This is a genomic window from Endozoicomonas sp. 8E (assembly GCF_032883915.1).
In the GTDB taxonomy this organism is placed as follows: domain Bacteria; phylum Pseudomonadota; class Gammaproteobacteria; order Pseudomonadales; family Endozoicomonadaceae; genus Endozoicomonas_A.
On sequence record NZ_CP120717.1, the window covers coordinates 5,218,859 to 5,449,544 of the forward strand.

182 protein-coding genes, 3 tRNA genes and 2 pseudogenes (2 of these 187 cut by a window edge) are annotated in these 230,686 nt (G+C 47.7%); 81 read left to right on the forward strand and 106 right to left on the reverse strand.

The features are described 5' to 3' along the window. Nucleotides 1-609, reverse strand: the 5' portion of a protein-coding gene (locus P6910_RS17920) for an EAL domain-containing protein (RefSeq protein ID WP_317142617.1). 1,503 nt of this gene lie to the left of the window's left edge; the window shows 609 of its 2,112 coding nt (coding positions 1-609); its start codon is at nt 607-609; its stop codon lies off the left edge, out of view. 190 nt (nt 610-799) lie between these two features. Here P6910_RS17920 and P6910_RS17925 point away from each other — a divergent pair, with 190 nt between their 5' ends. The 6 genes from P6910_RS17925 to P6910_RS17950 are packed head-to-tail and all read left to right on the forward strand — an operon-like array spanning nt 800 to nt 8,726. Continuing rightward, the gene (locus P6910_RS17925) at nt 800-1,366 is read left to right on the forward strand and encodes a GspH/FimT family pseudopilin (protein ID WP_317142618.1); all 567 of its coding nucleotides are present in this window, start codon (nt 800-802) and stop codon (nt 1,364-1,366) included. Then, the gene (gene pilV / locus P6910_RS17930; protein WP_317142619.1) at nt 1,363-1,833 is read left to right on the forward strand and encodes a type IV pilus modification protein PilV; all 471 of its coding nucleotides are present in this window, start codon (nt 1,363-1,365) and stop codon (nt 1,831-1,833) included. Before P6910_RS17925 ends, pilV (P6910_RS17930) begins: the two co-directional genes overlap by 4 nt. Before the next feature lie 3 nt (nt 1,834-1,836). Next, a complete protein-coding gene (locus tag P6910_RS17935) occupies nt 1,837-2,886 on the forward strand; it encodes a PilW family protein (RefSeq protein WP_317142620.1) in 1,050 nt (349 codons plus the stop codon). 2 nt (nt 2,887-2,888) lie between these two features. Next, nucleotides 2,889-3,449 carry a PilX N-terminal domain-containing pilus assembly protein gene (locus tag P6910_RS17940; RefSeq protein WP_317142621.1) on the forward strand — a complete coding sequence of 187 codons (561 nt, stop codon included), beginning with the start codon at nt 2,889-2,891 and terminating at the stop codon, nt 3,447-3,449. A 27-nt stretch (nt 3,450-3,476) separates the two neighbouring features. After that, the gene (locus P6910_RS17945) at nt 3,477-8,246 is read left to right on the forward strand and encodes a pilus assembly protein (RefSeq protein ID WP_317142622.1); all 4,770 of its coding nucleotides are present in this window, start codon (nt 3,477-3,479) and stop codon (nt 8,244-8,246) included. A gap of 57 nt (nt 8,247-8,303) precedes the next feature. Beyond that, the gene (locus tag P6910_RS17950) at nt 8,304-8,726 is read left to right on the forward strand and encodes a type IV pilin protein (RefSeq protein WP_317142623.1); all 423 of its coding nucleotides are present in this window, start codon (nt 8,304-8,306) and stop codon (nt 8,724-8,726) included. An 11-nt stretch (nt 8,727-8,737) separates the two neighbouring features. On the opposite strand, the gene P6910_RS17955 is transcribed toward P6910_RS17950, so the two are convergent. The 7 genes from P6910_RS17955 to P6910_RS17985 form a co-directional block, all read right to left on the reverse strand. Further along, entirely contained in the window at nt 8,738-9,142 is a 405-nt protein-coding gene (locus tag P6910_RS17955; protein WP_317142624.1) for a type IV pilin protein, read from the reverse strand. Further along, nucleotides 9,139-11,595, reverse strand: a complete 2,457-nt coding sequence (locus P6910_RS17960) for a pilus assembly protein (protein WP_317142625.1) — start codon at nt 11,593-11,595, stop codon at nt 9,139-9,141. The genes P6910_RS17955 and P6910_RS17960 overlap by 4 nt, the downstream gene beginning before the upstream one ends. 55 nt (nt 11,596-11,650) lie before the next feature. Then, on the reverse strand, nt 11,651-12,079 hold the full coding sequence (locus P6910_RS17965; RefSeq protein WP_317142626.1) for a hypothetical protein: 429 nt from the start codon (nt 12,077-12,079) through the stop codon (nt 11,651-11,653). A 34-nt stretch (nt 12,080-12,113) separates the two neighbouring features. Continuing rightward, the gene (locus P6910_RS17970) at nt 12,114-12,884 is read right to left on the reverse strand and encodes a PilW family protein (protein WP_317142627.1); all 771 of its coding nucleotides are present in this window, start codon (nt 12,882-12,884) and stop codon (nt 12,114-12,116) included. Next, nucleotides 12,881-13,417 (reverse strand): type IV pilus modification protein PilV, encoded by a 537-nt coding sequence (pilV, locus tag P6910_RS17975; protein ID WP_317142628.1) that lies wholly within the window; start codon nt 13,415-13,417, stop codon nt 12,881-12,883. The genes P6910_RS17970 and pilV (P6910_RS17975) overlap by 4 nt, the downstream gene beginning before the upstream one ends. Nucleotides 13,418-13,428: 11 nt before the next feature. After that, nucleotides 13,429-13,971 (reverse strand): GspH/FimT family protein, encoded by a 543-nt coding sequence (locus P6910_RS17980; protein WP_317142629.1) that lies wholly within the window; start codon nt 13,969-13,971, stop codon nt 13,429-13,431. 234 nt (nt 13,972-14,205) lie between these two features. Next, entirely contained in the window at nt 14,206-16,071 is a 1,866-nt protein-coding gene (locus P6910_RS17985; RefSeq protein ID WP_317142630.1) for an autotransporter domain-containing protein, read from the reverse strand. A gap of 483 nt (nt 16,072-16,554) precedes the next feature. Here P6910_RS17985 and P6910_RS17990 point away from each other — a divergent pair, with 483 nt between their 5' ends. Continuing rightward, nucleotides 16,555-18,363, forward strand: coding sequence for a hypothetical protein (locus tag P6910_RS17990; RefSeq protein WP_317142631.1), 1,809 nt, complete (start codon nt 16,555-16,557; stop codon nt 18,361-18,363). A gap of 47 nt (nt 18,364-18,410) precedes the next feature. On the opposite strand, the gene P6910_RS17995 is transcribed toward P6910_RS17990, so the two are convergent. The 5 genes from P6910_RS17995 to P6910_RS18015 are packed head-to-tail and all read right to left on the reverse strand — an operon-like array spanning nt 18,411 to nt 25,903. Then, nucleotides 18,411-23,174: a pilus assembly protein gene (locus P6910_RS17995; protein WP_317142632.1), complete on the reverse strand. Its 4,764-nt coding sequence runs from the start codon at nt 23,172-23,174 to the stop codon at nt 18,411-18,413. 28 nt (nt 23,175-23,202) lie between these two features. After that, on the reverse strand, nt 23,203-23,763 hold the full coding sequence (locus P6910_RS18000) for a PilX N-terminal domain-containing pilus assembly protein (RefSeq protein WP_317142633.1): 561 nt from the start codon (nt 23,761-23,763) through the stop codon (nt 23,203-23,205). A 10-nt stretch (nt 23,764-23,773) separates the two neighbouring features. Continuing rightward, the gene (locus P6910_RS18005; protein WP_317142634.1) at nt 23,774-24,829 is read right to left on the reverse strand and encodes a PilW family protein; all 1,056 of its coding nucleotides are present in this window, start codon (nt 24,827-24,829) and stop codon (nt 23,774-23,776) included. Then, nucleotides 24,826-25,335 carry a type IV pilus modification protein PilV gene (pilV, locus tag P6910_RS18010; protein WP_317142635.1) on the reverse strand — a complete coding sequence of 170 codons (510 nt, stop codon included), beginning with the start codon at nt 25,333-25,335 and terminating at the stop codon, nt 24,826-24,828. Before pilV (P6910_RS18010) ends, P6910_RS18005 begins: the two co-directional genes overlap by 4 nt. A 28-nt stretch (nt 25,336-25,363) precedes the next feature. Continuing rightward, the gene (locus P6910_RS18015; protein ID WP_317142636.1) at nt 25,364-25,903 is read right to left on the reverse strand and encodes a GspH/FimT family pseudopilin; all 540 of its coding nucleotides are present in this window, start codon (nt 25,901-25,903) and stop codon (nt 25,364-25,366) included. A gap of 341 nt (nt 25,904-26,244) precedes the next feature. Here P6910_RS18015 and P6910_RS18020 point away from each other — a divergent pair, with 341 nt between their 5' ends. Genes P6910_RS18020 through P6910_RS18045 form a run of 6 tightly spaced genes read left to right on the forward strand, consistent with a single transcriptional unit; the run spans nt 26,245 to nt 34,142 of the window. After that, entirely contained in the window at nt 26,245-26,709 is a 465-nt protein-coding gene (locus tag P6910_RS18020) for a GspH/FimT family pseudopilin (RefSeq protein WP_317142637.1), read from the forward strand. Then, on the forward strand, nt 26,706-27,221 hold the full coding sequence (gene pilV, locus P6910_RS18025; RefSeq protein WP_317142638.1) for a type IV pilus modification protein PilV: 516 nt from the start codon (nt 26,706-26,708) through the stop codon (nt 27,219-27,221). The genes P6910_RS18020 and pilV (P6910_RS18025) overlap by 4 nt, the downstream gene beginning before the upstream one ends. Further along, nucleotides 27,218-28,186 (forward strand): PilW family protein, encoded by a 969-nt coding sequence (locus P6910_RS18030; RefSeq protein ID WP_317142639.1) that lies wholly within the window; start codon nt 27,218-27,220, stop codon nt 28,184-28,186. Before pilV (P6910_RS18025) ends, P6910_RS18030 begins: the two co-directional genes overlap by 4 nt. Before the next feature lie 6 nt (nt 28,187-28,192). After that, a complete protein-coding gene (locus P6910_RS18035) occupies nt 28,193-28,642 on the forward strand; it encodes a PilX N-terminal domain-containing pilus assembly protein (RefSeq protein ID WP_317142640.1) in 450 nt (149 codons plus the stop codon). A gap of 14 nt (nt 28,643-28,656) precedes the next feature. Then, a complete protein-coding gene (locus P6910_RS18040) occupies nt 28,657-33,690 on the forward strand; it encodes a PilC/PilY family type IV pilus protein (RefSeq protein WP_317142641.1) in 5,034 nt (1,677 codons plus the stop codon). Between the two features lie 2 nt (nt 33,691-33,692). Next, a complete protein-coding gene (locus tag P6910_RS18045; RefSeq protein ID WP_317142642.1) occupies nt 33,693-34,142 on the forward strand; it encodes a type IV pilin protein in 450 nt (149 codons plus the stop codon). 44 nt (nt 34,143-34,186) lie between these two features. On the opposite strand, the gene P6910_RS18050 is transcribed toward P6910_RS18045, so the two are convergent. The 13 genes from P6910_RS18050 to murJ all read right to left on the reverse strand — a co-directional run bounded on the left by P6910_RS18050 (nt 34,187) and on the right by murJ (nt 49,211). Beyond that, nucleotides 34,187-35,047, reverse strand: coding sequence for a D-hexose-6-phosphate mutarotase (locus tag P6910_RS18050; RefSeq protein ID WP_317142643.1), 861 nt, complete (start codon nt 35,045-35,047; stop codon nt 34,187-34,189). Nucleotides 35,048-35,355: 308 nt separating this feature from the next. Then, complete coding sequence (locus tag P6910_RS18055) at nt 35,356-36,564, reverse strand: alginate export family protein (protein WP_317142644.1); 1,209 nt, start codon at nt 36,562-36,564, stop codon at nt 35,356-35,358. Between the two features lie 128 nt (nt 36,565-36,692). Continuing rightward, nucleotides 36,693-37,562 carry an ABC transporter ATP-binding protein gene (locus tag P6910_RS18060; protein WP_317142645.1) on the reverse strand — a complete coding sequence of 290 codons (870 nt, stop codon included), beginning with the start codon at nt 37,560-37,562 and terminating at the stop codon, nt 36,693-36,695. Nucleotides 37,563-37,580: 18 nt separating this feature from the next. Continuing rightward, nucleotides 37,581-38,579, reverse strand: a complete 999-nt coding sequence (locus P6910_RS18065) for an ABC transporter permease (protein WP_317142646.1) — start codon at nt 38,577-38,579, stop codon at nt 37,581-37,583. A gap of 150 nt (nt 38,580-38,729) precedes the next feature. Further along, nucleotides 38,730-40,073 (reverse strand): CmpA/NrtA family ABC transporter substrate-binding protein, encoded by a 1,344-nt coding sequence (locus P6910_RS18070; protein ID WP_410493942.1) that lies wholly within the window; start codon nt 40,071-40,073, stop codon nt 38,730-38,732. Nucleotides 40,074-40,161: 88 nt separating this feature from the next. Next, nucleotides 40,162-40,377 (reverse strand): hypothetical protein, encoded by a 216-nt coding sequence (locus P6910_RS18075; protein ID WP_317142648.1) that lies wholly within the window; start codon nt 40,375-40,377, stop codon nt 40,162-40,164. A gap of 146 nt (nt 40,378-40,523) precedes the next feature. Beyond that, a complete protein-coding gene (locus P6910_RS18080; RefSeq protein WP_317142649.1) occupies nt 40,524-41,111 on the reverse strand; it encodes an ANTAR domain-containing response regulator in 588 nt (195 codons plus the stop codon). 161 nt (nt 41,112-41,272) lie between these two features. Then, a complete protein-coding gene (gene ispH / locus P6910_RS18085) occupies nt 41,273-42,217 on the reverse strand; it encodes a 4-hydroxy-3-methylbut-2-enyl diphosphate reductase (protein ID WP_317142650.1) in 945 nt (314 codons plus the stop codon). After that, complete coding sequence (locus tag P6910_RS18090; RefSeq protein ID WP_317142651.1) at nt 42,214-42,699, reverse strand: peptidylprolyl isomerase; 486 nt, start codon at nt 42,697-42,699, stop codon at nt 42,214-42,216. The genes ispH and P6910_RS18090 overlap by 4 nt, the downstream gene beginning before the upstream one ends. A gap of 91 nt (nt 42,700-42,790) precedes the next feature. Further along, nucleotides 42,791-43,285 carry a signal peptidase II gene (gene lspA, locus P6910_RS18095; protein WP_317142652.1) on the reverse strand — a complete coding sequence of 165 codons (495 nt, stop codon included), beginning with the start codon at nt 43,283-43,285 and terminating at the stop codon, nt 42,791-42,793. A gap of 232 nt (nt 43,286-43,517) precedes the next feature. After that, the gene (gene ileS / locus P6910_RS18100) at nt 43,518-46,355 is read right to left on the reverse strand and encodes an isoleucine--tRNA ligase (RefSeq protein ID WP_317142653.1); all 2,838 of its coding nucleotides are present in this window, start codon (nt 46,353-46,355) and stop codon (nt 43,518-43,520) included. Between the two features lie 168 nt (nt 46,356-46,523). After that, entirely contained in the window at nt 46,524-47,447 is a 924-nt protein-coding gene (gene ribF, locus P6910_RS18105) for a bifunctional riboflavin kinase/FAD synthetase (RefSeq protein WP_317142654.1), read from the reverse strand. 180 nt (nt 47,448-47,627) lie between these two features. Continuing rightward, nucleotides 47,628-49,211, reverse strand: coding sequence for a murein biosynthesis integral membrane protein MurJ (gene murJ, locus P6910_RS18110; RefSeq protein WP_317142655.1), 1,584 nt, complete (start codon nt 49,209-49,211; stop codon nt 47,628-47,630). Between the two features lie 288 nt (nt 49,212-49,499). Here murJ and rpsT point away from each other — a divergent pair, with 288 nt between their 5' ends. Both rpsT and P6910_RS18120 read left to right on the forward strand, forming a co-directional pair. Continuing rightward, entirely contained in the window at nt 49,500-49,766 is a 267-nt protein-coding gene (gene rpsT / locus P6910_RS18115) for a 30S ribosomal protein S20 (RefSeq protein WP_317142656.1), read from the forward strand. A gap of 239 nt (nt 49,767-50,005) precedes the next feature. Next, the gene (locus P6910_RS18120; protein ID WP_317142657.1) at nt 50,006-51,121 is read left to right on the forward strand and encodes a hypothetical protein; all 1,116 of its coding nucleotides are present in this window, start codon (nt 50,006-50,008) and stop codon (nt 51,119-51,121) included. 86 nt (nt 51,122-51,207) lie between these two features. Here P6910_RS18120 and proB read toward each other — a convergent pair whose 3' ends face one another. From proB to rplU, 4 genes are all read right to left on the reverse strand, one after another. Beyond that, complete coding sequence (gene proB, locus P6910_RS18125) at nt 51,208-52,338, reverse strand: glutamate 5-kinase (protein ID WP_317142658.1); 1,131 nt, start codon at nt 52,336-52,338, stop codon at nt 51,208-51,210. A 114-nt stretch (nt 52,339-52,452) separates the two neighbouring features. After that, nucleotides 52,453-53,661, reverse strand: a complete 1,209-nt coding sequence (gene cgtA, locus P6910_RS18130; RefSeq protein WP_317142659.1) for an Obg family GTPase CgtA — start codon at nt 53,659-53,661, stop codon at nt 52,453-52,455. Nucleotides 53,662-53,881: 220 nt separating this feature from the next. After that, complete coding sequence (gene rpmA / locus P6910_RS18135) at nt 53,882-54,139, reverse strand: 50S ribosomal protein L27 (protein WP_062268593.1); 258 nt, start codon at nt 54,137-54,139, stop codon at nt 53,882-53,884. 180 nt (nt 54,140-54,319) lie between these two features. After that, nucleotides 54,320-54,631: a 50S ribosomal protein L21 gene (rplU, locus tag P6910_RS18140; RefSeq protein WP_317142660.1), complete on the reverse strand. Its 312-nt coding sequence runs from the start codon at nt 54,629-54,631 to the stop codon at nt 54,320-54,322. 402 nt (nt 54,632-55,033) lie between these two features. Here rplU and ispB point away from each other — a divergent pair, with 402 nt between their 5' ends. Both ispB and P6910_RS18150 read left to right on the forward strand, forming a co-directional pair. Next, nucleotides 55,034-56,011 carry an octaprenyl diphosphate synthase gene (gene ispB / locus P6910_RS18145; protein ID WP_317142661.1) on the forward strand — a complete coding sequence of 326 codons (978 nt, stop codon included), beginning with the start codon at nt 55,034-55,036 and terminating at the stop codon, nt 56,009-56,011. A gap of 495 nt (nt 56,012-56,506) precedes the next feature. Beyond that, on the forward strand, nt 56,507-58,999 hold the full coding sequence (locus P6910_RS18150) for a hypothetical protein (protein ID WP_317142662.1): 2,493 nt from the start codon (nt 56,507-56,509) through the stop codon (nt 58,997-58,999). A gap of 223 nt (nt 59,000-59,222) precedes the next feature. Here P6910_RS18150 and P6910_RS18155 read toward each other — a convergent pair whose 3' ends face one another. Then, a complete protein-coding gene (locus P6910_RS18155) occupies nt 59,223-61,784 on the reverse strand; it encodes an inositol phosphate phosphatase SopB (RefSeq protein ID WP_317142663.1) in 2,562 nt (853 codons plus the stop codon). Between the two features lie 177 nt (nt 61,785-61,961). On the opposite strand from P6910_RS18155, the gene P6910_RS18160 reads away from it, so the two are divergent. Beyond that, nucleotides 61,962-63,542: a peptide chain release factor 3 gene (locus tag P6910_RS18160; RefSeq protein ID WP_317142664.1), complete on the forward strand. Its 1,581-nt coding sequence runs from the start codon at nt 61,962-61,964 to the stop codon at nt 63,540-63,542. Between the two features lie 73 nt (nt 63,543-63,615). Here the strand turns inward: P6910_RS18160 and P6910_RS18165 are convergent, their stop codons facing one another. Both P6910_RS18165 and P6910_RS18170 read right to left on the reverse strand, forming a co-directional pair. After that, complete coding sequence (locus tag P6910_RS18165) at nt 63,616-64,134, reverse strand: copper chaperone PCu(A)C (RefSeq protein WP_317142665.1); 519 nt, start codon at nt 64,132-64,134, stop codon at nt 63,616-63,618. 3 nt (nt 64,135-64,137) lie between these two features. Beyond that, nucleotides 64,138-64,605: a hypothetical protein gene (locus P6910_RS18170; protein ID WP_317142666.1), complete on the reverse strand. Its 468-nt coding sequence runs from the start codon at nt 64,603-64,605 to the stop codon at nt 64,138-64,140. Nucleotides 64,606-64,632: 27 nt separating this feature from the next. Between P6910_RS18170 and P6910_RS18175 the strand changes: the two genes are divergently transcribed. After that, nucleotides 64,633-65,445: a TatD family hydrolase gene (locus P6910_RS18175; protein ID WP_317142667.1), complete on the forward strand. Its 813-nt coding sequence runs from the start codon at nt 64,633-64,635 to the stop codon at nt 65,443-65,445. Here the strand turns inward: P6910_RS18175 and P6910_RS18180 are convergent. From P6910_RS18180 to P6910_RS18205, 6 genes are all read right to left on the reverse strand, one after another. Next, complete coding sequence (locus P6910_RS18180; protein ID WP_317142668.1) at nt 65,411-67,186, reverse strand: hypothetical protein; 1,776 nt, start codon at nt 67,184-67,186, stop codon at nt 65,411-65,413. The genes P6910_RS18175 and P6910_RS18180 overlap by 35 nt on opposite strands. A gap of 229 nt (nt 67,187-67,415) precedes the next feature. Beyond that, a complete protein-coding gene (gene def, locus P6910_RS18185) occupies nt 67,416-67,931 on the reverse strand; it encodes a peptide deformylase (protein WP_317142669.1) in 516 nt (171 codons plus the stop codon). 70 nt (nt 67,932-68,001) lie between these two features. Then, nucleotides 68,002-68,078, reverse strand: a tRNA-Pro gene (locus tag P6910_RS18190). A 40-nt stretch (nt 68,079-68,118) separates the two neighbouring features. Continuing rightward, nucleotides 68,119-68,195: transfer RNA gene (locus P6910_RS18195), tRNA-Pro, on the reverse strand. Between the two features lie 37 nt (nt 68,196-68,232). Then, a tRNA-Pro gene (locus tag P6910_RS18200) sits at nt 68,233-68,309 on the reverse strand. Nucleotides 68,310-68,515: 206 nt separating this feature from the next. Beyond that, complete coding sequence (locus P6910_RS18205; RefSeq protein ID WP_317142670.1) at nt 68,516-69,877, reverse strand: class II 3-deoxy-7-phosphoheptulonate synthase; 1,362 nt, start codon at nt 69,875-69,877, stop codon at nt 68,516-68,518. A gap of 380 nt (nt 69,878-70,257) precedes the next feature. Here P6910_RS18205 and P6910_RS18210 point away from each other — a divergent pair, with 380 nt between their 5' ends. Further along, nucleotides 70,258-70,494 carry a hypothetical protein gene (locus tag P6910_RS18210; protein ID WP_317142671.1) on the forward strand — a complete coding sequence of 79 codons (237 nt, stop codon included), beginning with the start codon at nt 70,258-70,260 and terminating at the stop codon, nt 70,492-70,494. A gap of 94 nt (nt 70,495-70,588) precedes the next feature. Here the strand turns inward: P6910_RS18210 and P6910_RS18215 are convergent, their stop codons facing one another. The 3 genes from P6910_RS18215 to P6910_RS18225 form a co-directional block, all read right to left on the reverse strand. Next, nucleotides 70,589-71,509 (reverse strand): M14 family metallocarboxypeptidase, encoded by a 921-nt coding sequence (locus tag P6910_RS18215; protein WP_317142672.1) that lies wholly within the window; start codon nt 71,507-71,509, stop codon nt 70,589-70,591. 99 nt (nt 71,510-71,608) lie between these two features. Further along, on the reverse strand, nt 71,609-72,451 hold the full coding sequence (locus tag P6910_RS18220; protein ID WP_317142673.1) for a sulfurtransferase: 843 nt from the start codon (nt 72,449-72,451) through the stop codon (nt 71,609-71,611). Nucleotides 72,452-72,749: 298 nt separating this feature from the next. Beyond that, nucleotides 72,750-73,064 carry a hypothetical protein gene (locus tag P6910_RS18225; protein ID WP_317142674.1) on the reverse strand — a complete coding sequence of 105 codons (315 nt, stop codon included), beginning with the start codon at nt 73,062-73,064 and terminating at the stop codon, nt 72,750-72,752. A 502-nt stretch (nt 73,065-73,566) separates the two neighbouring features. Here P6910_RS18225 and P6910_RS18230 point away from each other — a divergent pair. Genes P6910_RS18230 through P6910_RS18245 form a run of 4 tightly spaced genes read left to right on the forward strand, consistent with a single transcriptional unit; the run spans nt 73,567 to nt 77,264 of the window. After that, on the forward strand, nt 73,567-74,532 hold the full coding sequence (locus P6910_RS18230; RefSeq protein ID WP_317142675.1) for a glycosyltransferase family 2 protein: 966 nt from the start codon (nt 73,567-73,569) through the stop codon (nt 74,530-74,532). Further along, nucleotides 74,519-74,887: a GtrA family protein gene (locus P6910_RS18235; RefSeq protein WP_317142676.1), complete on the forward strand. Its 369-nt coding sequence runs from the start codon at nt 74,519-74,521 to the stop codon at nt 74,885-74,887. The genes P6910_RS18230 and P6910_RS18235 overlap by 14 nt, the downstream gene beginning before the upstream one ends. Continuing rightward, entirely contained in the window at nt 74,884-75,690 is an 807-nt protein-coding gene (locus P6910_RS18240; RefSeq protein ID WP_317142677.1) for a ChbG/HpnK family deacetylase, read from the forward strand. The genes P6910_RS18235 and P6910_RS18240 overlap by 4 nt, the downstream gene beginning before the upstream one ends. Further along, entirely contained in the window at nt 75,672-77,264 is a 1,593-nt protein-coding gene (locus P6910_RS18245) for a glycosyltransferase family 39 protein (RefSeq protein ID WP_317142678.1), read from the forward strand. The genes P6910_RS18240 and P6910_RS18245 overlap by 19 nt, the downstream gene beginning before the upstream one ends. 17 nt (nt 77,265-77,281) lie before the next feature. Here P6910_RS18245 and P6910_RS18250 read toward each other — a convergent pair whose 3' ends face one another. The 3 genes from P6910_RS18250 to P6910_RS18260 form a co-directional block, all read right to left on the reverse strand. Then, complete coding sequence (locus P6910_RS18250; RefSeq protein ID WP_317142679.1) at nt 77,282-77,752, reverse strand: glycine zipper 2TM domain-containing protein; 471 nt, start codon at nt 77,750-77,752, stop codon at nt 77,282-77,284. Between the two features lie 74 nt (nt 77,753-77,826). Next, nucleotides 77,827-80,154 carry an inositol phosphate phosphatase SopB gene (locus P6910_RS18255; protein ID WP_317142680.1) on the reverse strand — a complete coding sequence of 776 codons (2,328 nt, stop codon included), beginning with the start codon at nt 80,152-80,154 and terminating at the stop codon, nt 77,827-77,829. A gap of 12 nt (nt 80,155-80,166) precedes the next feature. Beyond that, nucleotides 80,167-80,775 (reverse strand): Yip1 family protein, encoded by a 609-nt coding sequence (locus tag P6910_RS18260; RefSeq protein ID WP_317142681.1) that lies wholly within the window; start codon nt 80,773-80,775, stop codon nt 80,167-80,169. A gap of 233 nt (nt 80,776-81,008) precedes the next feature. Here P6910_RS18260 and aspA point away from each other — a divergent pair, with 233 nt between their 5' ends. The 3 genes from aspA (at nt 81,009) to P6910_RS18275 (ending at nt 84,669) form a co-directional block, all read left to right on the forward strand. Further along, the gene (gene aspA, locus P6910_RS18265; protein WP_317142682.1) at nt 81,009-82,445 is read left to right on the forward strand and encodes an aspartate ammonia-lyase; all 1,437 of its coding nucleotides are present in this window, start codon (nt 81,009-81,011) and stop codon (nt 82,443-82,445) included. A 626-nt stretch (nt 82,446-83,071) separates the two neighbouring features. Then, entirely contained in the window at nt 83,072-83,725 is a 654-nt protein-coding gene (locus P6910_RS18270) for a response regulator transcription factor (RefSeq protein WP_317142683.1), read from the forward strand. A 437-nt stretch (nt 83,726-84,162) separates the two neighbouring features. Beyond that, nucleotides 84,163-84,669 carry a response regulator gene (locus tag P6910_RS18275; protein ID WP_317142684.1) on the forward strand — a complete coding sequence of 169 codons (507 nt, stop codon included), beginning with the start codon at nt 84,163-84,165 and terminating at the stop codon, nt 84,667-84,669. 6 nt (nt 84,670-84,675) lie between these two features. Here the strand turns inward: P6910_RS18275 and sbcB are convergent, their stop codons facing one another. The 6 genes from sbcB to P6910_RS18305 form a co-directional block, all read right to left on the reverse strand. Continuing rightward, complete coding sequence (sbcB, locus tag P6910_RS18280; protein ID WP_317142685.1) at nt 84,676-86,100, reverse strand: exodeoxyribonuclease I; 1,425 nt, start codon at nt 86,098-86,100, stop codon at nt 84,676-84,678. Between the two features lie 2 nt (nt 86,101-86,102). After that, entirely contained in the window at nt 86,103-86,741 is a 639-nt protein-coding gene (locus tag P6910_RS18285) for a YigZ family protein (protein WP_317142686.1), read from the reverse strand. Between the two features lie 94 nt (nt 86,742-86,835). Further along, nucleotides 86,836-87,204 (reverse strand): PilZ domain-containing protein, encoded by a 369-nt coding sequence (locus P6910_RS18290; protein WP_317142687.1) that lies wholly within the window; start codon nt 87,202-87,204, stop codon nt 86,836-86,838. 35 nt (nt 87,205-87,239) lie between these two features. Further along, nucleotides 87,240-99,092: a hypothetical protein gene (locus tag P6910_RS18295; RefSeq protein ID WP_317142688.1), complete on the reverse strand. Its 11,853-nt coding sequence runs from the start codon at nt 99,090-99,092 to the stop codon at nt 87,240-87,242. 180 nt (nt 99,093-99,272) lie between these two features. After that, nucleotides 99,273-100,199 carry a hypothetical protein gene (locus P6910_RS18300; RefSeq protein ID WP_317142689.1) on the reverse strand — a complete coding sequence of 309 codons (927 nt, stop codon included), beginning with the start codon at nt 100,197-100,199 and terminating at the stop codon, nt 99,273-99,275. A gap of 184 nt (nt 100,200-100,383) precedes the next feature. Next, nucleotides 100,384-101,196, reverse strand: a complete 813-nt coding sequence (locus tag P6910_RS18305; RefSeq protein ID WP_317142690.1) for a hypothetical protein — start codon at nt 101,194-101,196, stop codon at nt 100,384-100,386. A gap of 333 nt (nt 101,197-101,529) precedes the next feature. Here P6910_RS18305 and sodB point away from each other — a divergent pair, with 333 nt between their 5' ends. The 3 genes from sodB to P6910_RS18320 all read left to right on the forward strand — a co-directional run bounded on the left by sodB (nt 101,530) and on the right by P6910_RS18320 (nt 103,416). Beyond that, entirely contained in the window at nt 101,530-102,111 is a 582-nt protein-coding gene (sodB, locus tag P6910_RS18310; protein WP_317142691.1) for a superoxide dismutase [Fe], read from the forward strand. Between the two features lie 471 nt (nt 102,112-102,582). Next, nucleotides 102,583-103,209, forward strand: coding sequence for a hypothetical protein (locus P6910_RS18315; protein ID WP_317142692.1), 627 nt, complete (start codon nt 102,583-102,585; stop codon nt 103,207-103,209). Nucleotides 103,210-103,269: 60 nt separating this feature from the next. Continuing rightward, nucleotides 103,270-103,416: a hypothetical protein gene (locus P6910_RS18320; RefSeq protein ID WP_317142693.1), complete on the forward strand. Its 147-nt coding sequence runs from the start codon at nt 103,270-103,272 to the stop codon at nt 103,414-103,416. A gap of 110 nt (nt 103,417-103,526) precedes the next feature. Here P6910_RS18320 and P6910_RS18325 read toward each other — a convergent pair whose 3' ends face one another. Next, a complete protein-coding gene (locus tag P6910_RS18325) occupies nt 103,527-103,961 on the reverse strand; it encodes a hypothetical protein (RefSeq protein WP_317142694.1) in 435 nt (144 codons plus the stop codon). Nucleotides 103,962-104,084: 123 nt separating this feature from the next. On the opposite strand from P6910_RS18325, the gene P6910_RS18330 reads away from it, so the two are divergent. Both P6910_RS18330 and P6910_RS18335 read left to right on the forward strand, forming a co-directional pair. Next, nucleotides 104,085-104,309: a FitA-like ribbon-helix-helix domain-containing protein gene (locus tag P6910_RS18330; protein WP_317142695.1), complete on the forward strand. Its 225-nt coding sequence runs from the start codon at nt 104,085-104,087 to the stop codon at nt 104,307-104,309. Beyond that, the gene (locus P6910_RS18335) at nt 104,285-104,743 is read left to right on the forward strand and encodes a type II toxin-antitoxin system VapC family toxin (RefSeq protein ID WP_317142696.1); all 459 of its coding nucleotides are present in this window, start codon (nt 104,285-104,287) and stop codon (nt 104,741-104,743) included. Before P6910_RS18330 ends, P6910_RS18335 begins: the two co-directional genes overlap by 25 nt. A 173-nt stretch (nt 104,744-104,916) precedes the next feature. Here the strand turns inward: P6910_RS18335 and P6910_RS18340 are convergent, their stop codons facing one another. Both P6910_RS18340 and P6910_RS18345 read right to left on the reverse strand, forming a co-directional pair. Continuing rightward, a complete protein-coding gene (locus P6910_RS18340) occupies nt 104,917-105,261 on the reverse strand; it encodes a hypothetical protein (protein ID WP_317142697.1) in 345 nt (114 codons plus the stop codon). 5 nt (nt 105,262-105,266) lie between these two features. Further along, entirely contained in the window at nt 105,267-105,476 is a 210-nt protein-coding gene (locus P6910_RS18345) for a hypothetical protein (protein ID WP_317142698.1), read from the reverse strand. Nucleotides 105,477-105,488: 12 nt separating this feature from the next. Between P6910_RS18345 and P6910_RS18350 the strand changes: the two genes are divergently transcribed. Continuing rightward, nucleotides 105,489-105,884, forward strand: a complete 396-nt coding sequence (locus P6910_RS18350; RefSeq protein ID WP_317142699.1) for a hypothetical protein — start codon at nt 105,489-105,491, stop codon at nt 105,882-105,884. 552 nt (nt 105,885-106,436) lie between these two features. On the opposite strand, the gene P6910_RS18355 is transcribed toward P6910_RS18350, so the two are convergent. Both P6910_RS18355 and P6910_RS18360 read right to left on the reverse strand, forming a co-directional pair. Next, complete coding sequence (locus P6910_RS18355; RefSeq protein WP_317142700.1) at nt 106,437-106,985, reverse strand: WYL domain-containing protein; 549 nt, start codon at nt 106,983-106,985, stop codon at nt 106,437-106,439. 148 nt (nt 106,986-107,133) lie between these two features. Further along, nucleotides 107,134-108,391 (reverse strand): annotated as a pseudogene (locus P6910_RS18360) (ISNCY family transposase). A 397-nt stretch (nt 108,392-108,788) separates the two neighbouring features. Here P6910_RS18360 and P6910_RS18365 point away from each other — a divergent pair. The 3 genes from P6910_RS18365 (at nt 108,789) to P6910_RS18375 (ending at nt 112,502) form a co-directional block, all read left to right on the forward strand. Beyond that, on the forward strand, nt 108,789-110,414 hold the full coding sequence (locus tag P6910_RS18365) for a serine/threonine-protein kinase (RefSeq protein ID WP_317142701.1): 1,626 nt from the start codon (nt 108,789-108,791) through the stop codon (nt 110,412-110,414). Nucleotides 110,415-110,542: 128 nt separating this feature from the next. After that, nucleotides 110,543-112,144 carry a serine/threonine-protein kinase gene (locus P6910_RS18370; protein ID WP_317142702.1) on the forward strand — a complete coding sequence of 534 codons (1,602 nt, stop codon included), beginning with the start codon at nt 110,543-110,545 and terminating at the stop codon, nt 112,142-112,144. After that, nucleotides 112,122-112,502 carry a DUF393 domain-containing protein gene (locus tag P6910_RS18375; protein WP_317142703.1) on the forward strand — a complete coding sequence of 127 codons (381 nt, stop codon included), beginning with the start codon at nt 112,122-112,124 and terminating at the stop codon, nt 112,500-112,502. The genes P6910_RS18370 and P6910_RS18375 overlap by 23 nt, the downstream gene beginning before the upstream one ends. Before the next feature lie 15 nt (nt 112,503-112,517). On the opposite strand, the gene P6910_RS18380 is transcribed toward P6910_RS18375, so the two are convergent. From P6910_RS18380 to P6910_RS18435, 12 genes are all read right to left on the reverse strand, one after another. Continuing rightward, entirely contained in the window at nt 112,518-115,745 is a 3,228-nt protein-coding gene (locus P6910_RS18380; RefSeq protein ID WP_317142704.1) for a hypothetical protein, read from the reverse strand. A gap of 366 nt (nt 115,746-116,111) precedes the next feature. After that, entirely contained in the window at nt 116,112-119,390 is a 3,279-nt protein-coding gene (locus P6910_RS18385; protein WP_317142705.1) for a hypothetical protein, read from the reverse strand. 214 nt (nt 119,391-119,604) lie between these two features. Next, entirely contained in the window at nt 119,605-120,066 is a 462-nt protein-coding gene (locus tag P6910_RS18390; RefSeq protein WP_317142706.1) for a DUF29 domain-containing protein, read from the reverse strand. A 220-nt stretch (nt 120,067-120,286) separates the two neighbouring features. Beyond that, nucleotides 120,287-123,532: a hypothetical protein gene (locus P6910_RS18395; protein WP_317142707.1), complete on the reverse strand. Its 3,246-nt coding sequence runs from the start codon at nt 123,530-123,532 to the stop codon at nt 120,287-120,289. A 404-nt stretch (nt 123,533-123,936) separates the two neighbouring features. Continuing rightward, a complete protein-coding gene (locus P6910_RS18400; protein WP_317142708.1) occupies nt 123,937-127,170 on the reverse strand; it encodes a hypothetical protein in 3,234 nt (1,077 codons plus the stop codon). Between the two features lie 195 nt (nt 127,171-127,365). Further along, the gene (locus P6910_RS18405) at nt 127,366-130,722 is read right to left on the reverse strand and encodes a hypothetical protein (protein ID WP_317142709.1); all 3,357 of its coding nucleotides are present in this window, start codon (nt 130,720-130,722) and stop codon (nt 127,366-127,368) included. A 201-nt stretch (nt 130,723-130,923) separates the two neighbouring features. After that, nucleotides 130,924-132,174 (reverse strand): hypothetical protein, encoded by a 1,251-nt coding sequence (locus P6910_RS18410; protein WP_317142710.1) that lies wholly within the window; start codon nt 132,172-132,174, stop codon nt 130,924-130,926. Between the two features lie 90 nt (nt 132,175-132,264). After that, nucleotides 132,265-132,537, reverse strand: a complete 273-nt coding sequence (locus P6910_RS18415; protein ID WP_317142711.1) for a hypothetical protein — start codon at nt 132,535-132,537, stop codon at nt 132,265-132,267. Nucleotide 132,538: 1 nt separating this feature from the next. Then, a complete protein-coding gene (locus P6910_RS18420) occupies nt 132,539-133,390 on the reverse strand; it encodes a hypothetical protein (RefSeq protein ID WP_317142712.1) in 852 nt (283 codons plus the stop codon). A 374-nt stretch (nt 133,391-133,764) separates the two neighbouring features. Beyond that, nucleotides 133,765-134,319: a hypothetical protein gene (locus tag P6910_RS18425; RefSeq protein ID WP_317142713.1), complete on the reverse strand. Its 555-nt coding sequence runs from the start codon at nt 134,317-134,319 to the stop codon at nt 133,765-133,767. 141 nt (nt 134,320-134,460) lie between these two features. Further along, entirely contained in the window at nt 134,461-138,873 is a 4,413-nt protein-coding gene (locus tag P6910_RS18430; RefSeq protein ID WP_317142714.1) for a hypothetical protein, read from the reverse strand. Nucleotides 138,874-138,975: 102 nt separating this feature from the next. Next, on the reverse strand, nt 138,976-139,245 hold the full coding sequence (locus P6910_RS18435) for a hypothetical protein (protein WP_317142715.1): 270 nt from the start codon (nt 139,243-139,245) through the stop codon (nt 138,976-138,978). Between the two features lie 293 nt (nt 139,246-139,538). On the opposite strand from P6910_RS18435, the gene P6910_RS18440 reads away from it, so the two are divergent. Then, nucleotides 139,539-139,775 (forward strand): hypothetical protein, encoded by a 237-nt coding sequence (locus P6910_RS18440; RefSeq protein ID WP_317142716.1) that lies wholly within the window; start codon nt 139,539-139,541, stop codon nt 139,773-139,775. Between the two features lie 13 nt (nt 139,776-139,788). After that, on the forward strand, nt 139,789-140,064 hold the full coding sequence (locus P6910_RS18445; RefSeq protein ID WP_317142717.1) for a helix-turn-helix transcriptional regulator: 276 nt from the start codon (nt 139,789-139,791) through the stop codon (nt 140,062-140,064). Between the two features lie 234 nt (nt 140,065-140,298). Here the strand turns inward: P6910_RS18445 and P6910_RS18450 are convergent, their stop codons facing one another. From P6910_RS18450 to P6910_RS18460, 3 genes are all read right to left on the reverse strand, one after another. After that, nucleotides 140,299-140,490, reverse strand: a complete 192-nt coding sequence (locus tag P6910_RS18450; RefSeq protein ID WP_317142718.1) for a hypothetical protein — start codon at nt 140,488-140,490, stop codon at nt 140,299-140,301. Between the two features lie 88 nt (nt 140,491-140,578). Then, nucleotides 140,579-140,707 carry a DEAD/DEAH box helicase family protein gene (locus tag P6910_RS18455; protein ID WP_317142719.1) on the reverse strand — a complete coding sequence of 43 codons (129 nt, stop codon included), beginning with the start codon at nt 140,705-140,707 and terminating at the stop codon, nt 140,579-140,581. 39 nt (nt 140,708-140,746) lie between these two features. Then, on the reverse strand, nt 140,747-144,031 hold the full coding sequence (locus tag P6910_RS18460) for a hypothetical protein (RefSeq protein ID WP_317142720.1): 3,285 nt from the start codon (nt 144,029-144,031) through the stop codon (nt 140,747-140,749). A 668-nt stretch (nt 144,032-144,699) separates the two neighbouring features. On the opposite strand from P6910_RS18460, the gene P6910_RS18465 reads away from it, so the two are divergent. Beyond that, nucleotides 144,700-147,588, forward strand: coding sequence for a hypothetical protein (locus P6910_RS18465; RefSeq protein ID WP_317142721.1), 2,889 nt, complete (start codon nt 144,700-144,702; stop codon nt 147,586-147,588). Between the two features lie 569 nt (nt 147,589-148,157). Here the strand turns inward: P6910_RS18465 and P6910_RS18470 are convergent. The 3 genes from P6910_RS18470 to P6910_RS18480 form a co-directional block, all read right to left on the reverse strand. After that, nucleotides 148,158-149,150, reverse strand: a complete 993-nt coding sequence (locus P6910_RS18470; protein ID WP_317142722.1) for a TIGR01620 family protein — start codon at nt 149,148-149,150, stop codon at nt 148,158-148,160. Beyond that, nucleotides 149,147-150,577 (reverse strand): YcjX family protein, encoded by a 1,431-nt coding sequence (locus tag P6910_RS18475; protein ID WP_317142723.1) that lies wholly within the window; start codon nt 150,575-150,577, stop codon nt 149,147-149,149. Before P6910_RS18475 ends, P6910_RS18470 begins: the two co-directional genes overlap by 4 nt. Nucleotides 150,578-150,760: 183 nt before the next feature. Next, nucleotides 150,761-151,369, reverse strand: a complete 609-nt coding sequence (locus tag P6910_RS18480) for an HNH endonuclease (RefSeq protein ID WP_317142724.1) — start codon at nt 151,367-151,369, stop codon at nt 150,761-150,763. Between the two features lie 293 nt (nt 151,370-151,662). On the opposite strand from P6910_RS18480, the gene P6910_RS18485 reads away from it, so the two are divergent. The 3 genes from P6910_RS18485 (at nt 151,663) to P6910_RS18495 (ending at nt 153,948) form a co-directional block, all read left to right on the forward strand. Beyond that, the gene (locus tag P6910_RS18485; RefSeq protein ID WP_317142725.1) at nt 151,663-151,974 is read left to right on the forward strand and encodes an antibiotic biosynthesis monooxygenase; all 312 of its coding nucleotides are present in this window, start codon (nt 151,663-151,665) and stop codon (nt 151,972-151,974) included. A 20-nt stretch (nt 151,975-151,994) separates the two neighbouring features. Next, the gene (locus tag P6910_RS18490; protein ID WP_317142726.1) at nt 151,995-153,047 is read left to right on the forward strand and encodes an acyltransferase; all 1,053 of its coding nucleotides are present in this window, start codon (nt 151,995-151,997) and stop codon (nt 153,045-153,047) included. 151 nt (nt 153,048-153,198) lie between these two features. Continuing rightward, complete coding sequence (locus tag P6910_RS18495) at nt 153,199-153,948, forward strand: HAD-IIA family hydrolase (protein WP_317142727.1); 750 nt, start codon at nt 153,199-153,201, stop codon at nt 153,946-153,948. Between the two features lie 45 nt (nt 153,949-153,993). Here P6910_RS18495 and P6910_RS18500 read toward each other — a convergent pair whose 3' ends face one another. The 3 genes from P6910_RS18500 to P6910_RS18510 all read right to left on the reverse strand — a co-directional run bounded on the left by P6910_RS18500 (nt 153,994) and on the right by P6910_RS18510 (nt 156,296). Continuing rightward, complete coding sequence (locus tag P6910_RS18500) at nt 153,994-155,232, reverse strand: type II toxin-antitoxin system HipA family toxin (protein WP_317142728.1); 1,239 nt, start codon at nt 155,230-155,232, stop codon at nt 153,994-153,996. 34 nt (nt 155,233-155,266) lie between these two features. Continuing rightward, complete coding sequence (locus tag P6910_RS18505) at nt 155,267-155,512, reverse strand: helix-turn-helix domain-containing protein (RefSeq protein WP_317142729.1); 246 nt, start codon at nt 155,510-155,512, stop codon at nt 155,267-155,269. 121 nt (nt 155,513-155,633) lie between these two features. Next, nucleotides 155,634-156,296: a TetR/AcrR family transcriptional regulator gene (locus P6910_RS18510; RefSeq protein ID WP_317142730.1), complete on the reverse strand. Its 663-nt coding sequence runs from the start codon at nt 156,294-156,296 to the stop codon at nt 155,634-155,636. A gap of 1,031 nt (nt 156,297-157,327) precedes the next feature. Between P6910_RS18510 and P6910_RS18515 the strand changes: the two genes are divergently transcribed. From P6910_RS18515 to P6910_RS18545, 7 genes are all read left to right on the forward strand, one after another. Beyond that, entirely contained in the window at nt 157,328-157,633 is a 306-nt protein-coding gene (locus tag P6910_RS18515; RefSeq protein ID WP_317142731.1) for a hypothetical protein, read from the forward strand. Nucleotides 157,634-158,040: 407 nt separating this feature from the next. Beyond that, nucleotides 158,041-159,204 carry an isovaleryl-CoA dehydrogenase gene (locus P6910_RS18520; protein WP_317142732.1) on the forward strand — a complete coding sequence of 388 codons (1,164 nt, stop codon included), beginning with the start codon at nt 158,041-158,043 and terminating at the stop codon, nt 159,202-159,204. A gap of 160 nt (nt 159,205-159,364) precedes the next feature. Continuing rightward, nucleotides 159,365-160,972 (forward strand): carboxyl transferase domain-containing protein, encoded by a 1,608-nt coding sequence (locus tag P6910_RS18525; protein WP_317142733.1) that lies wholly within the window; start codon nt 159,365-159,367, stop codon nt 160,970-160,972. A gap of 17 nt (nt 160,973-160,989) precedes the next feature. Then, the gene (locus tag P6910_RS18530) at nt 160,990-161,775 is read left to right on the forward strand and encodes an enoyl-CoA hydratase-related protein (RefSeq protein WP_317142734.1); all 786 of its coding nucleotides are present in this window, start codon (nt 160,990-160,992) and stop codon (nt 161,773-161,775) included. Then, nucleotides 161,772-163,823 carry an acetyl/propionyl/methylcrotonyl-CoA carboxylase subunit alpha gene (locus tag P6910_RS18535; RefSeq protein ID WP_317142735.1) on the forward strand — a complete coding sequence of 684 codons (2,052 nt, stop codon included), beginning with the start codon at nt 161,772-161,774 and terminating at the stop codon, nt 163,821-163,823. The genes P6910_RS18530 and P6910_RS18535 overlap by 4 nt, the downstream gene beginning before the upstream one ends. Next, nucleotides 163,813-164,706, forward strand: a complete 894-nt coding sequence (locus P6910_RS18540; RefSeq protein ID WP_317142736.1) for a hydroxymethylglutaryl-CoA lyase — start codon at nt 163,813-163,815, stop codon at nt 164,704-164,706. Before P6910_RS18535 ends, P6910_RS18540 begins: the two co-directional genes overlap by 11 nt. Before the next feature lie 13 nt (nt 164,707-164,719). Further along, entirely contained in the window at nt 164,720-166,678 is a 1,959-nt protein-coding gene (locus tag P6910_RS18545) for an acetoacetate--CoA ligase (RefSeq protein WP_317142737.1), read from the forward strand. A gap of 29 nt (nt 166,679-166,707) precedes the next feature. On the opposite strand, the gene P6910_RS18550 is transcribed toward P6910_RS18545, so the two are convergent. Continuing rightward, a complete protein-coding gene (locus tag P6910_RS18550; protein WP_317142738.1) occupies nt 166,708-167,292 on the reverse strand; it encodes a hemerythrin domain-containing protein in 585 nt (194 codons plus the stop codon). Nucleotides 167,293-167,800: 508 nt separating this feature from the next. On the opposite strand from P6910_RS18550, the gene P6910_RS18555 reads away from it, so the two are divergent. After that, the gene (locus tag P6910_RS18555) at nt 167,801-169,294 is read left to right on the forward strand and encodes a CoA-acylating methylmalonate-semialdehyde dehydrogenase (protein ID WP_317142739.1); all 1,494 of its coding nucleotides are present in this window, start codon (nt 167,801-167,803) and stop codon (nt 169,292-169,294) included. 81 nt (nt 169,295-169,375) lie between these two features. Here the strand turns inward: P6910_RS18555 and P6910_RS18560 are convergent, their stop codons facing one another. Then, on the reverse strand, nt 169,376-169,831 hold the full coding sequence (locus P6910_RS18560) for a GNAT family N-acetyltransferase (protein WP_317142740.1): 456 nt from the start codon (nt 169,829-169,831) through the stop codon (nt 169,376-169,378). Between the two features lie 172 nt (nt 169,832-170,003). Then, on the reverse strand, nt 170,004-171,125 hold the full coding sequence (ald, locus tag P6910_RS18565) for an alanine dehydrogenase (protein WP_317142741.1): 1,122 nt from the start codon (nt 171,123-171,125) through the stop codon (nt 170,004-170,006). Nucleotides 171,126-171,518: 393 nt separating this feature from the next. On the opposite strand from ald, the gene P6910_RS18570 reads away from it, so the two are divergent. The 5 genes from P6910_RS18570 to P6910_RS18590 all read left to right on the forward strand — a co-directional run bounded on the left by P6910_RS18570 (nt 171,519) and on the right by P6910_RS18590 (nt 174,724). Next, a complete protein-coding gene (locus tag P6910_RS18570; protein ID WP_317142742.1) occupies nt 171,519-171,707 on the forward strand; it encodes a hypothetical protein in 189 nt (62 codons plus the stop codon). A gap of 92 nt (nt 171,708-171,799) precedes the next feature. Beyond that, the gene (locus P6910_RS18575) at nt 171,800-172,225 is read left to right on the forward strand and encodes a DUF3301 domain-containing protein (protein WP_317142743.1); all 426 of its coding nucleotides are present in this window, start codon (nt 171,800-171,802) and stop codon (nt 172,223-172,225) included. A gap of 109 nt (nt 172,226-172,334) precedes the next feature. After that, on the forward strand, nt 172,335-172,901 hold the full coding sequence (gene yeiP / locus P6910_RS18580; protein ID WP_317142744.1) for an elongation factor P-like protein YeiP: 567 nt from the start codon (nt 172,335-172,337) through the stop codon (nt 172,899-172,901). 611 nt (nt 172,902-173,512) lie between these two features. After that, nucleotides 173,513-173,998 carry a hypothetical protein gene (locus P6910_RS18585; RefSeq protein ID WP_317142745.1) on the forward strand — a complete coding sequence of 162 codons (486 nt, stop codon included), beginning with the start codon at nt 173,513-173,515 and terminating at the stop codon, nt 173,996-173,998. 120 nt (nt 173,999-174,118) lie between these two features. Then, nucleotides 174,119-174,724 (forward strand): DUF416 family protein, encoded by a 606-nt coding sequence (locus tag P6910_RS18590; protein WP_317142746.1) that lies wholly within the window; start codon nt 174,119-174,121, stop codon nt 174,722-174,724. 4 nt (nt 174,725-174,728) lie between these two features. Here the strand turns inward: P6910_RS18590 and P6910_RS18595 are convergent, their stop codons facing one another. After that, nucleotides 174,729-175,835: a hypothetical protein gene (locus P6910_RS18595; protein WP_317142747.1), complete on the reverse strand. Its 1,107-nt coding sequence runs from the start codon at nt 175,833-175,835 to the stop codon at nt 174,729-174,731. Nucleotides 175,836-175,916: 81 nt separating this feature from the next. After that, nucleotides 175,917-176,279, reverse strand: a complete 363-nt coding sequence (locus P6910_RS18600; protein WP_317142748.1) for a hypothetical protein — start codon at nt 176,277-176,279, stop codon at nt 175,917-175,919. A gap of 189 nt (nt 176,280-176,468) precedes the next feature. Here P6910_RS18600 and P6910_RS18605 point away from each other — a divergent pair, with 189 nt between their 5' ends. Then, a complete protein-coding gene (locus P6910_RS18605; protein WP_317142749.1) occupies nt 176,469-176,669 on the forward strand; it encodes a DUF2788 domain-containing protein in 201 nt (66 codons plus the stop codon). A 194-nt stretch (nt 176,670-176,863) separates the two neighbouring features. Here the strand turns inward: P6910_RS18605 and P6910_RS18610 are convergent, their stop codons facing one another. The 3 genes from P6910_RS18610 to ltrA form a co-directional block, all read right to left on the reverse strand. After that, nucleotides 176,864-177,205: a group II intron maturase-specific domain-containing protein gene (locus P6910_RS18610; RefSeq protein WP_317141879.1), complete on the reverse strand. Its 342-nt coding sequence runs from the start codon at nt 177,203-177,205 to the stop codon at nt 176,864-176,866. 11 nt (nt 177,206-177,216) lie between these two features. Next, on the reverse strand, nt 177,217-178,170 hold the full coding sequence (locus P6910_RS18615; RefSeq protein ID WP_317142050.1) for a reverse transcriptase domain-containing protein: 954 nt from the start codon (nt 178,168-178,170) through the stop codon (nt 177,217-177,219). 578 nt (nt 178,171-178,748) lie between these two features. Then, complete coding sequence (ltrA, locus tag P6910_RS18620; protein ID WP_252176896.1) at nt 178,749-180,074, reverse strand: group II intron reverse transcriptase/maturase; 1,326 nt, start codon at nt 180,072-180,074, stop codon at nt 178,749-178,751. An 806-nt stretch (nt 180,075-180,880) separates the two neighbouring features. Between ltrA and P6910_RS18625 the strand changes: the two genes are divergently transcribed. After that, nucleotides 180,881-181,582, forward strand: a complete 702-nt coding sequence (locus P6910_RS18625; protein WP_317142750.1) for a pseudouridine synthase — start codon at nt 180,881-180,883, stop codon at nt 181,580-181,582. Nucleotides 181,583-181,620: 38 nt separating this feature from the next. After that, nucleotides 181,621-182,007 (forward strand): VanZ family protein, encoded by a 387-nt coding sequence (locus P6910_RS18630; RefSeq protein WP_317142751.1) that lies wholly within the window; start codon nt 181,621-181,623, stop codon nt 182,005-182,007. A 78-nt stretch (nt 182,008-182,085) separates the two neighbouring features. Here P6910_RS18630 and P6910_RS18635 read toward each other — a convergent pair whose 3' ends face one another. After that, on the reverse strand, nt 182,086-183,459 hold the full coding sequence (locus tag P6910_RS18635; protein WP_317142752.1) for an ATP-binding protein: 1,374 nt from the start codon (nt 183,457-183,459) through the stop codon (nt 182,086-182,088). A 17-nt stretch (nt 183,460-183,476) separates the two neighbouring features. Then, nucleotides 183,477-184,175, reverse strand: coding sequence for a response regulator (locus P6910_RS18640; RefSeq protein WP_317142753.1), 699 nt, complete (start codon nt 184,173-184,175; stop codon nt 183,477-183,479). Nucleotides 184,176-184,891: 716 nt separating this feature from the next. Between P6910_RS18640 and P6910_RS18645 the strand changes: the two genes are divergently transcribed. The 4 genes from P6910_RS18645 to P6910_RS18660 all read left to right on the forward strand — a co-directional run bounded on the left by P6910_RS18645 (nt 184,892) and on the right by P6910_RS18660 (nt 192,442). Then, nucleotides 184,892-186,106, forward strand: a complete 1,215-nt coding sequence (locus P6910_RS18645) for an efflux RND transporter periplasmic adaptor subunit (RefSeq protein ID WP_317142754.1) — start codon at nt 184,892-184,894, stop codon at nt 186,104-186,106. 5 nt (nt 186,107-186,111) lie between these two features. Beyond that, nucleotides 186,112-189,240, forward strand: coding sequence for a multidrug efflux RND transporter permease subunit (locus tag P6910_RS18650; RefSeq protein WP_317142755.1), 3,129 nt, complete (start codon nt 186,112-186,114; stop codon nt 189,238-189,240). 195 nt (nt 189,241-189,435) lie between these two features. Continuing rightward, on the forward strand, nt 189,436-191,703 hold the full coding sequence (locus P6910_RS18655) for a hypothetical protein (protein ID WP_317142756.1): 2,268 nt from the start codon (nt 189,436-189,438) through the stop codon (nt 191,701-191,703). Nucleotides 191,704-192,073: 370 nt separating this feature from the next. Beyond that, nucleotides 192,074-192,442 (forward strand): hypothetical protein, encoded by a 369-nt coding sequence (locus tag P6910_RS18660; protein ID WP_317142757.1) that lies wholly within the window; start codon nt 192,074-192,076, stop codon nt 192,440-192,442. A gap of 28 nt (nt 192,443-192,470) precedes the next feature. On the opposite strand, the gene nhaD is transcribed toward P6910_RS18660, so the two are convergent. Next, on the reverse strand, nt 192,471-193,778 hold the full coding sequence (gene nhaD / locus P6910_RS18665; RefSeq protein WP_317142758.1) for a sodium:proton antiporter NhaD: 1,308 nt from the start codon (nt 193,776-193,778) through the stop codon (nt 192,471-192,473). Nucleotides 193,779-194,268: 490 nt separating this feature from the next. Here nhaD and P6910_RS18670 point away from each other — a divergent pair, with 490 nt between their 5' ends. Further along, complete coding sequence (locus tag P6910_RS18670; protein ID WP_317142759.1) at nt 194,269-194,739, forward strand: YbaK/EbsC family protein; 471 nt, start codon at nt 194,269-194,271, stop codon at nt 194,737-194,739. 56 nt (nt 194,740-194,795) lie between these two features. Here P6910_RS18670 and P6910_RS18675 read toward each other — a convergent pair whose 3' ends face one another. After that, nucleotides 194,796-195,884, reverse strand: coding sequence for a DUF6435 family protein (locus tag P6910_RS18675; protein WP_317142760.1), 1,089 nt, complete (start codon nt 195,882-195,884; stop codon nt 194,796-194,798). 89 nt (nt 195,885-195,973) lie between these two features. Between P6910_RS18675 and P6910_RS18680 the strand changes: the two genes are divergently transcribed. Together P6910_RS18680 and dapD are read left to right on the forward strand one after the other, a co-directional pair. Beyond that, nucleotides 195,974-196,357, forward strand: coding sequence for an ArsC family reductase (locus P6910_RS18680; RefSeq protein WP_317142761.1), 384 nt, complete (start codon nt 195,974-195,976; stop codon nt 196,355-196,357). A 99-nt stretch (nt 196,358-196,456) separates the two neighbouring features. Further along, nucleotides 196,457-197,494, forward strand: a complete 1,038-nt coding sequence (gene dapD, locus P6910_RS18685; RefSeq protein ID WP_317142762.1) for a 2,3,4,5-tetrahydropyridine-2,6-dicarboxylate N-succinyltransferase — start codon at nt 196,457-196,459, stop codon at nt 197,492-197,494. A 203-nt stretch (nt 197,495-197,697) separates the two neighbouring features. Here the strand turns inward: dapD and tnpA are convergent, their stop codons facing one another. After that, the gene (gene tnpA / locus P6910_RS18690) at nt 197,698-198,102 is read right to left on the reverse strand and encodes an IS200/IS605 family transposase (protein ID WP_257254788.1); all 405 of its coding nucleotides are present in this window, start codon (nt 198,100-198,102) and stop codon (nt 197,698-197,700) included. A 70-nt stretch (nt 198,103-198,172) separates the two neighbouring features. Between tnpA and P6910_RS18695 the strand changes: the two genes are divergently transcribed. Further along, nucleotides 198,173-199,429, forward strand: coding sequence for a transposase (locus tag P6910_RS18695; RefSeq protein WP_317142763.1), 1,257 nt, complete (start codon nt 198,173-198,175; stop codon nt 199,427-199,429). Between the two features lie 369 nt (nt 199,430-199,798). After that, a complete protein-coding gene (locus P6910_RS18700; RefSeq protein WP_317142764.1) occupies nt 199,799-200,395 on the forward strand; it encodes an OmpA family protein in 597 nt (198 codons plus the stop codon). 277 nt (nt 200,396-200,672) lie between these two features. Here P6910_RS18700 and dcd read toward each other — a convergent pair whose 3' ends face one another. Then, nucleotides 200,673-201,257: a dCTP deaminase gene (gene dcd, locus P6910_RS18705; RefSeq protein ID WP_317142765.1), complete on the reverse strand. Its 585-nt coding sequence runs from the start codon at nt 201,255-201,257 to the stop codon at nt 200,673-200,675. 559 nt (nt 201,258-201,816) lie between these two features. Here dcd and P6910_RS18710 point away from each other — a divergent pair. After that, nucleotides 201,817-202,392 carry an NAD(P)H-dependent oxidoreductase gene (locus P6910_RS18710; RefSeq protein ID WP_317142766.1) on the forward strand — a complete coding sequence of 192 codons (576 nt, stop codon included), beginning with the start codon at nt 201,817-201,819 and terminating at the stop codon, nt 202,390-202,392. Nucleotides 202,393-202,423: 31 nt separating this feature from the next. Here P6910_RS18710 and apbC read toward each other — a convergent pair whose 3' ends face one another. The 3 genes from apbC to P6910_RS18725 all read right to left on the reverse strand — a co-directional run bounded on the left by apbC (nt 202,424) and on the right by P6910_RS18725 (nt 204,716). Next, nucleotides 202,424-203,518 carry an iron-sulfur cluster carrier protein ApbC gene (gene apbC, locus P6910_RS18715; RefSeq protein WP_317142767.1) on the reverse strand — a complete coding sequence of 365 codons (1,095 nt, stop codon included), beginning with the start codon at nt 203,516-203,518 and terminating at the stop codon, nt 202,424-202,426. 75 nt (nt 203,519-203,593) lie between these two features. Next, nucleotides 203,594-204,346 carry a replication protein P gene (locus P6910_RS18720; protein WP_317142768.1) on the reverse strand — a complete coding sequence of 251 codons (753 nt, stop codon included), beginning with the start codon at nt 204,344-204,346 and terminating at the stop codon, nt 203,594-203,596. Next, on the reverse strand, nt 204,240-204,716 hold the full coding sequence (locus tag P6910_RS18725) for a DnaT-like ssDNA-binding domain-containing protein (protein ID WP_317142769.1): 477 nt from the start codon (nt 204,714-204,716) through the stop codon (nt 204,240-204,242). Before P6910_RS18725 ends, P6910_RS18720 begins: the two co-directional genes overlap by 107 nt. 435 nt (nt 204,717-205,151) lie before the next feature. On the opposite strand from P6910_RS18725, the gene metG reads away from it, so the two are divergent. The 3 genes from metG to P6910_RS18740 all read left to right on the forward strand — a co-directional run bounded on the left by metG (nt 205,152) and on the right by P6910_RS18740 (nt 209,299). Then, nucleotides 205,152-207,200, forward strand: coding sequence for a methionine--tRNA ligase (metG, locus tag P6910_RS18730; RefSeq protein ID WP_410493842.1), 2,049 nt, complete (start codon nt 205,152-205,154; stop codon nt 207,198-207,200). 89 nt (nt 207,201-207,289) lie between these two features. Continuing rightward, nucleotides 207,290-208,636 (forward strand): DEAD/DEAH box helicase, encoded by a 1,347-nt coding sequence (locus tag P6910_RS18735; RefSeq protein ID WP_317142770.1) that lies wholly within the window; start codon nt 207,290-207,292, stop codon nt 208,634-208,636. Nucleotides 208,637-208,777: 141 nt separating this feature from the next. Further along, the gene (locus tag P6910_RS18740; protein WP_317142771.1) at nt 208,778-209,299 is read left to right on the forward strand and encodes a hypothetical protein; all 522 of its coding nucleotides are present in this window, start codon (nt 208,778-208,780) and stop codon (nt 209,297-209,299) included. A 15-nt stretch (nt 209,300-209,314) separates the two neighbouring features. On the opposite strand, the gene P6910_RS18745 is transcribed toward P6910_RS18740, so the two are convergent. Further along, on the reverse strand, nt 209,315-209,683 hold the full coding sequence (locus P6910_RS18745; RefSeq protein WP_317142772.1) for a hypothetical protein: 369 nt from the start codon (nt 209,681-209,683) through the stop codon (nt 209,315-209,317). A 92-nt stretch (nt 209,684-209,775) separates the two neighbouring features. Between P6910_RS18745 and P6910_RS18750 the strand changes: the two genes are divergently transcribed. The 4 genes from P6910_RS18750 to P6910_RS18765 all read left to right on the forward strand — a co-directional run bounded on the left by P6910_RS18750 (nt 209,776) and on the right by P6910_RS18765 (nt 215,147). Continuing rightward, complete coding sequence (locus P6910_RS18750) at nt 209,776-211,089, forward strand: DEAD/DEAH box helicase (protein ID WP_317142773.1); 1,314 nt, start codon at nt 209,776-209,778, stop codon at nt 211,087-211,089. Nucleotides 211,090-211,178: 89 nt separating this feature from the next. Continuing rightward, entirely contained in the window at nt 211,179-211,580 is a 402-nt protein-coding gene (locus tag P6910_RS18755; RefSeq protein ID WP_317142774.1) for an SMI1/KNR4 family protein, read from the forward strand. 202 nt (nt 211,581-211,782) lie between these two features. Beyond that, a complete protein-coding gene (locus P6910_RS18760; protein WP_317142775.1) occupies nt 211,783-212,772 on the forward strand; it encodes a rhodanese-related sulfurtransferase in 990 nt (329 codons plus the stop codon). A 674-nt stretch (nt 212,773-213,446) separates the two neighbouring features. After that, a complete protein-coding gene (locus P6910_RS18765) occupies nt 213,447-215,147 on the forward strand; it encodes a C2H2-type zinc finger protein (RefSeq protein ID WP_317142776.1) in 1,701 nt (566 codons plus the stop codon). 45 nt (nt 215,148-215,192) lie between these two features. Here P6910_RS18765 and P6910_RS18770 read toward each other — a convergent pair whose 3' ends face one another. The 3 genes and pseudogenes from P6910_RS18770 to P6910_RS18780 all read right to left on the reverse strand — a co-directional run bounded on the left by P6910_RS18770 (nt 215,193) and on the right by P6910_RS18780 (nt 217,561). Next, nucleotides 215,193-215,807, reverse strand: a complete 615-nt coding sequence (locus P6910_RS18770; protein WP_317142777.1) for a hypothetical protein — start codon at nt 215,805-215,807, stop codon at nt 215,193-215,195. A 46-nt stretch (nt 215,808-215,853) separates the two neighbouring features. Continuing rightward, a pseudogene (locus P6910_RS18775) lies at nt 215,854-216,987 on the reverse strand (IS630 family transposase). A 115-nt stretch (nt 216,988-217,102) separates the two neighbouring features. After that, a complete protein-coding gene (locus tag P6910_RS18780) occupies nt 217,103-217,561 on the reverse strand; it encodes an Lrp/AsnC family transcriptional regulator (protein WP_317142778.1) in 459 nt (152 codons plus the stop codon). 145 nt (nt 217,562-217,706) lie between these two features. Here P6910_RS18780 and P6910_RS18785 point away from each other — a divergent pair, with 145 nt between their 5' ends. After that, nucleotides 217,707-218,618 carry a DMT family transporter gene (locus tag P6910_RS18785; RefSeq protein WP_317142779.1) on the forward strand — a complete coding sequence of 304 codons (912 nt, stop codon included), beginning with the start codon at nt 217,707-217,709 and terminating at the stop codon, nt 218,616-218,618. 56 nt (nt 218,619-218,674) lie between these two features. Here the strand turns inward: P6910_RS18785 and P6910_RS18790 are convergent, their stop codons facing one another. The 3 genes from P6910_RS18790 to P6910_RS18800 all read right to left on the reverse strand — a co-directional run bounded on the left by P6910_RS18790 (nt 218,675) and on the right by P6910_RS18800 (nt 224,086). Next, complete coding sequence (locus P6910_RS18790) at nt 218,675-219,154, reverse strand: peptidylprolyl isomerase (RefSeq protein ID WP_317142780.1); 480 nt, start codon at nt 219,152-219,154, stop codon at nt 218,675-218,677. A gap of 334 nt (nt 219,155-219,488) precedes the next feature. After that, nucleotides 219,489-220,058 carry a hypothetical protein gene (locus tag P6910_RS18795; protein ID WP_317142781.1) on the reverse strand — a complete coding sequence of 190 codons (570 nt, stop codon included), beginning with the start codon at nt 220,056-220,058 and terminating at the stop codon, nt 219,489-219,491. Between the two features lie 422 nt (nt 220,059-220,480). After that, complete coding sequence (locus tag P6910_RS18800) at nt 220,481-224,086, reverse strand: hypothetical protein (protein WP_317142782.1); 3,606 nt, start codon at nt 224,084-224,086, stop codon at nt 220,481-220,483. A 124-nt stretch (nt 224,087-224,210) separates the two neighbouring features. Between P6910_RS18800 and P6910_RS18805 the strand changes: the two genes are divergently transcribed. After that, nucleotides 224,211-224,786, forward strand: coding sequence for a DNA-3-methyladenine glycosylase I (locus P6910_RS18805; RefSeq protein ID WP_317142783.1), 576 nt, complete (start codon nt 224,211-224,213; stop codon nt 224,784-224,786). A gap of 334 nt (nt 224,787-225,120) precedes the next feature. Here the strand turns inward: P6910_RS18805 and P6910_RS18810 are convergent, their stop codons facing one another. Together P6910_RS18810 and P6910_RS18815 are read right to left on the reverse strand one after the other, a co-directional pair. Next, the gene (locus tag P6910_RS18810) at nt 225,121-225,609 is read right to left on the reverse strand and encodes a type II toxin-antitoxin system YhaV family toxin (protein WP_317142784.1); all 489 of its coding nucleotides are present in this window, start codon (nt 225,607-225,609) and stop codon (nt 225,121-225,123) included. 6 nt (nt 225,610-225,615) lie between these two features. Next, on the reverse strand, nt 225,616-225,936 hold the full coding sequence (locus P6910_RS18815) for a type II toxin-antitoxin system PrlF family antitoxin (protein ID WP_317142785.1): 321 nt from the start codon (nt 225,934-225,936) through the stop codon (nt 225,616-225,618). A gap of 393 nt (nt 225,937-226,329) precedes the next feature. On the opposite strand from P6910_RS18815, the gene P6910_RS18820 reads away from it, so the two are divergent. Both P6910_RS18820 and P6910_RS18825 read left to right on the forward strand, forming a co-directional pair. Then, a complete protein-coding gene (locus P6910_RS18820; protein ID WP_317142786.1) occupies nt 226,330-227,100 on the forward strand; it encodes a type IV pili methyl-accepting chemotaxis transducer N-terminal domain-containing protein in 771 nt (256 codons plus the stop codon). Between the two features lie 452 nt (nt 227,101-227,552). Next, the gene (locus tag P6910_RS18825) at nt 227,553-228,221 is read left to right on the forward strand and encodes a hypothetical protein (protein WP_317142787.1); all 669 of its coding nucleotides are present in this window, start codon (nt 227,553-227,555) and stop codon (nt 228,219-228,221) included. Nucleotides 228,222-228,280: 59 nt separating this feature from the next. Here the strand turns inward: P6910_RS18825 and P6910_RS18830 are convergent, their stop codons facing one another. After that, entirely contained in the window at nt 228,281-229,195 is a 915-nt protein-coding gene (locus P6910_RS18830; protein ID WP_317142788.1) for a Tim44 domain-containing protein, read from the reverse strand. Nucleotides 229,196-229,516: 321 nt separating this feature from the next. On the opposite strand from P6910_RS18830, the gene P6910_RS18835 reads away from it, so the two are divergent. Continuing rightward, complete coding sequence (locus P6910_RS18835; protein ID WP_317142789.1) at nt 229,517-229,849, forward strand: hypothetical protein; 333 nt, start codon at nt 229,517-229,519, stop codon at nt 229,847-229,849. Nucleotides 229,850-229,851: 2 nt separating this feature from the next. Next, nucleotides 229,852-230,007 carry a hypothetical protein gene (locus P6910_RS18840; protein WP_317142790.1) on the forward strand — a complete coding sequence of 52 codons (156 nt, stop codon included), beginning with the start codon at nt 229,852-229,854 and terminating at the stop codon, nt 230,005-230,007. A gap of 209 nt (nt 230,008-230,216) precedes the next feature. Here P6910_RS18840 and arfB read toward each other — a convergent pair whose 3' ends face one another. Together arfB and P6910_RS18850 are read right to left on the reverse strand one after the other, a co-directional pair. Further along, on the reverse strand, nt 230,217-230,633 hold the full coding sequence (gene arfB, locus P6910_RS18845) for an alternative ribosome rescue aminoacyl-tRNA hydrolase ArfB (protein WP_317142791.1): 417 nt from the start codon (nt 230,631-230,633) through the stop codon (nt 230,217-230,219). Nucleotides 230,634-230,638: 5 nt separating this feature from the next. Next, nucleotides 230,639-230,686, reverse strand: partial view of a DUF2288 domain-containing protein gene (locus tag P6910_RS18850; protein ID WP_317142792.1) — the end only. It continues 315 nt past the right edge of the window; the window shows 48 of its 363 coding nt (coding positions 316-363); the start codon falls outside the window, past its right edge; the stop codon is at nt 230,639-230,641.

Here is a 230,686-nt window from a genome sequence, read left to right on the forward strand (position 1 = left end):
CAGATCAGTGAAGGGTTTACCGACAAGACTGGCGTTGCCATCAACCCTTACCAGCTCATTAAAAGCCGGGTTTGAGTATTTAATCTGACCTTCACTGATGTAGATGATGGCATCTACCCGATCGTCCAACAGGTTACGCCTCTGCTTCTCTGATTCATTCAGGGCAACACTCATGCGTCGATAGTGACGGCGGGTATTAAGGTCGGCAATTTCCCGATCAGAAGTGAGCAGAAGCAGTTCATCATTGTCCTGGGTAATGACACTTCTTACTCCCAGCTTGAGCCATTCCAGCTGTTCTTCTTCCTGTTCTTCTGACAACACAATGGCAGGAATATCCCTGCCCTGCTGGTCAACTCGATCAAGCACTGAACTGACTGTTAATCCTTCTGGCAACTCGGCTGATGAGATAATCATCAAATCCCATTTCTGATGACCGGACAGGGCTTCTTCCAGACTTTCCATAGAGTTGAGATGATGAGCACGGGTCGGGTAGCCGGCATCCCGATAGACATTAAGCAGTGCCTCGGCTTCTTCAGAAGAGGCATCCACTATCAACAGCCGGACAGTATCCCTGTTTTCCTGCTCCATGGCATTGACCTGATTCAACAAGAGTTTAAAGCTTATCTCATTCTTATAACTGCCATACGCCTGAAATCATTAGCCTCTGTCAAAAAACTACCCTGTTTTTATCCGTCTGGCTTCTTTGTTAATAATTCTACGGGTTCTCTGACCCTGCACTCAGATCATAAAAATGCACTTCTAAACTGATCAGATAAGCGTTAAAAACCGGTCAGATGTGATGGGTCAGTCAAACAGCCTTAAAGCCAGAGCAATAAACAGCCCTGAGCCTGGAGAACAAGGATTTTCATTAATCGAACTGATGATCACTCTGTTGATCGCTGCGATTATTGTTGCCATGGGACTGCCACAACTGAGAGAAATGTCCAACTCCATTCGTTTCTCAAATATTCAGCAAAACCTGCTGTCAAACCTGCTTTACACCCGCAGTGAAGCTGTTAAAACCGGCAACGATACCATCGCCTGTGCATCCACTGACGGGTCCACCTGCGCAGCAGACCCAACCCTCTGGAGTCAAGGCTGGATCATTTTCACCGATGAAAACAGTAACGGCCTATTTGATTCAGGAGTCGATACCTTGAGACGTTCCCAGACAACAGATTCCATCGCCTCAATCACTTGGAGTAACAGGGCTCCGATCGTGTTTGAGGGAGATGGCACTGTCAATAACACCAGTTCAGGCAGCTTTCTTATTTGCGACAGCCTGACTTCATCGAAGGTCGCCAGGGGGATCACCATTAACCTGTCTGGTCGGGTGCGCTCAACTGACTCGGTGGTCTGTCCATGAGTTCAAATCGCTCTCAGGCAGGGATGACGCTGGTAGAAGTTCTGATCACAGTGGTCATTCTGGCTTCCGGCCTCCTGGGAATGGCCGCTTTACAAACCCGAAGCGTCAGTTACAACAATATTGCCTACTTCAACTCCCTGTCCAACATCCTTGCCTACGATATGCTCGACAGGATCAAAGCCAACCCGGTCTATGCCCTGAATGGGCCCGGTTATTCCGCCAGTGTCGGTAATGTGCCCGCGGCCTATCCCCATGATTGTGACACAGCAGATTGCACACCCGCAGAGCTGGCCCGCTATGATATAGCACAATGGAAGTTTATCCTGGACACCCAGCTTCCCGATTCAGACGGCTCGATTGTCAAAACCGATACCCCAGAGGGTCGGAACTACACCATCACGGTTTTCTTTGATGACAGCAAAGGTCAGCAACCCCGGCGTCAAGTGATTCTCAGGAGCGCACTATAAACCATGAACAGTTCCAAGCAGAAAGGACTCAGCCTGATTGAACTGATGATTTCCATGTTATTGGGCATTTTCATCATTGCCTCAGTCACCCAAGTCTTTCTGAGCAGCAACAATTCCAATCGCTTGAACTTTCAGTTGGGGCTAATGCAGGAAGCTGCCCGAATTGCTGTAAGCGCCATGTCTAATGACGTCCGTGTCGCTGGCTATACAGGCTGTAATACCAAGGTTTCGATCGGTAATGCCCTGCTTCAGAACAGTGCTACCCATGAATGGCTTACTGCTGAACAACCGATACAGGGGATGAATCTCTCTGACACCCAGTCAAAGATGGACGCTCAGGCCACTTCAGAAAGCCTGTTGGTCTTCAAGGTCAATCCCGACACTGTTTTTTCTATAACCAACCATGACACATCCACATCCACCCTGACACTGGATCGCAACATAGGTTCGACCCTGCCGACCGGCGGTGCTGCGGCGATAACCCGTCAGGACTGCTCTCAGGTAGCCCTGATAGCCCTGAGTTCCATCAGCGGCAGTAACTTAACCCATACCACCAGCGGTGCTGGCGATTTCAGAAATTGTGTCGCTCAACTCAAGGGCAGCTTTCGTTGTTATGACGGCTCGACACCTTCCGGTGCTCTGTCATTCAACCCGGGTTATCTGAAGCCTCTGGGCTCTGTAGGTTATTTTGTAAAACCGGATAACGGCCTGCCTACTCTCTTTCGAAAAGAAGCAGGCAACCCCACGGCAATAGCCATAGTGGACGGCATCGAGGATATTCGCATTCACTACGGCCTGGATACGGATAACGACGGGGTTACTAATCGTTATATCAGAGCCGGTGATCGTAGTTTTCGCCACGCAGACTGGCTGCAGACCACCGCCATCCGTATTCACCTGCTGACGCGCAGTGAAACCGAAATTCTCCCTGTTCCAGCTCCTCTGCCAGCTCCCCCAAGAACCTATCTTTTCGATGGTCAACAGGTCGCTCAGTCGGATCGCTTCTTGCGCAAGGAATATGTTATGACCATGGCCCTGAGAAACAGAGGATAATCATGAGCTGTATCAGACAACGTCACGATGAAGACGGAACCGCTCTGCTCTACACCATGGTTTTTCTAACCCTCATGGTGATGGCGACTCTGACGGCGGTTCAATTCTCAAGCCTTGAGCAGAGAATGTCGGCCAGCTACCGGACTCATCAGACTGCTTTCGTTGCTGCAGAAACAGCAATGCTGGAGGCCGAACGCTGTATCAAAAATCAGAACAGTTGCAATGACATCAACACATTCGCCAGTGATTGCAGTGGCGGCCTCTGCTTCAGTGGCTCTGACCGTAACAGTATAATCAGCTGTCGGGCCGGTAATGCCCGTCCCTGGGAGATTGCCGCCCTCTGGACAGACGCCGGCAAAACCATTGCCGCCATCACTCTGCCTTCTGGAACTTCTGCCCGCTATGTCGTGGAATTCCTCTGCTACGTTCCAAGAACCCTGTTTGGAGTCAGCCCCAATCCTGCCAACCCTTCAGACTGGTCACAGCTTTATCGTGTAACCGTGCTCGCTTCAGTCGATAACCTCAATAGTCAGGTCATGCTGCAGTCTACTTACAAACGTTGAGCTAACTTCGCATAAAAGGATTTCACAGTGTTCGTGTCAAAAGGGATCAGTCTCTCTGCAATTTTTTCAGCCAGAAAACAGTCTTCGTCTCTGTTTTGGCTAAAAATCGGCTTATTAGCATTCTTGCTCCAGACCCTTATCCTGCAGCAGGCCACCGCAGATTCCTCGGACTATGCTGCAATTCCCAATCAGGGAACCACCAGCTCACCCCCTCTGTTACTCTTTGCGCTCTCCTTTGATCACGAACTTTTCAAAAAAGCCTACAGCGACTACACAGATATAGATGGTGATGGCTTAATAGACATCACCTACAAAGACACCATTGATTACTATGGATATTTTGAATCAGACTGGTGCTACACCTACAGCAGCAGTCGTTTTCAACCTTCTGTAAGAGCAACAGGAGCCAATGGTCATAGCTGCACCACTTCAGGCGCACCCTGGAGCGGTAACTTTTTAAACTGGGGAACAATGTCCCGGATCGACCTGATCCGCAAGGCACTCTACGGCGGAATGAGGGTGACCGATACCACCAGTTTGACCACTCTGGAAAGGGCTGAAATCCCCTACGACTTCCATGCATTCAGTAAGATCTATTCGGGCGCCGATATTAATGACTTCACACCTTACAACAGTTCCGACATCACTCTTTGTAATCTGAATCAAAGTCAGAGTGGCGCCCCTCTGGTAAGAGTCAAAAACAGCAATGACCCAAACTGGGCCGGTTTAAACCGGGTTCGCTGTCAGGGCTCATCGACTGCCGACTTCAACGTCAGGGTGGATGTCTGTCATAGTAGCTCAACCGATAGCCGATGCCAGACCTATGGCAGCTCCAGAAAGCCGGTGGGACTGATCCAAACCTATCAGGAGCTGGTAGAGTTTGGCCTTATTACCGGCAGCTATGAAGGTAACACTCAGGGCGGGGTCATACGTAAAAACATTTCTTTCGCCAGCGATGAAGTCAATCAAAGCACAGGGCAGTTTATAAACAACTCTGGCATGGTAGCGACCATCAATAGCTTCAGAATTTCAGATTACAGCTATAGCGCTCAGCAGTACAATTGCGGCTCTGGCAGCCCTGTCAATTGTAAAGACTGGGGCAATCCCATGTCAGAAATTTACCTGGAAGCGCTTCGCTACTTTGCCGGGGAATCCGGACCTTCTTCCGACTACAGCGTCAGTACCGACCTGGGATTACCCAAACCCGCCTGGCAGGATCCGTTTACGGTTGATAACCGTTGCGCCAACTGCGCCATTATTATGCTATCGACAGGACAAAACTCTTACGACAGTGATGACTACAGCAACCTTGGCGATATACTTTCGTCCGGAATCTCGCAACTTAACCAGCTAACCGATAACATCGGTAACCTTGAACCTGACCTTGTCTTTCCCGGTTCCTTTATCATCGGCAGTAACGGTAGCAGCGGCATCCGACAGTGCGAACCCAAAAACCTCAATGGCCTGTCTGATGCCCGGGGTATTTGTCCTGAAGTTCCCCACTACGAGGGCAGCTATTATATGGCTGGCCTTGCTCACTATGCGCGAACCAACGATCTGAGACCAAACCTGGCGGGCAACCAGAATGTTACCACCTATGCGGTTGAACTGGATCAGACGGTTCCGACCCTGTCATTTGGTGTTCCTGATGGTCTGGGCAACCGTAATATTGTGTCTCTGACTCCGATTTGCCAGACCATTGACTTTGCAGACGGTTTTGACGAAGCACTCTACCGCCCCTGCCGTTATCTGGACCAGACAATAGAGAGCTTTACTACGGATAGTTCAGGCCTGCTTGACAGCATTACCTTCCGCATAGGCTGGGCCGATGAAACCTTTGGCGGAGACGGTGATACCGACTCCGAAGCTTCTTATACCATAACCACTTCAACCAATAATCTCAGAGTGCGTCTTTACGATCCGGATTTTAATGGCTCCAACAGTTTCAGATATGGCTACTCCATATCCGGGGTTCAGAATTATAGTGGTATGGTTTTGGACGCGGAATACAACTCCAGCTACATCAACGACACTCCTGCAATAAACCAGGGCTACGATGATGGCGACAGTGAGTCTGCATTGTTGATGCGAACCTGCAAAGACGAGCCAACAAGTGGGCCCTACTGCCTCACTGTCAGTGGCACGGAGTTAACCGCTAACGATGTCACTAAAAATTTCAGGCCAAACGCTAATGTTTCTGACCGCCTGCCAAAGCCTTTATTTCTGGCAGCAAAGTATGGCGGCTTTAACGACCTTGATAACGATAACACGCCCAATCATGACGCCAATGGTGACAACATTCCGGACGCTGATAACAAGGAGTGGGACAATCGTAACAACCTGACAGGCTCCCTGGGTGCGGATGGTATTCCTGATAATTACTTTTTAATCAGCAACCCGGCTCGGCTTGAAAGACAGCTGGGACAGATTCTTGAGGAGATAGCCAGTCGTATATCTTCCGGCGCCAGCGCTGCCCTGATTGCCAACAGTGCCAGCGGTGTAGGCTCGGCCATTCAAGGGCTATTCCGTCCCAGAGTCACGGTCAATAACATTGATATCAGTTGGGTCGGGTTGCTCCACAGCTTATTTGTTGATAGCAAAGGTCACTTCCGGGAAGACTCTAATGGTAACCGGACACTGGATGACTATTCGACCGACCGGGTTGTGACCTTGTCTTTTGACCCCACCAGTAATTCTACTGTTATTCAGCGTTATACCTCTGCCGATAATGGTGTGACACTGACGCCCGACGGCGGTAACGCGGATTTGATCGAGCTGAAGCCCGTCTGGGATGCCCGTGAACGCCTGATGGAAGTTAGCAACATTACCAGTCAACGAAACTATAATGCACTGACCAATACCGGCCGTCATATCCTGACCTGGCTGGATGCCAATAATAATGGCCGTGTCGATGCCGGTGAGGAACAGCCCTTTGTCTCTGCCAACTTCACAGGCAGCAATAGTGGTTATCTGGGCGTCACCCCGTCGGAGTCAGATAAGCTGGTTAAATACATTCGTGGCGAAGATCAGACAGGTTACCGCTCTCGCTCTGTAGATATCGACAATGATGGCGACTTGGAGGTCTGGCGCCTGGGCGACATCATTCACTCCAACCCTATCGCCGTATCCAAACCGGAAGGTTACTATTCTGACAGCAAACCCTTCAACAGCAATGACTCAACCTTTATTGAGTTTCAAAAACAGTACGAGAACCGTCGTCAAGTAGTGTATGTGGGTGCCAATGACGGGATGATTCATGCCTTCAATGCCGGCTTCTGGAACAACAGTAATCAGCAGTTTGATCTGAGTTATGGCTCTGATACATCTCAGCACCCTCTGGGTGGAGAACTCTGGGCGTACGCCCCCATGAACCTTTTACCCCATCTTCGCTGGCTGTCAGAACAGGATTATCCCCACGTCTTTTACATGGATGGAGAGCCCCTGATTTTTGACGCTAATATTTTCACCCCGGATGCCGACCACCCCAAAGGTTGGGGAACGGTACTGCTCATGGGCATGCGGCTGGGCGGCGGCCCCATTGACGTCACAGTTAACAGTGCCACCCGAACCATGCGTTCTGCCTACGTCATGCTGGATATCACCAACCCGAAAAAGCCTCCGAAACTGCTGGCAGAAATTACTCACCCAGAGTTAGGCTTTACCACGGGCCGCCCCGTGGTGATACAACGGCGCAAACCCAACGCTTCCGGTGACTATAACTTTCCCACCGAAAACAACTGGTATCTGGCCTTCGGCTCGGGCCCGACAGGTACAGGACTCAGCGGTATACGACAAGCTCTGGACAATGCCACCAGCGACCAGAATATGAAAGTGTTTGTCTATGATCTGAAAAGCAAAAGCTTTCTCAGCACTTTTAACCCCATGGACAGTGGCATAACACAGGCTTATGCCGGCAACATGGCCACCGTGGACTGGGATCAGGATTACTATGACGATGCCGTCTACTTTGGCAGCGTTGAAACCGCAGGCAACCTAAGCGGCGAACTGCTAAGAATCAATCTCGAAGACCCACTGACTTCAAACTGGACACTGGGCACGTTAACCCGCCCGCAGCGACCTGTTACCGCCCGTCCCACTGCGGTGACTAACAGCGATAATGAACGCTGGGTCTTTGTCGGTACGGGTCGTGAATTGACCCGGGCAGACAGTATTAACAGTCAGCAGGAATTCTTTTTTGGCGTGAAAGAGCCGAAACTCAATGACGCCTTCTCTTATGGCACAGTGCCCTTCAGCAACCTGATTGATACCACTGACGTTCAGGTGAAAGCCGATGGCAATCTGGTCTCCGGCTTCAGGGTATCAGGGAGCACGACAGTAAGTAACTTTGAGTCCCTGCGCAACACCCTGACCACCGAAGCCGGTTGGAAAAACCGACTGATCCATAATGGCACAGATCCCAGCGGTAAAAGTCTCAGCTCACCGGCCAATGCTTTTGCCCTGCTGCTGTTCACCGAATACCAGCCACCTGCCGATCAGTGTCTGATAGATGGTACGAGCTATCTGAATGCTCTGCATTACCAGACAGGCACGGCAATACCTGCCAGTATTCAAAAAGTGCTGACTCCGGACGGTTTTACTGACAGTACGGTATCGGAGAAGAAAATCAGTCTTGGTGCAGGCTTGGCACCTGCTCCGGTGGTCCACCAGGGCAATGATGGTAAAACCAGCATTATTATTCAGGGAGGGGCCGGTAATATTTCCAGCACCGATCTGGAATACACGCTGACGGATGACGGGCGACAATCCTGGCGACAGATATTTAATATCCCCAGATAAGCAGACTATAGTGAAGTCAGCCATGCATAAGGTGAAATAATTTGAAGGAGCTGAGTTATGGATAACCAGCCAGTGTCTGCCAAAGACAGTGGATTCAGTCTGATTGAGCTGATGATCGTCGTTGCTATCATCGGCATCATTGTGGCAGTCGCCATTCCATCCTATCAGCAATATGTCTTTGAAAGTCGCAGGACGGACGCCCATGTCGCCCTGACAACAGCGGCCGCAGAACAGGAAAAGTTCTACACCTACGACAATGCTTACACGACTGATATCAACAATCTTGGTGGTGCTACTTCTCCGGATGGGCATTACACCATCGCTGTAACGGCCACCAATACCACTTATACGTTGACGGCCACCGCAATCAGCAGCGGTAGCCAATATGAGGATACCGACTGTCGAACCATCACCTTAAATCAACTTGGGGTCAGAGCGGGCTTTGACAGCTCTGCGGCAGCTTCTGCAGAATGCTGGTGAACAGGACAGAACTATTGCCAGGCATTCAGGGGCGTCCGTGCACCACGGCTGTTGATCGTCAGGCTGCCGTCCGGGGCCTGAACGCCCTGGGGAGTTGCAGTCAGTAATACACACTGGGAAATAGTCATGGAAGGACAGGCTACCGCACTGATCAAATAATAACCATTCTCGGAAACCACTTCACCGGCACCATTCACTGAATAGCCCAACTTTGAGAGATCATTGGTATAACCCAGTTGCTCGGTAAAATATCGCTCCTGCTGCTGCATAATCGTTAACAGGGATGAAATGCCCTCACTGCGTCGGGACTGCAACACATGTTCGTTATAGGACGGGACAACGATTGCGGCGAGAATACCGATGATGGCCACCACGATGATAATTTCTAATAGTGTAAATCCCTTTACCTTTCTCACTGGTTTTCCCTCCAGAAGTTTTTGTGGAAAGGTATTGAACCCGCTTGCCTGAGAACATCCTGAAAACACTCTCCACCCACACAGATATCTGCGCCCTGGCTGCTACGGTTAAGAATAACGGGCGCTGGGGTCAAGATGTCATATCGTAGCTGTCTCTTGCGGTCGCCTTTAACCACCTGACTATTGCCATCAAGATCAACCACTGCGCTGGCATTATCAATGTTCAACACATAGAGATAGCTGCTACCCCCGCCACCAGGCGCATAGGTAGTCAGGGTCAGGACATTATTGAAAACAGTGGGCCTGCCCAGTAGCTTTTCTCCAGACACCTCAAAGCGGATATACCAGCCTTTCTGAACACCCAGAGCACTGATGGCGTTCGCTCGCTGAACCCCATTCCCCTGCTGTATGAGGTTGTCAGTGGCATCGTAGAGCGCTGATTCATCAATGACCGAGCCGCTGTTGTAGTTATAACTGACGGGAGCGTTGTAGATATTGGGATCCCTGATGACATAGAGCCGATCGTTCACCTTGGTATCCAGAGGCTTCGCCCTGAAACCACTACCCACGACAATGTTCAGATGATCAACCGATCTGGAGAGTGAAACATCCGGCCTTTCATAAAACCGTCTTGCATCGGCACTGGAGCTGCCAGAGAAGTTGGCTATACGCCCTCCCGTGGCGAAGTTCCAGGCTCCGCTGTTATTCTGGTTAACATCGAATCGCCAGACCTGACCGCCAATGTCCACCGCAAAAAAGTAATCCGTCAGTCCATTGTTGTCGATGTCGATCACCGCCAGGTCAGCAGGAATACTGTAATCCATATCCGACAGGTTCAGGTCAGCGCCACTGTTACCGGCAGACCAGAGCTTCTTGCCCGTATCGGCATCCACCATATAAACGGCCCGACCGATGTCATTATTGCCGATCGTCGTCTGTTCATCAGCATCCTGATCGTAGCCGGCACCAAACAGCAGCACCTGCCTGTCGGAGCCATTAAAACGAACCTTTGCCAGAGTCGGGGCTGACCAGGTCTGGCCCAACTCAGGAAAATCAGGATTCAGTGTCGTACTGTCTGCCTGACGGTCCCTGTCCCGATCACCTCGAATCACCCATTTCAGTACCGGTTCGCTTCTGGCAGTAACGTCCAAAGCGTAGATATTACTGCCACCGCGTCTCATGGTGAGATAAAGGTAAACATGCTCTCCAGGATCTTTAAGAAGACTATTATTGCCCTGAAGAACATCACCATCACCATTGACATCGTTCATCCATACTGTCATCGGGCCATCCATACCATAGGGCTTGGCCGGCTTACTCACAGGGGGAGGCGGTATCTGGGGGGTGCTCCTGAGCCTGCAGCTCTGATCGAGGAGGATATCACCAAACTTATAGCGATACTCACAAAACTCAGGCTCTAAACAGGTTTGCGGGGGCACAGAAAGAGAATAATTGTAGTAACAGTCACCGTCCGACTTTGGTACGCTATTTTTAAGACGACAACTCTGTGTATGATGAAGATCTAAAAATCGATACTGATAACTGCACCAATACTCGGGAATGCATTTACCGGGTATTTGGTAGTCCCAGACACAACCCGCATCGGAAGATGGGCCGCTATAGTGGTTCCCCCCCCCTACCAGATTATCTTTGTAGAGTTTAAGGTTAACGAGCAGCTCTCTAGGAATAAATGAGAACTCGGTGCTGCCATTATCGGTATTCACAGCGTGTAAAAAGCCGTCGTTGGTGGTGAAATAAACGGTTCGATCCACCACTGAACCGGCACTGTTCTTGTAGTAGGTGATCACTTTTGGCTGTGTATGAAGTGGATCACCGATACTGGTTCGGTTGTCCGAAATGGAACCGTCACTGTCTTCGTCGTCAACATCAACCCCTCTGGCCCACTTGAGAACATTGTTGCGGTTCGATCCCGCCGCACTCCCGGACAAAGCCAGAAGCCCGCTGGTAATCCCTGAATTATTCTCGCTGACACGATTACCCGAAGCACTCAGGACAAGGTTGTTACCATTGATAATATTGGAGACCACCAGCCGACTTTGACTCAGATGGGCAGCCACCCCCCCTTTAGTAGTGCTGTTGCCATCATTAGTATTTCCCCAAAAGCTTCTGGAACTGCCGGTAAAAAATCCGTTGGATGGGTCAATAGCCAGATGACCGTTGGCATCATAAACCTTATTATCCGAACCCAGTCGGTAGCGCTTGAGGTTGCCTCGCCAGCTGGGGCCATTAATAGATCGCAGGAGGATATAATAAAGTTCATCAGAACTTTGAAGAGGGTTTGCGGCATCACTGACCGATGCGGCTGCAGCAAACCCCAGAGTATCAGCCTGGCCATTATTGTATGCATTGATCAGAAGATCCGTATCGTCGGACTGCACCTCTGGCAGCCACAACAGACTGAGAACCAATGCAGGCAGTAGATGATGCTTCAAAAGTGAAACCCTCCGTCACGTACTCTCTTTCTGCATCGGCAGCACAGTCTTCAGATTAATTCGAAAGAGTGGTCACGTAGGTAAAGCCCATGGTCTGACTGGAACGTGCACCGGTCTGAGTCAGTGACGCGACGCTGTCAATTTCGAACATCAGGCCAATGTATTTCCCCAGACTGTAGCCCGGAGGGGGGGGTATCTCACCGATATACCGGAGTGTGGCTGTCTGACAGAGCTGAGCCGGGTTAGAACACCCTGTCGGGTTCTGTATGATGGTCAGGTTGACATCAGCGGCCGTGGCATTCTGTAACACAGCGGGGTTATTAATAAGGTATTGATATTGACCATCCAACTCACTGTAAGCGACCTGATAGACCTGCAATCCTCTCTGTTCGTTGTTAACCGCCATTTCCCCAAAAATGGCCATCTCCATAACAAACAGCCCCGAGAACAACATCACCAGCATAATGATCATGGTCATCAGCATGATCGCGCCCTGCTGTCTGGCCTTATAAATAGATCTATAAACCGGCGTTATTAAGTTTGTAAGCTGTGGTAAAGACATATCGAGGTCGTCCGTCGTTGAGGGTCAAAGTACCACTTTCCAGAATGTTGTAGGATCGGGTTCGTCGATCGAATGAGCGAGCCTGCTGACCGGAATTCACCAGTACGCCGAGTCTGACGCTTCTGACATCCTGCCAGTCACTGACCGCACTGGCTGCCAGATACTGATGCACATTGTCAGTATCGTTATGGGTAACACCATAAACGGCCTGAAGACGCTCCACACCAATGATGACCGCCCTGGCTGCTCCTCTGGCTAAGGAGTTTGCCGGGTTGTAGCCCCGGCAGAAAAGAGTATCAATATTGCCATTAGCCGGATCAGGAGCCACATAGTAAACATCGGCCGTCAACTCTCCTGCCGGAACGCTATTACCCGCACAATCTTCACCGTTCTGAGGCAAAAACTGGACAGCCACCTGATCACTGTTGGTACCGCCACCATCCAATGTACATTGGGCAGCACTGCCACATCTGCCGGCAAAAAAGGGCAACACCAGACTGTTCACTTCATTGCTGTAGCCTGCCTGTCTCATGGCACGACCCAATAAATACAGAGTATGCCGACCATTTTCCTGAGCCAGAGAAAGATCTTCCTGGAAATAGGTGGAACGACTGCTGTTCAACATCAGTTGTAAAAAGGTGCTGCTAATTAACAAACCGATCACCAGCGCCAGTAACAGCTCAATCAATGACAGACCTTGCTGTCGGGATAAGGATTTTCTAATCATTGCCTTAGATATTTCAGAGTCAGTGACTTCTGCGCCAGAAACAGAGTGCCAATGCCGCCTCTGGTTTCCCATTTAAGGGTTATCGACACCGTTTCGCCAGAATTACAGGGGCTAGCCGAACAGCTGACGGCCAATTGCTGGTTGGAAACCCTGGCATTTCGGCACATGAGATCATGAACATCAAAGTCAGCCATTTCATCGGCCGAACAACTGTTGGCAATGCATTGTCTGGGGACCGGTCCGGCACAATAGGAGGAGAGATTACTGCTGGCGGTTTGGGCTGTACTCTGATATCTGCCTGATTCCACCCCCTGAACATTCACCTTCATACGTTCCGACATTTCATTCGCCAGCCAGATAGCCTGGGAACGTTGCAGACTGTCCTGAGTGGCCCTGACCGCCTGAGCCTGCATCCCTGCCATACCGAGAATGCCCACCATAAAAATCACTACACTGATCAGCACTTCAATGAGACCAAAGCCGGTCTCTTTGCTCTGTGCAACGGTTCTGTGCGCCTTTGAGCTTGCTTGCAAGTGCCCTTCCATCAACAATTCCCTGTCGAAGAAGTTTTTCGAATTTGCCCGGTCGTCGTGACCGATACTGTTTTGATTGGAGCAGCCAATCCGCCGGTGGGGCAGACTCTTATAGTACGTACCACTGAAGGGCTGCCTCTGGGCGTAAATGTCACGGTATTACCGGTATTCAGATTGATCGTAACCTCTCTGTCAATTTCTTCGTAAACCCTGATAACAATCTCCCCCGGGTCAACGGAGCTGTTATTGTTGGGGTTTACAAAAACCATCCAGCCTGCTTTCCAATTGCTGTCAGAGGTATCGCAACTAAAGCCGTTCTGGCTGCGGCAGAGACTGACATTCACTCCTCTTTTTATCGCTTCACTGCGGGCCACCACCATACTGCTGAAGACACGCTGATTGTAAAAATCCATTCGAAATGATTGCACGAGCGAGTCGAGGGATACCGTCATGGAGCCAATGATGCCGACCAGAAGAATGGTGATCATCATCTCGATCAGGGTGAGCCCTTTCATGGTTCTGGGCCGGGTGATTGCGAAGCTACGCCTGAACACAACCTGCTTCCTTTACTGAATGACACTTCAACTTTAGGAAGAAAGCCAAGACCAGAGATTGAGGGAATGACAGGCGGCTTATCCGAGAGTGAACCGGACTCCGCCTATCAAAAAAGCTTCAAAGGATTGACACGAATCACCAGACTAAGGGTTTCCCCGGGGAATGCCAAAGATCTGTCACCATGACATTCTGCCCGGGGTCTGCGAACAACTATGGAAAGGTCACACCCCGGATCAGAAAGCGGCTGAATACGTCAAACTGAACAGCTCGGAGCCATCAGCCTGATCGCTATAGTTATAATTCAGACCCAGCTTGCCATCCCCCAAATCCATGACGGCACCGAGATTAGCGGTCACGAAGCCGCCTTCATCGACATAGGCTCCGGGTAGGTTGTACATCCCAAAATTCAAATTGGTATTGGTGACGTTAATGTTCTCAAAGCCTCCTTCCTGCTCATCGGTATGGTACATCTCGGCGTTGATGGCAATGGTCTCCGTGAGCTGCATCCCCCCCATAAAACCAGCGCGCAACTGCATGCTTTCTGTGGATTGATTCCCCCATTTGTAATTGGAAATTTCTCCGCCACTCTCGGTATAACCGTTAACGGAAGCATGAATGGCTTGTAATCCGAGAACAGGGCCAAAAACAAACTGCGACGATTCGTCCAGCAGGTTATAGCCAGCCAGCAGATCAAGACCCACAGCATGGCCTTCGGTATCGCCTTTGGCGATATAAGTCTGCGAACCGATGTTGAAATCCCGCGCAAGATCTGAATAGTCCATATTGGTATAACCCAGTGCACCTTCTAAAAACCAGGCACCTTCACGATAACCATAAAGGATATTCAGACCATAATTGTTTGCCTCAAATGATGAACCATCGACGTCCAGCTCATTCTGTCCCAGAGTAACAGCAATACCCAAAAAATGGTTGTCATCCAGACCTTTGATCAATCCCACAGTGGATGAATAACGATCATCGTCGGGACTTAAGCCGCCATCCAGCTCATTGGCCCCAGCAGCGCCACTGATAAACCAACCACTTTTTACATCCTTCCAGCGGGACTGACGCATTTCATTGGTAACTGCACTGAATTGACTGCGAGCTGCACTCAACCCCATCTGCGGTAACAAACCCACTTTCCTGGGGGCTATGATGATATCCGCCATGTAATCTGCAGCCAAAGCATGGGTTTTACCGGTGGGGTGCAAAAAATCATTAAAAATCAGGCTGTCAGGGTCCGGAGCAGTGCCATCAACTCCATAGACCGGATGCTCGAAACATGAGGTTGAAGGACCAGTACTGCCCGCCAAACCATTGTCATAACAGGTATACACCTGATCGATTGCAGCGCCGGTAACAGCTGCATCCACGCCTGAGGCAAAGCCAAATTGATCAGCATCCCTGATAATAAGATCAATAAAACCCTGAAAATCTACCGGTATGACATTGGCACCGGTTTGATTGACAAAAATTTCAAGCGCCTGGTTGTAACCGGCAGCAGCAGTACTTGCCCCAGAGGCCTGATTCGGATCAGCCAGAGCAGCCAGTTGAGTAAGGGGAATCCGCCCCATATCAGGCAAATTTGCCAACATAATATATCTGGCGCCAGCAGCACTCAGAGCGCCCACCGCCGTAGCCATATTCTGGGCTGACGCCTGAATCGCTGCCTCTTGATCGGGCGCACTCGACCATGTTCCTGCTAAATCATTCCCCCCACCATCGAGAAAGTAGAGTGCATTTTCAGAGGCTGAAGGGTTATCAATCAAGTAAGAATTGAAATTGCCCCCCGAGGTCGTAACGGTATTTGCAGCATCCTGAGAGGCGACACCACCAACAATGGAATCCAGAACATCGGCGGTTTGATAGCCCCCGACTGCATAGTTATTACCGCCATTGGCAAGAGTATCAATGTCCAATCCCAGGGCCTGAGCCAGCAATTCAGTCGCTATGACACCGCCATCATTTGTCGCATAAGACAGGTTGCCTGTATCCAGCAGGCTGTCACCAAACACATAAAACTCACTGAAAGGCTGCTCGGCCTGAGCACTAAAAGACACGGCTACTGTCACAGCCGCAGATAGAATTTTCCGCTTCATCTTCTTTCCTTATTATTATTATGATGATGATTTTTACATGCAGTACTGTGGGGCTATTTTTATCACTGCGACCAGAATTTAGCAATCAGTCATTAATAATCGGCATATGCCGCCGGTTTACTCTTCCCGATTTCCTCAGGCAGCTAGCTCATCAATTTTTTTTGTCATTGTTTGAACTTTTTTTGGACTTAATGGTCAACATGCTCAAGAAACATAACATTATATGGATTTAAGCATATGAATATATCGCAGTCTGGAGCCATCAATGGCCCCACAATCGGAAATGAACTCTACTCACCAAAGGACAGCATTGCAAAACTGACTGTCTGCGACAACGCGGCAGCGGTTTTTTTGCCAGCTAATCGCAAACATGGCTACCCGGGTTCAGAGCAACCTGTTTTACAGCGCAAGGTTTCTTGCCTTGCCCCCTTCAGCGGACCTGCCGCGGTATCCGCTTCGGGTCATGATATTTATCTGACTCCATTGTCCGCAGCTGAACATCTTCGGGAAACGCTGCAGAACCTTATCAAAACATTGAGTTATCAGAAAATAACCATCGAAAAGGCTGACGTCAGAGAACCGAAAAACCAGGTTAAAGAAAGGGAGGAGGAAGATAAAACCAATGAGGCACTCAGTACTTTTATAGGCTTTATATTATACAAGGAAGGCCTCCAGAAAGACCGTGGTTTTTTTACAAGAGAACAAAATCGATATCTGCCAGACCAAACCATCGAAGCCAGACGGGTTACTGAGATTTGTGATGTCCTGAAGAAAATATTTCAAGAGCATTCAGACGGTGTAAAATCTAACGAAAAATATTTCAATCATTACGGTCTTAATTATGATCTCTCTGAAATGCTGAGTGATTATCTTTCGGAGACCGGTTTTATCCCAGTCTGGAAGAATCGCGATAATGCATCCTGGCTATTACGAAGGGAACTATTTCGATTTTTTGAGATAACTTTGTCGCGTTATGGCCAGTTTTCAGAGCTAATCGCTATGTTTGGTTTTATTGACAAACATAAAACCGATCTTATTGAGATTGCCAAAAATGATGTTGGCCCACTCAATAATAGTTTGTTGACCTGCGTTTTACGCACCGATGATGACATGCGCGAAACATTTAACAATTCGATCATGGCAGAAATATTTGAACGACGCTATATGCATGTTATTGACAGCCTGTTTTCCCAAAAGTCTGAATTTGTGGAGAGCAACATGTATCCGTTGATGAGTCCATGCCTTAAATTTGGAGAAGAGTTCGAATACTATATTAACTCTGTATGGTTATCGCAAAGTGAAGCAAGGGCTAAAGCCCTGAACCCCCTTGAAAAACTCCTTGAACAGCAAGGTTTTGAGTACCTTGGTTTGAATGAATTTGGCAGGAGACGGTATACCCTGAACAGTGATTTTGAGATTATCTCTTTTCTGGATACAACCAAGTGCCTTGAGATAAACTGTAAGCCATACCATTTAGATGATAAACATGCCCATGACTGCTTTAAAAGGGTGATTAATTCGATTGACTTCCTGCGCAATAATGGAGTTATCAGTTATAGCTCCGGGCACAAACATGTTGATGTGTTGAGTGCAACGGGCGGCGATCCCGCAATTATCATGGCAATCGAATGTGAATTACAAAACAATCCCTATTTACTGAGATTTTTTGGTGATGAAAAACGGATTGTCACAGATAACGAGGGGCAATGGAATAAAGCATTCGGTGATTTTGAGAAGCTGAAGGATTCTGCGATAGTCAGGATGAATCAAATGATTGCCCATTACAATACGAAACTGATGGATGGGGATTATTGCAACAGCAATCTGCAAGGATTAACCGATGAAGAAAAAATGGAAAACCTGAAACAGTTTACTGGTTTTTACAGTCGATTTGTTCATATGACCAACTTTCAGCATATGACCGGAAAATGGAGGATTATGCCATATTCTGATTATGATGCGCTTTCAGGCGTTGTAGAAAAGTATATGGCGATCTCGTTATTACATATCAACGGAACAGTTGCTATCGATGCGTTTCCAACGATGGAATTCCGTTTTTTCCGCTGCCCGAAAACAGCTGAAGAGGTACAACTGGTCAATGAATTCTTGCAGGCCTGGTTTCAATATATCCACCAGTGTCGGCGTGACAATATACCTCTGGAACCCGTTCCTGCTGACATCAAAGCATCCAAAGATTATTCCCCTGAAGAAGTACGGAGCTATAGTCTTGCCTATCTCGAAAAAATAGGTCTGGATTCGCGACGTTATCTGGTCTTTTTGGATGCAGAATAATGGCTTTATCCAATCTAAAAGAAAGGCAAGACCAGAGATCCATGGAATCATTCACTTCCCCAGGGAATGCTCAAGATCTGTCGCCATGACATTCTGCCAGAAGTCTGGAAACGGTAATTCAGTTCGTGACTACTGATACTGCCCCCAGCGCCCTGGGTTACCGCTGTTCGACTGCCACCAGCCCCCTGATGGATAACGGGAGATGACGCATAGCCCAGCCCCAGATTGACTCTTTTTATGGAAAGATCAGCGCTGGCCTGATCGCCCTGGTCCTGCTCACCGAGAACGGGATCGGGTGATGCTGTCCCCGTCTGGTAATGCAGGCCGATCAGGGCACTGGAACCATCAACACGACATCTGTCTTCTGATGGCTTGTATTCAGTGAACAGAATCAGAGAAAACAATCGGGAAGCCGAGGTGATTGACCGCCCGGCAGGAATAACACCATCACCCTCTAAATCAAGCATCCAGCCACTCTTGGCCGCAATCACTGACTGAAGCCCAGTAAAGCTGCTGACGGTTGAGGAGTCCACTGTAAAGGCGACATTGCCACTGTTGGTTTTTTTATTGACAGTACCATTGGTGTAGACCTGAACATCCGTCGTATTGACCAGACCTGATAAAGACACCGCATTGTAGTTTAAAGCACCGCTGCTATTCTGTGGTTCCCTGAAACCGTAGAAAGACTGTGCTTGTGTTGTACGATTGTCATCATACGTCAGTAGCCTTCCACTCCCCACATAAAGCCAATGATGACGCTTGTCAGAGGCCACAACAGGAGCGGCTGAAATCGGTTTCCCGGTATCAAGAAGTGTTGCCAGTGTTGAGTCGGCCATAGTGTTTTGCAGACGCAATCTCATAAGTTTGCCATCCAAAGTCGATGCACCTGTTTCAACTGCTCCGAGATAAACGGCATCGTCTTTATAATCCCGATCCCAATCCACGGCTGTAATATTACCTCCGTATGCTTGAGAAACCCCTGAATCCATAGGCGCCATGCCCGACACAAAAGCTTTACTTTTCAGGTCATAGACAAAGAGTTTCAGATTCTGATTACTCGATCCGTCATCCAGTGCCGCTCGTATTCCAGACTCCCCTGTACCGATGGGTCCTGATGCAAAAACCAGATACCATTCATTCGTCGTAGGTGTTTGACTCCAATCATCTTCACCCTGGCTGTCTTTGGCAGCCACACGACGTTTTACCAGTGCAGGGCGAGAAGTGGTAAAGCCCAGTTCTGGGTGGGTTATTTCCGCCAGCAGTTTGGGGGGCTCCTCTGGATTAGTGATATCCAGCACCACATAGGCAGAGCGCAGTGTTTTGTTATTCCCACCCAAAGTCACCTCGTAATCACCGCCACCAAGACGCATACCCATCACCAGCACGGTTCCCCAGCCTCCGGGATAATCACTGTCATTACTGTCAAAAATGTTGGCATCGAAAGTTACCGGCTCTGCGTCCATGTAATAAACGTGGGGATAGTCTGGCTCTCTCAACCATTGCAGATGAGGCAACAGATTCATGGGCGTATAAGCCCAAAGTTCTGAACCCAGTGGATGGCTGACTTCGCTGTTATCACCTGTGATGTTATAGCCGTATTGACTGTCATCCCAAAAGCCACCGTTAAAAGCGTGGATCATGCCGTCATTAGCCCCTACATAAAGCATGTGCCGACGGTTTTTGTATTGCTTGTAGAAGGAGGTATAGGTGGTATCGGAATAGAGGGCATCAAACCGACTTTCCGGAGAAGACACCAGCTGTGGTGTTGAATGAATAATATCACCCAGTCGCCAGACATCATCGTCTCCGTCTTCATCGTAGTCAATGGTTCTAGGGCGGGTTCCGGAGATTTCTTCACCGCGAACATAATTGATGACATTGGCAACCTCAGAAGCTGAAACCCCCAGATAACCCTCACTTGTGCTGAATGTATCAGGCGTCAGTGGCAGAGTTTCACCGATATCGACAACACCATCATTATCTTCATCCAGCCAGGTCAGAATATGGCGGCCACCTGAAGCGAGGGAACTGAAGGTACGCTGACTGATGACGTTGGAGAGACTGGACAATTGATCTCTGGCATCCCAGATTGCATCCAGCTGACTCAGGGACTGAAGAGCGCCGTCGGGCGTCAGTGTTACCCCTGAATCTGAAGTGGAATATCTCTGAAGCAGAGTCTGGTTGGAGTTGGGGTCAAAAATCAGCTTCACGACTTTATCGACCGTATAATCATCAAGCTTGTCATTACCATTGCTGTCTTCGCGAAGTAAACCCTTACTGTCGACAAAGAGCGCGTGAAGCATACCACCCCAGGAAATGGTCTTACCGTTGTACTCCATAACGGGTTGAAACAGCGCCTGATAGAGAACACCTGCGCCGGTCTGACTGTTCGAAAAAAGTGCCGCGTTGGTGGCAGAGGACACCCTGCTGACAATATCCTGCAACACTTGCCCCAGCTGAGCTTCTAACTGGCTGGGGTTACGAGCGAAATAATAATTGTCAGGTAAACCATCTGCGCCTATTGAGCCGGTGGTATTATTCCGACTATCCCACTCCCGGTCATCATCTGAAATCCCATCGCCATTTTCGTCATACCTGGGCGTACCATCGCCATCAAGGTCAACAAAGCCACCGTACTTGGCCGCAAACCAGAGCGGCTTTTCAAGCAGACCTGCTGAATTGCCACTGGCCGTATAGTTATTCACTTCATAATTCGTCTGCCCTTTGTAGACAAAATCATTTTGTAATCCATCGTCGTAGGTACCGGTCATTGTGTAACTGAACCTCAGGTTCAATCCGGCATAAACACCATCTACTTGCACAGCCATTCGCACCTGGTCACTGCCAAAACTACCCACACGTAGATTTGAATCTGAAGTGGCTGTGCACTGGGCTCCAACGCAAAACTTAATGCGTGAGGAAGCGTCATAATCAAAATCATTACCCCAGAGAGAGTCCTCCCAGGTAAACAGTAAGCTGCCTTCCACAACCTCACCATCAGAGTTCAGTACTGTACTTTCTACCACCACGTCAGTGAGTGTGCAGTCACTACCATTGCCAGAGAAATTCGTTCCGGAACCAAAGTTGGAGCTGGTATGACAAACCGGTTGGAAAGTGACAGGCTTACCACCCGCATTCAGGGTAAAGCTGGGCATACTCTCTGCCAATTGAACAGCATAGGTTTTGACCTTCTGCACACCATCAAGAGTACTGTTCAAATCGGTTTGGTTGCCGTAGAACGCCAATCCGGACGCCTGATAACTCCCCTCCAGCTGAGGCAACTCAGGACACAGGCCTTTGGCTTCTGACAACCCATTAAGATACTTTGCTGTACACTGTCGTGTGCTACCTGTGCCACCTACCAGATAGTTACCAGCGAAGTTATTGTTATATTCAAGCTCACCCACTTCATCGGTTTTGCTATTCACACTGGCAGTACCCGACAAGCCGGGCAAATCGGCACTACTGGAGAGTTCGTCGGAATCAAAAGAGTTCAGTCCGCTGGACAACAGGATAATTGAACAGTTGGCACAGGCGTTGGCCGAAGTGACAGGAGCAACCCAGGACTCGGTCGACAGTCCTGACACAAATTGATCATCAACACTGGTATCAAAAGCACTGCTGGGTGATGACTGACCGGCAAAGTATCTTAGAGCCTCCAGATACATTTCAGCCAGTGGATTTCCCCAGTTGCTGCAATGACGATTTGAATATGTTGAACGCCCGGATTTAAAGGTATCAATGGAAATGCCATAAGTGCTGCAGTCGGTATATTTATTCTGACTGTAGCTGTACCTGGCAATTCTGAAGCTGTTGATGTACTGTATGATGCCATTGACAGAGCCGTTAAAAATACCGGTAGAGACATTGACCTCATCATCAGAAGACGACGAGTTACCGCCAATTTTGGAGATATTTCTTCGCAGCACGCCACCGGAAATATTCTTGTCGTAACTGCCGCTGATCAGGCCAAACCGGATACTGCCATCTTCACCATAGCGTTGCAGCAAACCCACCGGTTTGGCGTTAACATTAGAATACTCTCTGCAACGAACCGACGTTGATGCATCTTTACCTGCTACACAGGATTCAACACGAACCGTGTTTTCTGCTAACTCATAACTGCTGGAAGGACTGTTAGACGCACCCCACTGGCACTGAATCACTTCAGTAGACGCCCAGCGTGGCCATTGACCACTGGCAATACGAACCTTTGGTTCACCAAGTTCACTGGTCGCCAGATTACAAAAACTCACGGAACCACTGTAAGGAGTCAGACTGCCAAGATCACTGCCATTATATACTTTGACAAAAGCGTGAATATCTCTGGGCAAATAGGCTCTTTCCAGAACGGTGAGTGATGCACTATCAGAAGAACGTTTACCACCAAAGAGCACCCTTCTCAGAACATCCATTCGACTCATGGTCGCCCAATTCAAAAAGTTACCACTCCATGGTGCAACTGCTGTATCACAGAAGTGGCTATGGGTACCGGTTGCCAGTGCAACCGGTGAAAATCGTCCATTCGACGAACTGTACGAATAGCACCACTGACTGTCGAAGTACCCCAGGTACTCAAAGTTGTCTTTATAGGTCACATCCAACTGACCATCGCCATCCAGATCAGAGTAATCCGGGTAGGCTTTTTTAAACAGCTCGTGATCAACCGACATCACCAACATAACCAGAGGTTCCGAGCTTCGACTTAACAGAGGTGGCACTGAAGAATAGAGATTCGATGAGGGATCTGCTGATACCAAAGTGGACCAGACTGTCAGAACGGACAGGCTGTTTATCAGTATTTGCTTCATCTTCATGACTGCACTCCTTGAGCTATAGCTAGTCATTTTTTTTATAAGTAGTCTGCAGCATGACCCGGGCATCTGTGGAGCCACCCGTTGCCAATACGGTAATCCGATAAAACTGCGCCCAGTCAGTAAAACTGCCCGGGTCGGGCACAGGACCATCACTTTCCTTGGGTAGATAGCAGCGGAACTCAACGATGTATTTAGCCTGAGCAGATATTCCTTCCAGATTAATGACCGTTGTTCGATGTTTTGAAGAGGAAGACCAGACAGACTCATCTTCCCAGGGCCTGTCAGTGCCATTTTCACAGGTTCCTGCATCAGTAATTTCAGTGCCACTGAAACAAAGCCCATTGCTACAGCCTGAATTAAAATTGGAAAGGGAAAAAACGGTATTGGCAATGTAATTTTCAGCTTCGAGCACTGCCACTTCTGCAGAGTGAAAGGCTAACTGTTCATTTCGAAAGTTACCGGTCATTTTCTCTTCCAGGCTGGTCATCCTGATCGAAGTAATACCGGCTACTGTGAGAATCAATAGCAGCACCAGACTGACCATTAAAACGCTTCCCTGCTGAGACTTTATTGTTCTTTTCATCGAGCGATCCTCACTGCGGAATTCGATTCCGCAACTCCATAGTGATCACAAAAGATCGACGTAAAAAATTATCCGTGGGTGTTATGCGGTTTCCGGCAAAAAAATAGGACTGAGGAGTGTCCGTCACTTCCTGAAAACTTCTAAACAGCATCTCCATTCGGACACTGGTAACATTTTGCCAATCAAGACTGAACAACCCTATCTCTGAAGCGGTTCGATATTGATTGGCAATACCATCGTCATCACTGTCATAGCCATAACGCAGACTTAAACCTTCTACACCTTCAAGAAGCGCTTCAGCTGAATTAATCGCTCCAGAGGAAGTTTCTCCGGCAAACCTGCGATAGAGATTCGGGACACCGTTACTGTTCCGCAGGTAGTAAACGACAGAAGACAGAGGAAAAACCTGTGAACCGGTATGACTCTCAGCTCTGGCGTCCGCAGCGGATGTCAAACAGTTATAGCTACCACCCAATTGGCTGGTGCAGTTATACAAGTTGCCACTGGCAGCTGATTCGTGAGAGACCGTTGAGCCACTGGTATTGGCTCCGGCACGAAAAACGGAGACCCCCTGACAGTCAGAGCGTACCGCAACCAGAAGATCTCCCGGATTAAAACTATGAGGAGCCGACAGCGTCATTCTGGACGTTCCTGTATTGTGGCTGATGACACTCAACCCGCTTTCCTGATCAACCCTGTGAATGACAACACTCTCTGAAATAGCATTGCTGTCGACTGTGGAATTATTGGCCTGGGGGACACCCAGAATGCCCTTATCAAAGTGTGCCATCCAGATGCGGTCATCTGTGCTGGTAAATACCGCGTTGGCAAGATCCGAAGAGGGAGGGCATCCTGTAGAACCTGCCATACGAATATCCCGCGCGATCAAATCAATGGCAAAGCGCGCATTTTCCTGAATACGGGAGAGTTCATCCTGAAGCATGTAAGTACGATTGGCACTCAAAAAAAGGTGTCCAATACCCGCGATAAGAATCAACCCCAACAGCAAGGCGACCATCATCTCTACCAATGATAACCCTGCCTGCTTCACCCTCTCTCTATTCATAATGCACTCCTCAACACCACTTCGCGTGCTGCCTGGGCACCATGGGAATCATTGAATTTCAGAGTGATGACATAAACACGGCCTGAGGAAGTATCTTCTATGGCAATAGAGCCTGTGGCATCGGGCAGCTGACAGGCCATCTGGAATTTCCATTGCTGCACATCATAGGTTGCTAACTGTGACTCACTGCAGGTTGCAGATTCACAGCTATTAATAAATTCCTGAGTACTACAGGCAGCGGCAACATGCTCTGTTTCCGTAGTAATGTAATCACTGCCCGTCGCTGCAACCGTTTTATTCGCACGAATACGATCCATCATATCGTTGACAACAATGACAGCCTGGGAGCGGAAATAAGCCAACTGGTTATGCTGAAGGCTTTTGGTTTGCAGGCCAGCCATGCCCAGCACACCGACGGAGATCACCATTAGAGCCACCATGACTTCGATCAGACCAATACCCTTCTGATACACCCGATTGATCAGGTTGCGTGTACTTCCTTTCATACGCACCTCAGTAGATTTCACAGTCTAATCAGTTGCAGGTTCCCGACTCTGACACCCTTGCTCTCCCGGTGAGACTCAGGACTATCTGCCTGACTTCAAAGCCATTCGAATTGGCTTCGCACAGAGTAAATGCGCCTGCCAGCCGGGCTTGTCCATGCGGGTTAAAACCCAGCGTGTTGCCATTATTCCACTGCATGGAAACCAGATTATCCGTTTCTCCAAAAACCCTGATTAACTGATCTTCCGAGTCGAGAGCACCGTCAGCATCTTCATCTGCAAACACCAGCCACCCTGTGTTCCAGTTCGTCAGTGAGCTATCACACCCCGACCCGTTAATGGACTTGCAAATTGAAACAGGACTTCGTCGTTTAATCGCCTCACTTCGGGCCAGCAACAAACTGCCGAACAGTGTCTGGGTATTAGCAGCAACACGACGATCTGCCAGCACATCTTTCAAAGAGGGAGCCGCAATAGTGATAAGAATCGCAAAAACAGAAAGTGTGACCAGCATTTCAGGAAGCGTCATCCCTGCCCTGCTTGTCCATTTTTGACCCGATCCGAACACCATAATCAGTTCTCTGCTTCGATACTTTGGGAAGAAGGTTTCCCATCGTCTTACTGCACTTTAGTTGTCTCTGATATCAAACCGTAGAAGCTCTGCTTCAAAGCCGGATGGTAAGATCAGTTCAACCGACCAATGGCAAAAGTCGTTCTGTTTTCAGGGATAAAAAACTTCGGCAGGGCGCAAAGTGGTAGGTACTTATAACAGCTCATCCAGATGAAATACCGCTTATCGGTATCTACTGCCAACTGCAAAAACATTGTGTTCAACTCGGCCATGCAAGGATCGGTACACTGCCTGCGGCTTGCGAAAAGAAGAAAAATAAATACAAGAAGAAATGCTTTTTCATGGATGTTCAGAATCCCATCAAGTATTCCGGCTTTACATTGATAGAGCTGATGATCACCGTGGCAATACTGGCCATCCTTGCCAGTATTGCCTACCCCAGTTTTGATGCATCCATTCAGGACAGCAGGATCACATCTCAGACCAACCGTATTTTGGGTGCACTTCACTTGGCACGAAGTGAAGCATCTGCAAGAAATGCAGCCATAACTGTCTGCGGCTCCAATGATCAGGCTACCTGCAATGACAATGACTGGTCGGATGGTTTTATTGTTCTTGAGGGAGCGAACCTTCTGCAAATCTTCGCCCCTCTTGAAGGCGGAAATCAGGTCAACGTCGTCCGAGTTGACTTCGACCAGAACGGGCAGCTTATCGCACCCATTCAACTGACTGTATGTGATGCCAGAGGTGCTGCCTTCTGTGGAACGATTCAGCTAAATGGTTCCGGACAAGCGAGAATACAATGACCAGCAATAAACTCACCTCAGAAATGGCACAGGGTTTCACGCTCATTGAAATTCTTGTAGCCGTTTTAGTCTTGTCTATAGGTCTTCTGGGAATGGCCAGCCTTCAATTATTGGGGAGCCAATCATCTCAGGGGGCCGCTTCCAGAACACAAGCTGCTCTTCTGGCCTATGACCTGGCAGAGAGAATGAGAAATAACAGAGACGCTGCTCTCAATGGCAGCTACGGTAATGGGCAGCTCGCCGCACCTAATGACCCTGCTTGTATCTTTCAAGGAGGAGGATGCAATCCAGACCAGCTTGCCGCACACGACATCAGAGAATGGCTGGATCACATTGTTGATGTGAACAATGTAGGGCTTGATGGCAATAACTGGCAACCATCAATTGCCGGTGCCACAGCATCTCTAGCCCAGAACAATAATCAATTTACTCTGACAATCAGCTGGCAGGAAACAGATAGCGGATCACAACAACTTTTACAACGAAGCTACGAAATGGGTTTCGAAATATGAAGTCGTACAACTCAAAACAATTCGGTCTTAGCCTTGTTGAACTCATGGTAGCTATTGCTCTCAGTGCCTTATTAATGCTGGGCGTAACCCGTATGTTTGCTGACTCAGTTACCTCCAATGCAACAGAAACTGCGCTTTCTGAAATCAGGGAGAGTGCTCGAATAGCTATGGATATGATTAAGCGCGACATTAGAATGGCTGGATACCAGGGAGACTGTGCTCCATCCACTATGACCTCGATGAATAACTCTGTGCTTAATTTTGCAGCTCAGGCATTAGGTGGCACTGAAGGAAATGGCACAAACAATGATACTTTAATGATGTTTACAGCATCAGAAGAGTTTTCCGATACCGATGTAAGCAGTTTTTTTTCTGCAGGCAGTATTACTCTGGAGAACTCTGTGACATACGACGCCAGTGATATATTCCTTGTTTCAGACTGCCAGAACGTTGCCATATTTACTCCTAATGCTGGTGCTGTAAACACTACTCAAATTACTCCACAACAAAATATCGATACTAGTGACATGGTTCTCCTGTCCACGTGCACTCCTGATAGCACGTGCAATCAGAGTCATCCATTATTCAGAGTAGGAAGTATGGTTGCAGGTGTACCCCAAGGTCTTATATACGACATTAACGGAACGACACTTCGTCGTGATGGCGTGGATATGGTTGACGGTATAGAGAACATGCAAATCCTATATGGCGTCATAGATAATGGTGGCCTGAGATACTGTGATATAAGCGACTTTGGTAGTACAGCGGGTGACTGCCAATGGCAAAACCTCAGAAAGGTTAGAATCAGTCTAATTGCCGTCTCCAGAGCAGCTGTACTTCCTCAGGCAACTCAACAAACTTTCCCTATTCTGAATACGGCTGCCGCAAACAATCAATTTATTGCTAATGATCGTCTCCTCAGGAGAGTTTTTACAACAACAATCAACTTAAGAAATCGGGGATAATAAAAAATGAAAACAAGAGCCCCCCATAAAGCTGAAAGAGGTGCAATTCTATTCATCTCTTTGATAATTTTGCTACTGGTTACCGTAATTGCAATCGGATCAGTACGCTACTCTACAGTGGATCAGCGCATCTCTCTGACAGTTCAACAAAAAAACTCAACGTTTCAAGCTGCTGAAAGTAGCTTAAGCCAGAATGAAAACGATATGGATCTCAAATTTGCCGTTGATCAGGCTGGTGAAGGCGGATACACACAAAGCTTCATATTTACTGATGCCTCTGGCTCCCAGGTTACAGCTCAGGCAACCACCACCCGGATAGGTATCGTCCAAGGGCAAGGCTTACGTTCCGATGGCCTTAAGCTCTACCGCTTTCGAACTGTCAGCAATGCAAACATGAATAATGCGAATACAGTCACAGAACTTGAGGCTGGTTTTATTAAAGCGGTACTGGAGTAACAGGAATAGCCTCCATGAAATTGAAGTCCATTAATATAACTTTACTCACTTCCCTTTTACTCACCACCAGTACTGCAACATGGAGTGACGATACAGACATATTCCTGAGCAATCCAAACTATGATAGTTCAATCAAGCCTAATGTACTTTTTATCCTTGATAACTCCGGTTCGATGGATTGGTCACTCATAGATAACTATGATGCAGGCTATGGAGAAGACTCTCGCCTTGATGTGCTTAAGCAGTCATTTGGTGACATTATGGCAAATGCATCTGACATCAATGCTGGTTTAATGAAACTCCACGCCCGATCAGGAGAATCAAGCCGACTCACTTTTCCTGTTACGGATATTGATGCCCTTTATGGCTCAGATATTATTCTGGCTGGAACACCTGAGCTTTTAGAATCAACCGATGATGCTACTGAAGATCTCACAACGGGCACGGTAACTACATCTTCCAACACTCTCATATTAGGTGTTGAGAGCAATTCAGCTATAAGTAATCAAGAGCAGACGTATCAGCTTCAAAACCATTATGACAGCCCTGAAGGACTTATTTCAGATGGTTCAATTTGGTATAACACATCATACTATTCATTTTATGATACTCAGCTGAATGGGCTTTATTTCAGAAATCTAAATATACCCTTTAATGCCATTATCGAAGAGGCTCATATTAGATTTCGCAGCACGTATGATACCGATGAGTTCGTGGAAATTAAAATTGACGCAGAGCTGGCGAAAAACCCGCAGCCAATGGGACCGGGTCAAAGTAATTTTGGAAATAGGCCCCGGACTTCCGCCAGCCACGTTTGGGAACCTGGTGACTGGTCAAGTAACACTAACGGAGTAACTGACGATATCTCAAGTGTCATACAGTCGATTCTGAACGACGCATCGCTCAATTGGATGGCTGGTGAAAAGCTGAACAATCTGTCACTTTTTATGGAAGTTATTGGTGGAACACCCAATGATCGTCATATATTCAAAGAGCAATCCAATGGAAGCTATAAAAACTACGCCCCCAGACTGTACATAAAATACTCTGTACCGGAGAGTACTGTTGAAAAAGTAACAGGAGTTCGCTTCCAGTCAGTAGGGATCCCCGCTGGCTCAACAATAAACAGTGCAAAAATAGAGTTTACATCCACTGAAAACAGTTCTGAGCCTATATCTCTTAATGTCTTCGCAGGGAAACCAACAGGCAACAACAATAATTCATTTTCTCAAAATAATCAAAATCTCAGCAGCAGAGAAAAATACGGACCTATAACGTGGACTCCCGGAGCCTGGTCTGCAGGAACTTCCGAAGACCCAAGTGTTCATGGAGTTGATGTAACAAGCCTACTTCAAGAGGTTGTTAATGATAGTAACTGGTGTGGAAATGACAACAGCACCTTCTATGTTAGCAAGAGTTCTGGAAGTGGTAAACGCACTGCTTACAGCATTGACGGGAACAATGCTAAAAAGCCTCGCCTCGTTGTTCAGTTCACTCCACCCGCAAACGGAACCGGTTGCATAACCTCTATCATTAACACGCGCATTAATGGTTCAGATCAGGATGCTTATGAGTGGAACTCTGATGGAGGTATCTATTTATATAACAATGAGATTCGCATGGGTGGTAATTCAAGCACCTATTCTACAGGCGGTCTTCATTACCCAAGATTACCCCTGAAGAAAAATGCCACCATTTTAGAAGCCTATCTTGAATTGACCTCGCATAATAATAATTCAGGGAACATGTCAATCCGTATTCAGGCAGAGGACCAGGATACTTCGTCAGCATTTGTCAGTGGCTACAGAAATATTACCTATCGTAACAACTTAACCTCTGCATCTGTTGACTGGTCAATTCAGGAAAACTGGATTACTGGCATCACTTATCGCTCGCCGGATATAAAAGATGTTATCACTGAAGTCATCAGCAGAAATGGCTGGCAGGCTGGCAATAATCTGACCCTGATCCTCAAGGCCACCGGGGGTGAGCGTTATGCAAAGAGTTACGATAATAGTCCATCATCTTCCCCTCGACTAATAGTTAAAGTTGCAGACGGTGGTATCGACACAAGTGCGGGCTATAGAGTTAAAGACCATCTTGTATCTCTAGTTGAGAATATGTCGGCTGGTGGAGGCACCCCCATTGTTCCGAGTATGTACAATGCAGCCAATTACTACACAAGCGCTTTTCGGGGGAACCAAACTCCCATAGTTAACTCTTGCCAATCCAACCATCTTGTATTGTTGACTGATGGACAAGCGAACAGCAATACCTCTACAGCAGTAGATGGCATTGCCAGCTTGATCGGCCAGACCTGTTCAGGAGATGCCTACAATGATGGTGAAAAGTGTGGCAGATCCCTTGCAAAGTGGATGGCTACAAACGATCTGGTTGATACCGTTGAGTCTGTCAATACAGTAACCACTCACACAATCGCTTTTGCAACACAAGCTGATCAGAATGCCAAACAGTTCATGCAGAATTTGGCCTATCAGGGAAGAGACAGAACGAAACCCGATAGCGAAGTAGGCTACTATGAGGCAAAAAACGCTCAGGATCTGGCAAATGCTTTCAACGATATTGTTAACGGCATTCTTGACAAGGAAAGTACTTTTGCAGCGCCTGGTGTTGCTGCAAACTCATTCAACCAATCCCGGCACCTGAACAAGATTTTCTACAGCGTCTTCAAGCCCTCTCTCACCGATCGCTGGATAGGAAACCTTAAAAAGTACCAGTTGCTCACTGACAATAATGACTCCACAGAAATTTATGACGGTAGTACCCCCCCTCTCCCGGCGATAGATCAGGAAACAGGTTTCTTTAATGATGCTTCCAAAAGTTTTTGGAGTGCGACGCAGGATGGCAAAAACGTTGATGAAGGTGGTGCAGCCAGTCGCTTCAATAGTGCAGATAACCGTAAAATATTTACCTATATTGGTCAAAATCCAGCGGGCACTTCTGTCTCTATTGCGGCTGATAATCAACAATTGAAAATTACAAACTCAAATCTGACACCTGACCTGTTTGGCCTGAATAATGCTGATGTTGCCAGGAAGAATGAATTAATAAATTGGCTAAGAAACCCTAACACCTGGATGGGAGACCCCCTCCACTCCAGACCCGCATTGGCAAATTACCGGTGTCGCAACCAAACCGTAGACAACCTCTACAGTTGTAGTGAAGATAACCTGGAGCTTGCCCTGTTCATTGGCAGCAATGATGGAATGTTCCATGCGTTCAACACCACCCCCATATCCGGTCAAGAGCAAAATATGGAATACTTCTCGTTTATTCCACAAGAGTTATTGCCAATACTGGATACTCTCGAGGAAAACAACACAACAAGCCGTATACCAGGACAGCAGGGCCGCCCCTATGGTTTGGATGGTGACATTACCTTATGGACCAACGATGTGAATGGTAATGGTGTGATTTATGGTGGTGCAGACACTATGGACTACGACAATGACAGCGATACCCTGTTAATACCCAGTGACACTCTAAACCCGAATGAGTTCGTATATGCCTATGTCGGCATGCGTCGCGGAGGACGAAACTATTATGCATTGGATGTCACAGATTTAAGCACTCCTGAAATGCTTTGGTTCATTCGTGGAGGTGAAGGTAATTTCAGTCGACTTGGACAAACCTGGTCTAAGCCAATTAAAGCAAAAATAAGAATAGGTAAGTCGGTCGACAGCTCAATAGATAACAAAGTAAGCAGCAACCTTACTGAAACCATTGATGTACTTGTCTTTTCAGGAGGCTACGACAACAGTCAGGATGCCTCTGCAATATACAAGGCAGACACCATGGGTAATGCAATATACATTGTTGATGCAAGTACGGGTGAACTCCTTTGGCACGTAAGCCCAGATAATACTGCCTCACTTAAGCTGAATAAAATGCAATACAGCATCCCTGGCGGAGTCAGCCTGGCCGATCTCCAAGGAGATGGATTCCCGGATCAGATTCTGTTCGGAGATACCGGAGGCCAGCTTTGGCGCTTATACCTGAATCAGTGCATACCCATTTCAAACGATAACGGAGAGTACAGCAACGATCATTGTGCTGTTACTTCAAGAAGTGAATTGGGTAATCTGGTCTGGCCAAGTGACTCGGATGGTAATGGAATCTGGGATAACGACGACGGGGTTATGGCTTACATCGGTTATCCAACAGCTCAAGACACTTCTCAGAGCATACAAACAGATAACGCGCGCAAGTTCTATACCCGCCCCGACATTACAACTTTCGGAAGAAACGGACGCCTTAATATAGGCATCGCCATGGGTAGTGGAAAACGCTCTGACCCTCTGGGAAGAATTAACCAGCACACAGAAGATCGCTTTTTCTTCATTACCAGTGAGGAGTCATACAACCCAAGTTTTAGCTCTGACAGCAGCGACGACAACTATAAGTCCAAGCGATCCGTACCAAAGCATACAATGTATAACGTGAACAATAACGACCTGATAGAAATCAGTTATTCACAAAACAGTGACGGAGATTACGTAACATCAGTACCAACAGGCTCTGATACCCTTCAGAAAGGCTGGTATCTCAGTATGTCGACCATTCCTGGCTTGCATGAAAAAGTTCTGAGTGATCCGACTATTTATAACAGTGAAATTTATTTCAGCAGTTTTACACCAGAGGCGGATGCAACAAACACTTGTTCAGCAGTTACTGGTCGAAGCTGGGCATGGAAAACAAGCCTGGACGGACAGGTTATTGATCGCGATCGGATTAATACCAATGGTATTGTCGATGCCAGCGTATTCATTCGGCTTGCAAAAGACGAGAGTTCTGATTCAGAACCCTCACCTCAGCCGGATGGAGGAACACCCCCGCCCGGAGGTGGTACAAATCCAACTCCAGATGGCGAAAACCCATCTCCTGATGGCGAAAACCCAGATCCAGATAGTGAAGAAAACCCATCTTCAGAAAACGACTCAACATGCCTGATGTTTAATGGTACAGATGGAGAAGAAGTAGCTTGTCCAAACTTTGAAGGCAGCAGCTACTGGAGACAGGTTAGATAGCCATGAAAGATACAAGAACAACAGAAAGAGGCTTCACTCTGATAGAAATGATGATTGTTATAGCAATCATTGGAATACTGGCTGCCGTAGCAATTCCTGCCTATAACCAACAGGTACAGGATACGGCTACGGCAGATGCACGTGCCTCACTCACGGGATTGGCGAATGCGATGGAAAGGCAAAGAGCTCAAACAGGTTCTTATTTAGGAGCTTCTGCAGCTGATGGTGATGGCGATAATGACAACGGTGCCCCTAGCATTTTTGCCACCCAAAGCCCGGAAACCGGCAACCCGAACTTCAACCTTACCATTGCTGTTCCAGCGGGTGGAGTGACTTACACTTTGACTGCAACGGCTACTGGTGCTTCAGGTATAACTGCGGGAGATACTATAACCCTAACCTCGCTGGGACAGCGAGGAGGGACAGGCACACTCGTCAACGTCTGGAACTAGTCTCAAACAAGCCCTCTGAACCTGAGGGCTCAACACCAAAAATATCACCCCACAAAAATCTCAGCCACCATAACATGACTCCCCCCCGGCTCCAGCCCAACAGAAACCTGGGGCAACGTTATCGTTTCCACACAAACCATAGACTTATAATCAAAAGTAGGCACATCATGCATTTTTTCTGCCCGAACAGGTCCCGGGCTCCAGACGACTGTGCCGTTGCTGCCGGATTTTTTGATGGTGATTTTTCTTCCCAAACCAGGATCGTGAAGGATGCAGCATTCGCTATCATCAATATAGGTTCTGTCGACTTCACCCTGAATGATCACATCCCCTTCCTGAATGCAGGCTCTGCTGTCGTCGGCCTCATCCAGGTAACGCTTGCCATCGAGTCCTTCAATCCAGATCAGATCCGTGTTTGAAACGGTGAAATAAGTATGCAACGCCTGACTGATTTCAACTTTTCTTGCTCCAGTGTTTCTCGAGGTCAGACTGATTCTTAGTGTTTTGCCAACAATAATCTCTATAGTCAGGCCTGCTTTACCATCCCATTCCGGAATACTGTCAATCGGTAATGACAAAACAACTCGAGTCTCGCCAGTCTCTAGCGTGTCAGTCAACTCAAATTTCCAAAGCTCTGTTCGGGCAAAACCGTGATTGGGGCCTCCTTCCTGTCGGGGACCAAACCATGGCCAGCAAATGGGCACGCCACCACGAATCGCTTTTCCCTCAACCATATCCGCTAGCGGGCTCAGCCAGAGGACCTTCTCCTGACCTTTTGGCTGATAACTTAAAACCTGCCCTCCCTGCAGGGAAATCATGGCTTTGGCAAAAGGATTGTCGATTTCAAGAACTGGCACAGCGCCTATCATTCTGGGTTTGAAAGCAGAATTCGTTTGAAAAGTCATAGCAAAACTTCCTGAGTTGTAACATCAGAATAACAGACCCACATTTCTGTGACATGACCAGATACCTCATCGACACATGCACTTACATCTACACCTGCAGATACACTGATAGCAGGGTATGCGGTCAGTCTGGACTTATTGTGGCAACCAAAAATTTACAAGACTATGAAAGAGTATAAAAACTTCAGATAGAGAATTGGGTAAGTAGGCGATAACTATCGTATTTTGGACATCCGATAAGCTGGATTGAATAAGGGATCAATAACTATTTTATGAAAGGGAAGCCCAGGCTTCCCTTTTCGTTATTATCAGAAACTTAAACCCACCCACAACCAGAATTTATCGGTGTCTACCATCTCAGTATCATCACCTGCTGTATAGGTGGCATATTTCACACCCGCGTTATAGTGTTTCCCAAACTTCTTGCTGTAGACCAGATCGATCTCTTTGCCCAAATCTTCAATACCGGAGCTATCGTCGTCAGCACTAAAATCGTGATAGGTAACCGACCACTTGCCACCAAAGAGCTTGCCGCCTACCGAGGCATAAAGATCCTTAAGACCCTCCTCAGGAGTGCCCAGGAACTGATCCGCCCAACCATTGAACTTATGAGCGGTAGCCAGCGGCGTCGAGAAGCCATAATTACCATCATCGGAGCCCAGCACTTCATAACCCACTTTGGTAGTAATGCCGAATATCGCTACTCCACCCTCGACAAAGTAGAAATTGGCATCGTATTTATCTGAACCCAATTCGTACTCCTGAGTGGCAAACTCTCCGGTGTAGAGGAGTTTCAGGTCACTGACATCTGCGGAACCTGAGAGTCGCATGCCGTACGTATCCAGACCGTTCTCGGTATCATCATCCAACTCAAGCAAGTATGCGTAACCAGTCAGCTTTCCTAACGGTGTGACATAAGAAGCATTGAGCAAATGATCCTTGGATCTAAGGTCCTTTTCTTCCGCAAAAATTCGGTTGCGTTTGTTAATGTAGGCGTATTTCAGTGACAGTCCTTCAACAGGCATATAATCAGCGCTGAATGCATTAAAGGTTTGCCGGTCCTGTCGCCAGCCGACATGTCCCACAAAACGTTGATTATCATACGCGATAACCTGTCTTCCGAGTTTTGCAGTTAGCCCTTCCATTTTATATTGAATAAATGCCTGGTCGACTTCGGTCACTTCCGGATCAGCAATCACAGAATAGTCAGCACCATTGCCAACCGTATCATTGTAATCATCGATACCCGCTATAGACCTTGAATCTTCAAATTCCAAAAGGCCAGAGAAACCGTAGTAATCCCCTGTCTTGTATCCCAGTCGAGAGCGAAGGGTCAGTGCTTTGCCATCTTTAAGGGTATTGTCCTGATCAACAGTCTCGTATCTGAGCCTGAAGTCACCATACGCCTCTCCGCCGGTAAGCGCTTCTATAAATTCGTCAGCCTGAACCTGAGTCGTTGAGACAGCCGCTGCCCCCGCAATAGCCGCTGCCAGTAGTGTTACCTTTGTGTGTTTCAAAGACTTAAACTCCATTTTTTGTTGTGAAAAACCTTTTATCGTATGGGCGACAAAAAAATTATTTCTCTCGCCCATTGCTTATTTATTGTTGTTATTATTGATTGAACTGCGTTGTATCCCATTGGATACTACGCAGCCTGAAAGCTTTCCTTACTGCTGGAAGCTTCTTTTTTCTTTTTATGCTTGCTAATGTTTTCCACCTTGCGCTGTTTCTCATAGAGGAACTTCAATACTTCAGAGCGCAGGCGGGTGTACTCAGTGTCTTCTGCCAGAGCCAGACGATCTCTGGGGCGTTCCAGATTGATGTCAAGAATTTCACCAATAGTGGCTTCTGGCCCATTGGTCATCATGACGATACGATCTGAGAGCAGTACGGCTTCATCAACATCATGGGTAATCATGATGACGGTGTTATTCAGCTCCTGCTGGATCTCCATCAAAGAGTCCTGCATATGAGCCCGGGTCAGGGCATCAAGAGCACCGAAGGGTTCATCCATCAACAAAATTTCAGGCTGCATGGAGAGTGCCCTGGCAATGCCGACACGCTGCTTCATGCCCCCGGAAATTTCATCAGGTCGCTTATGCATGGCATGCTCCATGTGCACCAGCTCGAGGTTATGCTCTATCCATTCTTTTGTTTCAGACTTGCTTTTTGAGCGTCCAAATACCTGCTTAACCGCCAGCTCAACGTTCTGATAGGCTGTCAGCCAGGGCAGCAGAGAATGATTCTGGAACACCACGGCTCTTTCCGGTCCCGGCTCCCTGACCTCCTTACCGTTAAGGACTACACCTCCGGTCGTGGCCTGGTAGAGCCCGGCAACAATGTTCAGTACTGTTGACTTACCACACCCCGAATGACCAATCAGTGAAACAAATTCTCCTTTACTGATCTTCAGGTCCACTCCTTTGAGTGCCGTGAAAGGCCCTTTTGGCGTATCAAACACCATGTCGATGTGGCTGATATCTAACAAAGTGCCCGCTGCTTTTAGAGAGTTCATGTCTGTCACCTCCGTGAATTAACTGACTGTGCCGGCCTTGTCCCAAGAGACAAAGCGCTGCAGCTGAAGCATGGTGCGATCCAGCAGAAAACCAATAAACCCGATGACGATAACGGCCACCATAATCCGGGCCAGAGAGTTGGAGCTGCCATTCTGGAATTCATCCCAGACGAACTTTCCAAGGCCGGGGTTCTGGGCCAGCATTTCCGCAGCGATCAGAACCATCCAGGCAACCCCTAACGACAATCTCATACCGGTGAAAATCATCGGTATGGAAGCGGGCAGAACAATTTTCTGCACATGCTTCAGGGCTGGCAGTCTCAGCACACGGCTGACATTCACCAGATCCTTCTCAATAGAAGAAACGCCCACTGAAGTGTTGATTACCATGGGCCACAGACAACAGAGCGTGACGGTAATCATGGAATTTAAAAAGGACTTGGCTACCAGAGGGTCAGGACTGACATACACAGCACTGACGACCATGGTCACCAAAGGTAGCCAAGCCAGGGGAGAAACCGGTTTAAAAATCTGAATAACAGGATTCACTGCCGCATTCAGGGTTTTATTCAGTCCTATGGCAATCCCCAAGGGTATGGCGATGACTGCTGCCAGGACAAATCCACTCAGCACAGTGATAAGGCTGGTGAAGATCTGGTCCAGAAACGTTTCTTTACCGGTGTAGGCACGAATTTTGGGTACGTAATCCGGGTCCTTCGCCAGTCTGGCTTCAATACGCTTCTCTTGTCGCTCGTAGAAGGCCTGCTCTTTGAGTCGTTCGGCTCTGTGCTCTTCATAGAGCGACCCCATTTGCTCCCAGACTGCCGAAGGCCCGGGAAATTGGCCTAGTGATGTATCGATTTTGCTGGCGGCTCCTGCCCAGATCATCAGAAAGACCAGGATGCCGGCAAAAGGAATCAACAGGGTTTTAAAGGTTATTGTTATTGATGTTTTAAGACTTTCAGAAATAATTGGCTTGTTAGTATTGTTATTGGCCAACGCAGTTTCAGTTGTCATGTTGGTTCTCTCCCCAAACAGCCTTGAGCGGAAAATTCAGCCCATCCCAAAACATAAAACAGTGTACAAATCGTGATGGGGCTGTATTTTCTAAATCATCAGCCCGAGCTTGAATGGATCAACCACAAGGCTGATCCATTCACGACAAAATCAGATCTTGTCGCCCTGCTTCAGACCAATACTGAACTTGTTGATGTACTCATTAGGCTTCTTGCCGTTGTAGACGATGCCGTCAATGAAGTGGGTCTGTGGATTTCTGAACCCGTCTTCTTCTGCAAAGTTCGGGAAGTCACTAACCTTGGCCAGTTTGTCTTCGATCAGGGACTTGGCAGCTGCTTCGTAGATGTCCGGACGATAAACTTTCCTGGCAATATCGACGTACCATGAATCGGGTTTATCTTCAGAAATCTGTCCCCAGCGACGCATCTGGGTCAGATACCAGATCGCATCAGAGTAGTAGGGATAAGTTGCGTTATAACGGAAGAAGACATTGAAATCAGGTACTTCACGCTTGTCACCTTTCTCATATTCGAAAGTACCGGTCATGCTGTTGGCAATCACGTCGTAGTCAGCACCTACATAATTGGACTGGGAAAGTATTTTCACAGCCTCAGGACGGTTGGCGTTGTTATTTTCATCCAGCCATTTGGCAGCACGGATCAGTGCGCGGGTCAGACGAATAGTGGTGTTGGGATATTTCTCGGCAAAGGCTTTGGTAATACCGAACACTTTCTCCGGATTGTCTTTCCAGATCTCGTAATCCGTAACAACAGGAACACCGATATTTTTGAAGACAGCCTGCTGGTTCCAGGGCTCACCTACGCAGTAACCATAGATAGTGCCCGCTTCCATAGTGGCTGGCATCTGGGGTGGCGGAGTCACGGATAACAGTGCGTCAGCATTAATCTGACCCGAGGTATCCCCCTTGTGCGGAGCATAATATCCGGGGTGAATGCCACCCGCTGCCAACCAGTACCTTAATTCATAGTTGTGTGTAGATACCGGGAAGACCATGCCCATGTTGAATGGCTTGCCGTCGTCTTTGTACTTTTCCACAACCGGCTTCAGAGCATCTGCCTTGATGGGATGCTGGGGCTTGCCGTCTGCCCGTTTGGGAATATTCGGTTTCATCTGTTTCCAGATTTCATTGGAAACAGTAATACCATTACCGTTCAGATCCATGGAAAACGGAGTGATGATTTCCGCTTTTGTACCATAACCCATAGTCGCGGCAATAGGTTGACCGGCCAGCATATGCGCGCCATCGAGCCGTCCATCGATGACACCATCAAGTAATACTTTCCAGTTTGCCTGAGCTTCTATGGTGACGTACAAGCCTTCATCTTCGAAGTAGCCTTTTTCGTACGCAATGGCTATGGGTGCCATATCCGTCAGTTTGATAAAACCAAACCTCAGTTCTTCCTTTTCCGGATAACCCAGCTCAGCATTTGCCTGTATTGATACAAGACCACTGACGCTAATCAGGGCACTCATTGCCACCGACTTAAAGGGTCTAAACCACTTCATTTGTCACTCCAACTATCTCTACTGATAGCTTACTGCCCTGCTACCTAAAGATTTATTATTCTGCACCGCCCCCTGAAATGCCGTTTCGGCTCTGGCTCATGCTTCGCTCCATCACCTCGTCGTCACGCATTTCAGGGGTTCGGTACATCCATGTAAAAAAAAAGCGCCCACCGCTAGCCGGAAATTCTTCCAGACAGCGGTGAGCGCCTTTGCTCTCTTTCACAACGTCTTTGTTGTGAATACCTGCTCCTGCCGCCCTTGGCAGGAACATTTTTTATTGTTGTAGCAGACTTATAGCATTCTTCGTGCCAACTAATTTCAGCCCCTAACCATGCTTATTTTTCAATTTTCTTTCATTTTTATTTCGGTTTGGTGCAAAACACAAAAATTTCGCACCAACAACGAGCAATCTTTCGATCATGACGCTTTTTCTTCCAGCATATTGAAAACATCAATGACATTTCTGGCCACAGCTGCCAGAGTTTTACCGTTATCCATAGCCATCTTTCTTAACTTTTTATAAGCCTGGTCTTCATTGATCCCTTGTCTGGACATCAGCAACCCCTTGGCTTTGTCCAGTAACTTTCGATCTTCCAGACGACTCCGGGTCCGCTCCAGCTCATCTTTCAATGACTGGTATTCCTGAAAACGGGCAACGGCCACATCAATAATGGTTTTGAGGCGCTGAGGCTGCAGATCAGCCACGATATAAGCATTAACGCCGGATCGTGTGGCTTGCTGGACGATGTTGTCAGTGGTTTGCTCTACAAACATTACGACAGGGAGTGGAGTAGTCTTATTGATCAAAGCGAGCTTTTCCAGAAGTGAGGGGGCAGGCTTATCCAGACCAATCACCAGAATATCGGGCGAGACACTGGAAACAACGGTCAGCAGGTCCTCATTCTGTCCCTGTCGCTTAATGACTTGATAGCCAAACTCATTAAGTGCCTGGTTTAAAACAGACAGTCGAGCCGAACGGTCTCCAATCAATAACACCGAACCCATAACCTGTAACACTCTCTATCCCTGAAAAGATAACTATTCACAGGTTCTTTTAAGCAAGGGCTGTACCAGAGCAACCTGGAACAGGTTTAGCATTCAGAATCAGCCTCCTGTTTCGGAAACGAAATCGATGCAAACGCCTGATGCCTGGCCAGTTGGATGTCTCAGACTTCCACGATCCGAAGCTCTTTGGGCATGCTAAAAACAATATTCTCTTGCTCCCCTTCCAGTTCTTCGGGCTCTTCGGCGCCTAATTCAATCAACCGATTGATGACACCTTTCACCAGCACTTCGGGGGCTGAAGCGCCTGCGGTAATACCCAGACTCTCTTTGCCTTCCAGCCACTCAGGCTGAATGTCATGGGCTCCGTCAACAAGATAAGCTGACGCCCCTGTTCTTTCGGCTAATTCTCTGAGGCGGTTGGAGTTGGAACTGTTCACAGAACCTACCACAAAAACTGCATCGCATTCAGATGCCAGAGCCTTCACGGCATCTTGACGATTTTGAGTGGCGTAGCAGATATCGTCTTTGCGCGGTCCATTAATTTCAGGGAACTTGACTCTTAGTGCATCTATCACTCTGGCAGTATCATCCATAGACAGTGTCGTCTGTGTGACATAAGCAAGATGTTTCGGATCTTTCACTGTCAGTTTCCAAACATCGTCTTCTGTTTCGACGAGGTACATCTTCCCGCCTTTAGAGTCGTCGTATTGGCCCATGGTACCTTCCACCTCGGGATGACCATCATGACCAATCAGAATACACTCCATACTATCCCGGGAGTAGCGCACAACTTCCATATGGACTTTTTTGACCAGAGGACAGGAGGCATCAAAGACTTTCAAGCCACGACGGGCAGCCTCTGCTTCGACCGCTTTGGAAACACCGTGAGCACTGAAAATAACAATAGAATCATCCGGTATCTGATGGAGCTCCTCAACAAATATGGCACCACGCTGTTTGAGGTTTTCTACCACAAACTTGTTGTGAACGACTTCGTGACGCACATAAATAGGAGGCTCAAAAACATCCAGAGCCCGGTTTACAATGTCGATAGCCCGGTCGACGCCTGCACAGAATCCCCGGGGATTTGCCAGCCTGATTTTCATGCCTCTGCGCTCTTGTCTGGTGTATGAGTTTCTGGTGTATGAGTCGCTTGCGTGATATTCAGAACGTTCACTTCAAACAACAGTTCTTTACCTGCCAGCGGATGATTAAAGTCCACTTCAACATGGCTCTCTGTCAAACCAGTAATGACGCCAGCCAGCTCAGAGTTGGCCGCATCCGCAAAAGAAACGACTAAACCTTCCTGCAACTCCATATCATCAGAGAACGTGTCTCGGGAAAACTCCCTGACGTTCTCAGGATTAGGCATACCAAAAGCACCGACGGGTGGAATTCTGAAACTGCCCTGGTCACCCTCGGACAAGCCATAAATCACCTGCTCAAAGCCCTGAGGCAGGTTTCCATCCCCCACAACGAATGTAGCAGGCTGGCCATCAAAATTACTGTCTACCACCTGCCCGTCTTCCAGTTTCAGGGCAAAGTGCAGTGTTACCTGCCTTCCCGGTCCTACCACAACATCAGACATTGTTTTTCTAAACCCGCTTTCGAAAAATCCATTCATACATAAACAACGATTGCCGCCATCTTAAAGATTCCAGGTGCCTCACGACATAATTTCAGCTACGACTGTTATGTTGAGGCCGGAAGATATCCAGAACTAACATGGCTGCACCGGAGCTTATGGCCATATCCGCCAGGTTAAAGGACGGGAAATACCAACCGTCATAATACACCAACAGAAAATCCACGACGTAACCATTCATGACCCGATCATAAAGATTGCCCAGTGCACCTCCCAGTATCAAGGCCATTGAGCAGGCCTGCCACCTTTCTTCTTTCTTCATTCGGGCAAGCCAGCTGACCAGCATCAGGCTGACGACGGATGCCACCCCCACAAAAAGCCACCGTTGCCAGCCACTCTGATCACTCAGAAAACTGAAAGCGGCGCCGGTATTATAAGCCAGAGTCAGTGAGAAAAAGGATGGAATAACAGGCACCTGCTCATAAAGGTATAAGCTATCCACTATGCGATGCTTGACCACCTGATCCAGAATCAGAACCACTCCACTGATCCACAACCAGTGGAGCATTCCCCAGGATTTTTTTCTCATACTGTTGAGGCCCTTTAAATCTGTTTTAGTGAGTCCCAGTCAAATCTTATGCCGAGTTGTATAAGTGTCGATATGGTTACAAACCGAAATAGAAGATAAAGCTCTATATCTATAACCGGAGAAGGTGACTTTTCCTTGTCTGTCTGACTGTTCTCGCAGTCAAAAAACAGAGTACCAGTGGGTGAAAAAAATGCCCGTACACTACCAGGCATTTCTGATTCATGACGATCAATCAGGCAAATCTTCTGACCTCACCTTCACCGTCAACATTTTCAACACAACGCCCGCAGAGTGTTGTGTGTGCTTCAATAGTGCCAACGTCTTCACGACGGTGCCAGCAACGCTCACACTTCTCATGCTCTGACTTGCGCACAGCAACCTTCAAACCCTCAACTTCGGTATCCACAGCCTTTACAGCTTCAGGCAGAGGCTTCAGTTCAGCCTTGGAAGTAATCAGGACAAAGCGCAGTTCATCGCCCAGTTTGCCCAGCGTTTCCAACAGTGAGTCATTGGCAAACAAGGTCACTTCTGCTTCCAGTCCGCCACCGATCACACTCTCTTTACGAGCGTCTTCAAGCGCCTTATTGACTGCGTGTTTTACGGTCATGACAGAGTTCCAGTAATCTGCTCCCAATTCATCACCTTCCAGGCTTTTCAGGTCTTCATACCAGGTTTCCAGCAGAACAGACTTGCTGCGCGAGCCGGGAATGGACTGCCAGATCTCATCGGCCGTAAAGCTGGTGATGGGAGCAATCCACCGGGCAAAGGCTTCAACAATATGGAACATAGCCGTCTGACAGCTTCGACGCGCCAGACTATCTGACCGGGTTGTATACTGACGATCCTTGATGATATCCAGATAGAAACCGCCCAGATCCAGAGAGCAGAAATTATGTACTTTCTGGTAAACATTAAGGAAGTTATAGCTGTCATAGGCGTCAATGACTTCTTTCTGCAAACCCACGGCGCGATCCACGGCCCAGCGATCAAGAGACAGCATATCATCCCAGGCCACACTGTCGGTTTCAGGGTTGAAGCCGTTAAGGTTAGACAACAGGAAACGAGCCGTGTTACGAATACGACGATAGCTGTCTGCCGTGCGCTTGAGGATTTCATCGGACACGGTCATTTCTGCGGTGTAGTCCGTTGCAGACACCCAGAGACGCAAAATATCCGCACCCAGTGACTTGAATACCTTCTGGGGAGCAATAACATTACCCAAAGACTTGGACATCTTGCGACCATTGGCATCCACTGTGAAACCATGGGTCAGGAGCTGCTTGTAAGGTGGTACACCTTTAGCAGCAATGCCGGTCTTCAGGGAAGACTGAAACCAGCCACGGTGCTGGTCAGAACCTTCTACATAGATATCCGCAGGGGACTGCAAACCTTCGCGACGATCCAACACAGAGTAGTGGGTGACACCGGAGTCAAACCATACATCCAGAGTGTCTGTCACCTTCACATAGTGCTCAGCATCTTCTGCTGATAACAGATCAGCAGGCTCCAGATCAAACCAGGCATCCATACCTTCCTGCTCGACTTTCAAGGCCACTTTTTCAATGAGCGCAGAGGTATCAGGATGCAGCTCTTCGGTTTCCTTGTGAATAAACAGGGCAATGGGCACACCCCAGGTACGCTGACGAGAGATACACCAGTCAGGGCTCTGACCCAGCATGGACTCCATACGGTTACGACCCCAGTCTGGAGTGAACCTGACATCATCCAGTGACTTCATGGCTTTGCTCAGCAGGCCTTCTTTTTCCATGCTGATAAACCATTGAGGTGTCGCACGGAAAATCAGGGGCGTTTTGGTTCTCCAGCAGTGTGGATAGCTGTGCACCATTTTGGCCTGAGCCAAAAGACGACTATTTGCTTCTAACGTTGCAACAATCGTTGGATCAATCTTGTAAACATGTTCACCGGCAAAACGTTCAACATGACTGCGATAAATACCAGCATCATCCAGATAGTTCAGTGTGCCAATGCCGTACTTTTTACCGACATTAAAGTCATCGACACCATGGTCAGGTGCAGTATGCACACAGCCGGTACCGGCGTCGGTGGTGACATGATCACCCAGAATCAGGGGAATTTCACGATGATAGAATGGATGAGCTACTTTTTTGCCTTCAAGCCGGGCACCCAAGGTACGGGCGATGATAGTGTAGTCTTCAATACCATAGCGTTGCATGGCAGATTCAACCAACTGTTCGCCAAGAATCAGTCGTGCAGGCTGACCATTAACCTGACACTGAATCAGGGCATAACTCAGTTCTGCACCCAGTGTTACTGCCTGGGAGGATGGCAGAGTCCACGGCGTTGTGGTCCAAATGACAACGGCGACTTCGCCTTCACCCTGCTCATTACCCTTGCCATCACTGTCAAAATCGAAAGCGGACAGTAAATCAGCTTCGTCCAGAGCAGCGTAACGCACATCAACCTGGGTGGAGGTTTTTTCCTGGTATTCCACTTCAGCCTCAGCCAATGCAGACCCCCCAACCACACTCCAATAAACAGGCTTATAACCTTTCACCAGATGACCGTTGTCGGCTATTTTACCCAGGGCCCGGATAATGTCGGCTTCGGTCTGGAAGTCCATGGTCAGGTAAGGTTTATCCCAACTACCCAGGATGCCCATGCGTTTGAAATCTTCACGCTGACCATTGACCTGCTTGCCGGCGTAATCCCGGCACTTGGCACGAAAGGTTTTAAAATCAACCTTATCACCCGCCTTGCCCAACATGCCTTCCACTTTATGTTCAATCGGCAGGCCGTGGCAGTCCCAGCCTGGCACGTAGGGAGCGTCAAAACCGCTCAGGGTTTTGGACTTGATGATCATGTCCTTAATGATTTTATTGACCGCGTGACCGATATGAATATCGCCATTGGCATAAGGAGGGCCATCATGCAGAATAAACTTGTCACGACCTTCGGACACCTTGCGAATCTCTTCGTAAAGCGCTTCGTCGTACCAGCGCTTGAGCATTTCGGGCTCACGCTTGGCCAGATTTCCACGCATTGGAAAATCAGTCTCCGGCAAGTTCAATGTATGCTTATAGTCGGTCATAGTTGGATCTCATCATCACACGTCTTGTGGGCCAGACACACAGGCCCAAAGCTCGTCATCCCAAACTGTTTAAGAAACCCGCCCGGAAGTTCCAAACGACGTTTCTTAGCAATCTTCTCGCAAGCTGTTTTATCCAAGTATTCGTGAAACAGCTTTTTTGAATCTGGCTCATTGATGAAAGAAGCTTCTGGCCGCTTTCACATCATCAGTAATCGCTGCCTTGAGAGCATCCAGCGATTCAAACTTTTTCTCACTGCGGATCTTCTTGATAAATTCAACCCGCAGGGTGTGGCCATACAGGTCACCCTGATAGTCCAGAAGGTGCACTTCCAGCATGGCACGGGCAGCATTTACGGTTGGCCTGACACCCAGATTCGCCACCGCATCATAGCTTCGGCCATCGAACCATGCCCTGACTGCAAACACCCCCTGTATGGGCAGTGTCCGCCTGCAGACACGTATGTTCGCAGTAGGAAAGCCCAACTGTCTGCCCAACTGCTGGCCTTCAGTAATACGCCCCATCATGGTGAAGGGACGTCCTAACAATTTTTCTGCCTCATCCAGACTCGCACCAGCCAACAGCTCACGAATCCGGGTACTGCTGATACGGTCCATATCCATAGATACAGTTCGGGTGTCGCACACCTCGAACCCGAATTGATCGCCCATCCTTCTCAAGTGCGCAAAATTTCCCTGCCGCTTCAATCCGTAACGGAAATCATCTCCCACTATCAGATAGCGTATATCCAGCCCATCCACCAGCACCTTCATAACAAAATCATCCGGTGTCAGGTTTTGCAGTTTCTGATTGAAGGGCAGGCACAGTACCTGATCAACGCCGGCTTCTTCCAGAAGTGTCAGTTTCTCTCTCAGGTTGGTCAGTCTTGCCGGTGCCTGATCTCCCTGAAAATATTCCCGGGGCTGAGGTTCAAAAGTGATCACACAAACTCTGACATCCAACTCGAAAGCTTGCTGCCGCAATGCCTCCAGGATAGTCCGGTGTCCAAGATGAACACCATCAAAATTACCAATAGTCGCAACACAGGCGCGATGCTCCGGTCTGATATTGTGCATTCCGCGAATCAACTGCATTAGGCGGTCTATTCTCTGTTAAGCTGGCAAAGGCAGGGATTATATCTCAGGAGCGTTTTGTACTTAAGAGCCATGTTCATCAAATCACCGCTCTTTTTTCCCGGGCTGAATCTTTCGCCCGGAAAAGGACTGAAAGGAAGCCTGACAGACAGTAAAAAACTTCCCGCCAGACATTGCTCATTAATGCCTGAAGTGAACAGGGCGCAAACCCGCAACCAGGAGTACCGCTGAGTAAACAGCAAGCCCGGCAGCAACCACTTTCGCCATTTCAAACACTCTCTGCCAAAGCGTTGCATCCAGCCACCAGGCAGTATCACCCGCCATCCAGAGCAGTAGCAGCGCCATTGCGAGATTGGCAAAGATAAGACGCCCCCAGAACAACCACCACCCCAATTCAGGAGTGAATACACCGGAACGCTTTAACCCCCAAAACAATAATCCGGCATTCAGAAAAGCAGACAGTGTAGTAGCCAGAGCCAGACCCGCATGTTTAAGCCAGAAAACCAACATCAAATTAAAAGCCATATTGGCCACCATCGCAATGATGGCAATCTTGACCGGAGTCTTGGTGTCCTGACGGGCAAAGTAGCCAGGTGCAAGCACCTTGATCAGCATAAAAGCAATCAAACCCAGAGAATAAGCCCGAAGACTCATACCCGCCATAATCACGTCCCGGTTCTGCATCTCACCGTAGTCGAACAATGTTGCCAACAGAGGCTCTGACAGTATTAGCAGAGCAATGCCCGCCGGAACGCCAATCAACAGGACAAGACGAATTGCCCAGTCAAGGGTTTTGGAAAACTGTTCTCCGTCGTCATCAGCATGCTTGCGAGAAAGGCTTGGAAGAATCACTGTGGCAATGGCAATACCGAAAACACCCAGCGGCAGTTCAGACAGACGGTCTGAGTAATAAAGCCATGAGACACTCCCGGTTTCCAGAAAAGACGCCAGCACCGTATCCAGCAGCAAGTTGACCTGACTGACGGAAACCCCGAACAACGCCGGAATCATCAGTTTCATGATTCGCCTCACCCCCTCATGCTTATGCCCCCACCTGGGGGCTGGCAGCAGGCGAATCTGCAATAAAAAAGGAATTTGCAGTAACAACTGTGACACGCCGGCAATCACCACACCCCAGGCCAGGGCCATGACAGGCTCATCAAACCATTGCGACAACAATACAGTAGAGCCAATCATACTGAGATTCAGCAGAACCGGGGTAAACGCAGGTACCGCAAACCGGTTGTAACTATTCAGTATGGAGCCCGCCAGAGCCGTCAGCGAGATCAACAAAAGATAGGGAAAGGTAATCCTCAACATCTCCTCAGCCAACAACAGTTTTTCAGGGTAATCCATAAAACCAGGAGCAAACAGGCGGATTAACAGGGGAGAAGCCAACATGCATACCAGAGTCACCAGCAGCAGCAAAACTGCCAGAGTGCCACTGACCCTACTGATCAGATAGCGCACTTCATCAAAGCTGCGTTTAGTACGATACTCTGACAGCACCGGCACAAATGCCTGGGAAAAAGCGCCCTCGGCAAACAGTCGACGGAGAAAATTTGGAATCTTGAAGGCAACAAAGAACGCATCTGCTGACGATGTAGAACCAAAGTACCCAGCAATAACCACATCTCTGGCCAACCCCAAAATCCTGGAAAGCATGGTCATTATGCCCACGACCAGGCTCGACCTCAGCAAACTGGGTGATTTATCCTCGGCTCCACTCTTCTGAGGACTCTCTGATAAGTTTTCTGTGGACATTCGGGGCGCTCAAACGATCAAAAACCGATAATAGTACTGAGTTGTCAAAGTTATTAACAGCCTCACAATTCGGGTTTGCGCGCTATAGCGCCAGTAAGCCTTATTGACAACCCTTGCCCAAATAGGCATGATTCCGCGACTTGACTGTATGGGTATGGCACTGGTGAGACCCTTGCCCGGGGGATTCATTTGTGACGCGGCAAACACCATACTCCCAACAGGGTGCCCGAAGCAGCCCTGTTTAAAAACAGTGCAAATGGTTAATCAAGATTCTTAGGAGCACCACAAATGGCTAACTCTCCATCCGCCAAGAAGCGCGCCCGTCAGGCTGAGAAGCGTCGTACTCACAATGCTTCCCTGCGCTCCATGGTTCGCACTTCCATCAAAAAAGTAGTTCGCGCCATCGAAGCCAAAGACGTTGAGCTGGCTAAAACTGAATACACTGCGGCTGTTCCAGTGATCGACCGCATGGCCGACAAAGGCATCATCCACAAAAACAAGGCTGCACGTCACAAGAGCCGCCTGAATGCACAGATCAAAGCTCTGTCTGCATAATTGCCAGCCCTTGCATAGCAAGGGCATAACAAAAAGGCCGGTTTTCACCGGCTTTTTTTATGCCTTTACAAATTGAAACTTAAAATTCACAACTATACTTCCGCATTATTTCTTCCTACCCCCTCTCAACGAGGACCTTAACCATGCGGCATTTTTATTCGTTAATCTTACTCGCTTTCACCTGTCTGACAGTAACGATCTCTTACGCGACGCTAACCCCGCCTCCGGAAATTACTCTAGTGTTCTGTGCCCCCAAAGGCACAACGACCGAAACAATTACCGAAATGGGGATAGCCAAATTTGACTACAAAATAAATCCCGTCGAGGCTGCCGCACTGGTGCAAGAGACAATATCTGACCACCCTTTGTATCCCAAGGTCGTTTGCACCGGGGAAATCTCAAAGATCATGGAGAAACTCAAAATTGGCAGCCAGCCTGCTGCAAACAACAACGATCTTGAAGCCATACGGAAGATCGCAGACGCCGTTGCGAAGACTGAAAAGTCGTCCAAAACATTCCACAAAGGGGAAAATGAGTTTTATTACCGCGCCATCTCCCTGGAGAATTCAAAAGAGATCTTTATGGAACCCGGAAAGACTCAGGCCCTCTACCAAAAAGATTCCGCCATGCCCAACGCTGGAATCAGTGATTATATGAACAGAAATAGCGGCACACTTCTCCTGCTTCCACCTCTGGTATTCGCCGCAACTGGTGCTTCTGAATACACCATTTACTACATCCTGGCACTCGGCCTGGGAATTTCGTTCCAGCAAACAGGCATCTGGAATTCACTCACCATTCTGGCGCTGAATACCGCCGGCATAGCCGCCCAGGCAGGTCTGCTCTTTCAACAAAACAAAGGTGTCGAGTTTCAAGATGAGTGGGACACCAATGGTTATTCCGCAGAGGCAGTAAAAGAAGAGTATGAGAAGTTACGTGCTTCGGAGGCAGATTATAACACGGTGGCAACAACCTCTTGGACCATTCTGACCCAGCAGGTTGCAGCCACTGCATTTACATTCAGCTCTATCAAATTGGCAGCGGCCAAATATCTGGGCATGGGCACTGTACAGGCACTGGGCGTTTCATTTGGTCAGGCAGCGTTTAACATTATCTTCGAAAGCATAACAGGCTACCCCCTGGAAGATTGTATCCCTATTTTCAAATACGATAAAAATTACAGCGCTATCAGCGCCAGAAACTGGCCTTACTACGGCAAGAAATTTGTCGCCACCAACTTTTTCATGATTCACTGGGCTGCCAGACAATCAGGATTGATTGCTCAAAAAACTGCCTGGCTTGGTGGGCACCTGGGAAAAGCAGCATCCTTTTTGTGGAAAAAGAAACAGGATTAGCAGTACGTAAACGGGTGTCCATGAAACCGGGATCAGATCATAAAAACGACTGTTTCAATGAGTTCCGATCTGATCCCATACCCGACTCAATGCCCGGCAAGCACCATATTATCTCGATGCAAAAGCTCGGGCTCACCTGAGTAGCCTAGCAACTCACCAATCTGGTGACTGGGTTTGCCGACAATCTTCCGGGCATCATCGGCCCCATAATTGATCAAGCCTCGGGCCACTTCCTGACCCGACTCATCAACGCAGGCCACCATCTCTCCCCGAAGGAAATGACCTTCTACCGCCTTTACCCCCACGGCAAGAAGACTTTTCCCCTGATTTTTAAGCACATTAACGGCACCCGCATCCAGAACCAGCTTTCCTGAAGTCTGCATGTGCCCCTGCAACCACTGCTTGCGAGCAGCCAATCGCTCATGATCCGGAGTGAGCAAGGTCCCTAAAGCGTCCTGTTCAAAAAGGCGACGGATGACACTCTCAATCTTGCCGCCCACAATAACCGTTGCCGCTCCAGAGGCCGCAGCCTGACGAGCCGCCCGAAGCTTGGTTTGCATACCACCGCGACCCAGACGACCACTGCCGCCACCTGCCATAACATCCAGGGACGAATCAAAAGCCCTGGCCTCACTCACCAGTCTCGCACCGACGTCTTTACGAGGATCAGCAGTATACAAACCCTCCTGATCCGTCAGAATCACCAGAACATCGGCCTCCACCAGGTTGGCCACCAGAGCACCGAGAGTATCGTTATCACCAAAACGAATCTCATCAGTCACAACGGTATCGTTCTCATTAACGACGGGAACCACACCCATATCAAGCAGTGTTCTCAAGGCGCTACGAGCATTCAAATAGCGTTGACGATTGCTGTGGTCTGCATGGGTCAGTAACACCTGAGCCGGCTGAATATCATGCCTCTGAAAGCTGCTCTCCCAGGTTTGAACGAGTCGTGTTTGGCCCACGGCAGCCGCAGCCTGAAGCTCATTCAGAGCGGTCGGTCGCTCCTTTTGCCCAAGCTTTTCCATGCCGGCCGCCACCGCTCCGGAAGACACCAGAACCAGCTCAACACCTTGCTTACGCAGTTCGCACAACTGATCGACCCAGCCATCTATCTGGTCAATAGCCAGACCACGCCCTTCATCCGTTAACAGGGCGCTGCCTATTTTGACCACCCAGCGTCGGGCTGTTTTCAGCCTGCTACGCTCACTCATGTTGCCCTCCTGCATTCTCTCCTGAACCTGAGAAGGCTGTCACAACAGTGCAGTGCTTCGCTGATACTGAGTTATAAAGTGACTCAGCTTTGCTCGCTACTTTTGCCACAGCCTCTATGGTGCGTAGAAGACTTCAACATCATCATCGTCGTCATGATCATCATCGTCCCGAGCCGCTTTTTCAGCTTTTCTTGCCAGACGCTGCTGCCTTCTCTCTTCTGCCAGCTCACGCATACGCCCCCGGGCTTCTTGCTCCAGCTTCTGACGGGCCTCTGCTTCCTGAGCAGCCAGTTCAGCATCTTCGCTCTCCTGAAGATTTCGCTCTTCAATGAAAGACATCAGATCCTGGGCCAACTTTTCTGTACCCCGGGAAGAGATTGCGGAAATCTTGTAAACAGGACCTTCCCAGCCCAGCTCTGCAATTACCCGATCACAGATCGCCTGCTGCTGATCTTCGGGCAACAGATCCAGCTTGTTCAGCACCAGCCAGCGCTCACGTTCAGCCAGAGCCGGACTGAAACTTTTCAACTCATCCACAATGGCATTTGCTACGTGCACCGGATCGCTCTCGTCGAACGGAGCCACATCGACCAGATGCAGGAGTACACGACAACGTGAAAGATGCTTAAGGAATCGAATTCCCAAACCCGCGCCATCAGCTGCGCCCTCAATCAGACCGGGAATATCAGCGATAACAAAACTGCGATGCTTCTCCACACTCACCACGCCGAGATTAGGAACCAGCGTGGTAAAGGGATAGTCTGCCACTTTCGGCCTGGCATGAGAGACTGAGCGAATAAAGGTAGACTTACCCGCATTGGGCATACCCAGAAGACCCACGTCAGCGATAACCTTAAGCTCCAGTCTGAGCGAACGCTCTTCACCCGGAGAACCCTTGGTTGTCTGCCTCGGAGCACGGTTGATGCTGGATTTAAAGCGGGTGTTACCCAGACCATGCCAGCCACCCTGGGCAACCAGTAATTTCTGCCCCTCGTGCGTCAGATCACCAATCACTTCCTCTGTATCATCATCCACTACTGTTGTACCCACAGGCACAGGCAATTCCAGATCCTGACCCTTGGCACCGGAGCAATTACGACCACGACCCGACTCACCACTTTCTGCCTGATAGCTGCGCTGATAGCGATAATCCACCAGCGTGTTCAGGTCGTTCCCGGCAACCACATAGATGCTGCCACCGTCACCACCATCGCCACCGTCTGGCCCCCCTTTGGCAACATACTTTTCACGCCTGAAACTCAGGCAGCCATTGCCACCTTTGCCAGCCTGAACTTTGATGGTGGCTTCATCGACAAACTTCATTCAAAAATCTCCCGCAGCAATGACTTCAGACGGCCAATGCCTGCAGATAAATACTCACCCAGATGCCTGCAGCAAAAGAAAAGCATTGACCTCCAGACACTCAACTTCAGGAGTCTACACCACTCAAATCACTTTACGCACATACAAGAAAGCCCCGCCAAAAAGCAGGGCTTTCCAGTGGCGTCACCCCCAAAAGTGGGTAAACACCAGAAAAGTACTGTTACGCAGCTTCGATGCGCACGTACTTACGCTTCTGAGGACCTTTAACCTCAAAAACAACCTTACCGTCAGCCTTGGCGAACAGGGTATGATCCTTGCCAATACCGACGTTTTCACCCGCGTGGAACTTGGTACCACGCTGACGAACCAGGATGTTACCTGCGTTGACTACCTGACCGCCGAAACGCTTAACGCCAAGGCGTTTACTTTCTGAATCGCGACCGTTACGAGTAGAACCACCAGCTTTTTTGTGAGCCATGCTGCTCTCCTTTTAGCTCGGTCAAACAGCCGGCTACCACACCAGATGTAGACCTTAGAAGTATTTAACGAACTGTTTCCAGTCCATCAGCCATACCTTTTAAACAGCCTTGAGCGGCTTCAGCAATTTCTCATCACCTTGGGGGGATGAAAAATTGCCACAATTAAAAGGGCCTGTTCACTAGCCAGCAATGCCGGTAATTTTCAGCTCAGTGAACCACTGACGGTGGCCCATCTGCTTGCGGTGATGCTTACGACGCTTGAACTTTATGATCTTGATCTTTGGACCGCGACCATGAGCTACAACTTCAGCAGTCACCTTGGCACCTTCAACAACAGGAGCGCCGATCTTGACTTCTTCACCATTGGCTACCAGCAGAACGTCGCTAATATCCAGGCTTTCACCTGCAGCTACGTCCAGTTTTTCAACCTTCAGGGTTGTGCCTTCAGCAACACGGTACTGTTTGCCGCCAGTTTTGATAACTGCGTACATATTTATCTCCGAAAATCCTAAATAGCCTCTTTGTCAAAGGCATCCGGCGAGATCGAGGCATTGGTTCAGGAAAACCAGACCAGGGTACTCAGACCGGAATTTTCAATGCTATCTACGTCTATCTGATCATCACTTCAAGGTAGGCTGCGCCGCATAAGCTTCTGATCAACTCCGAAAACAGAGCTCAAAAGCATGACAAAATGGACCGCCGCCCGGATTCTCAGTCAGATTGTTAGACAGGGGCGCAGATTCTAAGGAATTGCAACCCGGCTGGCAACCCCGATTTATGCTTTATGCCCCCAGAGATTATACCCATGAAACAAGCACCAAAGTCATACAGCTATTGACAGCCGGGCGGTCTCTACCTACGATGCTCGATTTCCCGATCTCTGCAGCAGCCTTATGCCTGAACGCAACAAGCACTCCTTTCAAACCGTTGTCAGCGAAGATTTTGCCCTGGTTAACCAGTACATCGCCGAACAACTGCACTCGGATGTTGTCATGGTCAGCAAAATTGGCCAGTACATAATCCAGTCCGGAGGCAAACGGCTCAGGCCTCTTCTGGTTCTGCTGACCGCAGGCGCCACAGGCTTCCGGGGACAGGACCATATCCCACTGGCGGCTATCATCGAGTTTCTCCATACCGCAACGCTGCTGCACGATGATGTCGTGGACCAGTCAGACCTCCGCCGGGGTCGTGATACGGTCAATGCGCTCTGGGGTAATGCTCCCAGTGTTCTGGTGGGCGACTTTCTCTATTCCCGAGCCTTTCAGATGATGGTTAGTCTGGACAACATGAAGCTGCTCAAGATTCTCTCTGATGCCACTAATATCATTGCTGAGGGTGAAGTCATGCAGTTGATGAATATCAATGATGCCAGCGTGACAGAAGAACAGTATATGGATGTTATCCGATGTAAGACTGCCATGCTCTTTGAAGCCTCTACCCATACTGCAGCGATCCTGTCCAATGTGGACAGCAGGGTTGAACAATCCCTGAGAGATTATGGCAATTATCTGGGCATGGCATTCCAGCTGGTAGATGACCTGCTGGATTATGAGGGCGACAGTGAAGACATGGGAAAAAACCTCGGCGATGACCTGGCAGAAGGCAAACCCACCTTGCCTCTGATATACACTCTCTCCCAGGGCACTCCGGAGCAGAAAGCACTGGTCAGGGAAGCTATTGAACAGGGTGGTCTGGATAAGATTGATCAAATTGTCGAGGCGGTTCGCATCTGTGGAGCGCTGAATTACACATCCCTCAGAGCCAGAGAACAGTCTGAGAAGGCCATTGCCTGCCTGCAGGCCTTGCCTGACAGCGAGTATCGTGACGCTATGGAAGACCTGGCACGTTTTGCTGTGGCCAGAACATTCTAAACACTAGCCTGCCGAACAGTTTCTCTCTTAAGGTGGATGCTATCCACCTGTAGGGCATTGAACCTTTCTTTCACTTTAAACCATCGGGTGTGAGCAGCTGGCAAGCAGATTCGCCTTCCATCCGAATCGAAGGGGGCAAAAATGCTCTCACTTGAATGGACCGATTTTTGTCTGAAAGACATTAAAGATAATTACCTGACCTGAATCCACCGTCACTGGATGCCGGGAGCGGTTTATGCCTTTTTTGAGTGAAGCAACGATGGCAAGGATCAGAGATTGGAAGGACAGACTTCATCAGCAATGCAGCAAAGATTTCACGTAATGAAAAAATAACAGAAAAATGCATGGAACATTTTCATGAAATCACAGTCTAACTCGTCATTATGGTCAGAAATACTCGAAAACAATTGAGGAACCACTTAGCAAGAATTGATTAATCGGCTTTTCTCAGCGTCTGTGCCTGACTGACCACTCACTTTCAAATTGGAGATTACAATGATAGATAATTTTTCCTTAGCACAGACTAATACGAGATGGCATTCACCCCAACATCATGGAGAACAAACCGCTTCTTCAGTATTGCCCCTTGTGAACATCGATTCATCGGCCTTAACAAGTGAACCACAAAGTACCGGACTGCAAAGACGCTCCAGAATTGCAGCCATTGAACAGTCATGCTTTCGACGCCTGCTACCCAAATCTTTTCGGTTGCATTTAGGCCTTAGTGAAATTGAACGCCAGATTGATAGCTATCGGAATAGCTTTCAAGCTTATGCCGATAAGGATAAGCCTCTGGAAGCTTATGAGCGCAACAAATTGGCATTGAGAACACTGGAGTCTAATATAGATGATAATCTCAGGTGGCCCATACGCAGACACGATAACAGAAGATACATCAGGCTACAGAATAGACTCGATGAACAAATACAGAATATATATACGCTCCTGGAAGATAATCTGAAGCGTGCCAGCCAATCATTTTCCAGTATCAGCCCCCTACTGAACCTCGTCTACTCAGAGCTATCTGAGTTCATTGCATTCCACGATGCGCTCTGTCCGTTAAAGGACTCATTAAAAAGGTTATTTAATGAGGACCAGGCTCAACACCCTCACTCCGGTAATGCCGAAACTCTCCAGTTGATATACAGGGCTTCTTGTTTGGTCGATCAAAAGATAGAGGAAGAGCAAAAAAGCCTGGACCATCTTCGCACTAATCGGCAGACGTGGGGGCAAGAAAGAAGACTAAGCAACCTAGAGCTTCTTAAAAATTTGAATGCAACACTGCATGACATGGCCGTTGCTAATATGTGCCGTCACCTTGATTCACTCAACACTATGGAGTCGTTAATAGAATTCGTTGAAAATCATGAAGGAAATATAAGAACCCTATCAGATTTAAAGCATAATCTTCTTATTCAGCATATGATAAAAACAATAGAGCATTTACCTGAAGAGGTATCCACTGAATCACTGTTTTTACTTGATAAGAAGATGGAAGCTATTCGTGAAGACAGTAAAAAAATAATTCTCAAAAAGGCATCTTCTTTACTAACCAACGAGGTCGACTCACTAGCTGACGGGATAAAGGCTTTTATCAGAGTAAGTCTTGCTGGACCGGGCGGATTTAGAAAAGATGAGGCTGCCGACAGATTATTCTATAAGATGTGTACATTTATTAAAGACTTTGATGATGCACTCCTTACATTTGATAAAGTCACTGCCTTAAATCCACATTCCTCAAAACATTTCGATATCTTGTATAAAAAAGTGGTATCCCAGGCAGTCAGTTTCGAGCACTTTTACCGGCTCACCAAACATGCAGCTTTTGATAAAGACAAGAGCACCTTTTGCCTGAAAGCTTTAGCAATAAATCCAGATCATATTGACCTCAGGAAACTTCATAAAAAAATCATTGAACAGAAAATCAATCAACAGTTTTATAAAACCGTAGACGCATCAAGAAAAGTTTTTATTAAAAACAGTCAGTCACAGATTGAAAAGATTATTGGCTCACACAAAACTAATTATCAAAATCAAATTAGCACTCTAATTAGAGAACCAAGCATTCTCACACGCTACAATGAAAAAATTAAAGAAGCTACCAAGAAATTTAAAAAAGCGGATCTTAGTTTTCGCGACATTAGAAGTCGTCATGACACAGATAGATTAAAAATACCTTTAAAAAAGGCTATTACGCTTTCCTTGGAAGCTATGATACTAGCACCCACAGACAAAATGAGAAAAAGCGCTGAAGAACTAATCGACAAATTTTTTAATGAAACACATATGAACCCACGGACTTACCAAAAACATATACGGAGACCAAAAATAATAAATACAGAGATTAAAAAGATAAAAGCTTATCCAACCGCAGAAAACAAATGTCAGAATTTAAAAGAAACTGCCATCGCAAATATCAAACGCAAGCTTGACGCTCAGGTCTTAATTAAATCCCATGAGTTCGATAAACTTGTGAGCCAGAAAAAGCAAGAATTAGACAACTCATTGTCTTTATTCCATCAGAAGCTTGGCAGTTATTACTATAGCTTGGCTCAAATGAATCCCACTGCCTGGTTTTTTCCAATAGATGGGTTTTGGATGCCGTATGTGTATACTGCCTTATTAAACCCTGAATATCCCGTCAATATGGGTAGCAGATATTCATCTGATACCGGTGATGTGCGCGGAGATCTTTCTCCGTCTACTGTCACAGGAAATTTATCAATTTCAGATTCAGTCATTGGAGATGTTCTCGATCCAGGCAGTCTCGAATTAAGCGGTATCGGTGGCAGCATCGATTTAAGCGGTCTGGGTAACAGTCTCGATTTAGGCAGTCTCGAGTTAGGCAGTCTCGAGTTAGGCAACCTCGAGTTAGGCAACCTCGAGTTAGGCAACCTCGAGTTAGGCAACCTCGAGTTAGGCAACCTCGAGTTAGGCAACCTCGATTTTACCGATCTGGATGGCTGTTTCGATTTAGATTTCTTGTAAGTTAAAACAACAGACAGCCATGTTCGTAGACAGGGGGTTATTTGCAGATGTCAGAAAAGGACTAATCAACCTATAAGCTTCGTAAGACAGATCCAAAATACTTTCTGTCTATGTCAGACTTGAGGAACCTTTGAAACCTGGCTTAACAGTTGGAGGCTCTCATGCTCTTCAGCACCGGGAAAAACAAGGCGGGCAGAGTTCACACCCGCAAGATTTTCAGTGGCTATTTCACTTTAAACCGGGCTTTATGGGCAAGCTTATGAGCAAATTCACCCAGACGCTTTTTGTTCAACTGGGTCTTAAACCCTGGCACGTTGATGTTCATTTGCTGCAATTCAAGATTACCTGAACCAAACTGGAAAGCCTGACTGAGGTTACGATCCTCTCGGCTAACGGGTTTGCGGGGGTCAGGGACATAGCCCCTGGCCTCCACTTCGGCAGCAAAGCGCTTGATCGAGGCGTCGGCTTCTCCGGTTCGATCCTTACCACTTTTACAATTGATATGACCCACTGCGCCTATCTTGAATGCCAGCAACTGGATTCGCTCAACCATCTTATAGGCATCTTCGCCTTCTGTTTGATAGTCGCCTGAAACATGAAGATCCCTGATCTGTTCAACCAGCATACGAACAATCTGCTTGGATTGCTCCGGGGCCGGGCCTGCCAGATAGTCGCCTACCCAACCGCCAACAGGATCGAACTGGTCTAAAGAGCCTATCAGTTCTATAAGTCCCTCATTATTGACCCGCTTGGCCTCACCCCAGGGACGGACAACGGACTTCAGACCACCCAATGAAAGTGAATTGACACCATAATTAGTGTTGGCCAGCTTCATATTGACTCTGAGTTGATATTTTTCGCCTTTACCATCAGAAATAACCAATGGCTTACCATCGTTGAGTTCTTTCTGAACTTCCTTGAGGGCGGCGATCTGCTCTCTCTGCATCTTCAATTCATCATCATGAATATGCAGATAGTGCCTCAGTTTGTCGGCACTGAGCATAGACGTGGAGAGCATCTTCAAAGGAACAGGCTGTCCCGATGTCAGATAGCCGGGATTATCATCCAGAAACTGTTTTACAGCCGCCGTCACCAACTCCCTGGCCCGGTTTCTGGCTGCTTCAAGTCGAGGCTCTTTTTCTTTTATTCCATAGGCACAGAGAGTTCCGGAGCGCAACCCTTTGAACAGAACTTTCTTGTTCCCCTTTTCTGCAGTGGACAGCTCAGATTGCGCCATATTGACGGCATGAACGCGTTCTCTGGTTTCAGTCGAAGGCCTGCCCATACCCTCATAAGAATGCTCAAAGATATCCTTTGCGCCTTCTCCCCACTTCATTTGCGAAGCAGGGGTCAGCTGACTCTCATAATGTCGGGTTCGCCCCTCAATCCTCACATCCAGATGGGTAGTGATTTTTTCCCATTGAAGTGTTGAGAGCACCTGACTGCGTGATGCTTTCAGTTTCTTGCTGGCATTATCCAGACCCACCTCTCCCAGCCGCTTCAATATACAGGCGGTATAAGCCTTTGCATCAATCACGGGAAGGGTGTCAGCGCGGGAAGCTCTTCCCGTTAACTTCGCTCTGGCTGGTGGAAGATCATTGTCTGTTCCTTCCTGAATACGGTCAAAATGGTCACTCCACGTCTGGTGCAATGCTTCCAGCTTTGCCAGCTTTCTGGTTTTCTTTTTGCTGAATAGACCTTCCTTACCTGAGTTGTTGATGAGTGCACTTTCATGCTCAATTTCATTCTTGAGAACATTAATTGCAGAAATCAGTTCCAGACATTTAAACTTTTTCCACTGCTGCGGCCCCAGTGGATTCTCCTGGTCACTGACCTCCAGCTGATCGATGAAATCCAACACAGCATCGAGCTGCCCTACCAGATCATGGATTAGAGCCTGCTGCAATTGGGCAGGCACATTTTGTGAATGACGCTCCAGTCCATCAAGCGTCTTGATAAGCTGCCTGGCAAGTTCTCTGGCGTCTTCAGCCTGTTCGGCATAGCTGCTGTTCTGCAGACGCTCCAATGGGGAACCGGAGAGAAGACCAGAAACACGGTTGGTGTAATATTCGGCATTACCTATCAGCCCCATCTCGTATTGACTGATATAGAGATCATCACCTTCTATCGTTGTTCCCGGGACTTTGTCCTTATCAAAGTGCTCTTCGGCCCAGAGCCTGAGCTGACCGGGAAAAAGAGTATGTCCCTCCTCTGTTTCCCTGGTGAGAAAGCGAGCCGTTTCGGGAATATTGGCTGAGAAGATAGATTCATGCTGACCGACCACTTTTACCGCAAGCTCAAGAGCCTTTGATTGACTCAGATAATCGGTATGACCAGAGAGCTGAAACTGAACGATTTCCTTAAGATGCTCCTGCTCGTGTGGAGGAAGAGATCGCCACTTAAAAGGTGTCGCAGTCTCAAAGGCTTTTGTCACCATATCGGAATCCAGCCAGAGCTCTATACTGCTGCAATTGAGCTTTCTGACATCCCTTAACAGGTCTGTGGCCCGTGTTTCCAGCTTTTTAATGGTTCTTTGGTTCAGCGGCTTGCTTTTGAGATCACTGTGAAGCTGATTTTCCACAAAACTGCCGTACTTGGAAACAAATGCCCTGGCACCTTCACTGGCACTGAGTTTTTCACCTTCCCTCAGCTCTCTGACAGGAAGCGGCAGCAGCTCGGCCTCCCGGCCACGCCACTTGCCTCTGACAGAAATGTCACTGGATTCATCCTGCTCTCTGTCAAGCAGGGGTTGCAAGCATTGCAAAGTCCGTTGCGATGGATTCAAAGCACCCACTTCCTTATCACCAATCTACTCGCAACTGTTATCGGCCGGTTTAGCCAAAAGTCCTGAGTTATCAGGCACAACACCCGATTTCAATCTTTTATGTTGAGTCTGGCTTTGCGCAACAGAGCGGATATAATGTCGCCATTTTTTCAAGCTCTGAAATCAGGCAAAACATCAATGAGTGGACTATCCCCCGAAGTGGCAAAGCGTCGAACCTTTGCGATCATCAGTCACCCGGACGCCGGTAAAACCACCATCACAGAAAAGCTCCTGCTTCTGGGTGGTGCTATCCAGATGGCCGGCACAGTGAAGGGTCGTAAAACCGGTCGTATGGCTACTTCTGACTGGATGAAAATGGAGCAGGAGAGAGGTATCTCGATCACGACCTCGGTTATGCAGTTTCCCTATAAAGGTCGCACTGTCAACCTGCTGGACACTCCCGGACACGAAGACTTCTCGGAAGACACCTACCGAACCCTGACGGCAGTGGATAGCTGCCTGATGGTGATTGACGGCGCCAAGGGTGTCGAAGACCGGACCATTAAACTGATGGAGGTCTGTCGTCTGAGAGACACTCCTATCTTTACCTTTGTTAATAAGATGGACCGTGAAGTCCGGGACCAGATTGAAGTGCTGGACGAAGTGGAAAGCATCCTGAAAATTCAGTGCGCTCCCATTACCTGGCCTATCAGCATGGGCAAGAATTTCAAGGGGGTTTATAACCTCTATACCGATACTATTCACGTCTTCACCCCTGGCCAGGGACATACTATACCCGACGATATTCGTATCAAGGGTCTTGAGTCGGACGAAGCCAAAGAACTGCTGGGTGATATTCATGAAGACTTTGTCGATGAGGTGGAACTGGTTCGCGGCGGCAGTCACGAGTTTGACCTGGAAGCCTATCACGCTGGCAAGATGACGCCTGTTTTCTTTGGTACTGCCCTGGCCAACTTTGGCGTCCGCGAAATGCTGGACGACTTTGCCGAGTGGGCTCCAGCCCCTCTGGCTCGTAAAACAGACCAGAGGGCGGTGGAGCCGGACGAAGCCAAATTCTCCGGTTTTGTATTCAAGATCCAGGCCAACATGGACCCTAAACACCGTGACCGCATTGCTTTCCTGCGCATCTGTTCCGGAAAATACACCCGTAATATGAAAATGAAGCATGTGCGAATCGGCAAAGATGTAAAAATTGCCGACGCTGTCACCTTTCTTGCGGGTGATCGCTCCCATGTAGAGGAAGCCATCTCCGGTGATATTATCGGTCTGCACAACCACGGCACTATCCAGATTGGCGATACGTTCAGTCAGGGCGAAGAGATCCGCTTTACCGGGATTCCACACTTCGCACCCGAACTTTTCAAGCGCGTTCGCCTGAGAGACCCTCTCAAGCTCAAACAGCTCCAGAAAGGCTTGCAACAGCTTTCAGAGGAAGGCGCGACCCAATTGTTCATGCCTCTGAACAATAACGACCTGATTCTGGGTGCGGTCGGCGTACTCCAGTTTGATGTCGTTATGCGTCGCCTCAAGGATGAGTACAAGGTGGAGGCCATGTACGAGCCGGTCAATGTCAATACTGCCCGCTGGGTGGATTGTACAGACGAACGTAAATTGGAGGAATTCAAGCGCAAGTGCGCTGACAATCTGGCGATTGACGGTGGTGGCTACCTGACTTATCTGGCTCCCACCCGTGTCAATCTCTCTCTGGCAGAGGAACGCTACCCGGATATTACCTTCCGGACCACCCGCGAGCACTAACCTCTCCTTAATCCTGCCGCTTCGCTTTAAAGTGAAGTGACAGGATCAAACCACGATGACTTCTACTTCTGACTCAGTGACCCATGCTACTGTGATCCATTGAGCCGTGATCCATCTCGACATGCTTCATGGCGCTGCCATGAGCCATATCTTTGGTTTCGTCACGAAGATCCTTTACCGGTATTTTTACATCTACTGCGTCTCCGTCAGAGAAATGCAGGGTAACATCAACCTCACTACCGGCTTTCAATGGCCTCTTCAAACCCATCAGCATGATATGCTTGCCACCACTTTTGAGATATTCAGTTTTACCTGCCGGTATATCAATATCTTTCAACTCGTACATTTTCATCACATTCCCTTCATGCCTGTGACCGTGCAGCTCAACACGAGCCGCGCTATCACTGTCAGCAGAGACCAGCTTGATATCTTCTTCACCTATGTTGGTGATAGTCAGAAACGCCGCAGAATTTGTGGAAACAGCCGGTACCGCTCTTGCGTACTGATCCTTTATCTCAACATCTGCCGCCTGAATGGCTATAGATGTCATACCTGCGAAAATGGCCAGCGTACTCATTGCCAATAGTTTCATAATTCAAGTCTCCAGTTCAAAAACAACCGTTGTCACTTCGGAACCTGATTCAATCACCAGTCTGGCCAGCCAGGTCATATCTTTATCAACCGTGCAAAAAGTCAGGTTACCCACGCCCCTGTATAACGAAGGCCCAAAAAAAGAGGACTGCTTGTAGAGTGGAAAAGGCGCTAACCCCATTGGCATATCCCGGCCAAAAAACTCCATGGTAACCCTGTCTGCTGAAAGACCTCTCAGTAGAACTTCAACATCCAGCGGCTCCAGCTTCGGCAGACCGGAAGGCTTTATTCTCAGCTCAATCTCGCTGCCTGCTGTTGTCAGTCGACAGCCTTCAGACACCAGACATCTTTTCTGGAAGCTCTGTCCGGTCAGTCCTGTTTCAGATCCCGGCTTAAAGTAGCGAGGTATAAAAACCAGTACTGCAATCAGCACCAGCGAAACACCCAGCCCTATGTACTGCTTTATTTTCATCGGGGTAACATAACAGACTGAAGCCCGATGACCAACTTTATGAACATTATGCCCCCTATACCAGAATTGTTTGACAGCCACTGTCACCTGGACTTTCCCGAGTTCGACCATGACCGTGATGAAACCCTTGAACAATGTTGGCTCGCAGGTGTCCGCTCAATCTGCATCCCTGCAACGGAAGCGCGTTACTGGTCCAGAGTTCTGAAACAAGTGAATTATTCGCCCGATTCTGTGCGACGCTTTGTCTCACTCGGACTGCATCCTTATTTTCTGAAAAGCCATAGACCCCAACACCTTGACGAATTGAAAGTATTCCTGAAACGTCATTCCGAGACGGTTTGTGCTGTGGGCGAGATAGGTCTGGACTTCTCGCTGACTGACTCGGACCGTCAGCAACAGCACTACTATTTTATCAGACAGCTTGAGCTTGCCGATCAGTTTAAGCTACCTGTCATTCTGCACTGCAGAAAAGCACACGATGAAATCCTTAAAGAAATCAGGCAAATTAAACCGGAGAGAGGTGGTATCGTACATGCTTTTTCTGGCAGTGAACAACAGGCCCAACAGTATATTGAACTGGGCTTCAAACTAGGGTTTGGCGGTACAATTACTTACCAGAGGGCCAGAAAAACACGCCAGCTGGCCGCCTCGCTACCCCTGAGTAGCATTGTTCTGGAAACCGATGCCCCGGATATGCCGATGTCAGGCTATCAGGGTCAAAGGAACACTCCCACCCTATTACCTGTTGTCCTTGAGCATCTGGCACAATTACGTTCCAGCTCTACGAAAGAGATCGCGCAGGCTACTACCGAGAATGCATTATCAATCCTGGCGAAATAATATAACTGGACTGCGCATGAGCCTCAGGTTCAGTTAAATTACCCCCAATCACCATGTCATCAACCTGGCGGATAGGACCGCCCGATGAGCTCAAGAGTGATGACAGCGAAGAGGATGAACTGGCACTGGAAGAAGAATAAAAGCCTGAGTCATCGTCATGGCCTCCATCATCATTAAAAGTTCCACCATCATTGGAGAGCATCGTCGGAAGCACACTGGGCACATTATTCATAATATTCTGTTCGGACGTTGCAAACATCCAGCGATTAACACCGTCGTAGATCAGCACCGGTTCACCTTCAGGAGCGGCATCTAATTCACTGATGGTGCCATCCAGATTAAGGCTCCACACCTGAATAACACCGCCTAACCGGATCATAAGACACAAAGGTTTATCAGGTGGATGATCCGACCCCAGCAGGGCTGCCCAGGTCATCAAAATAGTAGGAAGTCCGCCCAGATTACCTTCTGAGAGAAAATCAGCTTCAGCTTCAATATCTGCGGCAATCCAGCTTAAAAGCCTTATCTGAGCATCGGTCAGACTGTTCTGCTCCCAAGCTTTCCATAACTGTCTCAACAGGACAATGACACGCTCCCGATTCAGATAATAAGTGGGCAGGATAGCGTCCAGTGAAATAAATAAACACTCATTACCATGATGGACCTCGTAAAGAGTTAGCCTTAATGGTTCCAACAACATTTTAACAAACGAAAGAAAGCTTTCATGCTCCATCGCGACAAGACTTCTACTGGACATCAAAGATTGGAAGTGATGATGCATACGGCTGCTTAATACTTCTGAATTTAATGAATTCTGTTGAAAAAGACGTGTCAGGGCATAGCCTGAGTTAAAATGATGAAGTTGCAACTGTCGAACCAGGTCTGGCGACCCTGAATCAACAGTTTCTTCTGTCAGCTCAGGAACTTCGTTATTCGCATGCCAATAAAAACAAACGTCCGAAAGGTCAGCATTTCTCCTTCTCCAGGTTTTAAACTGCTCAAACAAAACCCGCAAGATTGCAAACAACTCTTTTGTCGTTCGGTTGCCCAGAAGACAGTTCCGTTGCCACATATTCCAGCTAATTAAATTATCATCACTGTCAAGAAACAGGGCATGATCAATGGAAGCTCGAGCCCCCGGATCATTAACATGAGTACCTTCGATAATAAGAATATCGCAGGTGATACGCCGGGTTTCTTCCGGGCCCAGCTGACCTTCCAGATGACGACAATAAGGGGCATACCGAAAAGAATCACCCCGGGCTATCGCTGCCAGACAGCTATCTCTGAGCTCTGCCCGATACTCCTCACCATTGTTGTTCCCCGATGCGCCATCGCCCAGATGGCTGAACATTTCACGTCTTTCCGCCCGGGAATGCAGAAAAGTATCAATCCCCAGTGTTTCCAGACTGCAGACCCTGCCTGACTGCTCTGACTGAGATCGTTGATAAAGCGCCGAAGAAGTTCGAAGTTCCTGAGTAAATTGATCAAGAAAAGTAGACTTACCGGCTCCGGAAGGCCCATCCAGACCAATAGTAAATGGTCTGAAAGAATCATTTTCTCCTTCCAGATTACCCTGTTGCAGGTTATAGAGATAATCAAGAAAAGCGTTTATCGCCAGAGCTTGAACAATCAAGCCGTGTGATCCTTCAGCAGTAGTCCAGGGGATAGAAACAATAAAAACTATAAATAATGAACGACGTCCCGTTCGAGTAAACTCCTTTATTTTTTTAATGAGCAAAACAGCAACTCCAAGCCAACAAACACGACCTTATCTAAAATAGACTAAACCAATTCATTCTGCCGAAAGGAAGCTGATTTTAATTTATTTATAAATGCACTCTGAAATAAACAAGGCATGGTTTACTATGAAAACACCTCTATTTTTCAGCCTTGAAACTATCTATAGGATCAAGAGTTAAATGGGATCAAGAGTCAAAAACATTTTTGATTCAAACCTGCCCGGGACCTTATTTATTACCTCTTTCATGCTTCTTCAGCGCCTTACGTGCTCTTTGACGTACCATTTTTTGCTTCAGAGCCGAGAGTTTATCGATAAATAATACACCGTCCAGATGGTCGATCTCATGCTGAAAAGCTTCTGAAAGGATACCCTCACCCTCTATCTCGAAAAATTCACCATGACGATCCTGAGCCCTGACTTTGACCCAGCCTGCCCGTTTAACTGCTGCCCAGCAGCCCGGAAGTGACAGACAGCCCATCTCCATTTTCTGCTCACCCGACTTTTCAACAATCTCAGGATTCACAATGACCAGAGGCTGACTTTTATCAGACGTGACATCAATCACCGCCACTCTCATCCCCAGACCAACCTGGGTAGCAGCCAGCCCGGCACCGTTGACGGCATACATAGTTTCCAACATATCATCCACGATTTTCTGAAAACCCGGACCAAAGTCAGTAACAGGAGTGGTGGGAGTTCTTAAAGCGGGGTTGGATTCCGGAACCAGTTCTAAAATCGCCATGGAGTTTCTTCTGTGTATATTTTGTTGGTTGTTACAAAACAACTATAGACAGAAAAAAAGGAGGAAAAAATGGTCGGGGTAGAGAGATTCGAACTCCCGACATCCTGCTCCCAAAGCAGGCGCGCTACCAGACTGCGCTATACCCCGATGCGTTTTGACCAGAAACTATGAAATTTCTGCAAGAATTTGGTCGGGGTAGAGAGATTCGAACTCCCGACATCCTGCTCCCAAAGCAGGCGCGCTACCAGACTGCGCTATACCCCGTTTTCTGTCCAGAAGTCAGGTTACTTCTGCAAGAAACTGGTCGGGGTAGAGAGATTCGAACTCCCGACATCCTGCTCCCAAAGCAGGCGCGCTACCAGACTGCGCTATACCCCGTCTCTATCTCGTGACAGGCTTTTCAGGCCTCGTCACGGAACGGCGGCTAATCTACCAAAATGATTCGCCTTTGACAAAAGTATTTGCCAGAAAACTTCAACCGGCTAAAAAACAATCACCTAAAACCTTGCACAGGAAGGAACTCTTTTAATGCAAAATGCCATCCACAACCCTCGAAGGATGTCTATCTGAATGCATCATCGTGGTCATCTTTCACGCAGTTTTCGACAATCTTTTAGAGTGTCGGAAATCATGAAAGCGAGCTCCAGCGCCTGATCAGCATTCAGTCTTGGATCACAGTGAGTATGATAGCGATTACCCAGAGAGTCTTCGGTCACTGCACGGGAACCACCAATGCACTCGGTTACCTTCTGACCGGTCATTTCAAAGTGAACACCACCCGCATAGGTTCCTTCTGCCTGGTGAACCGCGAAGAACTGCTTCACCTCACGCAGAATTCGACTGACCTCACGCGTCTTATAACCGTTGGAGGCCTTGAATGTGTTACCGTGCATTGGATCACAGCTCCACAGCACCTGACGCCCTTCCCTCTCGACAGCACGAATCAGCTCTGGCAGGTATTTTTCAACATTGTCTGCGCCCATGCGCACAATCACATTCAGACGACCAGCTTCGTTGTCCGGGTTGATCAGATCAATCAGGCGAATCAGATCTTCCGGAGGCATGGTTGGACCCGCCTTCAGACCAATCGGGTTACTAATACCCCGAACGAATTCAACGTGACCACCTTCAACCTGACGAGTTCTGTCGCCTACCCAGAGCATATGTGCCGAGCAGTCATACCAGTGACCGGAAAGGCTGTCCTGACGAGTCATGGCCTGCTCATAGGGCAGCAACAGAGCTTCATGGGAGGTATAGAAGTCCGTTTCGCTGATCACTCTGGAATGCTCGGAAGAAATACCGCAGGCCCTCATGAAATCAAGTGCTTCATCAATCCGATCAGCCAGATGACTGTATTGCTCAGACTGCGGACTGCTGGCGACAAAATCCAGATTCCAGGCATGAACCTGTTCCAGAGATGCAAGTCCACCCTGGGCAAAAGCCCTGAGCAGGTTCAGAGTCGATGATGCCTGATGATAGGCCTTAAGCATTCTCTCGGGGTCAGGAATTCTGGATTCAACTGTGGCATCCATGGCATTAATGATGTCGCCACGATAAATCGGCAGCTCAACACCCTCTATGACTTCGGTACCAGACGAACGGGGCTTGGCAAACTGGCCAGCCATTCTGCCTACTTTAATGACAGGACAACTGGCGCCAAATGTCAGCACAACGGCCATCTGCATCAGGACTTTGAAGGTATCCCGTATATTATCTGCTGAGAACTCCAGAAAGCTCTCGGCACAGTCACCGCCTTGCAATAGAAATGCTTTGCCCTCGGTAGCAGCTGCCAACTTCTGTCGCAACGCTCTCACCTCACCGGCAAAGACCAGCGGCGGCATGCGGTGCAACTGTTGCTCCACCTGTTTAAGGTGATCTTGATCGGGGTATTCCGGCAGCTGGATGACAGGCATTTCTCTCCAGCTATCAACTTGCCATTGATTCATTTACTCTCTCGGGGCGTCGTATTGCTTCATGAACATAACAGGTCATTTTACATGAAAGCACTGGATAAAGCCTAACCTGTTCCAAACCTTTATCAAAAAGAGTAGCCTGTTTTTTGCTTTCAGCCTTTCAACAAAAAGCCTTTACACACAATTGAAAAATTTGGTATACAATGCACTGGAAATTTAGCCAAATGCATTAACAACCATGAATTCCACACTATCCATGACCAAAACCATTATGAAACGCGGCATTATTATGTGCTGCGGGGTCTGTCGTGGATAGCTTAAAAGCAGAAAACACAGCCCCCGCACCAAGAGAAGGTCCGGGGGCTTTTTTTTGCCACTGCGAAATAAAGCGTCACGAAAAAAAGGAGAAGACAGTGAGCGAGCTCAAACTCAGACTGGTCACGACAGGTAGCCTCGACAGCCTTGAGAAAGTATTGAATTCCAGTGCAGAAGACGGCCTCAAGATCAGCAACTTTTCTGCTGAGCTGGTTCCGGAGCGAGGCCATTACGAAGTCAAAATGTCTGTCTCAGGCTTTACCAGCCAGAACCAGGTCGTCAGTAAGCTGGCTATGGAGAAAGATATTCGCGAGCTGACGCCGCTGCGCAGATGATCCAGCAGCCTGTCAAGCTGAGGTTCTTTTGAAGCTTGTTTGCGGTTGATGTTTCCTGCAGTCATTGCCTGCTGCAGGAAACGCAGGCTCATAATCAGAGCTGACCCATTACATAATTGAGACCGCCGACAATGGCTGCTACCTGGGCATCATTACACTCTTCGTCAGTCACTTTTGGGCTGTCAGGGTAAACTTCAGTCGTCGTGCCAAACTTGCAGTCTGTGATACCACCACAAAGACCCAGCTTTTTCATTGGGTAGTGGATCACACCTTCCTGAATCACCGGCGAGCCAATAATTTTCCCCTGATCGTCTGCAGGTGCAATGTGCGTTACCAGTCTGACAGAATTAATCACTGCCTTCTGGAATTCGGGAACAGGGTTTTCAGTATCACCCACTGTGTAGAAACCATCAGGTATTCCTTCCTTCACGTAGCCTTTGCCATCCCTTGCTGCCAGGGCAGGACGAAATTCAGTTTCATCCGTATCCGTAGTTTCATGCAGATCGATATGAATCAATACTTCCTGTTCCAAACCTGCCACCAGCTTCATCAAGTTGGTAGACTCTTCTGCCGGGCTGTCTTTGTAGAAGGAACGGTTAGGATCAATGGCATTGGGATTCCAGCGATTGATGGTTTCATAACCCCAGGGGCTGATGCAGGGCGCCACCAGGATATTGAACTGGCTTATAAAGTTCTGAGCCTCAACTTCCAGAAATTTTAATGCACCGTGGACGCCACTGGTTTCATACCCGTGGACTCCACCGGTCACCAAAACAACGGGCTTATCAGTATTCCAGTTTCGACTCTTGATGGCATACAAAGGAAAACGCTCAACATCATAGGAAAGGGCACCATACCGCTCAACATCATAACGCTCTTTCAAAGCCATTATTTTAGGCACAACTTCCTTTTGGTATTCACGCTTGATGGTTGCTTGTTCAAACCAGGCTTTACGCTCTTCCTTGCCCCAAACTTGACCAGGAGTACCAATCGGGAATCTATAACTGCTGCCCATCTCTCTGCCCTTAATGCATTCACTAAAAAGGAGCAGAGTATACAGAGTTGTTTGCTTAGTCGCTTGTGATGGGAACATCCAGTCCAAAAGACACTGGGTTTAACTCAAACCGGTTGCTACCGGCCTGCAGTCATCGGTAATCCACTCACTCCATGAACCCGGAAAAAGTTTGGCAGCCGACATACCGGCGTATTCCATTGCCAAAAGGTTATGACAGGCAGTAACGCCCGAGCCACAATAAAACACAGGCTCCAGCCCATCGACCATCAGAACTCCCAGCTGTTTTCGTAACTGCTCTACAGAAAGAAAAGCACCTGAATTATCCATATTGGCAGTGAATGGATAACAGATTGCCCCGGGAATATGACCTGCTTTACTGTCAAGAGGCTCCGATTCGCCGGCAAAACGCTCGGGAGCACGGGCATCAATTAAACGAAAAACTGGACTTTGCAACTGTTCCATAACCTCACTGGCAGAGACTGTCATGCTGTGATTAACATCGGCCATAAAGTCAGAGGGGGTGATAGCAGGTGTTTCAGTCGTTACAGGATAACAGCCAGCAGACCATCTCTTGAAACCACCATGCAAAACCTGAACAGGTTTCACGCCAACCCAGCGTAATTGCCACCATGCACGGGCAGCCTTAGCATGATTACCGTCATCATAAACAACCACATGGGTGGTTTCGCTGATGCCCAGGGTTCTCAAATGTTCAGCAAACACCTCTGCCTCCGGCAGAGGATGCCTGCCGGTTTTCCCGGGAACCACTGGAGCAGAAAGATCTTTCTCGAGATCGATGTATCGAGAGCCGGGGATATGTCCCTGACGGTAAAGCGTCTGTCCCAGTTTGGGGTCGGCAAGACTGAAGCGGGCATCAAGCACAACAACCCCGGGGTCGGTTAGCAGGGTTGCCAGGGTTTCGGGTTCTAAGAAAGGTGACATCTTATAAATCCATCTCAACTTTTAGGGAGATGCTCAAACATCTCGGTGAGAAGACTTCACTGAGGTTCTGGATTATTACTGATCACTTCAGGGGCTGGGTGAAAACCCTGAGTGGAGATTCAGGGTTACTACCCGACTGTCCATGGTAGGTTCACATCCGTGTGAATTTGCTGTCCATGCATCTTCAACATATCAACCTGCTGAAGAGCAGAATGCAGGAAGAAAGCACCAGACTTTGTAAGACATTTCCTACAATTTTGTAATCAATCAATAAGCCCCGGTAAATAATCGTTATATCTCAGTGATCCGGCTCATTCAGCTCGCTCTGATCTACCACTTCGTCGTTGATCAGAACCTTTTCAGACAAAATGTCGCTGATATCCTCAGCTTCATCATCAATAATAATCCGTGTCACATCACCATTGCGCAACGAGAAATCATCGTTTTCTTCAGGTGTCCTGATTTCTGCCTCAGGCTGAGAGGGAGTCTCAACAAGCACATCGTTACTATCTACCTGCCGAGGTTCATCAGCGGGTTGCATCAGATAAAGCCCTGCGGCAACGGCCAGAATTCCAAAGCCAAATACCAGGGCAATCAGATGTTCCTTTCTCATAGCTACTCCATCACAGGGTCTGTGTATGATCTCAAAATCCGGACTATACCGTATCAGACGACAGGACATTGGTCATGCTTCTGTACCCCGAACTGACAGAATGCCCCAAGTGACTTCTCCCCGCCCTGTCGAGGGTTTACAGCTTTTTTGCTAAAAAATTCTAATGAAGGCAAGGATTCACGCAATCCTGAGTCGGTCCTTCAAAACTCTGACCGCAACTTGCTTTTTCAGAGACACCATACCACTATGGTGTAGAACTTTGCTCAATTTGTGGTCACAAGCACGAGTCAGGAGTGCTCTGTCAAACACCAAGAAAAAAGGCATTTTACTGTAGAACAACCTTTATCTTTTCCTGCAGCTTAGTGAATTGAGCTTCACTGTAAAGAGTGTCAAGCCGATAAATAATAACAATTAAACGTTGCCATGAGTCCGATGTATTGCTCCCCGTTCAAGGATGAAGAGCGAAACTCATGACCCTATAAATTATCGAGCCGGAGACAAAATGCCCTCTAACAACTTTTTACTAAGCTGTGTGGTGCCGGTTTTCAATGAAAGTCCGGTCATTGGTCGGTTCATGGAAGCACTGATTAAACAGCTTGAAGAGATCACCGTGCGTCTTGAAATTATTGTGGTGGATGATGGCAGCACCGACAAAACGGTCGAACTGGTCGAACCTTTCTGTGATGACGAGAGGATCAAGCTGATTGAGTTATCCAGAAACTTCGGCAAGGAGACCGCATTGACTGCCGGAATTGATGCTACTTCCGGTGACGCTGTGGTTTTGATCGACGCAGACTTTCAGCACCCTCTGGAAATGATCCCTGTTTTTGTTGATTACTGGCGACAGGGTTACCAGATGGTCTACGGCGTCCGTCAAGACAGGGAAAATGAATCTTTCCTGAAAAAGAAAGGCGCACAAGTTTTCTATCGAATCATGCACTCCAGCACAGGCATTGATGTACCGGCTCACGCAGGCGACTTCCGGCTACTGGACAAGGTAGTGGTCGATGCCCTCAGAGCAATGCCTGAACGCAGTCGCTTTATGAAAGGTATCTATGCCTGGGTAGGTTATAAGAGTATCGGTCTGCCCTTTCAGGTTAGAAACCGGCTGGCGGGGCAATCCGGCTGGGGTTATGGCAAACTGACCAGTCTGGCTCTTTCGGGCATTACAGCATTCACTACTTTGCCACTGAGGATTGTCGGTGGGCTCGGACTGATTATTTCATTCATCTCGGTGTTTTACGCACTCTTTATCATCTTTCGAACCCTTGTTCTCGGCGCCCCCCTGCCGGGCTGGCCCACGGTCATTGTTGCCATCACCTTTATTGGCGGCATACAGCTTTTGTCTCTCTGGTTACTGGGTGAGTACGTTGCCGGTATTTTCTGTGAAGTAAAAAAACGCCCCAAATACTTGATACAGAGACAACTGGGATTCAAAAATCAGAAGGATAGTAATGCAGCCGATTAAGTTTATTGTGACCGGCAGTACTGCTGCAGCTATTCACCTTTCTGTCCTCTGGCTTCTGGTAGACCTGACTCAAGTGAACCCGCTAATGGCCAACCCTGCCGCTTTCATTCTGGCTTTTATCGTCAGCTATCTTGGTCATTCATTGTGGACTTTTAATCACAAGCAACATGTACTTCGCAACACTCTGGTGAAATTCCTGCTGGTTCAATTGCTATGCAGTTTTGTGCTCAATCAGGGGCTTTATACCCTGCTGTTAACCTACACCGGTTTAAATTATCTAATGGCCAGTTTTATCGTCCTGGCAACGATCCCCCTGATCACTTATACCCTGAGCAAATACTGGGCCTTTAAATGAAAAGAATAACACTGTGCGCAGATGATTACGGGATTCACACCGGGGTATCGGAAGCTATTCTGGAACTGGCCATTCTGGGCAGAATTCAGGCCACCAGTTGTCTGGTCACTGGCCCGGACTGGATAAAACAGGCAAACAACCTGACGACCATTCAGGAAAAGATTGATATTGGCTTGCATCTTAATTTAACTGAAGGCAAAGGCCTCAGTTCCGCCTATGTGGACGGGCTCCCCAGCCTGAATCAGGTTTTAATCAAGAGCCATCTTCACCTATTAGACCGGACCGCGCTGCTGGAGGAAGTCACGGCACAATATCAGTATTTTGTCGACGCTACCGGTAAAGCCCCCGACTTTGTTGATGGCCATCAGCACGTACACCATCTGCCCATGATACGTGAAGCCCTGTTATCGGTAATACGCGCCTTTAGGCCCGAGCCTTCTTTCTGGGTGAGAAGCGTTACCCCCATCATCCGTCATGGTGGTGGCCTGAAAAGCTATATTATTGAAGGTTCCGGCAGTAAGAGTCTGACCTGCGAATTGATCAACCAGAGTATCAATACCAATACTTCCTTTGCTGGCGTCTATTCACTGAAACCGAAAGAAAACTATTCTACCCTGATGAAGGCATGGCTCTCTGATTCATACGACAAAGGGCTGATTATGTGTCACCCGGGTAAAACTGCCGACCACATCAATCTGGATCACCCTCAAGCCAGGCAGTTGGAATTTGATTATTTATCGAGCCAAAGATTTTTAGACGACTGTCATCAAACAGGAGTTGATCTGTGCAGAATGAAGCAATGATTGCCGAGCCTTCACCCTCTTCAGTGGTCATTAAGCACCCTTTTCGCTGGCTCAGTCTGATCTGCCTTTTTCAGTTGTTTTTCTGGACCCTGGGCCCCTGGTTGGTCAGAAACACGCTGCACTCTGACACACTAGAAGGCATTGCCTGGGGTAATCTCTGGCAGTGGGGGTATGAAAAACATCCACCACTGGCAGCCTGGAGTGCCGCTTTTTTTTCAAACTTGAGTGCTACCAGCGACTGGCCAGTCTATCTCTTTGCCCAAGTCACTGTGGTCATTGCTTTTGTTGCTGTCTGGCGTCTGGCCAGAGAATATTTAACCGAAGCTGGTGCCCTGTTGGCAGTCTTTCTGTTACAAGGCATTCTCTTTTACAGTAACCGGGTTGAAAGACTGACACCGGATACGCTTCAGCATCCAATCTGGGCTTTACTTGCCCTGACTTTTTATTTCGCAGTGACCCGTCAGTCCCTGACTTATTGGCTGCTGAGCGGAGTCATGTCAGGGCTGGCCATTCTGACTAAATATCAGGTGGCCGTTTTGTTTACGCCCCTGTTTATTGTTCTTTTAATCACCCACGAGGGCAGACTCGCACTTTCCTCCATTGGCCCATGGCTGGGTGGGCTTCTCGCACTGGCTATCGCCTCCCCCCATTTTTACTGGCTATGGGACAATGACTTTGCTGCAGTGAGCTATCTGGGAGAAAACTACGTTGAAAGTGAGCGTTATGGAACCGGTACAAACTGGGACCATCTGATATTTCCTCTGAACTTTATCAGGAATAATCTGGGCAATGTTTTAGTATTTTTTCTTTTAATGATCCCCCTTTTCAAAGCTCCCAGACTCCCTATCCTTTATGATCGTTTCAAAAAAGTTTTTCTAATCGCCATTGCGACAGGTCCATTTGCTTGTACACTCTTGTTTGGACTGGTCACCGGCGAGAAGCTCGTACCCCGCTGGGCTACCCCCTACTTCGTCTGGCTGCCCCTGCTGGTGCTGGTCTGGACTCGTCCATTGATCGATTACCCGCGTTTCAAAAGAGTGGTGTTCTGGTGTTTATTCACCGGGTTATTGTTTGTTTCATTGAGATGCAGCTACCTGCTGTTCAAACCTGTCTTTGATGAGGATTACTGGGATTCAGTGGAGTTCGTGCCTCTCAGGGCCCAAATGCTAAAAGCTGAGGAGTTGTGGGCATTTCATCAGGAAGATCACACTGAAAACGAAAGTTACATCCCTTATCTGGGCGGGCTTCATTACCACGTTGCTGAACTGATGGCGTACAGCCAGAATCAAAAAACCATTCCATTTTTTGGACTTAATCCGGCAGAAAGCCTCTGGATGAAAGAAGAAGATTTCCGCAAAAAAGGCGGAATCATTGTCATGACGGATGGCAAGCGATACTCAAAGGAAGTCAGGCAAAGGCTTGAAAAGAACTATCCTCAGGCTGAATTCCTGGGGCTGTTTGAATTCGAGCCCGTGACTAAAGTAAAGGTGAATAACAAGCCCAAACTGTTTGTGGAGTATTACCTTTTAAGACCTCAAAAGACCCCAGATACTCTGGCGGAGGGCATTAATTAAGCCGATCCGCCTTTTTCTCACTGAACCTTAACAACCCGGCTGGCAGTGCCCTGGGTAAGGATTTTTACTTTATCGCCAGCAGCGAAGCTAACGGCCGGATCAGCCTGTTGAACAACTGAAACATAAGAGCCGTCATCCAGCCTGACTGTTAGTTCAACACCCTGCTTGGAGGTAATTTTCTTCTCGGCCATATTGCCCAAAACGCCACCGGCAACGGCTCCAGCCACTGCTGCAATAGCGCTTTCGCGCTGACCACCAATACTGGAAGCTGCAATACCACCTGCTGCTGCCCCTGCCAGAGTGCCGACCTCACCCTGGCTGCCTTCCAGTTTAACCAGTCTGGATTCAGCGACAGTACCAAACCGGACTGTCTGCATTTGCCGAGCTTCAGAAGCAGAATAAGTAGTCCCTGTCTGATCGGTCGTACAGCCAGCCATAGAAAGAGAAAGCAGCAAGACGGTCCCTGCCTGTTTGATCCTATTGTTCATAAATATGCCTCCTGTTAGGTTTAATTCCAGTTTCCTGTCCAGTTTAGACTGTGTTAGGGCGACAAAATTCCCCACTAATGCACTGATTTGGAAAGCCCTCTGATTTCTTCGCGAATGGCAGGATCACCCACTCTCTCGGTGATCGATTCGACCCATTCTGTTTTATAACCGCGAACACCCACGTTCTGCTCCTGGACTTCCAGGTTACCGCTCTCCTGAAGAATCGTCTGGAACAAGGCTCTGTCAGCAGGGTCCACAATAGGTCCCGGTTCGGGCACCTCACCGGTTTCCGGATTAATCCTGGCCGCCAGAAACTTGATTTCGGCATCGAGCATTCCGGTTCTGTCTTTACCGCTTTTGCAATTGGATAATGGCACAGCACCTACCATGTGAGTCAACAGGGCCACTCTGGTGGCCAGCTTATAGGCATCATGATGATGGTGATAATGGCTACCTTTTTTATAGATCGCTTTAATCTGAGTGGTCAGATCCATTACTGATCGATCATGCCTGGTTAACTGATCCAGCTGGGCATTCAGTTCAGAAACTTTTTCCCCGTTGCCGGCTTCTTCGGCGTCCCTGATCTGCGTCCTGATTTCCTCACCTTTCTTTGAGGTGCCGCTGAGAAATTCACCCGCCATACCGCCCGGGATGCTGCCCTTACCCGGTTTTCCTACCAGCATTCCCATAGCCGGATCGTTCATTTTTTTCTGGAAAGATCTTCCACCTGTTACCAGAGAGGCGCTTCCAACCCCACCCCAGTTCACAGGAATATTAAAGCGTGCCTGTTTGAAATTAAGTTTGATTGTCCGGCTCTGTCCATCAGATCCCGGAAGTTCCATCGTGATAGGCTGTTTGGCAGGGTCAGTAAAGTAATTGAAAGCTTCATTCTGAGCTTTCTGCATTTTTCTCTCTTTTCCGGAACCCAGACCTGTCGTGACCATAGAGGTGGACGTCATAGCAAGTGTTGGGACTGGCCCTCCCTGTGACGCTATCAGAGCTTGCTCAAAAATATCTGGCCGGGTTGCCAGAGCCGAAAGCAAGATTTCTCTGGCCTTGACTTTTCCACCTTCAGCCTTTAGATCGGGATCCCAGTCAACGCCATAAGGATCGGCAATGCCATGCCTTATGCCTGTGTAGACATTACTGTTATTAATAGAAAAATCGCTGCGATTCAGGTTAGTAGCATGATAGGTGTTGGTCGAATCGATCCCGCTGACGCCATAACCTGCATAGTCAGTTTCATACAAACGAGAAACCTCTCCCCTTAACGACTCTGGTACTTTGATTTCAGCCGCAGGTTGCTGTCTGGAAGCAAACTCAACTCCAGCCTGAGAAAAAGATTTTTCTATCGTTTTCCAGGGACGAAAATTTAACTGATCGATTAAAGCCTCCTCGAAATCTCTGGCCACGGTTTGCTTATCGACGCCTGCCGAAACCAGGGCGTCCTGCAGAATTTTCGGGTAGTGCTCTTTGGCCTTGCGCATCTCTTCCCTGTTGACGGGTTCATCGCCCTTAAGCTGGACGGTTTGCTGGAGTCTTCTCAACTCATTCAATAGCTGACGATCGAGCTTGGTCAGACGTTCTGCATCCTCTGTACGTCCTTCTCTCAGAGCCGATTGTGATTCATTCTTCAGAACTTCTCTGGCTGAATCAAACTGCAGCTTCTGTAACTTGAACAACTCTTTGTGGTCGTGAGTACTTCCGGGAACGACCGCTTCAGAATCGGATACAGGTATCTGGTTATGATCTGAGAGTGTCTGGGACTCCCTGCTTTCATTCAGGTGCACCTTTAACACTTCTCTGGCAACCTCCCTGTCTACATTCCTCAGAGATAATTCACTGAGGAGCTTACCTGGAAGCTTCCGCAGATCTTCCACCATCTTTTCTGTCACGGGTTCATAGTTCTGATGAATCTTTTGCTCATGCTGCTCGATGAACTCTTTCATTGCCAGAATAAGCTCGCCACCATCAGACTGAAGCCGGGCTTCAATGAGAACGTCCTGAGCTACAGAAATAGCTGCTCTTTCGAATTGATTTCTGGCCTGCCGATAAGCCCTCTGAACTTCAGGACTGTCACCCTTACCCATTTTTACCTCGGCGAAGACATCTCCAACCTCTCTGAAAATATCCTTTTCCTGAGCCTGAGATTGAATATTGCCAGACATCATCTTCGGCACAGGCTGACTGAATGCAGTGATTTGTCTCTGCTCTATGGGGATATTACGAAGTTCCCGGTTACCTCGTCCTGGCAACTTTTTCAGAACATTCTTAATGGCTTTGATGAACCTGTTCTGGCGGCTGCTGTGCCTCGCCTCCTGCGCTTCCCCGATATCGGGAGTTGCCACTTGAGGGCTAACCGGTGTGGGCTGGATGCCCGATGGAAGTTTGCTGCCATCCATAGCTATGATTCCTCAGTCAGGGATAAATTCCGGTCCCAGTCCTATCTCCCAGAAAAAGACCGTGACCACTTTCATAAAGACCAGTACAACCAGTGCTGCACAGACAATCGAGCTGGCATAAAGAAAACCTCGCTCTTCCGGTATTTTCATAAAAAGCGGGACTCCCAGATACAGCAACCAGATTGACCAGCCTATAGCAGTCAGAATCAGCAGCATGGTGATCGGGATAGGGGGGTAAAGACCACCAATACCGGTGAGACAAAGAGGAAAAGAGACATAAATCGCGAAGCAGATGCAGTCCATGTAACTTCTGCCACTGCCATAGGTTTCTTCCATCCAGTGAGTAAAAAAGCCCATCATGACGAGAGCCAAAAAAATAGCCACCCAGGCAATAAGAGCCATTATAAGGGCACTCAATGAAGAAACTTTGACGTGAGCTATACCTGAGGCCGACCAACCTAAGTAAACTGCGCCAAAATATGAACAGATTCCGGGCAGTGAAGAAAGAATCGGTAAATCCCTCAGCACCGCCACAGGGGCTGTCTGATCAAATCGGGTGCGAATCTGTGTCCATTCATGCCTGGGATTAAAGAACAGATCTGGAATATGATTTAGTAGCATTAGCTAGAAGCCTTTGACATCCTATTAGAAGAATAGCCAAAGGTTGAGCCTGTAACCGGTCATCGGTAGCTATTCACACCCTGAATGGTGACATTTGTAATAGTTTGATAGGTAGAATTTCATATTGCCGGAAGCTCTAAGCAGGAACAGACTAACCCTGATATTTTGAGGTGGCAATTAATCAGACTAACCATCTCTTGTTGCCGATATTCCTTATTAGTGGTGATACATCAATGGCACTGGATAATACTGATCTGAACGAATACCGCATCGAGCATGATCTGCTGGGTGAAGCCCCTGTACCCCAGGAGGCATACTATGGCATCCAGACTCAGCGAGCCCTGGAAAACTTCAACATTTCCGGTGTCACTCTGAACCACTTCTCAAACATTCCAAAAGCCCTGGCCATGGTTAAGAAATCCTGTGCACTGGCCAACCGTGATCTGGGAATGCTGGATGCCGCCAAGGCTGATGCCATCGCGGACGCCTGTGACGAGATTATCGCCGGAAAACTGCATGACCAATTCTCCGTTGACATGATTCAGGGTGGTGCCGGAACCTCCACCAATATGAATGCCAACGAAGTGATTGCCAACCGCGCACTGGAGCTGATGGGTTACCGTCGTGGTCAATATGAGCACCTGCACCCAAACACCCACGTTAACATGGCACAGTCTACCAATGACGTTTATCCAACGGCTATGCGTCTGTCCATGGTATTGAAGCACAATGAACTGGTTGTAGCCGCCAAGAGCCTGAAGAATGCCTGTGATGTTAAAGCAGAAGAGTTCAAAGACGTTCTGAAAATGGGTCGTACCCAGCTGCAGGATGCTGTACCTATGACTCTGGGTCAGGAATTCCGAGCTTTCTCAACCACTATTGGTGAAGACATTGATCGCATCAAGGATATGGCCAAGCTACTGTGCGAAGTCAACCTGGGCGGTACTGCCATCGGTACAGGTATCACCGCCGACAACCGTTACGCACCTCTGGCGGTTAAATACCTGTCTGAAATTTCCGGCCAGAATATGATCCTGGCGGGTGACCTGGTAGAAGCCACCTCCGACATGGGCGCTTTTGTTATCTTCTCCAGCGCCCTGAAGCGAATGGCCGTCAAGCTGTCCAAGATGAGTAATGACCTGCGTCTGCTCTCTTCCGGCCCCCTGTGCGGCTTTAATGACATCAATCTGCCTGAAATGCAGCCAGGTTCCTCCATCATGCCAGGTAAAGTTAACCCGGTCATTCCTGAGGCCATGAGCCAGATCGCTTTCCACGTTATCGGAAACGACTTGGTAGTGACCATGGCTTCAGAAGCAGCCCAGCTGCAGCTTAACTACGCAGAGCCAGTACTTGTTTACAAGATTCTGGAATCCATCCAGCAGCTCACCAACGGTATGTTCATGCTGTCTGATCGCTGCGTTAAAGGCATTACAGCTAACAGAGACGTATGTATGGATTATGTCTACAACTCTGTTGGCCTGGTAACCGCTCTGAACCCCTACCTGGGTTACGAAAACTCCAGCCGCATTGCCAAAACCGCCTTGAAGACCGGTCGTCGTGTAGTAGATCTGGTTAAGGAAGAAGGCTTGCTGACGGATGAGCAACTGGCGGAAATCCTTAAGCCAGAAAACATGATCGCGCCACTGGACCTGAGCAATAAGGTACACTGATCGTTAAAATCAGTCGTATATAATGACGTCTGGCGTATAAAGAACCGCACTACTGCAGGTGCGGTTCTTTTATCGTCCCTTTGTCCTCGGAAGCTGTTGGGAGATTAAGACCAACAGGGATTTTACCGCCCAAAACCTGCCCTTCTGCATACTTACCCACATTTAATAAACATTTACAGTAGTTTTACCACTTGGAATGTATAATTTTTTCATTAACATTGCGTATTCCGTTAGGCGACCAGTAGAAAGCGAAATTATCTGAACCATTCAAACGTAATTACGACTTGGAAATATCGGACATCGAATAACCAAGCTCAGTATACTGGGTTGTAGTTTGCAAAAAGCTGTCCAGCAAAATCCAGGCAGAACAGCCCACTCAGTGTAAGTTGAAAAAGAGGCATCAAGCGTTACAAGAAACAGCCCGCGCGGAGCATAGCTACTTCGAGGTGTTGTTACTTCAGTGCATTGTTACAAACCTCTGCTACACTGAGATCGAATTCCACAGCCGTTAAGCATGTAAAAAAATGAATGACGTGGTTCTATCTTCGCAAATTTTCTCCGGCCTGACGGCGTTTGATTATTAAATCCGTTTACGGCAACTTTTATACAGTTACAGTGGAGTCGTTATGCAGCAACAGGATATGAAGCAGGAGCCCACCGTTTTCATCATCGACGATGACGAGGCTGTTCGTGATTCGCTGAAAATGCTGATGAAATCTGTTGGACAGACAGTAGAAGCTTTCTTTTCCCCAGCCGAATTTCTGGAAGTCTACGATGAAAACCGTCCGGGATGTATCGTTCTGGACATTCGTATGCCGGGAATGAGTGGGCTTGAGCTACAGAGCAAGCTCAACGAAATGCACTGCATTCTGCCTATTATTTTTATTACCGGACACGGCGATGTGCCTATGGCCGTTCAGGCTATCAAGGATGGTGCAATGAACTTTATCCAGAAACCGTTCCGCGACCAGGAGCTTCTGGATCTGATTAATGACGCCTTGAAACTTGATGCGCAACAACGTCGTGAGCTGCTTGAGCACAAAGAAATCCTTCGTCGTCTTTCCACGCTGACAGACCGTGAGCGTGAAGTTCTTCACCATGTTGTTGAAGGCAAGGCGAACAAGGTGATCGCTGCTGACATCAATCTGAGCCAGAGAACGGTAGAAATCCATCGCTCTCGTGTGATGGAAAAAATGGGCACCAAATCCCTGGCCCACTTGGTTCGACAGGTTATGCAGGTTAAAGAGCACCTGGAAGGTGAATTTTACTTCAAGGTCTGATCTCTATCCGGGGCGCCTTTATGAATGACGCCCCGGTTCATTAATCTCTCCCTGGTAGTGGTCAGCACACAGTCTTGTCAGTCCATAACACGCTAGCCCTGCTCCTCACAATTATCTCTAGATTCCCTGCGAAGCCTTGCGCCACCTTTTAAGTAGTCCCCGTACAACGTCTAGTACATCCCTCCATTCAGCAATTCTTAGACTAATCCTAAACTCCTAATACGCTATGAGAGAGCTGAGGGCAGAAGTCGATTTTTCTTAAATGAACGAGACTATTTTTGGCTACCAACGGGTAACTGAATACTTTATTAATAAAAAATCGATCATTTCAGAAAAATCATCTACTTTATGGCAACTAAAGTTTTTCTTTCATTGCAGATAACGCTCTGCTGGATGTAGATGCCCTGTGTTAAGAGAGCAGGTCATTTTTTCAGAGCATGAGTACAACAGAGTTCCCATTTTCTGGCAGGATACCCGATTACCCTGCGGAAGCTGGCGTCTCGGCAAAAGACACAAGTATTGTTATTGAATTGACCATCAAGGCTGCCCCTATGAGCTTGGCAACAAAAGCTACTGTGTATCTATTGGAACAGGATACAAATGTTACCGACACCATCCGCGGCCTGTGTGATGAGAAGTCTATGTTACTCAAATGCTTCAGCAACAGCAGTGAACTGTTGATGGCGATGCAGGCCATAAAGCCTGATTGCATCATTGCTGAGAATGAGAAAGAAAGTAAAGAAGCTATAAAGCTTCTGGAGGCCCTGAACGAAGGTGAACATGATATTCCTGTGATCGTTCTGGGACACCATAATGATGTCCACACTGCCGTCGCGGCCATTAAGGCAGGCGCAGTCGACTACATCGAAAAGCCCGTTATTTATGGCCGACTGGCTGAGCACTTTAACCAGGTGATCGGCGGGGGGGGTGCAGCTGCAGTTTGATTCATTTCAACTCACAGAGGATTCCAGCCCCCTGACGTAACCGGCCAGCTCATCAAGCAGAGCCTGCTGTGCGACAGAAGCCATCCCCTGGGCTTCATCCATGGCCTGCCAGAACGAGCCAAAGCCGAGAATCCGGTCGTCACCGTCAGACAGTCTCAGCTTTCGATAAGATTCCCAGGTTTCCAACTCTTCGACATCCAGTGTCTCTGGATAATGTCGTGCCCGGTAACGAAACAACATGTCATCCAATCGCGCATCATCGAAAGAAAAGCCCAGTCTCGCCAGACAGGGAGGCTCCGAAGATCTGATCACCTGCATTCGCTCTTTATCTTCATCAGAGAAAAAACCACCTGTGTAGATCATCTGATCCGGATCGCTGGAAGTGCTTTCTGGCACAGAGTCAAATACCCGCTGAACCTTCTGCATCACTTGTGGATGTTGCAGCAGCCATTCCCTGTGACTGGAACACGCATTCAGATCTATCCCCAGTCGCTGCTGATCCTCAGACCTGAGTACCTTCAAGGGAGCCACTACCGGGCATTTATTGATATGCACCACTTTCAGAGCAATCCTTTCCTGCCCTTCTCTGGCAGGTGAGAATAAACGCGCCTGTAACTCTTCCACCGACAGGTCCATCAGAACTTCAGGGTCAACAGACAAGTCGTAAACCACCACCCCATTGCGATTAACGGGATGCATGGCAACAGGCATCACGACAGCAAGACAGTGCTTCTGGGCACCAAACATACCGGAGACATGGACAACAGCCTCTTTTTTCATCAGATTCAGCTGCTGGGAAACGTTTCTCTTATTGCGAAGATTCAAGATAAAGTTGAAGACTCGGGGTTGTCGGTCACGTATTAAACGCGCCATCGCTATAGTTGCTCTCACATCAGACAAAGCGTCATGAGCATCGCCATGTTCAATCCCGTTTGCCCGGGTCAGTTCTTCCAGCTTATAACTGTTAAAACCATCTTCTCTTTTGGGCCAGACAATACCTTCAGGCCTCAGGGCAGCTGTCAGCCTCACCAGATCGATGAGATCCCAGCGACTGTTTCCGTTCTGCCACTCCCTGGCGTAGGGATCATAAAAGTTTCGATATAGGCTGTTACGAGTCACTTCATCATCAAAGCGAATGGAGTTGTAGCCTGCGGCACAGGTTCCGGGCTCCACCAGCTCGGCATGAATCTGACGAATAAACTCCGGCTCAGCCACTCCCCTTTCGTTGACAACCTGTGGTGTCAGACCGGTGACCAGACAGGCCATGGGATGAGCCAGATGATCCGGAGGTAGCTTACAGAAGATATTGAGAGGCTCCCCGATTTCATTCAACTCGGCATCGGTTCTGATACCAGCGAACTGGCAAGGCCAATCCGTCGCAGGATCGGTTCCAAAAGTTTCATAATCGTGCCAGTAAAAACTTCTCAGCATGTTCACTCCTGCCAATTTAATGCAATCTTCCCCTTCAGGGATTCAGTAATTCTGGAAGTAAAGCCCATCCGGTTCACTTCAGGCAATTCAACCTGGATAACAACCTGGTCGGTATAGTCACAATCAATGATCTGTCCTGACAAAGATTCGAGCCAGTGTCGAAAAGCCTGTTCACTGGCATAATCGAGCACTGCGGTTCCGCGAACCATGGGGACACATTCAACCACAGGTAACTGTTCGACGGCGGCCTGAACTGACGCACCATAAGCCCGAACCAATCCTCCGGCTCCCAACCTGGTACCACCAAAGTAGCGTACCACGACGGCAGCGACTTCTCCGATTTGACGATGCTGCAAAACATTTAGCATGGGCTTGCCAGCCGTGCCACCGGGTTCACCGTCATCATCAAATCCCATGACGGTATTCCCCTCGGGAGGGCCCGCTATAAAAGCCAGACAATGATGGGAGGCGTCAGGAAACTGTTTTCTCAGAGATTGCTGGAAGGAGAGTGCTTCGGCTCTTGAGGTCACTCTGGACAGGAAAGTAATAAAACGGCTTCGCTTGACTTCCGTTTCCCGCTCAAAAGAGGTTTCGGGTAAGAGGTCTGGCACCCGATAGCGGCCAGAGGGCTGGCTGGACATTCAATTCTCTTGTTGCACTCAGGGCGATGCGAATGCACAAGATAAAGCAGAAAACAATCAACCCATTGATCGTCGACCGTATTTTCCGCAAAGTCTATGGGCACTCACTGAAAGAAAAGTACTCCTTGAGTACTTCAACCAGATCAATAATATCATGCCCTGCAGTAACAATACTGTAGCCAGAATCAAAAAACTCCGGACCCACGTCAGGCTTGCACCAGTGACACCGGGCATCAAAGTCAATATAGTTTTTCTCTTCATCCGGGCCAGGCAGCTTAATTCTCATACTGTAAACCGCACCAATGAGAACCGGTACCGTACTGATGAGCATCAGACCATTGCTGCTGATATTGCCAATACTTCCCATTTCCTTGAGCGTGTTCCTGTTGTAAACGGTCAAATAATCATTCAACTGGTGACGCTTGATGCTGCGACGCTCCTTGCCGCGTGGGACCATAGACATAATCTGTATTCCTTTACTGCCCTATCTGTAAAAATTTAAACCAGAACCTTGTACAACTTGCTCTGCCTTAACTCACTCTGTTTCAGCATTAACTCCTGCTCTCGCTCTGTGATCTTTTTTTGTTCCCTGGCAAAGGCATCAAACTGCTGCATTAATGCTCTTTCCACTTCATCCACACAGTCCTTGAACTCGTTTTTGACCGGGTGCTGGCACAATTTGACGGCACGATCCAGCTCAGCCTGCCGCTTACTGAGGGAAGCAGCCTGGGTCTGCAAGCTGTTCAACTGAGCTTTGTTGGATATATAACCGTCTTTAATCTTGAAATGACCTTCGGCCTTATCGCAATCCATAACGTTCTGACTGGTATTCCCAATCAGCGTCCACTGACCTTGCGGCCCCTTCCTCCGCCACCTGAACTTTTGAGGGTTGGCAGCGAACTCTTTAAGTCGACCGAAACCCATCGCTTTGATTACGTCAGGACCAACGGGATTCTTGTACAGAGACAGCCGCAGCGTCGAATCAAGATCAACACATTGAGTGATCACGGCCATCATCCGCTTTTCTAATGCTTCAAGATCTGCTCGTTTAATTTGATAAACAATAACTTTCATGACAGCCTTCATCATATCGCTGTACGCTCTCCGAATGGTGGCCTCCGTTTGCATCGCTTCCCGCGCCCCCCCTCCACCACTCAGCTTTCGCCTGCTGGCCTGTAGGGAAGCCATAATATCCTCGAAAAGCTTAGCGCCCAGAGCTTTGTCATTTAAACTCTTCACAACATTGTGGAGTTCAGTGATTCTCGTAAGAGCTTCTTCTAAAGCGGCATCGCTCTCACGGATCAATTTTTTATTGGTCTCAGACACCATGTCTTTGCCGTCAAGCTTAATGCCTTCGCTCTTTAACTGCTTGAAGTAACCACTAAGGCGCTCACGCATGGGTTTTGCATCCGCTGTTTCAAGCAGATCCTCCTGATAGGTTCCCGGCAGAACAAATCGCCTCTCAGTCGACTTGAGAAAGCGCGTGACTTCTGACTTGAGGGTACGGGTCACGACAGGCACCGCTTCTGTGGGAATGCCTGCTGCTTTCAAGTCCAGACCATCCACCAGGCTGACCGCTTCATCATTCAGCCAGTGATGCTCCGCGGCATACACTCTATCCAGATGACTGTTGGTTCTGGCCTGCATCAACTCTTTCTCACAGCTCAGGGTATGATGACTTTTCTCACGACTGGCAATATCCACAGCCACAAGTTCGAGCCATGCATTCTTACAGACCCACTGGCGGACTTTCAGTTCAATCAGCTCCTGAAATGCTTCTGGAGAGAGACCCAACTCTGCCCACTCTTTTTTAGCCATCTCAGCCAGTTGGGCTCTTATTTGTGGCAGGCTCTGCAAATAACCACTCTCGCCTTCTTCCGATTTCTGAACAGGGAAGGTAACTGTTTGCTCAACCACTTTTTTCAAAGCGGAAGAGGCGTTATCAATGCCCTCAGGAAACAGATTTTCTTCAGCCTGCATGGACTCATCCAACGCGTTCAGAGCCTGAGCAAATGCCTCTTTCTGTTCGTCGGCACCTTTGATGTCTTTAACCGCATCCAGATCCACCGCCATGAACACCCTTTGAGCCTTGTGCAAGTCCTTGCTGTCGCGGGTAAGACGGCCAAGCTGCTGAACCAGATAGTTCTCATTGGCTTCACCACCGGCCTGACCCACCAGCCCATGAAAAATACCTACACTGGCACTCCCCTGGGGCATGTCAGTGCCCACAGACTGGGCTTTACTCAAGTAACCATCGGTACTCTGTCCACCCATACGCCTGAGCTGAGTAATGGCTTCCCGGGAAGCTGAAGCGCCCTGCCCATAGACCGGATCATCCTGATACTGCATCTGCAGATTCTTATCATGGTCATAGTAAATCACAGACTTCTGAACGCCCCCCATGGCCAGTCGTTCCTGGTTCAAAATCCGACTCATCTGGTGCGCCTTTGTCGTACACTCATCACCCGGCTCAGCGCCATCAAAGAAAATAATCTGGGGCTCTGGGCCTACCCTGTGCAGAACATCCGTCAGCATCTTGTTCCTGCCCTCAGGGTCGGAAGAGCTGAAAAACACCGGTTCTGCCAGAGAAATAAAGTGCCAGAAACGCTGATTGGTGGTCACCGGGTCTGTTCTTGCTTTGTGACGCACTTCTTCTGCACTGCCTGAAGCACTGGCCAAAGCTGCACAGTACACGGTTCCCAGAGTTGCTGAGAGTAGATGCCGGGCTTTACATCCAAACAGAAATTCAGAATGTTTCAGATTGATACTTCGGGGCTCTACTTCAAAGGCATAGCCAAGCCCTCTGATCAACGCTTGCACGGTCTGAGCCACTGAGATTGACTCAGCTTCGGTATGAGGCACCATCTCACTGTCAAACTCGTCGGCAAACACCATGGAGTTTTTGAGCAAGTCAAGACAGGCATCCAGTTTTGCCAGTATCGCCTGCTTATCCTGAATGAAACCTTCAGCGTCCAACAAGGCCTGCTTCAGATGCATCAGAATCTGAACGTCTGTGATTGAGGCCCCCACAGGGACTCGCCCCTGAGTCAACAATGATTCTCTGTCACTAATCGCTGTACCGGCAGGTAACCCCAGCAGGGTATTCTCAACCTCCACCAGCCTGGCGACGGATAACTCACAGGGAGGCGCAAAGCAGGTTTCAAGATTCAATCGACGATAGTCCTGCCCCTTGTGGGCATAATACTCACGCAAACCTTTATCCAGTTCTGCCTGGTTGGTCTTCGGAGCCATAACAATAACCGAACGGTCCGTATCAGCACCTAGCTGGGCAGAAGCATGATCCGTCAGCGCCAGCAGCAGTGTACTTTTACCGTAGCCAGTGCCTTTATGAGACATCATCGCGACTTCATGGCCATTGGCCCATTGGCTGACACCGTCCAGTGTGACAGCCAGTTCGTCGGCCTGATCGGGTGACAAGACAATGTGATGCCTCCTTTCAAACGACAAAAGGGCCAGGTTTTTAGTATCCAGCAAGGTATTCTCGTAACTGCTGATTCGGTTATTCAGATTGCTCTGTCTGGATGCCAGCAGAGCCATATCCAGATTCCATTCCTGACAACGCCGGATGTATTCGTGGGGCTCACTCACCTGTTCAAGGGCAGCAAAGTCCAGATCCACCAGCTCACTTTTAAGCGCCTCAAGGCGCTGACTTATCAGACTGCTCTGCTCAAGGTCAATATCCACCAGCATCAGCTGCGACATGCGTTTGATAAACCCGTCAACATCATTACCACCCGGAGCCAATCCCTTCTCAAAGTTACGAATGGCATGATCCAGAAGCTCGCCATCAGAAAAAGCCTGCAAATCACTTTCAGAAGCATTACGAATGTAGCTGACCAGACCTTTTTCCAGAGCTTTTTTTAACTGAAGTGTACGGACACAGTGCTTTCTGTTGTTGACCATGACCTTTTCAAAATGGCTCAAAACCGACTGCCTGTTGATTTTTAGCGCTTTCGGACCAGGCATCCCACGGGGTCCCCGGGTTTGCAACTCGCAACCAGAGTAGACTGACAGGTTTTTAAATACCTGTTCCTGAAACGCTTTCTGTTCTCCTTCAAGCGTTTTAATAACACTTTCAGTGACACCTTTAGTGACACTATGAGCACTATCATCCAGCAGCTCCCTCCTGGCTTTCAGAAACGCTTCACTGACATGGCCAAAACTGGCATTGACGGTAAAGACCGAAAACTGTTCTGGATGAAACGTTTCCTGATGGGCACCGGTTTCAGGCTTCCTTGATTTTTCCTGAGCCACTTTTCTCACCACCGGAAGCTCAACAGGCAGGCTTCTGACACGCCCTTCACAGGGTGTGCAGGTAAAAGGCGGTTTCAGTAATTGATGATCCACTTCCTCAACAACTTTCTTGTAACATTCATCAATTTGCTCGAGGGAAGCATTCGGTAGCCAGGTATTTTTCAGCGATTCAAGCTCAAGGACTTCAGGTGGATAATCTTTGCGCGCTCTTGATGGTGAAGTACTGTCTGGCTTCAGTAAGCAAGCTTTACTCAGTAAGTTCGCTTTAATCAGCTCGCCTCTGGGGTTTTCTCCCCGGATTGGCACCGGGATCAGTTGATGATTGGAACCCAACTCATACATAAAGCACTGCTGATCTGAAGGTGTTTTCTGAGCAACCAGCAGGACGGTTTGCCCTGAAGCACTCTTCAGGGGAATCCAGTCCCGCTTTTTTTCTCTCCCTTCAGTGCTGACCTGAAAGGGAACTTCAAAATTGGGATGCTCATGAAGAAAAGCAGGATCCAGAGACCAGGTTCGTCCATCCAGCTGAATCTGCCAGTGCTGACCCTTTTTGGAGTGAAACACCAGTGAAGGTCGGCATTGAGCACCTTCAGACAATTCAATGTATCGGTCACCGGTAACAAGGCTGGTTTTATGGAGAGCAATCTTATTAAAACCATTCATGAAACTGTTTATCAGACAGTCAGGGTTCTGGGTAAGAGCACTGACCCTGAAGCCAGCCTGAGTCTGAACATGACCTGAAGCTTCTGCCAGGGGTACCGGTGAATCTGGCTGAAAACAGGCAATTTCGGCTTGATGTGGATGTTCAACAGCTCGGGTAAAGTCATGATCATGAGTAAGGCCCCTGAACTTCTGCTTCGGGTCGAGTCTCGTTTCCTGAGCCAGCAACTCTGAACACTGTCTTTCCAGCTTGTGCCTGCGCGTATCTCTCTCTTTTCCGGTTTCGTAATTCTCTTTGTGCTGTTTGACAGCCATGGTCAGAACCAGTGATCCGGGTCTTTTCAGCTCCTTTTGAAGGGTTCTGAGCACCTTTGTCATGGTCGGTGTCGCGGGTAATCCAAATTCATCCCTGATTTGACTGAGCCCCACCAACGAGGCATCGGCATAGCTGAAGTCAACCCATTGCGTTGCCCCTGCTGCCAAATTTGCGGGTCCGGGTTGTTTAATAATCCCTTCATGCTGCTCCCGAAGACTGGACAGCAGAGTTAACAGTCTGTCACAGATCTGTGGATCCCTGACCATTTGCTCTTCCAGCGAATGCCCCGCCTGCGGCTTATGACCGCCTCCCAGCTGTTGATCCAGTCTGGCTTCCAACTCCGCCTTTTGACATTCCGCCAGCTTCGATAAAAATACCCGGCCATGCTCGGGCACACTGCGTCTCAAACTGGGTGGCAGATGCTCTGAAGCCAATCGCTGAAGCGAGTATTCATAGTGTTTTAAGAGCCGATGCCCTTCGTCTGGCTCCTTAATCGTTGCAATTTTTTGCTTCCAGGATTCATTCAGACGCTTTGAAGCTGATCTGGCCAGGACGCATAGGGCATGTGTATAGAACTCCCTGTCCAGATCTCCCGAACTCTGTGCCAACAGGGTACTCATATTGCTCAATTCCGAATCGACTATGGCTTCAGGATCTTCCGGGCCAGCAAGCGTATCAGGCTTCAAGGCTTCAAGAGAGGCTTCGAATCTGTTGACCTGAGCCTGAAAGTCTTCCTGTTTCCTGGCCAATACTTGTATATTGCCCCGGGTCAGGGAGATAGTCCGGTCAATCCGACGGGTAAACTCATCCACAAAAGGGCGATCCGGGGTCGCACCCAGGGCTTTTTGATAAGCTTGATCGATAGACTCCAGCTCCATCAGGAATTGCTCATGGAGTGACATCACTTCTTTTCGGGAGCCGCTCCTGCCCGGAAAATCATCCGGACCGGTGAAATGATAAATTTCCCGTTCTTTTTCTGTCAGTTCCTGTCTGGAAGCCAGCTCAGACCAGGCTGAACTCATTTTTTGAATCAGGCCCGAAATAACAAAAGTTTCAGGGCCAGGATAAGCAAATTCTTCGCTTTTGATCTCAGAAACGACTGCCCCCAAATCTGTCCACTTGGGCAATGGAGATCCCAGAGTGAGATCAAAAGCTTCATCAGCGGATGAATCCAGGCGATCAGGTAACGGATCAGAATAAGCCGTTGAAGTAAAAGACTCCGCCTCGGAAAAGCCGTCCGTGGAAACAGAATCTGACTCATAACCAGAGTCACCCTGATGACTGAAAACCTGAAGTGTTAATTGGGTGACCCGCTCAGATTCGCGCTCAAGGCTTTCATTAGCTTCAACTAATTCTTCACTTTTTAATATCAGGGCTCTCTCTTTCTCGTGAACCTGGGCTTCCAGATTACTTTTCCTTTCAGAAAGTGTTTCAACCCGTTCCTGCTCAACTTCTAACTGGCTCTGAAGAGAGGCTTTGGCCTTAAGAGCTTCTTCTGATTGTTGCTCCACTTCTCTCTTTTTCTCTCTAACCTTGTAGAGCTCTTCCTGAGTTATATGCAGTTCGTCTTTTAAATGAAGGACTTCAGTGGAAAGCGTCTGGTTTTCAATACTCACAGCCTGAAGCACAGTCAGTTTCGATTGCAAAGCATTTCGCTCCTGCTCCAGGTCACTGACAGCCTCTTCCAGCTTTATCTTTTCCTGATCCCGCTGGCGCTGTTCTTTCTCAAGACTCTCGGCCAGTTTTTGATGAGCAAGTTCTTTCTCTTTCAATGCAAGAGTATGATTTGACGCTGCTTCTCTGGATTGATCAGTCAGGCTCTTTAATTCAGCTTTCAGGCTTTCAGCCTCGCTCTGAAGACGACTGACTTCTTCTTTCCTCTCCTCAAGGCCCAGAGATTTTTGCTGCAGTTCAAGATCTTTCGTCTTACCTTCCAGTTCAAGCTTTGAAACCCGACTATCAACGTCATTTTTCAGATGCTGGAGTTTTTGCAACTGCTCTTTAAGACCAACGACGATCTCTTCTTGCGAGCTGGTAAGACGCTGCCTTTCTTCTTCCCAACCCAAAGCTTCATGCTTATGCCTGCTTTCCTGAAAAGCCAGATCTTTTTCAAGCTGACTGCTCCGACCTTGAGCCTCTTTCAACGCCCTTTCCTGTCTGACCCCCAGATCATCAACCTCACCCTTTAAGCTGTGGACCTCTTTTTGGCGACTCCTCAACAAGGCTTCCAGTTCGCTAACCCTTGTATCCAATATTTTCCTTTGTTCTCCTGCTGTCTCGGAAAGCGATTTAAAGTGATCCCTGTTTTCTTCAGCCAGACGAATCTGTCTTTTAAGATCAGCAGACTCCAGTGACTTCTCACTTTGCTCATCGTTAAGCTGCCTTTTCAGAGACTCCAGGGTGGTTTCTGCCTCTTCAAGACTGCCTCGCAAAAGGTTCAGCTCCTCGTTCTGCTTTAAGAAAGCGGTATGGGCCTGATCTTTCTCTTGCGTCAATGTTTTTACTTCCAGCTCCAACCTTCCATATTGTGTGCCCAGTTCGGTAGCCTCGCCCTCCAGAGTCAACACCCTGGTTTGACTTTCCCCGAGACTGTTTTTCAACGCCATCAACTGGTTATTTACGCGCTCAATGTTTTGTTCTTTCTGTTCGAGAGTGGCGTCTTTATGGGATAGCTCAAGCTTTGTCTTCCTGACCTCCTCCTGAGACGCAAGAAGTTGCTGATCAAGTCGTTGTTTTGTTTCAACCAGCTGGTCATGCTGGCTTTTCAAATCAGCAAACAGTTTTTCCCTGGCCTCCTCAATTCTGACTTTTTCTTTATCCCAGTCAGCTGAAGCAACTTCTGCCTTTTGCTCCAGTGTCTCGACCTGTAGCTTGAACTCATCTCGCTCCCGGGTGAGCCTCTCCATCTCAAGGGTATGCTGACTTTTCAGACTTTCTGCGCTGAGCTGAAGCCCCTGAAGCTGCTTCTTCACCTGATCTCTGTCGTAAGCAAGAGCATCTGACTCTGATTGAAAGTGGTCTCTTTTCTTTTCGGTCTCTTTAAGACGACTTTCCAGATCAGAAACTCTGGATCTCGAATCCCTGAGCTGGTTTTCCCATTGAGCTTTCTCAATCTCAGCGGCATCACTACCGCTTCGCAAATTTTTCTCAGCTTTCAAAAGCATTTGCTTTGCTTCATCTCGCTCTTGCTCAATTAAGCGAACGCTTTCTTCCAACTCAATGACTTTACTGTCACTCAATTCTTTCTGAGGTATTAGCTGTTGAACTCTATGCGTTAGTTTTTCAATAGTACGAACTTTATCGTCTACATCCTGGCTAAGCTCGGCCACTGTCTGTTGCTTTTCCTGAGTCCTTTGTTTAGCTTTTTCAATCTCACGCCTGAACTCATGCTCATTTTGTTCTTTTTGTTCGAGAATGGCGTCTTTATGGGATAGCTCAAGCTTTGTCTTCCTGACCTCCTCCTGAGACGCAAGAAGTTGCTGATCAAGTCGTTGTTTTGTTTCAACCAGCTGGTCATGCTGGCTTTTCAAATCAGCAAACAGTTTTTCCCTGGCCTCCTCAATTCTGACTTTTTCTTTATCCCAGTCAGCTGAAGCAACTTCTGCCTTTTGCTCCAGTGTCTCAACCTGTAGCTTAAACTCATCTCGCTCCCGGGTGAGCCTCTCCATCTCAAGGGTATGCTGACTTTTCAGACTTTCTGCACTGAGCTGAAGCTCCTGAAGCTGCTTCTTCACCTGATCTCTGTCGTAAGCAAAAGCATCTGACTCTGATTGAAAGTGGTCTCTTTTCTTTTCGGTCTCTTTAAGACGACTTTCCAGATCAGAAACTCTGGATCTCGAATCCCTGAGCTGGTTTTCCCATTGTTTTTTCTCAATCTCAGCGGCATCACTACCGCTTCGTAAATTTTTCTCAGCTTTCAGAAGTATTTGCTTTGCTTCATCTCGCTCCTGGGCAATTAACTGAACTCTCTCTTCCAACTCAATGACTTTATTGTCACTCAATTCTTTCTCAGGGATCAGTTGTTGAATTCTATGCGTGAGCTTTTCAATAGCACGAACTTGATCATCGACATTCTGGCTAAGCCCAACCACTGTCTGTTGCTTTTCCTGCGCTCTTTGATTGGCTTTTTCAATCTCGCGCCTGAATTCAACCTCAGCTTCTTCAAGTTCCCGAATCCTGTCGTCCTTTGTCAGGATCGAAGATGACAGCGAATTTTCCCTGATTTTGGCTTCTGCAAGTTCATCTTCTTTGTCAGTTAGCAGATCTTTTAGTCGATTCACTTCCTGCTCGCTTAACTGAAGCTCCCTATGATAACGCTCTGAAGTCTCCTGCAGTTTAGGGATAGACTCGTCAGCTATTGCAGAGCGCTCTCTCGCCTCTCTTTCCTGTCTTTTTGCTTCTTCAAATTTCCTTTGCAGCTTCTCTGCGTTGTTTTCAGCAGCTTGTAGCTGCCTTATATATTCGGTGACCTCCTCTTTCGAGGACCGGGTAGTCCTTTCAGCCGTCTCAAGTTCTTCGCGAAGGGCTGCCAGCGATGACTCGAGTTTATCTTTCTCTTCCTCAAGCCCATCGCTCTGAACCGTTAGCTCCTGAACTTTTCTCCTCTCAATCGCTAACGCCTGATCTCTTTGTGAAAGATCATCCTCTTTTGAGCGAAGATCATTCTCAAGACTGACTATTTTTTCCCTGAGTTCATGCTCAGTGCTCTCCAGCCTTGACTGCAACTCATTCAGCTCTCTTTCTTTGTCTGTAAGCTGAGTCTCTACCCGCTGCTCAGATATTCTGGCGCTTTCAACCTCTGACTCTAAATCAGCTTTTTCTTTTTGATGCTTTTGTTCAGCAACTCTTAACTGCTCTGCAATCTGAGCAATTTCAGTCTCATGAGATGGACTCTCCTGCGAACCCTTACTCTGATCAAGCTGGAGACTCTGAAGTTGCTCTTTAAGGGAGGTGATCTCAGCTCTGGCGTTATCCAGCTGCTCATTCAGCGCTTCCAGACCTTTTAAGTCCTGCTCATATTTGAGTTGCAAGGCTTCCAGTTCGGCCTGATTAGTCAACAGCAAGGCTTCAAGCTTCGCTTTTTCTTCCTGAGCCTGATTCTTCTGCTCAACAAGAGTTTGTTGCAGGCCTTTGATTTCATCGTCGTATTTCTGTCGTTCCAGATGAATCTCTTTTAATGATTGGGCTTTTAACTCAAACTCAGACTGCCGCTTCTCAAGTTCTTCGACCTTTTCCAGTAGGTCTCTTTTGGTATCCGTTAATGCTTTGTTCAGATCTTCTTCACGCGCAAGCGCCCCTTTATAGTCACCTTCAAGGGCAAAAAGTGATTGCTCTGCTGAATGAGCCCTGCTGTCTGCTTCTTCAAATTTTCTTTGCAGCTGATCCAGCTTTTGCTTATGGTTTTCCTCTATAAGATTCAGCTGCTCTTCCAGTTGCTTTGCCTTTTCTTCAACTTGTCTTTTCTTGCCAGTGACATCGACATGAGCCAGAACCCAACGATCACGATACCTGGTAAGCTCTTTCACCTGCGTCTCAAGCTCCGCCACTCTTGCAGAATCTGCTTGCTTTAGAGCTTCAAGGTCCTTATCGAGTGCCTTGATATCAATATGCAGTAAACCATTTTGCCTGAATAAATCAGCCACTCGCTCTTGCGCATGTTGATAACTCTGCTGAAGCTCTGCCAGCCTGGCTCTTTCCTGATCCAGCTCATTTTCAAGGGATTGATAGCTATCCAGATACTCCTGCCGCAGTTGCAGTACCAGCTGATCCTTTTGTTCCAGAGCTGAAACAGCCTGCTGACCCATCTGCTGATGGTTCAGATGGGCAGCCTGAAGTTGACTTTGCAGCACGTCTATTTTTTGACCAGAGCCGACAAGCTGTTTCTGGAGTTCTGACATCGTAACGCCATTGTCAGCCAGCATTCGGGTTTGCTCGTTCATCCGGGCTTGAAGCTGACTGTTCAATGCTTCCAGCTCATCCAGTCTGGCGTCAGAATCGAGGGGGTCTGCACCCAATAATTCTCTGCTGCCAACTGCAGAACCATGGGTGCTGACTATCCGATGCTGCTCCTCACGTAACTGACGATCCCTCTCGTTGAGTTCGTCTTTTAGTTCGGCTTGTTCTTTCTCAAGCTCACTCAGCCTTTTAGAAAAACGTTCAGGCACTTTCTTTTCTTTGTGCTTGAGGGCTTCTACTTCTTCCTTCAGTTCAGTCAACTGATTCCGGGTCTGTTGCAGCTCGGTGCCTAACTCTTCTTTCTCTTCTCTGAGACATCTCAGTTCCTGTTGAGCCCTGGATAGTTGAAAACTGCGGGTGGAAAGAACAGGGCCATCGGGCGGTCTGGGAGTTGCAAGTGTTGGCACCAACGGTGGCATGGCCAGACTATTCCCTGCAAAGATGTGATCAAGAAATGGATCATTCTCTGAAGGGCTGATAATCTCTTCAGGGTTTGTTAGCTCGGGGGAATGCTGACAATAGAACTCAGCGAGCGCCAGAACCTCACGATGCATTTTCTCCAGCTCATACCGTTGCAGCAGTCCTTTTGTCCATGCTTCCTTCGATTGACCACTGGCTATGATTGCATCAGCAACACCGGTCTCCCGGACCTCTATCTGATGAAGCATGGATTGGGCCATGGCCAATGTCATCAAATGCCCGTTATTGCCATTGAGGCTAGTTTCCAGCTGTTGGCGGTTAGCTGGCATTTTAAAGCGCCAGCCCAACGCATCATGAAGCCTGCCCACCCGTTCAGCCATCTGCAGTCTGGTTTTCCTGTCAGCAGTTTCTACCGTCTCAGGCCTTATGCTCTCTCTGAGTCTGAAAAGAGTATGTTCAGAAACCTGGCTGACAGGACGGGCAGAAGCCCTGCAAATCATGCTGTGAGGTTTTGGAATTGAGGGTGTGTCCACTTCGACACGGGAGATCTCCCTGTCTCCAATGGGGGTTGTAATTGGACGATCGCCTTGTAGAAGCTTGTTTGGCAGTTGAACAGAACCCAAACCATGAGCTGTCTGCTCCTCAGAAGTCTGAGAACCATGCACTGATGTACTGTTCAGGTATTGGCTATGGGGTATGCCAATGTCACTGCTTCTGCGATCCATGCGGTCTACAACATCCGTTGAAAAACAACACAACTGCCAAGAAACAGCTTACATTCCGGCACCTAAGACGCTGAATTCATACCTGTCGGATGAATTCACAATTTAAGATTAGCAGTGGGTTGCCGAGGAGTTTTGCATTCCGGTGGCTTGAAAGTACAGCTCGTCAAAACGCCAGAGTAATCATCTGGACTGCCCTGAGATGGCTTTGGTTGAGTCGCTCATAAACTCAATAAAATAGGGAAGCAGGACCTGATTGACCTCAGCCAGTGACGTCGTATCTATCCAGCCCGGGCCATGTAAACGTCTCTGTTTCTCAAGCTCTTGCCAGTTCAATGTGCAGGAGCCCAGGCTAATAAAAGGTCTTTGCTCGCCATTACCCGGAACGGCCCAGTCAAAACGAACCCTGCCAAGGTAAGGCCTGATGCTTTCTTCTCTGACAGAAATGGGCTGTTCGGAAATCAATCTGGAATTGGCAGAATAACGAGCACTCAGGAGAGCGTCAGAATTAAACAGTCCACTGGAGCCCATAATCAGGTATTTAACAGCCGGATGAGATTTGTACCAGCGCTTGAGACGCGCTTCATCATAAACAGCGTTTTCTCCCCCTAATCCGGTAAATGACATCCACTTTTTAAACTGGCAGCTGTCGATCTCCCGGGTCATGTTGGCAGGACAGGTATGTTCAACGCTGGATAACAGGGTCTGATAAAATTCCAGACTGTCACCTGCCCCAGCCAACGGGAATTGAGATCTGAGTATCTGGTAAAGTCTCACGCTGTTTTCAAAATCTGGCGACAATGTCAGATCACTCGTCACCTTGATGACAGGAACCAACAAACCTTTTGGTTTTGATTCCATTAGAGTCAACATGTCTGCAGAAAATGAGCACTGCCCTTTCAGGGTCATGTATTCTCCGGGCACCAGGGACTTAAGGGAGGGATTAGTATTCTTGACCTGCCATTGATGATTGAAAGTCCAGCCTGATGGCTTTTTCAGGACTGTATTTGTGGATTTGGAAGTGTCTGGTTTAGTCTCAAACCGGTCAATAAGTGAACAGGAAGAGGTCATGACTGCCATGGCAACCACCAGACATATGCGCACTGTCATGGGAAAAAAACCCATCATCGACCCACAGCTCCGGAAAGAGTTATTAATTTAAATGTAGCCAGTTTAAAACCGAATCTCGCTTTTCATTAAATGAAAGGTGGTTTCCAGAAGCTGTCAAGATGTTGCTGTCAAGATGTTGTTTAGCACCTTGCAGCGCCTGAAACCAATTACTCCGCTGTGAGGATTATTCCAGCCCCAGACCTTCCCTGGGGGGTTGTGTCAGTTCCCTGACAGTATCTTCCAGTTGCTGAAGTTTGCGGTTAACCTGCACCCGGAATGAATCAACAGCTTTAACCGCCTGCTGCTGATCTTCCACTTTCCTGGTGAGCTCAGCCTGAAGTTTTTTCTGATCAGCCACCAGCTTTTTCATTTCAGCGACCTGTTTGTCAAACTTCGCAAGGCTGTCCGTCATCATACTCTGGGCAGCCAACTGCTCAGTGCTAATGGCCTTCATCAACTGATCCATCTCACGAATACGCTTCTGCAAAGCGCTCAGCTGGCCAGATGCTTTATCCGCTGTTTTGCCTGCCTTATCTGCTTCCTTGAGAGCTTTGGCAACATTATCCTTATTGATAAGGATCCACTGGCGGTTTCGCTTATTCGAAACATCCCAGAGCTTGCGAATTTCAGAATTCACTACCTCCAGCTCAGATCGCAGGGCTGAGCCACTCTGATCAAGATTTTCACCGGTAGCAGTGATCTCTCCGGTCACGGTACTCAGTTTTTCCTGAGTGGCCTTCAGGGCCTGGCGGGTATCAGCCAACTCCTTTTGTATCAATTTGAATTGCCAGACGCCACCTGCCCCCAGCACAACAATCATTACCAGTACTAGCCAGGCCAATCCATTTCCACTTTTACCCGAAGGAGTTCGCCCTGTGCCCGCTTTGTTAACAGGAGGCGTTCCTCCGGTAGCCGCAGCTTTCCTGCGTCCTGGACGCTCGTCTGCCGCAATTGAGAAATCCGGTATATCGTTGATCGCCTTATTCTCTTCTCTCATGGGTTTCTCATCTGTCTCTTAATCCGCGATGGGCATCTGTTCCGCCATGGGCAGTTGTGGCGCAATATTACTATGAAATAAAGACTAGAATAAGGGCAATTGAGTTTATGATCGCTGCTGTAACAGAGAAAATCAGCGGAAGTGCCTATCACAATCCGGAAATATCCTGTTCATCAGACTATCTCAGGCTTTTTCTGACACCCGGGGGTTGAAGAGATGTCACACGCCCCCAAACTATCCACCACATAGATTCGTAATCAAACCGATGTTAATATCGTCGCGCGAGACGAATTCAGGTCAAACAAGATCAACCCCCAAGTGGAGAACGACAACATGGCTTTTGAACTTCCTGCACTGCCCTACGCACGCGATGCACTGGCTCCTCACATTTCTGAAGAAACTCTGGATTACCACTACGGCAAGCATCACAAGACCTATGTTGACAAACTGAACGGTCTGGTTGCGGGTACCGAGCTGGAAAGCAAGAGCCTGGAAGAAATCATCAAGACTTCTGAAGGCGGCATCTTTAACAACGCTGCTCAAATCTGGAACCACACGTTCTACTGGAACTGCCTGAGCCCTAACGGTGGTGGTGCTCCTGCCGGTGAACTGGCTGAAGCTATCAACAAAGCTTTCGGTTCTTTTGACGATTTCGTTGCTGCGTTCAACGACAAGGCGGTTAACAACTTCGGCTCTTCCTGGACCTGGCTGGTTAAAAACAGCGATGGTTCTGTTGAAATCGTAAACACCAGCAATGCGGGCACGCCTCTGACAACCAATCAGAAACCACTGCTGACCTGCGACCTGTGGGAGCATGCCTACTACATCGACTATCGCAATGTGCGCCCAGAGTACCTGAAACATTTCTGGGCACTGGTTAACTGGGACTTTGCTGCGGCTAATTACGCTGGTTAAGATTCTGATTGTCAGATAGCCAATTAAGTTGGCAATTGCCGCAACGTGTTGGAGATACCGACACTTAAGTTAGCTATCAGGATTGACTGTTAATCAATACCGTCTGCTGGTTCATTAGCAGACGGTATTTTTTTGTGCCTGATAAATGGAAACAAAATGAGCAGCGTGAAACAGGCTCTGGCTCAGGTTGACTGACCTCCGCATTTTCATCAAGGCCTACCTTGTTGACAAAATGCTCTCGTGCTCAGAAGGCAGCATGCCGCGAGCAGTCCACTCCCCAAGTTCGATTCAAAAGTGAGCTAACCTACAATGTCGTTGCCTGAACATTTGCCCCTTTATCGGATTGCGTTTTCAGCACCGGTGATATCAACTCCTTTCGCAAAGACAACCATCTTAGCCAAAGGTAAGTCACAAACTCTCCAACTACAGATCACGCACGCTATGAACAAGTCTGTCCTCTTTAAAATACTCATGAACAAAACTCAAGCAGAGCTTTTGAACCTGCTGGATAACGCGTGGGAAACCATGTCTACTAACCAGCGCGACACTATCTTTAGTGGCCTTATGTCAAAAGAGCAGTTTTCATTCCCGGCATCAGCAGATCAAACTCTCAAGGCAGTAGAGGACTTTCAGAAAAGCTCTCTGGATGGTGACTACTATGCACCCTTTGATATTAACTCCAAGAACTATATGAACATTCCCGAGGAGACAGATGCCTGGTTCGCAAAACTCGACGAGTTATTTATTGAGTCAACGAAACTGGTCAGACAAGAGGACTACCAAGTAGCCCTTGAGTGCTTTGATATTCTCTATGAGCTGCTTGAGGGCATTGTAGATGATGAGATTATCTTTGCTGACGAACTGGGCTCATGGATGTTTACCGGTGATGAGAAAGCCTACTTCACCGCCTATATCCAGGCAGCTGCGGCAACCTGCTCTGATGAAAACTTTGTCGATAAGGCCATATTTGCTCTCCATGAAGACAGAGACCGCTCCAGCTCTCTGAAGCTCTATTCAGTTATCAAGTCCATGGCCAGTCCAGTACAGATGGCCATGGTCGATCAGCAGGTAAAAGCGAGAAAGATAAAAGTCGCATAATCATTGGCTACCAGAGTCTGAATACCTCTGACAATGTGACTGCTCCCCGCCCTGTCGAGGGTGTCGCAAAACCCTCTCCAGCGTGGGAACGAGTTGACTCCTGTCATTCCCGGCTTCATTCTCGTCATTCCCGCGAAGGCGGGAATCCACACTGACTCACCACCAGAACCATACTGCCCGCTACCCCCCTGGCCCTGTCATCCCTGAGAAGGCAGAGATCCAACGTTGGCGCTGGATTCCCGCCTTCGCGGGAATGACGACCTCAGAGGATGGGAACGAGCTGTTGGTGTTTTGCGACACCCTCTTTAGGGCAGGGTTCAGTGACTGGTACTGCCCATAAAACAGGTCTTACTGCCATCTGCCAGAGTAATGACACCCGCCTTGCCATGTACAAGTCCAAAGGCTTCATCGGGTAAAACCCGCACCTCCATTTTGCCGGAAACCAGAAACTCATAGAGTTTCTTGAATCGTTTATGACTGGCTTCTGGAAGCTTTTCAGGCTCACCTGCACACCAATCCCGGCGCATAGCCTGCTGGGCGGCCTTGGCAGTAATAACATCGTCAGCTGAGAGTTCAGAATTACAGATTACCCGGACTTTTCCAGACAAGCTGTCCAGAGCTTCGCCTGCCACTTCGAATATGCTCGATCGAAAAAAACCGGCAATCCGGTCATAAGATTGGGCGCCAGCCAGTTTTTCACTGATAAACGATTGACTCAGCGGCTGCTGGCGGGATGAATAACGCTGAATCAAAAGAGTGCCTGATACATAATGAATAGTTGATCATATTGCTTACACGCCATTAACGCCAGTATGCTTTCAATATGCTAGCATATAAAATGGTAGCGCAATGACTTAGCATAATGGAGGCCCCCTATGGCGACACTGACCATTAGAAATCTGCCCGATGAACTGGTTGAGCGCCTTAAACTGAAAGCCAAAGCAGCCAATCGTTCCATGGAGCAGGAGGTGCGGGAACTGCTGGAAGCCAGCTACCCCAGGAAGCAGGATACAATTGACCGTATCAGAAGCCGCTGGAACCAGCTCCCGGAAACCCATCATGAAGAAATGGACGAGTGGCGCAACGAAGGGCGTCCATGATGGCAAATAAGGGCATAAAAGCAGCTGTCATCGATACCATGGTATTTGCCTATGGTCTTCTTAACGAAACGGACTTTGCAGAAGATTCACTCACAACCATCGCTCGTACAGAAACTATTCACGTGCCCGACTCCATCAGGGCCGAGCTGACCAATGTGCTATGGCAGTGGATTACCCAAAAAAGCATTTCCGTGCAAACCGGCCTGGATGTGCTTCAGGATGCCAGCACCCTGTTCAGCCGTGTTCATCCGACCGAACATTACTGGCGGGAGGCCTTGATTCTGGCCTGTGAAGACAAGCACCCTGCTTATGACACCCTTTTCATTGCCGTGGCGAAAGGCCAGAATATCCCCCTGGTGACTTACGATAAAAAGCTGCTGAAAAAATATCCTGACATAGCCATCAGGCCCGATGTGTATATTCGAACCCTCTGAATACAAAGAACCTGCAACCCTGACCACTCGCTACATATTAGAATGGGCACCGTTGCAGGCCTGTGACTCAATAGGTAGCAGCTGGAGCAGGAAACGCAAGCTGCTCGAAAACCGGTAGGTCGTTCAAACCATTTCGCTTTTCACCCTTCCTGGCACCATGCCAGCAACCAGACTCATCCTGCAGCTCTTTCGCTTTCATCCCACTGCTCACAGGCTTCACTGAAACAACCCTGATAGCGGGCTTTGAGTATGCGCACCAACTGATCCTCAGCCTGATATCTAGCCTCTGTGTTCTGATAGCCAACAGCATTCACAACCGCTGTGACAAACTCATCAGATACACTGGCAAGGCTTTCAAGCTCATGTCTGAGATAAGTCACCCAGGCGTCTTTCAAGTAACGGCGGTAAGAAGCCTTAACCTTGATTTCCCGACAAACACAGGCCTGTTGCTCCTTAACATCCCGAAAAACATTGCGCCCCAAACCACTACGAGCAGCTCTTGATGAGAAGGGGCGCAACCGCTTTAACCGTTAGTATTCTCCAACGCCCCCGCCAGGGTTTTAGCGGCTTCGGCATCAGCCTCCCAGTGATCCAAATGATCAATATGCTCCATTCGGCTGAGGTAGTGTAATACTTCAATCAACTTTTTCCGGTCCTTCCAGAAGTTTTTCAGCTCTGTTTTCAGGTAGTTAACACCCTGCTGAGCGGATTCCTGTTTGATGGTTTCATGCACAGCAAACAGTGCATGCCGAACGACAGAAGCATCGAAGCCATGATCTTTCAGGTGGCTGCGACCAAACTCCCTTGGGGTTTTAAAACGCACTTCATTGGCTTTGGTTTTGGCGTACATAAACTGGTATTCCCGTACACCGAAACCTTTGGCCAGCTCCTGATAAGCTCCGGCACGGAGTTCACCGTGTTTTTCCAGCTCCAGGCCTTTCAGGTACAGGCGTTCATCGGCGGTCAGGTTTTTCCACTGGAACTCATCGAAGCCTCCGGGTACCAGATGGTTACAGGCAATTTACACCGCCTGGTCGATCAGCTTCTCAAACTCGGATTTCTGGCCTTTTTGTTTTTCCCGGTACAGTTCGTTTTCGATATTGATACCTTCAATCCCACTTTACTGGGTCAGCACTCTTAGCGCAGCCGCATAAGCTGTCAGCTGGTAATCAGTATCGCCAAAATTAGGGAGCGTTCTTATCTAACCAGACGATCAATTTACTGATGTTACATGCTAACCAGTTCATGATGGCTGCTATCTGAAGCATTCTCATATTAATTGCGTGCCAAGCGTTCATGGCGAGTTGCAACTCGCCGAAAGTTCTTGAGCTTTTGGAATAGTCGCTCAATTAGATTTCGCTCCTTGTCGATTTCTTTGTCATATTTTCGCTGATCTACCCGATTCGCTTCGGAGTAATCACTGCTTTAGCACCTGACTTCTTGACCTCGAGGAGGAATGCATTCTTAGGTCAGACAGGACAAAACCAGCCATAGCCGCATTCGTTACAATATTTGCAACAGGCTTTTCTGTTAGCCCTAGATCCATTTGGAGCGCCTCTGGGTTTGAGTGCTCTCGATGGGGAGCCAGTGTCAGGGTTACAGAAGTATTCCAATGCTCATCCTGAGGTAACTTATCTGAATTAGAGGGCTTACTTTTCTCAGCAGAAAGCAGCCTTGAAAACCTGTAATTCTTTTAAGACTCCCTGGCTTTGTCGTAAGCCCTGAAGTACCAACTACCTTGGCTTGAGAAAATATGTTGTGGAATAACGCACCTGTTACCTGCCTCTGAGCTTGCGGAAATGTAATGGATATCCACAGCACATTCCTGTACAAGTGCTGAAGTAATCGTTGCAACCAGATCAGCACTCAATGCAGCCATAAATTCCTGTACGACAGCAGCTCCGTATTTAGGGTATGACAATTGACGCTCCTCAATTCCATAAGCCAAATGTCTCAGCGCTGAATGAGGGTTATGCTCGTATTTAGCTGTAAAAGAATCTGATGCCATGTAACTACGCTGACTGACGTCAAAGGACATATTTTCAGGGTACTTCTCCCGATACGCTTTCAGTGCCCGGCTTGCTGTAGCAATAGCAATAGCAATATCAATGTGACGCATCAGGTCACTCTTGCCAACTTTACCCCAAAACATCAAGTAATAATCGATTTGCTTAAGTCTTAATTCGTGCCTGTCAGAAAGCCCCAGAAAATTTACAGCGAATTCTGGTTGACATCCATTCATAGCGACTGAACTTTACTGCTACGGCAAGCAAAGGCTATTTTTTGTACTCATTTGCGTGAAATACACACAAAAGCACCCTTTCCAAATCGTGCAAAACCCTCATGCATAGCACGATAAAACAAAAACTGACTGGTAACAGGCTGGAAAGCTATTGACGGTCTCTGGTCAGAAGTAGTTTACCTAACCGCTTCAGATTGCTGGCAACAACAGCCAGTGCAACGTACCGCTGGAATCCTTCAATGCCTTTATCCGGGCATTTGTCGAAGCCATTGGCTTCCAGTGCATTGACGTCTGACTCTACGGCTGAGTGTTTTCTTTTTGCCCGGATAAATTCAGGATGGAATTCTCGTTTTTTGTCATTGGCTGACAGCCTGCCTTTCTTCGGCAGAACCGGGCGCTCAAGGAGAACTTCCAACTTCTCAAGATTGTCCGGGCTCCAGAAACCCTTGTCGTAGCCCACCTGGTTCAGTGCTGGAAATCGCTTTTTAGCCGCTTCTGCCATAGGCACAGCAACCTGGTCGCCTGTTTGCCTTTGCATGACCAGATGATGCAGGGTAAAACCAAATTGATCCTGTAGCACGCACACTCGTAGCCCCAGTTCTTCTGGCGTAACGGCTTTGCCTTTGCTGATCCATTCAGTGTGAGGTTCAAAAATCGAGAATATCTTCTCGCTGTGGGGAATCTGTTCGTGCTCAATGACTCGCCGATAAATCAGAGCTATCTGGTGCTTGCCATGAGCGATGTGGTATTTGAGATTTTCCAGCCTTGGTTCATCGGGGTGTTTTTTCACCAACAAAGATAAGGTCACTTCTGCTTTGTAAAGAACGGAGGTGCTGTACTTGATGTACTCTATATGAGCCATCTCAATATCGTGCTGTCGCAGGCGCTTTTTCAGCTCACAGGAAGCACCGGAATGTTTCAGGATTCGTGCTTTTTGGTAATGCTTACGGTGCTGATTCTTGAGATATTCACGCTGGCGCCACCCCGTAAGCTGGTACTGGTCAGCAAGGGCTGACGCAAACTCGATACTTTTACGGCAAGCGTCGCTCAATAGGTTGATATCCGTAGGGAAATGAACATCGGTTTTGACTACGAACGAATCGGCACGGCCATGTAACGGTTCGTCTTTTTTTAACCAGTATGTGGCCTGCTGCCACGACGATTTGGTTCACCTGATCCAGTATTTCAGGGGTGAAGTGGCTGATATTATCCTGCAATGTCTGTATAGGGTAAGAGTGCGTACAGTAAGGGCCGTGGCCAAGCATTTGTCTAAGGGTGCCATGTTCATTGGCAAGCTCTCTCAGACGGTCGAAGTCGCAGTTAGTGACCAGCCGGAGTGAACCCAGTACTAAGATTTTCCAGAACTCCATGCCAGGGCGACCATTGTCCTGGCCAGTGGAGGTCATGGTATCAAGTACTTGAAAGACCTGATTGCGTAGTTCGATATTTGTCAATATGTGCTACAAAGCTCGCAACAATCGAGGAATATCGTCCCTTGATTTAGCATCGAAGGTGATGGCAGAGATATCAACCTCTCCCAGCTGCATTTGTGGGTTGATGGTTTGGCGCATAAATGTGAAAACAGCCTGTTTTGGTAAATCTTCAAGGACTATATGAGGCTGAAGGCTTCTTTATTCAAGTGCTTGAGGGTTTTCGGACAGGCACTAGTTAGTCGTAGCAGGCTGTATAAGACGATCTCCAAAAAACCTTCACTCACTCGCCTCTTGATAAATCCACTCCGTTAACTACCTCTAATCCCTGCCGATGCACTCCTTAATAGTTAACGTAGCCAGGGAAAGATCCGTGGATATTCCAGGAAAGAAGTCAGGGCCTGCCATTAATGTCTCTAATGCCCCTGAGCAGGCGCAGCCAGAACAGAAGGAACAGGGTAATTGGCAGGGTAAGAAAGTTCAGCTGAATGATGTACCGGTCGAAGACCTGAGGCACAGCTCTTCAAGCTCAGGCTCAGACTCTGCTTTTGCTGAATCATCTGACTTGTCTGACTTTTCGGTTTCTTCCCACCCCTCAAGCCCGGGAGAATTCAGTGAAACTGAACTCTTTCCTGAAGATGATGTTTTTACTTATCACTCTCCTTTGAATGAAACGGCCCATCTGGCTAAAAAAGAGCTGGGCAGAGGGCGCTTTGCAACGGTACATCGGGTTATTCAGGAAAAAAGCGAAGGCAAGCAAGAACATTTTGCATTAAAACAGACTCATTTGGGTGACCAGGGACTAGGTGAAGACAGGATATTAAAGAAGTTGGGAGAGCATCCAAATATTGTCAGCAGTTATGGTCTGGTCGAAGTCGACGGGGTCAGTGGGCTCCTGACAGAGTTGATTGAAGGCCCCTCTCAGGATAGCGTGATGATGCTTCTTATTGAGCTTTATGGAAATGGCAGGCTCAGCAGTCAGGCGTTTTTCAATGTTCTGGCGTTTATGGAGTACGAGAAGTTCCGGGCACTTGATCACCTGCACAAGAAAGGCGTTGTCCACAATGATCTGAAACCCAACAACGTCATGATTGATCTTAAAAGCGGCCGCTTGAAACTGATTGATTTTGGTGGTGCCAAAGAAGAGGGTCAAAAAGCCAGTTATAGTCACGAAGACTACGCTTCTCCGGAATTGTACAGATCGGAGTTAATTAAGAAAGAGGAAGTTAAAGCCAGCTATGCAACGGATGCCTTTGCTCAGGGGCAACATCTCTACCGTTTTTTGAACAGTCTGGATCAACCCCATATTCATTCCTTTACCAATGGCGCAGATCCATGGGGCAAATATACGCCCAATCAACGATCTGAAGCGGCTTTTGAGGTACTTAAGGCATTTCTTGAGTATCAGAAGCCCAATTTTGATGGCAGTTACAAACAGGCAATGAAGCCGGTAAGTCCTGAATTAACAGAGGACGATCTGAAGACTGAGTCTGAGCGTATGAAGCTGCAAGAATTTAATCTGGATAGTCTGCTGACCTCCAGTGACGAAATTAGCAGCATTATAAAGTTGCTGGATGGGGATTTGAGCGCCAGTGACGTAGAAAGAATCAAAAAAATGCTGCATGGAAAATTAAACACCAAAGACAGTGAGACAGCGCAAACACTGCTGGACGGGCCGCTCTTATCTCATGATATCAAGGCTATCAAACGATTGCTCTATAGCAAGTTAACGACACCTGAAAGAGAGACGGTGGCCGATCTCGGACACCTGATAGCCTCTGCAGAAGAGATGAAGAGAAGTAAAAGCCAGCTGATTAATATGATTAACCGCCTGCTGCACCCGTCGCCCGAGCAGAGAATGACACCAGAGCAAGCTTTGCAGCACCCCTGGTTTACTGAGCGTACGATAGACAAAGAGCAGGCTTTAAGAACTCTTCAGATGGCCGCTGATGTCCTCAGAGGAGACGATGAAACTGGTGCAAATAAGCCTTTTGTCTGAGTGACTGAGCCCACCTCGGAGCGCCTTCAAAACCCTTCACTCTCTTCTCCCGGATAATCCGCTCCCGTTAATTGCCTCTCATTCCTGCCGATGAACTCATTAATAGTTAAAGTAACCGGGACAAATCCGTGGATATTCCAGGAAAGAAGTCAGGGCCAGCCAATGCTGCCTCACCCCCTCCTGAACAGGCGCAGCCGGAACAGGAGAAGCAGGGGAAGTGGCAGAGTAAGAAAGTTCAGCTCGAAGCGCCGGTCAAAAATTTGGAGGAACGCCCTTCAGGCTCAGGCTCTGATTTCAGCGGTATCTCCAGCTCTTCGATTTCTTCTTACCCGTCAAGCCCCGGAGTTGTCAGTGATAGTGAAGTGTTTCCTGAAGATGATGTCTTCACACATTCCTCACCATTGAATGAATCGGCCCATCTGGCTAAGAAGGAATTGGGCAGAGGACGCTTTGCATCGGTACATCGTGTTATCCAGGAAAAAAGTAAAGGCGTTAAAGAACATTTTGCATTAAAACATACTCATTTGGGTGACCGGGGAGAACGGGAAGCCAGGATATTAAAGAAGTTGGGAGAGCATCCAAATATTGTCAGAAATTATGGGCTGGTCGAAGTCGACGGCGTCAGCGGGCTCCTGACGGAGTTGATTGAAGGCCCCTCCCAGGATAGCGTAATGATGCTTCTGGTCGAGCTTTATGGCAATGGCAGGATCAGCAGTCCGGCGTTTTTCAATGTTCTGGCGTTTATGGAGTACGAGAAGTTCAAGGCGCTTGATCACCTGCATAAAAAAGGCATTGTCCATAACGATCTGAAACCCAATAACGTCATGATTGATCTAAAAAATGGCTGCTTGAAACTGATTGACTTTGGTTGTGCCAGAGAAGAGGGCAAGAGAGCCAGTTATAGTCATGAAGACTACGCTTCTCCGGAATTATACCGATCAGAGTTTAAAAAAGAGGTAGTCAGAGCCAGTTATGCGACGGATGCTTTTGCTCAGGGGCAACATCTGTACCGTTTTTTGAACAGTCCGGGCCAGCTCCATATTCGCTCCTTTACCAATGGTGCAGAGCCATGGGGTAAATATACCCCCGACCAACGATCTGAAGCAGCTTTTGAGGTCCTCAAGGCATTTCTTGAGTATCAGAAGCCTAATCCTGATGGCAGTTACAAAAAGGCAATGAAGCCAGTGAGTCCTGAATTAACAGAGGATGATCTGGAAGCTGAGTCTGAGCGTATGAAGCTGCAAGAATTTAATCTGGACAGCCTGCTGACCTCCAGTGGTGAAATTGGTGTCATTACAAAGATGCTGGACGGTGAGTTGAACGCCAATGACATAGAAAGAATCAAAAAAATGTTGCATGGAAAATTGAATGCCAAGGACAGTGATACCGCTCAGGCACTGTTGAATGGACCACTTTCATTGGATGATATCCAGGCCATCAAACGGCTGCTCTTCGGCAAGTTAACCACGCCTGAAAGAGAGACAGTAGCCGATCTGGGAAAACTGATAGAGTCTGCAGAAGAGATGAAGAAAAGTAAAAGCCAGCTGACTGACATGATTAACAGTTTGCTGCACCCGGTGCCCCGGCAAAGATTGACGCCAGAGAAAGCTTTGCAGCATCCCTGGTTTACTGATCGGACAATAGACAGAGAGCAAGCCCTGAAAACACTTCACAGGGTTGCTGATGTCCTTAAAGGAGATGAAGGCGATGCAAATAAGAGTTTTGTATGACGGCCTCTGTCCTCTTTGTACGAAAGAGGTCGCCCGCTGGCAAAATGCCCGTTTTCGCTGTGAAGTAGAGTGGTTTGATATCACCGGTCAGGAAAAGGTACTGGAAACCTGGGGAGTTGATCCCGGCAAGGCCCTGCTGGAATTACACACCATAACCAACGATGGTCAGGTTTATACCAGTATTGACAGCTACGCTCTCTTGCTCAGTCAGCTACCCGGTTGGGCCTGGCTGGGGTGGATCATGAGTCTGCCCGGCCTGAAACAATGCCTGAAATGGACCTATGACTGGATGACCAAAGTCCGCCTGAAAAAAGAGGGACGCTGGCCGGGTCAGTGCAACACAAAACAATGTAAATAGCCTTGCACTTTTTCATTACTGACTATCATCTTCCGTGTGCTGGTGTGCGAACGCAAAAATATTGCCGGCAAGCAATGTAAGTCCCCTGACCAGACTGACCAGAGGAAAGACAGCGTTATTGGCTCCCAGATTGAGTTCGTCATTGACATTGTGGAAATCTCTGGGGAATTCTTTTTGCCTGTCGAAGATACTCAAGCCTTTTGGGTACAGTGTGCTATCCAGATTTCCAGTCTCCTTTATATGTTTTGAGAAACACTCAACGGAAGGATCAAATGCACAAGCGTCTGTGGCCTCACGAGGTTGCCTGGCCGTCCAGTAAAGAATTTCCCGGGCTATTCGCTTCAGCCATGCACGGTATGTGTCATCGTCAAGCCCCATAAGTTCTTGCAGTCTTGGCCTGGGCGGCGACTCTTTTTCTTTTGCTAACAGGCCTGAAAGGTATTCGTTCAGTAGTTGCTCAATAAAGTTTTCTGTCTCTTCCACTGCCTGTTGATTTTGATAATGATAATCCGGCGAGTCACGGCGCAGGCGTGCTCTTAACAACACGGCTGCCAGCAGATTTTCGCAGAGGGCATTGACAAAACTTAACCGCTGCATAACTTCTGGACTATGACCCGAAGTTTTTGAGTCTCTGGCAGAGAGGCCGCTTTTCATTGCGCCATAGAACTCAACATCGCCCCAGTCCCGTAAACCATCCCAGCCAAAATCAGGGCGCTCAATGGCCTTGATCCAACCTCCAAATGTTCCGGGTAATGGAAAGGCAAAACAGTCGGAGTTACCCAGCAATGGGCTAAGGAACAGCCAACGACGTCCAGTATCATGAAATGCCGGGATCGTTGACGTAGGCATAACCCCAACGCTGCCATTAAGTACTCCAATGTCGTGAATGGCGTCCAGCAAGCCTCGCTCAGCAATCGCATACGGGGTTCTGCTTTGATCCGGAGTATGAGCGTATTGACCGTAGTTTTTTGTCGCTTTGAAGTGGTAGACCCGGAAGGCTCTTTCACCATCAATATCACACACTTGTAAGCGATCAGTGAAACCCCGGGCACTCTCGGGAAGATCCTTTTCCAGTAAAATAAGGAACTCGCCAAAACGGGGTTTCCGGCTCTTAAAGCGGTCACTTCCAGCAATAAATTGATGCATAATGCCTTCCTGCGCCAGGGTGGCTACGGACTCTCCAAGTCGCTGGAATTTATAGTAATCAACTTCCTCACCATTCTTTACTGCCAGTGTTCGACCACCCACAATGTCTCCCTTTCCTGCAAATAGCGACAATGAATCTTGATCTTGACCAGGATAAACCCGTTGAAATTCTGTTTTACCGGCACGAGCAAATTCTGACTGCAATTGTCGACCGGAGGCCAGATCTGCAAAATGAAGATCAAATGCCTCGAGAGCCACCATCAATGCAAATGCCAAAGTATTGGGTTGTTGAAATTTGAGCGGATTCACCGGCTCCGTTAATGTGCCGGAGGCATCCAGTTCGTAGAAAAGGGCAGGATTATTGAGATAAGCCAGAGTATCATCAATTAATTGTCGGGGCACACAATCTCTCAACTCCACCATTGACTGTTGCTTGTTGGCAATCATCCTGGTAGCCAGGACATGAATAAGCCTTTTCCGGATTAGTGGGTCATTACAACACTTCGCCAGATATTCGCTGTCATTAAAACGACTTAAAAAAAATTGAAAATGTTCAATGTAGCCTACAATGAGGTCGGCTTTTTCGGGCCGTAAATGTCTGGCGATCATATGCACTTCTCCAGCATCAAAAGGGTCAGAATCAAGAACCATAGCATCTTGCAGCAGCAATATTTTTTCCGGAAAAGCACAGGAAGAATTGTCAGGAAAGTACGGATAAACCCTATTCATGACACAGGTTTTAAAAGCCTCATCTGCATTCACTTTATTAAAGAAACAAGAAAGGATTTTCGTATCAAGATATCGGCTTATTTCAGGTCTGCTGCTTAACATTTTTGATAGTGATTGCTTTCCTGTTTCAATCAAATCCTGAAGCAAATCATCATCCAGATTTTCAACAACTATAACAAAAAAAGGATTAGCTTCTACCAGTCTTTTTAACAATAAAGCAAATCTTTTCCTGTCACCACTGAATCCATCCATGCAATTTTGATAAATATTAGACAAGGGATAGATTTTTGAACCTTCAATTTCCATTATGACTTCTAATGTTGCCGAAGTCGTTTTCAGAAGTACTTCCTCAAAAAAATCAGGATCATTATTCAGCATCTCATACTGATGATCACCTTTGAAAATAGTGAAAAAATCAACCAGCAAATTACCACCATTGAGCGAATCCAAAATGACCTTTTTTGTTATAAACTGATCCGGAACCTCTGATAATCTGCACAGACGTTTTGATAATTGCAAAAGGCAGTACTCTTTGTTTTTCTCTCTGATAGTTGCTGGTAGATCATGAAGCTTTATTCTTCCTGAACCGATAAGCTCATCATAAAAGTCATCATCTTTAAAGCTGTCCGGCAAAACACTGATAGACTTTATTTTGGCTCTGGTATCCAGACACTCATAAATCGGCACTGCCAGTTTCGGCGGTGTACCACGGGGGATACTATGCAAACCTGAGTATTCAGTCAGAAAGTCAATATCATTTTTTAATTCTTCAGGAAGGACTTCGTAGCTGAGTCTCGAGCCTGTTTTTCTGGAACCACTCAGTAATATCTGTTTTTTTCTTTCAGGCGTTGATAGTAATACATCCCTCATTTTATCACTTGCTGCCATTTCGAAAACATCCCAAAGATGATTTCTTATTATCCCTGACAAAAGGGTTGATGATTTGAAATAATCTTCAGGCAATTTTTCTTTAGGGCGATAATGAAGAAAGTCGATGACATCTATAAATTCATCTATTGAGAGTCTACCTTCTTTACCATCAATGAGTTCTTTAATCAGCTCGACTTGTCTGTCGCTGATGACGGCAGTATTCGCACCCTGAATGGCTTTGAGTTTTTTTAATTTTCGTTTGGGTTTAGTGGCTTCACAGCTATCGACATCTGAAGCAACGACTCTATGGGAAATTCCGATATCTTTTGGTCCTGTTAATGGCATGAAATCTGCGCGATTAACGCCCAGTAGCTCACCGCTGACAGGGCTGACGATTCCGCCGAAAGCATTGCCCTGCTTCATTTTAACATCGGCTGTAACCGTGCAAGCAGACAGATTTGTCTCCAGATTACATAAAGATTGAGGTAATCGATCCATCGTTTTTCTCCAGTCTCTAGCAGCCTGACCGAGAATAGACTGCCCTACTGCGGCGGCAGCAAATTGGTCTGAAAATCCGCTTTTGTTCGTCAAATAGCTCGCTATTCTCCTTACAAAACCGAATTTTCATCCTCAATTTTCTGCCGTCCTCGCTACGGGCGCTATTCTCGGTCAGGCTCCTAGTTGTCGTTAATCTTGACGAGGGTGACTCGAAACAAAGCATGTCTATATATAGACCTGTTAATTAGACTAAAGTTCCAAAAAGAAGGATCGCAGAGTTGAAAAAAGGGCGCTGGGTAAGTCTGTGCAGCACAAAACCCTATTAATAGTCTGAGTTGTCTGATGCACTGGGGGGGGGGGGGGATGTCATCTCCTGTTTTCATCCTCGGTGTACTGGTTTGCGAAAGCAAAAATATTGCCGACAAGCAACGTAAGCCCCTTGACCAGACTTATCAGAGGAAAGACGGCGTTATTGGCTCCCAGATTGAGTTCGTCATTGACATTATGGAAGTCTTTGGGGAATTTTTTAGGCATGTCGAAGGTTCGCAAACCTTCTGGATACAGTGTGACATCGAGGTTTCCAGTATTCTTAATGTGTTCCGAGAAACACTCAAACGAAGGATCAAGTGCACTATGGTCTTTGGCCTCACAGGGCTGCATTGCCGTCCAGTACAGGATTTCACTGGCTGTCCGCTTCAGCCATGAACGGTATGTGGTATCGTCAAGCCCCATAAATTCTTGCAGTCTTGACCTGGGCGGCGATTCTTTTTCTTTTGCCAACAGGCCTGACAGGTATTCGTCAAGTAGTTGCTCAATAAAGTTTTCTGTCTCTTCCACCGCCTGTTGATTTTGATAATGATAATCCGGCGAGTCGCGGCGCAGACGTGATCTCAGCAACACGGCTGCCAGCAGGTTTTCGCAGAGGGCATTGGCAAAACTTAACCGCTGCATAACTTCTGGTGTATAACCCGAAGTTTTTGAGTCTCTGGCAGTGAGGCCGCTTTTCATAGAGCCATAAAACTCAACATCGCCCCAATCCCGTAAACCATCCCAGCCAAAATCAGGGCGCTCAATGGCCTTGATCCAACCTCCAAATGTTCCGGGTAATGGCAGGGCATAGAGCATGGATCCCAACAAAGGGGTGAGGAACACCCAGCGACGTCCGGTATCGTGAAACGCCGGGATAGTTGACGTGGGCATAACGCCAAAGTTGCCATTAAGTAACCCAATATCATGGATGCCTTTCAATAGACCTCTCTCGGCGACCGCGAAGGGGGCATTGGTGAGATCAGGAATATGAGCGTATTGACCGTAGTGTTTTGTGGCCTTGAAGAAATAGACCCTTACGGCTCTTTCGCCATCAACATTGATCACTTGTAAGCGATCAGTGAAACCTCGGGTACTTTTGGGAAGTTCCTTTTCCAGCACCGTAAGGTATTGGCCAAAACGGGGTTTCTGGCTTTTGAAGCGGTCACTTTTGGCTATAAATTGATGCATAACGCCTTCTTGCGCCAAAGTATTCACGGACTCTCCAACCCGCTGGAACTTATAATAATCAACCTCCTCACCATTGGGTATTGCCAGTGTTCGACCACCAACGATGGTTCCTTCTTTTTCAAACAGTGACAGCCGGTGCTGACCAGAATAAACCGATGGAAATTCTGTTTCACCAGCACAAACAAATTCTGACTGCAACTGACGACTGGCGTCTTTATTCGCAAACTCAAAGCTATATGCGTGGAGAGACGCCAGCAACTTGAGTGCCACAGTATTTGGCTGTTGAAATTTGAGCGGGTTAACCGGCTCTGTTAATGCAAGAGAGGAGTCCAGCCTGGAGAAAAGCGCAGGATCATTGAGATAAGCCAGAGTATCATCCAGTAACTTTCTGGGTAAGGGATCCTTCCAGAACCTCAACAACAGCGGTTTGTTAGCAAGGATCCTGGCAGCCAGAACATGAACAAGCCTTTGCTTGAGTGCCGGGTCATTGCAACACTGCTCCAGATACCTTGCATCATTAAACTTATGCAAAAAATCCAGATGGAGTTCAATGTAGCTTACTATGAGGTCGCCTTTGTCGGGCCGTAAACCTCTCTTAATAATATGAGTCGCTCCAGACCAAAAGGGTTCAGAGTTTAAAACGATATCGTCTTGTTTCGTCAGTAATTCATCGGAAAACGAATCGAAATATTTTATAGGGAAATACTGACAGACAGTACCCATCACCTGGTTTTTAAAATCATCACCTGCATTAATTTTTTCAAAAAACTTATCAAGAAGACTAAGGGGGAAATTTTCACTTTTCTCAGGTCTGTTGATTAATATTTTCAACAAAGACCATTTTGCTTTTTCGATTAATCCCTGAAGCAAATTATCACCTGCATTTTTAATTGATACAACAATAAAAGGATTGGCACTTACCAGTTTATTTAACAACAAAGCAAGTTTATCTCGATCAGTCTTGTATCTTTCTATACAAAGATGATAAATATCAGCTAAGGGCGTGGTATACGAACGAGCGAAATCTCTATTACCCAGAATGGCTGAAGCAGTTTTGAAAAGGACTTCTTCAAAGAAATCATCATCATTTATCAGCACCTTATATTCATGATTGCCGTTGAAAATTTCGCTAAAATTATCATACAAATTGTCACCGTCAAGGGAGTCCAAAATCGACTTTTTTGTTATGAACCGATCCGGAACCTCTGATAATTGACACCGTCCCTTCGATAATTGTAAAAGGCAGTAGTCTTTTTTTATGTTAATAATGTGTTGTGGCAGATCTTTAAGCTCTATCCTTCCTGAATTGATAAGCTCATCATACAATTCATCATCTTTAAAGCTGTGTGGAAGAACGCTCAGGGATTTTATTTTTGCTGCGATGTCCAGATAACCATAAATCAGTTGTGCCTGTTTCGGTGGTGTTCCCTTCGGAAGGCCATTCACGTTTGAGTACTCTATCAAAAAATCAATATCAGATTTTAATTCTTCAGAAAAGTCTTTGTAGTGAGCGGTTAGGGCTAGGCTCCTGATCTCATTTAAAAATATACTTTTTGTTCGATCAGCTGTTGATAACAATACATCTCTGATTTTATCACCTTCCTTCATTGAAAAAACACACCAAAGACGGTTCCTTACTATCTCTTCAAGAAGGGTTTCCGATTTGAAATAATCTTCAGGCAAATATTTTTCAGGCCTATAAGGAAGAAAGTCGGCAACCTCTATAAACTCATCTTTTGTGAGCCGATCGCTTCTACCATCAATGAGTCCTTGAATTAGCTCGACTTGTCTGTTGCTGATGATCGCATTATTCGCACTCTGAATGGCTTTAAGCTTTCTTAAAGGTCTGGGTGATAATGCTTCGGGCTTCACAACTCTGTCATCAGTAAAGTCCAGTTTTCGTTTGCTTATTGTGGCTTCACGAGTATCTACCTCTAAAGCAACAGCCCTGGAGGAAATTCCGATCTCTTTCTGATCTTGTTGCCCTGTTGCGGTATCTGGTATGAAAACTGCGCGATTGACTCCAAATGGCTCACCGCTAACAGAGCTGAAGGTTCTGCCGGAGACCTTGCCATGATCCGCTGCCCCTTTAATATCCGCTGTTGCACCGCAGGTAGAGGGATTAAATGAGTGTGACAATCGATCCATTATTTATTTCCGCCTTTAACTGTCCTTAATCTTGACGAGGGTCAAGCCAAAAAAATGCTTTTTAATTTTGACCCATGAAATAAACAAAAGTTCCTAAATCGGGTGGGGACGGCCTTTTTTATACTCGCAGGACGGGAGGGGGGGGAACTATGGCTGGGAACAAAAAAGGGCGTGCTACCCCCTCATCCCTCGTCAATTGTTGATCGCCGGGCTTTTACTCAGCATCCGGCAGCCAACCTTCAGTCATCACTTCCTCATATGTCCATGGGCATTCGCTGGGGAAATCACTAGGTTTACAAATCATTTCTCTAGCTGCCTGATTTCGAGCTGATTGATAAGCTTTTGGTAAAATCTCGTCCAATTTATTATTGAGAGAAGGGTTTTCTTCCAATTCTTCTTGTACAGCGTCCCTCTGTTTTCCAATACTGATCAACCAGCTTGTGTGCCATTCTTTCATGTCGTGCATATCATCTTTTTTAGACTGCATCTGCCATTTAAGCGCATGTAAAAAAAGCCCCTTTAGACAACTTTTTACTGAACGATAACGAGCTTTGCCCATGTCCTCAACTTCCTCGATCAGGTTGTCCAAATCCAACTCGCTAAAACGACCTTGCCTGATCAGCTCGGCTTGCTGAAAAGACCAACTGTAGAAATCGGTATCGTATAAATCACTCATTGTTAAACCTCTTGTGAACCAGTGCAGTATATACCAATGAACCGTTACTATCCGTTACCTCTTAACAATTATAAAACATGCCGTGACGTACAAAAAAAGAACCTTTGCAGAGGCAATAAAGAAGGATCGCAGAGCTGCAAAAAAGGCCTATGGCCAAGCCAGTGCCACACCAAACAATGTAAATAGTCTTAAATACTGGCTGCGCTGGGGGATACGAACCTCATTTCCTATTTTCTTCCTCGGTGTATTGACCTGCGTAAGCAAAAATATTGCCAGCTAACAACGTAAGCCCCTTGACCAGAGCGACCAGAGGAAAGACGGCGTTATTGGCTCCCAGATTGAGTTCATCATTGACATTATGGAAGTCTTTGGGGAATTTTTTATGTGTGTCGAAGGTTTGCAAACCTTCCGGGTACAGTGTGGCATCGAGGTTTCCGGTATCCTTAATATGTTTTGAGAAACACTCAACAGAAGGATCAAGTGCACTATCACCTCTGGCCTCATAGGGTTGTTTGGCCGTCCAGTACAAAATTTCCTCGGCTGTTCGCTTCAGCCAGGAGCGGTATGTGGTATCGTCAAGCCCCATCAATTCTTGCAGTCTTGGCCTGGGCGGCGATTCTTTTTCTTTTGCCAACAGGCCTGACAGATATTCGTCAAGTAGTTGCTCAATAAAGTTTTCTGTCTCTTCCAATGCCTGTTGATTTTGATAGTGATAATCCGGGGAGTCCCGACGCAGGCGTGCTCTTAACAACACGGCTGCCAGCAGGTTTTCGCAGAGGGAGTTGACAAAACTTAATCGCTGAAGAACCTCGGGAGTATAACCCGAAGTTTTTGAGTCTCTGGCAGTGAGGCCGCTTTTCATAGAGCCATAAAACTCAACATCGCCCCAATCCCGCAAACCATCCCAACCAAAATCAGGGCGTTCAATGGCTTTAACCCAGCCTCCAAAGGTTCCCGGTAATGGCAAAGCATAAAAATCAGAGTTACCCAACAATGGGCTAAGGAATACCCAACGACGGCCGGTATCATGAAACGCCGGGATCGTTGACGTGGGCATAACGCCAACGCTGCCATTAAGTACGCCAATGTCGTGAATGCCACTCAATAAGCCTCGCTCGGCGATCGCGTAAGGGTTGTCGGTTGCATCCGGAGTATGGGCGTATTTAGCGTAATTTTTTGTCGCTTTGAAATGGTAGACCCGGAAGGCTCTTTCACCATTAATTTCGCTCACTTGTAAGCGATCAGTGAAACCCCGGATACTTTCGGGAAGATCCTTTTCCAGTACCATGATGTACTGTCCAAAACGGGGTTTCTGGCTTTTAAAGCGGCCACTTTTGGCAATAAATTGATGCATAATGCCTTCCTGTGCCAGAGTGGCTTCGGACTCTCCAAGTCGCTGGAATTTATAGTAATCAACTTGCTCACCATTCTGTACTGCCAATGTACGGCCACCGACGATGGTTCCCTCTCCTTTAAATAGCGACAATGAATGTTGATGTTGACCAGGATAAACCAGTTTAAAGTTTGTGTGATCCGCACGGTCAAATTCTGATTGCAACTGACAACTTGCGTCTTTATCGGCAATCTGAAGGCTATTTCTCTTAAGAGACGCCAACTGCCTGAGTGCCAAAGTGTTGGGTTGTTGGAATTTGAGAGGATTCACCGGTTTTGTTAATGTTCCGGAGACATCCAGTTCGGATAAAAGGGCAGGATTATTGAGATAAGCCAGAGTATCATCAATCAAATGGCGGGGGAGATAACGTCGCCACTCCGTCACTAACTGCTGCTTGTTTACAATGACCTTGTTAGCCAGGACCTGAATAAGCCTTTGTCGGATTGCTGGGTCGGCGCAACGCTCCTCAAGATATCCTTTGTCATTGAATTCGCTCAAAAAAAGTGGATAGCATTCAATGTAGTCTATTATGATGTCAGCTTCGGCGGGCCGTAATCTTCTGGAGATAATGCGAATCGCTCCAGCATCAAAGGGCTCAGAACCCAGAACCATAGCGTCTTGCTTACGCTTTATGTCTTCTGAAAAAGGTTCTGAACAAGGGACAGGAAAATACGGATAAACAACATTTATAACTTGGTTTTTAAAATCATCACTTGCATTAACTTTATTAAAGAAACGAGTAATCATACCCATAAAAAAACGCTGACTTACTTCAGGCCTACTATCCAATATTTCCAACAATGATTCTTTTGCTTCTCCAATCAACTCCTGAAACAACTGATCACCGACGTCTTTAACAAGTAAAATAAAAAAAGGATTAGTTTTTATCAATCTTTTCAGCAACAAAGCAAGTTTTTCTCTGTTACTGCTGTATTTTTCAATACAACATTGATAAACCTTAGACAAGGTATTGATTTGTGCAGTGTAGAAATCATATTTTGCTTCCAACACCACTGAAGTCATTTTCATCAGGAATTCTTCAAAGAAGTCAGGATCATTCTTCAGCGTCTCAAACTCACTATCACCTCTGAGGATATTGATAAAATCAGCAAGCAAACTGTCACTATTAAGCGAATCCAGAATAACCTTTTTTGTTATAAACTGAGCCGGAACCTGTGATAACCGGCACAGACCTTTTGATAATTGCAAAAGGCAGTACTCTCTGTTTTTGTCCCGGATTTTGAATGGCAGCTGACTTAGCTCTATTCTTCCTGAACGGATAAGCTCATCATAAAAATCATCATCTTTAAAGCTGTTCGGAAGAGCATCTATAGACTCTATTTTGGCTGAGATATCCAGACGCTCATAAATCTGCACAGCCAGTTGCGGCGGTGTAGAACAGGGAATACCGTGAAGATTTGAGCATTCAGTCAGAAAATCTATATCCTTTTTTAATTCTTCAGGAAAGCTGCTGTAGTAAGGCCTGAAGCCTTCTTTCCTGATGCGGGTCAAACACAACTCTTTTTCCCTTTCAGGTGTTGATGCTAATACCTGCCAAAATTCATCACTCCCCTCCATTGCGAAACGCTTCCAAAGCTGATTTCTTATAATCCCTGACACAAGGGTGGGTGATTTGAAAAAATCTTCAGGCAATTTTTCTTCAGCGTAATAATCAAGAAAGTCGATAACCTCTATAAACTCTTCTATTGTGAATCTACCTTTTTCTCCATCCAGGAGTCTTTTTATCAGCTGGACTTGTTTGTCGCTGAGGATAGCAGTAGATGTCCCCGGAATAGCTTTAAACTTTTTAAATTTTGGTTTGTTTTTAGCGGCTTCAGGACTATCTATCTCTAAAGCAGCGACTCTGGAGGAAATCCCCACCTCTTTTCGTTTTTTTCCTGTAATGGAGTCTGCTCTGAAATCTGTTGGATTGACGCTAAATAGTTCATCACTGGCAGGGCTGACGGATCTGCCGGAGACCCTGGCTGCATTTTTTTTATCATCAGCTGTAGCAATGCCGGTAGAAGGGTTTAGCCCCGAATTACATGAGGGTTGAGTTAATCGATCCATCATTTTTCTCCTTTCTCTGACTGTCCTTAATCTTGACGGACTTCAGCCCGATCAATGAGTGCTTAAGTACTCAACCATACGAAATCATATTTTCTGACTCATTGTTCAGGCACTCGCGGCAACTGCTCCTGCGTTGCTCTAGCTCCTGCATCCATGCAGTCGTGCGGCGTTGCAACTCTGGTCACATAGCTTGCTATGTTCCCGTCGTTGCGCCTTGCAGAGCACCTGCCCAATAAGCCAGAAATATTCGATTCCGTATGGCTGAGTAATTATATATTTTGACCCTTAAAATAGACGAAAGTTCCAAAAAAGAATGATCGCAGAATTGAAAAAAAAGGCCGTCGGCTCATCCAGTACCAAGCCTGTAAATAGCCTGAGATATCGGAGTCAGCGAGGGAATACCCATATCATTCCCTATTTTCATCTTCAGCGTAACGATTGGCGAATGCAAAAATATAGGCGACTAACAACGTAAGCCCCTTGGCCAGAGCGACCAGAGGAAAGACGGCGTTATTGGCTCCCAGATTGAGTTGGTCATTGACATTATGGAAATCTCTGGGGAATTTTTTATGCTTGTCGAAAGTAGACAAACCTTTTGGATACAATGTGGCATCCAGGTTTCCAGTCTCCTTTATATGTTTTGAGAAACACTCAACAGATGGATCAAGTGCACCAGGGTCTGTGGCCTCAGAGGGTTGCCTTGCCGTCCAGTACAGGATTTCCTCGGCTGTCCGCTTCAGCCATGAACAGTATGTGGTATCGTCAAGTCCCATCAATTCTTGCAGTCTTGGCCTGGGCGGCCATTCTTTTTCTTTTGCCAACAGGCCTGACAGATATGCGTCAAGTAGTTGCTCAATAAAGTTTTCTGTCTCTTCCACTGCCTGTTGATTTTGATAGTGATAATCCGGGGAGTCGCGGCGCAGGCGTGATCTTAACAACACGGCTGCCAGCAGGTTTTCGCAGAGGGCATTGGCAAAACTTAGCCTCTGCATAACTTCCGGAGTATAACCCGAAGTTTTTGAGTCTCTGGCAGTGAGGCCGCTTTTCATGGCGCCGAAGAACTCAACATCGCCCCAATCCCGTAAACCATCCCAACCAAAATCAGGTCGTTCAATGGCTTTAACCCAGCCTCCAAAAGTTCCGGGCAATGGCAAGGCAAAACCAATGGAGTTACCCAACAATGGGCTAAGGAACACCCAACGACGTCCGGTATCATGAAATACCGGGATCGTTGACGTGGGCATAACACCAAGGCGGTCATTAAGTACACCAATGTCGTGAATGCCGTTCAACAAGCCTCGCTCAGCGATCACGTAAGGGGTGCTGGTTCCATCCGGAGTATGGGCGTATTTAGCGTAGTTTTTTGTTGCTTTGAAGTGGTAGACCCTAAAGGCTCTTTCACCATTAACATTGATCACTTGTAAGCGGTCGGTGAAACCCCGGATACTCTCGGGTAGATCTTTTTCCAGTACGATAAGGTACTGACCAAAACGGGGTAGCTGGCTTTTAAAGCGCTTATTGAGCACCCCGGCAATAAATTGATGCATAATGCCTTCTTGCGCAAGGGTGGCGACGGACTCGCCAAGTCGCTGGAATTTATAGTAATCCACTGTCTTACCATTGCGCATTGCCAATGTACGGCCACCCACGATGACTCCCTTTCCTTTAAACAGCGACAATGAATGTTGATATTGACCGCGATAAACGAGTTTAAAATTTGTGCGCTCCGCACGATCAAATTCTGATTGCAACAGACGACTGGCGTCTTTATCCGCAATCTGGAGGCCATTTGCGTGGAGAGACACCAGCAGCTTGAATGCCGAAGTATTGGGTTGTTGAAATTTGAGAGGATTCACCGGTACCGTTAATGTACCGGAGACGTCCAGTTCGGAGAAAAGGGCAGGATTACTGAGATAAGCCAGGGTATCATCAATTAATTTTCGGGGCACACAAGATTTCCAATCCGCCATGAATTGCCGCTTGTCTGCAATGACCCTGTTAGCCAGGATATGAATAAGCCTTTGTCGGTTTGTTGGGTCAATGCAACACTTCTCCAGATACTCCTTGTCATCAAAACGACTTAAAAAAAATTGAAAATGCTCAATGTAATCTATTATGAAGTCAGCTTTGTCGGGCCGTAGACGTCTACCAACAATATGATTTTCTCCACTAGCAAAGGGGTCAGAATTTAGAACCAGAACATCTTGCTTAGCTAATATTTCTTCTGGAAAACTACTGGAATCATCGCAGGGAAAATACGGAAAAACAATATTCATAACCTCGGTTTTAAAGTCATCACCGGCATTAACTTTATCAAAGAAAAAAGAAAGGATTTTTGTATCAAAGAATTGACTGATTTCAGGTCTACTGCTTAACATTTCCAATAGCGTTTTTTTTCCTATTCCAATCAATTTCTGAAGAAAAGTATTATCCGAATTTTCAACAGATATAACAAAAAAAGGATTGACCTTTACCAGCTTCTCTAACAAATAAACAATCTTTTCTCTGTCATTCATGTATCTTTTTATGCAATATTTATAAACGTCAGACAAGAGATTTTTTTTTGAATCTTCTAATTCCATTTTTATTTCTAACGTTGCTGAAGCAATCTTAAGAAGTACTTCTTCAAAGAAGTCAGGATCATTTCTCATCATCTTATATTTATAATCATTTTCGCAAAATTCGATAAAATTATCATGAATATTGTCACCATTGAGGGAATCCAAAACAGCCTTTTTTGTTCTAAAATGAGCCGGAATCTCTGATAACCTGCACCGATCTTTTGATAATTGCAAAAGACAGTACTCTTTGTTTTTGTATCGGATGTTGAGTGGCAGTTTACTTAGCTCTATTCTTCCTGAACGGATAAGCTCATCATAAAGATCATCATCTATAAAACTGTCTGGCAGAACACTGATAGACTTTATTTTGGCTGCGATATCCAGACGTTCATAAATCGTTTCGGCCAGTTTCGGTGGTGTGCCCTCAGGAAGGCCATTGAGACTTGAGTATTCGGTCAGAAAGTCAACATCATCTTTTAATTCTTCATAAAGGGCGTCGTAGTGGAATTTGTAGCCTTTTTCCTTGATACCAGTCAATAATATCTGTCTTCTCCTTTCAGGTGTTGATAGTAACAAACTCCTGATTTTATCACTTGCGTCCATTTCAAAAACATCCCAAAGCTGATTTCTTATTATCTCTGACAAAAGGGTTGATGATTTGAAATAATCTTTAGGCAATCTTTCGTTAGGGCGATAATAAAGAAAGCTGACCACATCGATAAATTGATTGACTGTGAATTTACCTGTTTTATCGTCAATAAGTCTTTTTATCAGCTTGACTTGTCTTCGGTTTAAAATAGCAGTATTCGTACCCTTAATGGCTTCAGGCTTTTTTAATGTTGGTTTGCGCTTAGCGGCTTTACAGTTATCTGCATCGAAGGCAATAGTTCTGGAGGAAATCCCGATCTCTTTTTGTCCTGTTACTGGTGTAAAATCTGCGCGATTGACTCCCAATGGCTCACCGCTGACAGGGCTGACGAATCTGCCGGAGACCCTGCCATGATCCGCTGCATCGGCTGTATCAGTGTAAGTAGAGGGAGTTGGCAAGAGATTACATAAGGGTTGAGGTCGATCCATCATTTGTCTCCTGCCTTTAATTGTCCTTAATCTTGAAGAGCTTGTGCCCGTCCAAAGAATGCTTACAGATATATAGACTCGTGAATAAAACGAAAGTTCCAAAAAAGAAGGATCACAGAGTTGAAAAAGCCCGCTGGTCAAACCAGCGCAACACAAAACAATGTCAGTATTTCCGGATATTGGTTGCAGTGAGGGATATCAAGGTTCTTCCCTATTTTCATCCTCTGTGTACTGATTGGCGAACGCAAAAATATTGCCGGCTAACAACGTAAGCCCCTTGACCAGACTGACCAGGGGAAAGACGGCGTTATTGGCTCCCAGATTGAGCTGGTCATTGACATTATGGAAGTCTTTGGGAAATTTTTTATGTGTGTCGAAGGTACGCAAACCTTTTGGGTACAGTGTGGTGTCGAGGTTTCCAGTATCCTTTATGTGTTTTGAGAAACACTCAACAGAAGGATCAAATGCACTATGGTCTTTGGTCTCACAGGGTTGCATGGCCGTCCAGTACAGGATTTCCTCGGCTGTCCGCTTCAGCCATGAACGGTATGCGGTATCGTCAAGCCCCATAAATTCTTGCAGTCTTGACCTGGGCAGCCATTCTTTTTCTTTTGCCAACAGGCCTGACAGGTATTCGTTGAGTAGTTGCTCAATAAAGTTTTCTGTCTCTTCCACTGCCTGTTGATTTTGATAATGATAATCCTTCGAGTCGCGGCGCAGGCGTGCTCTTAACAAAACGGCTGCCAGCAGGTTTTCACAGAGGGAATTGACAAAACTTAACCGCTGCAGAACCTCGGGAGTATATCCCGAAGTTTTTGAGTCCCTGGCAGAGAGGCCGCTGCTCATGGAGCCAAAAAACTCAACATCGCCCCAATCCCGTAAACCATCCCAACCAAAGTCAGGGCGTTCAATGGCTTTAACCCAGCTTCCAAAGGTTCCGGGTAATGGCAAGGCAAAGTAACTGGAGTTACCCAACAATGGGCTAAGGAACACCCAACGTCGTCCGGTATCATGAAATGCCGGGATGGTTGAAGTAGGCATAACGCCGAACTTGCCATTCAGTACGCCAATGTCGTGAATGGCGGCAAACAGGCCTCGCTCAGCGTTCGCGTAAGGGGTGCTGGTTGTATCGGGAGTATGAGCGTATTTAGCGTAGTTTTTTGTCGCTTTGAAGTGGTAGACCCGGAAGGCTCTTTCACCATTAATATTGATCACCTGTAAACGGTCAGTGAAACCTCGAATACTCCTGGGGAGATCCTTTTCCATTACGATGAGGTACTGACCAAAACGGGGTAGCTGGCTTTTAAAGCGGTTATTGGTCACCCTGGCAATAAATTGATGCATAATACCTTCTTGTGCCAGGGTGGCTACGGACTCTCCAAGTCGCTGGAATTTATAGTAATCAACGTCTTCACCATTCTCTACTGCCAGTGTACGACCACCCATGATGGCTCCCTCGCCTTCAAATAGTGATAATGGATGTTCAATGCTATCAATCCATAGGCCAAGCCTTTTCATCAGAAAATACAATGGATACTGACTGCGAAAAACCGGTTCAAAATAAGTACGATCTGCACGGTCAAATTCTGATTGCAACTGACGACTGGCGTCTTTTTCGTCAAACTCTAAGCTATATGCATGGAGAGACGCCAGCAGCTTAAATGCCGAAGTATTGGGTTGTTGAAATTTGAGTGGATTCACCGGCTCTGCTAATGTGCCTGAGACATCCAGTTCTGAGAAAAGGGCAGGATTATTGAGATAAGCCAGAGTATCGTCAATTAATTTTCGGGGTACACAACCTCTCCACTCCGACATGAACAGCTGCTTTTCTGCAATGATTCTGTTAGCCAGAACATGAATAAGCTTTTGCCGGATTGTTGCATCCGTACAACACTTCTCCAAATATTTTTTGCTATCAAAACGACGTAAAAAAGATTGACATTGTTCAATGTAATCTATTATGAGTTCGGCTTTTTCGGGTCTTATATGTCTACGGATAAGATGCTTTTCTCCAGCGTCAAAAGGTTCAGAAGCCAGAACCATAGCATCTTGCTTCAGCAATATATCTTCCGGAAAACTACGGGAATAATCGTCAGGAAAATACGGAAAAACAACATTCATAACATCGCTTTTAAAATCATCCCCTGCTTTAACTTTCTTAAAGAACAAAGATAGGATTTCCGTATCAAAATATTGGCTTATTGCAGGCCTACTGCTTAGCATCTCTAACAGTGATTCTTTTCCTGTTTTAATCAATCCCTCAAGCAACCTGTCATCCTGACTTTCAATGACTATAACAAAAAAAGGATTAGCCTTTACCAGCTTTCTTAACAATAAAGCAAGTTTACCCCTGTCATCCCTGTACCTATCTGTGCAATATTGATAAACAGCAGACAATGGATAGACTCTTGAACCCTCGAATTCCATGACTCTATCCAAAGCTATTGAAGAAAATTTGAGAACGACTTCTTCAAAAAATTCAGAATCATTGCTCAGCATCTTATACTTGGAATCACCTTTAAAAACATTGATAAAATCAACATGCAAACTCTCACTATTGAGTGAATCCAAAATAGCCTTTTTTGTTATAAACTGATCCGGAACCTCTGATAACCTGCAGAGACCTTTTGATAATTGCAAAAGGCAGTACTCTTTGTTTTTTTCTCTGATGTAGTGTGGCAGATGGTTAAGTTCGATTCTTCCTGAACGGATAAGCTCATCATAAAAGCCTTCATCTTTATAACTGTCCGGCAGAACATGGATAGACTCTATTTTGGCTCCGATATCCAGGTGCTCATAGATCGACACAGCCAGTTTCGGCGGTGTATCACGAGGAATACCCTGCAAACTTGAGTATTCGGTCAGAAAGTCAATATCGTTTTTTAGTTCTTCAGGAAGGCCTTTGTAGCGATACATTAAGCCCGTTTTCCTGACATCAGTCAATAATACCTGTCTTTTCCTTTCGGGTGTTGATTGTAATACTTCCCTCATTTGATCACTTTTGTCCAGTTTGAAAACATCCCAAAGATGACTTCTTATTATCCCTGACAAAAGAGTGGGTGATTTGTCATAATCTTCAGGTAATTTTTTTTTAGGACAAAAATTAAGAAAGTCGATAACAGCTATAAATTCATCGACTGTGAATCTACCTTTTTCACCATTCATGAGACTTTTTATCAGCTTGATTTGTTTGTCGCTTATGAGCGCAGTGTTTGTATCCTGAATGACTTTAGGCTTTTCCAAAGGCCTGGGTAATTGTGCTTCGGGCTTAATATCTCTGGCATCGGTAAAGTCCATTTTTGATGTGTGTTTAGTGGCTTCACAGCTATCTCCATCTAAAACAACGGCTCTGGAGGAAATTCCAATCTCTTTTTGTCCTGTTACTGGCGTGAAATCTGCGTGATTGATTCCCACCAGCTCAACGCTGGCAGGGCTGACGCTTCTGCCGAAAGCATTGCCATCATTTGCTTTAGTCTTTTCCAGAACATCGGCTGCAGCAATGTAAGAAGAGGTATCTGGTCCCTCATTATGTGAGAGTTGAAATAATCGTTCCATCGTTTTTTCCCCTGCCTTTAATTGTCCTTAATCTTGACGAGGATGAGACTTCCCAAAGAATGCTTATAATTTAGACCCGTTAATTAAACGAAAGTTCCAATAAAAAAGAATCGCAGAGTTGAAAAAAAGCCACTGGCCAAGCCAATGCCATATAGAAGCATATAAAGTTCAAACGTTAATCCGCCTGAAAGAGTGGTTGTGTTATTGCAATTTTTCCAACTGGCTCTCAAGGTTTTTAATGCGATTATATGAAGCCCGATTTTCAATCACGCAGTAACATGGGTCATTGCAAACAGACACACAATCGGCTTTTAACGGGCCATAATGACAATAATCTATATAGGTAACCATTTCCTCCCAGTCAGGATAGTCTTGACAATTTGTCAGTTCGAAGCTCAACCACTCTTCAATAATCACCCGTTCGTCCTCACTCCAGCCTTTACGCAGAGGCAGGCAGTCCTTAATCAAGAGTTTTTTTAATTCACTGTGCTTTTCGTCCGGATTGAACATCGGGTATTCCGTACCTTTATCATTATAAAAAACCTCTTTCAAATAATCGTATTGGTCAAAAAAAATAAATGCACCGTGGAACTTCACCAAAGCCTGATACTCCTCGGGGGCAAAACTGTCTCTACCAGACCAGTTTTTATTCAGAAACTCATATAACGCTGTCGGCAACCTCGTTAATATTGAATCTGCCAGTGACTTCACTTCATCCCAGCTAGGGCTATCGTCTTTTTTATTAATAAAAACCAATCTATCATGGACATGCGATGTAAGGGCATCTTTAAGTTCTCCCGGATTGACATGCAAATCAAAACCGGAGGGGCTGGCAGAATTTTGTGGGTAAAGCAGCATTATGTCGTTTTCCTGAAACTTTGCCGGTGATTTTTCAGCGCCTGTTTTTACAACACCAGGTATTGGCGCAGTCATTTGATGCTCATCCAGCGATTGCTCCGGATGCTCACGGGAAACAGGAAGCCGGGTTACTGGCATCAATGTTTCATTCTCTGGCTGCAAAGGTGCAACGAAATTATGGTGTGCGGGTTCTGTGGGCCTGGAAAGATCAAATTCTGGTTTGTTTGTAGCGACTGTATCTACACACAAACCAACGACTCTGGTGGACATTCTGCTCTCTTTTTGATCTTTTGGTCCGGTTATGTGATCTGCTGTCAAATCGGGGCGATTGGCTCCCACTGGCTCACTGCTGACAGGGCTGACGGTTCTGCCGGAGAGATTGCCCTGATTCGATGGAGCATTTTCTACTTTTTCATCTGTTCCAGCACTAGAAGTAGAGGGAGTTAGCCCATAATCAAATGAGGGTTGTAGTAATCGATCCATTGTTTTATTCCTTACTTTAATTGTCCTTAATCCTGTCGAGGGAGCCAGTTTAAGAATGCATGCGTATATAGACCCTTTTATTTGACAAAAGTTCCAAAACAGAAAGATCATAGAGCTGAAAAAAGACCTCTGGCCGGTACAGTGTCGCAAAAAACAATGTGAATAGCCTGAGATGCAGGATGCACTGCGGGTTTATCAACGTCATTCCATCTCTTCATCGTATTGACCTGCGTAGGCAAAAATATTGCTGACCAACCGCGTAAGCCCCCGGGCCAGAGCGACCAGTGGAAAAACAGCGTTAATGGCTCCGAGGTTGAGCTGACCATTCGCTCTGCAGAAGTCTCTGGGAAATTTTTTCTGTATGTCCAGGGGATGCAGAGGTTTCGGGTACAATGTTTCATCGAGACAACCCTTCTGCTTTAAGTGTTCCGAGTAACACTCACCAGAGGGGGGAGAAGCACAAGAGCCTGTCACCTCACAAGGTTGCGGCAGTCCAGTAAAGGATCTCCTGAGCTGTGCGAGTCAACCATGAACGGTATTTAGAATCGTCTAACCGCATCAATTCTTGTAATCTCGACTTGGGCTTTAGTTCTTTTTCTTTTCCAAAAAACCCCGACAGGTATTCATTCAGTAACTGTTCAATAAAGTTTTCTGTCTCCTTCAATGCCTGTTGATTATGATAATGATAATCCGGGGAGTTCCGGCGCAGGCGCGACCTTAATAACACGGCTGCCAGCAGGTTTTCGCAAATGGCATTGGCAAAGCTTAGTCGCTGTATAACCTCTGGAGTATAACCCCAGGTTTTAGAGTCTTTGGAACCAAGACCGCTTTTCATGGAGCCATAGAACTCAACATCACCCCAATCCCGTAAGCCATCCCGGCCAAAATCAGGACGTTCAATCGCTTCGAGCCAGCCTTTAAAATCTCCGGGAAGTGGCAAGGCATAATAATCCGAGTTCCCCAACAACGGGCTCAGGAACACCCAACGACGTCCGGTAGCGTGAAATGCCGGTATCGTTGACGTAGGCATAATGCCAAACTGGCCATTAAGTACACCAATATCATGGATACCCTTCAATAGACCCTGCTCGGCAGCTGCATAAGGAGTGTCGGTTTCATCAGGAGTGTGAGCGTATTTACTGTAGTGCTCCGAAGCTTTGAAATGATAGACCTTGAAATCGCATTGACCATTAACAAAGCTCGCTTTTAAACGGTCAGTGAAACCTCTGGTACTCTCCGGAAGGTCTTTTTCCAGTACAACAAGGTACTGAGCAAAACGCGGTTTCTGACTTTTAAAACGATCATTTTCGGCAATAAATTGATGCATAATGCCTTCCTGTGCCAGAGTGGCTTCGGACTCTCCGACCCGCAGAAACTTATAGTAATCAACCTCCTTACCATTGGGTATTGCCAGCGTGCGACCACCAACAATGGTACCTTCTTTGTTAAACAGTGATATCGGGTGTTGGCCAGACTGAATGGTGTATCTTGGGGAATACCATACAGATTCGAATACTCAATAAGAAAATCAATATCACATTTCAATTCATCGGTTAGATCATCGTGATCACATCGGAAAGGTAAATACATAGGCTGGGCCAATAGTATACCCTTGGTTAGCTTATTTTTTGGTAGTTCTTGAATCGCAAAAATACCGTGTCTTACAAACTCTTTCATAAGAATTGGCGATTCATGATAAGCTCAAGGCAAATATCGACTAAGGTCTTGTCGTCTTATAAAGCTGATAATTTTAATGTATTGATCTTCTGTGAGTTCATGGCCTCGACCATCAACAAGCTTTTGAATCAGCTCGACTTGTTCTTCGGTGAAGATAGCAGTGTTCCTGCCCGGACTCGCTTTAAGCTTTTTTAAAGTTCCGGGTGCTGATGCTTCGGACTTTATCGAAAGACCAATATCTACAGCATCAGTAAAGTTCAGTTTTGTTTTGCGTACACTGGCTCCACAGGTATCTATATCTAAAACAACCACTCTGGATAAAATTCCGGTCTCTTTTTGATCTTTTACGGGTTCTGATTCGAAATTTTCTCGATTGACGCCCAACTTTCCACCGCTGACAGGTCTGACGACTCTGCCGGAGATATTGCCCTGATTTTCTTTAGCATTTTCTGGAATATCGGCTTTAGCTCTGTCAGAAGAGGAATTCGGCCTATGTTTAACTGAGGTTTGAGGTAATAGATTCAATGTTTTTATCCTTTCTTTAATTGTCCTTAATCTTGACCAAGGGAGTTCAGCCAAAGAATGCTTAAAAATTCAGACTCATTAACTAAACGAAAGTTCAAAAAAAAACACAGAGTCGGAAAAAGGCCCCAAGCCGGGCCAGGGCGAAACAGAATAATCTAAATAATGGATGCAGGATGCAATGGGGGGATATCAACGCTATTCCCAATCATCACCCTCAGTATATTGGTCTTCGTAGGCAAAAATATTGCTGACAAACAGGGTAAGCCCCTTAACCAGACTGATCAGGGGAAAAACAGAGCGCCTGGCCCCAAGAATGGACTGACCAGTAGCCAAGCGGAAATCTCTGGGGAATTTTTTATGCTCATCCAGGGGGTGTAAATGTTTCGGATACAGTGTTTTATCCAGACGTCCAGTGAGCTTCAGGTGTTCTGAATAGCACTCGCCGGAAGGGGTAAAAGCACAAGGATCTGTGACCTCATCAGGTTGCAGGGCAGTCCAGTATAGAATCTCCTGGGCTGTACGGGTCAACCATGAACGATACTTAGCATCGTCAAGTCCCATCAATTTCTGCAATCTTGACTTGGGCTGTAATTCTTTTTCTTTTGCAAACAAACCCGAAAGGTATTCGTTCAGTAGCTGCTCAATAAAGTTTTCTGTCTCTTTCACTGCCTGTTGATTTTGATAATGATAATCCGGGGAGTCGCGACGCAGGCGCGATCTCAACAACACGGCTGACAGCAATTTTTCGCAAATAGCATTGGCAAAGCTTAGCCGTCGAAAAACCACCGGAGAATAATCCGTAGTTTTTAAGTCTCTGCTGGTCAGGCCAGTTTTCACAGCGCCATAAGACTCCATATCGCCCCAATCCCTTAAACCATTCCAGCCAAATTCAGGACGTTCAATAGCTTCAATCCAGCCCGTAAACTCTCTGGGTAATGGGAAGGCAGAATAAAATGACTCTGCCAACAACGGACTCAGGAACACCCAGGGACGTTGGTTAGTGTAATAGGACGGTAACCTGGACTTAGGCATAATGCCAAACTGACCATTAAGTACGCCAATATCATGAATGCCATTCAGTAGACCCTGCTCAGCTGTCGCATAAGGAGTTCCGGTTACATCAGGAGTGTGAGCGTATTTACCATAGTTGTTTGTCGCCTTGAAGTGATAGACCAGACAGGCTCTTTTACCATCAAAATCGCTCGCTTGTAAGCAATCAGTGAAACCTTGGGTACTCTTGGGAAGATCCTTTTCCAGTACCAGAAGGTACTGGCCAAAACGGGGTTTCTGGCTTTTAAAGCGGTCACTTTTGGCAGCAAATTGATGCATAATGCCTTCTTTCGCCAGGGCCGTCTTCAACTCTCCGACCCGATGGAATTTATAGTAATCAACCTCCTCACCATTGGCTATTGCCAGTGTACGTCCACCAACGATGGCGCCTTCCTTCTCAAACAGTGTTATCGGATGTTGACCAGGATAAACCGGTTGAAAGTCTGTTTCAGCGGCACGAGCGAACTCTGACTTTAATTGTCGAGCGGAGTCTGCATCTGCAAAATGAAGACCAAATGCGTGAAGAACCACCAGTAGTTCGAATGCCGAAGTATTGGGCAGTTGAAATTCCAGAGGATTAACGGGTTCTGTGAGTTTTTCTGAAGAATCCAGTTTGAAAAAAAGTGCCGGATCTTTGAGAAAATCCAGAGTATCATCCAGCAATTGTCGGGGTAGATTATCCTTCAAAGTATGCAATAAGTCATCTTTATTGGCCACAAGTCTTTGTGCAAATGTATGTATGAGTCTTTGCCGGAGTATCGGGTCAGTGCAGCAACTTTCGAGGTATTCTTTGTCTTTAAAAAAGTACACAAACTCCCTGTGTCGTTCAATGTATTCTACTACAATGCTACGATCGACAGGCCGTAACTTTCTGAACAGAAGATGCTCTTTTCCCTTGTGAAAGGGCTTGGAATTGAGCACCATTTTATCTTGCTTCTTGAGGATTTGCTCTGGAAAACGAGTACGGGGTTTGAAAGACTCCCCAATGTGAGCAAGAACATAAGGATAAACAATATTCAGGACACGGACTTTAAAACTCTCATCTGCATTCACTGTTTTAAAGAAACCTTCAATTAGTCCAGGGTAAAAACCATGACTTACTTTAGGTCTCCTGCTTAATATGTCTAATAATGACTCCTTTGCTATGCCGATTAATTTCTGAAGCAAGGCATCATCCAAATTTACAGTGTAAAGCAAAATAAAAGGATTTACTTTGGTCAGTTTTTTTAATAATAAACCAAATTTTTCCCCATCTGCCTCATATCTTTTTAATGCAGAATTATGTACCTCATACAAGCAGGAATCGTCTGAATCAGAGTATAATACAGAATTGAACTTATCCAGCATTTCCAATTCGACTGTGACGACCTTGACCAGTAATTCTTCATAAAAAACAGGATCACTGGTGAACATTTTGTATTCATCGGAACAAATTCTACGAAAATTACGACGCAAATGTTTACCATTATTGATCGAACCAAGTATGGATTCTTTTGTCATAAAATGAATCGGAACGTCTGATAATTCACAAAAGCCATTTGCCAATTGTGAAAGGCAGAAGGCTTTGTTTTTATTTTTAATGTGTTCCGGAAGGTAATTAAGCTCGATCATTCCTGAACGAATGAGCTCTTCGTATAAGTAGTCACTTTTAAAACTGGCTGGAAGACGATGCAAGGACCCTATTTTTATCGCAGTGTCCAGGTGACAATAAATAAAAATTGCCAATTTTGCTGGTGTACCGTAGGGAATGCCATAACGCCCTGAAAATTCAATAAGAAAATCAATATCTATTTTCAATTCATCAGGTAATTTATCGTAGCTGGTAAGGGCATGAATATCATCGTCCTGAGCCAAAAGTATATCTTTAGTTAATTTATTTACTGGTATTTCGTCAGCGTATAAAACACCATTCCTCACAAAGTCTTTCATAAGACTGGGTGATTTTAGATAAGCATCAGGCACATATTGCCCGGAATTTATTATTGTAAAATGGTCGATAATGTTCACGAATTCATCTTCTGTGATTTCACTGGCCCTGCCATCAAGGACCTTTTGAATCAACTCGACTTGCTTCCCGGTAAGAAGAGCGGTGTTCACACCCGGACTGGCTTTAAACCTTTTTAAAGGTCCGGATGATGAGACTTCGGGCTTTACCATAAAATTTCTAAATAACGCAGGATGCAGCACCCACAGCACCGGTGGAACGTCGGAGAGCTTTCCTGATTTCCAGATACCACCTTCTGGCAGCAACGTTTTAACCACTGGCTGCAACACTTTAGCAAGTTTATCGTGGGGTGGAGTTATGATCGTTTTAAGGCTTCGTTCGTTATGTTGAGGAGAGGCCTGAAAATAAGGCTTGCCAGTATTCTCTGACTCCTGAGTGTTTTGCTGAAAAGAGGCTATAAAAAAGTGTAGAACCGCCTTTTCCAGCAGTTGCAGAACCAGCTCAGCGCGGTTGGCATTCGCCAGCTGTTTAATGGTCGCGTCAACGCTGGTTTTGATGTCGTGATGCGCCTGCAAAGTCATGCCAAAATGCGGGTATGGAAACAGTTTATAGGTCAATTGCAGATGGCTGTCGCATTCGGGTTGCTGCTCACCGCAAAGAGAGAGCTGACCGCTATGACCATCCGCCTCAAATTCAACGTTGCCAGCAACCTGTGACACAGAGAGGCTGGTTGAGGCCGAATCCGGATTTTGGATCAGAGCTATGGTGTTTTTAATGACCGCATCGCTCAGCAGGCTGGCAATAGAAAAACCATTGGCAAAATCTTTTGCCTCGTTATGCAACAACGACTCAATACTCACCGGTAAACTTTCTGAGTTTCCAGTATGGGTCAGTGTGACTAAAGTTGACTCCGTGCTTTTGTCTGAATAGTCAATATCAATGCGAATGGCATTTGCCGCCAAGGGTGAAACCCATGAGAGATCAATATGGACGACACCGTGTTGCGAACTGGTCTCGTAGAGTTCCAGCCAGGGGGAGTAATCCTCAGGTAATGGAGTCTCGGCCAGCCAGGGTCTGATGGATGGGTTCATTGGGAATGGCGTTATTCGCAAAGTCTGCTGGTGACTTTGCTGCTGGTAAATCAGCTCCAGGTAAAATCGCTTGCGGATGTGAGGAGGGTCCACCTGAATTTGTTCTGATCCCAAACGAGTCCCGGTATACCAACTGTACAAGGCACTTTTTACACCGGGCAAAATGGCCATGGACAAGACTTGAGCGGTGTGCAACATCAAAGGGTTTTCTGTCCAGCGACTCAGTGCAGAGGCTGTAGTTTTGCTCACCATCCAGTAAATCATGGCGTTAAATGCCAGCGTGGGCAGTGTGCGCAAACCGTTCAGTGATAAATAATCGCCATAACGGCGAAAAGTAAAGTCATCTCCAAGGCGGAAAAAGAAGCCTAATGGCGAGGTACTGTGAAACTCAAAATCAAAAGGTGAAAGTGTATTTAACCCGCTTTCAGCTTCACGATAATCCTGATTATCCGTATCTGAATTGCTGAAACTTACCCAGGATAACTGCAGGGTAAAAATAAAAAATAACGCGCAACTTCTCATGAGATTGTTTAAATCCAATCATTGATGAACGCACGAAAACAAATAATGGTCTTTATCGTTTTTACCATTGAAACAGGCATCAACAACTCATGACGACCGCCATCAGTGCAGGAGCCTAGTCAATATTTTTGATTCCGGCAAAAAAATCACACAAATTCCTCGCCCTTTCCGGTCTCGGGTCAAGGCTTCAAGACAGTTACCCGGTGGAACCTTCAGTTCATCCAGCATTAGCACAGAATCCAGCTGATTCAGATTTCTTGCGGCCATTCGCCAAAGCGACTGTGGACAGACTTTGCGGGCCAGGCGGGAAGCCTTATCGTTAAAAATATCTGCTGTAGCCTTGTCTTTGAAAGAAGCGATTATGGATTGCATGGTAGCACGGATACCATGCCACCATCGGATGAATATTCTGTTCGGTTTACAGCTCTCCGGCGAAGGTTTTTTGGCTGAGGGCGTTGAATAGAGCATCAGTCTCAAAGGATGCACTTTGAGCACGAGTTATAGATTCACCATCAGTCTGGATCCCATGTTCCAGCGTTGGAACCTATAGGCTCTCTTCATTTACTGTGCCTGACTTGTTGGGGAGTTATGCATTCCCACGGTGGACCGTGGGAACGAGTCAACCCGGCTGGAAAAAAAGTTCACACCTGTGTTAACCTGTAACCATGCGTGTAATCAGTTTCTATACAACGGAAGACGGCAAAACGCCTGTTGCTGATTTTCTGAATACCCTGAGCAGCCAGCAGGCTCGAAAGGTCACCTGGGTTCTGAAGCTGGTTCAGGAGCAGGAGAAAGTACCGAGCAGTTATTTTAAAAAGTTGGTTAGCACTGAGGAAATCTGGAAGAGAAGACACCGTCAAAAGCCATCAGGCTGGCAGAAAAGCGTCGCATGGATTATCTGAACAGGAGGATACCATGAGTGATCTGGATCAATACATTCAAGATAGGAAAGCCCGAGACCCGGAATTTTCCGACGGTTATGATGAGGGCTATGAGTCGTTCAAGTTTGGAGTATTGCTCAAGGAGGCCAGAAAAGAGGCAGGGTTGACCCAGCTCCAGCTGGCACAAAAGCTTCAAACCCATAAAAGCGCGATATCCCGTATCGAAAACAATTCTGAGGATGTAAAACTCTCCACAATTGAGCGCTTTGCTGCCGCCCTGGGTAAAAAGCTGGAAATTCGGCTAGTATAACCTGCATCTGGACTTTTATTTCACCCATCAGGGCTGTGGTTTCTTGCGACGTTTCTAACACTGCTTCAAGTATGAACAGTAGCCAGCCTTCCCAGTCTCCTTTTGCTCTCTCACTGCTTGTAATCGTGAGTAATACTGAGCCTTGTTTCGAATGATGCCCTGCCCCCGGACATCCAGCCATTGCGTTAGAGGGCCTATTTCATCCTGAAGTTGCTGCCGGGTTTGTGGTGGGAACTATTCCAGGACTTTCAGATCCCTGAGCCGGTAGCGGGTTTGCCATTTCTCCTGGACAGCAATGGAGCTTTCATCCAACCCTTCCACTTGCTCCTGCAATTGCCTGACGATGATTTTCAGGCTGCCCTGTTCAAACTTTTTCTGCGCGGCTTTGCCCAGTTCAATCCGGGCTTCAAGACGTTTTTGGGCCAATGATTTGCTTTGGCTGACTTCTCCTTCTCCGGGGTCTTCTTCAAAGTATTCAAAGTTGCCCCAGTGATCGAAGATCAGGAAATTTTCTTTATGTCAGAGCAATGGCGATTCGGGTTTTACCGGTGCCTGTGGCTTGCACAATCAAAGCCTTGCGATGACGGTCAGAAAAACGCTCGCTGACTCGACTGATACTTTCTACCTGATAAGGACACATCATGACTGGAACAGCAGAGGCTACGCCATTGGATCTGCTTATCTACAAATTAGAGCAGGCCAAATTATCATCCTCGGAGTATTGATCTGAGAAAGCAAAAATATTGCCGGCCAACAGCGTAAGCCCCTTGGTGAGACTGACCAGAGGAAAAACACCGTTAATGGCTCCGAGATTGAGCTGACCATTGGCTTTGCAAAAGTCTCCGGGGAATTTTTTCTGCGTGTCCACAGGATGCAATTTCGAGTACAACATTTCATCAAGATGTCCATTTTTCTTTAAGTGCTCTGAGTAACACTCAACAGAAGAGGGAAATGCACAGGGGTCTTTGACCTCATGAGGTTGCAGGGCCGTCCAGTACAGGATCTCCTGAGCTGTCCGAGTCAGCCATGAACGGTATTTGGTATCGTTTAACCCCATGAACTCTTGCAATCTTGCCTTGGGCTGTAATTCTTTTTCTTTTGCAAACAGGCCCGACAGGTATTCGTTCAGTAGCTGTTCAATAAAGTTTTCTGTCTCTTTCAATGCTGATTGTTTTTGATAATGATAATCCGGGGAGTCCCGACGTAAGCGTGATCTTAATAAAACAGCTGCCAGCAGGTTTTCGCACAGGGCATTGGCGAAGCTTAATCGTTGCATAACTTCTGGAGTATAACCCGCCGATTTAGAGTCTGCGGCAGCCAGGCCACTTTTCATAGAGCCATAAAACTCCACATCGCCCCAATCCCGTAGACCAGCCCAGCCAAAATCAGGACGTTCAATAGCTTCGATCCAGCCTTTGAAATCCCCGGGTAATGGGAGGGCAAAATATTCCGAGTTCCCCAACAACGGACTCAGAAACACCCAACGACGTCCGATAGCGTGAAATGACGGTATCGTTGACGAAGGCATAATCCCAAACTGGCCATTCAGTAAGCCAATATCATGAATGCCATTCAATAGACCTCGCTCTGCAGTCCCATAAGGAGTGTTTTTTTCATCAGGAGTGTGAGCGTATACACCATAGTCTTTTGTCGCTTTGAAGTGATAGACCAGTACGGCTCTTTCACCATTAACATTGATGACTTGCAAGCGGTCAGTGAAATCTCGGGTCTTCTCAGGGAGATCCTTTTCCAGTACGGCAAGATACTGGCCAAAACGGGGTTTCTGGCTTTTAAAGCGGTCACTTTTGGCAATAAATTGATGCATAATGCCTTCTTGCGCCAAAGTAGACATGCACTCTCCGACCCGATGGAACTTATAGTAATCAACCTCTTCACCATTAGGTATTGCCAGTGTACGACCACCAACGATGGTGCCCTCTTTTTCAAACAGTGATAGCGAATCCTGACCAGAATAAACCCGTTGAAAGCCTGTTTCATCGGCATGGGCAAACTCTGACTGTAACTGACGACCGGAGGCTATATCCGCAGGTTTAAAACCCGATGCGTGGACTGCCACCAGCAATTCGAAGGCCGAGGTATTGGGCAGTTGAAATTTGAGAGGATTAACGGGTTCTGACAATTTGTCGGAAGAATCCAGTTTAGAGAAAAGTGCCGGATCTTTGAGAAATTTCAGAGTATCATCCAGTAATCGTCGAGGTAGACGATCTTGCCAGTATATCAATAGCGCCTGTTTGTCGGCAACCAACCTTTCTGCAAGTATGTGTATGAGCTTTTGCCTGATTATTGGATCAATGCAGCATCGCTTCAGATATTCTTTGTCGTTAAAAAAGTACAAGAAATTCAGATTCCGTTTAATGTAATCTAATACAATCTGAGGTTTGGCTGGCCGTAACTTTCGGCTCAGAAAGTGACTATATCCCCTGTCAAAGGGTTCAGTATCAAGTACTATCTTATCTTGCTGTTGCAGAATATCCTCAGAAGTCTTACTGTTATTCTGGTAAGGAAAATACTGATAGACAATACTCAAGACATGGCTTTTAAATTCGTTATCTGCATTAACTTTATCAAAGAAAGCTTTAAGGACTTCAACATGAAAGCCCGGAATTACTTCAGGCCTTCCGCTTAATATCTTCAATAATGAATCCTTTGCTTTTTCGATTAAATTCTGCGGCAACTCACCATTTAAATCCTCAATATAAACTAAAAAAAAAGGATTAACTCTTACCAGTTTCTCAAATAACAAAGCAAGCATTTCTGCGTCTGACTTATATCTTTTTGAGGCGAAACAATATGCTTGCATCATACATAAATCCCCTGAAGAATATTTCAATGAATCATCATATTTAATCACATTTTCCAAATCAGCTGTTACAGCCCTGATCAGTACTTCTTCAAAAAATACAGAATCCTTGATAAACACTTTGAATTGATCAAAAAAAACTCTAAGAAAATTAAAATAGTAATATTCACCCTTGATCGAGTCCAGAATGGATTCTTTCGTCAACAAATGAACCGGAACTTCTGATAATTCACACAGGCCTTTTGATAATTGCGAAAGACAGTATTCTTTGCTTTTGTTCTTAACATGTTCTGGAAGGTCTTTAAGCTCTATCATTCCTGAATGAATGAGTTCATCGTAAAAATCATCATTTTTATTTTTAAAGCTGTCTGGAAGTTGATTGAGAGATTTTATTTTCTCCGTGATGTCCAGATGATCATAAATAAGAACAGCCAGTTCCGGTGGTGTACCAAAGGGAATACCTTTGCGGGCTGAATATTCAATAAGAAAATCAAGATCTGTTTTCAATTCGTCTGGTAGTTCAACGAAGTCACAACAACTAATACCAAAACCACTCTTAGACAAGAGTATATCTTTAGTCAGTTTATTCTTTGGTATTTCATGAACTTTCAAAATACCATTCCTTAAAAACTCTTTCATCAAGGCGGGTGATTCTAAATAGGCTCGGGGTACGTGATCTCTAAAATTTTTTCGTGAAAAATAGCCGATAACGCTCTTAAATTCCTCTTCTGAGAGTTCATGGCTTCGACCATCAAAGACTTTTTGAATCAGCTTGACTTGTTTTTTGTTTAAGATAGCAGTGTTGCCACCCGGACTGGCTTTAAACTTTGTTAAAAATCTGGGTAATGATGCTTTAGGTTTTACCCTAAGAGCAATATCTCCGGCACCGGTAAAGAGCCGTTTGCATTGAGTGGCTTCACAGGTATCTGAATCTAAAGCAACAGCTCTGGAGGAAATTCCGATCTCTTTTTGTCGATCGGCTGTGAAATCTTCGCAATTGACTCCAAATGCACCACTGCTGGCGGGGCTGACGGCCCTGCCGGAAACAATGCGCTTCGCTGTGGCATCTTCTATAAAAGCGGCTGTAGCACGGTAAGAAGAGGCATTTGGCACCTGATTACGTGAGTCTTGAGATAATGGTTCCATCGTTTTTATCCTACTTTAATTGTCCTTAATCTTGATGAGGGTGAGCCCACCTGGAGAGATATTGTAATTTAGACACGTTAATTAAACGAAAGTTCCACAGCTGAAGAATCCTAGCAGCCTGTCGGACTTGAGCGTCCGTAGCGAGGATTGCGAGAAATTGAGGATAAAAATTTCTGATTCCGAGGAGAATAGCGAGCTATTTGACGAGGGAGCAGGAATTTTTAGACCAATTTATCGCAACCGCAGTAGGACAGTCTTAAGTCCGACAGGCTGCTAGAGTTGAAAAAAAGCCGCAAGCCTGATCAGCCCAATACAAAATCATATAAGTACCTGGCCAGGTACTTAAATAGCCTGAGATGTTGGATGCACTGGTGGGATATCTAGGTCATTTCATATTATTATCCCCAGTGTATTGATTCTACCTTGCCATAGCTTGAAAAAAAATTGCTATTAAGCCCTGTAATGATGATCACTCTCTCTCTGATGGTCTATCCTGCTATTCGGAGTCGTTATGAGCTGAGCTTATTGATACGCTGAACGTTAAATCAAAAAGAAAAGCATTTACTTGGAATGACAGAAAGTCCACCGACAAGAATTCTTATACTTTGCCAGACATACTACTCAAGTTATTGCTGAGCGGAACGGTGTATTGCGGATATCAGGGTGATATGAAAAAAATAGATTACTGGCAGGCTGTTTGCAGATTTCTTTTTTTCTGCTTCGTAGTACAACTGGCAACGATCCAACAGGCAATGGCCGTGGATAGTCTCGGACATGTTTCGCTGAGTTCATTGTTACCCTTGCTGGCCACTGTTTACCGCAATATTCCCGAAGCAAAGAGCCCATTGCCTGACCTGAATCTGCCACCGCAGCCTGAACATCGTCACGGAGACAGTTCATGCCCTTTTGATACCACCGTTTCCGTCGTTACGCCGCAATACCGTCAGATAAAGTTACAAATCGCCTTGGCTGAAGGCCATATCTGGCAATCCTCAGGCAGTAATGTACCTTTGGATCTGGAGCCCCATCATCTTCCCGGCGCCGTAAAATACATTGATCCAACGGGACATTGTCACAAGCACTGGGTTATTCAGGGTATCGCCACACAGGACATGCCACCAGACATCGACCCGGAAGACCCTGAAAACAGCCTGACACCATCGCTGAGTAATAGTCCTGACTTATCCACACCCTTTAATTTCACCCATCTTTTTGCAGGCAATGCACTGGATAGATCTGATAGCAATGACCTTGACGCGGTACAAAATCCTTTAACCCACCTCCTTCCTGCCCCCTACCCCCTGTCAATCCGTTATGCTGAATCCGGCCTGTCGGTTTTATTCCAGGATTCAATCTGGCTAAGGCTTAATCAGGAAGAATCGCTGGTTCTTGCACCTTCGGAGTATCCCGCCGTGGCCAAAGTCAGCGATATGTCCGATGAAAACTGGCCGCAACTTATTGCGGCTGAGTCTGTCCACAGGAACACCGATGGTGTCAGGTCTGTCTTGAGATGGGCCAATAAGCTGATACAGAACACACTGTCCGATGATCCGTTATTAAGATTTCTCGCATTCATTCACGGGACAGCCTTTCAGGTACAGGACAGTAATGGACAACTGTCATACATTATCCATTGCAACGGCAAGTTGTTATCCATCAGCAGGTTCGAAGCCTACTTAAGGTTCAGTCTCTATAGCCAGAGCTTTCTTGAGTCACTGTATCCGGAGATTTTCGGCCCATCGCTACCCGCGGGTGGCGGCTGGCATGAATGGAACCGCTGGATTCGCAAGAAGCCTTTTCATCCCTATGAGAGGTCTGAACAGGATGCCAGTAAGCGTTCTGTTGCTCAGAGACCTGTAAATCCTGAAGGCAGGAATAATGAAAGAAATGACAGATCGACCCGATCTGAAGCTCATGCAATGCATCACTCAGAACAAACCCGGGAACCCGGAACAGCGTCTACCGAAAGGGATGGCAGGCAAGCACAGATAGACCGGCAGAAAGTTGAAGCTATTTACGATTATCAACCTCCGGAAAACGGCGATAATTCACCTATTCCGTTATACGCTACCGCTTTTCTTAATGGCAAACAGCAACATTTGTATTGTCCGGTTTGCACTGAGTTCATTACCGGAGAAGCGAAAGCCTGCACTTCGAGTGTTCCTCACAGTGTCTGCATTGACTGTTTTGACGAAATGACTAAAGCAAAAGTGAGAAACATCAAAGAATGCATTTCTTGCCGTGAGAAAATGCATAATCATTCATTCAACTATGAAGACGCTGCTGCGGTTGTCATGTTCCAATGTCCGTTAGGCTGTGGGCACAGTTGCCCGCTGGCATTCATAAAAAACCATATCAAAGAGCAGCATACCCCCGGTTCATCCGAAGATCGATCAGTGCCAATGAACCAAGAAGAGGAAGTGCAGGCGATGCCTCCGGGGAGCGTGTTATTTTATGGTGTGCCTGTAATGGCAGAAGATAAAGACAGGGTTGAACAATTTCTTCATATCTGCCGCCAGATTAATGATCCCGAACACCTGCAACTGGCAGGCGCATTTACCCGGGTCTTCGAGGCACTTCAAAACAGCATCGAACAGCCAGCCAGTTTTCATTCTGGACGGGAGAGCACAGACGCAGCTTGTCATAATAATCACCCGTCGTATGCTTTTTTCAATTCCAGAGAGAAAAATCTTGATTCGGCATACTTGCAGTGTGTCAGAAATACTGATGAACAAAGCGCCAAATGCCGTTTTTGTAACGTTCGCATAGGGTTGAATCAAAATGTGCTGGCTATACGGGAACATTTAAGCAAATGCTCAAAAATCGGTTTCTGCCGTAACAGAGATGATGGCTGTTCTTTTCAACATCAGCCTGCCCTGATGCCGATACACTTGTTAAAATGCCGTTATAACAAAGTTAAGTGCCGAATATGCCATCAACAGGTAGCTTTGACGAAAATGAGCAGGCACAGGGAAAACTGCCTTTCCAGTGTACGACTGAATCAGGATAATGCCTTATTTTATGACAGAACCGAGCAGAAGCCTGTTAAGCTCTACGGGGGACGAGATAGAGAGGAGGCTATTCCAGTGTTTAAGAAGCCAGGAGAAGATACTTACTATTGCAAAATTTCAAAGCTTTTTTATGAATCAATAACCGAAAGAGGACATAAATCGGGAAAACACTCTGTAAAGTTTATCGGTAATAATCCTGATGACTCCGATGGTTTTTCTGTAGATTTCAGATTTGATGCCAGAGAAGGTAGTTTGTTTCTTCGTATATTTCCGGAAGCAGAACATCGCCGCATGGCACTACCCATCGTTTTTAATGGAAAAGGTGAAAAGCTGGAAGACATACCCTTTGTGATGCGAGGAGATTCCTCATGTGACCTCTGTGGTTACGAGGTTAATCTTGATACGATGACTCATCCAGATCCGTATCCAATATGCCTGACAGAATTACTTTTTAATACCGTGTATAGTCAGGACAGAGGTCGTCACAACAATGGTTTTCCTGAATGTGTTTACGTTCAGATTAAACTTACCCCGGTTGGCCAGTAGAGCATTTTTTCCTGAACCATACAGTGAGGGGGTCTGGTTGAAAGCGAACCTGACACGAACAAAGGCCCAGGCAAGTAGCACATCATGATGCTTTTCCCTGTTACTGTTAAAACTCTGTGGGAAAAGAGCCATGAAGTGGTTAATCGAGAGTTCATTTCAAACCGGCGCTTGTGGGTCACTCAGGGGTCGTCGATAACATTGGGCTGGCTCGGGCTGTCCTGGTCTTTTCGCAGCAAGGTCCGGAATAGTCCTTCCGCATTGCTGAAATTCTTCTTTTCAAGTTCTGTGAAAGCAGAATCGATTCTACCTACAGTCGTACTGAGATTTATCTCTTTCCCCAATGGAATAAACGTTGAACGCGTTTCGCTTGTCGATGCTATAAAGTCTCAACTTGTTGAGGGTGTGTTTGAATGTCCTGTTACGGGATCTGATGTCAAATCTGCACGATTGACTGCTTTCCTGACATGAATTTGCAACTCTGTATGTCTTTTATTTAGGCAAGTGTGCCCCCCAAGAAATGCTCACATCTATAGACCCGTTAATTAAACGAAAGTTCCAAAAAAAGACCGTTAGTCGCTATCCTTCTGAAACCTTGCCCGGATTGAGCTGATGATCTCTTTCGCCATTTTCCCCATTCCCGGCCGCTGACCTTCTGTAAAAGGCATCGGGCGGCACAGTTCCATGGCCAGAATACCGATTCTTGCGGTATAGAAACCGATACCTGCCCCCGTTGCAGCCTGGCTACTGATCGTGCTAATCAGTTTGCTGGAGGCCAGATCCGCCAGCTGGTCTGTGATGAGTTCTGTGCTGCCAGCCAGAGCCATCTGGGTCAGCGTCATCTTTAACAGTCTTACTCTTGCCGACAGGGAGGGACGGAGGCCATAAATCTGGCAGATTTCATCCAGCATCTTCAGGCAGCGCCAGCCTGACAGCAGGATATCCAGCAGTGCCAGCGGACTGATAGCCACCAGGATCGCCGTTTGCTGGCTGTGCCGGGAAATTCTGGAGATAGCCTGTTTATCCAGATTACGGAACAGCTGCTGATCCAGGTGCTGCAGGGTTTCAGCATCATCCGCATAATCAGGCAATGTGCTCAGGGCTTTTTCCAGCAAAGGTTGATGGGGCTTATTCCGATAAAGAGCAGTTAATTTTGCCAGCCAGGTTCTGGCGTGTCCGCATGAGCGCGCTTTAAGAATACTCTCAGCGTCTGATTGTAACTGGTCGATACCTTTGAATTCTTTCTGATAGCCGAAGTATTCCCAGGCTGCTTTTCCCAGCAGGCCGATAAGGCCAGCTACCAGCAGGCCAAATACAGCAGCCAGTGCCCAGTGGGTCTGACTCAGGAAATGAAAGAATTCAACCGTCTGCCAGATGGCCAGAATAGTAATCAGGGCGAGGATGCCTTTTGCTGCACGACTTAGAAAACGCAGAGGCTTAAGTGATAGCGAGGGATCAATTAATAGTGGCAGATTCTGATCGTTGCTCAGGGATTCCGGAGTTTCCAGCTCAACACTTTGATCCAGGGGAATAAAGAATTCGTCTTTCTCTTGGGTGGGTTTCATTGAAATTTATCTCCCAGCAGATCATTCAAAACGCTGTCCAGACGAATGTGAGGTAACCGGCTTCCGATGTTTAGTTGCAGTCCGACCGGAGGTAACAGCCTGCGCAGATGCCACGGTCTGGAATTCTGCCAGTAGTCATTGTCGGGATACTGCTCTGGCAAGGGAGGGTGGAGAAGAAGGCCAGGGCCCTCTTCGGTATTGCCTTTCAATACTCTCTGGCCCTGGTGATCAACATAAGTTGTGGAGCGGACAGAGGCGATGGCCTCGCAACGAATATCAACCTCCTTAAAAGTGGCCTGTCGCTGTGACTCTCTGACCAGAGACGCTGTCAGTGATCGTACCTGTTCATGCTGATCAGGCAAGACCTGATCGATTTTACTGGCTGCGAAGACAATCCGGTCAATCCGTGGCTGAATCAGTCGGCGAATAATATTGTTGCTGCCGTATTCAAAGTTTTGCAGAACCTGGGTCAGTGACAGCCTCAGATTATCCATGGCTTCCTGCCCCTGATTCAGGCTCTTCAATACATCGATAAGGACCAGCTGGCGGTCAATGCGTTGAAAGGTATTTTTGTAGAAAGGCCTTACCCACCGTTTCAGATAATGCTGGTAATTGGTTTCACAGATTCGATAGAGCGCATCGACAGGAGCAGCCGATTGGTCCGCTTCACTCAGCTCCACCCGTTGCGGCAGGGGAATAAATGGGAAATGGCTTTCAGGGCTGTCAGAAGCCAGATGCAACAGACGTCCGGGCTGAATCATCGTCAGCCCCTGTTGCTGGCAACGTTTCAGAAAATCCAGCTGTTGCTGCCAGAGCGAGTTCAGCCTCCACTCGTCCAGAGGTTCCAGAACGTTCAGTGATTTCAGTTGAACTAAAAAAGGATCTTCTGGCATGGCTGCTGCCAGTTTTCGGCTTTGCTGGCACCAGTCGTGATAACTCATTTCCAATAGTGGAAGGTCCAGTAACCATTCCCCAGGATAGTCGTGTATTTCCAGATAAAGGCGACTAATACCCGGTTTTTTTCCGGGGATTATATGACTGCGGGCGCGGTATTTGATTTCCAGCAAACATCCCGACGCCTGTCGTGTGGCTCTGGGCCAGACTTGCCTGTCCAGTGAGGTGGCGCCCTCTTGGTAGGGAAACAGAGGCAGATCGTTGAGTGGGGAAATTTCTACACCCAGCAAGCGACCCTGCAGGGCGGGTGGTAATGCGGTCAGAGCAGCATCAGGGTAGTAACGAAGCTGATGGATAAGGCTGGTGATCAGAGTAGTCTTGCCGCTACCACTTAGTCCGGTAATCCCCAGGCAGACTCTTTGGTCGAGCAGACGGTCGACACCGGCAGCCACCGAAAGTGACGTTGAACTGGCCAGGCTTTTCACCCTGTCGCCGGCTCTTTTCAATCTCTCTTTGAGGTCTTGCTTTCGCACATCAATCTTCTATTTTTGTCCGTTCCTCTCATAGTGCTGTAGGCTTGGGTCATTTTCAAGGGTGGGCCTATAATCGACTACTGTTTGAAATGCAGCCTGTTACTGGAGATGAGGCCGGGTTTCATGCTGCACCCTGGCAGACTGCTTTTCGACAATGACAGACATCACTAAAAAGAAGAATCATTAGATGAAGTCATCAATCAGTTGTGCAGGCTCTTTGTCCAGACGATCCGGATGAAGACTCCAGCGACAGTTTTTAGAAAACTGGCTGCTGAGATAATCCGCCTGCTCCGGCAAAATCCGGTGGCTATTCACCAAAGCCAGATATTCAGCAGCATTTGGTCGATAGGGTAACGCCACCAATGTCATATCCAGTTCTTCCAGCAAACGATCACTTTTAAATTGATTGCATCGCTTGCAGGCAGCCACCACATTCATCCAGTCGTCTTGTCCGCCCCTTGAAGTAGGCAGAATATGGTCGCGGGTCAAAAACCGGCGTGTCAGGAACTTGCCACAGTACATGCACTGGTGATTATCACGTTCGAAAAGAGAAGTGTTAGTTAAGGCTGGATTAGTGCGGACAGGGAAGTGTCGTTTACCACCACAGGCAATAATGCTGGGTAATTCAATGACCGTCTGGGTGCCAAGCCATCGGTTATAGCCACCTCTTACCCGATAAATGATGTCACCAAGGCTCCAGCGGATCAGGTCTCTCGAGTAGAGACAGACTGTCTCCTGCCAGGTCAGCCACTCCACCGGTTGTCCGGCAGCATTCAGTCGCAGAATATACATAATTCAGCTCCCGTTTTTTCATCCATGACCCTCTTTTATTAACTTATCGAAATGAAATGCACTTGCCAATGCCCTATTCCCGACAACTGTTTGCTAACACTTGAACTTTTGTTTGAAAAACACAGTCAGGGACTGCCTTTATTTTAAATCAGAATCGATTCCGACACTGACTTTCTGAAACCACAACCCAACCAGAGTTGGAAAGACAGACATGCCGTAAAGGATTCTGATAGTCTTTTTTCACGGGACGGAGCTTGTCTCCCCTGCGACAGAACGACAGCGGAGTGATAACAATGATACTGGAAGTAGCCATCCTGGATGTAAAGTCGGGCCAGGAGGTTGGGTTTGAACGAGCCTTTGCCCAGGCACAGGGCATCATTGCCAGCATGAAGGGTTACATTAACCATCAGCTACAAAAATGTCTGGAGAAAGATAGCCGTTATCTGCTTTTGGTGAACTGGGATACACTGGAAGATCACACAGAAGGCTTTAGAGGGTCAGAAGAGTATCAGGAGTGGAAACGATTGCTGCATCACTTTTATGATCCCTTTCCAGAGGTGGATCACTACACCAACACTTTAATAAGTAGTTTCCCCCCTGAATAAGCAATGAAGCAGACTTCATAATGGACAGTCACCCAGCAAGAAGAATCAGGCCAATGTCATCAAAAAGAGAACCTGTGTTTTATCTGGATCTATTACGTGTTGTGGCCGCAGTAGCCGTGATTATTATCCACGTATTGGGACCCTATCGTGACCTTTACGGGCAAATTCCCATGTCGGACTGGCTCACAGCCGTCACCTTTAACAGTTTTTCCCGCTGGTGCGTTCCCATTTTTATCATGATCACCGGCATGTTGTTTTTATCAGACAAACGCCCTTTTGACCTGGATTACTTCCTCAGACGACGGGTGATGAAAGTTCTGGTGCCCTTCCTTTTCTGGGCCGTGTTTTATTCCTTTCTGGCAGGACTCACACCCACTTTTGATTACCAGTGGACCAGGGCCATTGATACCCTGAAAGAACTCCCCTATGAAAGCACCTGGTACCACCTTGGCTTCTATTACTATTTTATTCCTCTTTATCTTGTCATTCCTTTTCTGAGACCTGCTGTTCACACCATGCCCGATGATCTGCTTAAATTTATGGCCGGGGTCTGGTTATGGCTGACATTGAGTTACCTAATCAGGATCGAGACTTTCTGGCATATCAATACACTCCTGTACGGTGGTTATTTAATCTGGGGTTACTGCCTTGCAAAGTATGATACCCGCAAGCATCAACCATTGATTATTGCTGGCGGTATTATTGGGCTGATGCTTACTTTAGGTGGTGTGCTCTGGCTCAGCACCGACAAGGGAGCCTACAGCTTTGGTCGATTTAACTCCTATAAAACCATTAATACCGTTCTTGTGGCGACCATGGTCTTCTGTCTTGCCAAGCACTATGGCGACAGGATTCAGGGTAGAAGTAAAAACATTATTTCCATGTTCAGCCGTTACAGTCTGGGCATTTATCTGGTACATCCTCTTCTGCTCTGGCCCGTCAGAGCCTACGACCTCTATCCAGCCAGCGCCATTATCATGATTCCCTTCTGGACTGTTGTGACCTTACTGGCCAGTACCGCTTTCGTCTGGCTACTCAGTCGAAGTCGTTTAACCCACTGGATGGTTCCCTGATCTGGAGAGTGTCGCAAAAGTAGCGAGCAAAGAGACCAGATTCTATCCGGTAACGGGGAGGTAAAACTCCTCGCTGAAAAGCTATCTGGCCTTCTGGCTTTCAAGCCCCTTATAATGCCCTTCCCACAGTTCAACCTGATCAGATATCATTATGTCTAAAAGCGTGATTTGTGACATTGACGGCGTAATCCTGCATGACAACTCCCTGATCCCCGGTGCTGATGATTTCATTCACAGTATGCAGGAGCGGGACATCTCCCTGATCATGCTGACCAACTACCCCTCCCAGACCGAAAAAGATCTGCAAAACCGCTTTGCTTCTGCTGGTATCACTATCCCGGAAAGTTGCTTTTTCACTTCCGCCATGGCCACTGCGGAATTCCTTAAACGACAGGAAGGTCAGAAAGCTTATGTTATCGGCGAAGGTGCCCTGGTTCACGAACTGTATAAGGCTGGCTTCACCATTACCGATATCAATCCGGACTTTGTTGTCGTGGGTGAAACCAAGAACTATAACTGGAACATGATCCACACCGGTGCCCGGTTTGTCTCTGAAGGGGCACGCTTTATTGCCACAAATCCCGATACCCACGGCCCCAAAATGACTCCGGCCTGTGGTGCACTGTGTGCTCCTATCGAGCGGATTACAGGCAAAAAACCCTTCTATGTAGGCAAGCCCAGTGCCTGGATTATCCGTGCCGCCCTGAACAGGATGGAGTCACACTCAGACAATACCGTCATTGTGGGTGACAACCTGCGCACCGATATTCTTGCAGGCTTTCAGGCTGGTCTTGAAACCATACTGGTTTTATCCGGTGTATCACGCCTCGCCGATATCGATCAGGTTCCATACAAGCCCAACCATATTTTCGATTGTGTAGCGGATATTGATATTATCTAAGCCGGTTTAATCTCAGATAGAGTTTGGATGATCTGAATGCCTGCCTCACAGATAACGATCAGTCTTTCTCTTTTTATTCCTTTTGACGTTGTATCTAACGCCAGAGCCGGTTATCGACATAGCTCTGGCAATGGACTTCTCCAGGGCAGTTCTGAGTTCTGGAAACGACTCCCAACGATCAAAGCCGTTAATATAATCTCTGGCAATGTCCGCCATCTCTTCCAATCTTTTTGAAGGATTTTTAACACCAATACCTTTGCCAAATCTCACCAGTTTGTCCTGATCTGGAAACTCCCGGCTCTGCTCCATCTTCAAAGCCAGATCATGAGCATCACTTTTGTACACTGTCGTGTTGACGACATCATAAAGAGGAGAAAGCCTTAACTCTGTTAATGGACAAATACTGTCATAAACTAATGAAAAGTTTTTCAAATGGGCATCGCCATTGCCTAATAAACAACTGATGGCTACATAATCAAAAATCTGATCACTCTGCTGCGTATCTTTTGTATAAAGTTGTACAACTTTAGCGACGTGTTCATAGCTGCCCACATACTTGTCATCACCCGATCTTTTCATCAATACAGCAAAATCTTCCATGCCTAATGACTGCCCCTTTAAAAGATCAAAGCGCTTCATGATAAATAGCTCTTCATTCTGTGACAGCCAAAACTCTGGAACACTGATGCCACACTCTCGGGCGATACTCATACAGATGAACTCATTCAGTGCCAGATTCTCATACTCATCTCCACCGGTTTTAACGATCAGTTCAGGTTCAACCAAAGCTCCTCTTTCACTGGACTTCTGAGTGTTGACCAGAAGTTTTGGCTGAACGCCCGATACCGCTGCCGTGTTCAAAAGGTATTTGTCCAGAAGATAATCAAAGACACTTTCACGACGATCCCAATTTATAAGAGCATCAAGGCTTTCATGCCCTGCTGGTTCCAGAACCAGATCACTTTCGTAACTGAGTCGACCCATTCCGCGATGCTGCTGAAGTGCCAGAAACAACACATCGTTGACCTTAATATACCTCCTTAGTCGTTCAGTTAGCCTTTCCCTGACATAGCCTTCAGGGATATTCATCTGAAAAACAGGATGAAGCGCCCCGCTATTATAAGAAGCTATTCTTTGTGGCATCGTCAAAGAGATGTCTTCACCGGGTTCTGCATAAGAAAAGGAAAAAGAACCCCGGTCAAAGTCCAACACTCCAGCTTTCCCTGCCGGAGTGTGAACCCGGACCCGATTCATTTTTTCTGGCCATTCATCGAAGCGATTCAATCCTTCTCTCCAGTCATGAATTTACCCGTTGTCACTATTCGTATTTAAATAACTCATCAAGATCATCCCATGTGGGTCTTTCAGCATCTTTGACCGTCAGCTCCAGACCCAGCAACCCAAGATAATTGTTCAGAGCCCACAAAGCTCCCCGGTATCGATCGTTTTCTATGGCTGAGATAACACTTCGGGTAGTTTTAGCCTGTTTGGCAGCCTCGGTCTGATTCCAACCCCTGGCTTTTCGGCGATCTCGACATTGCTGTCCAATAGTATTCATTTTCATCAATTATGAGTGCATATACATTCATTATGGCATAAATTAATAAAATGAACTTATATACATTCATTTTTAGTTTGAAAAATTCTGTTCAACTTCTGAGGAAGCGTCTTTCCAAACGGCAAACTCAGGACCTTGATTCCGGCTCTCTCTGCAGAGCATCCTGATCCATCCCGCCCGCCAGAAACTCAATGAGGAACCGGGTCTGCTGAACAATATGTTCCGGAGTCCAGGTCTCAGGGTCCAGACGACACTGCTGATCCCAGCGAGCTACCGTGTGAACCACCATAGAACCCATGAAAGTGAGCCGGGCATGGCGCTCTTTGACACTCAAGTGTGGCAGGGTGGTAGCAAATGCTTCAGTCATACGAACCAGAGAGCTGCTTCTGGGGGGATCCATGGCAAGGATCTGCTGGTTACCGCGCTGGAACAGCTGACTGACCAGGCTGGTATAGGAGCTATCCTCTCTTGAGGTTTTAAGGTTTTCCATATAGGGAAGCAACAGAACCTTAACCAGATCTCTGGTTGTTGGAGGTTCCTTGCGGTTAAGGAGTTCATCCAGCATTTCGTGACGTTTTTGGTTGAGAGGGATCATCCGGAAATCCAGAATGGCATTAATCAATCCGGCCCGGTCACCAAAATGGTACTGAACAGCAGAGTTATTCTTCTGTCCTGCGGCTCTGGCTATTTCACGATCTGAAACCGCATCCAGCCCTCTTTCGGCTATCAGTTTTTCCGCTGCTCTTACCAGCGCTTCCTTAGCGTCTGTCAGACGTATAATTGCATTCATAGTGGTGCCACAAAGGTTAAGCTATCTAGCTTAATTACTCACTTTAATATCATTTAAAAAGAACGAGCCAATTCAGTTATAAAGGCTGCCCACTGTCGTAGACCGCCTACATTATCTGACAGAGAAATGCCGACCATAAAACCCTTTTGCCGTTTTAAATGATGAGACACTGACAGCACTTCCTGTTCAATGCCGTTTAAAAGCAGTATTTAAAGCTTCTTAAATTGAACGCAAGCTTAACATCTGTAGTCTTTGAGGGCGAACCCCAGTGAGAGCTGAAGTCTTAATTCTGCTGCACCGGTTAAAAAATGGCTTCCATTCTCCCTGCCCCGAAGAGGGTGTTCCTTGACAGCCTATGTTCTCCTGAATGCTATGGGCAGGGTGCTGGACAGCCAGGCCAGCTTCCCTGGTTTGGCTGAGATTATTGTAGATTAGAGGGACTTATTCGCAATTAAGTTAGCTTCACTTAACCTTGATGTTATGAACTTTCATTCTAAAACCGTTTCCAACCTTCATTAATCAACTTTAAAAGTCCTCTCAGGAAGAGAATACAAACTGACTTTGGAGTAACCAGGCATGTTTGCCCCTTTGAAAAGAAATTCCAGCATTGACGATTCACTCTCACATACACTTAAGCAAGCCCGATCAGAGGAAGCGCCAAGGGGTATAACTGCAGGTAGGGACGTCACTGTATATGACAAAAATGAATCTTTATTCCTCAGTTTGCCCCACATACCAACATTGATGATTATTAGCCATTTAAATTTTCGAGGGGTTACCGGTTTAGCAAAGGTATGCAAACATTTTCAGACATTTTATAAAACAAAAAGACTGTGGAAAGAGCTTGGTATCGCCGGTTTCCTTCACCACACCAATATCAACTCACTACCATCGCTACGACAAAAAAAGATGCGGAAAAACTCCGTCATTGACTGCAGCCGTCCGCATATGAGTGCACCATCGAGTCACTTATAGAACAAAGAAATGAGACTCATTTTCCTGCCGACCTTCTTTTCACCAACAGTAAACTGATGTCTCAATGTGAAAAGTTTGAGTTAGTGGAAAAAATCAAACTTAGCCCTGATTATAAAATCACCACAGCCATCTTCAGCGCCGATGGTTGCCATGTATTGACGATCGCCAACAAAGACAAAGAGGCTCAAATTTATGGTCTCGGGGGCGATGAGTCCTGGGTCAAAAAAGCCACTATTCGGCGCAAGTCGAGGATCCTGTCAGCCACCATCAGCAGCGATGGCCGACATGTGTTGACCATCAATGCATCTCATCAGCTGAGAATCACTGAACTACAGAGGAAAGGATTGATTACATGTGCCTGAAGGACATTGCACGCACCATGGGTGGACATAAGAACGTCTGCCGGAATGGGCAAAAAATCCGGGTCTCACCTTAATGGCTGTAAAGTCGGGTTATGCGTGAACCCAGGCTGGATTGTACGACAGTTAGTATTGATCACTTTGACAATGGCCGTTCCCCGAACAGTCACAACCTTCACTCGGGCAGACACAAAGAACATTTCCTATTACGTAATATGCAACTTTCAACAATAAGCATTTACGTTGACTCCAAGAAGTGGAACACTAACATTATACTCTGTAGTTATTTATCCTATAACTGCCGTTTAGATGGATGTACGGAAAGATCTTCGGGACTGTAGCCACAAATTGAAATGCATTAGCCAATCAGTGCCTATAGTCTAAGAATAATTTAAACAAAGATACTTTCGATGAGCTACCTGACATTCAACTTCAATCTGGGTGAAACCAATGATCTGCTGAGAGAGCAGGTCAGACAGTTTTGCGATCATGAAATTGCTCCGCTTGCACAGGAAATCGACAGGAGCAACCAGTTCCCCATGAACCTCTGGCAGAAGCTCGGAGAGATGGGTTTGCTCGGTATAACAGCAGAAGAAGAGTTTGGCGGTTCTGGCATGGGTTATCTCGCGCATGTCATCGCTATGGAAGAGATCAGCCGCGCTTCCGCCTCCGTTGCGCTCAGTTATGGCGCACACTCTAATCTGTGCGTAAATCAGATCAGTTGCAACGGCAACATAGAACAAAAACAGAAATACCTTCCCAAGTTGATTAGTGGTGAACACATCGGTGCTCTGGCCATGAGCGAACCCAACGCAGGGTCTGATGTTATCAGTATGAAACTGAAAGCCGAAAAAAAAGGCGACAGATATATTCTGAATGGCAATAAAATGTGGATCACCAATGGCCCTGATGCCCACACCTACGTCATTTATGCCAAAACCGAACCCGGAAAAGGCTCCCGGGGAATCACCGCATTCATCGTTGAACGAGACGCCAGGGGTTTCTCTCGCGCACAAAAGCTGGACAAACTGGGTATGAGAGGCTCGAACACCTGTGAGCTGGTGTTTGAAGATTGCGAAGTGCCTGCAGAAAATGTACTGGGCAACGTCAATGAAGGGGTAGCTGTACTCATGAGTGGTCTGGACTATGAAAGGGTCGTTCTGTCCGGTGGCCCGACCGGCATTATGCAAGCCTGCATGGATATCGTGATCCCCTACATCCACGATCGTAAACAGTTTGGCAAATCCATTGGTGAATTTCAGCTGATTCAGGGCAAAGTGGCTGACATGTATAGCCAGATGAATGCCAGTAAAGCTTACCTTTATGCGGTTGCGTCAGCCTGTGATCGTGGTGAAAGTACCCGCAAAGACGCAGCCGGTGTCATTCTTTATTGTGCAGAGCGCGCTACTCAGATGGCACTGGAGGCCATTCAGATTCTGGGAGGCAATGGCTACATCAATGAATACCCGACAGGTCGCCTGCTCAGAGACGCCAAACTCTATGAGATAGGTGCCGGTACATCAGAAATCCGTCGTATGCTGATTGGCAGGGAGCTGTTCCAGGAGTCTTGCTAACAGCGACAGGCAGTATTGCCTTCTTCAGGGAGCCATGCTGCCATAACAATAATAAAGTTCCCAAACAGCCATGGCCTTGGCATGCTGGATGTGATCTGACCCCTATCCCAACGCTGCAAGACTATGTGCAAACGAAACGGCTCCATCAGAGGCGATCAATATGCCCGTACTATCTTCAAAAGTGGCACCCGATAGTCCCGAATTCCACAAGAACCGGCGACATATGCAGGCCCTGGTAGACCAGATCAATACTCGCTTTGAGACCATTGCCCGGGGCGGCAGTCAAAGATCCAGAGACAACCATACTGCCCGAGGCAAACTGTTAGCCCGGGATCGTATTGCCCAGTTACTTGATCCCAACTCGCCCTTTCTTGAAGTAGGCCGTTTTGCCGCCACAGACATCTATGATAATGACGCTCCCTGCGCCGGTGTGGTAGCAGGTATAGGTTTTGTTGCTGGCATTGAATGTATGATCCTGGCCAACGATGCCACTGTAAAAGGCGGCAGCTACTTCCCGCTTACGGTAAAAAAGCACCTGCGCGCCCAAACCATAGCTGAACAAAATCATCTTCCCTGCATTTACCTGGTGGATTCCGGAGGGGCCAACCTTCCCTATCAGGATGAAGTATTTCCAGACAGAGAACACTTCGGTCGCATCTTCTTTAACCAGGCCAATATGTCTGCCAAAGGAATCCCCCAGATTGCAGCGGTTATGGGCTCCTGTACAGCAGGGGGAGCCTATGTACCGGCTATGGCAGACGAAACCATTATCGTCAGAAATCAGGGCACCATTTTTCTGGCAGGACCACCACTGGTCAAAGCCGCTACCGGTGAAGAGGTCACGGCAGAAGAACTGGGTGGAGCCAGAGTTCATTGTGAACAATCCGGGGTGGCTGATCACATGGCGGAAAATGATGCCCATGCCCTTGAACTTGTAAGACACGCCATTGGCAGACTAAACAAAAAGAAAAACCACTCTGTTTCTTTAGAAAAGCCTGTTCCTCCAGTCTATGACCCCGGCGAGCTCTATGGTCTGATCCCTTCTGATCTGAAACAAAATTATGACGTTCGAGAAGTCATTGCCCGAATCGTCGATGGCTCCGAATTTGATGAATTCAAGGCCCGCTATGGCAACACCCTGGTCTGCGGCTTCGCCAGAATTCATGGTCACCCGGTCGGTATTCTGGCTAACAACGGTGTGCTTTTCTCAGAATCAGCCCAAAAAGGCGCGCACTTTATTGAATTATGCTGCCAACGACGTATACCTTTGATTTTCCTGCAAAACATCACAGGCTTTATGGTGGGTTCAAAATATGAAGCTGGGGGTATAGCCAAAGACGGCGCCAAAATGGTGAATGCGGTGGCCTGTGCAACGGTGCCCAAGCTCACCGTCATCATTGGTGGTAGTTTTGGTGCTGGCAACTACGGCATGTGCGGCCGGGCTTATGATCCAAGATTTCTATGGACCTGGCCCAATGCAAGAATCTCGGTCATGGGCGGTGAACAGGCCGCCGAGGTTCTGGCCCAGGTTAAAAAAGATAGCCTGGCCCGAAAGGGAGAAACCCTTTCTGCTGACGAAGAGGCCGCCATAAAAACACCGGTCATCGAAACCTATGACCACAAGGGCAACCCGATTTATGCCAGTGCCCGGCTCTGGGACGACGGCATTATTGACCCCGTCAATACCCGTGACATTCTGGGACAGAGCCTTTCTGCAACCCTCAATGCGCCCATTGATGAGACTCGCTTCGGCGTTTTCAGAATGTGAGGCAGGGAAGTAATACCATGAGCAACTCTCTTATTATCGAAACCAGCGACAATGGTGTTGCCACCATTACCATGAATCGTCCGGAAGTGGGTAATGCCTTTAATGCCGAACTGATCAGCGAACTGATTGATGCCCTGAAACAGCTGTCTGGCGAAGAGACTCGACTCCTGCAACTGAGGGGCTCCGGTAAACATTTTTCTGCCGGAGGTGACCTTAACTGGATGAAGAACGCCATTCATCTGAGTGAGCAGGAAAACTACGACGACGCACGTACACTATCGGAGCTGCTCTACACCCTGAATCACTTTCCTGCCCCCACCATGGCAGTGGTTCAGGGCGCTGCATTTGGTGGTGCCGTAGGATTGATTTGTGCCTGTGATATCGCAGTTGGTGCTGACAACACCCGATTCAGCCTGAGTGAGGTCAGGATTGGCCTGATTCCAGCCGTCATCAGCGCATACGTTGTCCAGGCCATTGGCACCCGTCAAGCCCGTCGTTACTTCCTCAGTGCGGAAGTCTTTTCCGGAGAAAAAGCGCTTGAACTGGAATTGCTGCATGAACTGGTGCCTGAATCAGAACTTGACACAAAAGCCGATGACCTGACCCAACAGCTTATGGGGAATGCTCCAGCAGCGACCCGATTGGCAAAAAGCATGCTGCACAGAGTTCATAACAAACCCATTGATGATGAATTTGTTGAACTGGCTTGCCGGGAGATAGCCCGGATCAGAGTCTCTCCGGAAGGTCAGGAAGGTCTGGCATCATTCCTTGAAAAACGCAAACCTTCATGGAGACAGCCATGAGCAAGAATACAGCCATGAACTCGAACAGCAGTCTCCAGAATGTAAAGCATTTCCATAAAATCCTCATTGCCAACCGGGGTGAAATCGCCTGCAGGGTAATAAGAACCGCCAGAAAACTGGGAATCAGAACAGTCGCAGTCTACTCTGATGCGGATTATCAGGCCCTTCACAAAACCCTGGCCGATGAGGCTTATTATATTGGCCCTTCACCTGCACAAAAAAGCTACCTGTGCAGCGACAAACTGATTGAAGTAGCAAAACAATCCGGTGCTCAGGCAGTGCATCCTGGCTATGGGTTTCTGTCTGAGAATGCCGACTTTGCCCTCGCCTGTCATGACGCCGGTATTCACTTCATTGGACCCGGACACGAAGCCATCAAAGCAATGGGTTCAAAAAGTGAAGCCAAAACCCTGATGGAAAAAGCCGGTGTTCCTATTTGTCCCGGTTACCACGGTTCCGATCAATCTGATGAAACCCTGATCCTGGAGGCAGAGCGCATCGGTTACCCCCTGATGGTCAAAGCCGCACTGGGTGGCGGCGGCAAGGGCATGAGAATTATTGAGCATTACGACCAGTTACAGGAAGGCCTTCAGTCGGCCCGAAGAGAGGCCCTGAAAAGTTTTGGCGATGACCACTTACTTCTGGAGTCGTATATCACCCAACCTCGCCATGTAGAAGTTCAGATCTTTTTCGATCATAACAATGAAGGTGTTTATCTCTTCGACCGTGACTGCTCCTTGCAGCGACGTCATCAGAAAGTCATCGAAGAAGCCCCCGCTCCTGACCTTTCCGGCTCCATGCGAAAAAGTATGGGAGAGGCTGCAGTCTCAGCGGGTAGGGCCATACAATATCGCGGAGCCGGTACAGTTGAGTTCCTGGTTGATGGTCAACGTTTCTATTTTATGGAAATGAATACACGACTTCAGGTCGAGCACCCGGTCACTGAGGCTATTACCGGACAGGATCTGGTTGAATGGCAACTGGCTATTGCCGCAGGTGCATCTTTACCCCTGACCCAGGATCAGCTGCAATGTCATGGTCATGCCCTTGAAGCTCGAATTTATGCCGAAAGCCCCGATCATGACTTTTTACCTTCTTCAGGGAAAATCATGGGCTTGCAATGGCCTCAGGAAGTGGATCACATCCGCATCGATACCGGTGTACAACAAGGCGATCATATCTCCAGCCACTATGACCCGATGCTGGCAAAACTGGTAGTCTGGGCCGAAGATCGTGAATCTGCTATTGATAAAATGTCCCGGGCTTTGTCTGACTATCAACAGGCTGGCTTGAGTGATAACCGTGATTTTTTGCTACATATGGTCACTGAGCCCGCTTTCAGAAAAGCTGGATTATCCACACATTTTATTGATCAACATCCACCTCAGACAGAGCTGGATCATGATCAACTAAGAATGTCGTTGATTGCAGGAGCCCTTTATCAATTCCATCAATCTCAATACGAGGGGTCGTTACCGGCTGCTTCAGCACCGTCTCAAAAGACTCTTTTTCTGAACCAACAACCCTACCTGATTTCACTGGAGAAAGTGTCTGAGGGATTCAAGGTGAGTCTGCCTGATGGCTATTGTCAGGCTGATATTCACTGGTATGAGGCAGAGTCAGGTTGTTTGTCGGGACAACTGTTGGTTGGCGATCACACAGAGTTCTCTTCAACACAATTAAAATTACAATGTCGTATGTTTTCCCTACCAGAAGCCAGACTGAAAATATTCTTCCCTGACTTCAGTGTCGAGCTGTGTCTTTCAGGACAATGTCTGACTGCTCACGATGGCTCTGAAGCCATGTCGGCGCCCATGAACGGAACCGTCAGCTCTGTCATGGTCTCAGAGGGACAGCAGGTCAATGCCGGAGCCCCTTTACTGGTTATGGAAGCCATGAAAATGGAGCATACCATCCACGCTCCCTGTGACGGAATGATTGAATCGATCTTTTACAAGGAAGGCGAAAGAGTGGACGCTGGTTCGTCACTCATGAGTTTTCAGGAAGCTTTGAGCAAAGGTACAAAGGAAAACGAAAATGCTGCCTGAATCTGTCCGCATTGTTGAAGTTGGAGCCCGTGACGGGCTTCAGAATCTACCAACGCCAGCGTCTTCGGAAACCCGAGTGGAGCTTGTCAACTTACTGTCTCAGTCCGGTCTTCAGCACATTGAAACCGGCAGTTTCGTTTCCTCCGACTATGTTCCCCAGATGGCGGGCTCGGATCAGGTATTCAAGACCATTAAGCGACAAAGTGACGTTGTTTACACGGCTTTGACCCCCAACCTCAGGGGGATGGAAGATGCCCTGAAAGCAGGAGCGGACGAGGCTGCAGTGTTTGCCTCAGCTTCCGAAGGTTTCAGTCAGAAAAACATCAACTGCTCCATTGCCGAGAGCCTTAAACGTTTTGAACCGGTTATGGAGTTGGCCAAACAGAATAGTATGCCTGTCAGAGGCTATGTTTCCTGCATTATCAGTTGCCCTTATGATGGTGCAACCACACCTCGGCAAGTGGCTGAAGTGACTAAAGCGCTCTATCAAATGGGATGCTACGAAGTATCCCTTGGAGATACCGTAGGTACAGGAACGCCTCTTCGGGTTAAAAGAGTTCTGGAAGCCTGTTGCCGTGAAGTGTCTATCAGACACCTTGCTGCTCACTATCACAATACCTATGGACAGGCATTGGCCAATATTTACGCATCTCTTGAGGAAGGTCTGGCGGTAGTGGATTCAGCGGTTGCAGGTCTGGGTGGCTGCCCCTACGCACCGGGAGCCTCTGGCAATGTAGCGACTGAAGATGTGCTCTATCTAATGGAAGGTCTGAACATCACAACCGGCGTGCAAATGAACAAGCTTTTGGAGGCAGCTAACTTCATCTGTCATCAATTGGGTATTCGTTCTCACTCGAACACTGGACTGGCTTTAAATAAATAAAACAGGATCGCATATGACGCAGCTCTGGACACCTGACGAGAGCCGGATTCAATCATCAAATCTTCATACATTCATTCAGTCTGTCAATGAAAGTAGCGTTCGACAGCTGACTGACTACCACTCCCTCTATGACTGGAGTGTCAGTGATCGTTATGCTTTCTGGGAAAACCTGGCAAATTTTGTCGATATTCAATTTCACACCCTACCCTCTGCCATCTGCAACCATGATCAAATGCCAGGGCCAAAATGGTTCCCTGACGCAACTCTAAACTATGCAGAACACATGCTGCGCCATGGCAAGGATGCTGATAGGGCTACAAAAGATGCGCTGATTTTCAGACGCGAAGACGGCCACCGTACCACCTTGAGTTATGGCGAACTGGCTAAAGCGGTTGCAGCAGCTCAGGCAGGACTGAAAGCGGCAGGGGTCACCAAAGGAGACAGAGTGGCAGCTTTTATGCCCAACTGCCCTGAAACCCTGATCATGATGCTGGCTACTACCGCCCTGGGAGCTATCTGGTCGTCCTGTTCGCCAGACTTTGGTATTCAGGGCGTTCTGGACCGTTTTGGGCAAATCGAACCAAAAGTACTGCTCGGCATCGATGGCTACTTTTATGGTGGCAAGCCGATTCAGTGCCTGGAAAAGGTTCAATCCCTTCAGACACAAATCCCTTCTATCGAACAAACCGTCATTGTGCCATTCCTGAGCAGTGGTGCCGATATTAGTTTGCGAACCTCATCGGTCTTATACGACGATTTTATTATTCAAGACATTGATACACCTGAGTTTGTAGCGGTAGACTTTAATCATCCTCTGTTCATAATGTACTCTTCCGGCACGACCGGAGCCCCAAAGTGCATCGTGCATGGACATGGCGGAACCCTTCTGCAACACCTGAAGGAATTGTCTTTACACACGAATTTAAAACCCGAAGACACTATCTTCTACTATTCTACTTGCGGCTGGATGATGTGGAACTGGCTGGCTTCCTCTCTTGCTTTGGGAACCACTGTCGTTCTTTATGATGGCTCACCTTTCTATCCTGAACCGCGAAGTCTTATAGATATGGCGGAAGAAGAAGGCATCACTGTTTTCGGCACCAGTGCAAAATACATTGCGGCACTGGAAAAGGCCGGGGTTAAACCCGCTGAATCTCACTCTTTACCAAAGCTGAAGACTATTCTGTCTACGGGCTCTCCTCTGCTTCACGAGAGCTTTGATTACGTGTACCGGCACATCAAAAAAGACCTCTGCCTTTCTTCTATTTCTGGTGGCACCGATATCATCTCCTGCTTTGCTTTGGGCTGCCCTACCTTACCGGTTAATAAAGGAGAGATTCAGTGCCGCGGACTGGGAATGGACGTTCAGTTCGTCAGCCCTGAAGGCAAGCCCCTGTTGGAGGAGAAAGGTGAACTGACCTGTCAGAGCAGTTTCCCATCCATGCCCATTGGATTCTGGAATGATCCCGAAAATAAAAACTATCACAAAGCCTATTTTAGCCAGCTCCCTGGTGTTTGGGCCCATGGGGACTTTGGTGAGCTGACAGAAAATAAGGGGGTGATCATTCACGGTCGGGCAGATGCTGTCCTGAATCCGGGTGGTGTAAGAATCGGGACTGCGGAAATTTACCGACAGGTTGAAAAGATAGAAGAGGTACTCGAAAGTATTGCCATTGGTCAGGAGTGGAAAGGCGATGTCAGGGTTGTTCTGTTTGTTAAGTTACGAGATGGCACCACGCTGAATGACGAGCTCATCAGTAAAATAAAAAAAACTATTCGGGCCAATACAACACCCCGTCATGTACCCGCAGTTGTACTACAGACACCGGATATCCCCAGAACAATCAGTGGCAAGATTGTTGAGCTGGCCGTCAGGGATGTTGTCCACGACAAACCGGTTGCCAATACCGATGCCCTGGCAAACCCGGAAGCTTTAGACTACTTCAAGAAACGACCAGAGCTTCAGAAATAGAGGGCTGCCGCCTTAGAGACGGCAGTTTTTCACTGTACTTTGGAAACTACCCGGTCAACGGGAGCGCCCACCACAAACTGGTACAGGTTTTCATAGGATTCCCGGGCGTGGGATCCAAATAGAGGGTCTGAAGTCTCTTTCAGAGACTCGCTCACCTGCTTGAAGTCTTCTTCCGTCAGAATGTCTTTCATCGCCGGAATCAACACCCTGTTTTCCTTCTTTATATGAGCCCTTTGCAACTCAACGTATTTTTGATAATCCGCCAGCAGCTGATTGACCGGGATAACCTGATCCATAGCCAGGGCATTGAAGCGCTCTATCAGACTGGTGATTAACTGACGTATTTCTTTATGTTCAGCCTCTACTTCTGCCATGACAGCACGCTGGCAAGCATCTGTCAGTCCGGGACGGAGACGGGATAGCAAACGGGATTCCAGTGGATGATGAAAGCAGTCTGGATAATGATGCAGGTAATCCAGAGCATCAAGAATCAGCCAGACTCTGGGAGTATGCTCATTGTCATCCTTGTATCCGGATACTTCATGATCCAGACAATCGAGCAGGCGTAAAAGGTGCTCGTGATCCTTCACAAGTCTATTGATCAGTAACGACATAGCACTCTTCCTCTCTTGTTCTTCTTGTTATGAAATGCCAGCCCTGCAAGAAAACTTAACAGGCCTTGAAAGCATTCAGACATTTCTGCCCTGGGCTCCAGAATGGACAGCGCCCTTTTGAGTCAAGGGAATAAAACACTCTCACATCGTGACAGCTGAAAATATTCTATTTGCAGAATATTTCCAAAAGGTTACTTCATACCTCATTTTGCTATTTTTCAAGTCAGCTTACACAACGATCATTTGAGTAAGCTCCCAGAGTAACTCTGTTCAGCCAGAATCCAAAAGCCCTTGAATCAAAAATATTGATTCAGGTCAAAATTCTCAGTCCTGCTTTCTTTACTGGATGAGTATGCTAATGTCGAAATAAGTCAGTAGCCGTTGAGAGAAGGTTGAACATTAGATCGTGGCGCTCAGCCCTTCATGCGGAGACTGAATTCCCGTAACCTTAAGAAGGTAATGGTTTCACTCTGAACAATAAAAGTAATGAACTGTAAGGAGCCCTGAAATGAGTGCTCAAATCAACCATTTCATCGCCGGTTTGCCCTCTGCCCCCAGCGTACGACAGTTACCCGTTTTTAACCCTGCTACCGGGCAACAGGAAGCTTCTGTTTCTCTGGCCAGTGCCATAGAAGTCGAGGTTGCCATAGCCACAGCCAAGCAGGCTTTTGAAATCTGGCGAAATGTCACACCGCTAAATCGTGCAAGACTTCTCTTCAAATACAGGGAACTGGTTGAAAGACACCGTGATCAACTGGCTGAAATGCTGACCAGAGAACATGGTAAGGTTCTGGAAGATGCTCATGGCGATATTACCCGAGGGTTGGAAGTCGTAGAATTTGCTTGTGGTATTCCTCACCTGCTGAAAGGGGAATACACAGAAAATGTGGGAACTGATGTGGATGCCTGGTCCGTCAGCCAACCTTTGGGCGTAGTGGCAGGAATCACACCTTTTAACTTCCCGGCCATGGTGCCCATGTGGATGTTCCCCCTGGCTATTGCCTGCGGTAACACTTTTATTCTCAAACCTTCAGAAAAAGCCCCCTCAGTTCCTTTCCGTCTGGCCGAATTGATGAAAGAAGCCGGTCTTCCCGATGGTGTTCTGAATGTGGTCAATGGTGATAAGGAAGCTGTTGATACTATCCTCGCCTCAAGGGATGTTCAGGCCGTCAGTTTTGTTGGCTCTACAGCTGTTGCTGAGTATATCTATCAGAAAGGCTGCCACCACGGAAAGCGCGTTCAGGCTCTGGGTGGAGCGAAAAACCACATGGTTATCATGCCAGATGCTGATCTTGATCAGGCCGTTGATTCACTGATAGGTGCTGCCTACGGTTCTGCGGGCGAACGCTGTATGGCTATTTCTGTCGCAGTTGCCGTGGGTGACGTAGCAGATGCACTTATTGAACGCCTGGCTCCGAGAGTGAAAGCCTTGAAGGTGGGTAATGGTCTGATGTCTGGTATTGAACTGGGTCCACTCATCAGCCAGGAGCACCGCAGCAAGGTATCAGGTTATGTGGATGCCGGTATTGCCCAGGGCGCCAAACTGGTCGTGGACGGCAGAAATTATTCTGTTGAGGGTCACGAAGAGGGTTACTTTCTGGGCGGCTGCCTGTTCGACAATGTCACCACCGATATGTCCATTTACCGGGAAGAGATATTCGGACCGGTACTGTCGATAGTGCGAGTGCCTGATTATGAGACAGCGGTCACCCTGATCAATGATCATGAATACGGCAACGGTACTGCCATCTTCACTCGTGATGGCAACAGTGCCCGACAGTTTGCCCATGACATCCAGATCGGCATGGTCGGCATAAATGTACCCATTCCAGTCCCAATGTCATTCCACAGCTTTGGCGGCTGGAAGCGCTCTCTGTTTGGTCCATTACATATGCACGGCATGGAAGGTGTGAAGTTTTATACACGTCGCAAAGCTATTACTTCTCGTTGGCCAATTGGAATCAGACCAGGCGCAGAGTTTGTCATTCCTACCATGAAATGAATAGCCACTGGACATTAGAAGCTGGCACACAGCAGAATCAGTTGTCAGAGACAACATGAGCCGCTTGTGTGTCAGTGGTCATCAAAACCTTCTTAAAAACATGGCAATATGGGGAATACCATCTTCCTCATAGATGTCACCTTCAGCTTTAAAGCCATAAGCGCCATAAAATGTTTGAAGGTGAGCCTGACCACTAAGATAAAGATCATATCCAGGAAAGAGTTCGGTGGCTTTTTCTACCGCTCGTTTCATCAACTCTTTGCCTAACCCGCTGCCACGGTAAGAGTATGTAGTGATAACACGACCAATAGCCACAACAGATTCGGGGGAGGACGGAGGTATAATCCTCAGATAGGCTGCAAGATCATTTCCATCTTCCCCCCAGCCCGATAAGTGCAGAGACCTTTGATCAGCACCATCCGCATCGTGATAAGGGCAATCCTGCTCAACGATAAAGACATCCTGTCGGGCTTTCAGAATGCTATATACTTCCTGCCCGGTAAGTTCTTCAAACCTGGACCATTGCCAATTAATCAAACCCGAATCCAACCCAAAATCAATCAACCTGTGTGTGTGAATCTCTATTCACTGTTAAGTAGCCAGTTACCTGACAGAGTATCCTGCTTACCGGACCATCTCTCAAGAATTAAAAACAAAAAACTCTGGCTTCCAAAAGCAAACCAGAGCTTTCGGTTCAGATAATCTTAAATCAGATTTCAGACAGCATTTCAAAAGCAGGCCTATAGGTCAGGTTTTGTACCTGAGCAACGCTCTCACAGGTCACTATGCCTTTGCAGACGTTAAGACCTTCCAGCAGGTGTGGATTATCCTCAAGAGCTTTACGAGTACCTTTATTGGCAATGTCTAGAACGTATGGCAGCGTTGCATTTGTCAGTGCCACTGTAGAAGTTCTTGCCACGGCACCTGGCATGTTGGCCACACAGTAGTGAACAACACCATTCACGATGAAGGTAGGATCATCATGGGTGGTGGGTCTGGACGTTTCAACACAACCACCCTGATCAATAGCAACATCAACAATAACAGAGCCACGCTTCATTCTGCTGATAAGATCTCTGGTCACCAATTTGGGTGCGGCAGCACCTGGCAGCAGAACTCCCCCTACCAGCAGATCAGCTGTCAGTACATGTTCTTCAATAGAGTGATGAGTAGAGAATACGGTTTTAATACGGTTGCCATAACGGGCATCAAGCTGTCTGAGAGTGTCCATAGAGCGATCCAGAACAACTACGTCCGCCCCCATGCCGACAGCCATAGCAGCAGCATTTTGACCAACGACACCGCCACCGATAATGACAACCTTCGCAGGATCTACGCCAGGAACACCACCCATGAGCACGCCACGACCTGACTGAGACTTCTCGAGACAGTGAGCCCCAGCCTGAATAGACATACGACCTGCGACTTCTGACATAGGTGCCAGCAAAGGCAGACGACCATTAGCATCTGTTACAGTCTCATAGGCGATGCAGGTAGCTCCTGATTCAATCAGCCCCTGAGTCTGAGGAATGTCTGCCGCCAGATGAAGGTAAGTAAAGAGAGTATGGTGAGGACGTAGCCTTGCTCTTTCAATAGCCTGAGGTTCCTTGACCTTAACAATCAGCTCAGCCTTTTCGAACACTGCCTCGGCAGTTTTAACAATAGTACCCCCGGCATTCTCATAACAATCATTGGTGAAACCAATACCTGCTCCGGCATTCATTTCAACAATAACTTCATGTCCCTGTGCCACGAGTTCCTTAACTGCAGCGGGTGTTAACCCGACTCGATACTCATGATTTTTTATTTCTTTCGGCACACCTACCAGCATATATTCCCCCAGTCCAAGCCTTGTCTGCACTTATAACCTAGTATAAGGCTCTCGAATCAGTGAATTATTTTCATTTTACACTTTTTTTAAAATATTCAACCAAAAAAAGCTAACACCACAAACAAAATCACCAGCTCCAGAAATTTTCAGACAATCAACTGCCTCACCACAAGCGAAAAGGAAAAGGATTCTGCGAGGTTAGTCAATAGAATCAATAAGGAGGCTGTAAAGCTCTGTAAAGGTTGAAGAAAGCATCTCCAAAGTCAAAAAAACTAAACATACTGTTGCTATTCTTGTTTCGAATTCCAGTGAGCCCTTTGTTCGACCAGAACCCGGAATGGACTATCTGGACAGTAGAGAGTCACTTTATGGAACCAATAGCTGGAGGCTGACGTGCCCGACACCATTTTTATGCTTGAATATCTCAACCGGGTTGGCGTAGACATCAAGCAGTTTGCTGATCAGAAAGCCCTGACGGCGGAATACTTCAGAAGAATTTACAGAGTCGACCCCAGGGAAAAGATCATTGACCGTGATGGAAAGCCCGTTGGTAAAGCCACCAATCCAAGACATCTGCACTGATTTCTGGTTTATTACTCAGAAAAACGCCGCAACTTGTAAAAGAAACTCTTGAGGCATAGCTTTTCTATCTTGCTTGGCTATAAAATGCCCTCATGAACGTTATCATCTGGATGCTACTCGGAGCAGCTTTTGCCTGGTACTGGGCTGATACAACTAAAGCGAGAGAAATCGCCATCGTACATGGCAGACGTACCTGCAAGGAAATGAACTTACAGCTCCTTGATGGGACTGTGGTTCGTTATTCTACACGTTTCAAGCGCAGTCCAGACGGTCAGATGCGCCTTGCCAGAGATTTCAGTTTTGAGTTTACACCCGATGGGATTCAGCGTTACCCGGGTCATATACGCTTGCTCGGTCAATACTTGCAGGTAGTGAATTTGCAATACACTAACCCTGAAGAACAGCAAACTTCGAATCTGATCATTTCTACAGAATATTCAGACGATACTCAGCCAGAGAATAACAACCCATCTGATACAGTTGATCTGACAAACTACCAGGACAAGAAGCGCTGGTAGATGATTTCAGCTCAAGCATTCAGACCCAATGCAAATGATTAACGAGCCGATGGCAATTTCTGTCCTGTGATAGAATTTGCCCGCCCCCTTTGAACCGAGGTTAAGATAGATGGCCTATGCCAAAGATCTGAAGAAAGGTCAGATTGTTCAAATTGAAAACCAGTATTGCATCGTCCGACAGCAGGAAACCAAGAGTCCATCCGCTCGCGGTGCCTCAACCCTCTATAAGTTTCGTTTCAGCTCCATCCCTTGTGGCCAGAAGCTGGAGATGACCTGCACAGGTGACGATCAGTTTGCTGATGTCGACTTACTCCGCCGAACAGTTTCACTTCTATATCGTGAAGGTGATGAGTTTACCTTTATGGACAGTGAGGACTACAGCCAGTATCTGGTTAACTCAAGCACGATTCAAGAACAACTTCCCTATATATCTGATGGCATGGAAGGACTGACCGCTCTCTTGGTCGATGGTCAGTTACTGGCTATTGAACTACCGTCATCTATCGCTCTGGAAATTATTGATACCTCTCCCGCTATTAAAGGTGCTTCTGCAGCTGCTCGTACAAAAACGGCACGATTGACTACCGGTCTTGAAGTTCAGGTTCCGGAATACCTGAGTACCGGAGAAATCATCAAGATTAATACAGAGACAGGCAAATTCATGTCCAGAGCATAAAGTCGGATCATACCTTTTCGGCTCTTCAAACCCTCTGCGAAATAAACCTTCAACAGCGCATTTCAGTGCGCTGTTAAAACGTTCGCCAGTGAAGCTGGTCACCCAATGTCAGGGCAGTATGACCAGATAGTATTGGTCATTCTCATCCCAGAGCCTGCAAAAGGCTCAAGATAACAACCCCATGGCCGATAAAGCCAGATAGCAGAGTTGTCTTGTAGATTTCACGGCTCAAGGAAAAAACCAGTAATAAGTAAAATAAATAAAAAGGAAGATAACTATTTATATGGCCCCAATACACAACGAATGGATAACGAAGTGTTTATCCCTTTTTGTACCATTCATCACGGCCATCCTGAGAAATTATTTCAGAATATAATAATGAAAAAACATATATATATTATGTCGCTATATTGAGCAGGAAATTCAGGGCACTTCAGCCTGAGCATGCTTAACTGACTAGTAAGGGTTTTTCTCTTGCCAGCATGGCGTATAGACTGGCAATATAATTTGGGTGGAAGCGCATTCAGCGCTAACTAAGGGTTAGCACCATGGATGGAAGCAAATCTTTAAGCAGCTCTAGTGTATGTTGCAAATGGGGATCGTGTTTTTTCATGACTTTGTTCCCGGTTGTAGCACTGTCAGACTCGGAAGGTCATTATCTTTCAGGGTCCCCTCATTACAGCACTGCCTACTCTCGTGATGTTTCGATGATTGACCCTTTCTCTGCCATAACTACCAAGCGATCAGAAAACGTCAATAGAATGCCTGAGCTGTCTATCCGGGAAAAATCCAAAGTAAACCAGAAAGAAGTCAGCTCTTTTGTATACAAGGCTGTTAGCGACCCCAAAAAGTTGGCTGAACAGGCGGCTGCCAGTGCTGCATTTCTAGGGCTCGACTACATTGGTGCTGCCAGACCCATCAAAGAAGGCATGGACTTCATCAAGGAAAAAACTCAGTTTGAATTTGGCGACTGTGGTAAGGTCCGGTTCAGCAGTAGCGTCAAAGCAGAAACCTGCATGTTTGATGATTCCATAATTGAACTCAATTCTGATTATGATCTGGATTCTTTCACTGTTAATTTCAAATGGCAGATCTAATCAAAGGGCTATGATTTGTATCTAAAGCTCTAACTAACTCAAGAACTTCTTCTAAGCAGTGCCTTCCCGGTATAATCCCGTTAGAATCCCTGTCCAGATATTCTGGCTTGAGGTTTCACCTTGAACACACATAGACAATACGCTCAGTTCTTGCGTCAACTGGAGAAACTTCCAGCATGGAAGCTCGTAGGAGTCGCAACTGCTGTCTGTGAAAGAAGCTGGCCCAACTTTGCCCTGTTTGCCGAACTGACAGAGTTTGGACTTCCCGAAGACGTTCGACACTCCCTTAATATGCTCTGGGATAACGTCGCAGGCCATCAGTCAGCCAAAAACTTTGAGCGTTTACTGGAGAAACTTGAACCGAATGTACCCGACCTTGATGAGTGGGAAATGTTTGGCACCATTCCAGCTTACGACAGCGTTATTAGTACGATATGTGCCGTTAACTGTGCCATGGAACCTGATGCTGGAGAGACAGCCAGTGCCTTGACACTCTCACTGAGCACCATTGGTAAATTCATTAAGTATACAGAAGCTGAAGAGCTTAAAGGGACTGAACTCCAACAGTATGTTGAACAGCATGAGCTTTATCAGCAACAGATTGCGTTTATTGAAGAAGTGCTGAATCAAATCAGTAGAAGCAAACAAAGCCCTGATGTTATGAAACAGATCAGGGCTTTGGCCAGGAATGAAGGAATCAGCCACATTGGTATCAGTCTAGAGTGATCCATCATTTAGAATTACTGATGATATCTTTCAGCAATGAATAAATTTTACTCTGGGCGTTAGACATCGCATCAAAGTTCTGATTGTAAGTAGTCATTGCACGCTGCAACTGGACAGTCTGCAACTGGTTACTCCCCGTCAGATTTTCTTTTGCAGAGGTCAGTGATGTCTTCAGCGAAGCCCATTCCTCTGGTGTGAGCTGGCCCTTTCCACTGGCGTCGGTGTAATTGATCTTCAGCAGATTACTAAGAACATCACGCTCTTCCTGTGTCAATGCTGGCATACCACCAGTCACTTCATTAGTAAAACTATTATGGAAGGCGACTTTACGGGCTTCGTAGCCACTGAGAGTATGACTGGAATCGTTCGGGTCCTTACGAGTCATCTGGTTGGTATTCACTCCGTCAAACTCCCAGGAATGAAGCCCACCCGCCTCAAGCAGAACATAACCATCGTTACTGGCAGCATCCAGGGCGGTGCCATTCAGATTTGGCGTACCAATAACAGGCTTTGCCGTATTCAAATCGGTTACTGTAAGCCCCTGATTGCCTCTGGTGATGGTGATTCCGGTGATATCTGCGAGACCTCCTGACAAATTGGAAGGATCAAAGGAGGTTCCGGGAGCGGATGTTTGAAAAGTAATCTCAGTACCATCATCCAACACCATAGTCATATCATTCATAACCGGAATACCCACCTGTTTGGCATCCGAAATGGAGCCCTTGGCAACCGGCACCAGTGCCTGGTTCTGATAATTGAGTTGGTTGCCTTCAGCATCCACCAGAGTGAATGTAGTTTTGCCATTAGCATCCGGCTGAATAGCAATGCCATAACCATTATCCAGTACAATGTTATTACCGTTAGTGGTCCAGGTCGTCTGCTTGTATTGACTGGTGCCGTACTGGGCTATGTTGGATTTGTTGATCAGAGTATTGACGTTACCCAGTAGCTTATTAGAAGTTTCTATCTCACCGACAAGTCTGCGGACTTCCGAGTCCAGCATGTTCCCGCGCTCAAGGTAGACAGCCGAGACAAAGTCCTGCTGACTGAGCTTGGAAGAATCAACAACATTAACATTATTATTACTGTTAACTCCATTAACGGTAGCCATGAAAAACCGCCCCTGTCATCCACATAAATATTCAGTAAAAAAACACTGTTTTCTGCCCGTTCCAGCCGTTCCTTTCGACCATCAGACAAATCCGGTCCGATGCCTTCTGCCGGAGGATCTTGATTTTGTCTTCGGTTTCAGCAGTCGATTAGCCAGTCTGAGTTCTTTTCGTTTCAGTGATGCTTCTTGAGAAAGGTCACTCTTCAGCTCATCATTGAACTTGATCAGCTCCTGACGGGCTTTATGCTTGAAATGGGTGGGCCAGGCATCGCTATTTATAAACTCACGGAGTTTCTTTTTATCCATACCAACAGAGTCCATAAAGTCTTTCTGTTGGTTAATGCCTGCTTTGGCGGTCTTTACTGCAGCTTCGGATTCCTGCTGAGCAAGCCAGGACGATTTCTTAAGCTTAGTGACATCGATCAATCTGATACGGGAGGCCATGGGGTTTCTCCTTTTAGCGAAGTAAGCAGCCATGTACCCACTAGTCAACGGCCCATTATCGCTTTGGCACTTTACATTCTTTCCAGCTCAACCTTACTTTCCGATGACATCAGCCAGTTCTTCTTATTTCAGTGTAGACATAGAATCCATCAGAGATAGAATGAGTAGCCTTATTCGCTGGAGTGAAGTATGGATATAGACAGTTTTGAAAGCCTTATGATGAAAGCCCTCCTGACAGCTCTGGTGCTGTTCATGGGTTTCATTGTCTACGATCTGGCTAAAAAGTCGAAAGCGGGAAAGTTTGGTACATTTATTCTTTTTGGCGCTTTATGCTTGGGTGTACTGGGATTTGTCCTGAAAGGTTTTTTGATGAAAACGATTGGCGGTTAGGGCCCTTACTGTCCATACCGGCAAATCAAGCTGATTTACCCGGAGGGCACTGACGAAACAGGTAATTGTGCAGATCGGGATAGGGCGTAGCCTCACAGCTACGCTCACCGGGTAGAAGGAGCTACCAATTGTAGCTCCAACCCCCTCAGATCCCGGCGTGCGGATTTCCCGCACCGGGCTCTTCGATATTTGACTCACAGCACAGCCATGGATTTCATTGCCATAAAAGGCAGCATTATCCTCGGTTTCTGTAACGGCAGAAGCTGCTTGAGATTATGGTACTTTTCCCATGGAATCTTGCCTTTCCGGCATCGGCTACACAGCATCTTGTACCAGTAGCGGTCAACAAACCGGTAAAGCTTCTCCATACTTCGGAAGTTTCCTCCCAGACCGTAATACGCATAATGCCCTCTCAACCGTCGATTGATCGCTGTCACTTGTTCGTGCAGCGGATCATGGCGTATTCGTCTCAGCAGTTCCTTCAGTTTGGCTATGCTGCGTCTTAGGCGGGATTTTTCCGTTCTCCTTCCCACCATGAAGTTTCCTTTCAGATTCCTTGTGCAGTAGTGCGTAAAGCCAAGGAAGTAAACCGTCTCCGATCGTCTTCCCCACGACTGGCAAAACGTCCGAACCTGACTAACCGGGTTTTATCCGGCTCCAGTTTCAACGCAAATTTCTCCAGTCGCTGTGGCAGCACATTCATGAACCGCTCCGCATCACTGCGATACTGAAAACACACCACAAAGTCATCAATGTACCTGATCAGCCATGCCTCGCCTTTTAGCCGGGGCTTGACCTTGCACTCGAACCAGAGGTCAAGCACATAATGCAGGTACAGGTTGCTCAGAACTACGCTGATCGGCCCACCCTGAGGCGTACCTTCTTCACACTCTTGCAACTCCCCGGCCTCCATCACCCCGGCTTTCAACCAGCGCCGTATAAGGTTCAGAATTCTGGGATCACCGACCCGGTGTTCCACAAAACGAAGCAGCCATCCATGGTCAAGACTCCCAAAGAAGTTCTTCAAGTCCGCTTCCAGCACCCAGCTGACCTTTCGGCCTGAAACCACCTCGTTAAAAGTGGACAGGGCATGGTGCGCTCCCAGTCGTGGCCTGCCACCCATGGAACAGGGCAAAAAGTCCTGCTCATAAATAGCATTCAGCACATCAGCAACACTTCGCTGCAAAGCCCGGTCATTGATGCAGGGAACACCCAGAGGGCGCTTTTCCTTTTTCCCCGGCTTGGGTATCCATGCCCTTTTGACCGGCGGTGCCTTGTAGCCTTGCCGATGGATAGACGTCAGTGTCTGTTGCAACCACCGCTTAAAGTCTTTCTTTGTCTCTTCGACAGTCAGCCCATCGACTCCGGGCGATGTGTTGTGTGGAATCTTGTTCAGATTCATACACAGGCTCGCCGGGGTAATATGATGTGCCAGACTTGTGAAGCGAAGTTTCGGATAACTCCGGGCTTTCGCTGCTACCCTCTCCAGTCCCGTTGCCATGGCTGGTTTACCTTCTCACTGCGTAAAAGACCGTAACTCCCTCAGATGTGGAGCCCATGTTTCCCTGGAAAGGCTCAAATACCGCCAGCCGCTTCCCCATGTGACGGGCTCTCCCCGCCTCGGAGTACTATCAGCTGGTCTGACTTCCTGAACGTCATCAAGTCGTTCTTGCTTTACAGGCTCGTCGGACCCTACAGGCTCCGCCTGAACGTTCAGGATCTCCCTTGTTCACGTAAAATCATTCGATAACATGCCGCGGGTACGAACCCCGGAAGCAGTCGGGATGCCTTGTCATTAGCGGAGCTCCCGACTTCCGCTTTCCCCATTGAGAGAGAAGGTCAGCCACTTCAACCACGTTCAATTTCGGGGCTAATTATCCCTTAGCAGACGTTACGGCCTGTTATCACCCTGTCTACGCTTCGCAGTAGTCGTTACCTTCTACCACGCAAGACTCGGTACACGGCTGCCGACCACAGCTTTACCGCGATGACCATTTCAGGTCACAAGATTTTACGCGCTTGCAAGGCGCAACTCCCACAACACCCAGCATACGGGTCCGTACTGGGCGTTTCGGTCAGTTAAGCAGCCAATAATCTAATCAAACCTAATTCATCGAACCAACTATTCGGCAATGCTAAGTGTAGCGCAGGACTCCGGCTTATCCGCCAGTACCCTTTGCTCGATCCTACTGTCTGCCTCGTCAGCTCTTCACTGACTCCTCGCCTTCTTAGCTCCGCATATCGCTTCGGACTTTTCTTCCATTGATACCAGAGCAAACTTCTCAATCGTCGCCTGATCCAGCAGTCAAAGTTTTCAAACTCCGAACGGGTTTCAACTTCTCGAAAGTAGTTCTTCCAGCCCCGTAAATAGCGATTCAGAGACTCCAATCTCTGCTCCAGTGACCGCCCGCCTTTGCGGGTTAGTTGTTTGACCTTGTCCCTGAACCGCTTGCAGGTTTTATCTGCCAGCTTCTTCCTGCCATCTCTGGTAAAGCTGTATCCCAGGAACGCCCGCCTCCATGCCTTGTCAACTGCACTTTTCGCAACGTTGACCTTTAGCTTCAGCTTACTTTCGATGTAACGAGTCAAACTTGCCATCACTCTCTCGCCTGCTTTCTTGCTTCGCACAAACACCCGACAGTCGTCAGCATAACGTACAAATCGTAAATCACGCTTTTCTAACTCTTTATCGAGTTCATCCAGTACGATGTTAGATAACACAGGTGAGAGCGGTCCTCCCTGAGGCACTCCTTCAGTCTGCGGTTTTACCAGCCCGTTCTCCATCACTCCGGACTGTAGGAATCGTCGAATTAAACGTAATACATCCTTGTCATCTGTGTGAACGGCCAGTTTTGCCATCAGTCGATCATGGTTAACCCGGTCGAAGAATTTCGACAGGTCAATGTCCACAACCCAGTTATATCCTTCTCGGATATACGACTGAGCCTGATTAATCGCCTGATGAGCTGACCGGTTCGGCCTGAACCCGTAACTGAAAGATGAGAACCTTAGTTCCCACTCGGCCTGCAATACTTGCTGTATCGCTTGCTGCACCATTCGGTCTAAGGCGATTGGTATACCCAACTGCCTTTCTCCTCCGTCCGGTTTGGGAATCAGTACTCGCCTTACGGGAGCAGGACGCCATTCTCCCTGCAAAAGACATTGTCGCAGTTCATGACCATGTTCTTGTAGATGGGTGTACAACCCTTCCACTGTCATACGGTCGATGCCTGCTGCGCCTTTATTGCGTTTAACTCGCTGAAAGGCTCTTGTTAAATTATTGGGGTTGGCGATACGCTCCATCAGTCTCGTACCACCCGCCGGGCTTTCGTAATCCTGTGATACCGACACGACCTCAGCTCTCATAGCCTTGCAGCCTCCGGTTCCGCCGTGACCACTTGGCATGAGTTCCAGTGTTTGCTGGATTTGTCTGCGTCCAGTGTATCGAATAACAGAAACTACTCACCACTCTGTACCGTTCAGGCCTTCACTGACATACGCCAGCTACTATGCCATCTGCTGACTTCTGTGTGGCGGTCAAGTCACCTTACGATGACCTCAGTCCGAAATATCAGACACCACACAGACCTCCCGAGGTAAGTCACACCGCCTTCGCCGCACAACCGCCAGATCTACTGCCTGAATGTCCGGATGAGTATGGACTTCATCATCATACGCTGACTCGTCCTCACGCAAACAGCCTCATATCTGATTTCTGTTCGTCGGCTCGCGGTTTTGCTCCACACTGCCTTCAGCCTGCACCTCGCGATACAAACCTTGTGCTTCACTAGTCCTTCGCCCTCATCTGGCTGGACAGGGGACTTTCACCCCCAAGCTGTGTGACATGCTCGGCACACGTAAAAAAAATCCGGGCCATTAACCCGGATTTAATAAGAACTAACAAGACAAATGAACAAATTGAAAATCAATCTGCCGGAGTATGTCAGTACTCCCTGGCAAGAGATAAGTTACGGAGCAGCTTATCCGGGGTTTATTTTGCCTGTCTCTCCTGAAATCATAATCCGTAGAAGTACTTCAGTAATCAAGAAAACACCTGACTCTCCGACGATTTAACACGCACTTATCAGTCAAATCAGCGTAATCCTGTCGAATGTTTGCAGAGTCTTACCCATTATTAGAGCTGAGCTCGGGGCTTTTGTTCTGTTTCAATCACTTTATAATGTCAGCCAAAGCCAATGAGACTGAGCCCGATGTCAGGTCGCCCCCACCAGCCCCCCGGTTTTCCCGAGAAGAAAACAGAACAGACTCCCGTTCCACGACTGATTCTGTTTAACAAGCCTTTCAATGTACTGACTCAATTCACCGATTCAGAAGGGCGTTCTACACTCAAGGATTACCTGCCCATTCCGGGTGTTTATCCTGCTGGTCGCCTGGACAGGGATAGCGAAGGGCTGGTGCTGCTCACTAACAATGGACAGATTCAACATCAGGTCAGCTCTCCCCTTCATAAGATGGACAAAACCTACTGGGTTCAGGTGGAAGGTTTACCCAATGAACAGGCATTGGAGAAGCTGAGAAAAGGCATTGAGCTCAAAGACGGCACGACGCTTCCTGCAAAAGCCAGAATTATAGAGGCACCAGCAATCTGGCCAAGGACACCGCCCATAAGGGAAAGAAAGTTCATCCCTGACTGCTGGTTGGAGCTGACTATTCGAGAGGGACGTAACAGACAGGTTCGACGTATGACCGCAGCAGTTGGCCACCCTACCCTGAGACTAATACGATACCGTATAGGTGATTGGACACTGGACGAACTCAAGCCGGGAAACTGGTGCGAGATAGAGATACCTGATGCTTTAAAGGTACAATTAAGAAAAAACAGTATTCCCAGAAATCGATCCAGGGCCAACAAACTGGCTCGAAAAAGTTTTACAAAACGTTATAGAAAATAATTATCTGACTATTTTCAGGAATCGAGAGGAAGGACCGCTTGATAGCATTAATCAAGACTCATTACACAAAACTGGCCCAGACTGCCCTCCTGCTGGCCATGGCATCTATTATGGTTTTGTCGCTATTGCCGCTGGATAAAGTCCCACTCAGCGCTGTAAACGATAAGCTTCAACATCTTGCAGCTTTCCTGCTGTTAGCTTTTCTGATCGATGCCAGCTTTCCAAACCAGTCATTCAACTTATGGAAAGTCAGTGGTTTGATGGCCTATGGCTTTCTCATTGAGCTGCTGCAATTACAAACAGAGTATCGCTTTTTTTCACCGGCTGACCTGATGGCTGACCTCGCTGGAATAGGTCTGTACTTTTTCACTATTCCTGTCTGGAAGCGTGTACCGCTAGTCAACTGGCGCTGGTCTTTAACGTAAATGCTGAGCGAGGAGCCTTCAGCTTTCCCAGCGCTTCAATTCACTGCGGCGTTTCCCCTGATTTCTGACAGATGTCGGTTATAACTTGCGCTTATTGTCCAGAGGTATCTTGATCGTTACTTCAAGACCAGGATGGGCATTTCTGGCGCAGATTGACCCATCGTGATTGGCTATAGCGCTCATTGCTATGGCAGTCCCCAGCCCAAATCCATCATTTTCCTTGCCTCGGGTTTCATCCACCCTGAAGAAAGGTTCGAACATGGATTCCAACACCTCTTCAGGAACACCCGGACCTTTGTCCCGTACTTTGATGATCACATTTCGCCGAAATTCTTCCAGCGTCACTTCAACATTGCTGCCTTGCGGAGTAAATCGGATGGCATTACGAATGATGTTTTCAGCTGCGCTGCTCAGCCAATCACGCACTCCAACAATCTCAACAGACTGGCTCTTAATCAGATCAACGCCTTTATTCTGGGCCTGAGCTTCAAAGTTACCGTCATCCACCAATTCCTTGATAAGCTGCTCCAGATTGACCTGCTCACAGGCCACTTCACTCAGACCATGCTGAATACGGGAGAAACGAATAATCTCACCAATCAGCTCATCAAGACGCTCTATTTCCCTTTCTATGCGCCCATGTTCCGCCTCAGCTTCAGGCGTTTTTCTTCGAGCCAGCGCCAGAGAAATCTGCAACCGGGTTAACGGGGAACGTAACTCATGAGAGACGTTTCTGAGTAAGATTTCCTTGTTATTGATCAGCGTCTCTAACTGCTCTGCCATGTGATCAAAGTCGCGGGCAAATTCTCCCAGCTCGTCACCTCTTTGTCGGACACTGGCTTCTACCCGGGCAGAGAGCTCTCCTTTCGCCAGTTTTCTGGAGGTTATCTGCAATCGCCTGATGGGGACTACCAGATAGCGCGCCAGCATGATGCAAAGCAGGAAACTGACCGCCAGAGCAATGATGACCAGATGCCATTGCTGGGAAAGTACTTTGGTCACTCGCCAGTGAACCAGTCTGGGCATTTCCTTGGTCAGAAACAGATCATAAGGCACTCGTCCAATCCAGACTTTCCTGGGACCCACAACTACTACTCCGCTTCTGAAAGTAATAGTAGGTTCAGTGCGATCATGGGTTCGATCATAAGCGGACATCAGTTCATCCGGAATGGCTCTTCTGCCCATCACTTCACCGGCAGGATCAAAAAGGTAAAAATAACTTCCGCTGAACTGAGGGAAGGGAGTATGAGGAGCCCAACCAGAAGCCATGCGTTCGACTTTTCTGGAAACGATCTCCAGTTCACGAAACAGCTCTCTGCGTTCTGACAGGAAATCCGAGGGATTCACCGTTATGGCCACCGCTATCACCATGGCAGCCATCATCGATAACATGGTAAGCCAGAACCAAAGGAACAGCTTCCAGAACAGACGCTGAAATGGCCAGACCAACATTCTCCGGACTTGTTTAATCATGGTCGTATATAGAAATAGCCTGCACCACGGACGGTTTTAATTCTTGGTGAGCCATCCGGACGTGTGCCAATTTTTTTGCGTACATTGCTCACATGCATATCAATCGCACGATCATAAAGTGTCAGACGACGGTTCAACGCGATTTGAGTCAGTTCATCTCTGGAGATCAATTCGCCAGCTTTTTCAATCAGTGCCTTGAGAACCATAAACTCAGTGGCCGTCAGCTCAAGCAGTGTTTCACCCATTTTGGCTTCGCGGTTTGCCAGATTGAGCGTGATATCATCAATAGAAAGGACTTTATTACCGACCTCGGCCCCCGGTGACCTGCCCCTTCTCAGAATGGCCTTGATCCTGGCTACCAGTTCGCGGTGGTTATAGGGCTTGGGCAGATAATCATCCGCTCCGATTTCCAGCCCAATGATGCGATCTACATCATCGCCACGAGCCGTTAACATCAGTACCGGGATATCAGACGTCTGACGAATTTTTTTCAGGACTTCGAAACCGTTCAGTTTTGGCAGGGTAACATCGAGTAGTACCAACTGATACTCGCCTGAGAGGGCAGCATGGGCACCTGACTCACCATCATGAACTGCATTGACAGAGTACCCTTCGGTAGCCAGGTACTCAATCAACAATTCACAGAGTTCAATATCATCATCTATCAACAGAAGCTCTAGATTTTCATTACTCATTGGCAGCTCCTCAATAAAAAAAGACCCCGCAGGGGCAAGGCGGGGTTAAAGGTACAGCACAGGGCACAAAATTTACAGAGAGTCTGTCAGCCGACTTATCCAACACGACCCGGGAAAGCGTCACAAACCAACAAATTATCTTGTCGCAAACAAACAGCACTCAACATTCCAGAAGACTTTCGTTTCAATCGCCCCCGTCTTAGTTGAAAAACTTCAGCGTTTAAACAATGGGCTCAGTGTATTGAAGCCCGTATATACACTGGGGTTAGAGTCAGTAAGCACTCTGTAAAAAGATTTATTCGCATTTGAAGTAAACGTCCTGTAAACAAATGCTTTATTTTTAATTTAGTGGTAGGAATCAGCCTTTAGCTGAGTACAATACCCACTACTTTTCCAACATGAGTATGCCCAACTCTGCACAATACTGCGCCAACTTTAGAAAAACCGATGACTTTGAGTATAAACGCACAATAATTAATGTTTATATTCACCTTCTCCGGTCCTCAATGGTGGCGCTTGCACAGAAAAAAGACAGGTGAATACTAACTGTGCTCATGCCTGAACAGACTCCTGTGCAAGCAGCTAAGACTATTTACAGACTAGACTTGCCTGTGTATTGCTTTGCGAAGAGATCTCCTGATCGGCACACTCATACCACAAGACTCTGACCGTGGGCTGGAAATCTGAACTTGAGACTCTTTCTCTCGGAGCCATCGATGAAATCAATCATCAGAAATAGACAACGACCTCTGCTCCCTTTCGGCTTGCTTGTCGCATCTGTATTAGCCCTGTCAGGCTGTAATCAAGAGCAGGAACAAAGAAAAATGCCTCCTCCTGCTGTTTCTGTTATCAGCGTTACAGAGCAGCCTGTTGGCGATTACAAAGAATACGTCGCTCGTACAGAAGCTGTTAATACTGTCGACCTGAGAGCAAGAGTAGAAGGCTTTCTTGCACAGAGAGACTTCATTGAGGGGCAAACTGTGGAGAAAGATCAGCTGCTATTCGTTATAGACCCCAAACCGTATATCGCCAACCTTAAAAAAGCCGAAGCTGATCTGGCCAGTGCTAACGCAGAGTTGGACAAGTCGAAAAAAGACCTTCAACGCAGCAGGGATCTTCATAAAAAAGGCTATATCAGTCAGGCCGACCTGGACACCCAGACCAGCAAAGAAGCTCAGGCAGAAGCCTCTGTCCAAGCGGCTGGAGCGGAGCTGGATACTGCCAAACTGAATCTTAGCTACACCAAAATCATAGCCCCCTTTAAAGGTCAGATCGGTCGCTCCAAATACAGCGTGGGTAATCTGGTAGGTCCGAATAGTGAACCTCTGGCAACGCTGAATTCGATTGACCCTATCTATGTCAACTTCCAAGTCAATGAACAACAGATCATTAGCCGCTTACAGGAAAGTTCTGGCAGCCGGGCAGCCGAAAAGCAGGACTTTGAAATGAGCCTGCGTTTACCCAATGGCAGCGATTACAATCACAAGGGCACCTTCAATTTCGCAGATACCAGAGTCGATGAAACCACGGGAACCCTGACCCTGCGTGCTGAATTCCCGAATCCTCAGGGCATCATTGTTCCGGGCCTATACGTCACCCTTATCGTGGAAGGCAAGAACAAAACCGAACATCCGATCATTCCACAGTCTGCCGTCCAGGAAAACCAATCGGGCCGTTTTGTATTGGTCGTAGATGCTAATAACGCAGTTGAAACCCGTCAGGTAGAACTTGGACGTCGCCTGGGTCCAATGTGGGTTGTGAACTCTGGACTTAAAGCCGGTGAAAAGATCATCGTTGAAGGCCTTCAGAAAGTTCGTCCAGGTGTCAAAGTCACTCCCACCACCGTCACAATTGATCCAGAGACAGGCGGAATTGAAGGCCAGCCCAAGCCTGGTCAAGAGCAGGGCAGCCAGGCTAACAAACAAGGGTAACTGCGATGATCAGTCAGTTTTTTATTCACAGGCCCAAGTTTGCCTTTGTCCTGTCGATTGTCATAACCCTGGTGGGTATGATTTCCATGCTGACCCTGCCTGTGGCTCAGTTTCCTGAAATCACCCCTCCCCAGGTCAATATCAGTGCGGTATTCCCGGGAGCCGATGCAGAGACCATAGAAGAAGCCGTCATCCGACCGATTGAAGAACAGGTCAACGGTGTAGAGGATATGATCTACATCAACTCTTCTGCAGGTAACGATGGCAGCGCAAGCATCACCGTGACCTTTGATTCGGGTGTCGACCAGGATATGGCCCTGGTAAACGTCCAGAACCGTGTTGCTGTGGCTGAACCATCACTTCCCGAAGATGTCAGAAGAACGGGGGTGACGGTCAGCAAAAAGTCTTCAAGCATGCTGATGGGTATAAACCTGGTTTCCAACAAGAGTGAGTTCGACGGCGTTTACCTTAATAATTACGCCAATAATTACCTGAAAGAACCCATGGCTCGTATCGACGGGGTCGCTTCTGCCGACATTATGGGTTCACTGGTTTATAGCATGCGTATCTGGCTTAACCCCGAACGCATGGCATCTCTTGACATCACAACCTCAGACGTATCCAACGCACTGAATGAGCAAAACGTTATTGTTGCAGCCGGTAAGCTGGGTCAGGCGCCGAACGAGCCAGACCAGCAGTTCACCTACACCATAAAAACCCAGGGACGTCTGAGCGACCCTGAAGAATTCGGCAACGTCATTATCAAGGCCGACCCTGATGGTTCCTATGTTCGCATCAAGGATATCGCTCGGGTTGAAATGGGTTCCCAGAGTTACGATGGTGTTGCCAAGTTCAACAATGACGACACAGCTTTTCTGGTTATCTATCAGCAGCCTGATGCCAACGCTATGGATGTGGCGAAAGGCGTAAAAGCGACTATGGAAGAGCTGTCTGCACGTATGCCGGAAGGTATCGAGTATGAAATCAAGTTCGATACGACCAAGTTTATTGATCAGTCCATCAAGGAAGTAATCATTACCCTGCTTCAGGCAGTCGCTCTGGTGGTACTGGTTGTATTCCTGTTCCTGCAAAACTGGCGGGCAACGCTGATCCCGGCAATCGCAATACCGGTCTCCCTGATTGGTACCTTCGCTATCATGAAAGCTCTCGGGTTTTCCATTAACACTATTACGCTTTTCGGACTGGTGTTGGCGATAGGGGTGGTCGTGGACGACGCCATTGTCGTTATTGAAAACGTTGAGCGATTAATCACCAGGGAAGGGATGAGCCCGGCAGAAGCCACCAGTCAGGCCATGAAGGAAGTATCGGGCCCTATTGTGGCGACCACCCTGGTATTGCTGGCGGTATTTGTCCCTGTAGGCTTTATGCCGGGTATTACCGGCGGACTTTATTCACAGTTTGCGGTCACCATATCGGTAGCCGTTGTGATCTCTTCCATCAACGCTCTGACATTAAGTCCGGCCCTGTGTGCCACTTTGCTGAAAAAAGGCAAGATGGGACACATCAAGTGGCTGGTTCCTCTTGATAACTTTATCAAGCGGCTGACCGGCGGCTACAAGAGCTGGGTTACCCTGTTGATTAGAAGAAGCATTCTGGGAATTGGACTGTTTGCGATCATGATGGCCTCCACCGGCTTCCTGTTCAACAGCACTCCCTCCGGCTTTGTTCCGGATGAGGACCAGGGATTCTTCGTGGTGGATGTTCAGCTTCCTGACGCAGCGTCCCTGAACAGAACCGAAGCCACTATGGAGAACATCACCAACATCATTCGAACCGAACCCGATGTAGACAGTGTTATCAGTGTTTCCGGCTTCAGCATCATGGGGGGATCCAACTCCAACAACGCCATGGCTATCGTTGTCCTCAACGACTGGAAAGATCGCCCGGACCCTTTACAACACCAGCAGGCGGTACTGAGAAAGATACAGGGCAAGCTCTGGACGTTACCGGAAGCCCAGGTCATGGCGTTTGCCTTCCCGCCCATTCCGGGCCTTGGATCTTCAGGTGGTTTTGACTTCAGGCTTCAGGATACTCTTGGCCGCCCCCCTCAGGAGCTTGGTCAGGTGTTGAATGGACTGATCTATCAGGCAAACCAGCGCCCCGAAATGACTCAGGTATTCAGTACTTTCCGTGCTAACGTGCCTCAATACTTCCTTGAAGTAGATCGCAACAAGGCTAAGGCACAGGGTATTCCACTGTCTGAAATTTTCATGACCCTGCAAACCCAGCTGGGCTCCCTGTATGTCAATGACTTCAGTAAGTTCGGTAGAACCTACCAGGTTAAGCTACAGGCAGAGAGCGAGTATCGCGCCAACCCTTCAGACCTGAGCAAGTTCTTTGTCAGAAACCTGAATAACGAGATGGTGCCTCTGACTACCGTTGCCTCATTGAAGCCGATTCTTGGCCCCAGCAGCATCGACCACTACAACCTGTACCGTTCAGCCAGCATCAGTGGCAAGGCCAATCAGGGTTTTAGTTCCGGTGATGCCATCGCTGCCATGGAAGATCTGGCCGGGACATTGCCCGATGGATACACCTTCGAGTGGTCTGGACAGTCTTTACAGGAAATTGAAGCCGGTAGCGTAGCTCCACTGCTATTTGCTCTGGCATTCCTGTTTGTCTACCTTTTCCTGGTGGCACAGTATGAAAGCTGGACCATGCCGCTGGCAATCATCGTGGCAGTGCCCATAGCGGCTTTCGGTGCCATTGTCGGGATCAACCTGTTCCGGTTATTGATACCCTCGATGGCCAACGATATCTACGCCCAGATAGGTATGGTGCTATTGATTGGTATTGCTGCAAAGACGGCCATTCTTATCGTAGAATTTGCCATGGTTCAAAGGCAGTCAGGCAAGAGTATCTTCGATGCCGCAATCAACGCTGCCGAACTGCGCTTTCGCGCCGTATTGATGACAGCACTGTCTTTCGTACTAGGAGTACTGCCTCTGGTGTTTGCCAGTGGTGCCGGTGCTGCCAGCCGACGGATAATTGGTACGACAGTAATGTCCGGAATGATCGCTGCCACCCTGTTCGGCACGATAATGATTCCATTATTCTATTATCTCCTGCAGAAAATGCGTGAGCATTTCGATTCCGATAAAGCGAACAGCTGATCAACATAAAGCCCCTGTCTGAAGGGGTTTTTTTATATCCCGCGTGACTCTGGCTGCCACGCTCCAGCTTGAGAATCAGTGTTTTTTGCTCCCTCTTACATCAGGTAATCTATCCTTCCTCTCTGTAAACCGGAATGCTAGAACAGAATTATTAAACACTCACTCTTTGCAGCAACGCTGTGGCTTCTTCTGTCGATGTCTGTCATCTGTCAGGCTCAACCGTTGACAGGAGTTTTTGTTGTCGAGCCTGAACCGAATGCAGTTTTTCCAAACCAGAGCTTTTCTATAAAGCGTAACCAGCACAGATGCCCGGGCAGCCCATTATACATTTTCGACACAAACGACTGTAAAGAACCAGATTCGCCACCTGATATCAAACCACACATACCTGACATTTACGGGATCCTCCCTACCCTTATTGAGTTTATGAGACAGCAATGTTTTTTCACCGTACCTCTACTGATTCCCTACCAACTGATCCTGACAACCAAAGACTCTCCTTCAGGCTCCGATCCCTATTCATGGCTACCCTTAAAAGTGGTTATCACTGCCTGTTGGCTTTTAAAAAGCGATTGGCCCCTCAATTCACCTCTGTTTAAACCGATTGAACAACAAGAGGCAAGTCAGAGACATTCGTTTGCAACCATCACTATGATGTTTGGCTCTGGAGATAACCAGCAATCTCAACAGCCATCAGTATCATCCATCCAGATAGTCCCGGATGCCAGGGCCCTGCCTACACGCTCTTTCACTAACCCTCTGAACTCTGACTCTGGCGGCGGTAACGGAGATCCTCAACAACACCTGCACACTTTCGGTTTAAATTGTTTCATCCTTCCCTGTCATGGCGTTTGTCAATTCCGAACATCACCCGATAGCGGATTACCCACTGGATGGCCGCAGAAATCGGCAGAAAGTTCAACAGTCCAGACAGGAGCAGGACAGAGTTCATGCCCTGATCTAACCAATAGCCGTATAGATCATTTTAATCTTCTAAAGACTATGTATTCCCAACAAAACTGGCTTTTCCAAATATTGAATGGTCCTGCCATTCAACTCCAATGCACGTCTGTTCACCCCTCTCAGACACAGTCCGATCATGTGCAGCCCCGGGGCCTTGATAGCAACCCGACAAGTAGCTGCAAGCTTGCATACTCAGTGAGCTCAGGAGCATCAGACAGTGACTCAACCGGGCCGGTCAGAGCTGACGCCCAAGTACTTGAGAAATTTCCTGTCTCCAATGATGACTTGGTTGTAATCAACGGGTTACTCAATTTAGGTAATCATATTCGTCTCGAAAAAAGCGGGGGTTCCTGTGCCTTTACCGACCTCATATCCTCAATGAGAACTTCAGAAACACCACAAAAAACAACAGAATCCTCCCAATGGGTTCAAAGCCCACCTCAGCTTTTTCAGAGAGGTTCAATAAAGGCCCCGGCAGCATCTGGCAAGGTTATATTCGCAGCACCCAATCACAAAACCTCTCATGCTGGCGAACCTGAATTGACTCGAACTTCACCTTCAGGTTACCTTCCCCCCAGTGGTTCCAACCGTTGTCAACAAGCCCGGTCGAATCGCATAAGAACAAACGGTGGCGGGCAACAAACCTGCGAAATGACTTTAGTCGGGGAGGATGGCCAGTCACGGCCATGTGGGGTGATCTTCAAGAATGCTCGATCTCTATCCTCGCACAAAAGCAGATACCACAGCGGGCAAAAAACCTGTGACCTGACAAAAGTCGGAAAGGATGGCCAGCTGCAGCCATGCGGAAAGGTCTTTAGTCATTCTCTAGCCCTGGCGGCTCACAAAGGCAGAGCCCACATCAGACCACAAACCTGTGACGTAACCATGGTCAGAGAAGATGGTCAGCCGCAACCATGCGGAACAGTCTGCGAGGATGCCAGAGCCCTGACGTCTCACAAAAGAAGCGCTCACAAAGGACAACAAAAAATCTGCGATATGACAGTCATTGGAAAGAATGGCCAGCCGCGACCATGCGGAAAAGTCTGCAATAATTCAATAGCCCAGTCGTATCACAAAAGAAAATACCACACCGGGCTACAAACCTGTGACGTGACCGTGATCGGCGAGGATGGCCTGCAGCAGTCATGCGGGAAAGTCTGCAGAAGTACTCAAGACCGGATTGAGCACAGAAACAAAGAACACACCGGCCAACAAATCTGCTACGTGAGGCTGGTCGGGGAAGATGGTCAACTGCAGCAATGCGGAAAGGTCTTCAGAAATATTCCATCACTATCAGTTCATAAAAGCAAAATCCACAACAAACAAAAAACTTGTGATGAAACCGTGGTCACAGAGGATGGTCAGTCCTGGCCATGCAGGGTGATCTGCAAGAATGATAAAATCCTGATGGATCACAAAAGAAGACATCGTAAGCGCAAGCCTGTTGATGTGGACCAAGACAATGATCTCACTCCTGAAAAAGCTAAAATGAATAAGTAACGCTCTGACTTGGCTCTCGTTCTATGCTGTCAGTTAGCGGCTTTACCGGGCAGCCCGGGACTAAAAAAGACACCGATAGTCTAAAGAAGTCAGGCTGCTCTGGAATAACATCAGCAATTTCACGACAGTCTCCAGGACGTGTGAGCAAATGCTATTATCGGCTAAACGAAGTTTTCAAAGCCGTTAAGCTGGTGTAATAATTGACAGATTGATTCAGAAGTTTCTTAAAGCCTCAAGCTTCTCACTCAGGCCAAAACGGCTTTATGATCAATGATCGCAAAGACTGAAAGTATTTCACGAAACCAGAACTGCGGGAGGTTCTCTGGAAGAAAGAGAATGCTCCTGATAAAGAGAACAAGGAGCTTCAGGTTTGAAAAGATCTGATTATTCCAGAACATCTCTTCCCATCGCAGCATGGATACTCCCATCCATTCTGCTGGCTGGTTGTGCCAATCCTCTGGAATCAATCAGCTGTTACTACCAGCCTGTCAGGGGAACGATGCTGATTAATGAAGTGAAGGGAGACCTGGCTGAACTGGCCTTCTTTCCCGATGCAAAGCAGGATCTGGTATGGTTCAGGAAGCACAATATTGAACCTGACGATCTTGTGATGCCCATCAGCAATGTTGGCCGAGCGCCAAAACCTTCTACCCGTCATAAGGCGATTATTAATATCCTTACTTCAGGCAGCTGCTCACCCTATATTGTTTATCAGGGAGAACCTGTTCTGGCGAAGTGAGAACAGGGATTATCCCCCACCTTTAACTTCAACCATTCACCAGGAAATGGGTTGCAATACTGGCAGCATATCCCAGGGCAATGGCCCAGCTCCACTTCAAATGGCCCAGGAAGGTATATTGGCCTTTAGCCGTTCCCATCAGACCAACGCCCGCAGCAGAGCCTATTGACAGTAAACTGCCGCCTACCCCTGCGGTCAGGGTAATCAGCAGCCACTGGAATGTATCCATTTCAGGGTTCATACCCAGAATGGCAAACATGACTGGAATGTTATCCAGAATCGCAGAGAAGACTCCGGCTGCAATGTTGGTCCAGGTGGCCCCTATTCCGGTGTACATGCTATCGGAAATAAGCTCCAGGTAACCCAGATAACGCAAGCCACCTACAGAGAAAATGACACCAAAAAAGAACAGTAGGGTGTCCCACTCGGCGTGGGCAATTCGTTTGAAAATATCCAGATCTTCTTTTTTATCGTCGTCCATCGAAGGCATAATCTGACTGCCGGTCAGCCCTTTCAATCGCAGGAAATAGGTATAGAACATCAACAGGGAAAGCCCGGTCATCATGCCCATAAAAGGGGGCAGTCCTAAAAAGCTCTCAAAAGAAACGGCCAGTACAATCGTGATCAGGAACAGCACACAGATAGCCAACCCACCCTGGCGAATACCTGAATGGTCTTCAAGGGCCGCCGGGCGACCATTATCAATAAAGAAATTCATGATGGTCGCCGGGATAATAAAATTCACAACCGAGGGAATAAATAAAGCGAAGAATGTGAAAAACTCAACCTTGTCAGCCTGCCAAACCATCAACGTTGTGATATCACCAAAAGGACTGAAAGCTCCACCGGCATTGGACGCTACAACCACATTGATCATTGCCATGGTGACAAAAGCAGGATTTCCCTGTCCGACAGACATAATGACGGCACCCATCAACAGAGCCGTCGTCAGGTTATCGGCAATCGGTGAAATAAAGAAGGCCAGCACCCCGGTTACCCAGAAGAGTTGACGATAACTGAACCCCTTACGGATCAGCCAACTGCGAAGTGAATCGAATACCTGACGCTCTTCCATGGCATTGATGTAGGTCATCGCCACCAGCAGGAACAAGAACATGGCCGAATATTCTTCCAGGTCATGCATGACCGCTCTGGATAAGCTTTCGTGGGATACTCCCTCTCCGGCGGCCAGCCAGGCAATGAGGGCCCAGATGATACCGGCAGCCAGGATGACCGGTTTTGACTTACTGAGATGTAACTTCTCTTCTGCCATCACGGCAATATAAGCCAGAGTAAAAATGACAATACACAACCAGGCGATGGGGTGAGTTGTCATCCTCAGCAACTCCTCTGCCGCAAAAGAGTTCTGCGGAAGAGCAAACAACCCTGCCCCGGCAAGCAGGGAAGGCCTTCTCAGTCCAGAGAAATTCACTATAGTTTCCTTTAATTTTTAAATGAGTCAGGGGCCAAAAATGCGCAAATGATACTGATTGAATGACGATAAGCCAACCGCCAGTAAGATTCGATTTGAGCCTGCCCAACTCATTTCAGTGGATTCCTGTCTAATAAATCGACACCCGGGCTATTTACTTTCGATATAAAATATTTTTTGTGAAATCTGCTCAGACATGCAGGGTATGAAGCCTCGGTTAAAGAGTAGAAACAGATTACAACCGACTTTTATATACAATTTTCATCTTACTATTTAGGCCTGAGGGCACAGCACTCTGAAATAATCCATATACACTTGGGCGTAGTCTCTTTAATTACGACTTTTCTAACCTTCGTGCGGGGACGTGAAGATGAGCATCGCCCGGAAACTGCACATGTTTCTAAACCAACATAATGCGGAATACGAACTTGTTTCCCACCCATACTCAGAAAGAGCGATGAATACGGCACACTCCGCCTGTATTCCTGTCAAGAATATGACAAAAGCTGTCGTTCTCAGGGACAACAGGGGTTATGTCATCGCTGTCATGCCCTCCATGAACAAACTCATGCTGCGCTGGATCAACGCCAAGCTGGACCGCCATCTGAATCTGGTTTCAGAACAGGAATTGAAACACCTTTTCCCAGACTGCGAGGATGGTTCGATTCCTGCTATCGGCACTGCTTATGGCATGACCACTTGCTGGGATGACGAATTGAACTCATTACAGGACCTGTATCTGGAGTCTGGTAACCACAGGGAGCTGATTCATATGAACCGTAATCAGTTCAAGGCATTACTTCAGGGGGAAACCCATGCTGCCATCAGTTGCGACCCAGACGAAATGGAAGCCTATTGCACCTGAAAAAACAGCTGAGGGTCGGTAACCGCTGAAGACTGCGTAGCCAGTGACGGCTCTCTTCAGCGGGTCATTTTTTTTACAAAAACCACCACAAAGAGTGCCAGCGTGAAACTGCCAATAAAGGCTTCGACGGCTGCAAACAATCTTGAAAGACCTACGGGAGCCAGATCTCCGTATCCTAGTGTGGTAAAGGTCACCACACTGAAGTACAGTGCCTCCAGCCAATTAATCAGATTATTATAAAGAGGCTGGCCCGATTGGTACTTAACCAGTGTCCCACTGTCCTCAATACCCAAAAAGAAATAAAAAAGGGAAAAGAAGACAATAAATGACACTGAAAACAGAACCACCCTTTCGGGCTTTTCGCCATAGCCACTGAGCATATCGACAATCTTTGAAACCACCCTCTGCCGGGAGATGAGGGGAAACCGGTATCGGTTAAAGGTCCTTTCCCGGTAAAAAAACTCACCAGCATTATGAAACAGTCCCTGTGCTTCACAATGTTTGCGAATATTTCTGGCTACTTCTTCAGCCTCCTCAAATAACTCGCTGGATTTGCGTTTATCTCCTTCCCGGCTGGCCTGATGAGCTTTTTCTTCCTGCAGAAAAGTATCGCCAAAATCAACATGCTCAATTCGGGCCGACTTAAAATTAACACCCAGAAGGTTTGATCCGATTAAACGGGTACGGTGTAGATTTGCCCCACTTAAGTCAGCCTTCAGTAAATTACAACCGGAAAGATCTGCCCGATAAAGATGGGCTTTAACAAGGCTGCAACGACTCAAGTCACTATTGATCAAGTGATAGACCTCACCCTCAGGACAGACAAGATCCAGATTATCAAGATGAGCGCCTTTCAGATAAAACCCCTCCATAGTGGTACCTTTGCGAGCCCGCTCTTCCAATAATGCTCTGACATCGGCGCCGGATTTATCAGCTTCCCTGTCGTGCCAAAAACAATAGTCACTGCCTTCTAAAGCCGACTCATTACAGGGTCCGGATCGCTCGCCAATATAACGGCATTGATGGTCATCTTTAATCGGCATGAGAAAATAGCCCAACGTTTTTGAATAAGTGTTCCATACTGTGTCGGCAAAATAATCAGAAGTGTTTACCATCTGCTTTGGTGAATAACCTGAACGGCTCATGCAATTCAACACCCAGACGTGTATGCTTAGCCGCTTGAAACTATTACTTGAATATCTTCTATCTCCCGGTGAGACGGAAGATGGTTTTATTGCACATAGCTGTATACAGCGGACACACAGGTAGCCTCGTGATCACCCTCTACGGAATCAGCAACTGCGACACCGTTCGAAAGGCCCGTAAGTGGCTTACTACTGCCGGAATTGAGTACCGCTTTCATGACTACCGCAAAGACGGCCTGGACAAGACTACGCTGCATAACTGGTCGAATGAACTGGGCTGGGAAGCACTGCTGAATCGTCGTGGCACCACTTGGAGACAGCTACCAGAGAAGCAAAAAGCGTCTGTCGATGAAGCCTCAGCCATTGAGTTAATGCTGGAACAACCTGCTATGATCAAGCGACCCTTGCTCGACACAGGCTCCAAAAGAGTACTGGGCTTTTCAGACAATCAATATCAAACACTTTTTCAGTGAAACGCCTGGCCCTTTTCAACCAGGCAGAATAACAAAGCCCCTTGCAATCGCTGTAGAGGGCCGTCTCCAATTTGATTTAAATATCAGGGGAAATAATTTATGAACCAAACTCTTTTCAGTCTTGCGATTGGTGTAGGCAGTAAAAACGCGAAAGGCGACTGGCTGGAAGTATTCTATCCTATACCTCTGCTGAACCCATCTGAAAAGCTGGTTACAGCGATTACTGAACTCGTTGATTACACCGGCGGCAACACCTGCGTTGAGCTGGACAGTACAACCTGTCATGCGCTGGAAGAGTCTTTCGTCAATCTGGGTGAGGACGCTCTGGCAAAAATGATGCTGAGTCTTGAAGAAAGTGACCAGCCCCGTGTCATTACTTTTCTGGAAACAGACGACACACTGAACAGTACGCCTGAAGCTTACCTGAAGCTGCATCTGCTCTCACATCGTCTGGTTAAGCCCCACGGTGTTAAGCTGCAGGGGATCTTCCCTCTGTTGCCAAACGTTGCCTGGACCAGCGAAGGAGCTATCGACCTGACAGAACTGCCTGAGCGCCAGCTGAAAGCTCGTGCTGAAGGCCGCTACATCAGCGTAGACTCAGTGGATAAGTTCCCAAAAATGACCGATTACGTGGTCCCTGCAGGAGTGCGTATTGCCGATGCGGCCAGGGTTCGTCTGGGCGCTTATGTGGGTGAAGGCACCACGATCATGCACGAAGGCTTTATTAACTTTAATGCCGGCACCCAGGGCAAGAGCATGATTGAAGGTCGTATCTCCGCCGGTATTATGATTGGTGAAGGTTCTGACCTGGGCGGCGGCTGCAGCACCATGGGTACCCTCTCGGGTGGTAACGACATCGTCGTTTCCCTGGGCGAAAACTGCCTGATCGGCGCCAATGCCGGTATCAATATTCCTCTGGGCGACCGTTGCACCATCGAAGCCGGTCTTTACCTGACGGCTGGCAGCAAAGTCAATGTTCTGGACGATCAGAGAAACGTGGTTGAAACCGTTAAAGCCAGCCAGTTGAGTGGCCAGTCTGACCTGCTGTTCCGTCGCAATTCTATTTCCGGTGCCATTGAATGCCTGACCAATAAGTCGGCTATCGCTCTTAACGAAGACCTGCACGCTCATAATTGATGAGTCAGGGCTTCCAGCGCTCTGAACAATTCGGACTGCTTAATGAATGAACCAGTCCATTTCTGGCCAAAGCCTTGTACACTTTCTTTGAGGTTTTGGTCAGTCGACTGGTTCCTTCCATCTGTCCTATCGAACATGATGGCTACCTATAGCCGAAAGAGTGCTCCCTGCCACTTAGCAGGGAGGTGAATTTCGTCAGCCCATCAGGGCTGATCCTGGTTCTCAATATACTCTTTGATAACTTCCAGTGGCGCACCACCACAGCTCCCTGCAAAGTAGGATCGTGACCACAAAACCGGCTTTTTGTAAGCACCGGCAATATCGCAAAACTCTTGCCTTAACCTTCTGGAGGAAACCGCTTTCAGGCTGTTTATCAGCTTCGCAATGGATGGGGTCTTTGGTGTGAACTCAACCAATAAATGTACGTGGTCAGACTCGCCATTAAATTCACCGAGCTCGGCCTCGAAGTTTCCGCAGATTTCAGAAAATATCTCCTTCAGCCTCTCCAAATGCAAAGAGCCTAATACTTTCTTCCGGTATTTTGTTACAAAGACAATGTGGCAGTGCAAAGTGTAAGCACTGTGCCGCCCTTTCTTTATTTCATGCATACCAATGCTTGATATTCCAATATGTATACTCTAAATTCAGCACTAAGACTATCACACACTGATTGTATAAATGAAGATTCTCAAGGCCTATAAATTCAGACTGGAGACTACCCCGGAGCAGCATGAAAGACTCATGCAGCTTTGCGGGACAGCTCGTTTTGTCTGGAACAAGGCGCTTGAGATTTGTAATCAGAAGCAGGAAGCCGGGGGGAAAATCCCAACGGCCTACACTATGACCAAGTGGCTTCCGATCTGGAAGAAAGACCCGGAAACAGAGTTTCTTTCTCAGGGCAATGCCGTTACCTTGCAGCAAAAACTCTGTGACTTGGGAGCCGCATGGAAAAGGCACTTTGATGATCTCTCGAAGCTGAAGCAAGGGAAAATAAAAGAACTTCACTTTGAAGCGCCACGTTTCAAACGACGCAATGATGATCGGGATAACTCAATCCGCATCATGCAGTTTCCCCGTTACTGCCAGATTAACAATCGTCGGGTTAAACTCCCAAGCAAACTGGGTTGGGTTAAGTTTCGCAAGTCTCGCCAGATTGAAGGAGCGATCAAAAACTGCACCATTACCCGAAGGTCAAGCCATTGGTATATCAGCTTCCAGACAGAGCAGGAATGGCCTGACCCAATTCATTCGTCAGAGAAGGCGGTTGGTTTGGATATGGGCATTGCCAGGTTTGTCACCCTCTCTAATGGAGAGCAGTACCAACCCCTTAATGCTTTCAAAAAGCACCAGCTACAGCTTGCAGTAGAGCAAAGAAAACTCTCTCGTAAGATGAAATTCTCTGCCAACTGGCAGAAGCAAAAGCAGCGTATTAACCGGCTTCACAGCAAGATAGCCGCCTGTCGTCAGGACTTCCTTCACAAGACCTCAACGGAAATCAGCAAGAAACACGCAAGGGTTGTCATTGAGGATTTGAAGGTATCGAATATGTCCAGATCGGCGAAAGGCACTGCTGAAAAACCGGGCGTTAACGTCAAGGCCAAATCAGGGCTGAACAAGTCCATTCTCGATCAGGGATGGTATGAGTTCAGACGACAGCTTGAGTATAAGCAGCACTGGTTGGGCGGTGATGTGGTCGCAGTGAAACCACAATACACCAGCCAGACTTGTAGTGCCTGTGGTAACGTTCACAAGGACAACCGCAAGTCACAGGCAGGTTTTAAATGTGTTGCTTGTGGTCATGCCGAAAATGCCGACATTAACGCTGCCAAGAATATCTTAGCGTCAGGACATGGCGTGTTAGCCTGTGGAGCGGGTTCGTTGGAACCTGTGACGAAGCAGGAACCACTGCGAAATCGTGAGAAAGTAGCAGCCTAACGGGAATCCCCCACTGATTTCTTGAATCAGTGGGGGAGGATGTCAACCTGTAAGATAAGCGACTTTGATCGGTTAATTTCTACCCCTTATCGGCTAATGACTATTGACGAAATCCGTTAGCATCCGTGGCGTTTTGAATCTCGAAAAGTGAAACTTCTGAAAAGTGACCGCCCTTCCAGCAAATCACGCCTCTGACGCCTGTTGTTGTCAAAAAAACATCCTGATCTGCGCCTGTCTCTGACAATAGAACCAAGCCAACAGAAAACAGTCATCAGGAGCACGATTCAACGCTCCCTATAATCATCAGGAAATGGGCTGCATTCATTCTCTTGCAGACCAGACTCTAAAACCATGGAAAGGAGTTGTACCATGTCTGCAAGGATGCTGAGCACGTTCGCTATCATTTTCTCTCTGCTGTTCACAGCAGGTTGTTCCACTTCCTCTTCACAGACTCAACCTCAGAAGCCTCACTGGTCTGACTGTATGGCCAAAGGTGGAGTGGTTATGGGTATCCCCGGAGCGGCTTACAATATGGCAACTGGTGGTGCTGCCCTGGTGGCAGGAGCACTGATCGGTGGCACAGCCTGCGCCACTGCAAACCCTGTTGCTGAGCCCGAAGATCCAATGGGTACTGCCGGTGTAGAAGAGATGCCCACCGTTAACTTTGACTTTGACTCTTCCAGGCTGAGATCGGGCGATCTGGAAATGCTGAACACGCTTATTGGTCAGCTGGATCAGGAAAGCCACATCGAAATTGTTGGCCACGCCTGTGAGATAGGTTCCCGCTCATACAACCAGAAGCTCTCTGAAAGAAGAGCTGAGGCCGTAAAAGACTTCCTGGTGAGCAGAGGGATTCCTGAAGAAAACATGACCGTCAGAGGCGAAGGTGCAGATCACCCACTACGCGGCAATGATACAGAAGCGATGAGACAGGAAAACCGTCGTGCTGAAATCATGCTGAAATGATATCGGCCTGACAGCTAGCAGCCTGTCGGACTTAAGTCTGCCCTACGCGGCAACTGCTCCTGCGTTGCTCTCCTGCATCCGTGCAGTCGTGCGGTTGCGATAAATTGGTCTAAAAATTCCTGCCTCTTCGTCAAATAGCCCCGCTATTCTCCTCAGAAGCAGAAATTTTTATCCTCAATTTCTCGCAATCCTCGCTACGGGCGCTTAAGTCCGACAGGCTGCTAGAACCCCGGCTTGCCCGGGGTTTACTTTTTTGTCAGCAGACAGGAGATCTAACTCATTGATCCTCAGCAATTCGGCTGGCTACTGCACTCTTCTGTTCCTTGTATTTTGCGTCTTTTCGTTTGTTGTAGGGGCGGGCTGCGGTACCACTCATGGTCTCGAAATTAATGGCACCTATGCCCATTCCCGGTCTCAGAGCCAGTGGCAGTTTCCCACCGTTAAAAAACTCCAGCACAATCTGACCACTCCAGCCCGGGTCAATCCGGTGAGCGGTGACATGCACCATCAAACCCAGTCTCGCCAGAGAAGATCGACCATCCAGCCAGCCAACAATATCATCGGGCAAGGTAATGGATTCACGGGTAACTGCCAGAGCCAGCTCTCCCGGATGGAGGAAAAAAGCTTCGCCGTCATTAAGGGCAATCTCCTTGCTCATGATGGAGTCCAGTACCCGATTAATCTCTTCCCTGGGACCACTGATATCCACAAAAGGGGCTGCATGATCGTTGAAGACCCTGAAACTGTTTCCCAGACTCAGGTCAACACTGACCCCACTGATCTTCCCAGAGCCGGGACGGGGCTCAATAATGATTTTTCCACTGTCGAGGTAAGCTTCTATATCCCGATCACAAAGTCTCATGGTCTATTTTTCCAGCAGCAAGAAGGGAGTGTCTCAACCACAACCCCCCGGAATGTTATTAAGCGCTATTATACGTGCCCGACAATCAAAGGCGGTAGCCCTCTTCTCGCTGTCTCTGCTAGCAGCCTGTCGGACTTAAGCGCCCGTAGCGAGGATTGCGAGAAATTGAGGATAAAAATTTCTGCTTCTGAGGAGAATAGCGGGGCTATTTGACGAAGAGGCAGGAATTTTTAGACCAATTTATCGCAACCGCACGACTGCACGGATGCAGGAGCTAGAGCAACGCAGGAGCAGTTGCCGCGTAGGGCAGACTTAAGTCCGACAGGCTGCTAGGAGCCTGACCGAGAATAGCGCCCGTCGCGAGGACGGCAGAAAATTGAGGATGAAAATTCGGTTTTGTAAGGAGAATAGCGAGCTATTTGACGAACAAAAGCGGATTTTCAGACCAATTTGCTGCCGCCGCAGTAGGGCAGTCTATTCTCGGTCAGGCTCCTAGACCTGCTTTTGTTGCTAAAAGCCTCTAAAATAGCCCTGATTGTTGCCAGCAAATAAGATCAGAATGAATGTTTTAGTCGTTTATGCCCACCCGAACCCGGAAAGCTACAATGGAGCACTGTTCAGGCTGACCTGTGAGCAATTGTCTCTGGCCGGGCACAATGTTCACCCTCTGGATCTTTATGAGATTGACTTTGAAGCACGGATGTCCCGTGAAGAAAGACTCAACTACATGACCCGGAACAACACTGACGGGGTCGAAAACCAGGTTGCCAAACTGAAATGGGCAGAAGCAGTGGTCTTTATCTATCCCACCTGGTGGATGGGCCCTCCGGCGATTTTAAAGGGCTGGCTTGACCGGGTCTGGCTGCCCGGAGTTGTGGCAACTTATGGACCCAAAGGTCTCGAGCCGGGCCTGACCCATATCAAAAAGTTTCTGATCATTACCACCCAGGGATCATCCCGCTGGCGGATGGCTCTGATAGGCAACCCGCCCAAGAAAATGTTCAGGCTCTCACTGAAAGTGGTATCCCGCTGCAAAAATATAAAGTGGCTGGCGCTATACGGTATGGACAAAAAAACAGAGGAAGATCGAAAACAGTTTATGAAAAAAGTCAGTAAGCACCTGCAAAGCTTCTGAAAAACCGGGGAGCACCTCTCCCCCGGCTCAGTTAGTCATCACTGAATGAGATGGTTGGCGCTTCCGGCTGCTCAGCATTTTTTAAAGCCAGTTCCGCAGCCACCCGTTTAGCCATATCCCTGTAGATCATGGTGATCTGCGAGTCTGGCTCAGAAACCACGGTCGGCTCTCCTTCATCAGACTGTTCACGAATCATCATAGACAAAGGCAGTGCGCCCAGCAGATCAACACCAAACTGGTCGGCAATGCGGGTTCCACCCCCCTCGCCAAAGAGATGCTCGGTGTGACCGCATTCAGAACAGACATGAATGGCCATATTTTCCACCACACCCAGCACCGGGATATTGACCTTATTGAACATTTCGATGCCTTTTTTTGCATCGATCAACGCCAGATCCTGCGGTGTGGTCACAATAACACTGCCAGTGACGGGTACTTTCTGAGCCAGTGTCAGCTGGATGTCCCCGGTGCCCGGAGGCATATCGATAAACAGGTAATCAAGATCATTCCACAATGTCTGGGTCAACAGTTGCTGCAGAGCACCACTGACCATCGGACCACGCCAGACCACCGGAGTATCTTCTGTCACCAGAAACGCCATGGACATGGCCTGAATGCCGTGAGCCTCAATGGGAATAAAGAACTTTTCATTTTTGACTTCCGGACGGGTACCATCAGGCAGGCCCAACATCATCCCGATACTGGGACCATAAATGTCGGCATCCAGAACACCGACTCTGGCACCTTCTGCGGCCATCGCCAATGCCAGATTGACCGTGGTGGTGGACTTACCCACACCGCCTTTTCCGGAAGCCACTGCAATAATGTTTTTGACACCGGACAGAGCTTCCAGCTCACCCTGAACCGGCGCACTGGATACGCGCCAGCCAACAGAGACTTTGGCACTTTCAACACCGGGAAGGTTCTCGATCTTGGCAGCCAGTAACTGCTCAATGCCTCCCCTGAAACCTTCTGCCGGGTAGCCCAGTTCAACCTTCAGGGTGACTTTACCCGACTCAATGGAAAGCTCTTTGATGCAACCTGCCGTGACCAGGTCCTGTTTCAGAAAGGGATCGTGATAGCCTTGAACAGCGGCTTCAACCGCAGCACGATCTGGGACACTCATGGGCGTCAGACTCCAACCGTAAGAATGGCAGATAGACTAATGATTTCGTTGTTATTCTGCCAGTAAAAAACGAATTTACTGACCATTGGACAGCGACTGTTTCAACTTCTCAAAAGCAGAACGACCCGAGTCAGGATCAATGCCCTGCTTTGTCATTGTTTTTCGCAGAGCCTGCTCAGCCTGCTCATTCGCAACCCTCACAGCTTCTTTCGAGCGACTGTCTTCAATACCCTTCATAATTGAAGTCTCAAGATCCTCACCATCAAGAACCCGGTTACAGAGTATGTTGTAGTTTCGCTCAAAGATAGGGAAAGCGACGCTTTGCGCTTCACTTCGCAGGGTCATCCACCCCGTTTCCCGCGCTGCCAGATAGACGGCAATGTGAGACCAGCGATAGTCACGGGTCTGCTCAGGCGCATAGCAGGCTTCGTAATAAGCTTGCAGAGGTTTTTTCAAGCCCATCTCATCATGATGCAGCTTGCAATGCTCCCGTATCTCGCTGAGATCAGGAAAGAATTTAGTAGTATCCAGAGCTTTTTGACCAGCCCTGACAATCCTGGCAGGCTTGAATTCTCCGAGCCCCTGAATCCAGACTTTCTTCGCTTCTACCAATGAAGCATCGGTTGGGAAGGCTTTTTTAAACTTTAACGGGAAGGCCGCTTCCAGCATGGTAAACAAAGTATTAATGGCATACTTTGTCTGTTGAGCCCTTTGCAGGGTTTCACGACTGGTCGTCTGATTCGTCGAAGTCGAACTGGAGTCCGTCTGCCCAGCTGGTGTCTGTAAGTTTTTCGACAGTTGATTTATGAGTTCGTTGCCCTTCTTCACTTTGACCCCGCTTCCACTGATAGATCACATGGTTCTTGAACTTATTCTGCCAGGCTTTGCGAGCTTCACCGGTCTCCAGCCAGTAGAGCTTGAACTCCGGAAGTTGGGCAAGGGTAAAGTCTGCCGGAATACCGTGGTGCGCCTCAAGAAACTCTATGTAAACTGCATCAGGCGTAAAATCCTCAGGCAGGGGCTGAACCCTGGCGCCCTCCGCCAGCGTGTTCGACTGAGCGGCTGTCGCTCCAGTCGTCTGCCGGGCGAATACCGGGTGTTCTTCTCCACGTTCTTGAGCAAAGTCCTGAAACGGAGACCTGTCTCCGGAAGCCCACTCTCTTCGCAGTTTTTGCTTCTGGCGTTCTTCGTCAGTCATGAAATTAACAATACCTGCCTTCCCGGCTACGGTCTACCGGTTGTAATAATGAAACAGCCCTGCGCTGCCAGATAAGGCCAAAGGCGAAGACGCCAGCCAGAGACAGGCCCATCCCTCCGTCAAGGAGCAGAAACCTGTCTTAAGATTTTGTGGTGAGTAAATCCCTTCGGGAGCCTGAAGCCAGGCCGGACAGAACCCATTTACTCCTGGAATTTTCCCATACTTGTAACGGGAAGCCGGTTATTCTAACGCCAGTAAAGCCGGATTGAATAGCGGTATTTTTACTTTCTTCGGGCGGTTTCACCCAGACCAGGACCGTCATACGCTGGCGACTTTTCCTCACCACTGTTGGCTAAGTCTTAGCCTAAGCAATAAGAATTATCGTATACTGCCCTCCTTTACCCTCTTTCAACTTTCCAGCAACACAGTACTCGAATGAGCCAACGTAAAATACTTGTCACCAGTGCCCTGCCCTATGCCAATGGTCCTCTGCATATGGGGCACCTGGTGGAATACATTCAAACCGATATCTGGGTTCGTTTTCAGAAGCTGTTCGGCAACCAATGCACTTACGTCTGCGCCGACGATGCCCATGGCACCGCCATCAGCCTGCATGCGCAAAAGCAGGGCATTTCGCCAGAAGAGTCTGTCGCCCTGATCAACAAAGAGCGTATTCGTGACTTTGGTGATTTTCTGGTGGAGTTTGATAATTATCACTCCACCCACTCTGAAGAAAATCGCAAACTGTCTGAAGCCATTTACCTGAAGCTGAAGGAAAATGGCCATATTGCCAGCCGCAACATCACACAGGCGTACGACCCTGAGAAGCAGATGTTTCTGGCGGATCGTTATATCAAGGGGGAATGTCCAAAGTGTGGCGCAGACGACCAGTACGGTGATAACTGTGAAAAATGTGGCGCCACCTATTCTCCAACCGACCTGAAAAATCCCAGGTCGGCTATTTCCGGTGCGGTTCCGGTGGAAAAGGAGAGTGAGCACTTTTTCTTCAGACTTTCAGATTTTGATGGTTTCCTGAAAGAGTGGACCCGTTCCGGCACTATTTCTGATGAGATTGCCAACAAGTTGGCCGAGTGGCTGGATGCGGGCCTGCAGGACTGGGATATTTCCCGCGACGCACCTTACTTCGGCTTCGAAATTCCCGGTGAGCCCGGCAAATTCTTCTACGTCTGGCTGGACGCTCCTATCGGCTACATGGCGTCTTTCGAAAACCTGTGCCAGAGAAGAGACGACCTGAATTTTGACGATTACTGGAAAAAAGACAGTGACTGTGAAGTGCATCACTTCATCGGCAAGGACATTGTCAACTTCCACTGCCTGTTCTGGCCTGCCATGCTGGAAGGTACCGGTTATCGCACGCCGACATCCGTCAATGTTCATGGTTATCTGACGGTGAACGGCGAAAAAATGTCCAAGTCCCGTGGCACCTTTATTACCGCCCGGACTTATCTGGAGCATCTGGACCCGGAATATCTGCGCTATTATTACGCAGCCAAGCTGTCCAGTCGCATCGATGACCTGGACCTGAACACGGAAGACCTGGTTCAGCGGGTTAACTCTGATCTGGTCGGCAAAGTGGTTAACATTGCCAGCCGAAATGCCGGCTTTATCAAGAAGCGTTTTGCCGGAAAACTGTCTGCCAACAACATGATCCCGGAGCTGACAGCCGACTTCCAGAAGACCGGAGAGCGCATCGCTGAGCTTTATGAAGGCCGTGAATTCGGCAAAGCCATGCGTGAAATTATGGCTCTGGCTGACAAAGCCAACGCCTGGATTGACGAAGTGAAGCCCTGGGTTGTTGCTAAAGAAGAAGGCAAAGATCAGGAACTGCACGACATCTGTTCAGCCGGTATTAACCTGTTCCGTTTGCTGATGATCTACCTGAAGCCGGTTCTGCCTGCTATGGCGACCAGGGCAGAAGCCTTCCTGAACATAGAACCTCTGCGCTGGACCGACAGCCAGACCCTGCTGCTGGATCACGAGGTGAACAAGTTCAAGCCTCTGATGACCCGTGTCGAGTTGGATAAAGTCGAAGCCATGATTGAAGCCAGCAAAGAGGTACTTGCCAAAATGTCTGAGCAAAAACCTGCTGAAACCTCTGCCTGTAACGAATGGCTGGAAAAAGAGCCTCTAGCTGAGCAGATTACTTTCGATGACTTTGCCAAAGTGGATCTGCGCATTGCCAAAATCGTTAATGCCGAGCTGGTAGAAGGCGCTGGTAAACTACTGCGATTAACTCTGGATATTGGCGAAGCAGAGCCTCGCAACGTATTCGCAGGCATAAAGTCTGCCTACGCCCCGGAAGCCCTGACCGGCAAATATACGGTTATGGTCGCCAACCTGGCACCTCGTAAAATGAAGTTTGGCGTGAGTGAAGGGATGGTTCTGGCCGCCGGCCCCGGCGATAAAGATCTCTGGATTCTTGAGCCCCATGAAGGTGCCCAGCCCGGAATGCGTGTCATGTGATCCGGTCACGTTCAATACTCAATCATGCCCTGTAAACACCCTCCCCCCCACCGACCTGGTTCGGTGGGAGTTCTCATAAGGAGTATCGCTTGCTTTTTTCTGACCTGGCACTGCACGAACGGCTGCAAAAAGCCCTGACTGAAAGAGATTTCAGCGAGGCCACCCCCGTCCAGGCGGCAGTGATTCCCAAAGCGCTGGACGGCAAAGATTTGCTGGTCAGTTCCGAAACCGGCAGCGGCAAGACGGCGGCATTCCTGCTGCCTGCCCTGAATCATTTCCAAAACAATCCAGCACCTCGGTCCAGCACACGAATGCTGATCCTGGTGCCCACCCGAGAGCTGGCCAGACAGGTTCTGGAAGAGACGGAAGCCCTGGCTCGTTTTACCCGTATCGAGGCTGGACTGATTACCGGTGGCGACCCATTTCGTCACCAGGTCAATACATTAAGAAAGAATCCGGAAATTCTGATCGCCACCCCGGGCCGTCTGCTTGAGCATATGGAGAACAACAATACCGACTTTAGCGATCTGCAATACCTGATTCTGGATGAGGCTGACCGTATGCTGGATTTTGGTTTCAGTCCAGACATGCTGAAAATTGCTTCTGAATGTCGTCAGGATCGTCAAACCATGCTGTTCTCTGCCACCCTGAAACAAAAAGGGATGGGTGAACTGATTAAACTGGTTCTGCAGAAACCTGAAACCCTGACCTTAAACACGGCCAGAGAGAAGCATGAGAACATCCACCAGCAGATCATGCTGAGCGATGATCAAAAGCACAAGGAAAAGCTGACTCGCTGGCTGTTGGAAAACGAGCATTTCGAGAAAGCCATTGTTTTTACCAATACTCGTAACCTGGCTGACCAACTGTGCGGCTTCCTTCGCTACAGTGACCTGAAAGCCGGTGTTCTGCATGGTGAGATGGATCACCAGGAAAGAAAAAAGATGATGGCCATGCTGGCTTCAGGCCAGATCAATATTCTGGTGGCTACCGATGTCGCAGCCAGAGGTCTTGATATCAAAGGGATTGAGCTGGTCATTAATTTCGATATGGCTCGCAATGGCGATGACTATGTTCACCGCATCGGCCGCACCGGAAGAGCCGGTGAAAAAGGTTTGGCCATCTCCCTGATTGGCCCCAATGAATGGAACCTGATGTCAGGCATTGAGCGTTATCTGAAAACACGCTTTGAAAAACGCTCAATCAGGGAGCTGAGAGGCAGCTGGAAAGGCCCTAAAAAGCTCAAGGCTTCGGGAAAAGCTGCTGGCAGCAAGAAAAAGAAGGTCTCCCCGAAAGACAAGACTACCGCTGGAAAAACTCGGCAACGTGACAAAAAGAACCTGGGTAAGCGCCGTAAGCCCGCCAGCCAGGGCACCACTGAATCGGTTGATGCCGGTTTTGAGCCTTTAAAGCGCAAGAAAACTAATCCTTCCTGAACCGTTATGAGAGCGGTCTTTCTTAGACTTTGGTCTAAGAAAGACCGCTTTAGCCTGAATAAATCCCCTCCTCCTGAGAACTTAACTGCACATTCCTTGTCCAATAGCTATATAAACCATTAAAAAAATTGGAGGAAGGGAATGAAATATCTAATGAAAATTAATCTATTCAGCGTACTTGTTTGCCTGGCCAGCTTCGCCAGTGCCGGAAACTTATGTAACCTGCCCTCAGGGAACTACCTGGGCATGTCTAAAGTGACGCTTGATCGCTCAACCGACAAGGTGGAACAGTTTCAAGTCGAACTGAAAGTCGGCTCCGACAATAACAGCTTTGGCTATATCAAGCTGTATGAGCTGGATATGGACTCTTCAGGCACACTCCACCATAACCTGATCAAAAATGAGTATTTCACATTGAGTGGTTGCAGCTCTGGCGCCACTTTCAATCTCAAAGGCCCTGAAATCGAGGGTTTTCTCAAGGTGATGAATGTCAATCAAAGCATGGGAGAGATCACCATGACAGGGGCTATCAATACTTATGAAGAAGGTCTTTATGGCGTCGCTCAATGGCTCTATGACAGTGCCGGATCAATGGTTGGGTCGGAAGGTAAGTACGAGATAGATTTTCGCAAACTGCCCATACGCCTGCGCAAGCAGATCTGATAGCAATCGTGCTTTCTAACTCTCGTGATGAGCATGGAGATGTTCGATTGGTATGAGCCAGGTCCCCGCTCCCACGAGAGGGTGTCGCAAAACTCCAATAGCTCGTTCCCATGCTCTGAGGTCGTCATTCCCGCGAAGGCGGGAATCCAGCGCCAACGGTGGAGCTCTGCCTTCTCGGGGATGAAAAGGCCAGGGGGGCACCGGGCAGTAGGGTTCTGGTGGTGAGTCAGTGTGGATTCCCGCCTTCGCGGGAATGACGAGAATGAAGTCGGGAATGACGAGAATGAAGTCGGGAATGACGAGAATGAAGTCGGGAATGACGAGAATGAAGTCGGGAATGACGAGAGTCAACTCGTTCCCATGCTGGAGAGAGTTTTGCGACACCCTCACGAGAGCGGGTAAACCCCAATGCACAACGCCAAAGACTGCTGTACAATCCTCTGCCCATTTCATGTCCTAGAGGTCTGCAGATCAAAATGACTGATTTCTCATCCCTTGGTTTGTGTGAACCTCTCCTTCAGGCAGTCACCGAACAGGGTTATAAAAAAGCCTCCCCGATTCAGGCCAAAGCGATTCCTATGGTTCTGACCGGTCGCGATGTCATGGCATCCGCCCAGACCGGAACCGGCAAAACAGCTGGCTTCACCCTGCCGCTCCTGCACCGCCTGGCAGAAATGCGGACGCTCAGGAATCACCCTGTTCGCGCCCTGATCCTGGTACCCACCCGAGAGCTGGCTATTCAGGTTGGCGAAAGTGTCGTTCGCTATGGTTCAAACCTCTCTCTTCGCTCAGCAGTCGCATACGGCGGTGTTGATATAGAGCCTCAGGTGGCAGCGCTTCAGGCTGGAGCGGATGTCCTGACGGCAACACCGGGGCGACTGCTGGATCTGATCCGAAAACAACATTTGAACCTGGAGCACCTGAAAATCCTGGTTCTGGATGAAGCCGACAGAATGTTGGATCTTGGTTTTAAAGCCGAGCTGGATCAGATTCTTGAGGCTCTGCCCGCTAAACGTCAGAATCTGCTTTTCTCTGCAACCTTCTCCAAAGAGATTAAGGCACTGGCCCATGAGTTCCAGCGTCATCCGGTCAAAATTGAAATAGAGAATCCAAACTCGGCTGCCAACACAGTCAAACAGTCGGTCTATCCTGTGGATCAGCAGGATAAACCGGAAATCCTCAGCTACATCATTGAAGGTGGCAAGTGGGAGCAAGTTCTGGTTTTCGTGCGCACCAAAAAAGCCGCCGAAAAAGTTGCAGACCTGCTCGCTGACGAAGGTATCAGCGCCACATCACTGCACAGTGACAAGAGCCAGCCTGTTCGCAGCAGAACGCTGGTTGAGTTTCAGGCGGGTGCTTACCGGGTTCTGGTAGCCACTGATGTTGCTTCCAGAGGGCTGGATATGGATCAGTTGCCACTGGTGGTAAACTACGACCTGCCTAAAGTGCCGCAGGATTATGTGCACCGTATTGGTCGAACCGGTCGTGCTGGCAGCCCGGGGCGAGCGATCTCCCTGATGAACCCGGAAGAGAAAAAACTGCTGGAAGCCATTCGCAAGCTCATTAAAAAGCCCCTTAACGTTGAGCCGGTGCCTTATTTTGAGGACGGTGTTAACGTTACTTTGAGTGACGAAACGTCTGTCAAAAAGCCTGGCAAGCCACGCTCAACGTCAGGTCATCCGGGTAAAAAGTCTGCTGGTAATAAAAAGAGGCCAACATTCAAATCACGCTCCGACAACACTCGAAAAAAACCTTCCCAGTCTGGCAGACCGGTCAAAGGTCGCAGATAATCAGGAAAACCGGCTCCATTGAGCCTTGTGATAGCCCCGGTTCATAAGGGGCTTTTCTACCGCCACAGCCCCAGTCACAGGTTATCGCTATGGAAGATGTCATTGATGAACTCCGGGAAGGTGCCGTCGAGGTACCCACACCACTGGAGCTTCCTGACGAAGATGAGATTATCGAAGCTGAAGAGCAGCTGCTGATTCCGATTCCTTCCGACTTCCGGGAGTTTCTGCTGCAAGTCAGTGACGTTGTTTACGGCTCCATGGAACCCGTTACCATTAAAGACCCTTACTCTCACACTTACCTGCCTGAAGTTGCGGCCATCGCCTGGGACCAGGGAGTACCCAGAGATCTACTGCCGCTCTGTGAGCATAATGGCAACTTTTATTGCGTGTCTGCGGAGGGTGAAGTAGGCCTTTGGACAGAAGGCGACCTCTCGGAAGTCACCTGGCCTTCGGTCTGGCACTGGGCTAAAGATGTCTGGTTGAAGAGCTAGCCCAGCCTGTCTATCCGTTTAAAAAACAAGACAGACCGATAGAGATCGCCTACGAGTATTAGCTGTACTGGCAGCCAGTGCTTGCTCTTTGCTATGCTTACGGCCGGTCTGATTCCTGACCAGAAAGTTAGCCTTCTATCGCCTGAAGGAGGCTATGAGACACTGCACCGGATTTACGCTCCGGCCAGCAATAGGACCCTTTATGTCAATCGTCGTTTGTGCACTCTATAAATTTGTCAACCTGGATAACTTTGAATCCATTAAGCCTGAGCTTCTGAAAGTCATGGAGGACCATGGCGTTCATGGCACTCTGCTACTTGCCCGGGAAGGTATTAATGGCACCGTTGCCGGTACCCGAAATGCCATAGACCAGCTCCTGGTCTGGCTGAAAAGCGACCCCCGTCTCGCTGAACTTGAGTATAAGTTATCTTACACTGAAGCGATGCCTTTCAAACGCACCAAAGTCAAACTCAAGAAAGAGATCGTCACCATGGGTGTGGAAGGTATTGACCCCAACCATGTGGTCGGGACTTATGTCGATGCCAAGTCATGGAACGATTTGATCAATGACCCGGAGGTTCTGGTAGTCGATACACGCAACGATTATGAAGTCCAGGTAGGCACCTTCAAAAATGCGATCAATCCCAACACCGAAACCTTCAGGGAGTTTCCTCAGTACGTCAGGGATCACCTCAACCCCGGGCAACACAAGAAAGTTGCCATGTTCTGCACCGGTGGCATTCGCTGCGAAAAGTCGACGGCCTATCTGAAAGAACAGGGTTTCGAAGAGGTCTACCACCTGAAAGGCGGGATTCTCAAATACCTTGAAGAAATACCTCAGGAAGAATCCACCTGGGAAGGCGAATGCTTTGTTTTTGATGATCGCGTCACCGTCAATCATCAGCTTGAAAAAGGTCAGTACGATCAATGCAACGCTTGTCGTCTTCCTATAACCGTGCAAGATCAGCTCAGCGAACACTTCGAACAGGGCGTCAGTTGCCCTCACTGCTATGACAGGCACACACCCGATCAGAAGCAACGTTTCCGTGAACGTGAACACCAGATTCAGCTGGCAAGACGACGCGGAGAAGCTCACCTCGGAGGTGAAGTCGGCAATACGGTTTTGAATCGAAGAAAAGCCAAACAGGCTTTTCGTGAACGGCAACGAACTCTGACAGCCGGAAAGCAATAAGTACTCAGCCATACGGAATCGAATATTTCTGGCTTATTGGGCAGGTGCTCTGCAAGGCGCAACGACGGGAACATAGCAAGCTATGTGACCAGAGTTGCAACGCAGCACGACTGCATGGATGCAGGAGCTAGCAGCCTGTCGGACTTAAGCGTACGTAGCGAGGATTGCAAGAAATTGAGGATAAAAATCTCTGTTTCTGAGGAGAATAGCGAGCTATTTGACGAAGAAACAGGGATTTTTAGACCAATTTATTGCAACCGCACGACTGCATGGATGCAGGAGCTAGAGCAACGCAGGAGCGGTTGCCGCGAGTGCCTGAACAATGAGTCAGAAAATATGATTTCGTATGGTTGAGTACTTAATATCAATCGAACTTTCTAACTCCCTATTGCGCTGTAGATTTGAGCCTTAATCCTGCCTTGGTGATCGTCGCCATAGCTAAGCCGCCTTGTCTTAAGGCTCAAATCTCCGTGCTCATAAGAAATACCAGCCATCTCCCAACAACATCACAACCAGAATGGCCCATCGATCTGCATCATGCCCCTGCGTTAAGGTATGCTCAACGGCCCTTTTAAAAACACACTTATTTTCTTGATCTATCCTTCCTATCTGTAAACCAGAGCAAGGATAGAATTATTAAATACTTACTCTTAACAGCACTGCTATTACTGTCGTTGTCTGTCGTCTTTCAGGCCGAGCCGTCGGGAAGAGATTTTCTTGGAGTCACCAGCCACTCCGGGGGCTCTTTCACCAGCCCGCTGAACACTGATTATGACGGCGGTAACGGAGGCCCTCAACAACACCTGCATACTTTGGATTTAAACTGTTATACCTCTCCCTGCCATGGCGTTTGTCAACTGCAACCATCACCCGACAGCACCGAGCCAGCGCAATGGCTGCTGAATTTTGAAGAGAGTTGGACAGACCAGACAGAAGCAACACACGAACAAGGCTCATACTCCCATTTAGCCGATGACGACTGCTTTATTTGTATGGGTCATCTTGACTCTCCAGAGACCTTACTCCCCCAACACAATGAGCCTTTCGAAACACTGGCCGATCCGGGCATTCAGCCCCAAGGTGCTTCTGGCCTGTCTAACACCGCTAATGGTTTTGCTGTCATTAATGACTCGTTCACTGTCCCAAGTCCCCCCGAAGCGATCGAGATTTCCATTGCACTTACCCAGAGAAGCAGATTACAAGCCCGGAAAGACGACAAAACCAGACAAAAAACCTGCGACGCAACCCTGGTCGGAGCGGATGGCCAACAGCGGCCATGTGGGATGGTCGGCAAGAATTCCCGAACGCTGGGGAATCACAAACAATCGCATCGAAAACGCAAGTATGATGTTGTGGACCAGAACGATGACCGACATTCTCAAGAAGGTAAAGTGGCTAAGACCCTGCCCAACGCGAAAGCCCTGTCGAATCACAAAAGGAAAGATCACATCGAAGCTCAAACCTGTCCTGAGTGCCAGAAGAGCCTGTCAAACGCGAAGGCCCTGTTGAGTCACAAAAGGCAATATCATACTGGAGAGAAAACCTGTTCTGAATGCCTAAAGACCTTGCGCAACGCTCAAGCCCTGTGGGATCACAGAAAAAAAAATCACAGCGGAGTGAAAACCTGCCCCAAGTGCCAAAAGACCCTGCCAAACGCGAAAGCCCTGTCGGTTCACAAAAGAAAAGATCACACCGGAGTGCAAACCTGCCCTCAGTGCCAGAGGACCCTGCCAAACGCTCAATCCCTCTCGGATCACAAAAATCACTATCACACCGGAGTGCAAACCTGCCCTCAGTGTCAGAAGACCCTGCCAAACACGAGAGCCCTGTCGGATCACAAAAGAAAAGATCACACCGGAGTGCAAACCTGCCCTGAGTGCCAGAAGACCCTGCCAAACGCGAGAGCCCTGTCGGATCATAAAAGAAAAGATCACAGCGGAGTGCGAACCTGCCCTGAGTGCCAGAAGCCCCTGCGAAACGCTCAAGCCCTGTTGGATCACAAAAGAAAAGATCACAGCGGAGTGCAACCCTGCCCTGAATGCCAGAAGACCCTGCCAAATGCTCAAGCCCTGTCGCATCACAAAAGGCAATGTCATACTGGAGTGCAAACCTGCCCTAAGTGCCAGAAGACGCTACCAAATGCAAAAGCCCTGTCGAATCACAAAAGGCGTTATCACACCGGAGTGCAAACCTGCCCCAAGTGCCAGAAGACCCTGCCAAGCGCTCAAGCCCTGTGGGTTCACAAAAGCAAAGATCACACCGGAGTGCAAACTTGCCCTGAGTGCCAGAAGATCCTGCCAAACGCGAAAGCCCTGACGGATCACAAAAGTCAACATCGGAAACGAAAGCTTGATGACTCAAAATCAAGTGATTGATTTATGCTTGTCATTGGCTCACCTGAGAGGCGAAGTTAGCTACCTTCAAGAAAAATATCGAATCACTATCTCAACATTGAGCTGGCCCTTATTATACTGGTGCACCAGCAACATACAGAAGGCCAGTGTTATCAACGGAAGAAGCCGCTTTTTCTCCTCACTTAAGAAATACCAGCCACCTCCCAACAGCATCACAACCAGAATGGCCCATCGGCCAGCCTCATGCTCCTGCGCCATGGTGTGGAACAGCACCACAAAACAACCCACAATATTGAACAAAATCCAGAGTGGCGAGAGCATCCCGATACTGCCCAGTATTGGAAACTTGATCAACGCTCCGCCTGTCCATGTTTTAGGCTGTATGTCGGATGACAAATGCAGCGCAATCCCCATCGCCAGACCACCTGCAACGAAGGGTAGATCAAACATCAAGGGCAATATCGCCAGAAGGCACGAATGAGTCATTCCTGAACGGTGACTCAGCCCCGGTAAAGCCAGATCAATATCCGGTAATCGAATGCCGGCAATCAGCCCACTCAGAAACAGCAATGCCGATTCAAATCGGATGATTGCCTGAAAATAGTCGGGAAAATAATGCCGCCCCGCCAGAACAGAAGCCGCCAGCAGACAACCCGCTAACGGAGAAGTGATGTGTCGCATACAACCGGAACAACAAAAGATATGAGGGTGAATCCAGTCTAGTACATCACTCCGATTTGATCGTCGGGTAAAGCTTCTTGAGTTTTACCCGAGCATCCTCGGTCGTAAATCGCCATTCCATTTTGCTTTCTACACCATTACGCTGGGACTCCCACGCTTCAATCTCTGATTTCAGTGCGGCCTGATCGGGTATGCGTCTACTTAAACACTGACGACTGAGAATACTCAATTCAATCTCTGCCATGTTGAGCCAGCTTCCATGCTTGGGTGTATAGATGATTTCCAACTTACTGGCCAACCGATGAGCCTCTCCTGGTTCAAAGGCTTTATAAAGAGATGCAGGTGTATGTGTGTTCAGGTTATCCATGACAAGACGGATGACATCAGCTTTTGGGAAGTGAACATCAACCAGCTGTTTGATCTGGTGAGCCCAGTCGCAGGCAGTTCGGCTATCAGTCACCTCGATATGTCGCCAACCTTCCAGTGGCGCAAAAAACATGAAGAGAGAACTCACACCATTGCGCTCATACTCATTGTCATATTTTAGGGGTTGGCCAGGCTTCATAGGGAGTGGAGTCCTGACCTCCAAAGTATGCTGCTTACTGCTCTCATCCATACAGATCAGTGGTCGATTCGGATCATGTGGTTGTTGATAAACATCCAAAACACGTTCCATAGCGCAAACAAATTCTGCGTTTGCTTTTTTTGGAATACACCACTCCTTTTTCTGCCAAGGCTTCAACTCGTTTTTTTTAACTCTCGGCCAATGGTTTGATGCGAGATGGAATTGACATGCTCCAACTCAACCATACGGTCAGCGAGAAGCTGTAGCGTCCAGCGGCTATGACCTTCTGGTGGTGTTGAGCAAGCCAGAGCTGTCAATGCCGCCTGCTGCTCCCCCCTGGAGTTTTCTTGGGCGGGCAATGCCATTGAACTTGCTATTAACAGCAATATCCAGCCCTTCAAGTACACAGCGTTTGCGTGTTCTCTGAACCGTTTTCGTTGAAACACCACAGGTTTGGCTGGTCTGGAGCTCCGTCAGTTTTGGCCCGTTTTCATCGAGACACAGGAGGATCTGGGCATGAATACGTTTATGCTTGGCCACCTTGGTCTGGTGAATGAGGTCTTTTAATTGCTGCTGTTCGTCTATGGACAGGCGGATACGGTATTGAGCTGGCATAGGTCACCCTGATCTGAATCAGGGAGAAGAATGCCAGAATGGAAAATTCCGGCATTGCTGCAGGACAAAGAAACTGGAGTTATGTACTAGTACATGATTTCGATGAGTCTCATGATCAACCCAATGGCAGGTAAGTGGTATTTTTCAGCTTCTCCATAGCAAAGGAAGAGGTCACTTCGCTGAGTCCGGACACACTGTTTACCAGTCGCTTATAGAATACATCAAAGGCTGCCATATCCCTGACCAGCACTTTCATCATGTAGTCGAACTCTCCTGCCATCCGGAAGAACTCAATCACTTCAGCAAAATCACTAACTTCCGAGACAAAAGCCTCATACCATTCATTGCTGTGATTTTGGGTTTTGATATTCACAAAAGCAGTGAGGTGTAAACCCAGCTTTTCACTGTCCAGCAGGGCTACCCGCTGAGTGATATAGCCCTCTTCTTCCAACCTTTTTAACCGCTTCCAGCAGGGTGAGACGGTTAACCCTACCTTGTCGGCAATATCAGCCACTGGAATGGATGCATCCCGCTGAAGGCAGTCAAGAATCAGTTTATCCTTTTTATCAAGCATAATAGAGAATTATTTTTCCCAAAACTTTTTAAATCATGACAACTTTGACAACATTTTTCCAGCTCTGTCATTTAAACTTTTCATCATAGGTAATAATTAGCAAAAACTGTTTTCCAGCCATTGAACGTATTACGAGGATGTTGGCATGAGCACAAAGACCCGGGTCAGCCTTTTATTTGTTACTGTCTGCTTCATTTGGGGGACAACATGGCTGGCTATGGAACTGGCTGTTGCTACCATTCCGCCGATTACCGCTACCGGCATTCGTTTTGCCGTTGCAGCCCCCCTGATTATTCTGCTGGCGAGATTGAAAGGTGTTACGACCTGGTTCCCAAAGAATAAGAGTCCGGAGTTTTTCCTGATCAGTCTGTTTTACTTTGCCATCCCCTTTACCCTGATGATTTTTGGCGAACAGTATATTTCATCGGGACTGGCGTCTATCATCTTCGCCAATATGCCAGTTGTGGTTCTGATCTTTTCGGTACTGCTCCAGCGCCATAAGGTGGCTATGCACCAGCTGGCGGGGCTGGTCATAGCCCTGGGCAGTCTGGTCACCATTATTGGTAACGAAATGTCGGTCAACAGCAACGGCAGCCTTATGGGCGTGGTTGCACTGGTCGTCGCTGTGCTTATGCATGCCCTGATTTACACCAGTGTCCAGACTCGTTGCGAGGGTGTTCATGTTCTGACCTACAACGCCCTCCCCTGTCTGTTGGCAGCGGTACTGTTGATGATTACGGGTTACTTCATGGAAACGCCTGATATAAACAGCTTCTCGGCGCTCTCACTCGGTGCAGTGATCTATCTGGGGTCCATAGCAGGGATTGGCGGTATTATGGCTTACTTCCAGTTAAACAAACTGGCCAGCCCATTCCAGGCTTCCATCTGTTTTCTGATCTTTCCGGTGATTGCGCTCTGCCTGGACAGCCTGCTGAACGGAACAATGCTCAGCCATGAGTCTCTGTTCCTGACTCTGTTCCTGATGATCGGTGTCTTTTTGACCAAATTGCCAGAGGGAACTTTCAGAAAATACAAGATCTTGTTCAAAAGAAGCTAATGTTTTTTACCGTCATAAAAAAACCGGGCTATTCACCCGGCTTTTTTATGGCTGACTCAATGCTCGTGACCACCGGGTCCATGTACATGACCATGATCCAGCTCTTCTTCCGTTGCGTCACGAACTTCTACCACCTCAACAGCAAAGTTCAGGTCTTCCCCTGCCAGCTGATGGTTAGCATCAATCACAACTTCATCGCCTTCGATGGCCGTAATTGTGACAATGCGTGGACCGATAGCGGTATCAGCATGGAACTGCATACCCACTTCTACGTCGTGGTCTCCGAACTGTGAACGGGGAATGGGTTGCACCAGGCTCTCATCGTATTCGCCATAGGCTTCAGCGGCTTCCACAGAGACTTCCAGCTTGTCACCCGCCGCTTTACCTTCCAGAGCACTTTCCAGACCGGCGACAATGTTACCCGCACCGTGCAGGTAGGCCAGAGGGTCATGACCTTCAGAACTGTCCAGAACTTCACCCCTGGCATTTTTCAGGGTGTAGTGGATCAGCGCGACTTTTTTGTCGGTAATGTTCATGAATTGACAATCTCTGGAATGAATGAACTGAAAGAATACCTGTCTATCCTGAAAACGGACAGTTCTTTTTTTCCCGTCAAGAACTACTGAACCCGCCTGTAATGCACCGTAGAGACTGACGACAGCTCGATCGACCTAAATGGTGGCCAGCAGAATGAAAGGGCCGTCCTAAGGGCATTAGAGAGTCAAAGCCCAAGGTTATTCAACAATTGAGTTTCAGGTTTTTGTGAATCGAAATCAGCTGAAATGATTCTCAATATAACATCAGGATGAATCTGTATGGAGCATTTTCTCTGAAGAGCTTTTTCTAAAGGCTCTTTACGCCTGTTTCAGCTCAATCAACATCATCAATCAGTTGTTTTTGTAATTCTTCATAAATCTCATCAAAATTTTCTGCAATAGAGATTAAAGGTGCTCCGTCAATGTTTAAACAAGCACTAAAGGGAACATTAAAATAAAAAGTCGCTGTATTAGTAACGACTTCTTTTGCTGCTGCCTCGGCAGGAGAACTTTGCTCTTCTAATAACGTTACAATAGATGAAGATGAAGCCCCGGAAAATAAAGGTGCACCATGATTCTCAGATGAAAAAGCCTGAGAACAGTGTGCTAGGTTGTCCTGTTGATTACCTGATTCTGTTTTATCAACCCTACGGAAAATTAAGTTTACGCGTTCATGCAAAATTTGCTCTTGGCTACTATGATCCCCCATATTAGCGGCAACTTTCCTTGGTATGTTTACAAAAATAAATCTCTGTATCAGTTGAGCAATACTGTATACGTCAGAATAATTCAGAGCAAAAGGTAAAGTGCCTGAAATTACCAATGCTGTTATTTCCATTGTGCCTTTTATTTCATCAGATTTGCCACTGCCAGAGAGAAAAGTCAGTAGTATCAATGCTTTCACGAGAAGATTCATCTCTGCAGCCCCACTGCTTGATATAAACGACATTGAGTTTAGGTATAGTCATCATGACTGCCGCTAATGCAGAGCCGCAATAATGGTTTTGCCGCACAGGGCAAACCAGAATGATCAGACGTGATGCGCAAAGGTAGCAGCCTATCGCCGGTTTGGACACTCACAAGTCATTCATGACCATTGCCTGCATTGGAGAGAATCGACAGCCAGTATGGCAAGCGCCTTTAAAGTAAACGACCATAGGTTTCTGAACCTCCGTTCGGGCATATGCAGTCCTCTGGACTGAGAGAGCTTAGCCTGCTGGACCAGAGAAGACCACTGGCCAATGAGCCAGAGCAAGGCAGGGGCAGCTGCGGTACAGGACGGCCTTAAGTCCTGCAGGCTTCAGGAGGTTCGTTAAGAACATTTCTCTACTCAGACGCCCTATTGGAAAGAACTGACTCTGCCAGCTCAAGGTGAAGCAGTGCCCTGTTTTCCCCCTCTTTGACCGCCTGTTGCAACAACTGAACCGCTCTGGCCGGGTTGGAAACCTTACCTTCAACACCGTAAAGGTTGCGTATACCGTGCTGGTAGAGTTCATCCGGTGTGGCATCGTGTAATCCTTTGTGTTTCATTCGCTTTTCCAGAGCATGAATACTCTTTTCGACCCCCGCAGCAGGATGTATGAAAATCTTCCGACCGTTTTCTATTCTGTTAGCCAGAATAGTTTTTGCTACTCTCCCTTTGACTCCCTGTCCCTGTGTAGCCATTTCCTCAAGCTGGTTCAGGGCTTTGTAGAAAGCAGAAGGTTTATGAACATGGGTCAGCAAATCACCTGCTTCAGCCAGCAACGCATAAGGCTCCCGCTCTTCACAGAGTTGCTTTTGAAGCGCTATCGCTGCAGGGTATTTTTTCCTGGCAGCAAGCGATAATCTGCGGGCCGATTCAATAATCCGATACTCTTTCTCGTCCTCGCCCATCTGATCCGGCCTGATGGCATGGAGCCAGTCTCTTAAAACGACACTTGTATAGTAATTCAGACTGGGATCTTCCGGCTTCTTCTTAAGTGCTTCTGCCAACACTTCATAAGCTTCTTTGATCAGCCCTGCCTGCGAAGCGGAGAGAGCCAGAGCTACAGGATCAATCTGTGAACGGTAGGGCTGTTTCAGCATGGCTTCGGCCAGAGGCGGAGTGACAGGCCACTGAAGGCTCCTGAATAACAGGATGCCCCGACCGGCTGTGCCCGGATACTGAAAAAGTAATCCGGCTAATGTTTTCAGATAGCTGAAGGACAGTTGATCCCCGCCCTTCGACCTCTCTATCCAGGGTTGAAGCTGCAACGCTTTCAGCAGACGCTCAGCCCGATCAGATCCGACCTGCCGACAATAGCTCTCCAGTGTTGAGAGAGCCTGCAGGTCGCCCGTATTGATCTTATGTATAAAATCTTTGTCGTCTGTTAAAACATTGCCCCAACAGACACCGGTATAATAATGCAGCAAAACCGGAAGAGAGAGCTTTTCGCCCCGAACAGCCTCTTGCGGTGCTTTCATGATCGGGATGGGGTAGCTCAATGGACCAATACCCAGTGAAATACAGAGCTGTCCGTCGGCCACATTTATCCCCTTGAACGAAGCCCAACCGGCTGCTCCGATAAGACCACTTCTGAACCATTGATCCCATGAAGACCATTGTGTCCAGGCGGATTTATCCACGTCCTTTTCATCCAGATCAAAGGAGAGAAACTCGGCTGTTTTTGGGTCCACCAGCCCCTTCTCTACCTTTACTTTAACTGAAGCTTTCAGCTTTCTGCCCTTAAGGAAACCTGTGGGTATGTTTTGTTGGATAGCTTGGGGAAGCTGCTCGAAATCCTTGATAAGGTCATCACCACGCAAAAAAACATCGTTGAGATAAACGTATCCAGTGCCTTCTTCATCCAGTTTTGTAGTCAGGTTTCCAACCTTGACAGAGCCGGCTCTGACGCCATCGATACTGATATTTCCGGGAGCGACTTCCGTAATCGCTAAAGATTGCCCTAAATCCCCTTCTTTGAACTTCGCATTAGAGACCTCACACTGATCTACAGTCACATTGCCCCTGACTGGAACAGAAAACTTGCTGGCCTGAGTCTTGACGGCCACCTGCCCCTCACCTGATAAGTGTGTTTTACCGACACTGAGCTTGAGTTCAGCATCCCCTTTATCACTGTCTTTGAGATGAGCAGAGAGCTTCTGTACCTGCCCACCCAGGTTTTGGGGCAGCTCAATGCGGGTATCTCGCCAATGAATCGAGGATGGCTGGCCATGGGTATTAACGGTCAGCCGGTTTGTTTCAATTTCGGTTTGAACCTGCCCCTGATGCAGAGCCCTTGAAAGCTTTAAATCTTCACCTCTGACATCAGCATGACAATTAACACTGTTACCAGAATCCGCTCCCAGCTTCTGATTGAGCCTCAGCCCGGCTGAAAAGGTTTTTGCACGACTGCTAAAACCTGTTGTATCCTCAGCCAGCTTACCCTCCATATGAACCTTATTCAGATCCAGGTGCGCTTGTGCTGTTCCGTTATTTTCTAGCTCCAGATGGCCTGCATCAAGTTCCAGGTCGACACTTCCAGACCCATTTTGAACTTCTTCTTTTGATAACTGCACCTTCAACTGCAGATGAAGGTCGCTGGTTCTGACCCTGAGGCCGGAGGACTGTTTTTCCAGTTCAGAGATCCAGTCAAAATCTTCCTCTTTGTCAGAGGTTATTAAATCCATAGGCTTGAGCTTTTTCTCACGGGCAACACCATACAGGACATCCGAAAGCCCTCCTGTATCCACTTCCATGGTATTCGCATTGACGGCCAGCGTTCTTTCCGTTTCACCCTGTATGCACTCAACAGGCTTGAGCTCATTAACCACCTTAAGCCCTTCCACCCTGCTCAGTGGCAAAGGCAGACCTTTTCTGGCTATCTCAAGATCATGAACCGTCAGATCAAATGGGTGCTCGAGCAGAGAAAACAGCATACTGATGCTTTCTTTTACCCCGACACTTAACCCCCCTGTAAATGCAAACAGGGCTGCCGGGTCCGGTTCATCCAGAGAAGCCTTTATTTTTCCTACGGAGACCCCTGTCCGGTCGAGCTGGAAGAATGTACCTTTCTGCCTGCGAATACGGTGAAGTGCCCTTAAAAAGCCTGTAATCCCCTTTCCCCTGATATAGGCATTAATTCCTGCTGCCACTCTGCCCTGAATACTGGCATCCATATCCTTGATTTCGATATCCATTTTAAGAGGCGGCTGACCGGGCACATTAACATTAACAGAGCCCTTAACATCCAAGGCAATTTTGGGGTAGGTCTGCCCCGTGTCCGAATCCAAAAGCTCCACTTTGTGGACTCTTAACTCAACATGCCTCAATTTGGCTTTGCCACCTCCCAGTGTGAGTCCGTCAAGATGAACAGTATGATCCTGTAACTCACCTCTATGCAGAGCTTTGAGAGATCGCAACAGCCTGAGGTAACTGCGAATCTCGTAATCCCTGGCCACTCTTGCCTGCTTTTTCTGTTTACGCAACAGCATCTGCTTTTTTTTCAGAATCCGGCGTTCATCAAGCGTTTTCTTTTCAGGCTTGCTGTGAATCGCGTCCCTGACCCTTTTCAACTGTTTGTTCAGTTGTCTGACGACGGCTGCCCTGCGGAAGCTGACTTTTGAGCGAACTTTTTTGAAGTCCAGCACCCAGATTATGACCGAAGCCAACAGCCTCTCGAACACGCTTGATCTGATTTTTGGCGGGGCAGGAAAGGCGGCTTCCGGGGTTGCAGGTATATCATCAATCTGAATCAGTGGCTGGGCATCGACCACTTTGGGGTGTCGGGAATCCAGACTTTGAGGTGCAGTGTGCCATCCCTCTTGCGAGAACGTTAATCCTTCTTCTCCATCCACAACAGAAACATCTCGAAAGCCTGATGAAACGGTGTTTTTTGATGAAGGCTCATCCGGCAAATGAGAAGGTACAGATGACAACACTGAACCGGATGATGACGCTTTGGATGGCATGACTTCCTTCCATGAAGTTGCTACTGTTTCAGCTTAGCCAAAATCACTGCCGACAGTTCAATAGTGCCATTGACCTGTTCACTAGTATTTTACTCTTCACGGCAATCATTTGGGAGTCATCCTTTTGACAAATCAACGATGCACCTGGTGCACAGAAGACCCGGACTACATTCGATATCATGATGAAGAGTGGGGCATTCCCTGTCACGACGATCGGAAGCTGTTTGAATTTCTGATTCTGGAAGGTGCCCAGGCAGGTCTCAGCTGGATCACCATACTCAAACGCCGGGAGGGCTACCGCAGGGCCTTTGCAGGCTTTGATCCTGCTGCGGTCGCCCAATTCACCGGGCAAGATGCAGAAAGACTGCTCCAGGATGAAGGTATTGTCAGAAACCGGCTGAAAGTGAACAGTGCTATCAAGAATGCCCGGGCTTTTCTGAAGATTCAGGAAGAGTTTGGCAGCTTTAAGCAATATATCTGGTCCTTTGTGAATCACACTCCAATCCGGAACCAATGGCAAACAATGTCTGAAGTGCCCGTCACCACCCCGGAATCCGATGCCATGAGTAAAGACCTGAAAAAAAGAGGTTTTTCATTTGTAGGCAGTACTATCTGTTATGCCTACATGCAAGCTATGGGGATGGTGAATGATCATCTGGTGGGCTGTCCTTCGTACTCCCAACCAGACTTTGTTGGTTGAACCACAAGGTGAAAATACGGTTGAGCACTGAACGGTGACTTTCAAGGAAGATGTCGCCTCAAATAATGCAGCTAAATCACAACGCTGAAGAAGCTCTATCCATCAATTTCATTGAAATGATGTACTAGCAGCCTGTCGGACTTAAGCGTCCGTAGCGAGGATTGCAAGAAATTGAGGATAAAAATCTCTGTTTCTGAGGAGAATAGCGAGCTATTTGACGAAGAAACAGGGATTTTTAGACCAATTTATTGCAACCGCACGACTGCATGGATGCAGGAGCTAGAGCAACGCAGGAGCAGTTGCCGTGTAGGACAGTCTTAAGTCCGACAGGCTGCTAGAGATTTTTAAAGAATTCATCCAGATCCTCAATGCCTTGGTATTCATTCATGAGATCCTGCCAACTGTCAGGAGGCGTTTCCGCATTCACCAGTTTCCCAAACACCGAATATGCATCGGTCTTGCTACCGTAGGCACGTTTGGTTTTTTCGTCATTTACCCAAGCATATATGATGATTCTGGCTGCTTCGTCGTAGCGGAAAAACAGCCGGTACTGTTGAAAAAACTTAGCTCGAAACCAGTGCTTTCTGGCTTTTCCAAGCGTCAAGCCTTGACGGTATGAAGGATCAGAGGGATTGCTTGGAACCCGTTTAAATGCCAACTGGTTGATTGCCGCCAGTCGTTTTGTGGCGTTTTTCTTTTGAAAGGAATCTGGATGCTGTTGTTTCAGTTTTTTGACCTCGACAGCCAAGCTCTTGAGTTGTGCGACAAACATGGGGTGGGCAAGAATTGTCCAGCCATGAAAGTCATTACGGGTGGAAGGCATTGCCGATCAATCCTCACCAAGTGGCTCATCGAGATCAATATCAATCTCCCCAACCAGATCATTGAGATTTCGGGCAAGCTCCGGGGAAAGCGGCTTCAGTGTTCGGGGATGGTTTTTCATATCCCGCTCAAGAAAATCCAGGAAGCCTGCTACTACAGGGTCTACTTCGTCACTCTGACACTTGGAAAGCAGGACGCTGCCATCGGAGCGAATCTCATACTGAAGCTTTTCCTGCTTGTTTAATTCCAGCGCCTTTCTGACCGAGGCCGGAATAGTCGTCTGATAACGATCCGTCAGGGTGGATTGATCTACGAACACATTTTTCATGATGAAACCTCCGAGTGTTAACCATCACTTATCGTGGTAATGCAAATGCATTACCACGTCAAAGACAGGGTTGCGGGTGAAACGGCCAACAAACGGGGACTGATCGCCCTGGTGCTGGTAGTTCGAGGTTTGAGCCTATTCCCTCAGAAAGAGGGTGAATCAGAACTTGTTATTTCTCGTATGGTTAGATTTTTATCCTTCAACCAACACTCTCCATAACTATTCAGCTCTGGCATATATTCTGCAGATAGCTTTGCAACATAACCTGTTGAGCCAAAAACTCATCAGGATGCCCCCGGATAGCGCAGAGAGCGAACAACAACAGTGCAAATTTTCAGAATACTTCCCAACGTCCGCCCACTTTTACTCTGTTATAAATACTTGGGCTTTGTTATGGCGTATTTAATCGCTTACTCAGGAGAAACGACAGCCTCCCTGAACGATGCCGAAGCAGTCAACACATCCGGTTTGCAACGGATGCTGTCTCAGCGAGTCGCTAAAAGCTACCTGATGATCGGGGCCGACATTAACTCAGAAGACGCCAGAGAGCAGCTCGATAAAAGCATTGCGCTGTTTGAAAATAACTTTCAGGCTTTATCAGATTATGCGCCCAACGAAGTCATTAAACATCAGCTAAGTGTGGTTGCGAAAGACTGGGAAACCTACAAAAAAATGGCACTGTCAGAACCCGACAGAGAAGCTGCAGCCGACCTCATTCAAAAGGCTCTGACGGTATTCAACAGCAGCAATGACCTGGTTACATTGATTGAAAAGCACTCTGCCACCAGCAAAGCCAGACTGGTCAATATTTCAGGTCGACAGCGCGCGCTCAGCCAGAGAATTGCCATGTATTATCAGGCTCTGGCCTGGGGCGTCGGTGGTAGTGACTACGAGCAAGGTTTTGAAGAATCCATGGCTCTGTTTGAAAGCTCACTGAATGAACTCGACCAGTCTCCCGTGAATACCCCTGAAATCAGAAAGCTGCTCTCCAAGGTTAAAGCCCAATGGTTTTTTTCCAAGTCAGGATTTACGCAATATAAGCAGGGACGCTACATGCCTACAGCCATCTCTGTCACCACAGAATCCATTCTCAGGAAAATGCAGGTATTGACCCAAAAGTACGAACAGGTCATGGTCAATGGTCAGGGGCTAGCCAGCAGCTAGCAGCCTGTCGGACTTAAGTCTGCCCTACACGGCAACTGCTCCTGCGTTGCTCTAGCTCCTGCATCCATGCAGTCGTGCGGTTGCGATAAATTGGTCTACAAATTCCTGCCTCTTCGTCAAATAGCCCCGCTATTCTCCTCAGAAGCAGAAATTTTTATCCTCAATTTCTCGCAATCCTCGCTGCGGGCGCTTAAGTCCGACAGGCTGCTAGTCCCTGGCTTCACCAGCGGTATCAGGATACATACCTTTGAAACGCAAGCTGATCTCAGCAAGACTGTTATTGTAAACACCTCCCCAACCCGACACCGTCCGCTGACCGTGGTGACTGCCGGAGGTTTCTGGATGCAAGGCTATACCCTCTCGCCATGTCCTTTTCCTGCTTACAGAACGTGTTTACGAACTTTCCCTGTTTTTTCTTGTCGAATTAAATAAGCCAATTCACGGAGTGACTTATGATTCCATCTAATTCAACTAAACCACCTTTATTGGTTACTGGTTCTGGCAAACCGACAACAGGGCCAGATCAGCCAGAAACGGTCAGAGCTGCTGCTGTTGACGCCCAAAAAACCTCTGGCCTTGATAATCCAACGTCCCATGGTGCAGCCAGTCCATTGCCTTCATATTCTATTGAGTCTTCAGACGATGAATCTGAAGACAGTGATCATGATTTTTCAAAACTGCTGGACGAGTATCTTGAAGGCAGTAAAAGCGGAATTTTAAAACTGTTTTCGGATGAACGTGAATGGGTTGATATGGACAAAAACGTTCAAGCACTCAGGCTTGTTAATAGTTTATTCCTTGTTCATGTTCCTGATCAGGGTCGGGCCTACAAAGCCTGGTATATTTCCGCGATGGATTTGCATCATATATTCAGGCCAGAGTTACGAGATATACTCGGGGCGGTCAGCCGCTTAGAAGCTGAAGCTTCTAACGAGAGAGTAAAAACCTGGAAAGAATTCGTGCAAGAAACGCCTGGAACCAGCTATTTGTGCGGTCCTAATGCTGACGATAAAGCACGGGATTTTTTTAATGTTGACCCTGTCAATGTCACTAAAACCAATAAAGGGCCAGTGACCGTCACATTTGATATTGCTACCAGAAGTTTTCAGCAAATCACATGAAGATCGTCGACCATAGAGCCCAGCCAGGGAAAGGCAATACACCTTTCCCTCAAGCTCCGTCAGGCTTCAATACCCACAATCAGCCAGGGGGCATCGGGCTCTTTCAGGCTACGTTGCAGATGCCAGATATCGGTAATATCTTCTTCAACACCCTCAACGGTATCACGATACTTACCGGTGAAGCGCACGCTGATCTCAGCAACAGTGTCGTTGTAATCAGCCCTGCCCAGCTCAGCGTCTACAAACATCACTTCGGTATGCTGATCGCCATCCAGCATGGCTCTTTCCGCTTTTAACTGTAAAAACAGTTCAGGGTCCAGATACTCACGTATGGTGTCCAGATCGTTCCTGTTCCAGGCTTCCTGAAGCGTGCGATAATGGTCTCTGGCACCATTCATAAAAACACTCAGGTTAAAGCCTTCTGGCAGATTCATCGGGACATCACTGGCTCCAAAACCGGTTTGAGGCAGAGTTGTCTGGGCAGCCTGACCGAAGTTATCTTCCTGCTGTTCCCTGTTCTGACCAAACAGCCGATCTAATGAGGGGGACGGCTGATTCTGCCCTGACTGTTCCGGGGTGAAGTGAGCATGATTACCACCATGACCCGCTGCCATGGCTTTGGCACGGTTCATACTGCGGAACACCTTGAAGAGTACAAAAGCCAGCAAAGCAATAATCAGAATATCCATCATCTGCAGACCAGTGAAAGCACCGCCGAACAGAGAGGCAATCAGTCCACCCGCCAGCAGGCCACCCAACAACCCGCCCAGCATACCCTTGCGGGAGCCTTGAGCGGCTGTCTGTTTGCCACCCTGCTGAGGTGCAGCAGCCGGCTGTTTGGGAGCGGGAGCCGTGTTATAGGAACGGCCAAAGCTCTTGCCTCCTCCAAACTTTTTAGCATCGGCCACTGGTACGTTGAAGACGAAGCTGAAGGCCATGATGATGGCCATAAAAGAAGCAAATCGTTTTATCATTAACCCGAGAGTCTCTTGTTTCCAATACTCATGAGCCTACATCCTATTGAGAGCCAGATTTATTGCAAGTCATTTCATCAAAAGACCGGATTAATTAAATAAATCAGGTCTCAATTCATTCAGCCTGAGAGACTCTTGCTCTTTCTCCACGTAGGCGCTGTGCCAATCAAGCTGTTTCCCCACCTCAACTCTGTGACTCATTTTTTCGAGCACACTGGCAAGTTGCATTAGAGTTATCTCATGGCGATAAAGTTCCAACATTTCAAGCTTTGTTTCTACTATCACTGTTTTTTCTCAACTGGATACCCCGCACTAAAGAGCATGTCGCAAAGCTCTCTCCAGCGTGGGAACGAGTTGACTCCCGTCATTCTCGTCATTCCCGCGAAGGCGGGAATCCACACTGACTCACCACCAGAACCGTACTGCCCGGTGCTCCCCTGGCCTTGTCATCCCCGAGAAGGCAGAGACCCACCGTTGGCGCTGGATTCCCGCCTTCGCGGGAATGACGACCTCAGAGCATGGGAACGAGCTGTTGGAGTTTTGCGACACCCTCTAAAAGTACAGGGTATCCAGTTAAGAAAAGAAGATCACGGCTCTGGGGTATCAGTTCATCGCGGCACCGAGTTGGCTATAGACTTTTCCATGGGGTCCTGAAAATGATTAAGTTACAACATTCTCTGGCTCGAATGATCGCTCCTCTATTCCTGCTTCAGGCTCTGAGCCTGAAGGCTCAGACGGCAACAACCCCTTCTGCTAGCAGCCTGTCGGACTTAAGACTGTCCTACGCGGCAACTGCTCCTGCGTTGCTCTAGCTCCTGCATCCATGCAGTCGTGCGGTTGCAATAAATTGGTCTAAAAATCCCTGTTTCTTCGTCAAATAGCTCGCTATTCTCCTCAGAAACAGAGATTTTTATCCTCAATTTCTTGCAATCCTCGCTACGGACGCTTATGTCCGACAGGCTGCTAGCTGTATTGCTGAATCTGTAATCTGCCAGAGTCGGGCACTTCACCCGGTTTGTCGTCACCAGCCCTTTACCTGCCCTCTCAATGCTTTTGTCTGGCCACGCTGATGCTTTCGATCCATGCGTTTTTTCTGTGAAGTACGGGTAGGTTTGGTTGCCTTTCTTTTTTTAGTCACCGCTGTCGCTTTTTGAATCAGCCCCAGTAAGCGATTCAGAGCATCTTCACGATTTTTCTCCTGAGTTCTGAACGATTGCGCCTTAATAACAATGACACCTTCGGAAGTAATCCTCTGGTCACTGAAAGCCAGCAGCCGTTCTTTATAAAAGTCCGGAAGGGAAGAAGCTCTGATATCAAACCTTAAATGGACTGCTGAAGAGACTTTATTAACGTTTTGTCCCCCAGCCCCCTGGGCACGGATAAAATTAAACTCAATTTCATCCGAAGGAATGGTAACGGCATTGGAAATCTTCAGCATAGAATTCAGTTTCTATCCTGAACAAGCACCCAAGGACGCACAACTACCGCCCA

What these genes read in the sequence shown, in the direction of transcription:
- P6910_RS17925 (WP_317142618.1), top strand. Translation starts at nt 800, where the DNA reads ATGGGTCAGTCAAACAGCCTTAAAGCCAGAGCAATAAACAGCCCTGAG.
- pilV (WP_317142619.1), top strand. Translation starts at nt 1,363, where the DNA reads ATGAGTTCAAATCGCTCTCAGGCAGGGATGACGCTGGTAGAAGTTCTG.
- P6910_RS17935 (WP_317142620.1), top strand. Translation starts at nt 1,837, where the DNA reads ATGAACAGTTCCAAGCAGAAAGGACTCAGCCTGATTGAACTGATGATT.
- P6910_RS17940 (WP_317142621.1), top strand. Translation starts at nt 2,889, where the DNA reads ATGAGCTGTATCAGACAACGTCACGATGAAGACGGAACCGCTCTGCTC.
- P6910_RS17950 (WP_317142623.1), top strand. Translation starts at nt 8,304, where the DNA reads ATGGATAACCAGCCAGTGTCTGCCAAAGACAGTGGATTCAGTCTGATT.
- P6910_RS17965 (WP_317142626.1), bottom strand. Translation starts at nt 12,079, where the DNA reads ATGCTGATGACCATGATCATTATGCTGGTGATGTTGTTCTCGGGGCTG.
- P6910_RS17970 (WP_317142627.1), bottom strand. Translation starts at nt 12,884, where the DNA reads ATGATTAGAAAATCCTTATCCCGACAGCAAGGTCTGTCATTGATTGAG.
- P6910_RS17985 (WP_317142630.1), bottom strand. Translation starts at nt 16,071, where the DNA reads ATGAAGCGGAAAATTCTATCTGCGGCTGTGACAGTAGCCGTGTCTTTT.
- P6910_RS17995 (WP_317142632.1), bottom strand. Translation starts at nt 23,174, where the DNA reads ATGAAGCAAATACTGATAAACAGCCTGTCCGTTCTGACAGTCTGGTCC.
- P6910_RS18000 (WP_317142633.1), bottom strand. Translation starts at nt 23,763, where the DNA reads ATGAAAAGAACAATAAAGTCTCAGCAGGGAAGCGTTTTAATGGTCAGT.
- P6910_RS18005 (WP_317142634.1), bottom strand. Translation starts at nt 24,829, where the DNA reads ATGAATAGAGAGAGGGTGAAGCAGGCAGGGTTATCATTGGTAGAGATG.
- pilV (WP_317142635.1), bottom strand. Translation starts at nt 25,335, where the DNA reads ATGAAAGGAAGTACACGCAACCTGATCAATCGGGTGTATCAGAAGGGT.
- P6910_RS18015 (WP_317142636.1), bottom strand. Translation starts at nt 25,903, where the DNA reads ATGGTGTTCGGATCGGGTCAAAAATGGACAAGCAGGGCAGGGATGACG.
- P6910_RS18020 (WP_317142637.1), top strand. Translation starts at nt 26,245, where the DNA reads ATGGATGTTCAGAATCCCATCAAGTATTCCGGCTTTACATTGATAGAG.
- pilV (WP_317142638.1), top strand. Translation starts at nt 26,706, where the DNA reads ATGACCAGCAATAAACTCACCTCAGAAATGGCACAGGGTTTCACGCTC.
- P6910_RS18030 (WP_317142639.1), top strand. Translation starts at nt 27,218, where the DNA reads ATGAAGTCGTACAACTCAAAACAATTCGGTCTTAGCCTTGTTGAACTC.
- P6910_RS18035 (WP_317142640.1), top strand. Translation starts at nt 28,193, where the DNA reads ATGAAAACAAGAGCCCCCCATAAAGCTGAAAGAGGTGCAATTCTATTC.
- P6910_RS18040 (WP_317142641.1), top strand. Translation starts at nt 28,657, where the DNA reads ATGAAATTGAAGTCCATTAATATAACTTTACTCACTTCCCTTTTACTC.
- P6910_RS18045 (WP_317142642.1), top strand. Translation starts at nt 33,693, where the DNA reads ATGAAAGATACAAGAACAACAGAAAGAGGCTTCACTCTGATAGAAATG.
- P6910_RS18050 (WP_317142643.1), bottom strand. Translation starts at nt 35,047, where the DNA reads ATGACTTTTCAAACGAATTCTGCTTTCAAACCCAGAATGATAGGCGCT.
- P6910_RS18060 (WP_317142645.1), bottom strand. Translation starts at nt 37,562, where the DNA reads ATGAACTCTCTAAAAGCAGCGGGCACTTTGTTAGATATCAGCCACATC.
- P6910_RS18065 (WP_317142646.1), bottom strand. Translation starts at nt 38,579, where the DNA reads ATGACAACTGAAACTGCGTTGGCCAATAACAATACTAACAAGCCAATT.
- P6910_RS18070 (WP_410493942.1), bottom strand. Translation starts at nt 40,073, where the DNA reads ATGAGTGCCCTGATTAGCGTCAGTGGTCTTGTATCAATACAGGCAAAT.
- P6910_RS18075 (WP_317142648.1), bottom strand. Translation starts at nt 40,377, where the DNA reads ATGTTCCTGCCAAGGGCGGCAGGAGCAGGTATTCACAACAAAGACGTT.
- P6910_RS18080 (WP_317142649.1), bottom strand. Translation starts at nt 41,111, where the DNA reads ATGGGTTCGGTGTTATTGATTGGAGACCGTTCGGCTCGACTGTCTGTT.
- ispH (WP_317142650.1), bottom strand. Translation starts at nt 42,217, where the DNA reads ATGAAAATCAGGCTGGCAAATCCCCGGGGATTCTGTGCAGGCGTCGAC.
- P6910_RS18090 (WP_317142651.1), bottom strand. Translation starts at nt 42,699, where the DNA reads ATGTCTGATGTTGTGGTAGGACCGGGAAGGCAGGTAACACTGCACTTT.
- lspA (WP_317142652.1), bottom strand. Translation starts at nt 43,285, where the DNA reads ATGAGAAAAAAATCCTGGGGAATGCTCCACTGGTTGTGGATCAGTGGA.
- ileS (WP_317142653.1), bottom strand. Translation starts at nt 46,355, where the DNA reads ATGACCGACTATAAGCATACATTGAACTTGCCGGAGACTGATTTTCCA.
- ribF (WP_317142654.1), bottom strand. Translation starts at nt 47,447, where the DNA reads ATGCAGTTGATTCGCGGAATGCACAATATCAGACCGGAGCATCGCGCC.
- murJ (WP_317142655.1), bottom strand. Translation starts at nt 49,211, where the DNA reads ATGTCCACAGAAAACTTATCAGAGAGTCCTCAGAAGAGTGGAGCCGAG.
- rpsT (WP_317142656.1), top strand. Translation starts at nt 49,500, where the DNA reads ATGGCTAACTCTCCATCCGCCAAGAAGCGCGCCCGTCAGGCTGAGAAG.
- proB (WP_317142658.1), bottom strand. Translation starts at nt 52,338, where the DNA reads ATGAGTGAGCGTAGCAGGCTGAAAACAGCCCGACGCTGGGTGGTCAAA.
- cgtA (WP_317142659.1), bottom strand. Translation starts at nt 53,661, where the DNA reads ATGAAGTTTGTCGATGAAGCCACCATCAAAGTTCAGGCTGGCAAAGGT.
- rpmA (WP_062268593.1), bottom strand. Translation starts at nt 54,139, where the DNA reads ATGGCTCACAAAAAAGCTGGTGGTTCTACTCGTAACGGTCGCGATTCA.
- rplU (WP_317142660.1), bottom strand. Translation starts at nt 54,631, where the DNA reads ATGTACGCAGTTATCAAAACTGGCGGCAAACAGTACCGTGTTGCTGAA.
- ispB (WP_317142661.1), top strand. Translation starts at nt 55,034, where the DNA reads ATGCCTGAACGCAACAAGCACTCCTTTCAAACCGTTGTCAGCGAAGAT.
- P6910_RS18150 (WP_317142662.1), top strand. Translation starts at nt 56,507, where the DNA reads ATGATAGATAATTTTTCCTTAGCACAGACTAATACGAGATGGCATTCA.
- P6910_RS18160 (WP_317142664.1), top strand. Translation starts at nt 61,962, where the DNA reads ATGAGTGGACTATCCCCCGAAGTGGCAAAGCGTCGAACCTTTGCGATC.
- P6910_RS18165 (WP_317142665.1), bottom strand. Translation starts at nt 64,134, where the DNA reads ATGAAACTATTGGCAATGAGTACGCTGGCCATTTTCGCAGGTATGACA.
- P6910_RS18170 (WP_317142666.1), bottom strand. Translation starts at nt 64,605, where the DNA reads ATGAAAATAAAGCAGTACATAGGGCTGGGTGTTTCGCTGGTGCTGATT.
- P6910_RS18175 (WP_317142667.1), top strand. Translation starts at nt 64,633, where the DNA reads ATGACCAACTTTATGAACATTATGCCCCCTATACCAGAATTGTTTGAC.
- def (WP_317142669.1), bottom strand. Translation starts at nt 67,931, where the DNA reads ATGGCGATTTTAGAACTGGTTCCGGAATCCAACCCCGCTTTAAGAACT.
- P6910_RS18205 (WP_317142670.1), bottom strand. Translation starts at nt 69,877, where the DNA reads ATGAATCAATGGCAAGTTGATAGCTGGAGAGAAATGCCTGTCATCCAG.
- P6910_RS18215 (WP_317142672.1), bottom strand. Translation starts at nt 71,509, where the DNA reads ATGGGCAGCAGTTATAGATTCCCGATTGGTACTCCTGGTCAAGTTTGG.
- P6910_RS18220 (WP_317142673.1), bottom strand. Translation starts at nt 72,451, where the DNA reads ATGTCACCTTTCTTAGAACCCGAAACCCTGGCAACCCTGCTAACCGAC.
- P6910_RS18225 (WP_317142674.1), bottom strand. Translation starts at nt 73,064, where the DNA reads ATGAGAAAGGAACATCTGATTGCCCTGGTATTTGGCTTTGGAATTCTG.
- P6910_RS18230 (WP_317142675.1), top strand. Translation starts at nt 73,567, where the DNA reads ATGCCCTCTAACAACTTTTTACTAAGCTGTGTGGTGCCGGTTTTCAAT.
- P6910_RS18235 (WP_317142676.1), top strand. Translation starts at nt 74,519, where the DNA reads ATGCAGCCGATTAAGTTTATTGTGACCGGCAGTACTGCTGCAGCTATT.
- P6910_RS18240 (WP_317142677.1), top strand. Translation starts at nt 74,884, where the DNA reads ATGAAAAGAATAACACTGTGCGCAGATGATTACGGGATTCACACCGGG.
- P6910_RS18250 (WP_317142679.1), bottom strand. Translation starts at nt 77,752, where the DNA reads ATGAACAATAGGATCAAACAGGCAGGGACCGTCTTGCTGCTTTCTCTT.
- P6910_RS18255 (WP_317142680.1), bottom strand. Translation starts at nt 80,154, where the DNA reads ATGGATGGCAGCAAACTTCCATCGGGCATCCAGCCCACACCGGTTAGC.
- P6910_RS18260 (WP_317142681.1), bottom strand. Translation starts at nt 80,775, where the DNA reads ATGCTACTAAATCATATTCCAGATCTGTTCTTTAATCCCAGGCATGAA.
- aspA (WP_317142682.1), top strand. Translation starts at nt 81,009, where the DNA reads ATGGCACTGGATAATACTGATCTGAACGAATACCGCATCGAGCATGAT.
- P6910_RS18270 (WP_317142683.1), top strand. Translation starts at nt 83,072, where the DNA reads ATGCAGCAACAGGATATGAAGCAGGAGCCCACCGTTTTCATCATCGAC.
- P6910_RS18275 (WP_317142684.1), top strand. Translation starts at nt 84,163, where the DNA reads ATGAGTACAACAGAGTTCCCATTTTCTGGCAGGATACCCGATTACCCT.
- sbcB (WP_317142685.1), bottom strand. Translation starts at nt 86,100, where the DNA reads ATGCTGAGAAGTTTTTACTGGCACGATTATGAAACTTTTGGAACCGAT.
- P6910_RS18285 (WP_317142686.1), bottom strand. Translation starts at nt 86,741, where the DNA reads ATGTCCAGCCAGCCCTCTGGCCGCTATCGGGTGCCAGACCTCTTACCC.
- P6910_RS18290 (WP_317142687.1), bottom strand. Translation starts at nt 87,204, where the DNA reads ATGTCTATGGTCCCACGCGGCAAGGAGCGTCGCAGCATCAAGCGTCAC.
- P6910_RS18295 (WP_317142688.1), bottom strand. Translation starts at nt 99,092, where the DNA reads ATGGATCGCAGAAGCAGTGACATTGGCATACCCCATAGCCAATACCTG.
- P6910_RS18300 (WP_317142689.1), bottom strand. Translation starts at nt 100,199, where the DNA reads ATGACAGTGCGCATATGTCTGGTGGTTGCCATGGCAGTCATGACCTCT.
- P6910_RS18305 (WP_317142690.1), bottom strand. Translation starts at nt 101,196, where the DNA reads ATGAGAGAAGAGAATAAGGCGATCAACGATATACCGGATTTCTCAATT.
- sodB (WP_317142691.1), top strand. Translation starts at nt 101,530, where the DNA reads ATGGCTTTTGAACTTCCTGCACTGCCCTACGCACGCGATGCACTGGCT.
- P6910_RS18315 (WP_317142692.1), top strand. Translation starts at nt 102,583, where the DNA reads ATGAACAAAACTCAAGCAGAGCTTTTGAACCTGCTGGATAACGCGTGG.
- P6910_RS18330 (WP_317142695.1), top strand. Translation starts at nt 104,085, where the DNA reads ATGGCGACACTGACCATTAGAAATCTGCCCGATGAACTGGTTGAGCGC.
- P6910_RS18350 (WP_317142699.1), top strand. Translation starts at nt 105,489, where the DNA reads ATGCCGAACGACAGAAGCATCGAAGCCATGATCTTTCAGGTGGCTGCG.
- P6910_RS18355 (WP_317142700.1), bottom strand. Translation starts at nt 106,985, where the DNA reads ATGAATGGATGTCAACCAGAATTCGCTGTAAATTTTCTGGGGCTTTCT.
- P6910_RS18375 (WP_317142703.1), top strand. Translation starts at nt 112,122, where the DNA reads ATGCAAATAAGAGTTTTGTATGACGGCCTCTGTCCTCTTTGTACGAAA.
- P6910_RS18380 (WP_317142704.1), bottom strand. Translation starts at nt 115,745, where the DNA reads ATGGATCGATTACCTCAATCTTTATGTAATCTGGAGACAAATCTGTCT.
- P6910_RS18385 (WP_317142705.1), bottom strand. Translation starts at nt 119,390, where the DNA reads ATGGATCGATTGTCACACTCATTTAATCCCTCTACCTGCGGTGCAACA.
- P6910_RS18390 (WP_317142706.1), bottom strand. Translation starts at nt 120,066, where the DNA reads ATGAGTGATTTATACGATACCGATTTCTACAGTTGGTCTTTTCAGCAA.
- P6910_RS18395 (WP_317142707.1), bottom strand. Translation starts at nt 123,532, where the DNA reads ATGATGGATCGATTAACTCAACCCTCATGTAATTCGGGGCTAAACCCT.
- P6910_RS18400 (WP_317142708.1), bottom strand. Translation starts at nt 127,170, where the DNA reads ATGATGGATCGACCTCAACCCTTATGTAATCTCTTGCCAACTCCCTCT.
- P6910_RS18405 (WP_317142709.1), bottom strand. Translation starts at nt 130,722, where the DNA reads ATGGAACGATTATTTCAACTCTCACATAATGAGGGACCAGATACCTCT.
- P6910_RS18410 (WP_317142710.1), bottom strand. Translation starts at nt 132,174, where the DNA reads ATGATCTTTCTGTTTTGGAACTTTTGTCAAATAAAAGGGTCTATATAC.
- P6910_RS18420 (WP_317142712.1), bottom strand. Translation starts at nt 133,390, where the DNA reads ATGCATCAATTTATTGCCGAAAATGATCGTTTTAAAAGTCAGAAACCG.
- P6910_RS18430 (WP_317142714.1), bottom strand. Translation starts at nt 138,873, where the DNA reads ATGAGAAGTTGCGCGTTATTTTTTATTTTTACCCTGCAGTTATCCTGG.
- P6910_RS18435 (WP_317142715.1), bottom strand. Translation starts at nt 139,245, where the DNA reads ATGCAATCCATAATCGCTTCTTTCAAAGACAAGGCTACAGCAGATATT.
- P6910_RS18440 (WP_317142716.1), top strand. Translation starts at nt 139,539, where the DNA reads ATGCGTGTAATCAGTTTCTATACAACGGAAGACGGCAAAACGCCTGTT.
- P6910_RS18445 (WP_317142717.1), top strand. Translation starts at nt 139,789, where the DNA reads ATGAGTGATCTGGATCAATACATTCAAGATAGGAAAGCCCGAGACCCG.
- P6910_RS18455 (WP_317142719.1), bottom strand. Translation starts at nt 140,707, where the DNA reads ATGATGTGTCCTTATCAGGTAGAAAGTATCAGTCGAGTCAGCGAGCGT.
- P6910_RS18460 (WP_317142720.1), bottom strand. Translation starts at nt 144,031, where the DNA reads ATGGAACCATTATCTCAAGACTCACGTAATCAGGTGCCAAATGCCTCT.
- P6910_RS18465 (WP_317142721.1), top strand. Translation starts at nt 144,700, where the DNA reads ATGAAAAAAATAGATTACTGGCAGGCTGTTTGCAGATTTCTTTTTTTC.
- P6910_RS18470 (WP_317142722.1), bottom strand. Translation starts at nt 149,150, where the DNA reads ATGAAACCCACCCAAGAGAAAGACGAATTCTTTATTCCCCTGGATCAA.
- P6910_RS18480 (WP_317142724.1), bottom strand. Translation starts at nt 151,369, where the DNA reads ATGTATATTCTGCGACTGAATGCTGCCGGACAACCGGTGGAGTGGCTG.
- P6910_RS18485 (WP_317142725.1), top strand. Translation starts at nt 151,663, where the DNA reads ATGATACTGGAAGTAGCCATCCTGGATGTAAAGTCGGGCCAGGAGGTT.
- P6910_RS18490 (WP_317142726.1), top strand. Translation starts at nt 151,995, where the DNA reads ATGGACAGTCACCCAGCAAGAAGAATCAGGCCAATGTCATCAAAAAGA.
- P6910_RS18495 (WP_317142727.1), top strand. Translation starts at nt 153,199, where the DNA reads ATGTCTAAAAGCGTGATTTGTGACATTGACGGCGTAATCCTGCATGAC.
- P6910_RS18505 (WP_317142729.1), bottom strand. Translation starts at nt 155,512, where the DNA reads ATGAAAATGAATACTATTGGACAGCAATGTCGAGATCGCCGAAAAGCC.
- P6910_RS18510 (WP_317142730.1), bottom strand. Translation starts at nt 156,296, where the DNA reads ATGAATGCAATTATACGTCTGACAGACGCTAAGGAAGCGCTGGTAAGA.
- P6910_RS18515 (WP_317142731.1), top strand. Translation starts at nt 157,328, where the DNA reads ATGTCTCAATGTGAAAAGTTTGAGTTAGTGGAAAAAATCAAACTTAGC.
- P6910_RS18520 (WP_317142732.1), top strand. Translation starts at nt 158,041, where the DNA reads ATGAGCTACCTGACATTCAACTTCAATCTGGGTGAAACCAATGATCTG.
- P6910_RS18525 (WP_317142733.1), top strand. Translation starts at nt 159,365, where the DNA reads ATGCCCGTACTATCTTCAAAAGTGGCACCCGATAGTCCCGAATTCCAC.
- P6910_RS18530 (WP_317142734.1), top strand. Translation starts at nt 160,990, where the DNA reads ATGAGCAACTCTCTTATTATCGAAACCAGCGACAATGGTGTTGCCACC.
- P6910_RS18535 (WP_317142735.1), top strand. Translation starts at nt 161,772, where the DNA reads ATGAGCAAGAATACAGCCATGAACTCGAACAGCAGTCTCCAGAATGTA.
- P6910_RS18540 (WP_317142736.1), top strand. Translation starts at nt 163,813, where the DNA reads ATGCTGCCTGAATCTGTCCGCATTGTTGAAGTTGGAGCCCGTGACGGG.
- P6910_RS18545 (WP_317142737.1), top strand. Translation starts at nt 164,720, where the DNA reads ATGACGCAGCTCTGGACACCTGACGAGAGCCGGATTCAATCATCAAAT.
- P6910_RS18550 (WP_317142738.1), bottom strand. Translation starts at nt 167,292, where the DNA reads ATGTCGTTACTGATCAATAGACTTGTGAAGGATCACGAGCACCTTTTA.
- P6910_RS18555 (WP_317142739.1), top strand. Translation starts at nt 167,801, where the DNA reads ATGAGTGCTCAAATCAACCATTTCATCGCCGGTTTGCCCTCTGCCCCC.
- ald (WP_317142741.1), bottom strand. Translation starts at nt 171,125, where the DNA reads ATGCTGGTAGGTGTGCCGAAAGAAATAAAAAATCATGAGTATCGAGTC.
- P6910_RS18575 (WP_317142743.1), top strand. Translation starts at nt 171,800, where the DNA reads ATGAACGTTATCATCTGGATGCTACTCGGAGCAGCTTTTGCCTGGTAC.
- yeiP (WP_317142744.1), top strand. Translation starts at nt 172,335, where the DNA reads ATGGCCTATGCCAAAGATCTGAAGAAAGGTCAGATTGTTCAAATTGAA.
- P6910_RS18585 (WP_317142745.1), top strand. Translation starts at nt 173,513, where the DNA reads ATGACTTTGTTCCCGGTTGTAGCACTGTCAGACTCGGAAGGTCATTAT.
- P6910_RS18595 (WP_317142747.1), bottom strand. Translation starts at nt 175,835, where the DNA reads ATGGCTACCGTTAATGGAGTTAACAGTAATAATAATGTTAATGTTGTT.
- P6910_RS18600 (WP_317142748.1), bottom strand. Translation starts at nt 176,279, where the DNA reads ATGGCCTCCCGTATCAGATTGATCGATGTCACTAAGCTTAAGAAATCG.
- P6910_RS18605 (WP_317142749.1), top strand. Translation starts at nt 176,469, where the DNA reads ATGGATATAGACAGTTTTGAAAGCCTTATGATGAAAGCCCTCCTGACA.
- P6910_RS18610 (WP_317141879.1), bottom strand. Translation starts at nt 177,205, where the DNA reads ATGGTGGGAAGGAGAACGGAAAAATCCCGCCTAAGACGCAGCATAGCC.
- P6910_RS18615 (WP_317142050.1), bottom strand. Translation starts at nt 178,170, where the DNA reads ATGGCAACGGGACTGGAGAGGGTAGCAGCGAAAGCCCGGAGTTATCCG.
- ltrA (WP_252176896.1), bottom strand. Translation starts at nt 180,074, where the DNA reads ATGCCAAGTGGTCACGGCGGAACCGGAGGCTGCAAGGCTATGAGAGCT.
- P6910_RS18625 (WP_317142750.1), top strand. Translation starts at nt 180,881, where the DNA reads ATGTCAGGTCGCCCCCACCAGCCCCCCGGTTTTCCCGAGAAGAAAACA.
- P6910_RS18635 (WP_317142752.1), bottom strand. Translation starts at nt 183,459, where the DNA reads ATGTTGGTCTGGCCATTTCAGCGTCTGTTCTGGAAGCTGTTCCTTTGG.
- P6910_RS18640 (WP_317142753.1), bottom strand. Translation starts at nt 184,175, where the DNA reads ATGAGTAATGAAAATCTAGAGCTTCTGTTGATAGATGATGATATTGAA.
- P6910_RS18645 (WP_317142754.1), top strand. Translation starts at nt 184,892, where the DNA reads ATGAAATCAATCATCAGAAATAGACAACGACCTCTGCTCCCTTTCGGC.
- P6910_RS18650 (WP_317142755.1), top strand. Translation starts at nt 186,112, where the DNA reads ATGATCAGTCAGTTTTTTATTCACAGGCCCAAGTTTGCCTTTGTCCTG.
- P6910_RS18655 (WP_317142756.1), top strand. Translation starts at nt 189,436, where the DNA reads ATGTCTGTCATCTGTCAGGCTCAACCGTTGACAGGAGTTTTTGTTGTC.
- nhaD (WP_317142758.1), bottom strand. Translation starts at nt 193,778, where the DNA reads ATGACAACTCACCCCATCGCCTGGTTGTGTATTGTCATTTTTACTCTG.
- P6910_RS18670 (WP_317142759.1), top strand. Translation starts at nt 194,269, where the DNA reads ATGTTTCTAAACCAACATAATGCGGAATACGAACTTGTTTCCCACCCA.
- P6910_RS18675 (WP_317142760.1), bottom strand. Translation starts at nt 195,884, where the DNA reads ATGAGCCGTTCAGGTTATTCACCAAAGCAGATGGTAAACACTTCTGAT.
- dapD (WP_317142762.1), top strand. Translation starts at nt 196,457, where the DNA reads ATGAACCAAACTCTTTTCAGTCTTGCGATTGGTGTAGGCAGTAAAAAC.
- tnpA (WP_257254788.1), bottom strand. Translation starts at nt 198,102, where the DNA reads ATGCATGAAATAAAGAAAGGGCGGCACAGTGCTTACACTTTGCACTGC.
- P6910_RS18695 (WP_317142763.1), top strand. Translation starts at nt 198,173, where the DNA reads ATGAAGATTCTCAAGGCCTATAAATTCAGACTGGAGACTACCCCGGAG.
- P6910_RS18700 (WP_317142764.1), top strand. Translation starts at nt 199,799, where the DNA reads ATGTCTGCAAGGATGCTGAGCACGTTCGCTATCATTTTCTCTCTGCTG.
- dcd (WP_317142765.1), bottom strand. Translation starts at nt 201,257, where the DNA reads ATGAGACTTTGTGATCGGGATATAGAAGCTTACCTCGACAGTGGAAAA.
- P6910_RS18710 (WP_317142766.1), top strand. Translation starts at nt 201,817, where the DNA reads ATGAATGTTTTAGTCGTTTATGCCCACCCGAACCCGGAAAGCTACAAT.
- apbC (WP_317142767.1), bottom strand. Translation starts at nt 203,518, where the DNA reads ATGAGTGTCCCAGATCGTGCTGCGGTTGAAGCCGCTGTTCAAGGCTAT.
- P6910_RS18725 (WP_317142769.1), bottom strand. Translation starts at nt 204,716, where the DNA reads ATGACTGACGAAGAACGCCAGAAGCAAAAACTGCGAAGAGAGTGGGCT.
- metG (WP_410493842.1), top strand. Translation starts at nt 205,152, where the DNA reads ATGAGCCAACGTAAAATACTTGTCACCAGTGCCCTGCCCTATGCCAAT.
- P6910_RS18740 (WP_317142771.1), top strand. Translation starts at nt 208,778, where the DNA reads ATGAAATATCTAATGAAAATTAATCTATTCAGCGTACTTGTTTGCCTG.
- P6910_RS18750 (WP_317142773.1), top strand. Translation starts at nt 209,776, where the DNA reads ATGACTGATTTCTCATCCCTTGGTTTGTGTGAACCTCTCCTTCAGGCA.
- P6910_RS18755 (WP_317142774.1), top strand. Translation starts at nt 211,179, where the DNA reads ATGGAAGATGTCATTGATGAACTCCGGGAAGGTGCCGTCGAGGTACCC.
- P6910_RS18760 (WP_317142775.1), top strand. Translation starts at nt 211,783, where the DNA reads ATGTCAATCGTCGTTTGTGCACTCTATAAATTTGTCAACCTGGATAAC.
- P6910_RS18770 (WP_317142777.1), bottom strand. Translation starts at nt 215,807, where the DNA reads ATGCGACACATCACTTCTCCGTTAGCGGGTTGTCTGCTGGCGGCTTCT.
- P6910_RS18780 (WP_317142778.1), bottom strand. Translation starts at nt 217,561, where the DNA reads ATGCTTGATAAAAAGGATAAACTGATTCTTGACTGCCTTCAGCGGGAT.
- P6910_RS18785 (WP_317142779.1), top strand. Translation starts at nt 217,707, where the DNA reads ATGAGCACAAAGACCCGGGTCAGCCTTTTATTTGTTACTGTCTGCTTC.
- P6910_RS18790 (WP_317142780.1), bottom strand. Translation starts at nt 219,154, where the DNA reads ATGAACATTACCGACAAAAAAGTCGCGCTGATCCACTACACCCTGAAA.
- P6910_RS18800 (WP_317142782.1), bottom strand. Translation starts at nt 224,086, where the DNA reads ATGCCATCCAAAGCGTCATCATCCGGTTCAGTGTTGTCATCTGTACCT.
- P6910_RS18810 (WP_317142784.1), bottom strand. Translation starts at nt 225,609, where the DNA reads ATGCCTTCCACCCGTAATGACTTTCATGGCTGGACAATTCTTGCCCAC.
- P6910_RS18815 (WP_317142785.1), bottom strand. Translation starts at nt 225,936, where the DNA reads ATGAAAAATGTGTTCGTAGATCAATCCACCCTGACGGATCGTTATCAG.
- P6910_RS18820 (WP_317142786.1), top strand. Translation starts at nt 226,330, where the DNA reads ATGGCGTATTTAATCGCTTACTCAGGAGAAACGACAGCCTCCCTGAAC.
- P6910_RS18825 (WP_317142787.1), top strand. Translation starts at nt 227,553, where the DNA reads ATGATTCCATCTAATTCAACTAAACCACCTTTATTGGTTACTGGTTCT.
- P6910_RS18830 (WP_317142788.1), bottom strand. Translation starts at nt 229,195, where the DNA reads ATGATAAAACGATTTGCTTCTTTTATGGCCATCATCATGGCCTTCAGC.
- P6910_RS18835 (WP_317142789.1), top strand. Translation starts at nt 229,517, where the DNA reads ATGTCGCAAAGCTCTCTCCAGCGTGGGAACGAGTTGACTCCCGTCATT.
- P6910_RS18840 (WP_317142790.1), top strand. Translation starts at nt 229,852, where the DNA reads ATGATTAAGTTACAACATTCTCTGGCTCGAATGATCGCTCCTCTATTC.
- arfB (WP_317142791.1), bottom strand. Translation starts at nt 230,633, where the DNA reads ATGCTGAAGATTTCCAATGCCGTTACCATTCCTTCGGATGAAATTGAG.